224 protein-coding genes (2 of these 224 cut by a window edge) are annotated in these 223964 nt (G+C 61.9%); 119 read left to right on the forward strand and 105 right to left on the reverse strand.

Annotation, left to right across the window (positions count from 1 at the left end):
• The 8 genes from J7557_RS00245 to J7557_RS00280 all read left to right on the forward strand — a co-directional run.
• Positions 1 to 364, forward strand: partial view of an ABC transporter permease gene (locus tag J7557_RS00245; protein WP_291416185.1) — the end only. The gene continues 629 nt to the left of window position 1, outside the view; 364 of the gene's 993 nt are visible here — the last part of the coding sequence; its start codon lies off the left edge, out of view; it ends in the stop codon at positions 362 to 364.
• A 1-nt stretch (position 365) separates the two neighbouring features.
• Positions 366 to 1502, forward strand: coding sequence for an ABC transporter permease (locus tag J7557_RS00250; protein ID WP_291416187.1), 1137 nt, complete (start codon positions 366 to 368; stop codon positions 1500 to 1502).
• Positions 1503 to 1676: 174 nt separating this feature from the next.
• The gene (locus J7557_RS00255) at positions 1677 to 2693 is read left to right on the forward strand and encodes an ABC transporter ATP-binding protein (RefSeq protein WP_291416189.1); all 1017 of its coding nucleotides are present in this window, start codon (positions 1677 to 1679) and stop codon (positions 2691 to 2693) included.
• Positions 2690 to 3721, forward strand: a complete 1032-nt coding sequence (locus J7557_RS00260; RefSeq protein WP_291416191.1) for an ABC transporter ATP-binding protein — start codon at positions 2690 to 2692, stop codon at positions 3719 to 3721. The genes J7557_RS00255 and J7557_RS00260 overlap by 4 nt, the downstream gene beginning before the upstream one ends.
• A gap of 1 nt (position 3722) precedes the next feature.
• Positions 3723 to 5594, forward strand: coding sequence for a DUF2264 domain-containing protein (locus tag J7557_RS00265; RefSeq protein WP_291416193.1), 1872 nt, complete (start codon positions 3723 to 3725; stop codon positions 5592 to 5594).
• Positions 5591 to 6601, forward strand: a complete 1011-nt coding sequence (locus J7557_RS00270; protein ID WP_291418236.1) for a hydroxyacid dehydrogenase — start codon at positions 5591 to 5593, stop codon at positions 6599 to 6601. The genes J7557_RS00265 and J7557_RS00270 overlap by 4 nt, the downstream gene beginning before the upstream one ends.
• A complete protein-coding gene (locus J7557_RS00275; protein ID WP_291418238.1) occupies positions 6601 to 8343 on the forward strand; it encodes a DapH/DapD/GlmU-related protein in 1743 nt (580 codons plus the stop codon). The genes J7557_RS00270 and J7557_RS00275 overlap by 1 nt, the downstream gene beginning before the upstream one ends.
• Before the next feature lie 147 nt (positions 8344 to 8490).
• The gene (locus tag J7557_RS00280; protein WP_291416194.1) at positions 8491 to 9135 is read left to right on the forward strand and encodes a ThuA domain-containing protein; all 645 of its coding nucleotides are present in this window, start codon (positions 8491 to 8493) and stop codon (positions 9133 to 9135) included.
• A 123-nt stretch (positions 9136 to 9258) separates the two neighbouring features.
• Here J7557_RS00280 and J7557_RS00285 read toward each other — a convergent pair whose 3' ends face one another.
• Positions 9259 to 9966 carry a class I SAM-dependent methyltransferase gene (locus J7557_RS00285; RefSeq protein WP_291416196.1) on the reverse strand — a complete coding sequence of 236 codons (708 nt, stop codon included), beginning with the start codon at positions 9964 to 9966 and terminating at the stop codon, positions 9259 to 9261.
• A 138-nt stretch (positions 9967 to 10104) separates the two neighbouring features.
• Between J7557_RS00285 and J7557_RS00290 the strand changes: the two genes are divergently transcribed.
• Positions 10105 to 10593, forward strand: coding sequence for a ferritin-like domain-containing protein (locus J7557_RS00290; protein WP_291416198.1), 489 nt, complete (start codon positions 10105 to 10107; stop codon positions 10591 to 10593).
• Positions 10594 to 10647: 54 nt separating this feature from the next.
• Positions 10648 to 10869, forward strand: coding sequence for a DUF2934 domain-containing protein (locus tag J7557_RS00295; protein ID WP_291416200.1), 222 nt, complete (start codon positions 10648 to 10650; stop codon positions 10867 to 10869).
• Between the two features lie 123 nt (positions 10870 to 10992).
• On the opposite strand, the gene efp is transcribed toward J7557_RS00295, so the two are convergent.
• Complete coding sequence (gene efp / locus J7557_RS00300) at positions 10993 to 11562, reverse strand: elongation factor P (protein ID WP_291416202.1); 570 nt, start codon at positions 11560 to 11562, stop codon at positions 10993 to 10995.
• A gap of 126 nt (positions 11563 to 11688) precedes the next feature.
• On the opposite strand from efp, the gene epmA reads away from it, so the two are divergent.
• Positions 11689 to 12747: an EF-P lysine aminoacylase EpmA gene (epmA, locus tag J7557_RS00305; RefSeq protein WP_291416204.1), complete on the forward strand. Its 1059-nt coding sequence runs from the start codon at positions 11689 to 11691 to the stop codon at positions 12745 to 12747.
• A 20-nt stretch (positions 12748 to 12767) separates the two neighbouring features.
• A complete protein-coding gene (locus J7557_RS00310; RefSeq protein WP_291418240.1) occupies positions 12768 to 13811 on the forward strand; it encodes a lysine-2,3-aminomutase-like protein in 1044 nt (347 codons plus the stop codon).
• Positions 13812 to 13847: 36 nt separating this feature from the next.
• Here the strand turns inward: J7557_RS00310 and fabV are convergent, their stop codons facing one another.
• The gene (gene fabV / locus J7557_RS00315; protein ID WP_291416206.1) at positions 13848 to 15017 is read right to left on the reverse strand and encodes an enoyl-ACP reductase FabV; all 1170 of its coding nucleotides are present in this window, start codon (positions 15015 to 15017) and stop codon (positions 13848 to 13850) included.
• Between the two features lie 228 nt (positions 15018 to 15245).
• On the opposite strand from fabV, the gene J7557_RS00320 reads away from it, so the two are divergent.
• Positions 15246 to 16361 (forward strand): hypothetical protein, encoded by a 1116-nt coding sequence (locus J7557_RS00320; protein ID WP_291416208.1) that lies wholly within the window; start codon positions 15246 to 15248, stop codon positions 16359 to 16361.
• A 27-nt stretch (positions 16362 to 16388) separates the two neighbouring features.
• On the opposite strand, the gene J7557_RS00325 is transcribed toward J7557_RS00320, so the two are convergent.
• From J7557_RS00325 to J7557_RS00335, 3 genes are all read right to left on the reverse strand, one after another.
• Positions 16389 to 17033, reverse strand: coding sequence for a glutathione S-transferase family protein (locus J7557_RS00325; RefSeq protein WP_291416210.1), 645 nt, complete (start codon positions 17031 to 17033; stop codon positions 16389 to 16391).
• 2 nt (positions 17034 to 17035) lie between these two features.
• The gene (locus J7557_RS00330) at positions 17036 to 18742 is read right to left on the reverse strand and encodes a Rieske 2Fe-2S domain-containing protein (RefSeq protein ID WP_291416212.1); all 1707 of its coding nucleotides are present in this window, start codon (positions 18740 to 18742) and stop codon (positions 17036 to 17038) included.
• 91 nt (positions 18743 to 18833) lie between these two features.
• On the reverse strand, positions 18834 to 19730 hold the full coding sequence (locus J7557_RS00335) for an aromatic ring-hydroxylating dioxygenase subunit alpha (protein ID WP_291416214.1): 897 nt from the start codon (positions 19728 to 19730) through the stop codon (positions 18834 to 18836).
• 222 nt (positions 19731 to 19952) lie between these two features.
• Between J7557_RS00335 and J7557_RS00340 the strand changes: the two genes are divergently transcribed.
• On the forward strand, positions 19953 to 20987 hold the full coding sequence (locus J7557_RS00340; RefSeq protein WP_291416216.1) for an Ldh family oxidoreductase: 1035 nt from the start codon (positions 19953 to 19955) through the stop codon (positions 20985 to 20987).
• 215 nt (positions 20988 to 21202) lie between these two features.
• Here the strand turns inward: J7557_RS00340 and J7557_RS00345 are convergent, their stop codons facing one another.
• Both J7557_RS00345 and J7557_RS00350 read right to left on the reverse strand, forming a co-directional pair.
• Positions 21203 to 21865, reverse strand: a complete 663-nt coding sequence (locus J7557_RS00345; RefSeq protein ID WP_291416218.1) for a hypothetical protein — start codon at positions 21863 to 21865, stop codon at positions 21203 to 21205.
• 47 nt (positions 21866 to 21912) lie between these two features.
• Positions 21913 to 22689, reverse strand: coding sequence for an SDR family NAD(P)-dependent oxidoreductase (locus J7557_RS00350; RefSeq protein WP_291416220.1), 777 nt, complete (start codon positions 22687 to 22689; stop codon positions 21913 to 21915).
• Between the two features lie 175 nt (positions 22690 to 22864).
• Here J7557_RS00350 and J7557_RS00355 point away from each other — a divergent pair, with 175 nt between their 5' ends.
• From J7557_RS00355 to J7557_RS00380, 6 genes are all read left to right on the forward strand, one after another.
• Entirely contained in the window at positions 22865 to 24070 is a 1206-nt protein-coding gene (locus J7557_RS00355; protein ID WP_291416223.1) for an efflux RND transporter periplasmic adaptor subunit, read from the forward strand.
• 152 nt (positions 24071 to 24222) lie between these two features.
• Complete coding sequence (locus J7557_RS00360; protein ID WP_291416225.1) at positions 24223 to 26181, forward strand: MacB family efflux pump subunit; 1959 nt, start codon at positions 24223 to 24225, stop codon at positions 26179 to 26181.
• A gap of 363 nt (positions 26182 to 26544) precedes the next feature.
• The gene (locus J7557_RS00365; protein WP_291416226.1) at positions 26545 to 28413 is read left to right on the forward strand and encodes an autotransporter assembly complex family protein; all 1869 of its coding nucleotides are present in this window, start codon (positions 26545 to 26547) and stop codon (positions 28411 to 28413) included.
• Positions 28413 to 32744 (forward strand): translocation/assembly module TamB domain-containing protein, encoded by a 4332-nt coding sequence (locus tag J7557_RS00370; RefSeq protein ID WP_291416229.1) that lies wholly within the window; start codon positions 28413 to 28415, stop codon positions 32742 to 32744. Before J7557_RS00365 ends, J7557_RS00370 begins: the two co-directional genes overlap by 1 nt.
• Positions 32744 to 33346 carry a cyclopropane-fatty-acyl-phospholipid synthase family protein gene (locus J7557_RS00375; protein WP_291416231.1) on the forward strand — a complete coding sequence of 201 codons (603 nt, stop codon included), beginning with the start codon at positions 32744 to 32746 and terminating at the stop codon, positions 33344 to 33346. The genes J7557_RS00370 and J7557_RS00375 overlap by 1 nt, the downstream gene beginning before the upstream one ends.
• Before the next feature lie 134 nt (positions 33347 to 33480).
• Positions 33481 to 33648: a hypothetical protein gene (locus J7557_RS00380; protein WP_291416233.1), complete on the forward strand. Its 168-nt coding sequence runs from the start codon at positions 33481 to 33483 to the stop codon at positions 33646 to 33648.
• Between the two features lie 106 nt (positions 33649 to 33754).
• On the opposite strand, the gene J7557_RS00385 is transcribed toward J7557_RS00380, so the two are convergent.
• The 5 genes from J7557_RS00385 to J7557_RS00405 all read right to left on the reverse strand — a co-directional run bounded on the left by J7557_RS00385 (position 33755) and on the right by J7557_RS00405 (position 40887).
• Positions 33755 to 35113 (reverse strand): metallophosphoesterase, encoded by a 1359-nt coding sequence (locus tag J7557_RS00385; protein WP_291416235.1) that lies wholly within the window; start codon positions 35111 to 35113, stop codon positions 33755 to 33757.
• A 78-nt stretch (positions 35114 to 35191) separates the two neighbouring features.
• Complete coding sequence (locus tag J7557_RS00390; RefSeq protein WP_291416236.1) at positions 35192 to 37045, reverse strand: extracellular solute-binding protein; 1854 nt, start codon at positions 37043 to 37045, stop codon at positions 35192 to 35194.
• A 31-nt stretch (positions 37046 to 37076) separates the two neighbouring features.
• A complete protein-coding gene (locus J7557_RS00395; protein ID WP_291416238.1) occupies positions 37077 to 38699 on the reverse strand; it encodes an ABC transporter ATP-binding protein in 1623 nt (540 codons plus the stop codon).
• Positions 38696 to 39790 (reverse strand): ABC transporter permease, encoded by a 1095-nt coding sequence (locus J7557_RS00400; RefSeq protein WP_291416240.1) that lies wholly within the window; start codon positions 39788 to 39790, stop codon positions 38696 to 38698. Before J7557_RS00400 ends, J7557_RS00395 begins: the two co-directional genes overlap by 4 nt.
• On the reverse strand, positions 39787 to 40887 hold the full coding sequence (locus J7557_RS00405) for a microcin C ABC transporter permease YejB (protein WP_291416242.1): 1101 nt from the start codon (positions 40885 to 40887) through the stop codon (positions 39787 to 39789). Before J7557_RS00405 ends, J7557_RS00400 begins: the two co-directional genes overlap by 4 nt.
• Before the next feature lie 190 nt (positions 40888 to 41077).
• Between J7557_RS00405 and J7557_RS00410 the strand changes: the two genes are divergently transcribed.
• From J7557_RS00410 to J7557_RS00505, 20 genes are all read left to right on the forward strand, one after another.
• A complete protein-coding gene (locus J7557_RS00410) occupies positions 41078 to 41311 on the forward strand; it encodes a hypothetical protein (RefSeq protein ID WP_291416243.1) in 234 nt (77 codons plus the stop codon).
• Positions 41312 to 41431: 120 nt separating this feature from the next.
• Complete coding sequence (locus J7557_RS00415) at positions 41432 to 42034, forward strand: AprI/Inh family metalloprotease inhibitor (RefSeq protein WP_291416245.1); 603 nt, start codon at positions 41432 to 41434, stop codon at positions 42032 to 42034.
• A 161-nt stretch (positions 42035 to 42195) separates the two neighbouring features.
• Positions 42196 to 43326: a cell division protein ZapE gene (gene zapE, locus J7557_RS00420; RefSeq protein ID WP_291416247.1), complete on the forward strand. Its 1131-nt coding sequence runs from the start codon at positions 42196 to 42198 to the stop codon at positions 43324 to 43326.
• A gap of 140 nt (positions 43327 to 43466) precedes the next feature.
• A complete protein-coding gene (mdh, locus tag J7557_RS00425; protein WP_291416249.1) occupies positions 43467 to 44429 on the forward strand; it encodes a malate dehydrogenase in 963 nt (320 codons plus the stop codon).
• Between the two features lie 92 nt (positions 44430 to 44521).
• Positions 44522 to 45721: an ADP-forming succinate--CoA ligase subunit beta gene (sucC, locus tag J7557_RS00430; RefSeq protein WP_291416251.1), complete on the forward strand. Its 1200-nt coding sequence runs from the start codon at positions 44522 to 44524 to the stop codon at positions 45719 to 45721.
• 24 nt (positions 45722 to 45745) lie between these two features.
• A complete protein-coding gene (sucD, locus tag J7557_RS00435; RefSeq protein ID WP_291416253.1) occupies positions 45746 to 46654 on the forward strand; it encodes a succinate--CoA ligase subunit alpha in 909 nt (302 codons plus the stop codon).
• A 405-nt stretch (positions 46655 to 47059) separates the two neighbouring features.
• A complete protein-coding gene (locus J7557_RS00440) occupies positions 47060 to 50065 on the forward strand; it encodes a 2-oxoglutarate dehydrogenase E1 component (protein ID WP_291416255.1) in 3006 nt (1001 codons plus the stop codon).
• A 24-nt stretch (positions 50066 to 50089) separates the two neighbouring features.
• Positions 50090 to 51364, forward strand: coding sequence for a 2-oxoglutarate dehydrogenase complex dihydrolipoyllysine-residue succinyltransferase (odhB, locus tag J7557_RS00445; protein ID WP_291416256.1), 1275 nt, complete (start codon positions 50090 to 50092; stop codon positions 51362 to 51364).
• A 168-nt stretch (positions 51365 to 51532) separates the two neighbouring features.
• Positions 51533 to 51985, forward strand: a complete 453-nt coding sequence (locus J7557_RS00450) for a hypothetical protein (protein WP_291416258.1) — start codon at positions 51533 to 51535, stop codon at positions 51983 to 51985.
• Positions 51986 to 52039: 54 nt separating this feature from the next.
• The gene (locus J7557_RS00455) at positions 52040 to 52528 is read left to right on the forward strand and encodes a hypothetical protein (RefSeq protein WP_291416260.1); all 489 of its coding nucleotides are present in this window, start codon (positions 52040 to 52042) and stop codon (positions 52526 to 52528) included.
• A gap of 51 nt (positions 52529 to 52579) precedes the next feature.
• Positions 52580 to 52969: an MAPEG family protein gene (locus J7557_RS00460; RefSeq protein WP_291416263.1), complete on the forward strand. Its 390-nt coding sequence runs from the start codon at positions 52580 to 52582 to the stop codon at positions 52967 to 52969.
• 83 nt (positions 52970 to 53052) lie between these two features.
• Complete coding sequence (locus tag J7557_RS00465; protein ID WP_291416265.1) at positions 53053 to 53685, forward strand: LysE family translocator; 633 nt, start codon at positions 53053 to 53055, stop codon at positions 53683 to 53685.
• A gap of 22 nt (positions 53686 to 53707) precedes the next feature.
• The gene (lpdA, locus tag J7557_RS00470) at positions 53708 to 55117 is read left to right on the forward strand and encodes a dihydrolipoyl dehydrogenase (protein ID WP_291416267.1); all 1410 of its coding nucleotides are present in this window, start codon (positions 53708 to 53710) and stop codon (positions 55115 to 55117) included.
• 317 nt (positions 55118 to 55434) lie between these two features.
• Positions 55435 to 56415, forward strand: a complete 981-nt coding sequence (locus J7557_RS00475) for a TRAP transporter substrate-binding protein (protein WP_291416269.1) — start codon at positions 55435 to 55437, stop codon at positions 56413 to 56415.
• A gap of 53 nt (positions 56416 to 56468) precedes the next feature.
• Complete coding sequence (locus J7557_RS00480; RefSeq protein ID WP_291416270.1) at positions 56469 to 56996, forward strand: TRAP transporter small permease; 528 nt, start codon at positions 56469 to 56471, stop codon at positions 56994 to 56996.
• A 7-nt stretch (positions 56997 to 57003) separates the two neighbouring features.
• A complete protein-coding gene (locus J7557_RS00485) occupies positions 57004 to 58284 on the forward strand; it encodes a TRAP transporter large permease (protein WP_291416272.1) in 1281 nt (426 codons plus the stop codon).
• Positions 58285 to 58290: 6 nt separating this feature from the next.
• Positions 58291 to 59031 carry a FadR/GntR family transcriptional regulator gene (locus J7557_RS00490; protein WP_291416274.1) on the forward strand — a complete coding sequence of 247 codons (741 nt, stop codon included), beginning with the start codon at positions 58291 to 58293 and terminating at the stop codon, positions 59029 to 59031.
• A gap of 33 nt (positions 59032 to 59064) precedes the next feature.
• Positions 59065 to 59889, forward strand: coding sequence for a 5-dehydro-4-deoxy-D-glucuronate isomerase (gene kduI / locus J7557_RS00495; protein ID WP_291416276.1), 825 nt, complete (start codon positions 59065 to 59067; stop codon positions 59887 to 59889).
• Positions 59889 to 60650: a 2-dehydro-3-deoxy-D-gluconate 5-dehydrogenase KduD gene (gene kduD, locus J7557_RS00500; protein WP_291416278.1), complete on the forward strand. Its 762-nt coding sequence runs from the start codon at positions 59889 to 59891 to the stop codon at positions 60648 to 60650. The genes kduI and kduD overlap by 1 nt, the downstream gene beginning before the upstream one ends.
• A 4-nt stretch (positions 60651 to 60654) precedes the next feature.
• Entirely contained in the window at positions 60655 to 60990 is a 336-nt protein-coding gene (locus J7557_RS00505; RefSeq protein ID WP_291416280.1) for a cupin domain-containing protein, read from the forward strand.
• Positions 60991 to 61088: 98 nt separating this feature from the next.
• Here J7557_RS00505 and J7557_RS00510 read toward each other — a convergent pair whose 3' ends face one another.
• On the reverse strand, positions 61089 to 61709 hold the full coding sequence (locus J7557_RS00510; protein ID WP_291416282.1) for a hypothetical protein: 621 nt from the start codon (positions 61707 to 61709) through the stop codon (positions 61089 to 61091).
• A 91-nt stretch (positions 61710 to 61800) separates the two neighbouring features.
• Here J7557_RS00510 and J7557_RS00515 point away from each other — a divergent pair, with 91 nt between their 5' ends.
• From J7557_RS00515 to J7557_RS00530, 4 genes are all read left to right on the forward strand, one after another.
• Positions 61801 to 62418: a trimeric intracellular cation channel family protein gene (locus J7557_RS00515; RefSeq protein WP_291416284.1), complete on the forward strand. Its 618-nt coding sequence runs from the start codon at positions 61801 to 61803 to the stop codon at positions 62416 to 62418.
• The gene (locus J7557_RS00520; RefSeq protein ID WP_291416286.1) at positions 62415 to 62762 is read left to right on the forward strand and encodes a DUF4326 domain-containing protein; all 348 of its coding nucleotides are present in this window, start codon (positions 62415 to 62417) and stop codon (positions 62760 to 62762) included. The genes J7557_RS00515 and J7557_RS00520 overlap by 4 nt, the downstream gene beginning before the upstream one ends.
• A gap of 58 nt (positions 62763 to 62820) precedes the next feature.
• Positions 62821 to 64032 (forward strand): mannonate dehydratase, encoded by a 1212-nt coding sequence (uxuA, locus tag J7557_RS00525; protein ID WP_291416288.1) that lies wholly within the window; start codon positions 62821 to 62823, stop codon positions 64030 to 64032.
• A 69-nt stretch (positions 64033 to 64101) separates the two neighbouring features.
• Positions 64102 to 64560: a response regulator gene (locus J7557_RS00530; protein ID WP_291416289.1), complete on the forward strand. Its 459-nt coding sequence runs from the start codon at positions 64102 to 64104 to the stop codon at positions 64558 to 64560.
• Here J7557_RS00530 and J7557_RS00535 read toward each other — a convergent pair.
• The 6 genes from J7557_RS00535 to J7557_RS00560 all read right to left on the reverse strand — a co-directional run bounded on the left by J7557_RS00535 (position 64542) and on the right by J7557_RS00560 (position 69215).
• A complete protein-coding gene (locus J7557_RS00535) occupies positions 64542 to 65684 on the reverse strand; it encodes a succinylglutamate desuccinylase/aspartoacylase family protein (protein WP_291416291.1) in 1143 nt (380 codons plus the stop codon). The two genes, J7557_RS00530 and J7557_RS00535, sit on opposite strands and share 19 nt — an antisense overlap.
• Positions 65685 to 65695: 11 nt before the next feature.
• Entirely contained in the window at positions 65696 to 65983 is a 288-nt protein-coding gene (locus tag J7557_RS00540) for an MTH1187 family thiamine-binding protein (protein ID WP_291416293.1), read from the reverse strand.
• Positions 65984 to 65995: 12 nt separating this feature from the next.
• On the reverse strand, positions 65996 to 66730 hold the full coding sequence (locus J7557_RS00545; protein WP_291416295.1) for an ABC transporter permease: 735 nt from the start codon (positions 66728 to 66730) through the stop codon (positions 65996 to 65998).
• Positions 66730 to 67542: an ABC transporter permease subunit gene (locus tag J7557_RS00550; protein WP_291416297.1), complete on the reverse strand. Its 813-nt coding sequence runs from the start codon at positions 67540 to 67542 to the stop codon at positions 66730 to 66732. Before J7557_RS00550 ends, J7557_RS00545 begins: the two co-directional genes overlap by 1 nt.
• 60 nt (positions 67543 to 67602) lie before the next feature.
• Positions 67603 to 68355 carry a transporter substrate-binding domain-containing protein gene (locus tag J7557_RS00555; protein ID WP_291416299.1) on the reverse strand — a complete coding sequence of 251 codons (753 nt, stop codon included), beginning with the start codon at positions 68353 to 68355 and terminating at the stop codon, positions 67603 to 67605.
• Positions 68356 to 68417: 62 nt separating this feature from the next.
• Positions 68418 to 69215, reverse strand: a complete 798-nt coding sequence (locus J7557_RS00560; RefSeq protein ID WP_291416301.1) for an amino acid ABC transporter ATP-binding protein — start codon at positions 69213 to 69215, stop codon at positions 68418 to 68420.
• Between the two features lie 194 nt (positions 69216 to 69409).
• On the opposite strand from J7557_RS00560, the gene J7557_RS00565 reads away from it, so the two are divergent.
• Positions 69410 to 70204, forward strand: coding sequence for a YdcF family protein (locus J7557_RS00565; RefSeq protein ID WP_291416303.1), 795 nt, complete (start codon positions 69410 to 69412; stop codon positions 70202 to 70204).
• 48 nt (positions 70205 to 70252) lie between these two features.
• Here the strand turns inward: J7557_RS00565 and J7557_RS00570 are convergent, their stop codons facing one another.
• Both J7557_RS00570 and J7557_RS00575 read right to left on the reverse strand, forming a co-directional pair.
• Positions 70253 to 70417: a DUF1328 domain-containing protein gene (locus J7557_RS00570; RefSeq protein ID WP_035084044.1), complete on the reverse strand. Its 165-nt coding sequence runs from the start codon at positions 70415 to 70417 to the stop codon at positions 70253 to 70255.
• A gap of 114 nt (positions 70418 to 70531) precedes the next feature.
• A complete protein-coding gene (locus J7557_RS00575; RefSeq protein ID WP_291416307.1) occupies positions 70532 to 71326 on the reverse strand; it encodes a response regulator in 795 nt (264 codons plus the stop codon).
• A 180-nt stretch (positions 71327 to 71506) separates the two neighbouring features.
• Between J7557_RS00575 and J7557_RS00580 the strand changes: the two genes are divergently transcribed.
• Entirely contained in the window at positions 71507 to 71683 is a 177-nt protein-coding gene (locus J7557_RS00580; RefSeq protein ID WP_244446322.1) for a NepR family anti-sigma factor, read from the forward strand.
• Positions 71684 to 71687: 4 nt separating this feature from the next.
• A complete protein-coding gene (locus J7557_RS00585; protein ID WP_035084038.1) occupies positions 71688 to 72242 on the forward strand; it encodes an RNA polymerase sigma factor in 555 nt (184 codons plus the stop codon).
• Here J7557_RS00585 and J7557_RS00590 read toward each other — a convergent pair.
• The gene (locus tag J7557_RS00590; RefSeq protein WP_291416312.1) at positions 72230 to 72598 is read right to left on the reverse strand and encodes a hypothetical protein; all 369 of its coding nucleotides are present in this window, start codon (positions 72596 to 72598) and stop codon (positions 72230 to 72232) included. The two genes, J7557_RS00585 and J7557_RS00590, sit on opposite strands and share 13 nt — an antisense overlap.
• 138 nt (positions 72599 to 72736) lie before the next feature.
• Here J7557_RS00590 and J7557_RS00595 point away from each other — a divergent pair, with 138 nt between their 5' ends.
• The 3 genes from J7557_RS00595 to J7557_RS00605 all read left to right on the forward strand — a co-directional run bounded on the left by J7557_RS00595 (position 72737) and on the right by J7557_RS00605 (position 75923).
• Positions 72737 to 73492: a Crp/Fnr family transcriptional regulator gene (locus tag J7557_RS00595; protein WP_051960719.1), complete on the forward strand. Its 756-nt coding sequence runs from the start codon at positions 72737 to 72739 to the stop codon at positions 73490 to 73492.
• Positions 73493 to 73671: 179 nt separating this feature from the next.
• On the forward strand, positions 73672 to 75012 hold the full coding sequence (locus J7557_RS00600; RefSeq protein WP_291416316.1) for a CHASE3 domain-containing protein: 1341 nt from the start codon (positions 73672 to 73674) through the stop codon (positions 75010 to 75012).
• A 5-nt stretch (positions 75013 to 75017) separates the two neighbouring features.
• The gene (locus J7557_RS00605) at positions 75018 to 75923 is read left to right on the forward strand and encodes a diacylglycerol kinase family protein (protein ID WP_291416318.1); all 906 of its coding nucleotides are present in this window, start codon (positions 75018 to 75020) and stop codon (positions 75921 to 75923) included.
• Positions 75924 to 75943: 20 nt separating this feature from the next.
• Here J7557_RS00605 and J7557_RS00610 read toward each other — a convergent pair whose 3' ends face one another.
• The 8 genes from J7557_RS00610 to J7557_RS00645 form a co-directional block, all read right to left on the reverse strand.
• The gene (locus J7557_RS00610; protein WP_291416319.1) at positions 75944 to 76381 is read right to left on the reverse strand and encodes a hypothetical protein; all 438 of its coding nucleotides are present in this window, start codon (positions 76379 to 76381) and stop codon (positions 75944 to 75946) included.
• Positions 76381 to 76749, reverse strand: a complete 369-nt coding sequence (locus J7557_RS00615) for a DNA gyrase subunit B (RefSeq protein ID WP_291416321.1) — start codon at positions 76747 to 76749, stop codon at positions 76381 to 76383. Before J7557_RS00615 ends, J7557_RS00610 begins: the two co-directional genes overlap by 1 nt.
• Positions 76750 to 76934: 185 nt before the next feature.
• Positions 76935 to 77093 (reverse strand): DUF3309 family protein, encoded by a 159-nt coding sequence (locus tag J7557_RS00620; protein ID WP_084587687.1) that lies wholly within the window; start codon positions 77091 to 77093, stop codon positions 76935 to 76937.
• A gap of 78 nt (positions 77094 to 77171) precedes the next feature.
• The gene (locus J7557_RS00625; RefSeq protein ID WP_291416324.1) at positions 77172 to 77339 is read right to left on the reverse strand and encodes a hypothetical protein; all 168 of its coding nucleotides are present in this window, start codon (positions 77337 to 77339) and stop codon (positions 77172 to 77174) included.
• Between the two features lie 114 nt (positions 77340 to 77453).
• A complete protein-coding gene (locus J7557_RS00630) occupies positions 77454 to 78332 on the reverse strand; it encodes a transglutaminase family protein (protein WP_291416326.1) in 879 nt (292 codons plus the stop codon).
• Positions 78333 to 78335: 3 nt separating this feature from the next.
• The gene (locus tag J7557_RS00635) at positions 78336 to 80747 is read right to left on the reverse strand and encodes a circularly permuted type 2 ATP-grasp protein (RefSeq protein ID WP_291416328.1); all 2412 of its coding nucleotides are present in this window, start codon (positions 80745 to 80747) and stop codon (positions 78336 to 78338) included.
• Between the two features lie 5 nt (positions 80748 to 80752).
• Entirely contained in the window at positions 80753 to 84088 is a 3336-nt protein-coding gene (locus J7557_RS00640; RefSeq protein ID WP_291416329.1) for a DUF2126 domain-containing protein, read from the reverse strand.
• 104 nt (positions 84089 to 84192) lie between these two features.
• Positions 84193 to 84960, reverse strand: coding sequence for a FadR/GntR family transcriptional regulator (locus tag J7557_RS00645; protein WP_291416331.1), 768 nt, complete (start codon positions 84958 to 84960; stop codon positions 84193 to 84195).
• Between the two features lie 500 nt (positions 84961 to 85460).
• Between J7557_RS00645 and chvE the strand changes: the two genes are divergently transcribed.
• The 5 genes from chvE to J7557_RS00670 all read left to right on the forward strand — a co-directional run bounded on the left by chvE (position 85461) and on the right by J7557_RS00670 (position 91535).
• Complete coding sequence (gene chvE, locus J7557_RS00650) at positions 85461 to 86489, forward strand: multiple monosaccharide ABC transporter substrate-binding protein (RefSeq protein ID WP_367272877.1); 1029 nt, start codon at positions 85461 to 85463, stop codon at positions 86487 to 86489.
• A gap of 165 nt (positions 86490 to 86654) precedes the next feature.
• Positions 86655 to 88187 (forward strand): multiple monosaccharide ABC transporter ATP-binding protein, encoded by a 1533-nt coding sequence (gene mmsA, locus J7557_RS00655; RefSeq protein ID WP_291416335.1) that lies wholly within the window; start codon positions 86655 to 86657, stop codon positions 88185 to 88187.
• 83 nt (positions 88188 to 88270) lie between these two features.
• Positions 88271 to 89461 carry a multiple monosaccharide ABC transporter permease gene (gene mmsB / locus J7557_RS00660; protein WP_291418243.1) on the forward strand — a complete coding sequence of 397 codons (1191 nt, stop codon included), beginning with the start codon at positions 88271 to 88273 and terminating at the stop codon, positions 89459 to 89461.
• 158 nt (positions 89462 to 89619) lie between these two features.
• Positions 89620 to 89859: a hypothetical protein gene (locus J7557_RS00665; protein ID WP_291416337.1), complete on the forward strand. Its 240-nt coding sequence runs from the start codon at positions 89620 to 89622 to the stop codon at positions 89857 to 89859.
• Positions 89860 to 89921: 62 nt separating this feature from the next.
• Positions 89922 to 91535, forward strand: a complete 1614-nt coding sequence (locus tag J7557_RS00670; protein ID WP_291416340.1) for a winged helix-turn-helix domain-containing protein — start codon at positions 89922 to 89924, stop codon at positions 91533 to 91535.
• Between the two features lie 5 nt (positions 91536 to 91540).
• Here the strand turns inward: J7557_RS00670 and J7557_RS00675 are convergent, their stop codons facing one another.
• The 8 genes from J7557_RS00675 to J7557_RS00710 form a co-directional block, all read right to left on the reverse strand.
• Positions 91541 to 94654 carry an efflux RND transporter permease subunit gene (locus tag J7557_RS00675; protein ID WP_291416342.1) on the reverse strand — a complete coding sequence of 1038 codons (3114 nt, stop codon included), beginning with the start codon at positions 94652 to 94654 and terminating at the stop codon, positions 91541 to 91543.
• A 12-nt stretch (positions 94655 to 94666) separates the two neighbouring features.
• Complete coding sequence (locus J7557_RS00680) at positions 94667 to 95935, reverse strand: efflux RND transporter periplasmic adaptor subunit (protein ID WP_291416345.1); 1269 nt, start codon at positions 95933 to 95935, stop codon at positions 94667 to 94669.
• Positions 95936 to 96118: 183 nt separating this feature from the next.
• Complete coding sequence (locus J7557_RS00685; protein ID WP_291416347.1) at positions 96119 to 96565, reverse strand: hypothetical protein; 447 nt, start codon at positions 96563 to 96565, stop codon at positions 96119 to 96121.
• Positions 96566 to 96600: 35 nt separating this feature from the next.
• Positions 96601 to 97434: a 3-mercaptopyruvate sulfurtransferase gene (sseA, locus tag J7557_RS00690; protein ID WP_291416349.1), complete on the reverse strand. Its 834-nt coding sequence runs from the start codon at positions 97432 to 97434 to the stop codon at positions 96601 to 96603.
• A 144-nt stretch (positions 97435 to 97578) separates the two neighbouring features.
• Positions 97579 to 98562 carry an ABC transporter ATP-binding protein gene (locus J7557_RS00695; RefSeq protein ID WP_291416351.1) on the reverse strand — a complete coding sequence of 328 codons (984 nt, stop codon included), beginning with the start codon at positions 98560 to 98562 and terminating at the stop codon, positions 97579 to 97581.
• A gap of 2 nt (positions 98563 to 98564) precedes the next feature.
• The gene (locus J7557_RS00700) at positions 98565 to 99356 is read right to left on the reverse strand and encodes an ABC transporter permease (RefSeq protein WP_291416353.1); all 792 of its coding nucleotides are present in this window, start codon (positions 99354 to 99356) and stop codon (positions 98565 to 98567) included.
• On the reverse strand, positions 99353 to 100234 hold the full coding sequence (locus tag J7557_RS00705) for an ABC transporter permease subunit (RefSeq protein WP_291416355.1): 882 nt from the start codon (positions 100232 to 100234) through the stop codon (positions 99353 to 99355). Before J7557_RS00705 ends, J7557_RS00700 begins: the two co-directional genes overlap by 4 nt.
• Before the next feature lie 181 nt (positions 100235 to 100415).
• Positions 100416 to 101525 (reverse strand): ABC transporter substrate-binding protein, encoded by a 1110-nt coding sequence (locus J7557_RS00710; protein ID WP_291416357.1) that lies wholly within the window; start codon positions 101523 to 101525, stop codon positions 100416 to 100418.
• Positions 101526 to 101845: 320 nt separating this feature from the next.
• Between J7557_RS00710 and J7557_RS00715 the strand changes: the two genes are divergently transcribed.
• From J7557_RS00715 to J7557_RS00725, 3 genes are read left to right on the forward strand one after another with little or no spacing between them, the layout of a single operon-like run.
• Positions 101846 to 102775, forward strand: a complete 930-nt coding sequence (locus J7557_RS00715; RefSeq protein WP_291416359.1) for an aminotransferase class IV — start codon at positions 101846 to 101848, stop codon at positions 102773 to 102775.
• Positions 102772 to 103503: a hypothetical protein gene (locus J7557_RS00720; RefSeq protein WP_291416361.1), complete on the forward strand. Its 732-nt coding sequence runs from the start codon at positions 102772 to 102774 to the stop codon at positions 103501 to 103503. The genes J7557_RS00715 and J7557_RS00720 overlap by 4 nt, the downstream gene beginning before the upstream one ends.
• Complete coding sequence (locus J7557_RS00725; protein WP_291416363.1) at positions 103504 to 104409, forward strand: phosphotransferase family protein; 906 nt, start codon at positions 103504 to 103506, stop codon at positions 104407 to 104409.
• 7 nt (positions 104410 to 104416) lie between these two features.
• On the opposite strand, the gene J7557_RS00730 is transcribed toward J7557_RS00725, so the two are convergent.
• Positions 104417 to 105436, reverse strand: a complete 1020-nt coding sequence (locus J7557_RS00730) for a substrate-binding domain-containing protein (protein WP_291416365.1) — start codon at positions 105434 to 105436, stop codon at positions 104417 to 104419.
• A gap of 488 nt (positions 105437 to 105924) precedes the next feature.
• Here J7557_RS00730 and J7557_RS00735 point away from each other — a divergent pair, with 488 nt between their 5' ends.
• The 7 genes from J7557_RS00735 (at position 105925) to J7557_RS00765 (ending at position 112750) form a co-directional block, all read left to right on the forward strand.
• On the forward strand, positions 105925 to 107193 hold the full coding sequence (locus J7557_RS00735) for an ABC transporter substrate-binding protein (RefSeq protein ID WP_291416367.1): 1269 nt from the start codon (positions 105925 to 105927) through the stop codon (positions 107191 to 107193).
• Between the two features lie 93 nt (positions 107194 to 107286).
• Entirely contained in the window at positions 107287 to 108267 is a 981-nt protein-coding gene (locus J7557_RS00740) for a carbohydrate ABC transporter permease (RefSeq protein WP_291416369.1), read from the forward strand.
• Positions 108267 to 109112 (forward strand): carbohydrate ABC transporter permease, encoded by an 846-nt coding sequence (locus J7557_RS00745; RefSeq protein ID WP_051961321.1) that lies wholly within the window; start codon positions 108267 to 108269, stop codon positions 109110 to 109112. Before J7557_RS00740 ends, J7557_RS00745 begins: the two co-directional genes overlap by 1 nt.
• Positions 109113 to 109125: 13 nt before the next feature.
• Positions 109126 to 110130, forward strand: a complete 1005-nt coding sequence (locus J7557_RS00750) for an ABC transporter ATP-binding protein (protein WP_291416374.1) — start codon at positions 109126 to 109128, stop codon at positions 110128 to 110130.
• Positions 110131 to 110308: 178 nt separating this feature from the next.
• Complete coding sequence (locus J7557_RS00755; RefSeq protein WP_035087563.1) at positions 110309 to 111097, forward strand: ThuA domain-containing protein; 789 nt, start codon at positions 110309 to 110311, stop codon at positions 111095 to 111097.
• Positions 111098 to 111281: 184 nt separating this feature from the next.
• On the forward strand, positions 111282 to 112325 hold the full coding sequence (locus tag J7557_RS00760; protein WP_291416377.1) for a Gfo/Idh/MocA family oxidoreductase: 1044 nt from the start codon (positions 111282 to 111284) through the stop codon (positions 112323 to 112325).
• A gap of 173 nt (positions 112326 to 112498) precedes the next feature.
• Positions 112499 to 112750 carry a GlsB/YeaQ/YmgE family stress response membrane protein gene (locus J7557_RS00765; RefSeq protein ID WP_291416379.1) on the forward strand — a complete coding sequence of 84 codons (252 nt, stop codon included), beginning with the start codon at positions 112499 to 112501 and terminating at the stop codon, positions 112748 to 112750.
• 191 nt (positions 112751 to 112941) lie between these two features.
• Here J7557_RS00765 and J7557_RS00770 read toward each other — a convergent pair whose 3' ends face one another.
• Positions 112942 to 113214, reverse strand: a complete 273-nt coding sequence (locus J7557_RS00770) for a DUF2277 domain-containing protein (RefSeq protein ID WP_291416381.1) — start codon at positions 113212 to 113214, stop codon at positions 112942 to 112944.
• Between the two features lie 94 nt (positions 113215 to 113308).
• On the reverse strand, positions 113309 to 114910 hold the full coding sequence (locus J7557_RS00775) for a bifunctional UDP-sugar hydrolase/5'-nucleotidase (protein WP_291416383.1): 1602 nt from the start codon (positions 114908 to 114910) through the stop codon (positions 113309 to 113311).
• Positions 114911 to 115161: 251 nt separating this feature from the next.
• Here J7557_RS00775 and J7557_RS00780 point away from each other — a divergent pair, with 251 nt between their 5' ends.
• Complete coding sequence (locus tag J7557_RS00780) at positions 115162 to 115812, forward strand: ThuA domain-containing protein (RefSeq protein ID WP_291416385.1); 651 nt, start codon at positions 115162 to 115164, stop codon at positions 115810 to 115812.
• A 7-nt stretch (positions 115813 to 115819) separates the two neighbouring features.
• On the opposite strand, the gene J7557_RS00785 is transcribed toward J7557_RS00780, so the two are convergent.
• Positions 115820 to 116458, reverse strand: coding sequence for a DUF1109 domain-containing protein (locus tag J7557_RS00785; protein WP_291416387.1), 639 nt, complete (start codon positions 116456 to 116458; stop codon positions 115820 to 115822).
• On the reverse strand, positions 116455 to 117006 hold the full coding sequence (locus tag J7557_RS00790; RefSeq protein ID WP_291416388.1) for a sigma-70 family RNA polymerase sigma factor: 552 nt from the start codon (positions 117004 to 117006) through the stop codon (positions 116455 to 116457). Before J7557_RS00790 ends, J7557_RS00785 begins: the two co-directional genes overlap by 4 nt.
• A 159-nt stretch (positions 117007 to 117165) precedes the next feature.
• On the opposite strand from J7557_RS00790, the gene J7557_RS00795 reads away from it, so the two are divergent.
• From J7557_RS00795 to J7557_RS00810, 4 genes are all read left to right on the forward strand, one after another.
• Positions 117166 to 117474, forward strand: coding sequence for a hypothetical protein (locus J7557_RS00795; RefSeq protein WP_291416390.1), 309 nt, complete (start codon positions 117166 to 117168; stop codon positions 117472 to 117474).
• Positions 117475 to 117552: 78 nt separating this feature from the next.
• Positions 117553 to 118401, forward strand: coding sequence for a cytochrome b/b6 domain-containing protein (locus J7557_RS00800; protein ID WP_291416392.1), 849 nt, complete (start codon positions 117553 to 117555; stop codon positions 118399 to 118401).
• A complete protein-coding gene (locus J7557_RS00805; protein WP_291416394.1) occupies positions 118398 to 119189 on the forward strand; it encodes a molybdopterin-dependent oxidoreductase in 792 nt (263 codons plus the stop codon). The genes J7557_RS00800 and J7557_RS00805 overlap by 4 nt, the downstream gene beginning before the upstream one ends.
• A gap of 256 nt (positions 119190 to 119445) precedes the next feature.
• Entirely contained in the window at positions 119446 to 120921 is a 1476-nt protein-coding gene (locus J7557_RS00810; protein WP_291418245.1) for a DEAD/DEAH box helicase, read from the forward strand.
• A 78-nt stretch (positions 120922 to 120999) separates the two neighbouring features.
• Here the strand turns inward: J7557_RS00810 and J7557_RS00815 are convergent, their stop codons facing one another.
• Both J7557_RS00815 and otsB read right to left on the reverse strand, forming a co-directional pair.
• Positions 121000 to 122415, reverse strand: a complete 1416-nt coding sequence (locus J7557_RS00815; RefSeq protein WP_291416396.1) for a trehalose-6-phosphate synthase — start codon at positions 122413 to 122415, stop codon at positions 121000 to 121002.
• Between the two features lie 89 nt (positions 122416 to 122504).
• On the reverse strand, positions 122505 to 123290 hold the full coding sequence (gene otsB / locus J7557_RS00820; protein WP_291416398.1) for a trehalose-phosphatase: 786 nt from the start codon (positions 123288 to 123290) through the stop codon (positions 122505 to 122507).
• 223 nt (positions 123291 to 123513) lie between these two features.
• On the opposite strand from otsB, the gene J7557_RS00825 reads away from it, so the two are divergent.
• Complete coding sequence (locus J7557_RS00825; protein ID WP_291416400.1) at positions 123514 to 123660, forward strand: hypothetical protein; 147 nt, start codon at positions 123514 to 123516, stop codon at positions 123658 to 123660.
• A gap of 123 nt (positions 123661 to 123783) precedes the next feature.
• Here J7557_RS00825 and J7557_RS00830 read toward each other — a convergent pair whose 3' ends face one another.
• The 5 genes from J7557_RS00830 to J7557_RS00850 form a co-directional block, all read right to left on the reverse strand.
• Positions 123784 to 124347 (reverse strand): nucleoside deaminase, encoded by a 564-nt coding sequence (locus J7557_RS00830; RefSeq protein WP_291418247.1) that lies wholly within the window; start codon positions 124345 to 124347, stop codon positions 123784 to 123786.
• 65 nt (positions 124348 to 124412) lie between these two features.
• Positions 124413 to 125165, reverse strand: a complete 753-nt coding sequence (locus tag J7557_RS00835) for an META domain-containing protein (RefSeq protein ID WP_291416402.1) — start codon at positions 125163 to 125165, stop codon at positions 124413 to 124415.
• A 72-nt stretch (positions 125166 to 125237) separates the two neighbouring features.
• On the reverse strand, positions 125238 to 125747 hold the full coding sequence (locus tag J7557_RS00840) for an ureidoglycolate lyase (protein WP_291416403.1): 510 nt from the start codon (positions 125745 to 125747) through the stop codon (positions 125238 to 125240).
• A gap of 2 nt (positions 125748 to 125749) precedes the next feature.
• Positions 125750 to 126568: a bifunctional allantoicase/(S)-ureidoglycine aminohydrolase gene (locus J7557_RS00845; protein WP_291416405.1), complete on the reverse strand. Its 819-nt coding sequence runs from the start codon at positions 126566 to 126568 to the stop codon at positions 125750 to 125752.
• 77 nt (positions 126569 to 126645) lie between these two features.
• Positions 126646 to 126975, reverse strand: a complete 330-nt coding sequence (locus J7557_RS00850) for a helix-turn-helix transcriptional regulator (protein ID WP_291416407.1) — start codon at positions 126973 to 126975, stop codon at positions 126646 to 126648.
• 50 nt (positions 126976 to 127025) lie between these two features.
• Between J7557_RS00850 and J7557_RS00855 the strand changes: the two genes are divergently transcribed.
• The 3 genes from J7557_RS00855 to J7557_RS00865 are packed head-to-tail and all read left to right on the forward strand — an operon-like array spanning position 127026 to position 128302.
• Entirely contained in the window at positions 127026 to 127484 is a 459-nt protein-coding gene (locus J7557_RS00855) for an SRPBCC family protein (RefSeq protein WP_291416408.1), read from the forward strand.
• Positions 127481 to 127843, forward strand: a complete 363-nt coding sequence (locus J7557_RS00860; RefSeq protein WP_291416410.1) for a hypothetical protein — start codon at positions 127481 to 127483, stop codon at positions 127841 to 127843. Before J7557_RS00855 ends, J7557_RS00860 begins: the two co-directional genes overlap by 4 nt.
• A 9-nt stretch (positions 127844 to 127852) precedes the next feature.
• Positions 127853 to 128302: an SRPBCC domain-containing protein gene (locus J7557_RS00865; protein WP_291416412.1), complete on the forward strand. Its 450-nt coding sequence runs from the start codon at positions 127853 to 127855 to the stop codon at positions 128300 to 128302.
• A 6-nt stretch (positions 128303 to 128308) separates the two neighbouring features.
• Here J7557_RS00865 and puuE read toward each other — a convergent pair whose 3' ends face one another.
• Positions 128309 to 129727, reverse strand: coding sequence for an allantoinase PuuE (puuE, locus tag J7557_RS00870; RefSeq protein ID WP_291416414.1), 1419 nt, complete (start codon positions 129725 to 129727; stop codon positions 128309 to 128311).
• A gap of 58 nt (positions 129728 to 129785) precedes the next feature.
• Positions 129786 to 130769: a LysR family transcriptional regulator gene (locus J7557_RS00875; protein WP_291416416.1), complete on the reverse strand. Its 984-nt coding sequence runs from the start codon at positions 130767 to 130769 to the stop codon at positions 129786 to 129788.
• Between the two features lie 155 nt (positions 130770 to 130924).
• Between J7557_RS00875 and uraH the strand changes: the two genes are divergently transcribed.
• From uraH to J7557_RS00930, 11 genes are all read left to right on the forward strand, one after another.
• Positions 130925 to 131278, forward strand: coding sequence for a hydroxyisourate hydrolase (uraH, locus tag J7557_RS00880; protein WP_035080590.1), 354 nt, complete (start codon positions 130925 to 130927; stop codon positions 131276 to 131278).
• A 3-nt stretch (positions 131279 to 131281) separates the two neighbouring features.
• Positions 131282 to 132748: a xanthine dehydrogenase small subunit gene (gene xdhA / locus J7557_RS00885; RefSeq protein ID WP_291416421.1), complete on the forward strand. Its 1467-nt coding sequence runs from the start codon at positions 131282 to 131284 to the stop codon at positions 132746 to 132748.
• Positions 132748 to 135078 carry a xanthine dehydrogenase molybdopterin binding subunit gene (xdhB, locus tag J7557_RS00890; RefSeq protein ID WP_291416424.1) on the forward strand — a complete coding sequence of 777 codons (2331 nt, stop codon included), beginning with the start codon at positions 132748 to 132750 and terminating at the stop codon, positions 135076 to 135078. The genes xdhA and xdhB overlap by 1 nt, the downstream gene beginning before the upstream one ends.
• Positions 135079 to 135274: 196 nt before the next feature.
• Positions 135275 to 136135 carry a xanthine dehydrogenase accessory protein XdhC gene (xdhC, locus tag J7557_RS00895; protein WP_291416426.1) on the forward strand — a complete coding sequence of 287 codons (861 nt, stop codon included), beginning with the start codon at positions 135275 to 135277 and terminating at the stop codon, positions 136133 to 136135.
• A gap of 1 nt (position 136136) precedes the next feature.
• Positions 136137 to 137654, forward strand: a complete 1518-nt coding sequence (locus J7557_RS00900) for an ABC transporter ATP-binding protein (RefSeq protein WP_291418249.1) — start codon at positions 136137 to 136139, stop codon at positions 137652 to 137654.
• Positions 137651 to 138736: an ABC transporter permease gene (locus J7557_RS00905; protein WP_291416428.1), complete on the forward strand. Its 1086-nt coding sequence runs from the start codon at positions 137651 to 137653 to the stop codon at positions 138734 to 138736. The genes J7557_RS00900 and J7557_RS00905 overlap by 4 nt, the downstream gene beginning before the upstream one ends.
• Positions 138736 to 139656 (forward strand): ABC transporter permease, encoded by a 921-nt coding sequence (locus J7557_RS00910; protein WP_291416430.1) that lies wholly within the window; start codon positions 138736 to 138738, stop codon positions 139654 to 139656. Before J7557_RS00905 ends, J7557_RS00910 begins: the two co-directional genes overlap by 1 nt.
• A 55-nt stretch (positions 139657 to 139711) precedes the next feature.
• Positions 139712 to 140797 carry a BMP family ABC transporter substrate-binding protein gene (locus J7557_RS00915; RefSeq protein ID WP_291416432.1) on the forward strand — a complete coding sequence of 362 codons (1086 nt, stop codon included), beginning with the start codon at positions 139712 to 139714 and terminating at the stop codon, positions 140795 to 140797.
• 71 nt (positions 140798 to 140868) lie between these two features.
• Positions 140869 to 142095: a urate hydroxylase PuuD gene (locus tag J7557_RS00920; protein ID WP_291416434.1), complete on the forward strand. Its 1227-nt coding sequence runs from the start codon at positions 140869 to 140871 to the stop codon at positions 142093 to 142095.
• Positions 142092 to 143393, forward strand: a complete 1302-nt coding sequence (gene guaD, locus J7557_RS00925) for a guanine deaminase (protein ID WP_291416436.1) — start codon at positions 142092 to 142094, stop codon at positions 143391 to 143393. The genes J7557_RS00920 and guaD overlap by 4 nt, the downstream gene beginning before the upstream one ends.
• A 57-nt stretch (positions 143394 to 143450) precedes the next feature.
• A complete protein-coding gene (locus J7557_RS00930) occupies positions 143451 to 145613 on the forward strand; it encodes a malate synthase G (RefSeq protein WP_291416438.1) in 2163 nt (720 codons plus the stop codon).
• 105 nt (positions 145614 to 145718) lie between these two features.
• Here J7557_RS00930 and J7557_RS00935 read toward each other — a convergent pair whose 3' ends face one another.
• The 3 genes from J7557_RS00935 to ade are packed head-to-tail and all read right to left on the reverse strand — an operon-like array spanning position 145719 to position 149878.
• A complete protein-coding gene (locus J7557_RS00935; RefSeq protein ID WP_291416441.1) occupies positions 145719 to 146480 on the reverse strand; it encodes a DUF2470 domain-containing protein in 762 nt (253 codons plus the stop codon).
• Positions 146481 to 146539: 59 nt separating this feature from the next.
• Positions 146540 to 148165, reverse strand: coding sequence for a CocE/NonD family hydrolase (locus J7557_RS00940; RefSeq protein WP_291416444.1), 1626 nt, complete (start codon positions 148163 to 148165; stop codon positions 146540 to 146542).
• A 3-nt stretch (positions 148166 to 148168) separates the two neighbouring features.
• The gene (ade, locus tag J7557_RS00945) at positions 148169 to 149878 is read right to left on the reverse strand and encodes an adenine deaminase (protein ID WP_291416446.1); all 1710 of its coding nucleotides are present in this window, start codon (positions 149876 to 149878) and stop codon (positions 148169 to 148171) included.
• Between the two features lie 123 nt (positions 149879 to 150001).
• On the opposite strand from ade, the gene J7557_RS00950 reads away from it, so the two are divergent.
• A complete protein-coding gene (locus J7557_RS00950; protein ID WP_291416448.1) occupies positions 150002 to 150163 on the forward strand; it encodes a hypothetical protein in 162 nt (53 codons plus the stop codon).
• On the opposite strand, the gene J7557_RS00955 is transcribed toward J7557_RS00950, so the two are convergent.
• On the reverse strand, positions 150160 to 151629 hold the full coding sequence (locus tag J7557_RS00955) for a diguanylate cyclase (protein ID WP_291416450.1): 1470 nt from the start codon (positions 151627 to 151629) through the stop codon (positions 150160 to 150162). The genes J7557_RS00950 and J7557_RS00955 overlap by 4 nt on opposite strands.
• A gap of 168 nt (positions 151630 to 151797) precedes the next feature.
• Between J7557_RS00955 and J7557_RS00960 the strand changes: the two genes are divergently transcribed.
• The gene (locus tag J7557_RS00960; RefSeq protein WP_291416452.1) at positions 151798 to 152844 is read left to right on the forward strand and encodes an NAD(P)-dependent alcohol dehydrogenase; all 1047 of its coding nucleotides are present in this window, start codon (positions 151798 to 151800) and stop codon (positions 152842 to 152844) included.
• 64 nt (positions 152845 to 152908) lie between these two features.
• Positions 152909 to 153415, forward strand: a complete 507-nt coding sequence (locus J7557_RS00965) for an MgtC/SapB family protein (protein ID WP_291416454.1) — start codon at positions 152909 to 152911, stop codon at positions 153413 to 153415.
• Positions 153416 to 153724: 309 nt separating this feature from the next.
• Here J7557_RS00965 and J7557_RS00970 read toward each other — a convergent pair whose 3' ends face one another.
• A complete protein-coding gene (locus J7557_RS00970; RefSeq protein WP_035080565.1) occupies positions 153725 to 154171 on the reverse strand; it encodes a hypothetical protein in 447 nt (148 codons plus the stop codon).
• A gap of 268 nt (positions 154172 to 154439) precedes the next feature.
• Between J7557_RS00970 and J7557_RS00975 the strand changes: the two genes are divergently transcribed.
• The gene (locus tag J7557_RS00975; RefSeq protein ID WP_291416456.1) at positions 154440 to 156200 is read left to right on the forward strand and encodes a tetratricopeptide repeat protein; all 1761 of its coding nucleotides are present in this window, start codon (positions 154440 to 154442) and stop codon (positions 156198 to 156200) included.
• Between the two features lie 3 nt (positions 156201 to 156203).
• Here J7557_RS00975 and J7557_RS00980 read toward each other — a convergent pair whose 3' ends face one another.
• The 5 genes from J7557_RS00980 to J7557_RS01000 form a co-directional block, all read right to left on the reverse strand.
• On the reverse strand, positions 156204 to 156536 hold the full coding sequence (locus J7557_RS00980; RefSeq protein WP_035080562.1) for an SMR family transporter: 333 nt from the start codon (positions 156534 to 156536) through the stop codon (positions 156204 to 156206).
• Positions 156533 to 157834, reverse strand: coding sequence for a UDP-N-acetylmuramoyl-L-alanine--D-glutamate ligase (murD, locus tag J7557_RS00985; RefSeq protein ID WP_291416460.1), 1302 nt, complete (start codon positions 157832 to 157834; stop codon positions 156533 to 156535). Before murD ends, J7557_RS00980 begins: the two co-directional genes overlap by 4 nt.
• Positions 157824 to 159155 (reverse strand): hypothetical protein, encoded by a 1332-nt coding sequence (locus tag J7557_RS00990; protein WP_291416462.1) that lies wholly within the window; start codon positions 159153 to 159155, stop codon positions 157824 to 157826. Before J7557_RS00990 ends, murD begins: the two co-directional genes overlap by 11 nt.
• Before the next feature lie 80 nt (positions 159156 to 159235).
• Positions 159236 to 160126, reverse strand: a complete 891-nt coding sequence (locus tag J7557_RS00995; protein WP_291416464.1) for a metallophosphoesterase — start codon at positions 160124 to 160126, stop codon at positions 159236 to 159238.
• The gene (locus J7557_RS01000) at positions 160123 to 160341 is read right to left on the reverse strand and encodes a hypothetical protein (protein WP_291416466.1); all 219 of its coding nucleotides are present in this window, start codon (positions 160339 to 160341) and stop codon (positions 160123 to 160125) included. The genes J7557_RS00995 and J7557_RS01000 overlap by 4 nt, the downstream gene beginning before the upstream one ends.
• Here J7557_RS01000 and J7557_RS01005 point away from each other — a divergent pair.
• The gene (locus J7557_RS01005) at positions 160340 to 160813 is read left to right on the forward strand and encodes an NUDIX domain-containing protein (protein ID WP_035080555.1); all 474 of its coding nucleotides are present in this window, start codon (positions 160340 to 160342) and stop codon (positions 160811 to 160813) included. The genes J7557_RS01000 and J7557_RS01005 overlap by 2 nt on opposite strands.
• Before the next feature lie 3 nt (positions 160814 to 160816).
• Here the strand turns inward: J7557_RS01005 and J7557_RS01010 are convergent, their stop codons facing one another.
• Positions 160817 to 161776 (reverse strand): glutathione S-transferase family protein, encoded by a 960-nt coding sequence (locus J7557_RS01010; RefSeq protein WP_291416469.1) that lies wholly within the window; start codon positions 161774 to 161776, stop codon positions 160817 to 160819.
• Between the two features lie 354 nt (positions 161777 to 162130).
• On the opposite strand from J7557_RS01010, the gene J7557_RS01015 reads away from it, so the two are divergent.
• The 3 genes from J7557_RS01015 to J7557_RS01025 all read left to right on the forward strand — a co-directional run bounded on the left by J7557_RS01015 (position 162131) and on the right by J7557_RS01025 (position 164553).
• Positions 162131 to 162679 carry a GNAT family N-acetyltransferase gene (locus J7557_RS01015; RefSeq protein ID WP_051960417.1) on the forward strand — a complete coding sequence of 183 codons (549 nt, stop codon included), beginning with the start codon at positions 162131 to 162133 and terminating at the stop codon, positions 162677 to 162679.
• A 78-nt stretch (positions 162680 to 162757) separates the two neighbouring features.
• Positions 162758 to 163378 carry a CoA pyrophosphatase gene (locus tag J7557_RS01020; RefSeq protein ID WP_291416472.1) on the forward strand — a complete coding sequence of 207 codons (621 nt, stop codon included), beginning with the start codon at positions 162758 to 162760 and terminating at the stop codon, positions 163376 to 163378.
• Positions 163375 to 164553, forward strand: a complete 1179-nt coding sequence (locus tag J7557_RS01025; RefSeq protein WP_291416474.1) for a CCA tRNA nucleotidyltransferase — start codon at positions 163375 to 163377, stop codon at positions 164551 to 164553. Before J7557_RS01020 ends, J7557_RS01025 begins: the two co-directional genes overlap by 4 nt.
• Before the next feature lie 12 nt (positions 164554 to 164565).
• On the opposite strand, the gene J7557_RS01030 is transcribed toward J7557_RS01025, so the two are convergent.
• The 4 genes from J7557_RS01030 to J7557_RS01045 all read right to left on the reverse strand — a co-directional run bounded on the left by J7557_RS01030 (position 164566) and on the right by J7557_RS01045 (position 167335).
• Positions 164566 to 164763 (reverse strand): DUF1059 domain-containing protein, encoded by a 198-nt coding sequence (locus J7557_RS01030; protein WP_291416476.1) that lies wholly within the window; start codon positions 164761 to 164763, stop codon positions 164566 to 164568.
• A gap of 64 nt (positions 164764 to 164827) precedes the next feature.
• Positions 164828 to 165961 carry an AAA family ATPase gene (locus tag J7557_RS01035; RefSeq protein ID WP_291416478.1) on the reverse strand — a complete coding sequence of 378 codons (1134 nt, stop codon included), beginning with the start codon at positions 165959 to 165961 and terminating at the stop codon, positions 164828 to 164830.
• 13 nt (positions 165962 to 165974) lie between these two features.
• Positions 165975 to 166847: an oxygen-dependent coproporphyrinogen oxidase gene (hemF, locus tag J7557_RS01040; RefSeq protein WP_291416480.1), complete on the reverse strand. Its 873-nt coding sequence runs from the start codon at positions 166845 to 166847 to the stop codon at positions 165975 to 165977.
• Between the two features lie 17 nt (positions 166848 to 166864).
• Positions 166865 to 167335, reverse strand: coding sequence for a tRNA (cytidine(34)-2'-O)-methyltransferase (locus J7557_RS01045; protein WP_291416482.1), 471 nt, complete (start codon positions 167333 to 167335; stop codon positions 166865 to 166867).
• A gap of 226 nt (positions 167336 to 167561) precedes the next feature.
• Between J7557_RS01045 and petA the strand changes: the two genes are divergently transcribed.
• The 5 genes from petA to J7557_RS01070 all read left to right on the forward strand — a co-directional run bounded on the left by petA (position 167562) and on the right by J7557_RS01070 (position 171154).
• Positions 167562 to 168089 carry a ubiquinol-cytochrome c reductase iron-sulfur subunit gene (gene petA / locus J7557_RS01050; RefSeq protein ID WP_291416484.1) on the forward strand — a complete coding sequence of 176 codons (528 nt, stop codon included), beginning with the start codon at positions 167562 to 167564 and terminating at the stop codon, positions 168087 to 168089.
• A 15-nt stretch (positions 168090 to 168104) separates the two neighbouring features.
• Entirely contained in the window at positions 168105 to 169355 is a 1251-nt protein-coding gene (locus tag J7557_RS01055; RefSeq protein ID WP_291416486.1) for a cytochrome b N-terminal domain-containing protein, read from the forward strand.
• 20 nt (positions 169356 to 169375) lie between these two features.
• Positions 169376 to 170242: a cytochrome c1 gene (locus J7557_RS01060; protein WP_291416488.1), complete on the forward strand. Its 867-nt coding sequence runs from the start codon at positions 169376 to 169378 to the stop codon at positions 170240 to 170242.
• A 159-nt stretch (positions 170243 to 170401) separates the two neighbouring features.
• Positions 170402 to 170596: a hypothetical protein gene (locus J7557_RS01065; protein WP_291416490.1), complete on the forward strand. Its 195-nt coding sequence runs from the start codon at positions 170402 to 170404 to the stop codon at positions 170594 to 170596.
• A gap of 24 nt (positions 170597 to 170620) precedes the next feature.
• Positions 170621 to 171154: an adenine phosphoribosyltransferase gene (locus tag J7557_RS01070; protein ID WP_291416492.1), complete on the forward strand. Its 534-nt coding sequence runs from the start codon at positions 170621 to 170623 to the stop codon at positions 171152 to 171154.
• Between the two features lie 65 nt (positions 171155 to 171219).
• Here J7557_RS01070 and J7557_RS01075 read toward each other — a convergent pair whose 3' ends face one another.
• The 10 genes from J7557_RS01075 to J7557_RS01120 all read right to left on the reverse strand — a co-directional run bounded on the left by J7557_RS01075 (position 171220) and on the right by J7557_RS01120 (position 179284).
• Positions 171220 to 171618: a hypothetical protein gene (locus J7557_RS01075; protein WP_291416494.1), complete on the reverse strand. Its 399-nt coding sequence runs from the start codon at positions 171616 to 171618 to the stop codon at positions 171220 to 171222.
• 71 nt (positions 171619 to 171689) lie between these two features.
• Positions 171690 to 172088, reverse strand: coding sequence for a VOC family protein (locus J7557_RS01080; protein ID WP_291416495.1), 399 nt, complete (start codon positions 172086 to 172088; stop codon positions 171690 to 171692).
• A gap of 161 nt (positions 172089 to 172249) precedes the next feature.
• Positions 172250 to 172423, reverse strand: a complete 174-nt coding sequence (locus J7557_RS01085; RefSeq protein WP_291416497.1) for a hypothetical protein — start codon at positions 172421 to 172423, stop codon at positions 172250 to 172252.
• Positions 172424 to 172762: 339 nt separating this feature from the next.
• Complete coding sequence (locus J7557_RS01090; RefSeq protein ID WP_291416499.1) at positions 172763 to 173782, reverse strand: TerC family protein; 1020 nt, start codon at positions 173780 to 173782, stop codon at positions 172763 to 172765.
• 156 nt (positions 173783 to 173938) lie between these two features.
• Complete coding sequence (locus tag J7557_RS01095) at positions 173939 to 174229, reverse strand: hypothetical protein (RefSeq protein WP_291416502.1); 291 nt, start codon at positions 174227 to 174229, stop codon at positions 173939 to 173941.
• A gap of 85 nt (positions 174230 to 174314) precedes the next feature.
• Positions 174315 to 174872 (reverse strand): MaoC/PaaZ C-terminal domain-containing protein, encoded by a 558-nt coding sequence (locus J7557_RS01100; protein ID WP_291416503.1) that lies wholly within the window; start codon positions 174870 to 174872, stop codon positions 174315 to 174317.
• Positions 174869 to 175342 (reverse strand): MaoC family dehydratase, encoded by a 474-nt coding sequence (locus tag J7557_RS01105; RefSeq protein ID WP_291416505.1) that lies wholly within the window; start codon positions 175340 to 175342, stop codon positions 174869 to 174871. The genes J7557_RS01100 and J7557_RS01105 overlap by 4 nt, the downstream gene beginning before the upstream one ends.
• Positions 175343 to 175411: 69 nt before the next feature.
• The gene (locus tag J7557_RS01110) at positions 175412 to 177706 is read right to left on the reverse strand and encodes an EAL domain-containing protein (RefSeq protein ID WP_291416506.1); all 2295 of its coding nucleotides are present in this window, start codon (positions 177704 to 177706) and stop codon (positions 175412 to 175414) included.
• Between the two features lie 60 nt (positions 177707 to 177766).
• Complete coding sequence (locus J7557_RS01115; RefSeq protein ID WP_291416508.1) at positions 177767 to 178240, reverse strand: molybdopterin-dependent oxidoreductase; 474 nt, start codon at positions 178238 to 178240, stop codon at positions 177767 to 177769.
• A 162-nt stretch (positions 178241 to 178402) separates the two neighbouring features.
• Entirely contained in the window at positions 178403 to 179284 is an 882-nt protein-coding gene (locus J7557_RS01120; RefSeq protein WP_291416510.1) for a helix-turn-helix domain-containing protein, read from the reverse strand.
• A gap of 90 nt (positions 179285 to 179374) precedes the next feature.
• Here J7557_RS01120 and J7557_RS01125 point away from each other — a divergent pair, with 90 nt between their 5' ends.
• The 7 genes from J7557_RS01125 to J7557_RS01155 all read left to right on the forward strand — a co-directional run bounded on the left by J7557_RS01125 (position 179375) and on the right by J7557_RS01155 (position 185564).
• A complete protein-coding gene (locus J7557_RS01125; protein WP_291416512.1) occupies positions 179375 to 180829 on the forward strand; it encodes an alpha-glucosidase/alpha-galactosidase in 1455 nt (484 codons plus the stop codon).
• Positions 180830 to 180978: 149 nt separating this feature from the next.
• Entirely contained in the window at positions 180979 to 181251 is a 273-nt protein-coding gene (locus tag J7557_RS01130; RefSeq protein ID WP_291416513.1) for a CopG family ribbon-helix-helix protein, read from the forward strand.
• A gap of 50 nt (positions 181252 to 181301) precedes the next feature.
• Positions 181302 to 181532, forward strand: coding sequence for a type II toxin-antitoxin system RelE/ParE family toxin (locus tag J7557_RS01135; RefSeq protein ID WP_291418251.1), 231 nt, complete (start codon positions 181302 to 181304; stop codon positions 181530 to 181532).
• A gap of 109 nt (positions 181533 to 181641) precedes the next feature.
• Entirely contained in the window at positions 181642 to 183183 is a 1542-nt protein-coding gene (locus J7557_RS01140) for a tryptophan halogenase family protein (RefSeq protein ID WP_291416515.1), read from the forward strand.
• Positions 183180 to 183758 (forward strand): LysE family transporter, encoded by a 579-nt coding sequence (locus tag J7557_RS01145; RefSeq protein WP_291416516.1) that lies wholly within the window; start codon positions 183180 to 183182, stop codon positions 183756 to 183758. Before J7557_RS01140 ends, J7557_RS01145 begins: the two co-directional genes overlap by 4 nt.
• 271 nt (positions 183759 to 184029) lie before the next feature.
• The gene (ychF, locus tag J7557_RS01150) at positions 184030 to 185127 is read left to right on the forward strand and encodes a redox-regulated ATPase YchF (RefSeq protein WP_291416519.1); all 1098 of its coding nucleotides are present in this window, start codon (positions 184030 to 184032) and stop codon (positions 185125 to 185127) included.
• Positions 185128 to 185207: 80 nt separating this feature from the next.
• Complete coding sequence (locus J7557_RS01155) at positions 185208 to 185564, forward strand: GNAT family N-acetyltransferase (RefSeq protein WP_291416522.1); 357 nt, start codon at positions 185208 to 185210, stop codon at positions 185562 to 185564.
• On the opposite strand, the gene J7557_RS01160 is transcribed toward J7557_RS01155, so the two are convergent.
• Positions 185561 to 186379: a phytanoyl-CoA dioxygenase family protein gene (locus J7557_RS01160; RefSeq protein ID WP_291416524.1), complete on the reverse strand. Its 819-nt coding sequence runs from the start codon at positions 186377 to 186379 to the stop codon at positions 185561 to 185563. The genes J7557_RS01155 and J7557_RS01160 overlap by 4 nt on opposite strands.
• Before the next feature lie 85 nt (positions 186380 to 186464).
• On the opposite strand from J7557_RS01160, the gene J7557_RS01165 reads away from it, so the two are divergent.
• On the forward strand, positions 186465 to 187286 hold the full coding sequence (locus J7557_RS01165) for a helix-turn-helix domain-containing protein (RefSeq protein ID WP_291416526.1): 822 nt from the start codon (positions 186465 to 186467) through the stop codon (positions 187284 to 187286).
• A 175-nt stretch (positions 187287 to 187461) separates the two neighbouring features.
• Here J7557_RS01165 and J7557_RS01170 read toward each other — a convergent pair whose 3' ends face one another.
• Positions 187462 to 188382 carry a helix-turn-helix domain-containing protein gene (locus J7557_RS01170; RefSeq protein ID WP_291416528.1) on the reverse strand — a complete coding sequence of 307 codons (921 nt, stop codon included), beginning with the start codon at positions 188380 to 188382 and terminating at the stop codon, positions 187462 to 187464.
• A gap of 217 nt (positions 188383 to 188599) precedes the next feature.
• On the opposite strand from J7557_RS01170, the gene J7557_RS01175 reads away from it, so the two are divergent.
• The 5 genes from J7557_RS01175 to J7557_RS01195 all read left to right on the forward strand — a co-directional run bounded on the left by J7557_RS01175 (position 188600) and on the right by J7557_RS01195 (position 196057).
• Complete coding sequence (locus J7557_RS01175) at positions 188600 to 190627, forward strand: ABC transporter substrate-binding protein (RefSeq protein WP_291418253.1); 2028 nt, start codon at positions 188600 to 188602, stop codon at positions 190625 to 190627.
• 172 nt (positions 190628 to 190799) lie between these two features.
• Positions 190800 to 191810 (forward strand): ABC transporter permease, encoded by a 1011-nt coding sequence (locus J7557_RS01180; RefSeq protein ID WP_291416529.1) that lies wholly within the window; start codon positions 190800 to 190802, stop codon positions 191808 to 191810.
• The gene (locus J7557_RS01185) at positions 191807 to 192994 is read left to right on the forward strand and encodes an ABC transporter permease (RefSeq protein ID WP_291416531.1); all 1188 of its coding nucleotides are present in this window, start codon (positions 191807 to 191809) and stop codon (positions 192992 to 192994) included. The genes J7557_RS01180 and J7557_RS01185 overlap by 4 nt, the downstream gene beginning before the upstream one ends.
• 10 nt (positions 192995 to 193004) lie before the next feature.
• Positions 193005 to 194669, forward strand: a complete 1665-nt coding sequence (locus tag J7557_RS01190) for an ABC transporter ATP-binding protein (protein WP_291416533.1) — start codon at positions 193005 to 193007, stop codon at positions 194667 to 194669.
• 20 nt (positions 194670 to 194689) lie between these two features.
• Positions 194690 to 196057 (forward strand): alpha-glucosidase/alpha-galactosidase, encoded by a 1368-nt coding sequence (locus J7557_RS01195; protein WP_291416535.1) that lies wholly within the window; start codon positions 194690 to 194692, stop codon positions 196055 to 196057.
• Positions 196058 to 196458: 401 nt separating this feature from the next.
• Here the strand turns inward: J7557_RS01195 and pth are convergent, their stop codons facing one another.
• The 12 genes from pth to J7557_RS01250 form a co-directional block, all read right to left on the reverse strand.
• Complete coding sequence (gene pth, locus J7557_RS01200) at positions 196459 to 197157, reverse strand: aminoacyl-tRNA hydrolase (RefSeq protein ID WP_291416537.1); 699 nt, start codon at positions 197155 to 197157, stop codon at positions 196459 to 196461.
• A gap of 187 nt (positions 197158 to 197344) precedes the next feature.
• Positions 197345 to 197965, reverse strand: coding sequence for a 50S ribosomal protein L25/general stress protein Ctc (locus J7557_RS01205; protein ID WP_291416538.1), 621 nt, complete (start codon positions 197963 to 197965; stop codon positions 197345 to 197347).
• Between the two features lie 258 nt (positions 197966 to 198223).
• The gene (locus J7557_RS01210) at positions 198224 to 199459 is read right to left on the reverse strand and encodes a DUF6596 domain-containing protein (protein WP_291416540.1); all 1236 of its coding nucleotides are present in this window, start codon (positions 199457 to 199459) and stop codon (positions 198224 to 198226) included.
• A complete protein-coding gene (locus J7557_RS01215) occupies positions 199456 to 199809 on the reverse strand; it encodes a YciI family protein (RefSeq protein WP_291416542.1) in 354 nt (117 codons plus the stop codon). Before J7557_RS01215 ends, J7557_RS01210 begins: the two co-directional genes overlap by 4 nt.
• 3 nt (positions 199810 to 199812) lie before the next feature.
• Positions 199813 to 200220, reverse strand: coding sequence for a YciI family protein (locus J7557_RS01220; protein WP_291416544.1), 408 nt, complete (start codon positions 200218 to 200220; stop codon positions 199813 to 199815).
• A 155-nt stretch (positions 200221 to 200375) separates the two neighbouring features.
• Entirely contained in the window at positions 200376 to 201308 is a 933-nt protein-coding gene (locus J7557_RS01225) for a ribose-phosphate pyrophosphokinase (RefSeq protein ID WP_291416546.1), read from the reverse strand.
• Positions 201309 to 201427: 119 nt separating this feature from the next.
• Positions 201428 to 202189 carry a peptidoglycan editing factor PgeF gene (gene pgeF, locus J7557_RS01230; protein ID WP_291416547.1) on the reverse strand — a complete coding sequence of 254 codons (762 nt, stop codon included), beginning with the start codon at positions 202187 to 202189 and terminating at the stop codon, positions 201428 to 201430.
• Positions 202186 to 203265: an SAM-dependent methyltransferase gene (locus tag J7557_RS01235; RefSeq protein WP_291416549.1), complete on the reverse strand. Its 1080-nt coding sequence runs from the start codon at positions 203263 to 203265 to the stop codon at positions 202186 to 202188. Before J7557_RS01235 ends, pgeF begins: the two co-directional genes overlap by 4 nt.
• Before the next feature lie 12 nt (positions 203266 to 203277).
• The gene (lgt, locus tag J7557_RS01240) at positions 203278 to 204102 is read right to left on the reverse strand and encodes a prolipoprotein diacylglyceryl transferase (protein ID WP_291416551.1); all 825 of its coding nucleotides are present in this window, start codon (positions 204100 to 204102) and stop codon (positions 203278 to 203280) included.
• A 173-nt stretch (positions 204103 to 204275) separates the two neighbouring features.
• Entirely contained in the window at positions 204276 to 205337 is a 1062-nt protein-coding gene (locus tag J7557_RS01245; protein WP_367272878.1) for an MFS transporter, read from the reverse strand.
• Complete coding sequence (locus J7557_RS21440) at positions 205334 to 205510, reverse strand: hypothetical protein (RefSeq protein ID WP_367272869.1); 177 nt, start codon at positions 205508 to 205510, stop codon at positions 205334 to 205336. The genes J7557_RS01245 and J7557_RS21440 overlap by 4 nt, the downstream gene beginning before the upstream one ends.
• 108 nt (positions 205511 to 205618) lie before the next feature.
• Positions 205619 to 206287 carry a hypothetical protein gene (locus J7557_RS01250; RefSeq protein ID WP_291416552.1) on the reverse strand — a complete coding sequence of 223 codons (669 nt, stop codon included), beginning with the start codon at positions 206285 to 206287 and terminating at the stop codon, positions 205619 to 205621.
• Between the two features lie 326 nt (positions 206288 to 206613).
• Between J7557_RS01250 and J7557_RS01255 the strand changes: the two genes are divergently transcribed.
• Both J7557_RS01255 and J7557_RS01260 read left to right on the forward strand, forming a co-directional pair.
• Positions 206614 to 207477 (forward strand): ABC transporter permease, encoded by an 864-nt coding sequence (locus J7557_RS01255; RefSeq protein ID WP_291416554.1) that lies wholly within the window; start codon positions 206614 to 206616, stop codon positions 207475 to 207477.
• Between the two features lie 26 nt (positions 207478 to 207503).
• A complete protein-coding gene (locus J7557_RS01260) occupies positions 207504 to 208514 on the forward strand; it encodes an ABC transporter substrate-binding protein (RefSeq protein WP_291416556.1) in 1011 nt (336 codons plus the stop codon).
• A 135-nt stretch (positions 208515 to 208649) separates the two neighbouring features.
• On the opposite strand, the gene J7557_RS01265 is transcribed toward J7557_RS01260, so the two are convergent.
• A complete protein-coding gene (locus tag J7557_RS01265; RefSeq protein WP_291416558.1) occupies positions 208650 to 209345 on the reverse strand; it encodes an outer membrane beta-barrel protein in 696 nt (231 codons plus the stop codon).
• Positions 209346 to 209660: 315 nt separating this feature from the next.
• On the opposite strand from J7557_RS01265, the gene J7557_RS01270 reads away from it, so the two are divergent.
• The 5 genes from J7557_RS01270 (at position 209661) to J7557_RS01290 (ending at position 213026) form a co-directional block, all read left to right on the forward strand.
• Positions 209661 to 209912 carry an accessory factor UbiK family protein gene (locus J7557_RS01270; protein WP_035080483.1) on the forward strand — a complete coding sequence of 84 codons (252 nt, stop codon included), beginning with the start codon at positions 209661 to 209663 and terminating at the stop codon, positions 209910 to 209912.
• Positions 209913 to 209916: 4 nt separating this feature from the next.
• Positions 209917 to 210642, forward strand: coding sequence for a metallophosphoesterase family protein (locus J7557_RS01275; RefSeq protein WP_291416560.1), 726 nt, complete (start codon positions 209917 to 209919; stop codon positions 210640 to 210642).
• A gap of 273 nt (positions 210643 to 210915) precedes the next feature.
• Positions 210916 to 211416: a YbjN domain-containing protein gene (locus tag J7557_RS01280; protein ID WP_035080481.1), complete on the forward strand. Its 501-nt coding sequence runs from the start codon at positions 210916 to 210918 to the stop codon at positions 211414 to 211416.
• Entirely contained in the window at positions 211416 to 212237 is an 822-nt protein-coding gene (proC, locus tag J7557_RS01285) for a pyrroline-5-carboxylate reductase (RefSeq protein ID WP_291416564.1), read from the forward strand. Before J7557_RS01280 ends, proC begins: the two co-directional genes overlap by 1 nt.
• Before the next feature lie 180 nt (positions 212238 to 212417).
• On the forward strand, positions 212418 to 213026 hold the full coding sequence (locus J7557_RS01290) for a hypothetical protein (RefSeq protein WP_291416566.1): 609 nt from the start codon (positions 212418 to 212420) through the stop codon (positions 213024 to 213026).
• On the opposite strand, the gene J7557_RS01295 is transcribed toward J7557_RS01290, so the two are convergent.
• Positions 213023 to 213541 (reverse strand): MarR family transcriptional regulator, encoded by a 519-nt coding sequence (locus J7557_RS01295; RefSeq protein WP_291416568.1) that lies wholly within the window; start codon positions 213539 to 213541, stop codon positions 213023 to 213025. The genes J7557_RS01290 and J7557_RS01295 overlap by 4 nt on opposite strands.
• A gap of 135 nt (positions 213542 to 213676) precedes the next feature.
• On the opposite strand from J7557_RS01295, the gene J7557_RS01300 reads away from it, so the two are divergent.
• Complete coding sequence (locus J7557_RS01300) at positions 213677 to 214567, forward strand: branched-chain amino acid aminotransferase (protein WP_291416570.1); 891 nt, start codon at positions 213677 to 213679, stop codon at positions 214565 to 214567.
• Between the two features lie 203 nt (positions 214568 to 214770).
• Here J7557_RS01300 and J7557_RS01305 read toward each other — a convergent pair whose 3' ends face one another.
• From J7557_RS01305 to J7557_RS01355, 11 genes are all read right to left on the reverse strand, one after another.
• Positions 214771 to 215217: a molybdenum cofactor biosynthesis protein MoaE gene (locus tag J7557_RS01305; RefSeq protein ID WP_291416572.1), complete on the reverse strand. Its 447-nt coding sequence runs from the start codon at positions 215215 to 215217 to the stop codon at positions 214771 to 214773.
• A gap of 120 nt (positions 215218 to 215337) precedes the next feature.
• A complete protein-coding gene (locus tag J7557_RS01310; RefSeq protein ID WP_291416574.1) occupies positions 215338 to 215589 on the reverse strand; it encodes a MoaD/ThiS family protein in 252 nt (83 codons plus the stop codon).
• Complete coding sequence (gene pgsA / locus J7557_RS01315) at positions 215586 to 216155, reverse strand: CDP-diacylglycerol--glycerol-3-phosphate 3-phosphatidyltransferase (protein WP_291416576.1); 570 nt, start codon at positions 216153 to 216155, stop codon at positions 215586 to 215588. Before pgsA ends, J7557_RS01310 begins: the two co-directional genes overlap by 4 nt.
• Positions 216156 to 216292: 137 nt before the next feature.
• The gene (locus J7557_RS01320) at positions 216293 to 217366 is read right to left on the reverse strand and encodes a 3-deoxy-7-phosphoheptulonate synthase (protein ID WP_291416578.1); all 1074 of its coding nucleotides are present in this window, start codon (positions 217364 to 217366) and stop codon (positions 216293 to 216295) included.
• 228 nt (positions 217367 to 217594) lie between these two features.
• Positions 217595 to 218395 (reverse strand): ABC-2 family transporter protein, encoded by an 801-nt coding sequence (locus J7557_RS01325; RefSeq protein ID WP_291416580.1) that lies wholly within the window; start codon positions 218393 to 218395, stop codon positions 217595 to 217597.
• Between the two features lies 1 nt (position 218396).
• Positions 218397 to 219200, reverse strand: coding sequence for an ABC-2 family transporter protein (locus J7557_RS01330; RefSeq protein ID WP_291416583.1), 804 nt, complete (start codon positions 219198 to 219200; stop codon positions 218397 to 218399).
• Positions 219197 to 220195: an ATP-binding cassette domain-containing protein gene (locus tag J7557_RS01335; protein ID WP_291416584.1), complete on the reverse strand. Its 999-nt coding sequence runs from the start codon at positions 220193 to 220195 to the stop codon at positions 219197 to 219199. The genes J7557_RS01330 and J7557_RS01335 overlap by 4 nt, the downstream gene beginning before the upstream one ends.
• A gap of 95 nt (positions 220196 to 220290) precedes the next feature.
• Positions 220291 to 220794 (reverse strand): pyridoxamine 5'-phosphate oxidase family protein, encoded by a 504-nt coding sequence (locus tag J7557_RS01340; RefSeq protein ID WP_291416586.1) that lies wholly within the window; start codon positions 220792 to 220794, stop codon positions 220291 to 220293.
• 88 nt (positions 220795 to 220882) lie between these two features.
• Positions 220883 to 221236: a YciI family protein gene (locus J7557_RS01345; RefSeq protein ID WP_291416588.1), complete on the reverse strand. Its 354-nt coding sequence runs from the start codon at positions 221234 to 221236 to the stop codon at positions 220883 to 220885.
• Positions 221237 to 221508: 272 nt separating this feature from the next.
• The gene (uvrC, locus tag J7557_RS01350) at positions 221509 to 223389 is read right to left on the reverse strand and encodes an excinuclease ABC subunit UvrC (RefSeq protein WP_291416590.1); all 1881 of its coding nucleotides are present in this window, start codon (positions 223387 to 223389) and stop codon (positions 221509 to 221511) included.
• On the reverse strand, positions 223386 to 223964 hold the 3' portion of the coding sequence (locus J7557_RS01355; RefSeq protein WP_291416592.1) for an SDR family oxidoreductase. 207 nt of this gene lie beyond the right edge of the window; the window shows 579 of its 786 coding nt (coding positions 208-786); its start codon lies off the right edge, out of view; the stop codon is at positions 223386 to 223388. The genes uvrC and J7557_RS01355 overlap by 4 nt, the downstream gene beginning before the upstream one ends.

Genomic DNA, 223964 nt, shown 5'->3' on the forward strand with positions numbered 1-223964 from the left:
GATCCGTATCCTCCGCGCCAATCTGCTCGATGAGCTCAAGAAGCCTTATGTGACGACGGCCCGTGCAAAGGGCCTGCCGGAATGGAAGGTCGTCCTCAAATATCCCGTGCGCGTGGCGCTCAATCCGCTGGTGTCGACCATCGGCTGGCTGCTGCCGGCGCTGGTGTCGAGTTCGGTGATCGTCTCGGTGGTGCTCAACCTGCCGACTGCCGGGCCGCTGCTGCTGCGTTCGTTGACCTCGCAGGACATGTATCTGGCAGGCGCGATCATCATGCTACTCGGCGTGCTCACCGTCATCGGCACCCTGATCTCGGACCTCTTGTTGGCCTGGATCGACCCCCGAATTCGCTATGGGAGTAAGTGACATGGCCGTCGATACGATTGCCCCGGCCGAACTCGTCGCGCCGAAGAAGCTCAAGCGGGAATCGCAACTGGCCCTGATGTGGCGGCGCTTCAAGCGCCACCAGCTGGCCGTGGTCAGCCTGTGGATCGTTGTGTTTTTCTATCTGGTGGCGGCCTTTGCCGAGTTCCTCGCGCCGACCGATCCTTCGGCCTATAGCGCGCGCTATACCTATGCGCCGCCGCAGGGATTGCAGTTCATCGTTTCGACCGAGGATGGTGGCTGGGCGTTTCAGCCGCATGTGAACGGCTACAAGACCGAAGTTGATCCCAAGGCCATGCGCCGCAGTTTCGTGATTGATCCGGAAGAGATCATTCCGGTGCAGTTCTTCGCGCCCTCAAAACCCTATTATCTCGCCGGGTTCATTCCGATGTCGATAAAGTTCATGGGCGTCGAGAATCCGCGCGATCCCTTCTATGTGCTGGGCGCCGACCGGCTCGGCCGCGACATGCTGAGCCGTCTCATCCACGGCACGCGCATTTCGCTCTCCATCGGTCTTGCCGGTGTGACGCTGAGCCTCTTCTTCGGCATCGTGATCGGTGGGTTTGCCGGCTATTATGGCGGCTGGTTCGATAGCACGGTTATGCGCGTCGTCGAATTCATTCGCTCCATGCCGACCATTCCGCTCTGGCTCGGGCTCGCCGCGGCGCTGCCGAAAGATTGGTCTGCGCTGCAAACCTACTTTGCCATCACGATTATCTTGTCCCTTATCGGCTGGACCGAGCTGGCGCGTGTGGTGCGTGGGCGGTTCCTGTCATTGAGGACCGAGGATTTTGTGACCGCGGCGCAGCTCGATGGGGCCAGCGACTGGCGCATCGTTACGCGGCATATGGTGCCGAGCTTCACCAGCCACATCATTGCGGCGGCGACACTGGCAATTCCGGGCATGATCCTGGCGGAGACGGCGCTGAGCTTCCTCGGCCTCGGGCTGCAGCCGCCGATCGTGAGCTGGGGCACGCTGCTGCAGGAAGCGCAGAATATCCGCACGCTGGCGACGGCGCCGTGGCTGCTCGCGCCAGGTGTCTGCGTGGTGATGGTTATTCTCTCGCTCAACTTCTTCGGGGACGGCCTTCGTGACGCCGCTGATCCTCATGGGCGTTGAGATGATTGTACCTGCCTCGACATCCCCCTCACCCGTCTCGGGCTTTGCCCGATCCACCCTCTCCCCGATGGGGAGAGGAATGGTGCCCCCTTCTTATTCTTCTCCCCATCGGGGAGAAGGTGGCGCGCAGCGCCGGATGAGGGGGATTCTGTTAATTCATCCGGAGCGCGCAGCATGACCAAGCCCCTCCTTTCCATCAATGACATGTCCATCGTCTTCACCTCGCCGGACGAGCCCGATATCGAGGCGGTGCGGCAGGTGGACCTGACGCTGACGCCGGGCAAGACGCTGGCTCTGGTGGGTGAAAGCGGCTGCGGGAAGTCGGTGACGGCGCGGGCCGTGCTGCGGCTCCTCGACAAGAATGCCGATATTCGCACCGGCGAGATTGTCTATGACGGGCGCGACGGGCAGGTCGATATCGCCAGACTGAAACCCGACAGCACGGCGATGCGCTCCATTCGCGGCGCGCAGATTTCGATGATCTTTCAGGAGCCGATGAGTTCGCTGTCGCCGGTGCACACCATCGGCAACCAGATCGACGAGATCACCATGCTGCATGAGCGGTTGACGCCCAAGCAGGCGCGGGAGCGGACCATTGCACTACTCGACCAGGTGGGCGTGCCGGGGGCACGGGATCGGGCCAATGCCTATCCGTTCGAGCTTTCGGGCGGCCTCAGGCAGCGTGCCATGATCGCCATGGCGCTGGCTTGTACGCCCAAACTGCTAATTGCCGACGAGCCGACGACGGCGCTCGACGTGACGACGCAGGCGCAGATTCTGGACCTGTTGCGGCAGCTCCAGGACGATTTCGGCATGGCCATGCTGTTCATCACCCATGACCTCGGGGTCGTGGCCGAAATCGCCGACGATATTGCGGTGATGTATCTCGGCGACGTGGTGGAGCAGGGGGATGTGTTTGAAGTCTTCAAGGCCCCAAAGCATCCCTATACGCAGGCGCTGATGAATTCGGTGCCGCAATTGCAGCGCAAGGCTGATCGCGTGCGGCTGCGGCCGATCAAGGGCACGGTGCCTTCGCCAAAGGATCGGCCGGTTGGCTGCTCGTTCACCAGCCGCTGCCCACATGCCTTTGGGCCCTGTGCCGGGACGCGGCCAGAGCGGACGCAGGTCAGCGAAGGCCATATGGCGCGTTGCCATCTCCTCACGCATACGAAAGAGGAGGCGCTCGCATGACGACGCTGCTTTCCGTCGAAAATCTCTCAAAAGTCTATACGCTTGGTGGCGGGCTCTTCAAAAAGAGCCGGGACCTGGTGGCGCTCAACGATATCAGCCTGACGGTGGAGGCGGGGGAGACCCTGGCCATCGTGGGCGAGAGCGGCTGCGGCAAGACCACGCTCGGGCGCTGCATCATCAAGGCGCAGCCTGTGACCGAGGGCAAGGTCTTCTATCACCAGGAGGGCGGGCAGAAGGTCGAACTGACTGCGCTCGACAAGCGGGCGATAAAGCCATGGCGGCGGGATATCCGCATGATCTTTCAGGATCCCATGAGCTCGCTTAATCCCAATATGCGGGTGTTCGATATCGTCGCCGAGCCGCTCAGGGTGCATCGCATCTGCAAGGGGCGGGAGCTGGAGGAGCGGGTGGTATCCACGCTCGCCAAGGTGGGTATTCCTGCCGACGCGATCGGGCGCTATCCGCATGCCTTTTCGGGCGGGCAGCGGCAACGCATCGGCATTGCCCGGGCGCTGGTGCTCGATCCGAAACTGGTGATTGCCGACGAGGCGGTGTCGGCGCTCGACGTGTCGATCCAGGCGCAGGTGCTGAACCTGCTCGACGATCTCAAGGAAGAGTTCGGGCTGACCTATATCTTCATCAGCCACGATCTTGGCGTGGTGAACTACATCGCCGACCGGGTGGTGGTGATGTATCTCGGCCATGTGGTCGAGACGTCACCGACCGAGTTGCTGTTCGAACGTCCGCGGCATCCCTATACGGAAATGTTGCTTGAGGCGCTGCCCATTGCGGACCCGAGCCGGCGCAAGGGGCGGAACAAGGAACTGAAGGGCGAAATCCCGTATCTGGGCAACCGGCCGCAGGGCTGCCCGTTCCACACGCGCTGCAAGTATGCCGAGGACAAGTGCCGGGCTGAAAAGCCGGTGCTGCGCCCGATCAACGGCACGGCCCAAATGGCCGCCTGTCACTTTGCCGAAAAACTCAATCTCCAGGGCGCCTACGAGGCGCCGCAAAAGGTCTTTGCTTGAAATGACTTATGATCCGGCCACAGCCAATCCACTTTTTGGCAATCCTCTCAAGACCCGCGACGATGTCGAAAAGGGGCTTCGTGATCTCTTTGCGCCCCTGCTCCCTTACTTCTCCGAAGGGGGGGCACGCGTGCGGCTCGATGGGGCCGGCGCGCATTTCGACCGGGCGGCGGCGGACCTTGAAGGTTTCGCCCGGCCGCTCTGGGGCCTGACACCGCTGGCCGCGGGCGGTGGCGACTTCGACCATTGGGAGCTTTATCGCCAGGGCCTCGCCAATGGTACCGATCCCGAGCACCCCGAATATTGGGGCACGCTCAAGGGACAGGACCAGCGGCAGGTGGAACTGGCGGCCATCGGGTTCACCTTAAAAATGCTGCCCCATCTCGTGTGGGACCCGCTGCCGCAAAAGGCCAAGGATAATCTTGCGGCCTATCTCAAAAATGCGCGCCAGTTCAACTATGCGGACAATAACTGGAAGTTCTTCCGCATTCTGGTCGATCTCGGGCTCGAACAGTGCGGGGTCGAATTCGACCGCTCCTATACCGATGCCTACCTCAAGGAGCTTGAGGGCTTCTATCTCGGGGATGGGTGGTATCGTGACGGCGATGTCCGGCGCCTCGACCATTACATTCCCTTCGCCATGCATTTTTATGGGCTGATCTACGCCAAGCTCGCCAATGGGGACGAGAAGCGGGTGGCCGATTACAAGGAGCGGGCACGGCTCTTCGCCGGGGATATTCAGCACTGGTTCGACGAGGATGGCGGTACGCTGGCCTTCGGGCGCAGCCTGACCTATCGCTTTGCCTGCGCCGGGTTCTGGGGCGCGCTGGCCTTCGCCGATGTCGAGGCACTGCCCTGGGGCGTGGTCAAGGGGCACTTCCTGCGGCACTTGCGCTGGTGGAGCAAGTTGCCGATTGCCGATCGCGATGGTGTGCTTTCCATCGGCTATGGCTATCCCAATCTCTTCATGTCGGAGAGCTACAACTCCGCCGGTTCGCCTTACTGGGCGCTGAAAGCCTTCCTGCCGCTGGCCTTGCCGGCCGACCATCCCTTCTGGACGGCGGAAGAGGTCGAGGCCGATTTCCACGCCAAGCCTGTGCCGCTCAAACATCCGGGCATGGTGATGCAGCACACCAAGGGCAATGTGGTGGCTTTGTCGAGCGGGCAGCAGGTTCGGTTCGGCCGCAAGACCTGGCATATGCGCCAGGGCGCCGAGAAATATAGCAAGTTCGTCTATTCCTCGCGCTATGGCTTCTCGGTGGAGGCGGATGACCGCGACTACGACAGCGGCGCGTTCGACGGCATGCTGGCCTTTACCGATGACGGACTGCACTACCGCGTGCGCGAGGGCAACGAGGTCGCCCAGATCGCCGAGAATGTGCTCTTTGCGCGCTGGAAACCATGGGCCGACGTTGATGTCGAGACCTGGCTCGTTCCGGCCCATCACTGGCATGTGCGCGTCCATCGCATCACGACGCCGCGCGCCCTGCACGCGACCGAGGGCGGCTTTGCCATTGCGCGGGCCGATCTCAATGCCGATACCTATATCGACGAACCCGGACGCGGCGTGGCCAAGAGCACGACCGATGTCAGCGCTATTCTCGATCTCGGCGGCAAGCGGCAGGGTAGGGCATTCCGGGCACTGCCCAATACGAACCTGATCGCCTCGAAATCCATCGTGCCGCAATTACTCGGAGATATCCCCGCCGGGACCACGGTACTGGTGACGGCAGCCATGGCATTGCCGGCGGGCTCGGAGGCGGAGGCCGCGCTGGCGGCTCCCCCGCACGCGCCTGACCTTGCGGCGCTGGAAGCGCTCTTTGCCCGCGAAGGTGTCGATGTGTCAGCCATATTGGTGCCGGAGCGGAACTGATGCGTCCCAAACTTCTCTTTGCCATGGCGGCGGACAAGACGCGGCACGTCTTCGATACCGCAACAATCGACCGCCTCGAACAGAGCTGCGACCTCTTGCAGCGCGAGCCGGTCGAGAATTTTGACGATCCGGCAGCGCGGCGCCTGTTGGGCGATACCGAAATCCTCGTCACCGGCTGGGGCTGCCCGATGATCACGCCGGAAGTTTTGCGCGCTGCGCCGAACTTGAAGCTCATCGCCCATGCGGCGGGCACGGTGAAATTCACTGTTGATCCGGCCGCCTATGTGGCCGGTATCCGTGTGACGCATTCGGCCGAGGCCAATGCCGTACCGGTGTCGGAATTCACGCTGGCTTCCATCCTCTTTTCGGCCAAGCACATCTTTACCCTGCGCGACCTTTATCGTGCCGATCCCAGCCGTCGTTCGAGCTATGCGCTGGGGGATAGCGAAATCGGCAACTTTCGGCGGACGGTTGGCATTGTCGGGGCTTCGCGCATCGGGCGGCGGGTGATCGAACTGCTGCGCAATTTCGATTTTTCCGTGCTGCTCTATGATCCCTTCGTGCAGCCGGGCGACCCGGACCTGGCCGGGGTTGAGCTGGTGGAGCTCGATGCGCTGATGGCGCGGTCGGACGTGGTTTCCATCCATGCGCCGTCCCTACCCTCGACACGGGGGATGATCGGGGCGCGGCAATTGAAGCTGATGAAGGATGGCGCGACCTTCATCAATACGGCGCGCGGGGCGCTGATCGACGAGGCGGCACTGGTTGCCGAATTGCAGACCGGGCGGATTTTTGGTGTCATTGACGTGACCGATCCGGAAATTCCGCCAGTGGATTCGCCGCTCTTTACGTTGCCCAATGTGTTTCTGACGCCGCATGTGGCGGGCGCAATCGGCACCGAGCGGCTGCGGCTGGGGTTGATGGCGGCGGAGGAAATCGAGCGCTTCATCGAGGGCAAGCCCATGCTCTATGAAGTGCAGCCGGAATTGTTGGAGAGGCTGGCGTGATGGACGAAAGCTCCCCCTCATCCGGCGCTGCGCACCACCTTCTCCCCGATGGGGAGAAGAATGAGCCGGCGACAGCCTCTATTCCTCTCCCCATCGGGGAGAGGGTGGATCGCCCGCAGGGCGAGACGGGTGAGGGGGCCTGGTGGAACGCCCGGCTGCAGTTCCTCACCTGGGATCGGAAGCCCGAAGATATCGACAGTTCCGAACACCGCGCGCGGCAGGCGGAGCTGGCGCTGCGGGCGGGGGCGAGCTTTGCACCAAGCGCCTATGTGGCGGCGGATGCGGCTATTTTTACGACGCATCTGGTTTTGGGCGAGCAGAGCTGGATTGGTGGGCATGCGCTGGTGCGCGGCGATGTCGAATTCGGGGCACACTGCACAGTCAATCCCTATGCGATGATTTCGGGGAAAGTGCGTTGCGGAGACGGGGTACGGATTGCGAGCCATGCTTCGCTCGTCGGGTTCAATCACGGCTATGACGATCCCGATGTGCCGATTTATCTCCAGAAGCATGAGAGCCTGGGCATCACCATAGAGGACGATGTGTGGATCGGGGCCAATGCGGTTATCGTCGATGGGGTCACGATTGGGCGCGGGGCGGTGATTGCCGCGGGGGCCGTGGTCAGCAAGGATGTGCCTGATATGGCTATTGTCGGCGGCGTGCCGGCAAAAGTGCTGCGTTTCCGTGGGCGGGGCCGCAAGGACGAGGCGCGAAAACAGCTTGAGGCGCTGGGGGATCGGGTCGCGAAACAATGGCGCGACGTGCTGGCCGAGAATTTTGACGGCGCGGACTATGTGTCGCGCGAGAACGATAATCAGGCGCGGAAAAGCAATCGGCATCTCTGCGACGCCATCGAGATTGCGACCTCGTTCGGCCAATTGCCGCCGGGGCTTGATGTGCCGGCGACGTTGGCGCGGTTGCAGGCGGTGCAGGATAGGGTAACCGGGTTGTTCCCCGATCCATTCCAACCACCCAAGCCGGGCACGGCCCAGCGCGATGATGGGCTGGCACTCTATAATGTGCTCTCCACCGGTTACGCGATCGAGGTTTTGGGCGGGCAGCCGCTGCATCGGGTCGAGGCGGTGGAAATTCCGGCGACCGAATTGCGGCTCTGGCTCGAAAGCCTGCCCTGGCGCGAGCGGGCCTGGGGCGCGGGAGCGGCGGTGGATGCCATCGGCACGGCGCTCTATTTCAATGCGCGGTATTTTGCGACCGGCACGTCGCGCGAGACGCTGTTTGGCTGGCTGGCAATGAAGCAGGATCGCGGCACGGGGCTTTGGGGTTCGCAGACGGCGGCCGAAGGGCTGTTGCAGCCGGTCAATGGATTTTACCGGCTGACGCGCGGCACCTATGCCCAGTTCGGCATTGCCGTGCCGCAGCCTGAAGCGGCGATCGACTCCGTGCTGCTTAACTATCGCAACTATGGTGGGTTTTCGGAGCGGACTTATACGGCCTGTAACCTGCTCGACACCATTCATCCGCTGCTGCTGTGTCTGCAGCAGACAGATCATCGGCGGGCGGAGGCGGAACAGATTGCCCGGGCGATTATCGCGCGGGCGGGGGAGCGCTGGATTGAGGGCAGGGGATTTGCCTTTGCCGATGGGCAGGTGCCGGGCTTGCAGGGCACGGAAATGTGGCTCTCGGTGGTGCATCTTTCGGCCAAGCTCCTTGGCATTGAAGATGCCTTTGGTTTTGTGCCCAAGGGTGTGCATCGCACAGAGGCGGTGGGGTTAGGATTATGACTCTTATTCTTCTCCCCATTGGGGAGAAGGTGGCGCGTAGCGCCGGATGAGGGGGCTTCAGTGTGAGCGGCGATATCCCCCTCACCGACTCGGCCTGCGGCCGAGCCACCTCTCCCCGAGGGGGCGAGGAACAGAAGGGACCGAGATATGACTAAAAAAGCACTCGTCGTCTGGGGCGGCATGGAATTGCATACGCCGGAGCGTGGCGCCAATGTCGTCCGGCAATTGCTCGAGGAAGAGGGCTTTGCCGTTACCGTGACGCCGGATTATGAGGCGCTCGGCGCGGAGGATGTCGGCAGCAATGACCTCGTCGTGCCGGTGATTACCGATGGCACGCTGGCGCCGGAGAAGATGAACAATCTCATCGCCGCCATTCGGTCGGGGACGGGGTTGGCGGGCTATCACATGGGGCTGGCGACGACGTTCCGCGCCAGTGTGCCCTTCCGCTATGCCGCCAGCGTCTATTGGGTGCAGCATCCGGGCAATATCATCACCTACACGGTGGACGTGACGCGGTCGGATCATCCGATCATGGTGGGGATTGAGAGTTTTGAGCACACCTCGGAGCAGTATTATCTCAACTATGATCCGGCGGTTGAGGTGTTGGCGACGACCGTGTTTTCGGGGGAGTTTCATCCCTGGCGCAAGGATGTGGTGATGCCGGTGGTGTTTACGACCATGCATGACCAGGGGCGGGTGTTTTACTCCTCGCTCGGGCACACGGCGGACGAACTGGAAATTCCGCAGGTGCGGACGATTTTGAAGCGTGGGTTACTTTGGGCGGCGCGGTAGGAGCCGCTCCTTCCCGTACTCTGCCGTCCTTCGTCACCACCGGGCTTGTCCCGGTGGTCCATGCGGAGGCGAGATGGATTGCCGGGACAAGCCCGGCAATGACGAAGGTGGGAGAGGCCCTAGCTACTGCTGTTGCTGTGCTTGACGCCGCAGCACTTCGGACTCTGGCAGGGCATTCGCGTATTTGAGTTCGCGATTGGCCCGGGCCCAGAAGGCTGGGTGCACACGATCGAGCAGAGCCGGATCGCTAGGGCTTAATCCAAGCGAATCCGCCGTCGCGTCATCCAGGAACAAAATCGCGTTTTGGCGATACCAGGCGAGGACAGCTTCATCGGTCCAGATCTTGTCGCGCAGCACGTCATAGGGTTTTCGGCCATGGGCGGCGAAGTGCGCGGCCCAATAGCTTTGCCATTGCTCGTTGAGATGGCCGACGCCGCCCTGGCCGGGGATGGCGGCGGAGAAGAGCACTGCCGGGGCCATGCCCACGAGGTCGGCGACGAAACTTTCGGCACGCTCGGGGGTGAGGTGTTCGGCGACTTCGAGCGAGAGGACGAGGTCGACCTCAGGGCCGGCAAAACGCTGCTCGAGATCGCGGCTTTCGAAGACGATGTTGGGAGCATCGAGCATGTCGGGCTTTACCCAGTCGCCCTCGATGCCGAACTGATAGCTGGCGCCCGAGGCGACGAGAAAAGTGCCGGTGCCGCAGCCGATATCGGCGACGCGATTGCGCAGGAGCTTTTCGGGCAGGGCGGCAAAGATGCGGCTGGCGGCATGGGCGGTGTGGGCCCGGCGATTGGCGTAGAAATCGGCCGGATAAAGCGAAGTCGGCATGGGGCGGATTCTCCTCGGCGCAAGTCTATGCGAGGCCGGCCCCGGGAGCCAGATCGTGATCGATTGAAGCCGGAACTTTGGCGGGCAGGTGCCGTTGAAGGGGCAGCGTCACCCCAAGCGAAATTCTGGAGACGATAAATGGCTGAAAAGCAACTTGATGATCTTTTCCTCGATACCCTCAAAGATATCTACTATGCCGAGCGCCAGATTTTGAAGGCGCTTCCCAAGATGGCCAAGGCTGCCACGTCGCCTGACCTGAAAGCCGGTTTCGAGCAGCACCATGCGGAAACCGAAGGCCACGTCGAACGGCTCGAACGCGTCTTCGAACTGATCGGCAAGACGCCGCGCGGCAAGACCTGTGATGCCATCCTCGGCATTCTGGACGAGGGCAAGTCGATCATGGACGAGTTCAAGGGCAGCCAGGCGCTCGATGCCGGGCTCGCAGCGGCGGCGCAGGCGGTGGAGCACTATGAAATCGCCCGCTATGGCACCCTGCGCGCCTGGGCCAAGCAGCTTGGCCATACGGAAGCCGCCGATCTCTTCGGACAGACCCTGGCCGAAGAAGAAGCGACGGACAAGAAGCTGACGCAATTGGCGACGACCGTGGTGAACCAGAAGGCCGCTTGAGGCCGATCGGGTGGACGGGCAAGCGTCCACCCATCTTCTTACTCCGGTACACTCATGCACAAGAATTCGGCGCTGGCGGAGCGCGTGCGCGACACGGCCTATTTTCTCTGGGAACAGGATGGACGGCCCGAGGGCAGGGCGATGGAATATTGGCTGCGCGCCAAGCAGATGCACCAGCGCCAGCTCGCCTATGACCGCTGGCTGGCCGATGGCACGCCGCCCGATCGCTCGGAGCTTCATTGGTACGAGGCCGAGAGGGAGATTGAAGAGAAATGAAAAACGGGGCCGGATGGGCCCGTTTTTCCATCCCCGGTGTCATTCCCGCGAAAGCGGGAACCCCTGTTTTGAAACGGAGGTCCCCGCTTTCGCGGGGATGACACCGTGAGTTGAACTGAATTCTCAGTCCTTCGCACGCTCAACGTAGGAATTGTCTTCCGTCAGGATGACGATACGGGTGCCGGCGTCGATGTGGGGGGGCACCATGACGCGGAGGCCATTGTTGAGGACTGCGGGCTTGTAAGAGGAAGAAGCCGTCTGGCCCTTCACGACCGGTTCGGTCTCGACGATTTCGAAGGTCATGCGCTGCGGCAGTTCCATCGAGAGGGCGATGCCTTCATGGGTCATCAGGTGAACCTTCATGCCGTCCGAGAGATAGGCCTTCTGGTCGCCGATGACGTCGTCGGAAACGACGAGCTGCTCGTAGGTTTCCGGCTCCATGAAGTGGTTACCTTCACCGTCCGAATAGAGATAGTCGTAGACGCGGTCATCGACGTCGGCCTTTTCGACCATTTCAACGGTGCGCCAGCGGCCGAGCACTTTTACGCCATCGGAAATGCGGCGCATGGTGACGTTCGTCACCGAGTTGCCCTTGCCGGGGTGGACGTTTTCAGCCGTGAGAACGACGTGCAGGTTGCCGTCCTGCTCGACCACATGGCCTTTGCGCAGGGACGAGGCGATGACCTTGACCATTTTTCTTCCTTGTTCGATCGTTTGGCGCGTAATAGAGGCAAGCCGTCTCAGCGCACGAAAGCTATTGTCGAGCGCCCGATACCCTATTCCGCGCCATTTCGCCAGTCCGCACGGCAAGAAACCCGCATGACTTCGCTCAACCCCGCCGATCCCTCGCCCTGGTGGGCACCCGAACGCCATGCCGACCGGCGGCCGATCCTGCTGGCGCGCAGCCGCTTCGATGCTGCAGTGCGCCTGTGGCTGGCGGAGCGCGATTTTCTGGTGGTCGATCCGCCGGGGCTGCAGCGCTCGCCGGGGAACGAGACGCATCTCCATGCCTTTGGCACCACGATGATCGGAAACGATGGGGAAGGGCAGGCGATGTATCTGCATACCTCGCCCGAATTCACCATGAAGAAGCTGCTTGCAGCGGGGGAAAAGCGGATCGCGAGTCTCCAGCATGTCTGGCGCAACCGCGAGCGTTCGGCACTGCATCATCCGGAATTCACCATGCTCGAATGGTATCGGGTGGGCGAGGCTTATGATGCCATCATTGCCGATACGCTTGATATCATTGCGTTGGCCGCCGAGGTGACGAGGATTTCGCAGTTCGAGTTCCGCGGGCGGGTTTGCGATCCGCGCGTGGGGGCAGAGCGGGTGAGCGTTGCTGATGCGTTTCTTGCGCATGCAGGAATCGATCTGCTCGCGACCATGGACGAGGACGGCGTGCCTGACAGCGATGCACTAGCGGCGCAGATGCTGGCGGTAGGGCTCGAGGTGCCGGAGGATCGGAGCTGGAGCTATCTTTTCAGCCGGATTCTGGTTGAGAAGGTCGAGCCGCAATTGGGCAATGGGCGGGTTACGGTTCTCGATCGCTATCCTGCGTGTGAGGCCGCCTTGGCGCGGCGGGTGCCGGGGGATCAGCGCGTGTCCGAGCGGTTCGAGGTTTATGCTTGCGGGGTCGAGCTTGCCAATGGCTTTGGCGAATTGACCGATGCGGCGGAGCAGAGGGTGCGGTTCGAGGCCGAGATGGCGGAGAAGGCGCGCATTTATGGTGAGCGCTATCCAATCGACGAGGATTTTCTGAAGGCGCTGGAATTGATGCCGGAGGCGAGCGGGGTGGCGCTGGGGTTTGACCGGCTGCTTATGCTCGCGACGGGTGCGCCGCGGATCGAGGCGGTGCTTTGGGCGCCGGTGGCCGAATGAGCGCGATTGCCAAAATGCCGATGAAGGCGCGAGCGGCTTCGCTGAAGACCGTCGCCGATCTCGAAGTGGCAAGGCTGGTCCCAGACAATTCAGGGCTTGAGGCGGTGGCAGATAAGTATGCCATTGGCATTACGCCGGCTGTGCTGGAACTGATCGATCGCAATGATCCCGTCGATCCGATGGCGCTGCAGTTCGTGCCGTCTACGGAGGAGCTGCTGACGACGCCGGAGGAGCGCGAGGACCCGATCGGCGATCTCTCTCATTCCCCGGTGGAAGGGATCGTGCATCGCTATCCCGACCGTGTGCTCCTCAAGGCCGTGCATGTCTGTCCGGTCTATTGCCGCTTCTGTTTCCGCCGCGAAATGGTGGGGCCACAGGGGCTGGGGACGCTGACTTCGGCCGAGCTCGATGCGGCGATGGACTATATCGCCAGCCATAGGGAAATCTGGGAAGTGATCCTTACCGGCGGCGATCCGCTGGTGCTGTCGCCGCGGCGGCTGGCTGGGTTGATGGAGCGGCTGAGAGGGATCGAGCACGTCAAAATCGTGCGGTTTCATACGCGCGTGCCGGTGGTCGAGCCGGAGCGGATCGATGCGGAGATGGTTGCGGCGCTGACATCGAGCGGCAAGACGACTTATCTGGCGGTTCATGCCAATCATCCGCGCGAGTTTTCGCCTGCGGCCAAGGCGGCGTTCAAGACGCTGGTTGATGGCGGCGTGGTTCTCGTCAGCCAGTCCGTGCTGCTGCGCGGCGTCAATGACGATGTCGAGACATTGGCAGAGTTGATGCGTGGGTTCGTCGAGAACCGGATAAAGCCCTACTATCTGCACCATCCCGACCTGGCGCCGGGTACGAGCCATTTCCGCATGAGCATTGAAGAGGGCCAGAAGCTGGTCGCGGCGTTGCGCGGGAGGATTTCGGGGCTGTGTCAGCCGACTTATGTGCTCGATATTCCCGGCGGCTATGGCAAGGCCGATATCGGAGCGGCGACGGTGTCGGCCGGCGACGGTTGTTTCAAGGTGCGCGACTGGCAGGGCGAAGAGCACGCCTATCCGCCGGTCTGAAAAGAAAAGGGGCGCCAGCGGCGCCCCCTCAAATCCTTATTCGACCACGCGGGGATCGACGTCCTTGCTGTAGTCGACGCCGCCGACGGCGAAGCCGAAGAGGCGCATGAATTCTTCGCGGTACTTTGGCAGGTCGGCCAGCGCGGGTAGCGTCTCGGTGGTGAGATTGGCCCAGCGCTTTTCGAGTTCCTTCTGCATCGGGGCAGAGAGTTCCCAATCGTCGACGCGGATGCGGCTCTCGTCGTCGAGGGCCACGTCGCCCTGCAGCTTTTCGCGGAAGAGGCGATCGATCTGGTGGATCGGGCCTTCGCCGAGGCCCATTTCGTCCTCGACCTTGATCAGCAGCGTGCCATAGAGCGGCACGACGGGGATGGCCGAGCTTGCCTGGGTGACGACGGCTTTCAATGCCACGACATTGGCGGATTTTTCGCCATGCGTTGCGCGGATCGCCTTCGCGGCGCGGTCGAGGTCGCCCTTGGCCTTGCCCAAAGTGCCCTTGTGGTAGATCGGCCAGGTCAGTTCGGAGCCGAGATAGGTGTAGTTGAGGCTGAGGAAGCCGTCAGCCAGAACGCCGGCATCGGACAGGGCCTTGATCCAGAGTTCCCAATCTTCGCCGCCCATGACCTTGATGGTCGCCTGGGCTTCTTCCTCGGTCGCCGGGTCGACGGTGATTTCGGAAACTTCGCCGGTGGCGGTGTTGAGCGTCTTGGAAGTCACCTGCTGGCCATAGGGTTTTATAGCCGAGCGATAGGTGACGCCGTCCTTGGGGTCGGTGCGGACCGGGGAGGCGAGGGAATAGACGATGAGATCGACCTGGCCGAGATTGGCCTTGATCGCCTCGATGGTCTCGGCCTTGATCGCGTCGGAGAAGGCGTCGCCTTCGATGGTGACGGCCTTGCGGCCGGCAGCGCGGGCGCGGTTTTCGAAGGCGCGGTTATTGTACCAGCCGGCGGAGGCGGGACGGTTCTCGGCCGGCTCGCGCTCGAAGGACACGCCGACAGTATCGGCATCGCTGCCGAAGGTGGTGACGATGCGCGAGGCGAGGCCATAGCCCGTCGAGCAGCCGAGCACGAGCACGCGCTTGCGATCCGAAGGAATGGCACCCTTGATGACGACGTGGTCGATCTGGTGCTGCACATTGGCGGCGCAGCCCGTGGGGTGGGCGGTGACGCAGATGAAGCCGCGGATTTTGGGCTCGATAATCATGGGATTTTCTCCTCGATCTTAAGAAGCCAATAGCGGGATTGGCGGCCGAGTTCCAGTCAGTGCGTCAGGTTTTGCCCGTTCGACAGGGGGATACCTGAAACTGTGCTGGTGCTTGAGCAGCAAGCTTTTCCACAATTGCGGTGTGTTCAAGGCTGGTTCGTGACCGGGCTCTGCTGTCCTATTCGAGCCGAGTCGGGCCCCAAAGCTGACAACTCGAAGAGGCAATTCATGTCCCAGGTCACCCTTCCGCTGCCCAATCGCTCGCTTGCTATCGGCAAGCGGCCGTTTTCCATGCCGGCGGCGTTCCTCTTTACGGTCGTCATGTTGACGGGTCTGGCGCTCGGCCTTGTCTGGTGGCAGGGGCCGGGCCTGTGGCGCGATTGGCAGATCAATCAGGACCCACGCACGGTGGAGGATTGGGATCTGCGCGACGGCGAATGCAGTTCGCGCCGCGGGCTCACCGATTGCGAGGCTGATATTACCTATCGCGTCGATGGGCAGAGTTTTGAGAAGCATATCTCGCTGGCCTTCCTCGATTTTTCGAGCGGCGACTACATGGTCGACGTGGTGATTTCGCGCGACGATCCGGAACTGGCGACGCTGAGCCTCGGGCTCGACATGCTGTGGAACCGACTGGCGGTTTTTGCTGTGTTCATGCTGCTCTTTGGCGGTGGTGCCATTGCGACCATCATTACGGCGCTGAAGGCAGCCGGTGCCAATCGTGCGGCGGCGACGCCGGGGCGGTTGACGGTTGTGCCGGTTGACGTGGTCGAGGTGAAGAATGGGGTGGTTTCCTATGTCGACCATCTCAAGGGGCGCTCGAAGCGTACGACGCGGACGCATTTCGCCAAGGGGCAGGAGCCGCTGATCGGGCTCGACGAGACGGGCAAGCCGGTTGGCGTGGCGGTCAAGCTTGAGCATGTGGCCATTCCGGTGCTGCTTGATCGCAATCTTGAGCGCGTGGAACTGACCGATATCGAACGTGAGCAGGCGCTGGCGGCCTTCCATGCCGAGCAGGAACAGCGTGGCGCTCGGCTGGCGGCCAACCCGCCGCCGAAGGCGAAGCGCGGGCCTAATATCGTGCGTGGACTGCTGGCGGGTGGCACCGTGCTGGTGCTGGCCGTCGTCGCCTTCTTCGGCTTCTGGCTTTACTATGTCACTGTGGCGCCGGACGCCTTTGATGCGGTTGGCATCGAGATCAATAATATCATGCCTGAGCCGCTCAATACCTGGGGCTGCGAGCAGCTTTATGCGCGGTTTGGCGACGGCAATGCGCCCTATGGCTGTACGGCCGATGACTATGTGAGCTGGAAGGTCGCCAAGACCGCGAGCAAGGTGAAATGACAAAGGGCGCCGCGAGGCGCCCTTCTTTTATTCCTTGGCACGACCAGCCGGGAAAATGCCGGACATGACCGTAAAACCTGGGACGCGGCGGACGCGGTCCGTCCAGCGGCGAAGGGCGGGATAATCCTGACGGGAAATGCCGCCTTCTTCGCTCAGCATCACATAGGGGAAGCAGGCGATGTCGGCGGTGGTCGGATGGCTCGGAGAGCAGAGCCAGTCGCGGCCAGATTTTTCGCCGAACCAGAGGTGCTCATCCATCAGGCGGAAAATGCGATGGGCGCCCTTTTGGGATTTCTCGATGTCGAAATTGTAGCCATAGCCGAGCGCGAGACGGGCGGCAGATGAGGTCGAGGTGATGTCGTCGGCAACCGAATGCCAGCGCAGCACTTCGGCAGTGACGGCTGGATCATCGGGGAACCATTTTCCGGACGTGTCGTACTTTTTCGCCAGATAGGCGAGGATGGCGCCGGAATCCGAGAGGGTGAGCTCATCGTCCTTGAGCACTGGCAACTGGCCGAAGGGGTTCATGCGCAGAAACCAGTCCGCCTTGTGCTGGCGGCCGGGGAAGAAGTCCACCGGCACGATCTCGAAGGGCAGGTTGAGGATATTCATGAGCAGCCGCAGCTTGTAGCAGTTGCCCGAGAGCTCGAAGTCGTAAAGCGTTATGGTCATTATCAGATATCCAGCACGAGGCGGCCAGATTTGGCGCGGCTGACACAGGTCATCATGCAGGTGTTGGAGGCCTTCTCGGTCTTGTTGAGATAGACGTCCTGGTGGTCGACCTCGCCCTCCATGACCGTGGTGAGGCAGGTGCCGCAGGCGCCTTGCTCGCAGGAGGAGGGGACAGTCAGGCCGGCTTCGCGCATGGTTTCGATGATGGTCTTGCCGGCGGGGACGTGGAGAGTCATGGCCGAGCGAGCGAGTTCGACGTCGAAGGCCGACGAACTATCGATCACCTTGTCGTTCTGGAAATATTCGAAGTGGATCGCATCGTCGGGCCAGCCGAGCGAGGCCGCGGTTTCCTGCACCATTTCGAGCATGGCGCCGGGGCCGCAGATATAGACGTGATTGGCGAATTGGTATTGGCCGAGCACTTCGGCGATCTTGGCCTTGATGGCGTCGCGGGCGAGGCCGATGTGGCGGTCGAGCTTGCCATGGAGCGCGGCGAGTTCGCTCTGGAAGGCAAGGCCGTCACCGGTGCGGGCAAAATAGTGCAGCTCGTAGTTGAGGCTCGACTTGTCGAGGAAGCGGGCCATAGACAGGAGCGGCGTGATGCCGATGCCGCCGGCGATGAGCACGGTGCGGGTGGCGTCGCGGCGCAGTGGGAAATTGTTGCGTGGCTCGGAAATGGCGAGGACGTCGCCCTCGCGGACGGTTTCGACGAGAACTTTTGAGCCACCTTTGCTGGCGCTCTCCTGTTTGACACCGATAACGTAGCTCGAGAGATCGCCGGGGCCGTTGGTGATCGAGTATTGTCTGATCAGGCCATTGGGAAGGTGCACGTCGATATGGGCGCCGGGCTGGAAGGTCGGCAGGTGTTTTCCGTCACGGTCGGCCAGCTCGAAGCCGATGACGCCATCGGCTGATTTCCACTTGCGCTTGACCACGACGGGCATTGTGTTGCCGCGCGGAATGGCGATGTCGGGCATGGAGGCGAGATCGGCCGAGACCTTTTCGAAGACCGGCTGCAGTGGTTCGGGCGCCGGCTTTTTCGCTGCGGCGCGTTCGAGGCGGTCACGCAGCTTGGTCAGGGTTTCGTTGTAGTGGCGGAGGGTCGCCACTTCGTCGGCGGGCTTTTCGATCAGGCCACGGATGACGGCGCGGCCGGCATCGACGGGCTGGACGAAATAGATCGTTGTGCCAAGGCGCAGCGCCATGCCGGGGAGGAGGTCGGCCGGCTGGTCATCGGGGGCGAGGCCGGCAAGGCCGGCGAGTACGTCTTCGGGCGCGGCATTGACCGGCATGGGACGCAGCGGGAACCAGTCGGAGTTTTCGGCGCCAGCGAAGGGCGCAAATTTCTGGTCGTCATTGGCGGCGGACCAGATAAGGCCGAAGGCCTCTTTGACCGGATATTTGCGGTTTTCGATGCGGCGAGCCGGGGCATCGGCGGGGTGGGCCGGGATATAGGTGCAGCCGGCCGATTGATTGGCATAGCGCCAGCCATGGTACTGGCACTTTAGCTCCTGGCCTTCATTGATGCCGATGGAGAGGCGCACGCCGCGATGCAGGCACCGGTTTTCCCAGACGTTTACATTGCCATCATCGGCGCGCCAGACGGCGAGCTCACGGCCGAGCAACTGGCCCTGATAGACGTGGCGGAACGGCAGGTCCTCGCTCGAAGCGATGGGATACCAGGTGGGGTCTGAGAGGGACAGGGGCATGTCGATCAGATCCAAAGTACAGGGATCGCGCCACGATCGAATATTTGGTCACAAACCGCCCTGGCGTACGGGGCGGGTTCGTTTTTGGGCCTTAGGAGGCCTGCGGGATCACGCCGTAGGTGATGCCCTTCTGGCTCAGCCAGCGGCGGTAGGCGATGGCCGACTTGTCGGCGCGGATCGGGGTTTCCGAGCGCGGGTCGAGCGGCAGTTTCTTGGGGTACTGGTTTTCGAGGATCGGCTTGTCCTGGCCGAAGATCGTCTGCTGGAAGCGGCGCAGGTCGGTCACGGTCGAATAGGAGTCGATCATCGACTGCAAGAGGTGCGCGCGGCAGGTTTCTTCGGTCATGGGCTGAAGGAAAATGCCGATGACGTCGCGGCGGTTTTCATCCTCGGGGCACGACTTGTAGAGGACCGAGCAGAAAGGGTGCGGCACGCGGTAGACATATTCGACTTCCATCGCGCCCGTCGCCGACTTGGCGGCCATGGGCTGGATGAACTTGCACTTGGTGGCCAGGACTTCGTCGCGTTCTTCGGAAACCTCGACGTCGTATTCCTTGACCTCGGTATGCGGCTCGGAGCCCAGAATGTCGGTGTGGACATAGGGGAAGTGGCCCATGTCGAGGAAGTTTTCGACCGCGCGAGGGGCGGAGACGTGGATGCCGATGGAGCCGCAGCTCATATTGGTGCGGTCGGCCTCGGCATATTCCGGGATCGGAAAGAGTTCGGCGGACGGGGTGCCGAGACAGGTCCAGGTGTAGCCATAGGCGGTGCGGACGGGGAGGCGGTCGAGCACGGTTTCGGCGTCGATCTCGTCGCCGGTTTCCTCGTCGCTCGCGAGCCATACGACCGGCTCGCCATCGAGGCCGCGCGTCAGGGCGATGCGGCGGTCGAGCAGGAGCGTCGTTTCGACGAGGCCGATGGCGAGTTCATCGGTCGCGGCGACGACGTGCCAAAGGTCGTTGGTAATCTGATCGGGGGCTTTGGGCATGGGGCTGGTCTCAACTTTGGGTCGAGAATAGCGACCCGGGATGCGAGTGCCAACAAAAAGTGCGCGTGGGTGCTGTGCGGTTAAAGCATGGGCACTTGTCCACATGCCTGTCCCTCCCACGGTGTCATTCCCGCGAAAGCGGGAATCCCTGTTGAAAGGAAACGGAGGTTCCCGCTTTCGCGGGAATGACACCGTGGCTAAAACGGGGTGAGGGAGAAACCAATGACTGACGAACTATCGCCGCGCTTTGCCGAGGATCTGGTGCGGAGCCGCGTCGAGGCGCGATTGGCCGAGGCCGGCGCGAGCGAGGGTTCGCGGGCGGCGGCGATCAAGGCGATGATCCATGCGTCGCTGGTGGGTGTTGATAGCCACGGCGTGCGGTTGACTGGCCACTATTGCAAGATGCTGGGTGGCGGGCGGCTGAACAAGAACCCGCAGTTGAAGGTGGAAAGCCGCGGCGCGGGGAGCGCCATGGTTCATGGCGATGATGGGGTTGGGCATTATGCGGCTTACAAAGCCGTCGAGGTCGGGATCGAGCTGGCGCGGCAGGCTGGTGTCGGCGCGGTGGGCATAAAGCATTCCTCGCATCTGGGTGCGGCAGGCGCTTATGCGCTGGCGGGGGCGGAGCAGGGTTTTGTCACCTTTGCGACCACCAATACCGACTCCATGGTGGCGCTCTATGATGGGGCGCAGAAGTTCCACGGCACCAATCCTCTGGCCTTTGCCGCGCCGGTGCCGAATGCGCGGCCGTGGTTGCTCGATATGGCGACCTCGTCCATTCCGCTCAACCGCGTGCTGCTGCATCGCTCGCTCGACAAGGTGCTTCCAGAGGGCGTTGCCGCGACGCCGGATGGCCAGCCGACGACCGATCCGCATGAAGCCGACATGCTGCTGCCGCTCGGCGGGGTGGACTATGGCTATAAGGGCGCGGCGCTGGCCGGGGTGGCTACGCTGTTCTCGGCGCTTCTTACAGGCACGACGCTCGATCCCGATTTCATCCCCATGTATGGCGGCGACGATATTTCTACGCCACGGAATATGGGGCATTTCGTACTGGTGATCGATCCCGACAAGTTTGCCGGGCGCGCAGTTTTTGCGGCGGCGATTGGGAGCTATCTCGAAAGTCTGCGGGGGTCGCGGGTGCGGACCGGCGGGCGCGTGATGGCGCCGGGGGATCGGGAATGGGAAGAGATGGATCGGCGGAAGGCTGAGGGGATTCCGGTTGATCCGGATACGGTGAGGTTTTTGGGGCTGTAGAGCTGAACTCGGAGCCCACCCTCGCCCCTTGCGGGAGAGGGACAGGATTTTTGCGTTCAGCAAAAATCCAGGGTGAGGGGTTTCTCTCCTCTGCAGAGGAGCAAGTTGTGAAATCGCATACCCCTCATCCCAACCGAAATTCGCATACGCGAATTCGGTGACCCTTCGGGCACCTTCTCCCGCAAGGGGAGAAGGGAGGCCGGTGATTGTGACGGCTACTCAGGCTTCGGCTCCTCATAGTCCACGTCCCCAGCCTTCAGCGCCCCATCCTCCACCGTGAAGTGGATCACCGCCGAGCCACCGGTCGGGCAGCAATTGGCGTCGGTTTCCTGCCACAGACTGGTGCGGGCGACGTATTCGCCCCAATAGTCCTCGCCGAAATCGTAGGTGACGCCCTTCCAGATTTCGAGGCCCTTGGGCAGCTTTGCTTCGACGCCTTCCCACCAGCTGTCCATGTCCACCCGCCGCCATTCCTTGTCGTTGGCCGAGAATTCGAACAGCACGTCGGCATTGAACGAGCCAGTGCCTGCCGTCACGCCGGGCAGGTGGAAGAGGATCGGCTCCGCTTCGGAGAGGCGCGGCAGTTGATACCAGACGCCGTTGAAATCGCTGGCGAGCAGTTCCCAGGCGCCGTCGGTTTCGGCAAAAACCACCACGCCGCCAGCCATGCCTTCATATTCGTCGACGCCGGACTGGATCTGATAGGCGAGGCGGCTCGTGTCGCGCGGGGCGACATAGCCGGCGGCAGCCACGGTGCAGTTCTTGAGGGTGGTTTCGAGGCAGGTATCGCCGAGCGATTTTAGCGACACGGGCGCGGCGAGGGCGGCGCCGGGCAGGAGAGCGGCTACGAGGGCTGGAACAAGCAGACGGGGCAGCATGGGGTCCTCCACAACTGGCCCCATACTGCCCATTTCAAAAGAGGCTGTCAGCCCTCGCGAAAAATGTCGAAGGGACCAATGGCCTGGGTGGTCGCCATCAGTTCGATCTTGTTGATGTTGACGTGGGCCGGCAGCGTCGTGGACCAGAAAATGCTCTCGGCGATGTCTTCGGCATTCATGGCCTTGGTCCGGGAATAGGGCGCTGATGCCTTGCCTTCGTCGCCCTTGAAACGGACGAGCGAGAATTCGGTTTCGGTCAGGCCGGGCTCGATATTGGTGACGCGGACATTCTTGCCCTGCAGGTCCGAGCGCAGGTTGAGCGCGAACTGCTTTACGAAAGCCTTGGTCGCGCCATAGACCGAGCCACCGGGATAGGCATATTCGCCGGCCACCGAGCCGAGGGTGACCACATGGCCGCCGCCGCGGGCGATGAGGCCGGGCAGCAGCAGGCGCACGGTGTAGACCAGACCCGAAATATTGGTTGAGATCATTGTCTCCCAATCATCGAGCACGGCTTCGGCGGCCGGCTGCAGGCCGAGCGCGAGACCGGCATTGGCGAGGACGATGTTGATCGCGTCGAAGGGTGCGGGGATTTCGGCAATGGCCTTTTCCATCGCGGCGCGGTCCTGCACGTCGAGCTCGATGATGTAGCAATTGTCGGCGCCAAGTTCGGCTTGCAGCTTTTCCAAACGGTCCTTGCGGCGGCCCGTCGCGATCACCTTGCCACCGGCGGCGACATAGCGGCGGGCTGCCGCTTCGCCAAAGCCCGAGGTGGCGCCGGTGATGAAGACGACAAAGCGGCTGGGGTCGAGCAGCTGGTACATTTCAGGTCCTGAAGGAAGGTCAGATAGGGAGGCCGGCAAGGTGGACCGGCAGGCCAGCGGCGTCAACCTTTCCAAAGTTTAAGGCTGCATTGCCAAGAGCTAACGTGAAGTCTACTGCCAGAGTCTATATTTCTAAGAAGTAGAATCCTGACCGAGGTGTAAGTCGTTGAAGCGCGTGGCCAAAACAATTGCGGTATTGCTGGTGCTTGCTGCCGGTGGTGGTGTGGCCTGGTGGTACTTCATGGGCCAGCCGGAAGCGAAGACCGTCCCGGAAACGACCGCCGTCACCAGGACCGATATCGAGACATCGGTGCTGGCGACGGGCGTGCTGCAGGCGAGTTCGCTGGTCAGCGTCGGCGCGGAAGTGTCCGGCCGTATCGAGGCCATTCATGTCAAGCTCGGGCAGGATGTGAAGAGGGGCGACCTCATCGCCGAGATCGATAGTCTCGATCAGGAAAACGCGGTGAAGTCGGCTCAGGCGGCGCTGGCCGGCATTGAGGCGCAGAAGCGCAACCAGGAAGCGGTGTTGGTCAAGGCCGAGGCGTCTCTGGCGCGTAGCACCCAGTTGAGCGCCGGGAGCCTGGTGTCGCAGACCGATCTCGAGACGGCGCAGGCGGCGGTGGAGCAGTCCAAGGCGCAGATCGACCAGCTCAGCGCGCAGATCGATCAGGCCAATCTCACGGTGGATTCGGCCAAGCTGAACCTTGCCCGCACCAAGATCGTCGCGCCGAGCGATGGCACTGTGGTGGCGCTGGTGGTCGAGGAAGGACAGACGCTCAATGCCAATTCTTCGACGCCGACGATCGCCAAGATCGCCAATCTCGACACCATGGTGATCAAGGCGGAGATTTCCGAGGCTGACGTGGTCAAGGTCGTGCCGGGGCAAAGGGTCTATTTCACTATTCTCGGCGAACCCGACAATCGCATCGAGGCGACGCTGCGCGAGGTGGAGCCGGCGCCGACATCGATCAGCAGCGACACGACATCGGACAGTTCGAGCAGCGCCATCTATTACAATGGCCTTTTCGACGTGCCCAATGCGGACCACCGTCTGCGCATTTCGATGACGGCCGAGGTGACCATCGTGCTCGATGAGGCCAAGGGCGCGCTGACGCTGCCGTCGAGCCTGGTCACCCGCAAGGGACCGGACGGGGCTGTCATGGTCATGGTCTATGATCCCAAGACCGAGGAAACGCGCCCGCAACGCATCGAGGTTGGGCTTAACAACAATATCACGGCGCAGGTGGTTTCGGGTCTCGAAGAGGGCGAGCAGGTCGTCAGCGGCGGTCTGGTTACCGTGTCCCGGCCGGCGAGCGGGCAGGGCGCGGGCCGCATGGGTGGTCCTGGCGGTGCCGGTGGTCCCATGATCATGATGCGGTGAGTGGCATGATCTCCACATCGAAGGTTCGTGCTGACCGCACCCCCCTCCCATCCTCCCCCACAAGGGGGGAGGTGCCGCATCCAGTGGGTGGCACCATCCAGTCAAAATCGCCGTCCCTTCACCTCCCCCTAGATGGGGGAGGCCGGGAGGGGGTGTCGGCAAGCTCAAAACCCATCATCTCCATCCGCAACCTCGTCCGGCGCTTCGCAGCGGGCGGCGAGAGTGTGGCGGTATTGAAGGGTGTCGATCTCGATATCCATCGCGGCGAGATGGTGGCCATTATCGGTCAGTCCGGCTCGGGCAAGTCGACGCTGATGAATATTTTGGGCTGTCTCGATCGGGCCAGCGAAGGGACCTACCTTTTCGATGGTCGCGACGTCAGCAAGTTCGACGCAGACGAACTGGCTGCGCTCAGGCGCGAGCATTTTGGTTTCATCTTCCAGCGCTATCAGCTGCTGCCCGATCTCAATGCCGTCGAGAATGTGGAAGTGCCGGCGGTTTATGCTGGCGCCGATGCGACGGCGCGGCGCAAGCGGTCGACGGAGCTGCTGACGCGGCTTGGTCTCGGCGAGCGGCTGCATCATCGGCCCAATGCGCTGTCGGGCGGGCAGCAGCAGCGCGTCAGCGTGGCGCGGGCGTTGATGAATGGTGGCGAGGTGATCCTCGCCGACGAGCCAACCGGCGCGCTCGACTCGCATTCGGGCAAGGAATTGATGGCTCTCCTCAAGGAGCTGCATGCCGATGGGCACACGATCATCATCGTCACCCATGATGCCAAGATCGCAGAGCAGTGCCAGCGGGTGATCGAGATCGCCGATGGCAACATCATCGATGATCGTTATATCGGCGAGCGCGACACGGCGGCCAATCGCGTTGAAAAAGTGCTGCGCAAGCCGGGCTGGCGCATGGGGATCGACAGCATGGGTGAGGCGCTCGTCATGGCGCTGCGGGCCATGGGGGCACACAAGCTGCGCACCTTCCTCACCATGCTCGGCATCATTATCGGCATTGCCTCGGTGGTGGCCGTGGTGGCGCTGGGGCAGGGTAGCCAACAGAGCGTGCTCGAGAACATTTCGTCCATCGGCACCAATACGATCAACGTCTATCCCGGCTCGGGTTTTGGCGACATGCGTTCGGGCAGGGTGCGGACGCTCAAACCCACGGATGCCGATGCGCTGGCGGGCCAGCCCTATGCCGACAGCGTTTCGCCGCAGGTGTCGAGCCAGGCGACGGTGCGCTATCGCAATACGGCGTCGAGCGCCTCCATCACTGGCGTGGGCGAGGACTATTTCCAGGTCAATGGCCGCAGTTTTTCGTCGGGCTCGGGCTTTACCGAAACCAGCGTCGCGACGCGGGCGCAGGAAGCGGTGCTCGACCAGAATGCGGTCACGGCCATTTTTACCAATGGCGAAAATCCGATCGGGCAGGTGATCATGCTGGGCAAGGTGCCGGTGCGGGTGATCGGGGTCGTTGCCAACCAGTCCGGTTTCGGGCCGGGCGGCAATTCGGCCAATGTCTACATGCCCTATACGGCGGTGATGGACCGTATTCTCGGGCAGTCCTACCTGAGTTCGGTCGCGGTGCGCATTTCCGACGACTACGATATGGCTACGGCCGAGGCCGAGATTACCGAACTCTTGACGCGGCTCCATGGCGGGACGCAGGACTTTTTCCTCCAAAATACCGATACGATCCGCACGACCATCCAGTCCACCTCCCAGACCATGACGCTTCTTATCTCTACCATTGCGGTGATCTCGCTGGTGGTGGGCGGCATTGGGGTGATGAACATCATGCTGGTTTCGGTCAGCGAGCGGACCAAGGAGATCGGCATCCGCATGGCGGTCGGCGCGCGGCGGGGCGATATCTTGCGGCAGTTTCTTATCGAGGCGGTGCTGGTCTGCTTTGTCGGCGGCGCGGCCGGTGTGGGCCTGAGCTTCGCGCTGGGACAGGGGTTGACCGTGCTCGTCTCGGGGGCACGGCTGGTCTATTCGCCGGAATCGATCGTGCTGGCGATTGTCTCGGCGAGTCTGATCGGGATTGTGTTTGGGTTCATGCCGGCGCGGTCGGCTTCAAGGCTTGATCCGGTAGAGGCGCTGGCGCGGGAGTAGGTGCCGCCCTTCTCCACGGCGTCATTCCCGCGAAAGCGGGAATCCCTGTTTGTGTGCGAAACAAAGATCCCCGCTTTCGCGGGGATGACACCGAGTTTGTGGTGGGACGCGGGCATCCAAAAACCGTTGCCTATCGGCCACGGATTCTTTTTCAAAACCATCACGTTCCGGCCCAAAGCTTGCCCTTTGCGGCAGGGTCGCCCTAAACTCGCCATGAAGAGGACGCCCTTTGGGCAGGCGGGGGAGGGTTAACCCAATCTTTCCGAGCGCCAAGCTATTCTCAGCTTTGATCTATTGGTTGAAGCGTAACGGTCGGGAACTGGTTCACTGCAAAGCGCGCGTTGGGTATCGAGTATTGGCGCCTTGTGCATCGCCGCGGCCTCCTTGGCTGTGGCGGCTCCTGCGCATGGTTTTGAGCTGTTCGGCTTCAAGTTTTTCGAGGACGAGACTCAGGATGCGGTGATCATTGATCCGCAGAACTATGTCGTCACGTTCTCTTCGACGCAGACTGGCGCCGTCGAAAATGCGGCGCGCAATGCTTCCTCGCTCGTGGCCGATCAGGGTGAGCCGGCTTCCGGCGTTGCAGGGCTTCTGGCCAAGGCGCGCGGCGACTACAGGCGCATCATCGCGGCTCTCTACAATGAGGGCCATTACGGCGCCGCCATCAGCATCCTCATCGGTGGCGTCGAAGCTTCCAAGCTGGCGCCCGATGCGCGGCTGCCCAATCCGGTCGATGTGAGTGTTTCGGTCGATCCCGGCCCGCTCTTTACCTTCAATAGCGTCAACATCGCCAACCAGGCGCCCGCGACCAGCGATCCCGATGACCAGGTCGATCTGCCGGTGCTGCGCGGTTTTGGTGCCGGGCAGGTGGCGCGCTCTTCGGTGATCCTTGCGGCCGAGCAGCTTGCGGTTCAGGCCTGGCAGCAGCAGGGCTATGCCAAGGCCGAGATCACTGGCCGCGATGTCGTCGCCAACCATGCGAACAACACCGTAGATGTGACCATCAACGTCAATCCGGGGCGCCTCGCGGCGTTTGGCGATATCACGGTGACCGGCACCCAAAACATGAACCCGGAATTCGTGCGCCAGCAGACCGGGCTTGCCGTGGGTCAGGAATATGATCCCGACGACCTGACGCGTGCACAAAAACGTCTCGACCGTCTCGAAGTGTTCCGGGCGGCGCGTTTCCAGGCGGCGCAGGATATTTCGCCCGATGGCCTGCTGCCCTATGAGCTGCTGGTCGAGGAATTGCCCGGCCGCCGCTTTGGTGCGGGCGCTACATATTCCACCATTGACGGTCTCGGCGTCGAAGGTTTCCATCTCTGGCGCAATCTCTTCGGGCAGGCCGAACGGCTGCGGCTCGATGCGCGCGTCGCCAGCATTGCCTGGCCCATCGATACCGCCCAGTTCGACTATATGTTCGGCGGCACCTTCACCAAGCCAGGCTTTCTTACTCCCGATACCGATCTCGTCGCCGCCATCGCAGCCGAGCGCACGATCTATCCGACCTATACGGAAACATCGGCACAGGCGCGTCTGGGTCTCACGCACTATTTCTCGGATGAACTGACGGCCGAGGGCGGCGTGGTTTATGAGCGCGCACGCTTCGACGACGTCTTCGGTACCCGCGATTTCTCGACCCTCGGCATCTATGCCGGCGCGACCTTTGACGGACGCGACAGCACGGTCGATCCGACCGAGGGTTGGTATCTCGCGGGCAATGCGGAGCCCTACTACGACTTTTCCTTCGAAAAGATGGGGCTGCGGCTCACCGCTGAAGCCCGCACCTATTTTGGCTTCTCCGAGGACGACCAGTTCGTGCTGGCCGGCCGCGTTAAGGCCGGTGCACTGCTCGGCCCAGCACTCAATGAAATCGCGCCGGACAAGCTGTTCTTTGCCGGTGGCGGCGGCTCGGTGCGCGGCTATGCGGTCAAGTCCATCGGCGTCGACGATGGCAAGGGCGGCGTGACCGGCGGACGTTATCTGCTCGAAGCCTCGCTTGAAGCGCGGGCCAAGGTGACCGAAAGCATTGGCGTCGTCGGCTTTGTCGATGGTGGCTATGTCGCGGCGGATACCTTCCCGAGCCTTGATGAACTCCGCCTCGGCGTTGGCGCCGGCGTGCGCTACTATACCGGGCTCGGCCCGCTGCGCCTCGACGTAGCCATTCCGCTCAACAAGCGGGCGGGCGATCCGGACTATGCTATCTATGTCGGCATCGGGCAGGCTTTCTGATGATGCCGCTTGTGAAGAAAAAATACCGCCGCGTTGCCCTGGCTTCGCTCGTTCTCGTGCCGCTGATCGGGGTGCCCGTGGCGCTCGTCGCGCAGGACAATTCCGATGACGCGCAGAAGGACTGGCTGACCGGTTTCGTCGAAGGCCAGCTTTCGACGCCCGAGCGGCAGATTCGCCTGTCTAATATCGATGGCGCGCTCGGCTCGGATGTGTCGATCCGCGAGATCACCATTGCCGACCAAGAGGGAGTGTGGCTGCGGGTCAATAATGCGAGCCTCAACTGGAGCCAGGCCGCGCTCTTTACCGGCCGGTTGCAGGTCAATTCGCTCAAGGCCGAGTCGATCGACTATATCCGCAATGCCGTTCCGGCCGAGGGCGTCGATCTGCCGCCGCCGGAAGCAGGCAGTTTTTCGGTGCCGGAATTTCCGGTGGCCATCAATATCGGCGAACTCTCGGTGCCCCGCGTCACCTTCGGAGACGGCGTCTTTGGCCTCGGTTCGGAGATTTCGCTCGCCGGCAATCTGGCGCTTGAAGGCGGCAATCTGAACACCGCGCTCGATATCGCGCGCCTCGACGGGCCCGGCGGTACGCTCAATCTCGACGTGTCCTATGTGCGCGAAACCAATGAGATCGACCTGAAATTCGATCTCAACGAGCCGGAAAACGGCGTACTCGCCAATCTCCTCAATATCGAGGGGCGCCCGGCCATGCAGCTCACCCTTGCGGGGCAGGGGCCGGTGGCGGATCTGCGCGCCGACCTGAGCCTGCTCGCCAATGGCCAGACCGCGCTTGCCGGCGTTTCGACCATCAATCAGACGGCGGAAGGCTTTGCCGTGGACGCCGATCTCGGTGGTCCGCTTTCCATGCTCATGGCCGAACAATATCGGCCCTTCTTCGGCAACGATACGCGGCTGTCGCTCAATGCCCTGGTGCGCAGCGCCGGTGGCATCGAACTCAACGATCTGTCGCTGACCGGCGGGCAACTGGCGCTGCAGGCCAATGCCAGCACGACGGCCGACAATTTCCTCTCGCGCCTCGACCTCAAGGCTTCCATTGCCGACCCGGCTGGCGGCCTCGTCCTCTTGCCCGCTTCCGGGGCGCCGCAGGTGCAGGCTGCGCAACTCACGGTCGATTTCGGCCGCGACGGTTCGGAGGACTGGAGCGCCGATCTGGGCATCGACAAGCTGATCACCGGCGATTTCTCGGCCGAGCGCGTCGGCCTTGCCATCAATGGGGTTGCGAGCAATCTCTCCGATCCCCTGACGCGCATGATCACCTTCAATGGCGACGGTACGCTTTCCGGCATTGCCGGCGAGGAAGCGGTGGAAGCCGCGCTTGGCGACAGTGTCGGCCTCGGTATTGCCGGGCTCTGGAATGCCGGCCAGCCGATTGAACTGGCACAGTTGCGCATTGTGGGCGAAGCGCTGACGGCGGGGCTTTCGGGTGTCATCGATGGCGGCGCTTTCCGCGGCCGCATCGGTGTCGAGACCGGCAGCATCGCTCCCTTTTCCGGCCTTGCGGAGCGCGAACTGACCGGCGGCCTCTCGCTCGACGCCGAAGGCTCCGTTGCCTTTGTCGGCGGCGCGTTTGACCTGACCTTTGCAGGCTCGGGCCGCAATCTCACCATCGGCGATGAAACCGCCGACAAGCTGCTGGCCGGCGATGTGGCACTGTCCGGGCGCCTTGCCCGCACCGAAGCCGGCATCGTCGCGGACGATTTTTCTCTTACCAATCCGCAGGTGCAGTTCACCGCCGACGGTGTCTATGGCACCAGTCAAGCCGATTTCGCCATCGGGCTCGATCTCTCCGATCTCGGCCTCCTCACCGATCAGGCCTCCGGCGCGCTCGTCGTGCGCGGCACGGCGAAATCGGCATCGGCCGATGCGCCGGTCGCTCTCGTGCTCGATGCGACGGTCGCCAATGGCAATCTCGTCGGCCGTAACCTCCGCGATGCGCAGGTCGGCCTCGATCTCTCGCTGCTGCAGGGGAACCTGACCGGCCGCATCAGCGGCGAAGCCATGCTCGATGGCCACCGGGCGACGCTCACCTCGCAGGTCGTCTCCGACACGGCGCAGCAGGCACTCAACAATCTCGATTTCGAAATTGCCGGCACACGTGTCTTTGGCTCAGTCAGCCGCGCGGTCGATACGCAATTGCTGAATGGCCGACTTGATGTCACCGCGTCCGACATATCGCTTGCGGCCGCACTGCTGCTCACCGAAGCCTCGGGCAGCATCAATGCGGCGCTGGCCCTGTCGCCGGTCGATGGCGTACAGCAGGCTGGGCTGACCGCGAACGCGACCAATTTGAAAGTCAACGACATTGCCGTTGGCCGCGCCGAGATCAGCGCTACGGCGGTCGATCTCTTCGGCGTTCCCGCGCTCAATGGCACGGTCACGGCCGGTAGTGTCGTTGCCGCCGGCACCACGGTCAACACGCTCAATGCGCGCGCCAGCCAGAGCGGGGATACGACGAGCTTTGAGGCTCGGGCGGCCCTCGCGACCGGCACCAGCGTCGATATCTCCGGGGGCCTTGCCCCGGTCGAGGGTGGCTATCGCCTGGCGCTCGATCGTGCCGATCTCACCCAGGGCAGCATTGCCGCGCGTCTTGCCAATCCCACCACCTTGCTGGTGCAGGGCAATAGCGTCGCTCTTGATGCGCTGCGCTTCGATGTGGGCTCGGGCAGCCTCACCGCTTCGGGCACGGCGGGCGAAACGCTGGCGCTCAATGTCAGCATTGCCTCCCTGCCACTCTCCATCGCCAATACCGTGGTGCCTAGCCTCGGTCTTGCCGGTACGCTCGATGGCACGGCGGTCGTCTCGGGTTCGGCCTCCAATCCGCAGGTGCGGTTCGATGCGCGCGGCAGCGGCATCGATGCCGCCGCCATCCGGTCCTTCGGCATTGCTCCCATTGGCCTCACTGTCGCCGGTTCCTATGCCGGCAATAGCGTCGCCATAGAGCGGCTTTCGGCCAATGGCGCGGCTGGCCTCAATGTCACAGGTTCGGGCCGTGTGCCGCTGTCGGGCGGCGGGCTTGCCGTGACGCTCACGGGCTCGGCGCCGCTGGCGCTCGCCAATCGCTTCCTCGTCGATCGCGGCGGCCAGTTTTCGGGCATGGCCAATTTCAACGCCGATGTGTCGGGCAGCATCGCCGCCCCGCAATTCGGTGGCTCCGTGTCGATCAATGGCGCAGGCTATGTCGATCCCGAACTCAATCTGCGCCTCACCGACATTACCGGCCGCGCCACGCTTGCCGGCACCTCGGCGCGCATCGAAAGCCTCACGGCCAATCTGGCGACCGGCGGCAATGTCTCGGCCTCGGGCACGGTCGGGCTTTCCGGCCAATTCCCGGCGGACCTCCGCGTCTCGCTCAATTCGGCCCGCTATTCGGATGGCGAAATCTTCCTCGCCACGGTTTCTGGCGGCCTGACGTTGACCGGCAATCTCGCGGTTACACCCCTGCTGGCCGGTACGCTCAATATCGAGAATGCCAATATCACCGTGCCGGAAGGCTTTGGTGGCGGTACGCCGCTGATCGATGTCACCCATGTGGCGACACCTCCCGCGGTGAAGCAGACCCTGCAGCGTGCCCGCATCGATGCGGCCGGTGCGCCGGTACCGCAGACCCGCTCGTCCGGCCTCCTGCTCGATGTGACCGTCAACGCGCCCAACCAGATCTTCATTCGCGGCCGTGGGCTCGATGCCGAAGTCGGCGGTTCGGTGCGCCTTGCCGGGCCTCTCAGCAATATCCAGCCGGTCGGCGCCTTCTCGCTCAATCGCGGCCGCCTCTCCGTCCTCGGCCAGCGTCTCGATTTCGAAACGGGCACCGTGACCATGCTGGGCGATCTCGACCCCCAGCTCTATTTCGTGGCGCGGACCGAGGGCGATGGCATCACGGTGTTCGTCACCATTGCAGGCCGTGCCTCGGCACCGGAAGTAACATTCACCTCCAATCCGAGCCTGCCGCAGGACGAAGTGCTGAGCCGCCTGATTTTCAAGCGCTCCATGGGCGAATTGACGCCGTTGCAATTGGCGCAGCTTGCCGGCGCAGCCGCCGAACTCGTTGGCGGCGGTGGCGGCGGTCTCGTCGACGGGCTGCGTGGCGCGGCCGGTCTTGCCGACCTCGATGTCGTCACCGACGCGCAGGGCAATGTGGGCGTGCAGGCCGGCACTTACCTGCAAGACAATATCTATCTTGGGGTCACCGCCGGAGCGAATGGCCAGTCCAAGGTGACGATCAACCTCGACGTCACCAATGACCTTGTGGTGCGCGGCACGGCCGGTCAGAATGGTGACTCAAGCGTGGGTGTGTTCTACGAACAGGACTATTGATGAGCTTCTGGGACGATCGCTATAGCCGTGACGAGTATGTTTTCGGCGAGGCGCCCAATGCTTTTCTCGCCGCGCAAGGCCATCTGCTGCCGAAGTCGGGCAAGGCCCTCGCAATTGCCGATGGCGAGGGCCGTAATGGCGTCTGGCTCGCGGAGCAGGGCCTCGATGTCGTCTCGATAGACGCTTCACCGGTCGGCCTCGACAAAGCGAAGAAGTTGGCAGCCAAGCGCCGCGTGCCGCTCCAGACGCACTTGCTCGATATTGCCGATTATGATTGGCCGAAGGACCGCTTCGATGTGGTGGCGGGGATTTTCTTCCAGTTCGCTGGGCCCGAACTGCGCGACGAAATCTTTGCCGGCATGATCGAAACGCTTAAGCCCGGTGGGCTGCTGATCCTGCAGGGATACGGACCACGGCAGCTTGAGTACAAAACCGGCGGGCCGGGGATTTTGGAAAACCTCTACACCGAGGCGCTGCTGGCCGAGAAGTTTGCGGCGCTAGAGATTTTGCATCTCAGCGACGAGGACAGGGAGTTGGCCGAGGGGCTGACGCATGTCGGCAGGTCACATGTGGTGGATCTGGTGGGGCGGAAGGCGGGGTAAGCTCGGCCGGGTTGAGCGAGCGGCCCTGCTGGCGTTTCCGGCTTATCGCTTTTGCATCAAATTTGATACAATCCCGCTATTGTTAAGTAGCGCACCGGGCGCAGGCTACTCCTCGCAAATAAAGGGGTGCCCAAATGAGTGAAGATTGCAGCCACGGCCACAATAGTGCTTCCGAAGAATCCTACTTCTACAAAGAAACGCTGCGCCTGATCGAGAATTTGCGTGTGCGTCTCGCATCGCCGATTTTTCCGATCAGCGATCAGCAGCGTGCCGCACCAAGAATTCCGCCAATCGCCGCTTGAGCGAACGCAAGGTTTTTCAGTGACTTCATCGCAGCCATTCTAGCACCCCGGGTCCAAAGCCCGGGGTGTTTCTCATGATATCGGCGAGAATAGCGTCGACAGAAGTCTACTTCAGCGCCGCAACAACCAGCGCCTTCAAGCCCACGTCCGGACCGGGCGTGAACACCAGATCTTCCCGCCCAAAGTACGACTTCTGGTTGGTCGCCGACCAGTCATTGGTCACGAGACGATAGGCGTCCTTTGTCGGCAGGCCCGTCGGGGCAGCGTAGAGGAAGTCGCCGGTGCGCTGTTCGAGCGTCTGGGCTTCGTTCTGATTCACCACGGCGAGGATTTCGGCGAGCGTCTTGGCATCGACATCGGCGACCATCAGCTTGCCATCGAAGCGCACGACGGAGTCGAAAGCATACTTGCTGATATCGCCCTGCGGCAGACCGTTGCCGAGCGTCGTGTGGCCGATAAAGCCGATATCGCCTTCGCCCGCTGCAGCCATGCTTTCGGCAACGAAGCGGCCGGTCTGGGCCAGCGTCATTGCAGCAGGGCTGGCGCCGATGGCAGCCAGTTCTTCGGCGGTGAGGTGCTCGGCGAGAGTTTCGCTGATCAGCGCAGCAAGGGCTTCGTTCGCGGCAACATCGTCGTGGACGCGAGACTGCTCGACGGACAGGGACTTGTCGGCGGCGACTGACACCACCGTATAGGTGCTGCTCCACGAGGCGGTATGGACGTAGCGCGTCTTGCCTTCGTCATGGGTAAAGGTCAGGTGATCGTGGCCGCCGACGATCAGCGTGCCATCGGTCAGCAGCGGCAGGATGGCGCGATCGGCGACGACACCGGCATGGCTGAGGACGATGGGCAGGACATCGCCATCGAGCAGGCCAGCAAGGTTCTCCGTGGCCCAGGCGGCGGGCTCGGGAATGGTCAGGGCCTCGCGGCTATCCTTGGGATAGGTATTGAGCTTGTCGGTGGCGATGCCGACGACGCGGACGGGAAGAACGCCCAGCGTCAGGTCGGTGCTGGTGCTGGCATAGAGTTCGCCCGTGCGCGTGTCGGTGATGTTGCTGACGACGGTGATGCCGATTTCCTCTGCCTGCGCGATGACATTGGCAAGGTCGGTATCAAGGTCGGGCTCGTGATTGCCGATATTGAGGACGGTCGGGGCGAGGGCAGCGACGGCTTCGAGGAAAGCCCAGTCGATGATGCCGGCCGAACGCACGGCAACGACATTGCCGAGTTCAAAGACGTCGCCATTGATTAGGATGATGTGGGGGACCGGGTTGCTGGCGACTTCGCTTTCGAGCGTTGCCAACAATTCCGCGGTGCGCTCATAGGCCGAGTGCAGGTCGGACAGGACGATGATGCGGCCAGCGGCCTCCCGCGCCACGGCCGGAATGGCCGTGGCGATGAAGGGCAGGGCTGCGGCGGAGCCGAGGAGTTGCAAAGCCAAGCGGCGGGTGATGGTGTTCGTCATGCCCAAAGTCCTTGTAGAAATATCGCCCATACGGCGGGCGGATCACTGCACAGGCGCGACGACACTGTCGTGACAGGATTACTGGCCCGTGCCTCCAGTCTTTGCCGCCTTTTCTGCGTCCCACCACCAGATGGTCGGGAAGCCATTGGAGAATTCGGGCAGCGTTTCCGGGCGGCTGAAGCGGTCCCAGCGGGCGGTGCGCGAATAGCGCAGCGAATAGCCCGGCACGACGAAATCGTGGGCCAGCAGCACGCGGTCGAGCGCTTCGGTGACGGCCAGCTGCGTTTCGCGATCCTGCGTCGCAACGAGCTGGTCGATCAACGCATCGATACCGGGATCGGCAATGCCGGCATAGTTGCGCGAGCCCTCTTCATTGGCGCTGGACGAACCAAAGAAATAGCGCTGCTCATTGCCCGGCGAATAGGACTGGGCCCAGCTTGCATAGATCATGTCATAATCGAAGCTGCGCAACCGGTTGATATATTGCGGTGTGTCGACCATGCGGACATTCACCGCGATGCCGATCTGCCCGAGATTGCGCTGCAAATTGGCGGCGATGGCCTCCAGCGTCGGCTGGTGCATCAGGATTTCGAAGGAAAGCTGCTGGCCATTGGCATCGACGAGCTGCGTGCCGTTGAGCGTATAGCCGGCCTCGGTGAGCAGGCCGAGCGCCTTGCGCAGGTTTTCGCGCAGCTTGGTCGGATCGCCATTGACCGGGTTGACGTATTCCTCGGTGAAGACCGTCGCGGGCACCTGGTCTTTGATGCCTTCGAGAATTTCCAGCACCTTCCCCTGCGGCAGGCCCTTGGCGGCGAAGGGCAGGCCGAAGAAGTAGGAGTTCACCCGGGCATACTGGTTGTAGAAGATGGTATTGTTCAGCTCTTCGAAATCGAAGGCATAGTTCAGCGCCTCGCGTACCCGCTGGTCCTGAAATTTCTCGCGGCGCAGATTGGGGATGAAACCCACCATTTCGCCGCGGCCATTATAGTCCTGCGGGAATTCCTCCTTGATCACGCGCCCATCGGCGACGGCGGGGAAGTCAAAGCCCGTGGCCCAGCGGCGGGCGGTGTATTCGCTCCAGAAATCGAACTGGTCGCCCTTGAAGGCTTCGAACCAGACGGATTCATCGAGGAAATATTCGTAGCGGATCTCGTCGAAATTGTTCGAGCCGATCTCGGTCGGGTGGTCCTTGGCCCAGTAGTCGTCGACACGCTCATACGTCACTGAGCGGCCGGCTTCGAAGCTTGCGAGCTTGTATGGGCCCGAGCCCAGCGGCGGCTCCAGCGTCGACTCGCCGAGATTGCGCGGCTTGCCATTGGCGCCCGTGCCTTCCCACCAGTGCTGCGGCATGACCATGAGCTGGCCGAGGATATGGGGCAGCTCGCGGTTGCCGGTCATGTCGAAGGAGAAAGTCACTTCGCCCGGCGCCGTCACTTCGGCCGTGGTGATATTGGCATAGTACTGGGCGTAGACCGGGCTCAGTTCCTTTGATTTCTCGAAGGACCAGACAACGTCCTCGGCGGTCACCGGCTCGCCATCGTGCCAGCGCGCCTTGGGATCCATGCGGAACGTCACCGAGCCATAGTCGTCAGCCACCTTCATGGCCTCGGCCAGCAAGCCGTAGGAGGTGTTCACCTCATCGAGTGACGCGGTGAGGAGTGTTTCGTAGATCAGCCCGATACCGCTCGCGACTTCGCCCTTGGGCAGGATCGGATTAAACGTATCGAACCCGCCACGTGAGCCCAGCCGCACCGTGCCCCCCTTGGGCGCGTCGGGATTGACGTAGTCGAAATGAGTGAAGCCCTCGGGGTATTTCGGCGCCTCGGTGAGACTATCGGCATGCACCCAGACGCCGGTCGGGGTCTGGGCGACCGTTGGCGCAGCAAGGCCGAGCGCGAGAAGGCCGGAGGCGAGGAGGGTCGAGAGCTTCATAGTCTGGCTCCGCTTTTGTCTAGCGCTGAAGTTAGTCGGTTTCTTCCGCCGGGAACAACCCGTCGGTTGTGGTTTCGATATCGAAGGCTGCGGCCATCAGCTGGCGCGTATAGGGATCGCGGGGGCGAGCGAAAATGCCAGCGGCCGGGCCGGATTCGACCACCTTGCCATTGCGCATGACGACGACCGAATGGGCCAGCGCTTTTACGACACGTAGGTCGTGGCTGATGAAAAGGTAAGTCAGGTGGCGGCGGCGCTGTACATCGCGCAGGAGATCGATGACCTGGGCCTGGATGGAAATATCGAGCGCCGAGGTTGGCTCGTCCAACACGAGGAAATCGGGCTCCAGCACAAGGGCGCGGGCAATGGCGATGCGCTGGCGTTGGCCACCGGAGAATTCATGCGGATAGCGATTGGCTGATTTGGGGTCGAGCCCGACTTCTCCGAGCACGGCGACGACACGGGCCTCGCGCTCGGCCACGGTCAGGCGCGGCATGTGAACCTTCAAACCCTCTTCGACGATCTCGCCCACCGACATGCGCGGGCTGAGCGATCCGAAGGGGTCCTGGAAGACGATCTGCATATGCTTTCGCATCGGCCGCAGGGCGCGGCCCGAGCGCCCAGCGATATCCTGGCCCAGAACGACAATCTTGCCGTCCGACGGAATGAGGCGGAGGAGGGCATAGCCAAGCGAGGATTTTCCCGAGCCGCTCTCGCCGACAACGCCCAGCGTCTCGCCCTTGTGGATGGCGATGTCGATGCCGTCGACGGCGCGGATATGTCCGACCGTCCGGCGCAACAGGCCGCGCTTGATCGGGAACCAGACCTTTAGGTCCTTGGTCTCGACCAGAATGGGTGAGGCGGATTTGGGCAGCACCGGCGCGCCGCGCGGGGCGGCCGCCAACAATTTCTTGGTGTAGGCGTGCTTTGGCGCGGCGAAGATCTCTGCTGTCGGCCCACTCTCGACGATCTCGCCCTGGGTCATGACACATACCCGATCCGCGATCTTGCGCACGATGGTCAGGTCATGGGTGATGAACAGCATGGCCATGCCGTGCTGGCGCTGCAGCTTTTTCAGCAAAGCCAGGATTTGCGCCTGCACGGTCACGTCGAGCGCCGTGGTCGGTTCGTCGGCTATAAGAAGCTTTGGATTGTTCGCCAGCGCCATGGCGATCATGACGCGCTGGCGCTGGCCGCCCGAAAGCTGGTGCGGATAGTCGTCGATGCGGCTCCCTGGATCAGGAATGCCGACTTCGGCAAGCAGCTCCAGCGTGCGCTTGCGCGCTGCCGTCTGGCGCAGGCCCTGATGCGTCGCGAGGATTTCACCGATCTGTTTGCCCACGGTATGCACTGGGTTCAGCGAACTCATCGGCTCCTGAAAGATCATGCCGACATCGTTGCCGCGCACTGCGCGCAATTCATTGGCTGAGGCAGCAACGAGGTTTTGGCCGCTCAGCGAGACCGTCCCTTCGAGCGAGGCCGAGGGCGGTAGTAGTTTCAGGATCGACAGCGCCGTCACCGACTTGCCCGAACCACTTTCGCCCACCAGCGCCAGTGTCTCGCCGGGCGCGATGTCGAAGCTAACCTTCTTCGCCGCCTCGAAGGCGCCGAACCTTATCGTCAGGTCGCGGACGGAAAGAAGGGGACCGGTCATTTGAACGTCTTCCGCGGATCGAAGGCGTCGCGGACGGCTTCGCCGATGAAAACCAGCAGGGTCATCATGATGGCTATAGTGAAAAAGCCGGTGAGGCCCAACCAGGGGGCCTGCAGGTTGCGCTTGCCTTGTGCCAGCAGTTCACCCAGCGAGGGCGAACCCAGCGGCAGACCGAAGCCGAGGAAGTCGAGCGAGGTCAGCGTCGTCACTGAGCCCGATAGGATGAAGGGCATGAAGGTCAGCGTCGCCACCATGGCATTGGGCAGCAGGTGCCGCCACATGATCACGCCATTGGAAACGCCGAGCGCGCGGGCCGCGTTGACGTATTCAAAATTGCGGGCGCGCAGGAATTCGGCGCGGACGATGCCGACGAGCGAAACCCAGGAGAACAGCAGCAATATTCCGAGCAGCACCCAGAAACTTGGCGCAATGACGCTCGAAATGATCAGCAGCAGATAGAGCGCCGGCACAGAGGTCCAGATTTCAATGAGGCGCTGGGCGATGAGGTCGATCCAGCCGCCAAAATAGCCCTGAACGGCACCAGCGAAGACGCCGATGATCGACGAAACGACGGTCAGGATCAGGCCGAAGAGGATGGAGATACGGAAGCCGTAGATGAGGCGGGCCAGCACGTCGCGGCCCCGGTCGTCGGTGCCGAGCCAGTGGTAATTGCCGAGATTGCAATTGGGATCGGCCACCCCCAGCGGATAGCGCGAGCAGAACTGGTCCCAGCTCTGCATCCAGCTTGGCGGATTGGTGCCGGAGGAGGGGAGGTAGCCATCCACCGTGTCGTGACTGAAGCGCACGGGTGGCCAGATGGCCCAGCCATTGGCGGCGATTTCCTCGGCGATGAAAGGCTGGCGATAGTCGGTGGTGGCGAGGAAACCGCCGAATTTGGCCTCGGGATAGGTGACCACGGCCGGCACCAGCAGTTCGCCCTTATAGGACACTAGGATGGGCCGGTCATTGGTGACGAGTTCGGCACCCAGCGTCACCACGAAGAGCACGAGGAAAATCCAGAGCGACCACCAGCCCCGCTTGTTGGCGCGGAAATTGGCCCAGCGGCGCTGGTTGAGCGGCGACATGCTCATGTGTCGCGGCTTTCGAAATCGAGCCGCGGATCGACCCACATATAGGCGAGGTCGGAAATAAGCCCGATGACGAGGCCGAGCAGCGAGAAAATGTAGAGCGTCGCAAAGACCACCGGATAGTCGCGGGTGGAAATGGCTTCAAAACCGAGGAGGCCGAGGCCGTCGAGCGAGAAAATGGTCTCGATCAGCAGCGAGCCGCCGAAGAAGGCGCCGATGAACGCGCCGGGAAAGCTCGCAATGATCAGCATCATGGCATTGCGGAAGACGTGGCCATAGAGCACGCGGTTTTCCGTCAGGCCTTTTGCGCGCGCCGTCACCACATATTGCTTGGAGATTTCATCGAGGAAGGAATTCTTGGTCAGCAGCGTAGCAGTGGCAAAGGCCCCAAGCCCCATGGCGGTGATGGGCAGGACCAGGTGCCAGAAATAGTCGAGCACCTGCCGCCAGAGCGGGAAACTGGCAAAGCCGGGCGAGGTAAGGCCGCGTAGCGGAAAGACTGACCAGAAACTGCCGCCGGCAAAGAGCACGACCAGCGCAATGGCGACGAGAAAGCCGGGGACGGCATAGCCGATGATGACGACGGTGGAGGTCCAGACGTCAAAGCGCGAGCCATCGCGGCGGGCCTTGGCTATCCCCAGGGGTATCGAGACGCCATAGGCGATCAGCGTCATCCAAAGCCCAAGCGAGATCGAGACCGGCATTTTCTCCTTCACCAGGTCGATCACCGAAATGTCGCGATAATAACTCTCGCCGAAATCGAAGCGCAGATAGTTCCAGAGCATATTGCCGAAGCGTTCGAGCGGCGGCTTGTCGAAGCCGAACTGTTTTTCGATGCGCGCGACGAGTTCGGGCGGCAGGCCTTGGCGGCCGCGATATTCGCCGCCCTTCTGGCCGGCGCCCTGCGGCGGCTGAGACAGTGTTTCGTCGCCCCCACCGGTGACGCGTTCGCTGAGGTCGACATTCTGGCCTGACATATTGGCCAGTGCCTGCTCGACGGGGCCGCCTGGGGCGAACTGGGTTATGAGAAAGGAAACGGCCATGATGCCGAAGATCGTCGGAATCATCAGCAGTAGACGGCGGATGATATAGGCGCCCATCTCGTTCCCTGTTCGGGCCCTCTCTGGTCGCGAGGCAAATCACCTTGCGCCTGCGGGGCTTTAACCGCAATGCATCATTTGCGCGCCGCTTTGGCAATGTCCCAAGCGCGCTGAGTCGTTCGATTGAGCATGGATTGGCATTGCCGCCGAGCGGTCAGCCGGTCACAATTGAGCGAGAAGAGGAGCGGATATGGATTTTGTCACCATTGGCCAGGTGCGCGACGAAGGCGTGGCGCGGATCATTCTCGTGGCCCTGCGCGCGCATGGCTTTCATCCGCTGGAGCCGCGCGATGGCGGCCTGCCGGGCGTGCCAAACCTCTTTGGCCGCGAGGGTGTGGGCATCGATGTGCCGGAAGATGAAGCCACCGATGCAACGCTTCTGTTCCAAGAGTTGTTGAAAGACATGACTGGGCCCAACACCTAAAACTGCCATAAAGGAATGCAAGATTTTCTGTGCGGGTCGGGCGTTGAACCCTGAGGCAGCTTCGGTTAATAAGCCGCCTAATGAGTTAATTTCCTTTAAGCCTTCGGGCAGGAGTGACCAATGAAGGTTTGGATGCGCGGAGCCGGCTCCGTGATTGGATTGGGCCTCGTCGCGCTGGCGCTGGCCGGTTGTTCGTCGACCGCTCGGTCCAACACGGCCGATCTCAACGTCGTGCGCGCACCGCAGCAATTGCAGCCGGTGCAGTCGTCCTCAGTGCAACAGGGCACGCTGCCCGCAATCGGTGCAACCGGTACGCCGGCCCCGGGTCTCTCGGGCACGCCGGTTCTCGGCGGCGCTCCGGCCATGACCACGGCCACGGCGACCACCCCCGGCCAGCTCGGCACCAATAGCTCGATCGTCAATGTCGGCGCTCCGGCGACCGGTTTCTCGACGGGTCCGGAAGGCGTGTGGACGGTCTCGGCCGGCACGGGCACCTGCCAGCTCAACCTGCCGATGACCGCAAAGACCGGCACGAACTACTACCGTGCCTCGTCCCCGGGTTGCGCAGTGCCGCAGATCGCTTCGGTCACCGGTTGGCAGCAAGTCGGCAGCCAGCTGCAGCTCTATGATGATAACGGCAACATCGCTGCCTTCCTCGCTCCCTCGGGCGGCCGCTATATCGGCACCGTGAGCGGTGGCCAGGCGATCTCGATGTCGCGTTGATTTTTTTGGGCCGGTCCTTAGCGACCGGCCTTTTCTTGACCTCCTGAGGTCCAGCCTCCCCACCATGTCACCCCCGCGAAAGCGGGGGCCTCTGTTTCAAACGGAGGTTCCCGCTTTCGCGGGAATGACACCGTGATTGTCTTGGTACCGGAACTCTGTCCATGACCTCTTCCCTCCAGGGTCCCGTCCACAAAGCCTATCTCGATCTTGTCGCGCGTGGTGCGCTGACGAGCGATCCGGCGCAGCTCGATGCTACGGCGCATTTCGATCGCGTCCTTCATGACGTCATGGCCGCCAAGTCCAAAAGCTTTTTGGGTCTGCGCACCAAGCCCAAAGCGGTGCGCGGGCTCTATCTCGTGGGCGAAGTCGGCCGTGGCAAGACCATGCTCATGGACCTGTTCTTCGCCGCCCTGCCGACGCGCCACAAGCGCCGCGTGCATTTCCACGAATTCATGGACGAAGTGCATGCCGGCATTTCGGCCTTCCGCAAGGCGGCCCGGGGCAAGAACGAGGATGCCGACCCGGTCGAGGCGGTCACCAAGCCGATCCTGAAGTCCGGCCTGCGCGTCCTTTGTCTGGATGAGTTTCACGTCCACGACATTACCAATGCCATGCTGCTCGATCGGCTGTTCGAAAAGCTCTTTGCCGGCGGCGTCACACTAATCGCTACCTCCAATGTGGTGCCGGACCAACTCTACAAGGATGGCCTCAACCGTCAGCTTTTCCTGCCGTTTATCGCGCGGCTCAAGGAAGAGACTGAGGTCGTCGAACTGCTTTCCGAGCAGGATTATCGCCGCCTGAAATTTGCTGGCCAGCAGGTCTATGCCTTCGGCAGCGACACGCGCGCCACCATGGACAAGCTCTGGCTCCGCATCACCGGCGGCGAGCCCGGCCGTCCGGGCGTCGTGGAAAGCATCGGCCGACAGATTCCGGTGCCGCTGCAATCCATGGGCGCGGCCCGCTTCAACTTTTCCGATCTCTGCGAAAAGCCGCTCGGCACGCGCGACTTCGTCCGCATCGCCCACCACTTCGATTCGCTTGTTATCGACGGCATCCCGCAGATGGACCGCACTAGGTCCGACGCTGCCAAACGCTTCATCCTCCTGATCGATAGCCTCTACGACCGGGGCGTAAAACTCGCTGCCAGTTTCGAAGTGCCGCTCGAACAACTTGGCCGCGACGACAAGACGGCCTTCGAATTCCAGCGCACCATTTCGCGCCTCAATGAGATGCAGTCCGAAGAGTACCTGGCAAAGGGCCTCCGCGATGCCGCGCCGGCGGAGGGGGTCTGAAGCTCCACATGCCCATTTGGCATACCCCCATCGCCCATCGGCAAGGCGATTTGCGCCTTTACGACGAAGGGTTCACTTGCCCCTCCTGCCCGGTAGGGTTAAGACGTGCGCCAAATCAACGCAGTCCGGGATGAAGACTTATGGCGCGTAAGAAGATCGCACTCATTGGCTCGGGTCAGATTGGCGGTACTCTCGCCCTTCTCGCAGCCCAGAAGGAGCTTGGCGACGTCGTGTTGTTCGACGTGGTTGACGGTGTTCCGCAGGGCAAGGCCCTCGACATCTCCCAGTCCGCTCCCAGCCAGAGCTTCGACGCGGTCATCAAGGGCACGTCCGAATACAAGGACATCGAAGGCGCCGACGTCGTGATCGTCACCGCCGGCGTCCCCCGCAAGCCCGGCATGAGCCGCGATGACCTCCTCGAAATCAACCTCAAGGTGATGGAACAGGTCGGCGCCGGCATTACCAAGTACGCTCCGAACGCCTTCGTCATCTGCATCACCAACCCGCTCGACGCGATGGTCTGGGCCCTGCAGAAGTTTTCGGGCCTGCCGACCAACAAGGTCATCGGCATGGCCGGCGTTCTCGATAGCTCGCGCTTCGTGCACTTCATCGCCGACGAACTCGGCGTGTCGGTCGAAGACGTCAATGCCTTCGTGCTCGGCGGCCACGGCGACACCATGGTGCCGCTCGCCCGCTACTCGACCGTTGCCGGCATTCCGCTGACCGACATCGTCAAGATGGGCTGGATCACCAAGGAACGTCTCGACGAAATCATCCAGCGCACCCGTGATGGCGGCGCCGAGATCGTTTCGCTGCTCAAGACCGGTTCGGCCTTCTATGCTCCGGCTGCTTCCGCCATTGCCATGGCCGAAAGCTACCTCAAGGACAAGAAGCGCATCCTGCCGTCCGCTGCGTTCCTTTCCGGCCAATATGGCGTCAAGGACACCTATGTCGGCGTGCCCGTGCTGATCGGCGCCGGTGGCGCGGAAAAGGTCATCGAGATCTCGCTCAACTCGGCCGAGCAAAAGGCCTTCGACAAGTCCGTAGAGGCCGTTGAGGGCCTGATCGCGGCGTGTAAGAAAATCGCGCCGAAGCTGGCGTAAGAATAAGAAAAGCCGCTGGTAGCCCCAGCGGCTTCTCCCTTTCCGGTCTCCAGAATCGGCCGGATCATCTCTGCCCACCCAAGGGGAATTCAATGAACATCCATGAACATCAGGCCAAGGCGCTGCTGAAGGAATATGGCGCGCCCGTTGCTGCCGGCGTCGCCATTTTCTCGGCTGACGAGGCTGAAGCTGCAGCCAAGTCGCTGCCCGGCCCGCTCTATGTGGTCAAGAGCCAGATCCATGCCGGCGGTCGCGGCAAGGGCAAGTTCAAGGACCTTGGTCCCGATGCCAAAGGCGGCGTGCGTCTCGCCAAGTCCGTCGAGGACGTGGTCAAGAACGCCAGGGAAATGCTGGGCAACACGCTCGTGACCAAGCAGACCGGCGACGCCGGCAAGCAGGTCAATCGCCTCTATATCGAAGACGGCGCCGATATCGCCCGCGAACTCTACTGCTCGCTGCTGGTCGATCGCGCGACGTCCAAGGTGTCCTTCGTCGTTTCGACCGAAGGCGGCATGGACATCGAAGCCGTTGCTCACGACACGCCTGAAAAGATCATCACCGTCGGTATCGATCCGGTCGCTGGCGTCACCGCTGCCGATATCGCCAAGATCAACTCGGCGCTGAAGCTCGACGGCACGGCCGCCGTGGATGGCGAACACCTGTTCCCGATCCTCTACAAGGCCTTCACCGAGAAGGACATGAGCCTCCTCGAAGTGAATCCGCTGATCGTCATGGAAAACGGTCGCCTGCGCGTTCTCGACGCCAAAGTCTCGTTCGACAACAACGCCTCCTTCCGTCACGAAGAGCTCAAGCCCCTTCGCGATCTCTCGGAAGAAGATGCCAAGGAAATCGAAGCCAGTAAGTATGACCTCGCCTACGTTGCCCTCGACGGCAATATCGGCTGCATGGTCAACGGCGCAGGCCTTGCCATGTCCACCATGGACATCATCAAGCTCTATGGCGCCGAGCCGGCCAACTTCCTCGACGTTGGCGGTGGCGCGAGCAAGGAGAAGGTGACCGCGGCCTTTAAGATCATCACTGCCGATCCGGCCGTGAAGGGCATCCTGGTCAACATCTTTGGCGGCATCATGCGCTGCGATGTCATCGCCGAAGGCGTGATCGCTGCAGTCAAGGAAGTCGGTTTGAAGGTTCCGCTGGTGGTTCGCCTCGAAGGCACCAACGTCAAGGAAGGCAAGGCCATCCTCGACAATTCGGGCCTCGACGTGATTTCCGCCGATGACCTCGACGACGCCGCCCAGAAGATCGTCGCCGCTGTCGGCAAAGCCGCCTAAGCGCACTGCAGAAGAGAAAAACCAATGTCTATTCTCGTCAACAAAGACACCAAGGTTCTCGTGCAGGGCCTCACCGGCAAGACCGGTACCTTCCACACCGAACAGGCTCTGGCTTACTACGGCACCAAGATGGTTGGTGGCGTGAACCCCAAGAAGGCCGGTGAAACCTGGACTTCCGGTCTCGACGGCTCGGCCTCGCTGCCGGTGTTCGCTTCGGTTGCCGAAGGCCGCGAAAAGACCGGCGCCAATGCCTCGGTCATCTATGTTCCGCCTCCGGGCGCCGCTGCCGCCATCGAAGAAGCAATCGACGCTGAGATTCCACTCATCGTCTGCATCACCGAAGGCGTGCCGGTCATGGACATGGTTCGCGTCAAGGCAAAGCTCGAAAAGAGCAAGTCGCGCCTCATCGGGCCGAACTGCCCCGGCGTCCTGACCCCGGAAGAATGCAAGATCGGCATCATGCCGGGCTCGATCTTCTCCAAGGGCTCGGTGGGTATTGTTTCGCGCTCGGGCACGCTTACCTATGAAGCAGTGTTCCAGACCACCAATGAAGGCCTCGGCCAGACCACGGCTGTCGGCATCGGCGGCGACCCGGTCAAGGGCACCGAATTCATTGATATGCTCGAAATGTTCCTCGCTGACGAAGCCACCAAGTCGATCATCATGATCGGCGAAATCGGCGGCTCGGCTGAAGAAGAAGCAGCGCAGTTCCTGATCGACGAAGCCAAGCGCGGCCGCAAGAAGCCGATGGCTGGTTTTATCGCCGGCCGTACTGCTCCCGCCGGCCGCACCATGGGCCATGCTGGCGCCGTAATTTCGGGCGGTAAGGGTGGCGCTGAAGAAAAGATCGCGGCCATGGAAGCTGCCGGCATCAAGGTGTCGAGCTCCCCGGCCCGTATCGGCAAGACGCTGGCTGAAGTCCTGCGCGGCTAAGGCCACAACCGCGGTGTCATTCCCGCGAAAGCGGGAACCCCTATTTGGTAACGGAGGTCCCCGCTTTCGCGGGGATGACACGGTGGGTTGGTTAGGGCTTGGCGCTATGTTGTTTATGTCGTCACCACCGGGCGGGCCCGGCAATGACGACGAGAATAATATGCTGCGGTCGCTTCATTCGACCAATGTCGGTCGCGCTTCAGTCACGGTTCGGTGTTAAGCCTGCCGGTAGACGAGAAAAATTGTAGTGTGAGCCGCGGCGCCTCCCACGGGCGCCGCAAGTCTTAACAAGATACAAAGGAAAAGCGGTCAATATTCCCCCACTTTGGGCGGCCGCATTTAGAGCCGGCTCTCCGCCGGTTTGTTGAGAAGGATGGCAGGACGCAAGGTCCTGCACAAAAAGCGATGACACGACAGGAAAAGAACGACACGTTCTTGCTGACCTCGTTCCTCTATGGGGGGAACGCCGACTACATCGAACAACTCTATTCCCGTTACAAGACGGACCCCAACAGCGTCGATTCGACGTGGTCCAGCTTCTTCTCCCGGCTTGATGACAGCGATGGCATCGCCGAGAAGAACGCTGCTGGCCCAAGCTGGGGCCGCAAGGACTGGCCACAGTCCGCGAGCGGCGATCTCGTTTCCGCGCTAGACGGAAACTGGGGCGAGGTAGCGATCAAGGCGGAAAAGGCTACGACCAAGAAGGCCGCTGCCGAAGGCAAGCCCGCGCCGACCGCCAGCGATGTGCTGCAGGCAACGCGCGACTCGATCCGTGCCATCATGATGATCCGTGCCTATCGCATGCGCGGGCATCTCCATGCCGATCTCGACCCGCTGAAGATGAAGGCCGAAGAGCCGGCGCCGGAACTCGATCCGCGCAGCTACGGTTTCACCGACGCCGATTTCAGCCGCAAGATCTTCATCGACAACTATCTCGGGCTCGAATACGCCACGATCCCGGAAATGCTGGCGATCCTTGAGCGCACCTATTGCGGTACGGTCGGCATCGAGTTCATGCACATCTCCGATCCTGAAGCCAAGCAGTGGATTCAGGAACGCATCGAAGGTCCGGACAAGGAAATCACCTTCACTGCCGAAGGCAAGAAGGCGATCCTCAACAAGCTGGTCGAGGCCGAAGGTTTCGAAAAGTTCCTGGACGTCAAGTACACCGGCACCAAGCGCTTCGGCCTCGATGGCAGTGAAGCCGCAATTCCCGCGCTCGAACAGATCATCAAGCGCGGCGGCGCCCTCGGCATCAAGGACGTCGTGCTCGGCATGGCCCACCGCGGCCGCCTAAACGTTCTGACCCAGGTGCTGCAGAAGCCGCACCGCGCGCTGTTCCACGAATTCAAGGGCGGCGCCTTCTACCCCGACGACGTCGAGGGTTCGGGCGACGTGAAGTACCACCTCGGTGCCTCTTCCGACCGCGAATTCGACGGCAACAAGGTCCACCTGTCGCTGACCGCCAACCCCAGCCACCTCGAGATCGTCGATCCCGTCGTGCTCGGCAAGTCGCGCGCCAAGCAGGACCAGCACATCTCTCCCGATGGCAAGCTCGTCAACATCGCCACCGACGGCAAGCCGGATCGCTCCATGGTTCTGCCGCTGCTGATCCATGGCGATGCGGCCTTCGCCGGCCAGGGCGTCATTGCGGAGTGTCTCGGTCTCTCGGGCCTCAAGGGCCATCGCACCGGCGGTTCGATCCATCTGGTCATCAACAACCAGATCGGCTTCACCACCTCGCCGATGTATTCGCGCTCTTCGCCCTATCCGACCGACGTCGCCAAGATGATCGAGGCCCCGGTTCTGCACGTCAACGGTGACGATCCGGAAGCCGTGGTCTTTGCGGCCAAGGTCGCGGTCGAATACCGCCAGAAGTTTGCCAAGCCTGTCGTCATCGACATGTTCTGCTACCGCCGCTTCGGCCACAACGAAGGCGACGAACCGAGCTTCACCCAGCCGCTCATGTACTCCAAGATCCGGAGCCACAAGACCACGCTGGAGCTCTATTCGGAAAAGCTCGTCAGCGAAGGCGTGCTCTCCGCCGATGACGTCGAACAGCTCAAGGCCGCCTGGCGCGCCAAGCTCGAGACCGAATTCGAAGCCGGCCAGGATTACCGTCCGAACAAGGCCGACTGGCTCGATGGCGCCTGGAAGAATTTCAAGCCCGCCCACGACGATGGCGCTCGCCGCGGTGAAACCGGCGTTGCCCTCGACAAGCTGATCCAGATCGGCACCAAGCTGACGCAGGTTCCGGCCGACCTCAACGTGCACCGCACGGTCAAACGCTTCCTCGACAATCGCCTCGGCGCAATTGAATCGGGCGAGGGCATCGACTGGGCAACCGCCGAAGCGCTCGCGTTTGGTACGCTCGTCACCGAAGGCCATCCGGTGCGTCTCTCGGGGCAAGATTGCGAACGCGGCACCTTCAGCCAGCGTCACTCGGTGCTGAACGACCAGCAGGTCGAGAACAAGAGCTATACCCCGCTCAACAATCTCGATCCGGAAAACCAGGCTCGCTACGAAGTCATCAACTCGATGCTTTCGGAAGAAGCGGTGCTCGGCTTCGAATATGGCTACTCGCTGTCCGAGCCGCGCGCTCTGACCCTCTGGGAAGCCCAGTTCGGCGACTTCGTGAACGGTGCGCAGGTCGTCATCGACCAGTTCATCTCCTCGGGTGAGCGCAAGTGGTTCCGCATGTCGGGCCTCGTGATGCTTCTGCCGCATGGCTATGAAGGGCAGGGCCCGGAGCACTCCTCCGCGCGTCCCGAACGCTTCCTGCAGCTTTGCGCCGAAGACAACATGCAGGTCGCCAACTGCACGACCCCGGCCAACTACTTCCACATCCTGCGTCGCCAGCTCAAGCGTGACTTCCGCAAGCCGCTGATCCTGATGACCCCCAAGAGCCTGCTGCGCCACAAGCGTGCCGTCTCGGGTCTCGTGGAACTTGGTCCGGACAGCGTCTTCCACCGTCTCCTTTGGGACGATGCCGAGGCACCGGGCCTGCCCAAGACCACGATCAAGCTCGCTTCGGACGATAAGATCCGTCGCGTCGTGCTCTGCACCGGCAAGGTCTATTACGATCTGCTCGAAGACCGCGAGAAGAAGGGCGTCGACGACGTCTATCTGCTGCGTGTCGAACAGCTCTATCCGTTCCCGGCCAAGGCGCTTCTCGACGAACTCAGCCGCTTCCCAAATGCGGAAGTGGTCTGGTGCCAGGAAGAGCCGAAGAACATGGGTGCATGGGCCTTCATCCAGCCCTATGTTGAATGGGTTTTTGACCAGATGGGCCGCGAATATCAGCGCGTCCGTTATGTCGGCCGTCCGGCCGCTGCCTCGCCGGCGACTGGCCTGATGCGTACGCATCTGGCTCAGCTCCAGGCATTCCTCGATGAAGCCTTCGCCAAGTAAGCGCCAAGATAAAAGGATCAAACAATGTCGACAGAAATCCGTGTGCCGACGCTGGGCGAAAGCGTTACCGAAGCAACCATCGGCCAGTGGTTCAAGAAGGTTGGCGACACCGTCAACGCCGATGAGCCCCTGGTTGAGCTTGAAACCGACAAGGTGACTATCGAGGTTCCGGCCCCCGCCGCAGGCGTCCTTGAAGCCATTGCTGCCAATCCCGGTGACACCGTTGATGTGAACGCGCTGCTCGGCGTCATCGCTGCCGGCGCTGGCGCCGCTGCCTCGGCTCCTGCTGCGGCCCCCGCCGCAGCGCCGACCCCGGCCAAGGCTGAAGTGCCTGCCGCCAACGCTGCCGGTCCCGAGCCGATCCAGGCCACCGACCGCGCTCCGGCTCCCTCGGCCCAGAAGCTGATTTCCGAGAACGGTCTTGAAGCCGGCAATATCGCCGGTTCGGGCAAGTCCGGTCAGGTTCTCAAGGAAGACGTGCTCTCGGCTCTGGCTCGTCCGGCCGCTCCGGCTCCCACCGCTGCTCCGGCTCCGGCCGCAGCGCCCGCTCCTGCTGCGAAGCCTGCCGCTCCGCGTGCCCCGACCGCTGCAGGCGATGCCGAGCGCGAAGAACGCGTCAAGATGACCCGTCTGCGCCAGACCATCGCTCGTCGCCTCAAGGACGCGCAGAACACCGCTGCCATGCTCACCACTTTCAACGAAGTGGACATGAAGCCGGTCATGGACCTGCGCAATTCCTACAAGGAACTGTTCGAGAAGAAGCATGGCGTGAAGCTGGGCTTCATGGGCTTCTTTGCCAAGGCCGTCGTCCACGCCCTCAAGGAAATTCCGGCCGTCAACGCCGAGATCGATGGCGATGACCTGATCTACAAGCAGTATGCCCACCTTGGCGTCGCCGTTGGTACAGACAAGGGCCTCGTCGTCCCGGTCGTGCGCAATGCCGACCAGATGAGCATTGCCGAGATCGAAAAGGAAATCGGCAACCTCGGCAAGAAGGCTCGCGACGGTCAGCTGTCGATGGCCGACATGCAGGGCGGCACCTTCACCATCTCCAACGGTGGTGTCTATGGTTCGCTGATGTCGACCCCGATCCTCAACGCACCGCAGTCGGGTATCCTCGGCATGCACAAGATCCAGGAACGCCCGGTCGTCGTCGGCGGCCAGATCGTCATCCGCCCGATGATGTATCTCGCGCTCTCCTACGATCACCGCATCGTCGATGGTAAGGAAGCGGTCACCTTCCTCGTCCGCGTCAAGGAAAGCCTTGAGGCTCCCGAGCGGCTGGTCCTCGACCTGTAAGACGTCTCCCTTCACGAATTTCATGAAAAGGCCCGCTTCGGCGGGCCTTTTTACGTGAGCTAACCAAAGCGTGTTGTGGGTGGTGCTCGACGTTAGCAGTCTGTTAGCGCATACACCCCTTAAGCATAGAGCTGTCGTATCATTGTCATATCCACCGGAGATGTGGTTTTGCGTTCCTGTCTGGCCCTGGTCGTTTCCCTGCTGAGCCTGGTTGTCCCCGCTCATGCCCAGGAAAATTCCGCCGCCAATAGCCAGCTCATCGGCGAGCTCATGGCCTTTCACGGCTCGCAGGCCATCGTGCAGGTGATGACCACGCATTGCTACGAAACCACCGGCCTAGACGGTGCCTACAAAACCGCCGCAGACAATTGGTATCTCAGGAATATCGGCTTTCTCGATCTCGCCGATCGCGTCATCGTCAGCCTTGGCGGCGCAGCCGAAGGCCAGCAGCGGGCGGCCGAAACCTATGGCGGTTCGCAGATCATGAGCGCCTACAATCAGGCTGCTGACAAGAACAGCTTCTGCCGGGCTTTCCTCGAACAGGTCGACTCCGGCGCGCTCGATATCAACAATCAGCTCCCCGCGCCGCTGAAGCGCGCCCAGGAAATCGCTTCCTCCTGATCTTGCCTTGGCCAATGGCTCGCCTAAACTCCTCTGAGGGCAGGGGGATTGGGCATGCGCTGGCTTGCGGTATTCGTCACTTTATTGGGTTCTACGTCGGCCATGGCGGCGCCAGATTGCACGTTTGAGCAAGCGATCTACACGCAGCCTGACGGACGGCAGTTGCAGTTCCAGCCGGTTCCGCGCGACGCGCCCGCGAACCAGACCGCGTCCTTCATTCTCACCCTCAGGGCCGGCCAGGAGCTGACTGGCGCGATCATGTGGCCCAACGGCTATTCCACGCCACTCTGGAGCGCCGAGGGGCCATGTGCCCCGGACGACAAGGAAATTTGTCAGTTCGGCCAAGAGGAAAACAACACGACCTATGTTCTTGGCGACGCTGGTATCGAGCGCTTGCCGCAGGAGATGGGCGGAACGCCGGCTCGACAGGTGCTGCTTCCCCGGTTGAGTTCAAGTCTCTGGTATTCCTTTTATCGCGACTCCGAATTCGACCTCGACGAGGATTCTGGCGACGTCTTCACCTTTTCGGGCTGCGCAAACTGATCTGACCGCCCCGGCGTTTCGTTTTCAGAACTGTCTATCGAGGATTTGCACATGAGCACCGAACTGACGCTTCTGATCTGGAGCGCCGTGCTGGCGCTGGGATATGTCGTTGTGCAATCAACGGCTTACCGGCTCGACTACGGTATCGTCTTTGCCGGCACGCAGCGCGACAACGAGCGCCCGCCCAACAAATGGGCTGCCCGGGGCAACAAGGCGCTGCGCAATTTTCTTGAGACCTATGCCATTTTCATTGCACTCGCGGTCGCGACAGAAATTGCCGGTCGATCTGATGGCCTGACCCAGTGGGGTGCGCAGATCTGGTTCTGGGCCCGCTGGGCATACCTCCCCGCCTATTTCATCGACATCCCGTTCCTCCGCTCCGGCATCTGGACCGTCTCGATGATCGGTCTCGTCATGCTTTTCGTCGGCGTCGCCTTTTAGGATAGGGGGCCTTGCCGGGCGCCGCATTGCCGCCCGGCAGCCAGTGGTGTAACGCTTGCCGCGCTTAACCTTGCGGTGCAATCATGGATTTTCCCTGGCTCGAATTTGCAGGCCTCATGCTGGCCTTCGGCATCAATGCGGTCATTCCCGGCGCCGATTTCGCCATGGTGCTGCGACAGTCGGTGGTGCACAACCGCCGCGCCGCGCTCTTCACCTCTGCAGGCATAGCGACATCGATCCTCGTTCACGGCACCTATACGCTGCTTGGCGTCGGTGTGATCGTCGGGCAGTCACTGCTTTTGTTCAACATCTTGAAGTGGTTGGGCGCGGCCTATCTGGTCTGGCTGGCCATCGCTGCGCTCCGCAGCCCGCCGCCGCAGCCGCCGACCGAGATGGACGCTGCCGGTGCGCGTCGCGGCGATATGGCCGCGTTTGCGCTGGGGTTCCTGACCAATCTGCTCAATCCAAAAGCGGTGCTCTTCTTCCTCGCGCTCTTTACGTCGCTGGTCTCCATTCACACGCCGGGCGAAATAAAAGTTATCTACGTGGGCAGCATGAGCCTTATGCTTTTTACCTGGTTCGCATTGGTGTCGGTTTTCTTTACGACCCCTTCGGTGCGACAGGGCTTTTTCCGAGTCGGCCGGTGGTTTAATCGGGTGACCGGCATTACATTCCTGGCGTTGGCCGTTCGCGTCGCGCTGGCACAGCAGCGCTAAACTTTTCTGAGGCTTTGAAATCATGGCAGACCAATTCGACCTAGTAGTTATCGGCTCCGGCCCCGGCGGCTATGTGGGCGCCATTCGCGCCGCGCAGCTCGGGCTCAAGGTTGCCGTGGTCGAGAAGTGGCCGACGCTGGGCGGCACCTGCCTCAATATCGGCTGCATTCCCTCCAAGGCGCTGCTGCACGCGTCCGAGCTGTTCGAAGAAGCCGGCCACAGCTTTAAGACGCTCGGCATCGACATCTCGACGCCGGTTCTGAACCTGCCGCAGATGATGAACCACAAGGCTGACGTGGTCGCTTCTAACGTGGGTGGTGTCGACTACCTGTTCAAGAAGAACAAGATCACCGTTTTCCGCGGCATCGGTTCCATCCCGGCTGCCGGCAAGGTGCTGGTGACGCCGCAGTCTGGTCCGCAGACCGAAGTTCTGACCAAGAACATCGTCATCGCGACCGGTTCGGTTTCGACCAACCTGCCGGGCATCGAGATCGACGAAAAGACCGTTGTCACCTCGACGGGCGCACTGACGCTCGACAAGGTGCCGGCGCGTCTCCTCGTCATCGGTGCTGGCGTGATCGGGCTCGAGTTGGGTTCGGTCTGGGCTCGCCTTGGCTCGCAAGTCACCGTCGTCGAATATCTCGACCGTATCCTGCCCGGCATGGACAGCGAAGTTGCCCGCCAGTTCCAGCGCATGCTGCAGAAGCAGGGCATGGAATTCAAGCTGTCGAGCAAGGTGGCTGGCGTCGACAAGCAGGAAGACGGCTCCCTCAAGGTGCGCGTCGAGCCTGCCAAGGGCGGCGAAGTCGAACTGATCGACGCCGACGTGGCGCTGGTCGCCATCGGCCGTAAGCCGTTTACCGAGGGCCTTGGTCTGGAAATCGCCGGTGTCGCTCTCGACGAGCGCGGTCGCGTGAGCGTCGATGGCCACTACAAGACCTCGGTCGACGGCATTTACGCCATCGGCGACGTGATTGCCGGTCCGATGCTGGCGCACAAGGCCGAAGACGAAGGCATTGCCGTTGCCGAAATCCTGGCTGGTCAAGCCGGCCATGTGAACTACGCCGCTATCCCGTCGGTCGTTTACACCAATCCGGAAGTCGCTTCGGTCGGCAAGACCGAGGACGAACTGAAGGCTGCTGGCGTGAACTACAAGATCGGCAAGTTCCCCTTTACCGCCAATGGCCGTGCCAAGGCGATGCTGGCGACGCAGGGCTTTGTGAAGATCCTCGCGGATGTCGAAACCGACCGCGTGCTCGGCGCGCATATCGTTGGCAAGAATGCCGGCGAGATGATCCACGAGCTGGTGACGCTGATGGAATTCTCCGGCGCTGCCGAAGATCTTGCACGCACTACGCATGCTCACCCGACCCTGTCGGAAGCCGTGCGCGAAGCCGCACTCGCGCTGGGCGATGGGGCGATCCACATCTAAGGTCGAGGCCTCACCTCCGGGTCATTCCCGCGAAAGCGGGAATCCTTGGCAGGTGAGGGAGATCCCCGCTTTCGCGGGAATGACGCTGCGACAGTTGAACTTAATAAGGCGCCGCCAATCGCGGCGCCTTCTTCGTCTCTCAAAAGTCATCATACAACATACGGAGAATTGTATGTTGACTTGTCATTTGTACTTCCATACCAGTTCTAACCGTGGCGCTGGCTCATGCAAGAGGTGGCGTCGAGGGGCCGGCTTGATCGGCCAGGCATGCGCGGTTCGTGGAGGAGCCGCTCGTGTTGGATCTTGGGAGGACACCAATGTTTCATCTGCCAAAGATGGCGGCTCTGGCCGTCGTCGCGACTTCGCTTATGGTTTCGGCCGCCAGCGCCCAGACGGTGCTGCGCTCTTCCGATACGCACCCCGATGGCTATCCGACCGTTGAAGCGGTCAAGAAGTTTGGCGAACTGTTAAGCGCCAAGACCGATGGCCGCTATTCGGTTGAGGTTTTCCACTCGGCCCAGCTCGGCCAGGAAGCCGACACGATCGAACAGACCCAGTTCGGCGTGATCGACATGAACCGCATCTCGATCGGCGCCTTCGGTACGCAGGTGCCGGAAGCCACCGTAACCCAGCTGCCCTATATTTTCCGGTCTGCCGACCACTTCCACAATGTGCTCGATGGCCCGATCGGTGAGGAAATCCTCAAGGCTTTCGACGCCGTCGATGTCGTGGCTCTCGCCTTCTACGATGGCGGCGCTCGTTCGTTCTACAATAGCGAAAAGCCGATCACTTCGCCCGAGGACATGGCAGGGCTGAAGTTCCGCGTCATGCAGTCGGACATTTTCGTCGACATGGTTGGTGCCCTTGGCGCCAACGCGACGCCGATGCCTTATGGCGAAGTCTACTCGGCCATTCAGACCGGTGTCATCGAAGGCGCTGAGAACAACTATCCGAGCTATGACACAGCCGGCCATGCCGAAGTCGCCAAGTACTACTCGCTCGACGAGCACCTGATGGTGCCGGAAGTTCTGGTGATCTCCAAGGTCGTCTGGGACGGTCTGACGCCTGAAGATCAGGCGCTGTTCCGCGAGGCTGCCAAGGAATCCGTTGCTGCGCAGCGCGAATTCTGGGCTGCCAAGGAAGTCGAATCCAAGGCTGCCGTGGAAGCTCTCGGCGCCACGATCAACGAAGTCGACAAGGCGCCGTTCATCGAAGCGATGAAGCCCGTCTACGAAAAGTATGTCACCGATCCCAAGCTGCAGGATCTCGTGGCCCGCATCCAGGCCACTGAAGGCTGACTTGAGCCGGGCCGGTCTTCGGACCGGCCCGCGCCGCTTGGGAGTTCATGCTCATGAGAGATCGGCTGTTAAAGGTCAGCAGCGCCTTGCGGATGCTATCCGATGCCTCGCTCTGGATCGCCGGCATTGGTCTTGTCGCCATGACGGCGATCGTCGCCTACCAAGTCTATATGCGTTTTGTCGTCAACGCCTCGCCGCCCTGGACCGAGTCCGGCTCGATCATGATCATGAGCTGGTTCATTTTCCTCGGCGCCGCCGTTGGCGTGCGGGAAAATTTCCATATGGGCTTTGACGTCCTGCTCTACTTCTTGCCGCCTGCCGGCAAACCCTGGCTGCGTGCCGTCAGCGATTTGGCCATTCTCGCTTTTGCCGCTGGCATGGTGTTATACGGCGGCGAACTGGCCCTGCGCGGCTGGAGCGTGCGCATACCGGTTCTCGGCCTGCCGCAGACCTTTACCTATCTTCCCATCGTGATTTCGGGCGTCCTGATGTGCCTGTTTTCGCTCGAGCGCATCCTGTTGCGTGCCGCTGGCGAGAATGTGGACGAGGTCGAAGCCGATGCCACGATGACGGCGGACTGAGGACATCATGGAATACTGGATTCTTTTCGGCGTTTTCACGCTGCTCATGCTGGTCGGCACGCCCATCGCCTTTTGCCTCGGCATCGCCAGCTTTGCCACGGTTCTCTATATCGGCCGCCCGGCCATCGTGGTGTTCCAGCAGCTTAATTCAGGCGTTTCGGCATTTACGTTGATGGCCATTCCCTTCTTCATCTTTGCCGGGGACCTGATGATGCGCGGGGGCATCGCCGCCCGCATCATCCAGTTCGCCGGTTCGCTCATTGGCCATGTGCGCGGCGGGTTGGGCCAGGTCAATGTGGCCGCCTCGACCCTTTTTGGCGGTATCTCCGGCTCGGCCGTGGCAGAGGCTGCGGCGGTTGGCGGGATCATGATCCCGCAGATGAAAGCGCGCGGATATGGCGCCGACTATGCAGTCAACGTCACCTCCATGGCGGCGCTGATCGCGCTGCTGCTGCCACCCAGCCACAATATGATCATTTATTCGCTCTCGGGCGGCGGGCGCATCTCGATTGCCGACCTTTTTACGGCGGGCATCATTCCGGGCCTGCTGCTGGCGGCAGCGCTGATGATCACAGCCTATTTCGTCGCCGTGAAACGCGGCTATCCCACCGAGCCGTTTCCTGGTTTCGGCAAGGCGTTTCAGTACTTCCTGATCTCCATACCCGGCCTCATGCTGATCGGCATCATTTTCGGCGGCGTGCGGTCCGGTATTTTCACGGCGACTGAAAGCTCATGCATCGCGGTGCTTTATGCCTTCCTCGTGACGCTTGTCGTCTACCGTTCGATGGGTTGGTGCGAGTTCGTGCATTGTGTGACGGGGGCGGTTCGAACCACTTCGATGGTGCTGTTCATCATCGGTGCCGCTGCGTCCTTCGGATGGCTGATGGCCTATCTCAAGGTGGCGCCGATCCTGACGGAGGCGATCTCGCAGTTGACCACCGACCCATTGATGGTCTTGCTGCTGATCAATGTCATGCTGCTGCTCTTGGGCACATTCATGGATATGGGGCCGCTGATCGTCATTACCACGCCGATCTTCCTGCCCATGGTTTCGGCCTTTGGCGTCGATCCCGTGCATTTTGGCGTGATCATGATCCTCAACCTCGGTATCGGCCTCAATACGCCGCCGCTGGGTCCGGTGCAGTTCGTTGCGGCGGCGGTGGCCAAGATATCGGTCTGGGACGCCATGAAGAGTGTGTGGCCGTTCTACGGGGCCGGTCTCGTCGTACTAGGGCTCGTCACCTATATTCCCGCGCTCTCACTCTGGCTGCCGAGCCTCTTCCGGTAACGCATCATGTCACTCGTCGATATCCCCATCCCGGCCCGGAAACCGAAACTCGCTGAAATGGTTGTCGATGCGCTGCGCAAGCGCATCGGGGCTGGCGAGTTCGGGCCGGGCGAAAAACTCCCCACGGAAAGCCAGCTTACCGTGCATTTCGGAGTGAGCCGGACCGTTGTGCGCGAGGCCATTGCGGCCCTGGCCGCCGATGGCACGGTGCAGCCGCGGCAGGGGGCGGGGGTGTTCGTGATGGCGAATGCCGCCAGCGCTTTCACCGCGATCGGCGGGGAGACTTCCAACAAGATTTCGGTGGCGCTCAACGTGCTCGAAGTGCGCATGGGCATCGAGATCGAATCCGCTGGTTTGGCGGCGATGCGGCGCAGCACCAGTCAGGATGCGGCCATCCATGAGGCCTGGAACGAATTTGGGCGCTTGCTGAAGCAGGGCAATCCGACGGGCAAGACGGACTTTGCCTTCCACCGGGCGGTCGCCGCGGCAACCAACAATCCCTTCTATATCGAAGTGCTGGATGCGCTGGGGAGCCGGACCATTCCCTGCGATGTCGCTTCGCCCTGGGGCACGGAGAGCGTGCTGACCTATGACTATCAGGCAGGCCTCCACGAAGAGCACAAGCGTATCATGCTGGCCATCTCTAGCCAGAATGCCGATGGCGCGCGGGAGGCGATGCGCGAGCATCTCTCGCGTAGCCAGGATCGATACCGCGCCCGTCTCGCCGAGCAGAGCGGCGAACACTGAATTGCCAACTCCAATATATTTGCCGGAGAAACCATGAGCACCGAATTCGATATCCGTTTTGCCATCGATCCCGCCGGGGCTGCCGGCATGGGCACGGCGGAGCTGCGCGAGAATTTTCTGATCGATGATCTCTTTGCCGATGGCGCGGTGCGCTGGACCTATACGCATTATGACCGGATGGCGGTTGGCGGCGCGGTGCCGGGCGGTGGTGAACTGGTGCTCGAGGCGATCAAGCCGACGGGCACGGCTAATTTTCTTGATCGTCGCGAACTGATTGCCGTCAATATCGGTGAGGCCGGCACGATTTCGGTTGATGGGACCCCGCATGCTGTCGGGCCGCGCGACATGCTCTATGTTGGGATGGGGTCAAAGGACGTGCGGTTTTCGGGCGCTGGCGCGAAATTCTATCTGCTGAGCGCTCCGGCCCATGCATCGCATCCGACGACGCTGCTGCAGCAATCGGGCGCGAAGCGGCTCGATATGGGCAGCGCCGAAACGGCAAACGAACGGTCGATCTTCCAGTACACGAACAGCCTCAAGAGCTGTCAGCTTGTGGTCGGCCTGACCCAGTTCGCTCCCGGTTCCGTGTGGAACACGATGCCGGCGCACGTGCATGACCGGCGCATGGAGGCCTATCTCTATTTCGACCTCAAGCCCGACGCGTTCGTCGTGCACCTTATGGGCGAGCCGGATGAGACGAGGCATATGATCGTCCGCAACGAGCAGGCCATTCTGTCGCCGCCGTGGTCGATCCACGCGGGCGCTGGTACGGGGTCATATACATTCATCTGGGCGATGGCCGGGGACAATATCGACTATACGGACGCCGAGAAGGTGGCGATGGAGGATCTGCGCTGATGGATCTCGGCGCATTCAGTCTTTCGGGCAAGACCGTGATGGTCACCGGCGCCAATACGGGCATCGGGCAGGGCATTGCTCTGTCCATTGGCCGGGCCGGTGGGCGGGTGATTGGGGTTGGTCGCTCGTCGATGGAAGAAACCGCTTCGCTGATGGCGGGGCAGGGTGCCGACTTTGCCGAGGTGCGGGCCGATCTTGGCTCGACCAAGGAGGCTCAGGCCATGTTCGACGCTGCATGGCAGCAGCATGGTCCTATAGATGGCCTCGTCAACAATGCCGGGATCATCAAGCGCGTCGATGCGGTGGATTTCACCGAGGCCGATTGGGATCAGGTGATGGACATCAATCTCAAGACGATGTTCTTCCTGGCGCAATCGCTGGGCCGCAAGGCCATTGCAGCCAACCGGCCGGCGCGGATCGTCAACATCGCTTCGATGCTGAGCTTTCAGGGCGGCATTCGCGTCGCAAGCTACACGGCGTCGAAGAGCGGCGTGCTCGGTATCACGCGGCTCCTCGCCAATGAGTGGGCGGCCAAGGGTATCAATGTGAACGTCATTGCGCCCGGGTACATCGAAACCAACAATACCGAGGCGCTGCGCAACGATCCTGATCGATCGGCGTCCATTCTCGGGCGCATTCCGGCAGGGCGCTGGGGCGTGCCGTCCGACATTGGCGATGCGGCTGTGTTTCTGCTCGCTCCCGCATCCAACTACATGCATGGCGCCGTCATCCCCGTTGATGGCGGCTGGCTCGCAAGGTGATTTCATGACTGAACAGAAGTTTTTCGCTCAAGCCGACGAAACCGAATGGACCGAACTGGCACCGGGCAATACGCGCCGCGTGCTGATCTACACCCCGGAGGTGATGCAGGTCGAATTCGGTTTCGAGAAGGGTGCCGTCGGTGCGCTCCATAGCCATCCGCATATCCAGGTGAGCTATGTCGCCGAGGGCAGCTTTGAGGTGACAATCGACGGCAAGACGCAGGTCGTGGGGCAGGGCGGCAGCTTTATCGTGCCGTCGGGTCTGGTCCACGGCGTCGTGGCGTTGGAAAAGGGCCGGTTGGTCGACGTGTTCACGCCGCACCGGGCGGATTTTTTGTAAGGGCTGTCCTTTCCTCGGTGTCATCTCCGCGAAAGCGGGGATCTTCGTTTTGAAACGGGGATTCCCGCTTTCGCGGGAATGACACGGTGGCTGGGGGTTCAGCTCAACTCCCGTAGCATCGCCTCGTAGGCCTCATCGTGCCGGCCGGCCCAATTGGGTTTGCCTGGCTCGGTGAGGCGACCGCGGCGGGGAGGTATAAAACTGTAGATGCCGCGCTCCGGCTCTTCCCGCCATTGCAGGTTGAAGGCGGCATACTTGGGGAAGAATTCCATATCGGAATAGGGCAGGTGATCGTGTACCCACCAGGCCATGGCTTCCCAGTCGCCGGTTCGCTCATAGTAGGGGATGAAGCGATTGACGATCACGCAGGCGGTAGCGCCCATGCGGCCCTTGGCATCGCGGCGATCCCAGATGTGGCCGGCAAAATTGCTGTCATTGCTGCCGCAATTGAGCTTGTTGATATTGCCGAAGTGATTGACCTCGGGCGAGCGGTAGGACGAGCGGACCGAGAGGCGGCCGAACTTTTCCTGCAGCGGTTCGAGCAGCTCTTCGCAGAGGCGTTTCCCCGCCGCTATTGCGAGATCGGGATCTTCGGGAATGTTCTGAAAACCGTTGATGACGGCGATCTCGGAATACAAAAAGTCGCGCATGAAGAAATTTTCGGAAAGGCGGACGCGGCCGAAGGTTTCGAGGGCACGGACGGTTTTCGGCTGGCGCATGGGACAAATCCTTCTCGGGTCTGGACGGCCAGTGGTGCTTCTGTAACGTGGCGACGACAACCCGGTTTCGACCTGCCGCCAGGATTCTTGCATGCTCACCATGATGTTTTACGTCGCGATCACAGCCGACGCGATGTCGGCGGCCCTCGCAGCCGGGCGACGCAACATGGACTGGTTCGGCGTCTGCCTCATCGCCTGCATCACGGCATTGGGTGGGGGCACGGCGCGCGATGTGTTTCTCGACCACTATCCGCTTTATTGGGTGCACAACCCCTATATTCTGGTGCTCTGCTGCTGCGCGGCGCTGCTCACCATAGCCACGGCGCGGGTGGTCCATCGGCTGCGCTGGCCATTCCTGCTGCTCGATGCGCTGGGCCTCGTGGTCTTCACGATCATCGGCTGCAATATTGCCATGGAAACGATGGAGCACCCGATCATCGTCATCGTGGCGGGCATGGTGACAGGGATCGTCGGCGGCATCATGCGCGACGTCTTGTGCCAGGACGTGCCGCTCGTCTTTCATGGCGAGCTCTATGCGACCGTCTCGATCGTGACAGGCATTGTGTATTTTCTCGGCAATAAGGCCGGCCTGCCTTCAGACTTGGTGGTGCTGATGGCCTTGGGTGTCGGCCTGCCGCTGCGCGTGCTGTCCATCATGTTCAAGTGGGAAATGCCGAAATTCGTCTTCGACCGGGAGATGCGGAAATGAGGCCGGTTCGGATCGTTCTGTCGCGGCGGGCGGGTTTCGATCTGCAAGCCATTTCCAAGGCAATCAATGGGCTGCCCGCCCACTCGGTGGCGCGGCCGGGACCTTGGGGAAATCCCTTCACCATCGATGCCGTGGCGGAAGAAACCGGCCTCGATCGGGCGGCGGCGCAAGTCGAGGCGGTAGCGCGGCATGGCCGGTGGATGCGGGGCGAGATCGAGGCGGATCGGCCGCGGCCATCGCGCGAAAAGATCCGTGCTGAACTTGCGGGCAAGAACCTTGCCTGCTGGTGCCGCGAGGGGACGCCTTGCCATGTGGAAACCCTCATAAAGCTGGCAAACGACTAGGGTTTTGGTGCGCGAAATGTGCTAGTGCTGATCTACCATACAAGAATGGAGTTTAGACTTGCGACAGACCTGGCGGTGGTTCGGCCCCAAGGACCTTTGCAGCATTGATGACATTACGCAGGTCGGTGCCGCCGGCGTCGTGAGTGCACTGCATCATGTGCCCAACGGCGTTGTCTGGACGCCGGAGGAGATCGCCAAGCGCTACAAAGAAATCGCCACGCGCAAGGACGGCACGCCGTCGGGTCTCACCTGGGACGTGGTGGAAAGCCTGCCGGTGAGCGAGGACATCAAGAAGCAGAAGGGCAATTGGCGCGAGCACATTGCCAATTACAAGATTTCCATGCGCAACCTCGCCGATAGCGGCATGGAAGTGATCTGCTACAATTTCATGCCGGTGCTCGATTGGACGCGCACCGATCTGCGCTGGACCGTGCCAAATGGCGGTTCGTGCATGCGCTTCGATATCAATGATTTCGCGGCTTTTGACATCTACATCCTGAAGCGCCCTGGCGCGGCGGCGGACTATACCAATGCCATTGCCGACGAGGCCGGGCGGCGGGTTGCGGCGATGAGCGAGGACGAGAAGAAGACGCTCGGCCGCAATGTGACGATGGGTCTGCCGGGCTCGACGGAATCCATGTCGCTCGAGGACGTGCAGGCGCATCTCGACGAATATGGCGCTATCAGCCGCGACCAGTTGCGGAAGCACTTTGTGCACTTCCTCGAAGAGGTGGTGCCGGAGGCAGAGAAGCTGGGCCTGCGGCTCTGCTGCCACCCCGATGATCCGCCGTTTGCACTGCTCGGGCTGCCGCGCATCATGTCGACGGAAGAGGACTACAAGTACATTCTCGATGCCGTCGAGAGCCCCAGCAATGGCATGACGCTCTGCTCGGGTTCGCTCGGCGCGCGGCCGGACAATGACCTGCCGGGGATGATGGAGCGCTTCGGGCCCAAGGTGCATTTCCTGCACCTGCGCAATGTGAAGCGCGACAATGACGATATCGTCGGCTCGTTCTTCGAGGCGGAGCATCTGGGTGGGGATACCGACATGGTGGCCCTGATTGCGGCGATCGTTCGCGAGGAGCGCCGGCGCAAGGCCGAGGGTCGCAAGGACGCAATCATCCCGATGCGTCCTGACCATGGGCAGGACATTCTCGACGATCTCGGGCGCCGGGCGCAGCCGGGCTATCCCACGATCGGCCGGATGAAGGGTCTTGCCGAATTGCGGGGGGTAATGACCGCTCTCGAGCATGGATCGGTTGGATTGTAGCAATCGGGTTCACGGCTCGTGAACGGGCCTCCGCCCACACTCGCCCGACGATTCGAGAAGGTGTGTGGGATGGGTGTTCGAGCAGCGATGCAGCGGGCGGTGACGTCGTTGCGGTCCGACCGGACCGGCAAGAGCTTGCCGACCGAAGCAAGCGATCCCATGCGTATTCTGGTCGTCAATGACGACCAGAACGTCCTTGATGTGGCTGAAAGGCTGCTGATCGGGGATGGCCATGTGCCTATCCTGACCGGCGCGCCGCAGGCTGCGCTGCAAATTGCGCGGTCCATGCGGCCGGGCGCGATTTTTCTCGACGTCCTGATGCCGGGTTTTGACGGCTGGGATCTGCTGGCAGCGCTCAAGGCGGACCCGGAGACCAGCGACATTCCGGTGCTGATGATCTGCATGCTGGGCGAGCGCCGCAAGGCGCTCGTGGCCGGAGCGGCAGGCGTTATTGCCAAGCCGCTCGATGCCGCAGGGGTGCGGGCCGCGATGGCCCGCCTTGCTGCCCGTCAGTCTTCGAGCAGGTAGCCCCCGGCGCGGCTGGGCAGAATGTCCTTGCCCACGATCTTGACGACGGCGGAACCGGCGACAGCGAACTTTGCCGAGGCGCGGGAGAGGATGAAGCCGCTGGTGCCGGCGTGGATTGGCGTGCGGGCGACAAAGGCTTCGGGACCATCCATGGCGATGAGGTCGGCGACGACGTCGCCGGCTTTCACTTCCTGACCCAGCTCGACGCGATAGGCGAGAAGGCCGGGTTTTGAGGTGCGCAGCACTTCGGTTGCTTCGAACGGTGTCGGACCAGGGGCCGACGTGACGGGCGCGGAAGGCGGCAGGTTGATCAGTCCGCGGCCGGCAAAGAAGTCGAAAAGACCCTGCGCGTCGAGCTTGCCCAGCGCATCGTGGGTGTCGGCCTGGCCACGATATTCGAGCGTGGCGGCTTCGCAGGCCATGGGAATGGCGGCGCCGGGATTGGCGCGCTGGGCCTTGCGGAAGAGATTGGGTAGGACCTCATCGAAAGAGCCGCCGCCGCTGTCTTCGGCGGTGAGGGTGGCGGCGACGCCCATGCGGTCGGCAAGGTCCTGCAGGCCCGGCATCAGGTCGGGTGAGGTGAAGATGTGCATGAGGCTTTCGTCGTCGCAATGGAGGTCGAGGACGATGTCGGCATCATGCGCGGATTTGAGGATGTGCAAGCGCAGCTTCTGTCCGGCGGTGACCGGGCTTTGGGCGTCGATCCAAGCGCCGACGGCGGCACGGATGGTTGCGACATTGGCCTTGGCGTCGGCACCGAGCTTGCCTTTTACGCTTTCGGCGATGGCCGGGTAGAGGTCGGGCCAGCGGCGGTTGAAATTGACGCCGGTTTCGAGGTCGTAGCGACCGATATGGCGGCGCAGCACGCGGGTGGCGAGACCCAGCGGATTGACCGAGGGGAAGAGCACGAAGCGGGCGCGCAGTTTTCCGGCGGCATCGGCGTCGCGCAGCGTGGGCAGGAGGTGGTGGATGGCCATGGTGCCGGGCTGTTCGTCGGCATGGAGAGCGGCCTGCAGGTGGACCTTGGTTTCCGCAGTATCTGGACCGATGGTGTACCAATAGAGCCGCGTGGTCTGGCCGGGGGCGTCGCCGGGAAGGTCGAGGTGGTGCTGGGCAAAGGTCATATGCGGATAACTCAGGCGAGACGGGCGAGCTTGTCGGCCATGGTCTGCGGTTTGTCGGTACGGGTCGAGAAATGCATAGTGCAGAAAATGCGCTCAACGCCAAGTTCGTGGAGGCGCTGGCAGCAGGCTTCGACTGCAGCGCTGACCTCGCTCATTTCGCCTTCGATATTGGTACCATTAGCGTGCATTTCATGGGTGAGGCCGGTGCCCGCCAGAATGTCGCGGACTTCCCTGATATAGGCGGAGACCGATGGCCCCATGCCCATGGGGACGATGCAGAGGTCGGCAATGATCTTCATGATCGCTCCTTGTCAGCGCATCCATTTGGGCCGGAAGCGCATGCGCGGTGGCGCCGGCATGTGGCGCATCAGGCGCTGATAGACGAGGCCGAAGAGGAAGAAAACCACCAGCGACACGGCGAGGAAATAGAGCGCTGCCACAGAGAAGTGCAGGAAGGCGTTGTAGTCGCGTTCGAACAGGGTTTTTGCCGTGATCATCAGGTCGGCCTGGGCTCCGACGACGGGCAGGGCGAAATAGACGATGGCCGTTGCGTGGAAGAGGAAGACCACTTCATTGGTATAGGCGGGCCAGGCGAGGCGGATGAGATTGGGCCAGACCACGCGGCGGAACTGCTGGCTGCGGGACATGCCATAAGCGCGGGCGGCTTCGACCTCGCCACGCGGCACGGCGCGCAGGGCGCCGTAGAAGATTTCGCCGGTATAGGCGGCAGTGTTCAGAACCAGCACCAGCGGCCCCATGAAGAGCGGGTGGAGCACGAAGCCGGAAATCCCGAGTGGCTTCCACACCGCGATATTGAGCGACAGCGCCAGGGAATAGAACATGAAGAACTGGATGAAGAGCGGCGAGCCGCGGAAGGCGTAGATGTATCCGCGGGTGAGGCGGTTGATGATCGGGTTGGGCGAGGCCTTGCCGAGGGCGAGGAAGACGGCCAGCACGAAGCCGATGGGGATCGAGGCCGCGGCAAAGTAGATGTTGAAGAGGACCGCCTGGGACATCAGGGCGAGATCGTTGAGGAAGGCCTGCATCAGACGCGCGCCTCGCTCAGAATGCCCTTGCCGGCCCGGCGCATGATTGCCTCGAAGGCGCGCTCGGAGAGCCAGGTGACGAGGATGTAGAAGACGAAGAGCACAAGGTAGTAGCGCCAGCGCCAATCCTCATGGACGAGGCCGACAGCGGGCAGGAAGTTGGGAGCGCCGAGGCGGTCGGCCCAGAGGACGATATCGGCGATCTGCAGCAGCGAGAGCAGGGAGGTTGCCTTGACGATCAGCATCCAGACATTGGAGAGGCCGGGCAGGGCATAGACCCACATCTGGCGGATCTGGATGCGCCAGAGCACCTGGCCGGGCGACATGCCGAAGGCGCGCGCGGCTTCAAGCTGACCATTGGGCACGGAGCGCAGGGCGCCGTGAATGACATTGGTGGCGAAGGCGCCATAGACGAGGCCGAGCGAAACGCTGGCAAGGATCAGATATTCGGTGGTGCCGAGGAACCAGTTGGCTTCCTTGCAGGGGGGCCAGGCTGCCGTCTGGGCAGCGATGGCTTCCGGCGAGCAAATCTGGCTGGCGACCAGCCACTCGACGCCCTGCTCGAAGGCGAGCGGAAAGAAGAGGAAGAAAAGCACGTCGGGCACGCCGCGGACGATGGACGAATAGAACGTGCCGATGAGGCGCAGCGGGAGAAAACGCGAATTCTTGAGGGTCGCGCCGAGGAGGCCGAAGACGACGGCCAGCGCACCGCCCATCAGGGCGGCGAAAATGGTGAACTGGAAGCTGGCATACCAGGTCAGATGCTTGCCGTTGGTCAGATAGCTGAACCAATAGGCGATGTCGTCGGTCATGTGGCTTGCACCAGTTCGGGAGGCGGGCGAGGGGCAGTTGGCTCCTCGCCCGGAAAAGCCTTATTCGGCGAAGTAGGGGCCGCGGCCTTCGAACCACTTGGCGATCAGCTCGTCGACGGTGCCGTCTGCCTTGAGGGCGGTCAGGGTTTCGTCGAGCTTGGCCTTGAGTTCGGTATCTTCCTTGCGCAGACCACCGCCGACGCCGTTGCCGATCAGGATGTCTTCGCCGACGAAGGCGATGGTGCCACCGGAGGCGGCAACGACGGGTTCGAGATAGGCGCCGTCAGCGAGGATGGTGTCGAGATTGCCGGCGGCGAGGTCAGCCATGGCCTGGTCGGCGGTGGCGAAGGTCACGACGGTATTGCCCGAAGCGTAGTTCTCTTCGGCATAGGCAGCCTGGATGGTGCCGCCCTGGACGCCAACGCGCTTGCCGGAGAGAGCGGCAAAGTCGATCTCGGTGCCGGCCATGGCAACGAACTTGGAGGGATCGGGCGGAAAATAGTTCTGGGTGAAGTCGATGGTTTCGAGGCGTTCGTCGGTGATCGACATGCCGGCCATGATCAGGTCGTAGTTGCCGGCGAGCAGGTTCGGGATGATGGAATCCCAATCGTTGATCAGCCATTCGCAGGTGAGGCCGGCCTTTTCGCAGATGGCATTGCCGAGGTCGATTTCGAAGCCGGCAGGCTTGCCGCTGTCATCGAGGAAGTTCCACGGCGCATAGGCGCCTTCGGTAGCGATGCGGATGGATTCCTGTGCCATGGCCGAACCGCCGAGGGCGAGTGCGGCGACCGCTGCCAGCATAATCTTCTTCATGTTGTCTCCGTTGCGTTTGACGTCGCATGTCTGCCCGGTTTGGCCGGGTCTGGATGGAGCCGCTAGCTGTGGCTGGCGGCGTTGAGGAACTGTTTGAGGCGGGCCGATTTGGTGGCGCCGAACACTTCGTCCGGCGTGCCTTCTTCCTCGATCTGGCCATGGTGGAGGAAAATCACCTTGTCCGAGACCGAGCGGGCGAATTCCATGTCATGGGTCACCAGCACCATGGAGCGGCCTTCGTCTGCCAGAACCTTGATGACGCGCAGGACTTCCACTTCAAGCTCGGGATCGAGAGCCGAGGTCGGCTCGTCGAAGAGCATGACGCGCGGATTGATGCAAAGGGCGCGGGCAATGGCGGCGCGCTGCTGCTGGCCACCGGAAAGCTGGGAGGGATAGGCGTCGGTCTTGGAGCCGATGCCGACCTTGTCGAGCATGGCGCGGGCTTCGGCCTCAACCTCGGCACGCTGGCGCCCCTGCACGACAAGCGGGGCTTCCATGACGTTTTCGAGAATCGTCATATGCGCCCAGAGATTGAACGACTGGAACACCATGCCGAGTTCGGAGCGGATGCGGCGGATCTGGGCTTCGTCGGCAATGTGCCGGTTCTGGCCGGTGCCGCGCAGCTTGATCGGTTCGCCGTCGATCAGCACGTCGCCGCCATCAGGCACTTCGAGCATGTTGATGCAGCGCAAAAGTGTCGATTTGCCGGAGCCGGACGAGCCGATGAGCGAAATAACTTCGCCTTCACGGGCCGAAAAGGAAATGCCTCTGAGGACCTCCAACGCGCCGAAGGACTTGTGCAAGTCCCGTAACTCTACAACCGGCGATGTCCCCGCCCGTGCGGGCCTAGCTTCGTGCATGCTCACCATGTCGCCCGGGATCGGGCGTTCCTGAACGGCAATTGCCTTTTTTTGAGGCTGGCAATTTTGACCGCCTCCAACAAAAGCAAATGGTGGGCATAAGGCAAGGGGAAAAAGCGATAGTGCCCAGCGCACTTGGCCTTGCGAGCGAATGCGGGCACAAGGCGGGGGTCGAAGCTAACGGGAAAACGCGCATGTTCTTTCTCGCGTCCAAAGTCTTCTGGTTGCTGGCCCAGCCCCTCAGTGTGGTCTTCCTGCTGATGCTGATCGCCATAGCGACACTTTTTTGGGGACGGCGGCGGCTGGCGGCGGCGGCACTTGTCCTTGGCCTGCTGATCCACGGAATAGTGAGCTTCTCCAATCTGGGCTATCTGATCATGCAGCCCCTGGAGGACCGCTTTGCCGTCCCGGCGCCGCCGCCCGAGAATGTCGATGCCATCATCATGCTGGGTGGCGCGACGCTGGAACGGCCGAGTTCCGCCCGGCAGATCACGGAACTCAACGATGCAGGCGATCGGCTGACGACGACGCTTTGGCTTGCCAAGAAGTATCCGGCTGCGAAGATCTTCATCAGTGGTGGCAGTGGAGCCCTGACGGATGAAGGAGAGGCGGAGGCAACGACGGCGGAACGTTTCTTTCTCGCCTTCGGAATTTCTCGGGATCGGCTGGTGCTTGAGGGAGCGTCGCGCAATACCGACGAGAATGTTGCCAATACCAAGGCGTTGCTGGGGGCGAACGCGGATGGAACGATCCTTCTCGTCACATCGGCATTTCACATGCCGCGGTCGGTCGGGATTTTCGAGAAAACAGGGCTGTCGGTCATCCCCTGGCCAACCGACTACCGTACGCCCGGCCAGCAGAGCTTCGGTTTTGACATCGCCAACCCCGTGCAGAACGTGAATGTCACCACGGCAGGGATCAAGGAGTGGGTTGGACTGCTGATCTACAACTGGACCGGCAAGACGAGCGACCTCTTCCCCGGACCATGAAAAAAGGCGGCCAGCTGGCCGCCTTTTTTCGTTCGTGCCTCTAAATCCTTAGGTCCGGCGGAAGAGGCCAATGACCAGCGACACCACGAGGAATGCCAGGAACAGGAAGAACAGAATCTGCGCGATGCCGGCAGAAGCGCCGGCAATACCGCCGAAGCCGAGCACGCCGGCGATCAGGGCGATGACGAGAAAGACGAGGGCATAATAGAGCATGGGTGCCTCCATGAGTTGTCTTGTCGAATAAACGTTGAACGACTTGGCAAGTTCCTGAAGGCAACAAAAAAGCCGGCAGAGCCGGCTTTTGAGTTTGCATGGGAGGATGGAGGATTACGCCGCAGCGCGGGAGCCATCTTCGAAGAACAGCGCCTGGCTGATCAGCGCCTTCACCATATCGGGATTGAAAGGCTTCGTCACGAGGAAGGTGGGTTCGGGACGTTCGCCCGTCAGGAGGCGTTCGGGGAACGCGGTGATGAAGATCACCGGCACCGAATGGGTGTTGAGGATATCATTGACCGCATCGATGCCCGAGCTGCCATCGGCGAGCTGGATGTCGGCCAGGATCATGCGCGGGTTGGTCTGGTTGAACAGCTTGATCGCCTCGGCATGGGTGCGGGCGATGCTGACTACCTTGTGGCCGAGGCTTTCCACCATCTGCTCGATATCCATGGCGATCAGCGGTTCGTCTTCGATGATCATGATTTCGGTCGCCACCTGACGCGAAATCTCATTCGAAGCCTCCTCAAGGAAGCTTGCGAACTCTGTGTCGCTGACATCAAGCACTTCGGCTGCCTGTGCATGGGTAAAGCCCTCGACAGCGACAAGCAGGAAGGCCTGGCGGGGGCGGGGCGACAGGTTGGCCAGGTTTCGCGCCGCGCGCTGCTCCCAGGCGAAGCTGGACGTAGGAGCCGGAATGTCGACGGAAGACGAGGTAAACAGCGCCGAGAAGAGCTTGTACAATGCAATCCGATCGCTAGACGCCTCCGGGAAGAGGGAAATGTCTGAGATCAGTGCTTCCAGCGTGGCTGCGACATAGGCGTCGCCAGACGTCTGCGACCCTGTAACCGCCCGGGAAAAACGCCGGAGGTAAGGCAGGTGCGGCGCGATCCGCGTGGACAATGACATATAGGAACTCCAGTGACGCTTAAGATCGTGACTTCACGAGTTGAGTAAATCGCCGCGCAAAAGAAAAGTTCCGTGGCCTTGGAACTATTTTTGACGAACGGAATTTCTGATCGGTAGCGGCAAGCCCCGGGAAGCTAGAGTTAGGGTATGACGAAAGATAATTTTGCGAGCCAACAGCGCATGCGGCTTCAGCCGGATGACGGACTGGGTCCAACTTCGGATATTGGTTCGCGGTTGCGGGCTCTGTATGGAGCCGTGCAAGAGGAGGGGGTTCCAGACCAACTCCTCGACCTATTGGAGAAGCTCGATAATGCCGAGCGGGCCCAGACCAAGCAGACATCGCAGGGCGGAGACTGATCGCATGGCGACCGAGACCCCCTCGTTCAAGCGAGAAATGCTGTCCACACTTCCGAGCCTGCGCGCTTTTGCCGTCTCCTTGACGGGTAAGCACGACAAGGCCGATGACCTCGTGCAGGACACTGTGATGAAGGCCTGGGCAAAGCAGTCCAGCTTTGAAATGGGCACCAATATCAAGGCCTGGCTCTTCACTATCCTCCGCAACGAATTCTACAGCCAGATGCGAAAGCGCGGCCGGGAAGTGCAGGATAGCGACGGTGCTTTCACCGAACGCCTTTCCGTGCATCCATCCCAATATGGCGCGATGGATCTGGAGGATTTCAAGAAAGCCCTGGCGGAGCTGCCGGACGACCAGCGCGAAGCCATCATTCTCATCGGTGCCTCGGGCTTTTCCTATGAAGAAGCCGCCGAGATTTGCGATTGCGCCGTGGGAACGATGAAGAGCCGCGTCAGCCGCGCACGATCGCGCCTGCAGGACATGCTCAAGGTGAGCGGAGAATCCGACTATGGTCCGGATGCTCTGTCGACGCAGGTTACGACGACCAATCACTCCTTCTGAGTCTCAAAAAGCTGGGCGATCACGGCGAGTGTGCGCTCGGAAGGCGCGGGTTTGAGCAGGATCGGGGTTCCCGTAAAGTTCAGGTGCTGCTGAAGATCGACATCTGCAGTCAGTCCGATCACGGGAACGCCCTTGCGCTGCAATTCGCCGACAAGCGCGATGTGCTCTGGCAGTTCCCGTTCGACTTCGACGATGGCGAGGGCACAGTTGGCCCAATCCTCGGCAAGCTCCCGGGCGTGACCCGGGTTCTGGGCGATGACGACCTTTCCGGGATCCAGTGGGTCCAGGGTATTTTGCAGATCAAGGGCAATGAGGTATTGAGCCTCGACGATCAGCACCGTGCGGCCAGAAAGCATAACACCTATCCGTGGTAAGGTAGCCTGCTTGTGGGCGCTGCCAAGGTTGGGTGTCATTTAAAAAAGACATGTCGTGGAACGGGTTTGGTGATCGGGCGTTGAGCAGCCACCAAGCCATGAACCGACTGGGACTTCCCATTGAGCCTCGTTCTTCCCAGCACCGGCCGTCGCGTGCCGTGCGAGCAATGTCCGTTGCGCGGCATGTCCGGTTTTCGGGATTTCACCGACCAGGAATTGCGCTTCGTTTCGTCCTTCAAACGCGGCGAGCTGGTGGCGGAAGCGGGCTCGACCATCCTCTCGGAAGGGGCGCACAGCCCCCACCTTTATACGGTGCTCTCGGGCTGGGCCTTTCGGTTCAAGACGCTGCCGGATGGGCGGCGGCAGATATTGAACTATCTGCTGCCGGGCGATCTATTGGGGCTGCAGGGCTCGATCATGGGGGAGATGGAGCATTCCGTAGAGGCGCTGACCACAGTGGTGCTCTGCGTCTTCCAGCGTGACAAGCTCGACAGTCTTTTCGAGGGCTATCCCGGCCTCGGCTTCGATGTGACGTGGCTTGCAGCTCGAGAAGAGCGGATGCTGGACGAACACCTCTTGAGCGTCGGGCGCCGGACGGCGGTGGAGCGCGCCGCCTATCTCCTCGCCTTTCTCCATAGCCGGGCCGAGGCGCTGGGGAAGATTTCCTACAAATCCCTCCACATCCCCGTCACGCAGCAGCACGTGGCCGACACGCTGGGCCTGTCGATCGTGCATACCAACAAGACACTCCGCAAACTGGCGGAGAGGGGCCTCATCCAGTGGCTCGACCGGAGCTGCGAGATCGTCGATGCAGAAGGGCTGCGCGCTCTTGCCGACTGGGAGAAACCGAAGGAGCGAAAACGCCCGCTGATATAGGGCCCAAGCCTCATTGCTGCCATTGCAGCATGGCAAGCGGTGGACATACCATAGGGGGCTGTCGGGCTTTTGGCGCGGGTCGGAAAGAGACGGTGTGGATGAGTGTCGTGGCACAACGAGCGGCGGGCGCACAGACGCCAGTTTTAGGACGGCGAACGGCAAGGCGCATTGCCATATGGGTGTCGCTCGTTCTGGTTTGTCTCGCGGCGGTCGTTTCGCTGCTGCTCATGCAGGGCATGGATCGTCAGCTTCGGGATATCACCGATACCTATGCGGTTCGCGACACAGCGCGGGAACTGGTCAATGTTATGAGCCAGGCTGAAGCCAGCCAACGCGGCTATGTGCTGACCCGCGATACGCAATTTCTTGAGCCCTATCATGCCGCGGCCGCCCAGGTTGATAGCTATGTGCAGACCTTGCTGGAAATGACGGCGGATGATGCGGCCCAGGCGGAGCGGGTGCGCTCCATCACGGGAGACATCGCCGGCAAGATGGCCGAAATGGCGCGCACCGTCGAACTGGTTGCCACAGCGCGGCAGGACGAAGCACAGAGCCTGATCGAGACTGGCATGGGCGCGCGCCTGATGAGCGAAGTGCGTGCCACGCTTGAAGATTTCATTGCCGAAGAGAACCAGAAGCTCGCCTTGCGCAACGAGGGGATCGACCGATCCCGTGTCTGGCTCGTCGGCACGATCATAGCGGCGCTCGCAGCGGCCGTCTGTCTTGCCTATGCCCTGATGGCTCGGACGCAGAAACAGGTCAGCGCTATGGCCCAGCGTCATCGCGGCCTTATCAATCAGAATGAAGCGCTGGAGGCCGAGATCGCCGAGCGCACCCGTGCGATCGAGGAGGCGCGGGCGCATGCCGAGCGCGAACGGCAGCGTGTCGAAGCCCTGCTGCAGGACACCAGCCACCGGATCGGCAATTCGCTGGCGACGGTTTCTTCGCTACTGGCGCTGCAGCTCATGCGCACCCGTTCCGCCGAGGTGCGCACGGCGCTCGAAGCGGCTCGGCTGCGTGTCCATGCCATTGCCTCCGCCCATCGCCGCCTGCGCCTGGGGGACGATATGGAATCGGCCAGTGCCGATGAATTTCTGAGTGCGGTGTTGGAAGACATTGCGACGACCCAGACCGATTCCGGGCGCATTGCCATCGAAGGCAAGATCGAGAGCATCGAGGTCAGCGCGCGTGATGCGACGACGCTCGGCATTCTGGTCGGCGAGTTTGTGACCAATGCTCTCAAGCATGGTTTTCCTGATGGCCGCCGGGGCCGCGTCGAAGTGGCGCTGTTTCGCGACGAAGCGGGCGTGCCGACGCTGAAGGTCTCGGATAATGGTGTCGGCCTGCCGGAGGGACAAGATGAAGGCGGGCTCGGGTCGGTGATCATCCGTCAGCTCTCGGGCCAGTTCGGCGGTGAACCTGTCTATTCGAGCGTTCCGGGTGAAGGCGTCAGCATCTCCGTTTCCTTGCCCGCGCTCGACCGAACGCCGGCTCCACCCAGCCAGTCGGCCATGGAGTGAATCATATGCGCGTTGCCGCAATTCTCAATCGCGACAGCGGCACCTTGCGCACCATGGATCTCGACGCATTCTGCGCCGAGGCCATGGCCGTGTTTGCCGAGGCCGGGCACGAGTTGCAGTGCCATGTGGTCAGCGGCAGCGACGTGCTCGCCACGATCGAGCGGTTTTCGGTCGATCCCGATGTCGACGCCATGATCGCTGCGGGTGGGGATGGCACCATTTCCTCGGCGGCCGCGATCGCGCACCGCACAGGCAAGGTGCTCGGCGTCCTGCCGGCCGGTACGATGAACCTATTTGCGCGCGCGCTCGGTGTGCCACCCGACATTCGCAGGGCGCTGCATGCGGTGGCTAAGGGGACGGTGGGGCAGGTTGATCTGGCGGCGGCCAATAACCAACCCTTCGTGCATCAGTTCGGCGTGGGCATTCACGCGCGTCTCGTGCGAATCCGCAATGGCATGGTCTATCGCAGCCGCGTCGGAAAGATGCTGGCGAGCCTGCGCGCCATTGCGGCGGCGGCGATCAATCCTCCTCGTTTCGAAGTCGAATTCGAGGATGGTTCGGGCCGCCAGAAGCGAATGTTGTCCGGCATCGCCGTTTCCAACAATCCGCTCGATGATGGTCCGGTGCCTGTGGCGCAGCGCCTCGATACCGGGCGGCTGGGGGTCTATTTTGCGGGTACGGTGACGACGGGCGAACTCATCAGTCTGGTCGTCGACGTGCTGGTCGGTCGCTGGCGGGCCAACCCGCAGGTTACTGAACTCGAAAGCGAAAGCCTTGTTCTTCACTTCCCAAAGCGCAAGCGGGAGGTGCATGCGGTGATCGATGGCGAATTGATCGAGCTTGAGCGCGATGTCGAACTCACCATTCTGCCGCTGGCGCTGTCGGTTATTTTCCCAGCGAAAGACGTCTAGAAACTCGTGGCGGCAAGCCGTCACGAGTCGGGCGCATCCTTCTCGCGCAGCAAGGCCAGGACCGTAAGGGCGGCCGCCGGAATGCCCAGGCGAACCAGCATGGGCGAACGGGTGAGAAGGGGGAGCGCGGTGAGCGCGGCGGTCGTCAGGAAGGCGCCTGCATCGCTGGCGCGACGACGTTCGGCAAGGCGCTTGCGGCGCCGGCTTTCGCTGATGGCCAAGCCGATATAGACGATGAGCGCCAAAGCGAGGAAAGAGCCGGCAAGGATCAATGCGGCCGTGAGGGGCCCCATGGCGTTAATAAGCGCGATATAACCGGCAGTGATGAGGAAGCCAAAGCCGATCACTGCGCAGACGAGAATCAACGCATAGACGATCGCCAGACCCTTAACGCGTTGGCTGAGCCCCTCGACCTCCAGGCCGAGGAGCCCCGCAAGAGGCATCAACAGACCAAGCATCAGCGCGTCAGCAGGGCCAGAACGAAGCCAATGCCGAGAGCGGTCGCGACCGCCGTCAGAGGCTTTTCGCGGATCGTGTCCTTGAGCTGCTGCTCGTATTCTCCAGCCTGATCCTGCGCCTCCTCGACCATGTGCTGGCCACGACGCTTGAGGTGGCGGAACTCGGCTTCCGCAATGTCGCGCACTTCGCCCGCTTTTTCGCCTGTCAGCTTGCGCAGGGTTTCGGTGATGGACTTGAGGTCGGACTGGAGTTGGGCGACCTGTGCCTCAAGCTCCTGCTCGCGCGTTTTGGTGGCGGGGCGGCGGGAACTTGCACTGCTGCCACTCTTGCGGGTCGTGGTGGGAGCCATATCAGTCGTCGAAGCCATGGGTACACTCCTGTTTTGTGAACGGAAAACGCCTGACACGGCAGGCGGTTCCGCTGGAATTGCCGATGAAAGAGAAAGCCCCGATGCACTTGTGCACCGGGGCGAGGGGGCGAACCGAAAGGGGGGCGTCTGTCGGTTCGCAGGGGCACGAAACGCCTAGAGCGCGTGCCTTTATTGCGGTGATGCTAGACCCGTCCCATCAGGACCAGGATGAGCACCACGATGAGGACAACACCCAGAATGCCGGACGGGAAATAGCCGAAGCCGCGGGAATAACCCCAGCTCGGCAAGGCGCCGATCAGCAGAAGGATCAGGATGATGATGAGGATGGTACCGAGTGTCATGAAACTATCTCGACTTTTTTATCTGGCCCTATCTTCAAGCTTGGGGCGGGCCGATTGTTGTTGTCTTTGTGGGGCAGGCTAGAGCAGGGCAACAAGCAGCGCGGTAGCTGCCGCCAGGATCAGCGCCGCGGGAAATAGGGCCCGGGCGACGTCGCCAAAATGGGGGGAACTGTCGTAGACCTCGTTTGACCACACTGCGGTCGAGCGGCCTGCATGTTCGAGGGCTCTGATTTCAGCCTGCGTCATCTGTGCCTCCAACACTCCGCAAGTAGCGGAGTTCTCAGTCAAATTGCCCGTCGCGGGCGGCATGACAGACAAACGGCGAGGTGCAGATTTGGTTCCAGCGGTGCGAACGCGGGGCTATTCGACCTTGATGACGTCGACGGACTGGCGCGTTTCGTGCGAGCCGTGGGTGCGCAGCACGCCGACGATGGGCGAGATATCGGCATAGTCACGGCCGTGGCCGATGGAGATATGGTCGCCACCGGCGATCATGGCGTTGGTGGGGTCGAATTCGACCCAGCCGGTGTGGGCGCCACACCAGACGCGCACCCAGGCATGCATGGCATCGGCGCCTTCGAGGCGTGCCTGCCCTGCTGGCGGAATGGTGCGGAGAAATCCGGAGACATAGCCGGCCGGAATGCCCATGCCGCGCAGCCCCGAGATCATGACGTGGGCAAAGTCCTGGCATACGCCCTTCTTGAGATTGAAGGCTTCCGCCGGCTTGGTTTCGACGTCGGTGGCCTTCGGGTCGTATTCGAAGTCCTTATGAATGGCGAGGCAGAGCGCCATGGCCTTGGCGAGAACGGTTTCAGCCTCCGCAGTCTCGTTCTCGGCATATTCGGTGATATCGGGCACGATCTGCACGCGAGGCGAGGCGGCAAGGAAGTGCTGGGGACTATCAGCCTCGACCGACCAATAGCGAGCCACCTCGAGCCCGAGCTGGTCGAGCGAAGCCGAAAGGTCGGCAGGCTGCCCGAGATCGTCCACCTGAACCCGCGCGGCCAGCCGGACTTCGAGCTTTTCATGCGGCTCGACGAAGGTGACGTCGCTGACCGTATTGCCGAAGAAATCGACGAAACTGGTCAGGCGATGCGGCTTTGGCGAGAAGGACAGGGACGAGGCGACAACCCGCTGCACGCCCGGCACGGTGGTGGGGGCGACGCGAATATGATGACGCCCGCCGTGGACGGGCGCGTCGTAGTCGTAGGTCAGGGTCAGGCGAACATCGTAGAGCATGGTTCAGGTAAAATAGTGCGCGGCGATGAGGCTGGCTAGGAGGCCGATTTCGCTGGAGATTTCGTCCAGCTTGTCCGGCGTCATGGTTTCGGGCTCGGCCGTGATGAGGCGCGTCTGCAATTGCAGGGCGGCCTTGGCGACGCTCGAAAGCTGGCCATCGCGAATGCCGCCGGGCAGGGTTTCGAGCTGGGTGCGCAGTTCGGTAAGCTGGAAGAGGACCGAGCGCGGATTGAGCGGATCGAGGACCAAGAGGTCGATGGCGCTTTGCGTGCCAGCGGTCACCGAATAGCGGCGGCGGTGCGACATGACGCTGTCGCCGATCTCCAGCAGCATTTCGAGCGAACCGTCGGGTGCATCTTCGCCGGTCAGCCAGCCAGTGATGCGCGCGATCTGGATAGCGCGTTCCAGACGGCGGCCGATTTCGAGGAAGCGCCAGCCGGCAAAGCGGTACATGTTTTCGTGCACGAGGCCGGAAAAGCCCGCCAGCTTGCGCAGCAAGACGGTCATGGCGCGAGTGGCGTCGTCGCCGGTGCGGATGCGGGTGGCGAAGCGCTGCGCGGTCTTTTGCAGATCGTTGAGCGCCAACCAGCCATCGGGCGAGAAGCGGTCGCGGATCTGGCCGGCGCTGTGCACGGCGCTATCGATCGACATAAGAAGACCCTGCGGCATGGCCTCGGTGGCATCGACGTCGATGCTTTCGAGGAATTCGGCGCAGTGGGTGAGGATCGGCAGGTCGGGCTTTGATAGTTCGGCGAGGCGCGCGTTATAGGCGCGCAGGATGCGGACCGTCGCTTCGCAGCGCTCGGCATAGCGACCGAGCCAGATGAGATTGTCGGCGGCGCGGCTGGGCAGGCTGCCGGGCGAATTGCGCACGAGCCGGTCGCCTTCCTGCGGCAGCAGCGAAACCTGTTCGACCGGGGTGGAGGACACCACCCAGACGTCGGCTGCCTGGCCGCCGCGCTGCATGGCGAGGGCGGTGGTATCAGGCGTCGAGCCGACGCGGGCGAAACCGCCGGGCATGATGCTCCAGCCGTTCTCGGTGCGTGCCGCAAAGACGCGCAAGGTGATGGGGCGCGGTTCGAGTTTGCCTTCGGAATAGACCGGGGCGGTCGAGAGGCGCACGGGCTCCTGGCCGACGTAGTCGCGGCCGTGGGTGGCAATACGATCCCTAAGCTGGGACTTTTGGGCCGGGGTCATGCTGGCGCCGAGTGCGGTTCCGCGCAGATCGTCGAAGGGCAGGGTGGTGGCGAAGGCCGGCCCGATCATCAGGTCATCGAAATTGTCTAGGACATATTCGCGTTCGGCTGCCTGGCCGCACCACCAGGTGGCAATTTCAGGCAGTTCGAGGCCGGTGCTGAGCAGGTGCTTGCACAGCCGCGGCATGAAAGCGGCGAGGGCGCGGGTTTCGAGAATGCCGGTGCCAAGGGCGTTGATCATGGAAATGGAACCCGAACGCACGGCCTCGACCATGCCGGGGGTGCCGATGCGGCTGTCGTAGCGCAGTTCCAGAGGGTCGACGAAGCTGGCATCCATGCGGCGCCAGAGGACGCTGACGGGCTTTAGCCCAGCCACGGTGCGCACCATGACCTGGCCGTCCTCGACGACGAGGTCTTCACCCTCAAGCAGCATGAGCCCGAGATAGCGGGCGATATAGGCGTGTTCGAAATAGGTTTCGTTGAGCTGGCCGGGCGTGAGAATGCCGACGCGGCCGCCGTCGCGCTTGGCCTGGACGAAGAGGTGATCGCGGAAATCGCGGAAGAAACCAGCGAGACGCTGGATGTTCATCTCGCCATAGACATCGGACAGGGCGCGCGTGGTGGCGACGCGGTTTTCAAGCGCGAAGCCGGCGCCCGAGGGGGCCTGCATACGGTCGCCCAGCACCCACCAGGCGCCATCGGGGCCACGGCCGAGTTCGAAGGCGCAGAAATGCAGGAAATGGCTGCTGGCGGGTTTGACGCCGACGAGGGGGCGGAGGAACTCGTTGTTTTGCGCCACCAGTTCGGGCGGCAGCAGGCCTTCCTGGACCAGTCGATTGTCGCCGTAGATGTCGGCAACGATGTTTTCCATCAGCTCGGCGCGCTGCACGAGGCCCCTGGAAATGGTCAGCCATTCGGCTTCGTCGATCAGCAGCGGGATATGGGCCAGTGGCCAGGCGCGTTCCTTGCCCTCGGCACCGTCATATTTGCGATAGAAGACGCCGGCGTCGCGCAGATATTGGTCAGCGCGCTCGAAACGGGCTGCGAGTTCGGTCGAGCCCAGCGCATCGAAAGCCGACATGAGGCGATCCCAGCCCGGGCGCAGGGCGCCGTTGGGGTCGATCATCTCATCGGGGACGCCGGGCAACAGGTGATAGTCCGAGATGATGCTCGGACCTTCTGGAGGGGCGCTGCGGGATTCGGAGTTCCGCTTGATCATGGTGTTCAGGTGAACCGGGGCGGTCGCCGGAGGTCAAGCGTCAGCGGGAATTCGTCCGCTGGCCGCTCCGGGCGGTAGGGATAGGTGCCGGGCGTATAGTTGTGCGGCACGAAACGCGCAAGGCGGCGGGCTTCGGCCTCATTACCATTGACGGGGAAAGTCTCGTAATTGCGGCCGCCCGGATGGGCGACGTGATAGGTGCAGCCGCCGATCGGGCGGCCGGTCCACTTGTCGTAGATGTCGAAGACCAGCGGGGCGTGCACGGACATGACCGGGTGCATGCCGGAGGCGGGTTGCCAGGCCTTGAAGCGGACCCCGGCGATAGATGTTCCTGCAGTACCGGTAGGCGCGAGCGGCGTCGGGCGCTGGTTGCAGGTGACGGTGTAGCGGTCCGGATTTGGCGCCGTCAGCTTGACCTGCAGGCGCTCGACGGAGCTGTCGACAAAGCGCACTGTGCCGCCAATGGCGCCTTCTTCACCCATGACGTGCCAGGGCTCAAGGGCCTGGCGCAGTTCGAGTTTTACGCCTTCCACCTCAACCTCGCCGCAGAAGGGGAAACGGAATTCGAGTTGGGCTGCGAACCAGGCGGGATCGAAGGAAAAGCCAGCGCGGTCGAGATCGGCGAGCACACCCAAAAAGTCCTGCCAGACGAAGTGGGGCAGCATGAAGCGATCATGCAGAGTCGTGCCCCAGCGCACGAGGTCGCCCTGTGCCGGCTCGCGCCAGTAGCGGGCGATGAGGGCGCGGACCAGCAATTGCTGGGCGAGACTCATGCGGGCATTGGGCGGCATTTCGAAGCCGCGGAATTCGACAAGGCCAAGGCGGCCCGTGGGGCCATCGGGCGAATAGAGCTTGTCGATGCAGATTTCCGAGCGGTGGGTGTTGCCGGTGACGTCGGTCAGAAGATTGCGGAAGAGGCGGTCGACGAGCCAGGGCAGCGGCGGCAGACCTTGGCCGGGCGCGTAGACCTGTGCCATGGCGATTTCGAGTTCGTAGAGGCTGTCGTGGCGGGCTTCATCGAAGCGCGGTGCCTGGCTTGTGGGGCCGATGAAGAGGCCAGAGAACAGGTAGCTCATCGAAGGATGGTGCTGCCAGTGGAGGATCAGCGACTTCAGGAGGTCAGGTCGGCGGAGGAAGGGGCTATCATTGGGCGTGGCGCCACCGACGACCACGTGATTGCCGCCGCCGGTGCCGGTGTGCTTGCCGTCGAGCATGAATTTGTCAGCGCCGAGGCGGCTTTGTCGGGCTTCTTCGTAGATCGCCGCTGTCGTCGCGACGCAATCGTCCCAGGTCGAGGCCGGGTGGATATTGACTTCGATCACGCCGGGATCGGGGGCGACGCGGATGACGTTGAGGCGAGAATCGTGTGGGGGTGCGTAGCCTTCGAGATGGACGGGCTGGCCGATTTCCTTCGCAGCGACTTCGGTTGCGGCCACCAGTTCGAGATAGTCTTCGAGGCGCTCGACCGGGGGTAGGAAAACGCAGAGGCGGTGGTCACGAATCTCGGCAGTGACGGCGGTGCGGACTTCGCCTTCGATCTCGCTGATGACCTGTTCGGTGCGGTCTTGCTGTTCGCTTGCAGCAGTGAACGACGAGGCGGTTTGCTGGCGAGCGTCGGCTTTCTCGCGAAAAAGCAGCTCTTCCGGATCGGGCAGCGGTGCGCGGGGCGCGCCGGGGTCGAGCGGGACGACGTGGGGATAGGAGGTTGCCCTGAGGTGCTTTAGCGAGGCCAAGGGCAGGCGGTAGCCGGCTGGGCTGTCGCCTGGGGCGAGGAAGAGTTTGCCGCGCCTGGTCTTCCACTTTTCGGTCAGCCAGGGGCTGGAGGCGGCGGCGTTCCAGCGCTGGACCGGGAGGACGTAGCCGGTGGGATTGGTCAGGCCGCGTTCGAAGACGCGGGCGATGCGCGAGCGGGCTTCGGGGTCGGCGAGTTCGGAGTTCGCGGGGTCGACATTGGCAGGGAGCTTGGCTTCCTTGAGGAGCCACTCGCCGGGGTCTTCATAGGCTTCGTCGATGGTGTCGCCGGTGAGGCCGAGATTGCGGGCGAAGGATTCGAGGAACTTGCGCGCGTCGTCGTGCGTGGCGGTGGTCTTAACCCCTTCGCGGGCAATGAGTTTTTCGTCGCGCCAGACCGGCTTGCCGTCGAGGCGCCAGTAGAGGGAGAAGGTCCAGCGGGGCAGGGTTTCGCCGGGGTACCATTTGCCTTGGCCGTAATGCAGCATGCCCTGGGGGGCGAAGCGGCCGCGGAGGCGGCGGATCAGGTCGTCGGCTAGGCGGCGCTTGGTGGGGCCGACGGCGCCGGCATTCCATTCGTCCGCTTCGAAATCGTCGATGGAGACGAAAGTGGGCTCGCCGCCCATGGTCAGGCGGACGTCTTCAGCCTTCAGAATAGAATCGACTTCGTGGCCTAAACTATTGAGGCGGTTCCAGCTTTCGTCCGAGAAGGGCTTGGTGATGCGCGGGTGTTCGGCAACGCGCGTGACCTTCATGTCGAAGTTGAAGTCGACTTCGGCATAGGAGGCGAGGCCGGAAATCGGGGCGGCGTTGCGGTAATGCGGGGTGGCGGCGAGGGGGACGTGGCTCTCGCCGGTGAGGAGACCAGAGGTGGGGTCCAGGCCGACCCAGCCGGCGCCGGGGAGGTAGACTTCGCACCAGGCGTGGAGGTCGGTGAAATCGTGGTCGGTGCCGGCGGGGCCGTCGAGCGAGACGAGGTCGGGCTTGAGCTGGATCAGGTAGCCGGAGACGAAGCGCACCGCAAAGCCCAGGTTTCTCAATATGTTAACGAGAAGCCAACTGGAGTCGCGGCACGAACCTTGACCATTGGTCAGGGTTTCCTCGGGTGTCCAGACGCCGGGCTCCATGCGGACGATGTAGTTGATTTTCTGCTGGAGGGTCGCATTCAGCTCGGTGACGAAGGTCACGGTGTTGCGCGGCCGTCTGTCGATAGTATCGAGGAAGGCTTGCAGGGCGGGAGTAAGTTTTTCCGGGACGCGGTAGATCGAGAGGTCGTCGCGGATGTCTTCGGGATATTCGAAGGGCCAGGTCTCGGCCGATTCCTCGACGAAAAAGTCGAAGGGGTTGTAGACCGTCATGTCGGCGATGAGGTCGACTTCGATCTTGAGTTCGGTAACGGGCTCCGGAAAAACGAAGCGGGTCAAGAAGTTACCGTATGGGTCCTGCTGCGTATTGACGAAGTGCAGGTCGGGCGCGACGCGGAGCGAGTGGCTCAGGACCTTGGTTTTGGAATGGGGCGCCGGCTGCAATCGGATGATCTGCGGACCGAGGACAACGGGGCGATCATACTTGTAATGGGTGCGGTGATAGATTGCGGCTTTGATCGACATTCGAACGCGTCGCTCGCTCCATGGCCACAGATATTCAGCTTCCCAATGGGGAGCTTAGCGGTGATTCAGGGGCTTGGATAGGCGGTGAGTTCGTTAGCAGACTGTTAGCTTCGAACGGGCGACTGGGCCATTTTTGTTACGGCCATGCGAATGTCGCGTTCGGTATCGCGCAGGTGCATGCGCATGGCCTCGGCGGCGGCCCTGCCATTGCCCTCGCGGATGCAATCGAGAATGCGCTGGTGGGCGGCGATGGTGTCCTGTGGGGTGTGACCGCGATCGGCGTGACCGCGCTGGCTGATGAAGAAGCCCTCGCGCAGGGGCACGGCCATGGCTTCGAACAGATATCCGAGAACACGGTTACCACTCGCCAAAGCGACGGCTTCGTGAAAGCCGAAATCGAAAGAGTGGAAGCTGGCTTCGGCGGCCTCGTCTGCGAAGTCGGGAGAATCGCCAACGGCGTCGCGCATGCCTTGGAGGGCGTTTTCGATGGCGACGATGCCGGCGCGGTTGGCCCTTTTGGCCGCCAGCGTGGCCGATTGCACTTCCAATGACAAACGTACCTCAACGAGGTCGAAAAGCCCTTTGGGATCGGTCCTTACGATGGATGTGAGGAAGTCGGTGAAGGCGGAGCCATCGGGTTCGCGCACCATGGCGCGGCGACCCCGGGCAAGCTCCAAAAGGCCCCGGCCAGCAAGGAGTTTTACGGCCTCGCGAATCGTCAGACGGCTGACCGAATAACGCTCTGCGAGATCCGCCTCGCTGGGAAGGCTTTGGCCCGGCGCCAACTCCCCAAGGATCAGTTGCGCCAGATCGTCTGCCACCGCGCTTGCAGCACTGCCGTGATCGGAGCGCGCGTCTCCACTCAAACTCACCACAACTCCTCCCGAGGTATCAGATACCTTTGACTCTCGCCGACCGTTTTCCGGTTCATATTGGCGAGGCGATTTCCTCGTATTCCTCAAGGTTAGCGACTGTCATGCCGGACAGCAACCGCCTGAAAGTGGGCCTTCTACGCGCAAGTTTATATCTTCGACAATCGAAAAAATAACCTTCCACCACTTTGCCCTGCTTTACACGCATATCTGATTATCCTAGTTTGCGGGCCGTGGATCCCGAGAGGGCCAAGGCGGCATCCAAGCCGTCACGCAGGAGGACATCATGCAGTTCCATCCAAAGCTGCCGGCGTCAGGCCGGCGGGCAGAGTAGAGCGCCCTTTTCGGGTAGGCTCGCCTCGCCCGGACTGGATGCAGGAACCAATTGGCCTGATCGGCGGAAACCACGACGAACACATCAATCACCTCGAAAAATCTAAGGGAGTCGAGACGTGAAGGTTCTGAAATCAATTGCGACGCTGTTTGCTGCCGGTGCCCTGATGGCCACCGCCGCGACCGTTGCCTACGCCCAGGACAAGGGTGCGATCGGCATTGCCATGCCGACCCAGTCGTCGCTTCGCTGGATCTCCGACGGTAACGAACTGAAGACCGCCCTCGAAGGCAAGGGTTACACCGTCGACCTGCAGTATGCAGAAGACGACATCCCGAACCAGCTCGCCCAGATCGAAAACATGGTCACCAAGGGCGTGAAGGCCCTCGTGGTCGCTTCGATCGACGGCACCACGCTGTCGGCCGTGCTGCAGCAGGCTGCCGATGCCGGCATCAAGGTCGTCGCCTATGACCGCCTGATCCGTGAATCGGGCAATGTCGACTACTACACCACCTTCGACAACTTCCAGGTGGGCGTGCTTCAGGCAAACTCGCTGGTTGCCGGCCTCAAGGAACGCTTCCCCGACACCAAGCCGTGGAACGTTGAACTCTTCGGCGGTTCGCCGGACGACAACAACGCATTCTTCTTCTATGACGGCGCCATGAGCGTCCTTCAGCCGCTGATCGACGCTGGCGACATCGTCGTCAAGTCCGGCCAGCAGGGCATGGAAACCGTCGGTACCCTCCGTTGGGACGGCGCTGTTGCCCAGGCCCGCATGGACAACATCCTGTCGGCCAACTACTCGGACGGCTCGCGCGTCGATGGCGTGCTGGCTCCCTATGACGGCCTGTCGCGCGGCATCATCTCGTCGCTCCGCGGCGTGGGCTACGGTTCGGCTGACCTCGCATGGCCGATCATCACCGGTCAGGACGCTGAAGCTCCGTCGGTGAAGGCAATCATTGCCGGCGAACAGTACTCGACCGTCTACAAGGACACCCGCGAACTGGCCAAGGTCACTGCCGACCTCGTCGACACCGTCGTCTCCGGCGGTACGCCGGAAGGCCTCGACACCACCACCTATGACAATGGCGTCAAGGTTGTGCCGTCGGTTCTCCTGACCCCGTACTCGGTCGACCTGACCAACTACCAGGCCCTGGTTGTCGACTCGGGCTACATCAAGCCGGAAGAACTCCAGTAAGCGCTTGTCGCAGAACAAGTTTGGGGCTCCGCGGAAACGCGGGGCCCCTTCGAGATTTTAGATGGTCCCTCGGGACGGTCTGATCAAATGTCGGGCTCGCAGGGGCCGTAATGCTACCGCGTCCCGCCAGACGGGATGGGGTTTGTTGAGATAGCAGGGCCCAGTATGTCCAAGACTATTCTTGAGATGCGGAACATCACCAAGACGTTCCCCGGCGTTAAAGCGCTGTCGGACGTCAATCTCGATGTGCGGGAAGGTGAAATCCACGCCATCTGCGGCGAGAACGGGGCGGGTAAATCCACCCTGATGAAGGTGCTGAGCGGCGTCTATCCCCATGGCTCCTATGAGGGCCAGATCGTCTACAAGGGCGAGGAACAGCATTTCCGCTCCATTCGCGACAGCGAACACAAGGGCATCGTGATCATCCACCAGGAACTTGCCCTGGTGCCGCTGCTCTCGATCGCCGAAAACATTTTCCTCGGCAACGAGCAGGCCAAGAACGGCGTGATCGACTGGGACGAGACGCGCGACGGCGCGCGCAAACTCCTTTCGATGGTGGGGCTCACCGAAGATCCGGATACGCTGGTTACCAATATTGGCCTAGGCAAACAGCAGCTCGTCGAAATCGCCAAGGCGCTTTCCAAGCAGGTGCAGTTGCTCATTCTCGACGAGCCGACCGCCTCGCTCTCGGAAAAGGATAGCCAGGCGTTGCTGGACCTGCTGCTCGAATTCAAGAAGCAGGGCATTACCTCGATCATCATCAGCCACAAGCTGAATGAGATTTCGCGCATTGCCGACCGCGTGACCGTGATCCGCGACGGCCGCACTATCGAGACGATGGACACCAACGATATCACCGAAGACCGTATCATCACCTCGATGGTGGGGCGCTCGCTGGAAGACCGCTATCCCGGTCGCGAGCCGAAAATCGGGGATGTGGTGCTCGAAGTGAAGAACTGGTCGGTCTATCACCCGCAGCACCGCGACCGGCAGGTGATCAAGAATATCGACATCTCGCTGCGCAAGGGCGAAGTCGTTGGTATTGCCGGGCTAATGGGCTCGGGCCGCACTGAATTTGCCATGAGCCTTTTCGGCAAGTCCTATGGCCAGAAGATTTCGGGCGATGTGTTCAAGAACGGGCAGCGCATCGACACGTCGAGCGTGGACAAGGCCATTGCCAATGGCATTGCCTATGCCACCGAGGACCGCAAGCATTACGGCCTCAACCTCATCGACCACATCAAGCACAATATCACGATCGCCAACCTGACCGGCATCGCGCGCTGGGGGGTGATCGACGACCTCGCCGAACTCGACGTGGCCAACGATTATCGCAAGAAGACCAATATCCGGTCTTCCAGCGTCTATCAGGTGGTGGGCAATCTTTCTGGTGGTAACCAGCAGAAGGTCGTTCTTTCCAAGTGGCTCTATGCCAATCCGGAAGTGCTGATCCTCGACGAGCCGACCCGCGGTATCGACGTGGGCGCGAAATATGAAATCTACACGATCATCAATCAGCTTGCCGCCCAGGGTAAGGCGATCCTGGTGATCTCTTCGGAAATGCCCGAACTGCTCGGCATTACTGATCGTCTCTACGTTATGAATGAAGGCCGCATCGTGGGCGAAATGCCCACCAGCGAGGCGAGCCAGGAAAAGATCATGCGCTCCATCGTGCGCGCTGAAGGAAAGGCATCATGACCGTTCACACTGCACCGACCGGCGCCCCGGCCGATCAGGCCAAATCTGCCGAGCTGAGCTTCATCGGGGCCCTGCGCGCCAATATGCGCGACTATGGCCTCTTGCTCGCGCTCATTCTCATCATGTTGTTTTTCCAGTATTTCACCGCTGGCGTGCTGTTCAAGCCGGTGAACCTGACCAACATCATCCTCCAGAACAGCTACATCATCGTGATGGCGCTGGGCATGCTGCTGGTGATCGTGGCCGGCCATATCGACCTGTCGGTGGGCTCGGTCTCGGGCTTTGTGGGGGCCCTTGCCGCTATGCTGATGGTGGGCTGGAAATTCCCGCCGGAGCTGGCTTTCCTTGCCAATCCGATCGTTGCTGGTGCCATCTGTCTCGTGGTTGGCGCGGCAATCGGGGCGGCACAGGGCTACATCATTGCCTATCACCGCGTGCCCGCCTTCATCGTGACGCTGGCCGGCATGTTGATCTTCAAGGGGCTGTCGCTCGCCATCCTGGCCGGCAAGTCGGTCGGGCCGTTCCCGGCTGAGTTCCAGCTGCTTTCGGCAGGTTTCATACCCGACGTGATCGGGCCGACGACGCTGCCCTGGCTGGCTGAAAACGGCCAGAACGTCGTGCTGCACACCACCACAATGGTGATCGCTATCCTCGCTGTTGTCGGTTCGGTGTTCTTCTCGATCCGTACGCGTGCGCGTCGCCGCGCTCGTGGCTATGACGTCGAGCCGTTCAGCCTCTTCGTCGTCAAGAACCTCGTGATCGCGGTGCTGGTGCTGTTCTTTGCCTATATGCTCGCTTCCTATCGCGGCCTGCCGAACGTGCTGGTGGTGATGGGCGTACTGATCGCCGGCTTCGTGTTCCTCACCAAGCGCATGACCTTTGGCCGCCGCATCTATGCTCTCGGCGGCAACCTCAAGGCGGCGGCCCTCTCGGGCGTGAAGACCGAACGCACGACCTTCTACATCTTCGCCATCATGGGGGCGCTCGCAGCGCTTGCCGGCATGATCTATGCCGCGCGCCTCAACTCTGCGACGCCGAAGGCAGGGCAGGGTCTCGAGCTCGACGTGATCGCGGCCGTGTTCATCGGCGGCGCTTCGGCGCTGGGCGGTGTCGGCCAGGTGGCGGGTGCGGTGATCGGCGCCTTTATCATGGGTGTGATGAACAACGGCATGTCGATCATGGGCGTCAACATCGATTGGCAGCAGATGATCAAGGGCGTGGTGCTGCTGGCAGCCGTGTTCTTCGACCTCTACAACAAGAACCGCTCGGCGTAAGGTTTTGCGCTTGAGGAATGGGGCCGCCGGAGAAATCCGGCGGCCTTTTTTTGTTGCGCGATCAGGGTAATTTCACGGCAATTTCCGTGTTGCATCCGGACCACCCGGCGGCAAATGGCCATGCTCGGCCCCATCGAAATCGATGATCGGAGCGTGCCATGACTGTGCTCGGTGTTTTTCTGAAGACGGACGGCGGCTGGGGTTGGCTCAGGCGGTTGGCGGGGGCGGCATTTTCATGGTGCCTCGTCTCGGAGATCGATGAGATGTCGGCGGAGCAACTGGCCGATATTGGCATGGGCCATGTGGACATGCGGGCGCGGTGGGTGGATGGCACGGAAACCAGGCTCGTCTCCGAACGCGTCCATAGACAAGCACCCACGGATCGCGCCCCAGGCTGAGGCGCTGGAATGCCGGGCGATTTTTGCGCATGATGGGCGAGGCAGCGCCGGGGCAGTCCAAGATGTCACTTTTCAGTTTCGCCGGACACACGCTCGACCTCATCCAGGGACGGCTGCGCAATGGGGCCGAGGAGGTGATGCTGCGGCCGAAATCGTTGGCGCTGCTGACCTACCTGTTGCGCAATCCCGGCAGGGTGATCGGCAAGGAAGAGCTTATCCTTGCGGTGTGGCCTGACGTGGTCGTTTCCGACGATTCACTCAGCCAGTGCGTGAAAGACATTCGCATTGCGCTCGGCCCCCAGGGGGAGGGGCTGATCCGCACCGTGCCGCGGCGGGGTTTTATCCTTGATGAGCAAAGGGTTGAGCAGGCCAGCGGCCCGACGAGGGTGGGGCCGCCGGAGGTTCGGACGCCATCCGTTGCGGTTCTTGCCTTTGATACCACGCCGGATCAGGAGTGGTTCTCGGATGGTATCGCCGAGGACATCACCACGGCGCTGGCAAAGAGCAGGCAGCTTCGGATCGTCTCCAAGAACTATAGTTTTTCGTTCAGGAACAGTGCGCGGCGCGGCGATGAGATTGCCCGGGAACTAGAGGTGACGCATCTGCTCGAAGGAAGCGTCCGGCTCGCGGGCGACCGGACGAGGGTATCGATCCGCCTGCTCGTCGGGGCGACGGGTGAACTGCTATGGGCGGAACGCTTCGACCGTCGCGTGGCCGATATTTTCGCCATTCAGGACGAAATCACCGATGCGGTGGTGGGCCATCTCGAACTGGAATTGCTTCCGGAAGAACGGCGGGCCATTCGCCAGACGCGCACCAATAGCCTTGAGGCCTATAATTATGAACTGAGGGCCCGGCAACTGGCGCTGGTGCTGACGAAATCCTACCTGGTGCCGGCCCGGCGCATGTATGGGAAGGCGGCCGAACTCGATCCGGGTTATGCGCGGGCCTATGCCGGGATGGCAACCTGCGATTGCTATCTGCGCGACTGGCACGGGGAGGCAATTTCGGCCGAGGCCATGCTGCAGACAGCAGAAAAGGCGATCGAACTCGATCCTGGCCTTGCCGAGGCACATGCGGCGCGCGGGTTCGCCTTGTTCTGCAACGAACGGCACGCCGAGGCTGCGCAGGCTCACCAGATGGCTCTTTCGATCGATCCGCACTCATATGAGGCGAACTATTTTTATGCCATGTCCATGGCGCGGATGAGCGAGGATCGGGAGCGAACGGCCGAACTGTTCAAGCTGACGAGCCGGCTGCGCAGCGATGACTATGCCTCGCCAATGATGGTGTCGAGCTTTCTGCCGCGGGGAAGCGCGGAAAAGTCCGAATGGGCAATGCTGGCGGTCGAGCGGGCCACGCGCGCGTCCGAGCTGCATCCGGAAAATGCGGCGCCCTTGCATAGGGGCGCCGTGGCCCTGGCGCATCTGGGCGAAACCGAGAAGGCCTATGCCTGGCTGGGGCGCGCGCTGGTGATCGATCCGGATGACTTTATCGGCCATATCAATGCGGCCTGTGTCTATGCATTGCTGGGCGATCCCGAACGGGCGATGGACCACATCGAGACCGCGGTGCGCGATGTGCCGCAGAATACGCTCGATATCATGCGCAATGATCCCGATTTCGAGGCACTGCGCCCCCTTCCAAGGTTCCAGCGCCTCGTGCGCAGACGGTAGGAAGTCTACTCCGCCGGTTCGGTCCTGGCCGATATTTCGTCGAATTCCCGCTCGAGCCGCGCTTCTTCTTCCGATTTGGGTTTGGAGAAGCGGGCGAGGAGGAGATAGGCGACGGGGGTCAGATAGAGCGTGGCGATGGCGGCGAAGCCGAGGCCGCCGACCATGACCCAGCCGAGAGCGGCGCGGGCTTCGGCACCAGCGCCGGAGGCGAGGACTAAGGGGACGCCGCCGAGGATCGTCGCGATCATGGTCATGACGACGGGTCTGAGGCGGATGTTGGAGGCTTCCTCAATGGCTTGGGCGACGGAGAGGCCGCGGTCGCGCAGCTGATTGGCGAACTCGACGATGAGAATGCCGTTTTTGGCCATGATGCCGACGACGAGAACGAGGCCGATCTGGGAGAAAATATTGAGGCTGCCGCCAGTGAGGAGGATGGCCCAGAGGCCGGCCGCGACGCCGAAGGGCACGGTGGCCATGACGATGATGGCGCTCCAGAAACTTTCGAACTGGGCGGCGAGGACGAGGAGGATGATCACCAGCGCGAAGCCGAAGGTGAGAAAGAGGGCGTTGTTGGCTTCGCCGATGGTTTTGGCTTCGGCGAGGGGTAGGATGGACGTGCCCTGGGGCAGTAGCGGGGCGGCGATCTTTTGCAGTTCATTGAAGGCGTCGCCGAGGGCGAGGCCATCTTCGAGGCTGGCGGTGACCGTGACGGCGCGGCGCTGCTGTTCGCGGCGGAGCGAAGGGGGAACCGGAGCTTCCTCGATCGTGGCGATGGTGGACATCGGCACATAGCGGCCGTCGCCGGTGCGCACGAAGAGGGTTTCGAGATCGCGCGGGTCGTTGACGGGATTGCTCGTCGAGAGCATGCGGATCGAATAGCTCTCGTCGTTGATAAAGATGGTGCCGACATCGGAGCCGTCGATCATGGCTTGCATGGTGGGGGCGAGGCCGTTGATGTCGATGCCGAGGGAGGCGGCACGGGCGCGGTCGACGGTGAGGGTCAGTTGCGGCTGGCTGGTGTCGAAATTGACCGAGACGCGACCGAAGCGGCCATCGGCTTCGAGGGCTTTGGAGATGGTGTCGGCGGTCTCGGCGAGGATGGTGTAGTCGGAGCCGGCGACGGCGAATTGCAGGCCGGAGCCGCCGCCGCGAATGCCGAGGCTATTGCCCTGGCTGACATTGGCGCGGACGCCGGGGACCTGAGCCATGAGCCCGTTGATCTCGGAGGCGATCTGCTGCTGGCTGCGGGAGCGTTCGCCCCAGGGGGCGAGGGTGAGGGTGATGGAGCCGCCATTGCCCCAGCCGGAGAGCACGAAGACAGAGCGGACTTCGCCGCTGTCGACATAGGGCTTGAGCATGGATTCGACCTGGCCGAGACGGGTGCGGACGAAATCGAGGCTGGCCGTATTGGGGGCATTGATGCGCAGGTTGATGGCCGAGCGATCTTCGGAAGGTGTGATCTCCTGACGGAGGCCGCCATAGACGTAGTAGGCGGAGCCGGCAAAGAGCAGGGCGAGGAGGATGACGACCACGGGATTGCGCAGGGCTACGCGCAGGGTCACGCGGTAGAGGCCGGCAAAGAAGCGGCCGATGGCGCCGAAGGGGCCGCCGGTATGTTCCTTGTGGTCGTTTTTGAGGAGGCGCGAGGCGACCATGGGGCCCATGGAGAGCGCGACGACGGCCGAGAGCAACACGGCGATGGCAAGGGTGAAGCCGAACTCGCGGAAGAGACGACCGGTCTGGCCTTCGAGGAAGCTCAAAGGGACGAAGACGGCGACGAGGGTCAGCGTGGTCGCGATGACGGCGAAGAAGACTTCCTGGGTGCCGAGAACGGCGGCGGCGCGAGGGCCGGCGCCCATGTGCTTGCGGCGCATGATGTTTTCGAGGACCACGATGGCGTCGTCGACGACGAGGCCGGTGGCGAGGACGAGCGCGAGGAGAGTGATGATATTGAGCGAGAAGCCGGCGAGATACATGCCGGCAACGGCGCCGAGGAGGGCGATGGGCATGGAAATGGCAGGCACGATGATGGCGCGCCAATCGAGCAGGAAGAGGTAGATGATGCCGATGACGACGACGAGGGCGACGATCAGCGCGATTTCGACTTCGTGCAGGGCGCCTTCGATGAAGACGGCTTCGTCGCTCGAAATCTTGACGGTCACGCCTTCGGGTAGGGTGTCGTTGAGGCTGTCTACGGCCGCGTGGACGGCGTGGGAGATCGAGACGGAATTGGACTGGGCCTGGCGGACGATGCCAAGGCCGATGGCGGGGCGGCCATCGGCGCGGATGGAGGAGGTGCTGGCGGCGGCATCGAAGACGACGCTGGCGACATCGCCGAGGCGCGTGCGGCCATTGATGATGATCTCTTCGAAATCGCTGGGCTCGGTGATTTCGGAGATGGCGCGAACGGAGATGTTCTGGTTGGGGCCATTGATGGAGCCGGCGGGGGAGTCGAAGGCGATAGTGGACAGGGCGTTGCGGATATCGGCGACGGTGAGGCCGTGGCTGGCGAGTTTTACCGGGTCGATATCGACTTCGAAGGAGGACGTGCGGGTGCCATAGACTTGGACTTCAGCGACGCCTTCGACAGCGGCGAGGCGCTCGGTGACGATGCCATCGACCAGTTCGCTGAGGTCGGCAATGCTGAGGCGATCCGAGGTGACGGATAGCTGCATGATGGGCTGCGCGTCGCTGTCGGCCTTAAAGATGGTGGGGGCTTCGACGCTGTCGGGTAGTTGGCGGGTGACGCGGCTCAATGCATCACGCACGTCGGAAGTGGCGATATCGAGATTGGTGCTTTCGGAGAATTCCAGCGTGACGCGGCTCTGGCCAACGGAGGAACTGGAGGAAATGGCGGTGACGCCCTGAACGCGGGCGACGGCGCCTTCGACGATGGCCGTTACCTCGCGGTCAACGGTTTCGGCGGCGGCGCCGGTGAAGCTGGTCGAGACCGAAAGGACCGGGCTTTCGACGCGGGGGAGTTCGCGAACCTCGATGCCGAGAAGTGCGGCGAGGCCGGCCACCAGGATGAGGGCATTGATGACCACGGCCATGACCGGGCGGCGGACGAAGAGCGTTGCCAGTGCGCCGCCCCGTTCGTTCTTGCTGGCAATGGACATGGCAGCGCCTCCCTAGTTGGTCGCGACTGACGGTTGCGGTGGGGTGGTTCCGGTGCCGTCGGGGCCTTCGAGCAGGGTGACGGTGGCGCCTTCGCTGAGCTGCAAGATGCCTTCGGTGATGATGGCGTCGCCGGGCTTGAGATCGGCGCGGACGAGCACGCCGTCGCTATTGCGCTGGATGATCTCGGCCATGACGCGGGTGGCCTTGCCGTCGAGATATTTCCAGACATAGGAGCCCTGGGCGGACCAGAGGATGGCGAGCGGATTGACCGCCGGATAGGTTTCGCCGGGGAAGGCGAGCGAGACGGTGAAGCTCATGCCGGCGCGGAGAATGCCTTCGGGATTGGGGATTTCGGCCTGGACCTGCAGGGTGCGGCTGGCCGGGTCGATGCGGGTATCGATGGCGGAAATGTCGCCGCCAAAGGCCTGGCCGGGGAGGGCGATGGCGTTGACCGTGACGGCCATGCCGGGCTCGATCTGGGCGGCGTAGCGTTCGGGCACCCAGAAATCGATGAGGATGGAGGAGGTGTCATCGATGGAGGTGACGGTGGTCTGGGCGGGCACGTAATTGCCGGGGGTGACGCGGATGAGGCCGACCTTGCCGCCGATGGGGCTATCTATGGTGCGGCGGGTGAGGGCCATTTCGGCGTTGCGCAGGGCCAGTTCGGCATTGGCGGCGCTGAGCTGGGCGGCAGTGAGGGCGGTGCCGGCGACGACGTTGTTATTGGCGAGACCCTCGGTGCGGGTGAGGGTGGCGCGGGCGTCTTCGAGGGCGAGCTGGGCGCGATCGTATTCGATCTGCTCGGCGGCTGAATCAAAACGCGCGATAGTGGCACCGGCCTCGACGATCTGACCGGGGCGGACCAGCACTTCGGTCAGCTCGCCGCCGGAGGTGGCGGCGACGGTGACGGAGCGCACGGGCGTGCCTTCGCCGATGGCAGAGAGGGTGGCGTTTATGTGGGCGACGGTGACGCCAGTTGTGATGACATTGGTGGTGCGAGCGCCGAAGCCGCCGGGGCGGCCTCCACCGGGACCGCCGCCCGGTCCGCCACCACTACCTGGTCCGCCAGAGGCGTGAGGGCCGCCTGGGCCCTGACCGCCGGGGCGCTGGCCCGGCCCGCCTGCCTGGGGAGCAGGGGCGGAAGACGCTTCAGCCTGGGGGCCGAAGGGCAGGACGATGCCGGCATTAGTCAAAACCTGGGGCGCGCCGGGCGCAAAATAGAGCCAGGCAAAGGCGGCCGCGGCGATAACCGCGATGGAGGCAAGAAACTGCCGGATCAAAAGAAAACCTCAAATGCGGGGGCGCGCAAAATCGGAATGAGCGTAACAGCTTGCGCCGTTTGGCTACATTAAAATCTGGTAAGATTGCGGGAATGTGAGGGGGTACGGTCCCCGCGTCGTTCAATGACAATTCGGGGCGGTATCGAAAATCCCGCTTTTGCGGGGATGACTTCGTGGTCCTGGCTAGGCCAGAAGGTACTGGCTGAGCGCTTCTCGCGTTGCGGCGATGAAATCGGCCTGGGCGACGGGATCGAACGGGGGCGAGTTTTTCCAGTCGTACACCATGCAGGCAGGCATACGTCGCTTCTCGATTGGCTCGGATTCGTATCGCGGCATGATGTGGGTGTGGAGCGCGGGTTCGCTGTTGCCCCAGATTTCGTAATTGATCCGGTCGGCGTTGGTAGAGGCCAAGAGAGCGTCACCGATCCGGGCTGTGTCGAGGAGATATGCTGCGCGGGCAGCTTCATTGAGCTCGTTGATGCTTGATACGACTGGGTCTGCAAGATGCAGGCAATAGCCAGGCAAGGGCTGAACGTCGCCGATCACCAGCCAGCCTGAATGAAGACGGGCAATGACATAGGGGTTCGTGCCAAGGCGAGCGCATTCCACCCGTTCAGAAATCAGGTTCACGGATTTTCTCTTGTTCTAGGGGTGCTCAGCGGGCTTCAGCTTTCGACTTCTGCATCCGGCCTTGCGCCCCATTCGGACCAGGAGCCGTCATAAACGGCGACGGTCTTGGCGCCGACCTGGTCGAGCGCGAGGGCGAGGGTGGAGGCGGTGACGCCGGAGCCGCAGGAGGTGATGATGGGCTTTGAAAGATCCACACCGCGCTCGTCGAAGATGGCCTTGAGGGCCTCGGGGGATTTGAGGACGCCATTTTCGGAGAGGAGGCTCACCGGGATATTGCGGCTGTTTGGGATGTGACCGGCGCGGAGGCCCGGACGGGGCTCGGGGACTTCGGCGTGGAAGCGCTGGGCCGGGCGGGCGTCGAGGATTTGCGCGGTTTTGTCCTGGCTGCGGGCGCGGACGAAGTCGAAATCGGCGACGCGGGTGGGGTGGAATTTGACGTCAAAGTGGGCGGCGCGCTTGGCGACGAGGCCAGCTTCGAGCGGGCGGCGCTCGGCGCGCCACTTTGGGCCGCCGCCGGAGAGGATGTGTACCTTTGCGGCGCCGAAGGTTTTGAAAGTCCACCAGACGCGGGGGGCGCTGAAGAGGCCGAGTTCGTCATAGATGATGATGGTCATGTCGCTGCCGATGCCGAGGGCGCCGACCATGTGAGCGAAATCGGCCGGGGAGGGCAGCATGTGGGGCAGGTCGGTGGTGGTGTCGGCGATGCCGTCGATGTCGAAGAAGACGGCGCCGGGGATGTGACCGGCGAGATATTCGGCCTGGGCGTTGCGGGGCGCGTTGGGGAGGTGCCAGCTCGCGTCGACCACGACGAGATTGGGGTCGCTCAGGTGGGCGGCGAGCCATTCGGTGGTGACGAAGGTGGTGTCCATGGCGCGATTCCCCTTTGTGTTGGCGGGAGAATGGGCCGGGGCGGGGTGGGTGGTCAAAGGGTATTTGGGGCAAATGTGCTTGCCGTTACCCCCACCCCCATTCCCTCCCCACAAGGGGAGGGAGGTGCATCGAGGATGCCGGGATTACGCCCCCAGCGTCAGCACGTCTTTGGCGGCGAGGTGCAGCGTGACGGTGTCGCCGCGCTGGGGCGGGGTGGTGGCGTGGCTGTTAAAAGTGTCGATGTTGATGGGGGTGCCGGAGACGTCGACGCGGAGGCGGACGACGGAGCCGAGGAAGCCGACGTCGGAGATGGTGCCGGTGAGGGTCGTGTCGGTTTCGGGGCGTGGGGCGAGGGAGATCAGCTCGGGGCGGATGGCGCGGTTGGGGCCGAAACTGGCTTCGGGCAGCGTGTTGAGCTGGCCGACGAAGGTTGCGACGAAGCGGGTCGAGGGGCGGTTATAGATCTCGTGGGGGGAGCCCATCTGGTCGAGATTGCCCGCGTTCATGACCACGATGCGATCGGAAATGGACATGGCCTCTTCCTGATCGTGGGTGACGAAGACGGTGGTGATGCCCAGGTCCTGCTGGATGGCGCGGATTTCTTCGCGGAGGGAGACGCGGATCTTGGCGTCGAGCGCGGAGAGCGGCTCGTCGAGGAGCAGGAGGCGCGGTTTTGGCGCGATGGCGCGGGCGAGGGCGACGCGCTGCTGCTGGCCGCCGGACATTTCATAGGGGAAACGCTTTTCAAAGCCGGGGAGGCCGATAAGTCTAAGCATTTCCTCGACGCGGGCGCGGCGCTGGTCGGCAGGCATGCCGGCGATTTTGAGGCCAAAGGCGATGTTGTCGCCGACGGTGAGATTGGGGAAGAGGGCGTAGGCCTGGAAGACCATGCCGAGCTTGCGCTGGTTGGGTTTCAGGTGCGTGATCTCGTCGCCATCGACGCGGATGGCGCCCGAGGTGGGGCGTTCGAAACCGGCGATCATTCTGAGGATCGTGGTCTTGCCGCAGCCGGAGGGGCCGAGGAGCGAGATGAACTCGCCCTTTTCGAAGGCGAAATTGACGCCCTTCACGACCGTATTGGTGCCGAAGGATTTGACGAGGTTCTGGACTTCGAGGAAGGCGGCCATGGTCAGTCGGTCCTGGCGGAAGTGCGGGGGGCGAAGCGGCCGAGCACGTTGATCATGCCCATGGCGCCCCAGGTGATGATGAAGGAGATGATGGCGAGTGCTGCAGGCTCATAGGCGCGGTTGGTGCCGATGCCGACGAGATAGGGGCCGAAGGCCGGCCGGTTGAGCAGGCTCGCAATGGTGAACTCGCCGATGACGATGGCGAAGGTGAGGAAGGCGCCGGAGAGGATGGCGACGAGGATATTGGGCAGGATGATCTGGCCGATGATCTGGAGCTGGTTGGCGCCGGCGATCTGGGCGGCTTCGGTCAGGGTGCCGATGTCGATGGTGCGCATGCCGTTGTCGACGGCCCGGTACATGTAGGGCAGGGCCAGGGTGACATAGGCGCATGTGAGGAGGATGTCGGTGCCGAGGACGGAGCCGGTAAAGGGGATGAAGGAGGACGAGCCGTAGAGGCGGATATAGCCGTAGACGAGCACCAGCGCGGGGATGACTAGCGGCAGGAGGGTGACGAATTCCATGAAGGGGCGCAGCCAGGGCATGCGCAGGCGGACGAAATAGACGGCCGGGACGACGACGAGGATGCCGACCACGATGGTGAAGAGGCCGACGATCACCGAATAGGCGAAGCTCGAGGCAAAGTAGGGGTCGGCGAAGACCGAGGCATAGGCGTCGAAGGAGTATTCGCCGCGGCGCATGCGCAGGGAGAACTCGAAGGTCGCGGCCAGCGGAATGATGAAATAGGCGGCGCCGAGGACGAAGATGAGCCAGGCCCAGAACTTTTGCGACTTCATTTCATCCACCTTTCGGCGCGGGCGGCGACAACGAGATAGATGACATTGGCGAGCGAGGTGATGACGATCATGCCCAGGGCGAGAGCGGCGCCGAGGCCTGGGTTTTGCAGGGCGTCGCCGCGGATCTGGTTGTAGAGCAGCACGGTGACGATGTTGAGGTTCGAGCCAGTCAGCGCCCAGGCGGTTGCGATGGCGCCAAAGGCGTTGGCGAAGAGCAGCGACAGGGTGCCGAGGACGGACGGCCAGAGGATGGGGAAGCCGATATAGCGCCAGAACTGCCAGGTATTGGCGCCGAGGGTCTGGGCGGCTTCGTTCCACTCCTTCTTGAGGCCGTCGATCGCCGGGGCGATGGTCAGGACCATCAGCGGGATCTGGAAGTAGAGATAGGTGAGCGTCAGGCCCCAGAAGGAGAAGAGGTTGAAGCCGCCCTGGCGATAGATGTCGAAATCGAACAGCGTGCGGATGATGATGGTGACGAGGCCGAGGCGTCCGAGCGTGGCGATAAAGGCGAAGGCCAGGGGGACGCCGGCGAAATTGGAAGCCACGCCGGAAAAGGTCATGACGGCGGAGCGCAGGCCCTGGGGGAGCTTGCCGCGGATGATGGCGAGGGTGATGGCGAGACCGATCAGCGCGCCGAGAATGGCGGAGGCGCCAGAAATCCGGATCGAAATCCAGTAGGCAGCCAGGATCTGGTCGGTGAAAAGGCCGGCGATGTTTTCGAAGGTGAAATTGCCGGCGCGGTCGGTGAAGGCGCCGCCTATCAGCGAGAACGTGGGCAGGAAGAGGAACATCACCGCGAAGATGACGAAGGGGAGAACCGCGAGGGAATCCCAGGGGATGCGGCGGGGTGGTTTTGGTGGTGCGGCGATGTCGGTCATTGTGACACTTCTGATCGTGTGGAGGCGCCGGACGGGCCGCATGCTGGATGCAGCACCTCCCCCTTGATGGGGGAGGCAGGGTGGGGGTGGAGCCACGAGCACGGAGCACGTGGCCAGAACCCCCACCCTTGATCCCTCCCCACAAGGGGGAGGGTGTCGACTGGGAATTCAGTCGATCAGCTTACTGAACCGAAGCGCCGACGGTGGAGTCCCAGCCGCCGGTGATGGTGGCCTTGTTGGCGTTCTGCTCTTCGATCGAGGGGAACACGGCCTTTGCGTAGTTCTCGGCGGCCGGGAGCTTAGCCATCAGGTCGGCCGGGAGCTTGCCGGCTTCGGCGAGGGCGTTGAAGCGGATCGGGTGGCAGTAGCCAGCGAGCCAGCCGAGCTGACCTTCGTCGGAATAGAGGTATTCCATCCAGAGTTTTGCAGCATTCGGGTGGGGTGCAAAGGCCGAGATGGCCTGGACGTAGACGCCAGCCACAACGCCGTCGGACGGGACGACGACTTCGATCGGCGGGTTGCCGTTGAGGTTGTCGCGCGCGGCGAGCAGGTTGTAGTCCCAGTTGATGGCGATCGGGGTCGTGCCCTGGGCAATAGCGGCAGCTTCAGCGTCGACGGGGACGAAGTTGCCCTTGTCGTTGAGGGCCTTGAAGTATTCGAGGCCCGCCTGAGCAGCGGCGTCCTGGGCAGCACCGGTCGAGAGACCAGCGGCAAAGACCGACATGATGGCGTTGTTGGCGGTACGCGGATCGCCGGCCAGAGCGACGGAATTGGCAAATTCGTCCTTCTGGAGATCGGCCCACGAGGTCGGGTTGTCGCCGGTGATGATGTCCTTGTTGATGCCGAGGGCGAGCACGCCGTAGTAGTCGCCGTACCAGAAGCCATCAGCGTCCTTGGCATCGTCCGGGATTTCTTCCCAGGTCGAGACCTTATAGGCCTGCAGCAGGCCTTCGTCCTTGGCCTGCGGGCCAAAGGCGAGACCGATATCGAGAACGTCCGGAGCCTGCGGGCCGGTATTGCCCTTGTTGGCGCGGACGGCTTCGAGCTCGTCGGCCGAACCGGCGTCCGGGTTCAGTTCATTGACGGTGATGCCCGGATAGGCAGCCTTGAAACCTTCGATCACGCCGCCATAGTTGCACCAGGAATGGGGCAGGGCGATCACGGTAAGCTGGCCTTCGGCCTTGGCGGCTTCGTAAAGCGCTGTGAGATCAGTTTGGGCGAAAGTCGGAGCCGCGAAGCTGAGCACGGTGAGAAGCGAAACCGAGGTGGTCAGCGCAGACTTGAACGTCATTCTTTGTCTCCCTGAATGAGCAGTCGCGGGCTTTCCCGAGGGGGATAGCCGCTGCGAACGGGCGAGGGAGTAGAGGGGCGACATGACAGTGCAATGACAGTTGAATGACGGCTCGGAGTCGCCCGCGAGTGGGCGTTACTTGCCGCAACCTCAGTATATTGCGCCTATTTGCCCATCTGCTCGCGTCCTCCCAGCCGCGGAGGGAGATTGCCCAATTGTGACAGTTTCGTCCAGATGGTCAAAAATTTCTGTGGGCCTCGACTTTGCGGCGGTGAGAGGAGATGGTTTCGCCGCGTCTAATCAAGAGAAAGCCTACCCTTATGGCCTATGGCGTCCATGCCTATGCGGACGATCCGCGCAACGCTTCCATTCTTATTGCCGTCAATGACCAGTTGATGCCGCGCGACAAGGCGGTGGTGTCGGTCTTCGACTCGGGCTTTGTGCTGGGCGATGGCGTCTGGGAGGGGTTGCGGCTGCATGAGGGTGGCATTCCGTTTCTCTGGGCGCATCTGGAGCGGCTTTATGAGGGGGCGAAGACGCTCGATTTTTCCGTTGGGTTGACGCCCGACGAACTGGTGAAGCGGATTTTCGATTGTCTTGCGGCAAACGGCATGACGGATGGCGTGCATATCCGATTGATGGTTACGCGGGGGATCAAGGCGACGCCGTATCAAGACCCGCGGGTGACGATTGGCGATGCGACCATCGTCATCATTCCCGAATATAAGGCGCCGTCGCCGAAGCCGGACGGGATTTCGCTGTTTACCTCGACGATCCGCCGTACGGCGCCGGATATGCAGGATCAGAAACTCAATTCGCACTCGAAACTCAATTGTATTCAGGCGTGTATCCAGGCGGCCAAGGCTGGGGCGGACGAGGCACTGATGCTGGACCCGCAAGGGTTTGTGGCGACGTGCAATTCGACGCATTTCTTTATCGTGCGGCGGGGTGAGGTTTGGACCTCGACGGGGGACTACTGTCTTGGCGGGATTACGCGCGGGAATATCATTCGGGTGGCTGAGGCCGCGGGGATCACCGTGCGGCAGAAGAATTTCTCGCTGACGGATGTCTATGGGGCCGATGAGGCTTTTGTGACCGGGACATTTGCGGGGCTGACCTCGGTGCGCGAGGTTGATGGGCGCCGGATGGGGCATCCGCTGAAGGGGCCGGGTCCGATCCCCGGGGAGATGACGGCGCGGTTGGCCGGGCTTTATCGCGAGCTGATCGAGGCGGAGACTTTTAGGCCATGAGCGAAGTCAGAAGAATTGCCATGTGGTCGGGGCCGCGGAATCTGTCCACGGCGATGATGCGCAGTTTTTCCTCGCGAGCGGATTGTTTCGTCAGCGATGAGCCGTTTTACGCGGCCTATTTGAAGGCGACCGGGCTGGTTCATCCCATGCAGGACGAGGTACTTGCAGCGCAGCCGCAGGATGCCGATGAGGTGGTGCGGCAGATCATGGGGCCGGTGCCGGGCGGAAAATCGGTCTGGTATCAGAAGCATATGAGCCACCACATGGTTGAGGGCTTTCCGCTCGACTGGATGGATGGGGTCACCAATGTGTTCCTGCTGCGCTCGCCGGAGCGGGTGCTGGCGTCCTATGCGCAGAAGCGGGAGAGCGTGACGCTGGCCGATATCGGGTTCGAGGGGCAGGCCATGTTGTTCGACCGGGTTGCGGAGCGGACGGGGACGGCGCCGGTGGTCGTGGACAGCGACGATATCAGGCGCGATCCGGAGGGGACACTGTCGGCGCTTTGTGCGGCGGTGGGGCTGAGCTGGAACCCGGCCATGCTTGGCTGGGCCAAGGGGGCGCATGAGCAGGACGGTGTTTGGGGGCCGCACTGGTACAATGCCGTCTACGACAGCACCGGGTTTTCTCCGCCGGACGAGATTGGGGCACTGCCGGATCGGCTGGCTCAGATCGCGGATGAGGCGCGGCCGTTTTATGAGCGGATGAGAGAGTTTCGGTTGACCAGCTAAATGATTGATGCCGAACAACTTGCTTCTGTTTTGGCCGATCTGCGCCTCGCCCGATTTGTTGGGATTGAGGAGCTTCGTGGCGGCTCGACAGCAGTGTTCCGCGTCGATCTTGCCGACGACACGGCCCTGATCCTCAAGACCTATGATCGAGCAGAAATGGTGCCGCATCGAGAGGCCTATGCGTCGGGCCTGCTGGCTGCCGTGAATGTACCGCATCCGCGCTACTTGTTGATCGATGAAAGTCTTACGAGGCTGCCTTATAGGTTCGCGCTGACGACATATGTGACCGGCGTGGTTGGGAGCGCGTTTCTGGCCGAGCGCGAATTGTTCACCGGTATTGGCCGTCTTGCGCGCCAGCTCCATTCGGTTGCCCTGCCAGGGTTTGGGGCACTCCCGGAACCGGAATATGAGACCAATGCTGCCTACATAAGTGGGCTGGCGAACCACGCCTTTGGCAGGTTCCTCGAATATGGCGCCGATCCGGTACTAGCGAGGTCTCTACGAGCCATTTTTGAGCGTGACTTTGCTTCTGTGGTGCTGGAGGCGGACAGGCCGGTCTTTGCGCACGACGACCTGCATCCGGGAAATGTGCTAGTTTCCGGCGTCGGGGCGGGAGTGTCGATTGTCGGACTGGTCGATTTCGGCAATGCACGGGCGAGCACAGCCCTCATGGATCTCGCCAAAACCATCTTCATCTGCGAGCACGAAATGCCGGGAATCGGCGCGGCGGTACTCGCTGGTTATGGGCCTATCGATCATCCGGACCCGGAGAAGGCGCTGGCCTTTTACACGCTATTGCATCGTGTCATCATGTGGTGGTGGCTGCGCCATATCGGCGTGTTGGCAACTGCCGATGCGGAGGTCGATGTGATGAGCGCGCTGCGGGTGACGGCGGCGGACGGATGAGCCAGCGCTAAAACAGCGGCGCGGGACCGGAACTTTCCCGAAGCACCAGTTCCACCGGCCAGAGTTCGTGGATGTCGGCGACCGGTTTGCCGCCCAGCATTTGCAATAGGAGTTCGGCCATGCGTTCGCCGGCCTGGCGGATGGAGGAGCGGGTCGTCGACATGGTGGGGTACATGTTGTCGGCGTTGAGATAGGGGAAGACGTCGTCGTGAGCGATCATGGAGACGTCGGTGCCCAATTGCATGCCGGCCTGGCGGATGGCGCGGAAGACGCCCAAGGCCGTCATCATGGAGCCAGCGAGAAAGGCCGTGGGGCGGGGGCGGAGTTCGAGCATGGACTGGGCCAGGCGGAAGGCGACTTCGTCGGTGAAGGCCGAATTGCCCATCAGTGCGGGATCGAAGGGCACGCCACGGGCGGAGAGGGCGGCCATATAGCCCAGCTCGCGGTGCTCGGCGAAGGTGCGGCCCTTGATGCCGTTCAAGAGCGCGATGCGGCGGTGGCCGAGATCGAGCAGGTGGCTGGTGGCGCGTTCGAGCGCGCCGGTATTGTCGATGTCGAGCCAGGCAACGGGCCGGGTGACATTGGTGCGGCCATGCAGGACGAACGGAATTTTCAGGTCCAGCAGGAGTTCGGCCCGTTCGTCCTTGAGGGTCGGCGAATGCAGAATCATGGCGTCGACGCGCTGGCTGGCGGCGAGACGGCGATAGGCGGCAAGCTCTTCCTGGTGCGAGGCGACGGTGGTGACGACGATGTCGATATCCTGCGTCGCCATGCGGCCGCCAAGGCCGGAGAGGAATTCAGACATGTGAGGGCCGAGTTCATCGGCGCCGCGCAGCACGAGGCCAATGGCGCCGGCGCGGCCGGTGGCGAGCCTGAGGGCGCTGGCATTGGGGCGATAGCCAAGCTGCGCCGCCGCCTCGGAAACGCGCACGCGCGTCGCTTCCTTGACTTCGGGATAGCCATTGAGTGCGCGGCTCACCGTCGTTTGCGACAGGCCGAGATGCTCGGCAAGGTCTTTCAATCTCATAGCGGCTTATGGCCCAGATGGTTTCGGCACCCCGGTTTTCCCGGGGCTTGGCCTTGTGGCCGCTCGGTACGCCTCGCCATTAGGGCAGGCAGGGCTCTTTGACCAGAGCCTTTGCCCAACTCCTCCAAACAGCATTCAAAGCGATTTCAATTTTGGATGCAAGAGGGCTCCAAAGTTTGAAAATGGCTGAGGTGCGTACCTCAGTTGCATTTTAACGATTTGGCGGAAAAACGAAGTTTGGAAATTTCTAACTTATTGAAAATATACGTAATTTTATAGTTGCTCGCAAAAATGGTGAAAATTAGCCGTGCCCACCGCTTGACAGTTTTCTGCCGCTCTGGTTCCTTTTCATCCAAAGCGCTTTGAAAACCTGCTGGCGTGAACGGCGGGGTGGGTGCTTTAGGGGAGGGAATTGCGAGCTCACGCATGTTGCGTCGGGCCGCGCCGTTTTGCCTCCCTGCGCAAAGTTTCTTTCGGGAGGATTTCCAATGACACTGAACAAGATGCTCGTGGCGATGCTGGCGAGCGTGACGCTGGTGGCCGGTGCGGCTCAGGCTGCCGAGCTCTCCATCGTTTCGGGCGATACGGGCAATGGCCTTGAATTCCTGCGCGGCCAGCTCGACAAGTTCGAAGCCGACACGGGCCACAAGGTGACCATCGTGCCGATGCCGTCTTCGACCACCGACCAGTTCGGCCAGTACAAGCTCTGGCTGGCTGCCGGCAATACCGACATCGACGTCTACCAGACCGACGTGATCTGGGCGCCGCAGCTCGCTGACCAATTCCTCGACCTCACCGAAGCTGCCAAGGATGTCGTGGGCCAGCACTTCCCCTCGATCATCGAATCCCAGACCGTGAACGGTAAGCTCGTCGCCCTGCCGGCCTTCACCGACGCTCCGGCGCTCTACTACCGCAAGGATCTGCTGGAAAAGTACGGCAAGGAAGTCCCCAAGACCTGGGCTGAGCTGACCGCGACCGCTCAGGAAATCATGGATGGCGAGCGCGCCGACGGTAATGCCGAAATGTGGGGCTTCGTGTTCCAGGGCAATGCCTATGAAGGCCTGACCTGTAACGCCCTTGAATGGGTCAAGTCCTACGGCGGTGGCCAGATCATCGAGGCTGACGGTTCGATCTCGATCAACAACGAGAACGCAGCCAAGGCCATCGACATGGCGGCAAGCTGGGTCGGTACCATCTCTCCGGAAGGCAACCTGGCCTATATGGAAGAAGAAAGCCGTGGCGTCTGGCAGCTCGGCAATGCCGTGTTCCACCGCAACTGGCCCTATGCCTACTCGCTCGGCAATGGCGCCGACTCGCCGATCGCCGGCAAGTTCGACGTTGCTCCGCTCCCGGCCGGCGAAGGCCCGGATGCTCGCTCGGCCGCCACGCTCGGTGGTTGGAACGTTGCCGTGTCCAAGTACTCGCCCGATCCGGATGCCGCCATCGAACTGGCGCTCTACCTGAGCTCGGCCGAAGTGCAGAAGGAACGCGCCCTGATGCAGTCCAACCTGCCCACGATCGAAGCGCTCTATGACGACGCCGACATCGCTGCCGGCCAGCCGATCATCCCGGCCTGGAAGGAAATCTTCCAGAACGCCGTGCCGCGTCCGTCCGCACCCACCCAAGCTAAGTACAACGAGGTCTCCTCGCTGTTCTGGAGCGCCGTGCATGACACGCTGTCGGGCAATGGCACTGCCGCCGAGAACCTCGAAGTTCTCGAGGCCGACCTGACCGACCTCAAGGGCGACGCCTGGTAAGTCCTCCCAGGGCCCAATGACAAGGCGGACGGCCGGGTTTTTCCCGCCGCCCGCCTTGCGCAATAAATACCGCAGGCGTTGGGAGGAGCAACGATGACTACCGAAACACTGGCATCGCCGGCAGGACTGGCCAAGCCCAAAGTCAAATCGGAACTGATGCAGCAGCGCATCCGCGCAGCGCGATTGTTCCTCATCCCAATGCTGATCGCTCTGGCGGTGGTGGCCGGCTGGCCGCTGCTGCGATCGATCTATTTTTCCTTCACTGACGCTTCGCTGAGCAATCTCGATGAAGCGCAGTGGATCGGCCTCGGCAACTATATCCGCTGGACCACACTCGAAAGCGGCGCGGTGCGCTATCGCGGGCTGCTGGTTGATCCCGCCTGGTGGAATGCGGTGTGGAACACCGTGCGCTTCGCCTTCGTCTCGGTGCTTTTTGAAGCCGTGCTCGGGATGATGGTGGCACTGGTTTTGAACGCAGAGTTCAAGGGCCGCGGTATCGTCCGCGCTGCTATCCTGATCCCGTGGGCCATTCCGACCATCGTTTCCGCCCGTATGTGGGGCTGGATGCTCAATGACCAGTTCGGCATTCTCAATGACCTTGGGATGCGCTTGGGTCTTTTGAGCCAGAAGGTTGCATGGACTGCGACGGCCGATACGGCCATGACCGCGGTGCTGATCGTCGATATCTGGAAGACGACGCCGTTTATGGCGCTGCTCATCCTTGCCGGCCTGCAGATGATCCCCAAGGACATCTACGAGGCCGCCGAAATCGACGGCGTGCATCCGGTCAAGCAGTTCTTCCGCATTACCCTGCCGCTGGTGCGTCCGGCGCTGATGGTGGCGATCATCTTCCGCCTGCTCGACGCGCTGCGCATTTTCGACCTCATCTATGTGCTGACGCCCAATAGCTCGGCGACGAAGACGATGAGCGTGCTGGCGCGCGAAAATCTCTTCGACTTCGACAAGTTCGCCTATGGCTCGGCCATGTCGACCTTGCTGTTCCTGATCATTGCTGTCCTGACCATCCTCTATATCTGGCTGGGCCAAGTGAAGTTTGACGGGGGAGACCGATAATGGGTGCGACTTTCGATCTCTGGAAGCTGACCAAGTGGGCGCTGTTCTACCTGCTGGTCGCCTTCATCGTCGTGGTGAGCGTGTTCCCGTTCTACTACGCGATCCTGACCAGCTTTAAGTCGGGCACGGCGCTGTTCCAGGTCAATTACTGGCCGACCTCGTTCAGTCTCGACAACTATTTCAACGTGCTCAATTCGGGCAGCTTCCCGCGCAATCTGCTCAACTCGATCTTCGTCGCTTCGGTGACGGTGATCCTGGCGCTTTTCCTCGCCATCACCGCCTCGTTTGCTCTGGCCCGCGTGCGGTTCCGGGGCAGGGGGCTGCTGCTGCTGACCATCCTCGGGATTTCCATGTTCCCGCAGATGGCAGTGCTCGCCGGCCTCTTCGAGGTGATCCGTGCGCTCGGCATCTACAACACGCCCTGGGCGCTGATCTTCTCCTATACGATCTTTACGCTGCCGTTCACCGTGTGGGTTCTGACGACCTTCATGCGTGACCTGCCGGTCGAGATCGAAGAAGCAGCGATCGTCGATGGGGCTTCGCCCTGGGTGATCATCACCCGCGTGTTCATGCCGCTGATGTGGCCGGCGCTGGTGACGACGGGCATTCTCGCCTTTATCGGGGCGTGGAACGAATTTCTCTTCGCGCTCACCTTCACCTCCAGCAACGAGACGCGCACCGTGCCGGTGGCTATCGCGCTGCTCTCGGGCAGCACGCAATATGAAATCCCGTGGGGCAACATCATGGCTGCCTCCGTCATCGTCACCGTGCCTCTGGTGATCCTCGTTCTCGTCTTCCAGCGCAAGATTGTCAGCGGGCTGACCGCCGGCGGCGTCAAGGGCTAAGGAGTTTTAGAAAATGGCTGCGATCGAACTTCGCAATATCCGCAAGTCCTTTGGCATGGTCGACGTGATCAAGGGTGTCGACCTCGAAGTCCGCAAGGGCGAGTTCATGGTGTTTGTCGGCCCATCGGGCTGCGGCAAATCCACCCTCTTGCGCCTGATCTCGGGCCTCGAGGACATCACCTCGGGCGAGATGCTTTTCGACGGCAAGCTGGTCAATGCACTGGCGCCTTCGAAGCGCGGCATTGCCATGGTGTTCCAGTCCTATGCGCTCTATCCGCATATGACGGTTTACGAAAACATGGCTTTCGGCCTGACGCTCGAAAAGGGCAAGGGCAAGGAAGAAATCCAGCGGCGCGTCGAAAAGGCCGCCGACATGCTGCAGATCCGGCAGTATCTCGACCGGTTGCCGAAGCAGCTTTCGGGTGGCCAGCGCCAGCGCGTTGCCATTGGCCGCGCCATCACGCGCGATCCGAAGGTGTTCCTTTTTGACGAGCCGCTGTCGAACCTCGACGCGGCGCTGCGCGTGGCGACCCGTATCGAGATCGCCAAGCTGCATGAGGAAATGAACCAGGTCACGATGATCTATGTGACGCATGACCAGGTGGAGGCGATGACGCTGGCCGACCGCATCTGCGTGCTGCGCGATGGTTATGTGGAACAGGTCGGCACGCCGATGGAGCTTTATGAGCGCCCGGACAGCATTTTCGTTGCCGGTTTTATCGGTTCGCCCAAGATGAACTTCATTGCCGGCGACAAGGCTGACAAGTTCGGCTGCACGACGCTGGGTATCCGCGGCGAGCACATGGACATCAAGGCAGACGGCATCTGGGAAGGCACCGTCATCCACACCGAGAACCTCGGCGCGGACTCCTATGTCTATCTCGACATGGGTCAGGAAGAGCCGGTGGTGGTTCGTCTCGATGGTGCGTCGACCTACCAGAGCGGTGCGGTCCTGAAGGTTTCGCCGCAGGAAGAACGCATTCATCGCTTCGATACTGCGGGCAAGCCGATCCGCTGAGATCACAAATGCAGTGACTGCCCCAAGGCTGTCACAAAGCCAATCGCTGCGTCATTCCCGCGAAAGCGGGAATCTCCCTTGACCAAAAAAGGAGATTCCCGCTTTCGCGGGAATGACGCAGAGAAATGAGAAAGGGCCGGTGCCTCTCCACCTGTCCCGCCAAACTAGGAGACTACCAATGCCGATCCGTACGCTTGTCTGGGGCGAGAACGTCCACGAGCAGAAGAATAAGGTTGTGGCCGAGAACTATCCCAACGGCATGCACAACCAGATCGCCTCGCTGATCGCGCAGGACAGCAATATTTCCACCAAGACCACGACGCTTCAGGAACCGGAGCACGGGCTGACCGATGCCGTGCTGGCCGAGACCGACGTGCTGGTCTGGTGGGGCCATGCGGCGCATGACAAGGTCGACGACGTGGTCGTCAAGCGCGTGATGGAGCATGTGTGGCAGGGCATGGGCCTGATCGTGCTGCATTCGGGCCACCACTCGAAGGTCTTCAAGGGTCTGATGGGTTCGCCGGCGAACCTTCATTGGCGCGAAGCGGGCGAGCGCGAACGCCTCTGGGTCGTCAATCCGGGTCACCCGATCGCCAAGGGCCTGCCGGCCTATTTCGAACTCGAATATGAAGAAATGTATGGCGAGCCCTTCTCCGTGCCGGAGCCGCTCGAAACCGTGTTCGTTTCCTGGTTCCAGGGTGGCGAGGTGTTCCGTTCGGGCCTGACCTATCGTCGTGGCGCGGGCAATATCTTCTACTTCCGTCCCGGCCACGAAACCTACCCGACCTATCACGACGCCAATGTTGGCCAGGTGCTGCGCAATGCGGTCAACTGGGCCTATAACGGCGACCGCCATGCGCACCTCATGAAGGCGCCGAATACGCCGGTCGGCGAAGCGATCGAAAAGATCGAAGAGCGCGGTGCCAAGCTTTCCGCTTCGGACCACGCCGGCGAAGTGAAGAAGTAAGACGCCTTGTCCCTTCCATCGGCATTGCCCGGCTTGTCCGGGCAATCCAGGGGGCCGCGAGCGCGGTAATGGATCGCCCGGACAAGCCGGGCGATGACGATGGGCAGGTATCGAGGGCCAGTTCGCGGTCCCGGTGAGTTGAAAACTGTTTAGCGGCCGCCGCGGCGGCCAAGGAATCAAAAGAATGCGTATCCTCATTCTGGGTACCGGCGGCATGGCCAATCAGCATGCCAAGCATTTTGCGGCGATTGACGGCGTGACGCTGGCGGGCGGCGTGGACGTCGATCCGGCGCGAGTGGAGGCGTTCAACAAGACGCATGGGATCGAGAGGGGCTTTGGCTCGCTCGATGCGGCGCTGGCCTGGGGCGAGTTCGATGCGGTGGCCAATGTCACCCCCGACAGCATCCACCACCCGACGACCATGGCGGCGCTCAATGCCGGCAAGCACGTCTTCTGCGAAAAGCCCCTTGCCACTGACCATGCCAAGGCCATGGAAATGACCGAGACGGCCGAGCGGCTGGGCCTCGTCAACATGGTCAACCTGACCTATCGCAATGTGGCGCAGCTGCAGAAGGCACGCGAAATCGTGCAGTCGGGCCAGGTCGGCACGGTGAAGCACTTTGAGGCGAGCTATCTGCAGAGCTGGCTGGTGTCGAAGGCCTGGGGCGATTGGCGCACGGAAAGCCAGTGGCTGTGGCGCCTGTCGAAGAAGCACGGCTCCAACGGCGTGCTCGGCGATATCGGCGTGCACATTCTCGACTTTGCCGCCTATGGCGCCGGCAGCGATTTCTCGGATGTTTTCTGCCGTCTCCACACCTTCGACAAGGCCGAGGGCAACAAGATCGGTGAATACGATCTGGACGCCAATGACAGCTTTGCCATGACGGCGCAGCTTGAGAATGGCGCGCTGGGTGTTGTTCATGCGACCCGCTGGGCCACCGGCCACTTCAATGAGCTGCGCCTGCGTGTGTATGGCGAAAAGGGCTCGGTGGAAGTGCAGCATCGCCATGACTGGTCGAAGCTTTTTACGTGCCTTGGTGATGATATCGAGACCGGGACCTGGACCGAGGTTGAGGTCGATGCGGTGCCGACCAACTATCAGCGTTTTGCCGAGGCGGTGCGCATGGGCAAGAACCTCGAGCCGAGCTTCCGCCATGCGACCAATATCCAGAAGGTGCTGGATCTTGCGACTGTGACGGATCGGGATCGGTCTGAGCACCGGGTCTGAACCCAGCGCGACTGGCAATTTGCCTGTTGAGAACACCGTCCGGATATTCGGGCGGTGTTTTTGTTTGGGTAGCTGGAACTGGGCTACCAAAGATTTTCGCGTTTTGGCGTTGTCACGCTTGTATGTCAGGCAAGCGGTTCCAATTTATGCGCTGTTATCGTGGGAGCGCTTTTATGGGAATTCTCTGGGCCATCATCATTGGTTTTCTGGCCGGCCTGATCGCCAAGTGGATCACCCCAGGCGACAACAAACCGCAGGGGTTCATCCTCACGACGGTGCTGGGCATTGTTGGTTCGGTGGTGGCGACCTTGCTCGGCCAGCAGATTGGCTGGTATGGGCCGGGCGATGGGGCGAATTTCATCGGCGCGATTGTGGGCGCGGTGGTGATCTTGCTGGCCTGGGGGCAGTTGGCGCGGCGGGTCTAGATCGTTTCTCTTTTGTTTTGAAACGCCAGTTCAAGAGGCCTCTGGTGAGGTGCTTTGCAGAGCAAAGCCTCGAACCACGAGGTCGAGAGAGTGGAGGTCTGGGTGCCACGCCCAGAGCGCTACGCCGCGCTCCGCGCCTCAGGATGAGGTCTACTTTTGTTTGAATTCTTTAGTGAAACGATCTAGTGCGCTCAGGTCGTGCCGTATCGCTCGCGGGCTCGTTCGCGGGCCTTGGCCGCGACGACTTCGCGATCCCTCGGTGGTGCCTTGGTGTCGAGGGCGTTTAGCAGCTTGCGGACTGATTTCTCGATTTCTTCCACGGCGTCATAAAATGCCGGCTCGTTGGCTTGCGAGGGGCGGTTAAAGCCGGAGATCTTGCGGACGAATTGCAGGGCAGCTTCGTGCATCTCATTCTTGCTGGCGGGCGGCTCGAAATTGAAAAGCGGCTTGATGTTCCTGCACATGGCATCGTCCTTTGGCGCTAAATCAGCGGTATAGAAGGAATAACGCAAAAGGGCGCCCGATGGGGCGCCCTTCGTGTTTGGCGAGGCAAAAACCTTACTTCACGGTGATGCGGCCATCGAGGTAGGGCGTGTATTCGCCGCCGAGCTTGGCGATGTATTCAGCAACAACCTGTTCGAGCGGCGGGCCGAAGTCATAGGGATTTTCACCCGAGGCGAAGGTTTCGTAACCGTCGCCGCCGCCGCGCACATAGTTGTTGGTGACGACGATATAGTCGGCTTCCTCGTCGATCGGCACCCAGGTGTCGCCTTCGCCCTTGACCAGCACGTCGCTGATGCGGCTGCCGGCGGGATTGGCGAGGGTGTAGGTATACTTGAGGCCGGCGACCTGAGCGAAGCGGCCGGCGCCGTTCTCAATGTCGCTGACGCCGTTTTCGAGGGCTTCGATGACGTCGGCACCGCTCACCTGAACGGTGGCGAGGGTGTTCGAGAAGGGCAGGACGGTCAGCACGTCGCCGACGGTGACTTCACCGGCGTCGATGGAGGCACGGATGCCGCCGCCGTTCTGGAAGGCGATGGTTGCACCCTGATCGGCAACGCGATCGAGGATGGCGTCAGCCAGGAGGTTGCCCATGGAGCATTCTTCGACGCGGCAGACCTCGCGGGCGCCTTCGAGCTTGTCGGTGGTGGTGCCGATGACCTGGCTGGTCATTTCTTCGATCGGGCCAAGCAGGGTTTCGAGCTGGGCCTTGAAGTCTTCATTGGCAGTAACCGAGGCATCGATCAGGTAGGGTTCGCCTTCGGCCTTGGTGACGGTGCCATTGTCATCCCAGGTGATGGCGATGTCGCCGAGATACTTGCCGTACTGATTGGCCTGGACCACCGGGACTTCGACGCCGACCGGGTTGGTGACCATGGTCGGGTAGGGGCCGGCAGCGCCTTCAGCGGTGTTGGACAGCAGAGTGTGGCTGTGACCGCCGACGATGACGTCGACCAGCGGCAGGGAGGCCGCCACGTTGAGGTCTTCGGTGTAGCCGATGTGGCTGAGAAGGATGATCTTGTTGACGCCGGCCGCATCGAGCGCTTCGGAGGCGCCGCGGACATACTGGATGACATCGTGGAATTCGACATCTCCGGGCGAGGCGATTTCGGGGGTGTCTTCGGTGGTGGCGCCGATAATGCCGATCTTTTCGCCACCGACTTCGATGACGATGGAGCCGCGGACCTTGCCGCGCAGGCCTTCATCCTTGGTGACGTCGAAATTGCCGCCGATGATGGGGAATTCGGCTGCTTCGATGAACTTCAGATATTCTTCCGGGCCATCGTCGAATTCGTGGTTGCCGGTGGCGACGACGTCAAAGCCCATCTGGTTGAAGAAGTCGGAAACGACCTTGGACTTGTAGGTGGTGTAGTAGAGCGAGCCCTGGAAATTGTCGCCGGCCGAAAGCAGCAGGGAATTGCCGGCTTCATATTTGGCGCGGGTGTCGTCGATGATGGTTTTGAGGCGCGCAATGCCACCAAAACATTCGCCGGCGGCGTCGGTTTCGGCGTCGCAATTGGAGTCAGATCCGGTGATCGGATCGAAGCGCGAATGGAAGTCGTTGATGTGCAGGATGTTGAGTGTGAATTCGGCATGGGCGGCGGTCGAAAAACCGGCGCAGAGGGTGAGCGCTGTGGCGCCCAGCAAAAGCTTCTTCATCCCTGTGGTTCCTTCGTGATTGCAGCAAGGCCCTGCTTCGACATCCGGCGCTCCCGACAATTTTTTCGCGTCGCCAATGAAGCATTAAGGAGAGTTAACCAGCTAATTGTGACAGTGGAAAGTGTTTCATTTCCTAGATTTATCCGGTGGTTGGTCGAGCGCGGGCGGGCGGCGCAATCGATACCATTTGGGGTTTCAATAGCGGATGAGTCAGGTATTCTCCGCCCCGTTTGATTTGAGGGGGTGCCCTGATGCGCAGTGCTTTGATCGTCTATGGCGGCTGGGAAGGCCATGATCCCGAGGAATGCGCGACGATCTATCGTCGCTGGCTGCACGAGGACGGCTATTCGGTGCGTACCGCGACCGAGACCAGCGCCTTTGCCGATCCCTCCATTCGCGACTTGTCGCTGATCATTCCGATCTTCACGATGAGCAAGATTGCCAAGGAAGAAGTGGAGAACCTCACCAAGGCGGTCGAAGGCGGCGTCGGTCTGGCCGGGCACCATGGCGGCATGAGCGACGCTTTCCGCGAGGCGGTAGACTATCAGTTCATGGTTGGCGGCCAATGGGTGGCGCATCCGGGCAATATCATCGACTACACGGTCGATGTGACCAAGCCCGAGGACCCGATCATGGCGGGGATTTCCGGTTCGTTCCCCTACAAGTCCGAGCAGTATTACATGCATGTCGACCCCTCCAACGAGGTGCTGGCGACGACGACTTTTACGGGTGAGCATGCCTATTGGATCGACGGCGTGGTAATGCCGGTGGTCTGGAAACGCAAGCATGGCAAGGGCAAGGTGTTCCATATGACGCTGGGGCATCAGGCCAAGGAATTCGAGAATTCCAACATGGCGACGATCATGCGCCGCGGCATGAACTGGGCGGCGAAGGACGAATAGCCCCCCGCTACCAGCGCAGAACGAACTTTCCGATGACGGCGCCGAGGAGGGCCGTCATCGCGATACCCAGAGAATACCAGACGGCCATGAACATCATGCCGGTTTCGCCGCAATAAAAGGCATAGGCCCAGGCGCCGAAGCCGCCCGCGACGAGGCCGGCGGCGAAGCCGGCGAGGGTGGGCGAGCGCGGCGCGGTGGTGCGTAGCGCCGAGAGCAGAGCAATCAGTACAGGCGTGCCGGCGAGCGTGATCAGCCATGGGCAGACCATGGCGGTCTGGCCCATGAGCATGGGCATGGACCAATCGGCGCGCATCCACATCATGGTGCCGCTGCCGAGGGCGAAGAGGGCGAGGAGGCCGGCGCCGGCGAGGGGCCAGATGATGCGGCCATCGGGGCGGGCGAGGACCGGCGCGGCGGCGAGGCCCAGGAGGCCGAAGGCCAGCGTATAGCCAAACTTTGTCCAGAACATCATGGCGCTATCGGCGCCGCCGAAGGGGCGGCCCATCACGAGGTCGAGGACGAGATAGACGCCGACTATGGTGACCAGGACGCCGATGATGAGGGCGAGGATCAGCCGGCGTTCGATGGCGCGAGGCGGAGTGGGTTTTAGATCGGCGGCGAGGCGATTGATGAGGTCGTCGGTCATTTCTCGCCTCCGGCAAACTTGCCCATCAGGGCTTTCAGACCGCGATGGATGGAGACCTTTGCCGCGGTTTCGGTGATGCCGTGGCGGGCGGCGGCTTCGGCGACCGTGGCGCCTTCGAGGCGGGTCTGGCGGATGAGGTCGGAGGTGCGGGGCGGAACCTGGCTCAGGACGGTTTCGATGTCGTGGCGGTCGGCGGCGCTGGCGCTGTCATCGGTGGCGAAGATCGGCGCATCGTCTTCGAGGGGGACGGTGGGACGGATGGCGTAGCGGCGGACGTGGTCCACGAATTTGTGGTGGGCGACGGCGTGCAGCCAGGCGGTGAAGGGCCGGGTGCGATCATAGGTTTCGCGCCGCGTGTGCACGGCCAGCAGGGTTTCCTGCACGAGGTCCTCCGCGTGCGAAGCATGGGCGGGACTGAGGCGGCGGGCAAACCAAGGACGCAGATAGCGTGTGAGGTCGGCCAGAAGCATTCGATAGGCGGAAGCGTCGCCATCGAGCGAAGCGAGCATTAGCCCGCGCAGTCGCATCTCGGTTTCGTCCGCCTTCATTGGCTCTCCATTCGCGGCAAAGCGGAGCGAGGTTACACGGCAGACAGAAAAAAGCGAGGAGGGAACACGGCTGCGTGATCACGGTAACTGTTTGCGCTTCTTGGGCGAATGGCGGGGACGAACCGTGGCAGGGGCTGCGGTCGTCAAAGGGAGATGATTATGTCTGTCAAAACCACCAGCCTTTCTGCTGCGCTTGTGCTGGCCCTGTTCATGGGCGGCAGCGTGTTGGCTCAGGACGCCATGGCGCCGGCGACCGACGGAATGGCCATGGATGCGATGGCGCCGATGATGAGCGATGACGACCTTGCCAAGTGTGTCGAGCAAGCCAAGGCAATTAGTTTTCCCGATGTCGCCATGGTCGCCGAACAGGCCTGCCACAACATCCACAATGGCCATGACGCAATGGGTAGCGATGCCATGGGTGGCGCTGCCATGATGGGCGGGGACGCCATGGCACCGAAGCAATAAAATCGACGTGATGGCGACCATCTGTCAGATGCAATACCGTTGCTACTGGCAGATGGTACTATCTGCCCGGGGGAAACCATGACCGAAGCTGAAGATCTTTCAACCAAGCGGGGGCCGCTGGTCTATCGTCAATCTGTGTGGACGCGCGTTACGCACTGGGTCTGGGCAATCTGCCTGTTTTTCCTAATGCTCTCGGGGCTGCAAATATTTAATGCTTTTCCTTCGCTCCATATTGGGCAGCAGGCAGGCTTCGAGTTTGACAATGCAGTGCTCAAGATCGGGGCGGTGAACACGCCCCAAGGCCCCCGCGGGCAAACGACCATCCTTGGTCAGACGTTCGATACGACCGGCGTTCTGGGGATGAGCGGTACGGCAGAAGCGCCGCAATATGTCGGCTTTCCAGGGGCCGTGACCATCCCGTCCTTCCGGGATCTGGCGACAGGGCGCGTGGTGCACTTCTTCTTCGGCTGGGTGTTTGTCGCCGCGCTGTTTGTGTGGTTTCTGGCGAGTTTCATCAACGGACATTTGCGGCGCGATATTTTGCCGAAGGGCTCGGACATTTCGGGCCTGCCGAAAGATGCGCTCGATCACGCGCGGCTGAAGCTACACCACGGGCGCTCCTATACACCGCTGCAAAAGCTGAGCTATTTCGCGGTTTTCTTCGTACTCTTCCCGCTGATCATTCTAACCGGACTGACCATGAGCCCCGGTATGGATGCGGCCTGGCCTTGGCTGCTGGAGTTGTTTGGCGGGCGGCAAACGGCACGGACAATCCATTTTGGGGTCATGGTGCTGCTGGTGCTGTTTTTCATCGTGCATATCATCATGGTGCTGCTGGCCGGGCCGCTCAATGAATTGAGATCAATGGTAACGGGCTGGTATCGCACTAGCCCCGACACACCGACCGAGGCGGGAGACAAGCCGTGAGCAATATCATTCTCAATCGGCGAAAGCTTCTCGTCGGGTCGGCGGCACTTGGATCGAGCCTGGCGCTGGCGGGTTGCGATCAGTTCGACTTTTTGGGACAGCGGGGCCATCCGGTGAGGCAGGCGCTAGAGCAGGCCAATGTTCTTACCTATCGGGCGCAGCGGGCGCTGATCGGCGATCAGACGTTGGCGCGGGAATATTCGGCGAGCGAAATCCGGCAGGGCATGAAGCCTAATGGTTCGACCGAGCCGATGACGCCGGAGTACTTGTTCCTAAAGGGGCAGAATTTTACGAACTACAAGCTGACCATCAAGGGCATGGTTGAGCGGGAAGTGTCGTTCTCGCTCGACGAGTTGCGGAATATGCCGGCGCGCAGCCAGATCACGCGGCACGATTGCGTCGAAGGATGGAGCTGCATCGCCAAGTGGACGGGAACGGCGTTGGGGCCGGTGCTGGATATGGCGGGAGTGAAGCCGGAGGCGCGGTATTGCGTCTATCACTGCTTCGACAATATCCAGAAGACGCTGTCAGGCGATATTTTCTATTATGAGAGTTCGGACCTGGTGGACGCCTATCATCCGCAGACGATCCTCTCCTATGGGCTCAACGACCAGGTTTTGCCGGTGAGCAATGGTGCGCCGGTGCGGCTGCGGATCGAGCGGGCGCTGGGGTACAAGCAGCCCAAGTATCTGCACACCATCGAGCTGGTGGATGATCTCACCCCGTTCGGGCGGGGGAAGGGCGGATATTGGCCGGATAATGGGTACGACTGGTACGGGGGCATATGAGGGCGGCACAGCACCCATGCGCCTGCCACACTTGCCTTTCCGGGCGTTTTCCCCCATATGGGAAGCAGCGTTGCGGCATAGAGTGCCGCTAACGGGCTTCTCTTCTTACTCAAGCGGTGAGCGGCGAAGTCATCCCGGATAGCGAAAATGCTCCGGGTTTGAGCCAGCACCCGCGCGATAATCTCCTATCGCCCGATTGCAATTTTTGTTCATGGCGCCTGCCTCTTGCAGAGCGCCCGCGCAGCATTTGCGCATGATGAAAGATCAAGATTTGACCGATTTTTCCAGTCTCGGATTGCCCCAGAACATCATCGACAGCCTCAAGGCTGCGGGCTTCGAGACCCCAACCAAGATCCAGAGCCAGGCCATTCCGAAACTGCTCGAAGGCCGGGACATGCTGGGCATTGCCCAGACCGGTTCGGGCAAGACGGCTGCCTTTGGCCTGCCGATCCTCGCCGGTATCGGCGAACTGACCGGCCGTCCGCGGCCGATGACGACGCGTGCGCTGATCCTGGCGCCGACGCGCGAACTCGCCGTGCAGATCGAAGAGAATATCCGCAAGTTTGCGGGCTCCAAGATGAAGCTCGACACAGTGCTCGTGCTGGGCGGCGTGTCGCGCTACCATCAGGTGCAGAAGATCGCGAAGGGCGTGGACGTCGTCGTTGCGACGCCGGGCCGTCTGAAAGATCTGCTCGACGACAACAAGATTCGTCTCAACGAGACGCGTTGGCTGGTGCTCGACGAGGCCGACCGCATGCTCGACATGGGCTTCATTGCCCCGGTAAAGGCGATTGCCAAGGCCATTGGTCTGCGCCGCCAGACCATGCTGTTCTCGGCCACGATGGCTGCGGAAGTCGAAGATCTCGCCAAGGGCCTCCTCAAGGAGCCGATCAAGGTCGAGGCAGCGCCGCAGGGTTCGACCGTGGTCAAGATCGACCAGCGGGTCATTCTTTCCGGTTCGAAGGCCAAGCGCGGCGTGCTCAATGGCCTGCTCGATGACGAGAAGGAAGGAATGGAGCGCGTTATCGTTTTTGCCCGCACCAAGCATGGTGCCGACCGCGTGGCGAAGAACCTTGCCATCGACGGGCATGAGGCTGCGGCTATCCACGGCAACAAGAGCCAGAATGCACGCCAGGCTGCGCTCAAGGGCTTTGCCAGCGGCAGCGTCCGCATTCTCGTGGCGACCGATATTGCGGCGCGCGGCATCGACGTGCCGGGCATCACGCATGTCGTGAACTATGACCTGCCGGACGATCCGGAAAACTATGTGCACCGCATTGGCCGTACTGGCCGTAACGGCGCGACCGGCATTGCCATCACGCTTTGCGATGGCACCGAACGGTCGAAGTTGCGCGATGTCGAAAAGCTGATCCGCCGCACGCTGCCGCTTTCGGGCGACCTCAACATGGTTGAGGAAGCTACAGCTTCGGCGCCGCGGGCTCCGCGCAACAATGCCGGTGCTCCGGGCGGGCAGCGCACGGCGCGTAATCCCAAGCCGAGCCAGCGCAAGTTCAATACGCCGCGTCCGGGTGGCGAGCGTGGCAAGAATGGCGCCCCTCGCGATGCCAATGGTGTGCGGGAAGCGAATGCTGGTCCTGCCCGTGATGCCCGCAATCCGCTGGCTCCGGCGCGCTCGGTGAAGCCCCCGCGCGCCGATGGTCTCAAGGCCAAGCCGCGTTGGACAACGGCGGCGAAGAAGTCCGCGGCGCGCAATCGGCGTGGCGAAGGCTAATCAGAACAAAGGGCGGCCGAGAGGCCGCCCTTTTTGTATCTCCACTCGCTCGCCTGGGAGTGCGGCGACGAAACGGTTTCAGGCCACCGAGGCCATATAGATCACGTCGCGGGCGCCGGAGCCGGCTTCGCCAATGCCGGGGGAGAGGCGCTCAAGGAAGCTGAGCGCCCAGTCGTCGACATTATGGGCGCGGGCGACGGCGTCGAGGGCTTGCCATCTTGTCTTGCGTTCTTCGAGCGGCATATCGAGCGCCATGCGCAGGGCTTCGGCGGTTTCATCGGTGTCGAAGGGATTGACGAGGAGGGCTTCGGGAAAAATCTCGGCGGCTCCGGCGAAGCGGGAGAGCACGAGGACGCCGGGATTTTCCGGATCCTGGGCGCCGATATATTCGTGGGCGACGAGGTTCATGCCATCGCGCAAGGGTGTCACGAGGGCGACCCGGGCGAGTCGGTAGAGGCCGGCTAGGCTCGGTTGGCCATAAGCGCGTTTCACATAGGTGAGCGGCGCCCAATCTGGCTCGGCGAAGCGGCCCATGACGTGGCCGCACATGGCGTCGAGCGTGTCGCTGGTCTCCTGATATTCCTTGATCGTGTCGCGGGAGGGCGGCGCGACCTGCAGCAGATGCACGTTGCGGCGGAAGCGCTGGTTATTGGCGAGGAGCTTTTCATAGGCTTCGACGCGCTGAGGCAGGCCTTTTGAATAGTCGAGGCGGTCGACACCGAGGATCAGGGCCTGTTCGCCTAAGGCGCGCCGCATGCGGTGAATCATCTTCTTGGCAGCGGGGCTATTGGACAGTCGCGCAAAGGCTTCGGGATCGGAGCCGATAGGGAAGGCGGCGACTTCGGTTTTGGAGAAATCCACCGCTTCTGTAGCACGGGTGCCAAAGGTCGAGGGCGCCTGATGTTCGGCGAAATCGGTGAAGGCGGCGACGTCGCGATTGGCCTGGAAGCCGATGAGATCGTAGCGGGAGAGATCGCGCATCAATTCGCCATGGTGGGGAATGGCATAGAGCGCGTCTGCGGTGGGGAAGGGGATGTGGAGATAGAACCCGATGCGGTTTTTAGCGCCAAGGCTGCGTAGTTCGCTGGCGAGTGGGATCAGATGATAGTCGTGCACCCAGATCACGTCATCCGGCTTGAGGAGCGGCATCAGCGCCTTGGCAAACTGGGCGTTGACACGACGATAGCCCTCGTACCAGTGGCTTTCAATCGTCGCGAGGTCGAGCCGCAGGTGAAAGCTGGGCCAAAGGATAGAGTTGGAAAAGCCCGAATAGTAAGCGCGGTGATCGTCGGGCGAGAGGTCGATCTGGGCGATGTTGAGGCCGTCGATATCTTCGAAGCGCGGCTTGGCGTCGGGGTTTTCGGTGAGCTTGCCGGACCAACCGAACCAGAAGCCTTCCCGCTCGCTCAATACTTTCTTGAGGGCCACGGCGAGACCGCCGGCGGCGGGACCCTTGCCGGGTGTGCGATTGGAAACGATGACGATGCGGCTCATGGCAGACGGGCCCCCTGTATAAAGATCAAAGTAAGACCGGGCGCGAAGCGCCCGGGCCGAGGTCGTACGGACTTGCGATCAGGCGCGTCTCAGTGCGCCGTCGTCTCGGTGAGCACCGGCTCGGCACGATGTACGAGGTCGCCGAGGCCGCCGATCAGGGCGCGTACGGAAGTGACATCGGCGATGCGCAAACGGGCGGCGGTTTCACCGGGGCCGATCTTGATGCCGACACCGCCCAGTTCCTGTGCAGCACGGAAGGCGTCTTCATCGGTGACGTCGTCGCCGATGAAAATGGGCGTTCGGCCAATGAAGGGCTCTTCCTGCATGAAGGCGCGGAGGGCTGCACCCTTGTCAAAGCCGATGGGGCGGGCCTCGTAGACCATCTTGCCTTCGACCAGCGAATATTGGGGGTGGTCGGCCAGCACCTCTTCGAGAGCGCGGAGGCAGGCGTCGGCTAGTTCGGGCGCCTGGCGATAATGGAGGGCGACCGTGCCTGGCTTGGGTTCGATCAGGAGTTCGGGATGGGCGACGGCCAGTGGCTCGATGGCGCGGGCGATTTCTTCCGCTCCGGCAATGAGTTCTTCGTCGACTTCCTCCATCGAGCCATCGGCGCGACGGCGCTGCGAGCCATGGGCACCGGCGATCGGGAGATGCAGGGGCGCGAGGAAGCGATCGATGTCGGCGATTTCTCGGCCGGTGAGCACGGCAAAAGCGTTATCGAATTCGCGGGTGATGCGGTTGATCTGCTCGGCCAGATCATTGGGCACGTGAACTGAATCCGGCGTCTCGGCGATCTCCACGAGCGTGCCGTCGAAGTCGGTGAACAGGGCGAGCGCGGGCACGTCGGTACCGGTTTCGAGAAGCGGCTGGTTCATCGGGATTCCTCACCTGGCACTTTGGGGGTCATGCAGGGGAACGCCAGGGAGCGAAAAAGGTTCGCGCCACATGCCTGCCATGCACGCGGCGGGCTTATGAACGAAACATTAATCACGCATTCGTGATCCATTCAGCGATGGAGCGATATGGCTGGTTCCAACGTTGCTGCAATACGTCCTGCCGGATCGGCCAGGGCGAAAAGTTGAGGGAAAACAACATCAAATGCGTCCAGTGCTGTCCAAACCCGCACAGTCTCAAATGCTCCTGTCGGCCCTGTTCGTCGCGGCCTTAAGCTTCATCACGCTCGCCGCATCCTTTGCTGAAATGCCGACAGAAGATGCTTCGGCCCAGGCCGGCCTTCATGAATAAGGCAGGACTTTCGGATCGTGACCGGCTCTCGCTGAGCCTGTGGCGCGTGGTCCTGCCCATGCCGAAAACCGCGCAAGTCGTGGCCGGCGCCGCGCGACGCCCGCTGAAATCGCTGCGCAAGGTTCAGGCGAGTGGAATGCCCTTGTTGCCCTTGTCGCGCTGATAGATGGCGGAGAGGTCGGCATAGGCGGCGCTGATATCGTCGAGGCGCGCGAGGAGGTTTTCGCGGTGTCCGCGATCGAGGCCCGCGACCATTTCCTGCAGGCCACGGCTTTTAAAGAAAGCGTTGGTGCGGTTGTAGAGCGGGCGGTCAGCAGGGACCTCGCTGCGATCTGGATCGGGCACGGCATAGACAGATTGCAGGATCTGGATGTCGTAGGGGATGCCAAAGCTGTCGCGGCTATCTTCGTAGGTGAAGAGATAATAGAAATTGTCGAAGCCTGACCAAGTGATGCCGGAGAGGCAGAGCGAGCAGGGTTCGTGCGAGGTGAGGAAAACGCAGTCTTTCGTGGGCGGGCGCTGATCCTCGGGCAGTTCGAAGAAGCGCTTGATGGCGTGCATTTCACCGTGCCAGAGCGGGTTTTCCGTCTCGTTATTGGTTTCGGCTACCACTACCGACAGGTCCGATTTTCGCAGGATCGCCGCGCCGAAGAGCTTGTTGCCTTCAGCGACACCGCGCGCGGTCATGGGTATCACGTCTTGCTCAATGACATCGAGCAGGCGCGAGATGAAGTCCGCACTGTCCAAGTTGATTACTCCTTGGTTCGCACGAGGCCGATCAGCGGAACGGCTGCCGCATCGAGAAGGCGCAGGCTGTCCGCGGACGTTTCGTAGCCATTCACGGCAACAAGCGCGGAGAAGAAGGCGCTCTCCTGATTCATGATGTCAGGCTGGCAGGCCATGCGGGTTGAGGCGGGGGGCGCAAATTGCAGCCTGGTTTCGTCCATGGTCGCCTGGGTGAAATAGCTGTTGCAGCCTGCATGGCCATCGACGCGGAGGTCGGCAGCGATGGCGAGGGTCAGCGGTTGGGCGCCGATGATGGGGCTGCCGCCGATGCTGGTCACAGTCCAGGTCGTGTTGATGAGATTCTTGTCCAGTTCGGGCTCGGGAGGCGTCGGGGCGATCGGGGCCCTGGTGACGAGGATGGAAACCGGAGCAGGCGCGCTCAGGTCAACGGGGACGGCAATGTCGTTGCGCCACATTGCAGCACCGCCGACGCGGATTTCGGCTATGAGACCGAAGGCGCCGCTCGATTTTGCGACATCGCTGCGAACGGCGAGGGAGAATTGCAGCGGCACCTGGCCACCGGCCGGGACGGCGGCGCCGGCACCGACTATGGGCTGGCCATTGGGCAGGGCGACGAGGCCGACATGCAAGGTGGCGCCGGGGGGTAGGGCCATGCGTTCGCGATAGAAAACGTCGCCGGTCAGCGTCAGGTCCTCTGCGCTGGCGGCGCCGACGAGCAGCATGAGCGAGAGCACGAGTGTCAGGAGCCGATTGAGCATGGCAGTCCTCCCAATTTCCTGGCGAGCCTAAACCAGCATGGGTCCACTGGCGAGGCAAAGCCGCGGAAGCGGTTAAGCACCTCGTTCGCGATGGGTCACGAGGAAGGGCGGATCGAGGGGGAATTCCTCGAGGTTATTGCCATCGCCGCCACGGTCGACGACCAGGAAATCGGTCTCCTTGTCGAGCGTGGTGAGGACGCCGTGCCAGGTGTTCATGGCGATATTGACGCCCTGGCCGGGGCCCGGGAGGAAGGCACGGATATTGATGGGTGTACCGCTCTGGTCTTCTGCAACGATGACGAGCCAGTGGGCGTCGCCGATGGGGTAGAAGGCCTGGCTGCCGAGTGGATGGCGTTCGACGAGGGTCAGGCTGAGCGGCAGGGCGTAGGGTTGGCCGCGGAAGATGGAAATGAGCGGGCGGGGGTGGACACCGCCAAGCTCGACCTTGGCCAGATCATGGAAGCGCTCGGTCTTGCCGGCATTGATCGGATAGTGATGCGCGCCCGGCGTCTGGATCACCTGGCCGAACGGGGCGAAGGCGTCGGGGGTCAGCGGCTCGATGTAGATGGTGCGATCGCTCATGGTCAGAAGGGGAGCTTCGCGTGGCGGTTGACGTCTTTGTAGAGCAGGTAGCGGAACCGCTCGGGGCCGGCATAGCAGGCCTGGGGGCAGAAGGCGCGTAGCCACATGAAATCGCCCGGCTCGACCTCGACCCAATCGCGGTTGAGGCGATAGACCGCCTTGCCTTCGAGCACGTAGAGGCCGTGTTCCATGACGTGGGTTTCCTCGAAGGGGATGACCGCGCCAGGTTCGAGGGTGACGATATTGACATGCATATCGTGGCGGAGGTCGGTGGGCTCGACGAAGCGCGTGGTGCCCCAGGTGTTTTTGGTGTCGGGCATCCAGCGGATGGGTTCGTCCTGCTCGTTAGTGACGAAGGCGGGCGGGATGTCGACGCCTTCCACCACTTCATAGCGCTTGCGCACCCAATGGAAGCGGGCAGGGGAAGTGGTGCGGTTGACGAGACTCCACTGCGTGTCGGGGGGCAGGAAGGCATAGCCGCCCTCCTTCAGGATATGCGGCTCGCCGGCAATGGTGAGATTGATCTGGCCGGTGACGACGAAGAGGACGCCTTCGGCTTCGGGGTTCTGCTCCGGACGCTCGCTGCCGCCGCCGGGAAAGACTTCCACGATGTATTGCGAGAAGGTTTCGGCAAAGCCCGAGAGTGGGCGGGCGATAATCCAGGCGCGGCTATCGCGCCAATGGGGCAGGTAGGAGGTGACGATGTCGCGCATGACGCCGTTAGGGATGAGCGCATAGGCCTCGTTAAAGGTGGCGCGGCCGGTGTGGAGGGCCATCTGCGACGGCAGGCCGGCGATAGGAGAAGCGTAAGTGGAGGCCATGAGCTCTCGTTCAGTCTGGACGATTCCGCTTGAGACTAGAGCCATGTGGGCCGGCAGGCCAAGGCCTCAGGGCCGATTTATTCGCTCAGTTCCATTTCCTGCTTCAGGCGGCTGAGCATGTTCACCGCATAGGCGGCGTAGGGGCCGATCCAGCGCTCGTGGATGGCGTGGACCGGCAGGGCGTCGAGATGGTTCCAACGCTCGCGGCCGCGACGCTCGGCGACGACGAGGCCGGCTTCTTCCAATACACCGAGGTGCTGCATGACCGTGCAGCGGTCGAGTTCGGGGAAGGTGGTGCAGAGCGCGCCGGTCGTGGCGGGGCCGGCCTTGAGCGCATCGAGCATGCGCCGCCGGATGCGGTGGCTGAGGGCCTTGAAAATGAGGTCGTCTGCGTCGTCGGTTGACATGTTATATTTTTATAACATATCGTTGGGACCGTCAAGCAGAGGAGAGCAGCATGGCCTATGAATTCACGGTGGGTGGCCGTATCGCGAAGCCAGTGCACGAGGTGTTCGAGGCGGTGGTGGATCCCAAGCAGCTATCGCACTATTTCACGACGGGCGGGGCCAAAGGGCGGCTCGAAAAGGGGGCGACGGTGACATGGGATTTCCATGATTTTCCCGGCGCTTTTCCCGTGCATGTCGTCGATCTGGTGAAGGACAAGCAGATCGTGCTGCGCTGGGATGCGCCTCCGGACGGCGATCCGGCCGGGAACTACGAAACCACCGTGACGATGACTTTTGAGGGGCTGGAGGATGGCCGCACGCTGGTGCGTATCCACGAGGCCGGCTGGCGCGAGAACGAGGCCGGGCAGAAGGCATCCTACGGCAATTGCGAGGGATGGACAGGCATGCTCGCGGCGATGCGCGTGTGGCTTGAACACGGCATCCACTTTCGCGAAGGATTTTACAAATGACGGGTGCGGCTGTTGGCGGCGTCAATATCGCGATGAAAGTGCCGGCGCATCAATATGAGGCGGTAGTGGCGTTCTATCGCGATGTTCTAAAACTGCCAGAGCTGGAGGGGGGCAGCGACGTGTCGTTTGCCTATGGGCCGAACCGGCTCTGGATCGACAATGTGCCCCAGATGTCGCAGGCCGAGCTTTGGCTCGAACTCGTCACTCCAAGCTTTGACGACGCGGCTGCAAGCCTGGAAGCGGCTGGTGTGACACGCAATGACGGGATCGAACCGTTGCCTAATAGCGAGACTTTTCGGGGTGGTTGGTTCTTCAACCCCGCGGGCATAGTGCACCTGCTCAAACAAACCAGGACATGAAGGGACGGTATGGTGGAGACGGTCACTGCGGTTGCGCAGCATGAGTTCGTTAGTCTCAGCGCCCGGGAGGTCTTTGACGCCTGGACCGATCCGGCGCTGCTGCACGTCTGGATGGAACGCCATTTGAAGGCGCGCGATGCCTTGGCCAGCGTTACGCGGCTGGACGTCGTCGCAAAAGTTGGCGGCCGCTTTCACTTTGCCGATACACGTCCGGAATCCGACGCCTGGGGCTACTATCGCGTGTTGGAGCGGCCGCACCGCATTGTCTTCACCTGGTTCGTTTCGGCAGAAGAGGAAGACGAGAATTCCTCTGTCGTCACGCTGGACATCACGCCTAAAGCCCAAGGCTCTGTTGCTACCATTCGCCACGAGATGGATGGGCAATGGGCCGACTACATCGATCCAACAGCGAAGGCCTGGGGATCGATGTTGGCGGCCATCGACGATGCTTTGAGCTAACGTTCGTCAGGGCAGCAGCGCCTTGAGCCTTAGCAGGGCGATGCGCTCGACCTGGGCGCAGGCGGTGGTGAACTCCTCATCGGCACTGTTGGCGATGCGCTTCTCGAAGGCTTCGAGGATGCTGGCCTTGGTGTTGTCGCGGACGGCGATGATGAAGGGAAAGCCGAATTTTTGCACATAGGCGGTGTTGAGCGCGGTGAATTTTTCGCGCTCGGCATCGGTCAGGGCGTCGAGGCCGGCCGAGGCCTGTTCAGCGGTTGACTCTGCTGTGAGGCGTTTGGCGGTAGCGAGTTTGCCGGCAAGATCGGGATGAGCGCGGAGGACGGCTATGCGTTCTTCCGGCGTTGCAGCGCGGAATTGGGTGCGCAGGGCAAAGTGGAGGCCGACGGCAGTGTCATTGGCAGGGGCGAGTTCGCCATCCCAGGCGCGTTCGGCGATCCAGGCGGAATGCTCGAAAATGGAGCCATAGCGGGCGACGAAGTCGGCGCGGTCGAGTTGGCTCGGGATGACTTCAGGAGCGATATAGGGGTGTTCGTTGGCCCAGTGCTGGGCGATGTCGAGACGAGTCGGTACCCAGACTTTGTCGAATGTCCTGATGTAATCCACGAACTTCTTGAGGCCCTGGAAGCGGCCCGGCTGGCCGACGAGGCGGCAATGGAGGCCCAGCGACATCATCTTGGGGCTGCCGGCCTGGCCTTCGGCATAGAGGCAGTCAAAAGTGTCCTTGAGGAACTGGAAATATTCCTCGCCATTGTCGAAGCCCGGGCCGGTGACGAAACGCATATCGTTGGTCGACAAGCTATAGGGGATGATCAGCTGCGGCTTGCCGTTGATCACTTTCCAATAGGGGAGGTCGTCGTCGTAGGTGTCTGAAATATAAGCGAAACCGCCTTGCTCGGCGACGAGGTCGACGGTGTTGAGCGAGGAGCGGCCTGTGTACCAGCCAAGGGGGCGGAAGCCGGTTGCCAGGGTGTGGAGGCGGATCGCTTCGGCGATCTGAGCACTCTCCTCTTCGGGTGGCATGTCCTTGTGCTGAACCCACTTGTAGCCGTGGGAGGCGATTTCCCAGCCGGCTTCCTGCATGGCGGCAAGCTGTTCGGGTGCACGCATCAGGGCGGTGGCGACGCCGTAAATGGTGACCGGTAGATTGGCCTCGGTGAAGAGGCGGTGGAGGCGCCAGAAGCCGGCGCGGGCGCCGTATTCGTACATGCTTTCGACATTGGCGTGACGCTGGCCGGGCCAGGGGGCGGCGCCGAGGACGTCGACGAGGAAGGCTTCAGAGGCGGCGTCGCCGTGGAGAATGTTGTTCTCGCCGCCCTCTTCGTAATTGAGCACGAATTGCACCGCCACATGGGCACCGCCGGGCCAGTTCGCATTGGGAATATTGCGGCCATAGCCTTGCATGTCACGGGGATAGCGGTTCATCGATGTCTCATTCGTCGTAGGAGTCTGCGTCAACGTAAGCGCAAGTCCGGTGATTGCGCTAGATGGCGCCAGGCAATTGCAGCTCGTCGAAATAGCCCTTGGCGTGATCGAAGAAGATGGCGGGCGCAAGATGGAGCGAGCTTCCTGAGCGGACGAGGATGCCGAAGCGATTGGTGGGCAGGCCGGTGTCGCTGAGGGGCTTGAAGACGAGGCGTCCATCGGCGATTTCGTTCTGGGCGCCTATGGGGGTCATGATCGAGAGGTAGTGGCCGCCAAGGGCCAGTTCGACCAGCATGCGGATGGAATTGACCTCGACCATGGGTGGAAGCATGGAGCCGGAACGGCGAAGGAAAGGTTCTATCACTTCGCGGATGGAGATTTCCGGCCGGGCCACCGCGAGGGCGTGGTCGAGACACTGTTCCATGGTGAGGTTTTGGGCTGAGGCCAGCGGATGATCGGGCACCATGACGGCGCCGATATGCACGTCGCGGCGGAAGGCGATGTCGACCTGACGTGAAGGCTTGGCGATGAAGCCGAAGCCGATGTCTACGCGTTCCTCGACGAGGCGTTCGACGACTTCGCTGGAGGAGACGATGGAGAGATCGATGGTGAGGCGCGGATAGCGCTTGCCGAATTCGGTGATGAGGCGGGGCAAGAAGGACAGGCCGACACTTTCCACCGTGCCGATGCGGACGACGCCGGCGCGGACGCCGCGCAAAAGTTCGATTTCGGAGACGGCGGCTTCCATGGGCGCGGTGAGGCGGCGGGAATGGCGGAAGAGGATTTCGCCGGCAGGGGAGAGGCGCATGCGGCGTTTGTCGCGGAGGAAGAGGGTGATGCCGAGGGCGTCTTCCAACTGGGCGACTTGTCTTGTGACCGCCGATGAGGCGACGTTGAGGCGGCGGGCGGCTTCGCGGATGGAGAGGTGGGTGGCGACGGCGTTGAAATAGAGCAGCGAGGGCTGATGGAAGACGCGTGCCAGAAGGCTGGCGGAAAGGGCGTGTTCGCGGGGGCGGTCGGCGGTCGGGCTCTTGTCGGACATGATGGGACTTGCTGTTGCCGTTTCGGCAGCATAGTGCTTCCAATTTGAGAGTATCAAGAGCAGATTCAGGGTTCTATGGTGCTCTTCGGGGAAACGAATTGCGCATGTTGTACCGAAACGGCCCCACGTTCGGACGGCGTGCATAGGAGCAGCATATGGCCGGCGGACGCCTTACCACTCACGTTTTGGACACGATGGCGGGCAAGCCGGCGCGCGGCATGCGCCTCGAACTGCATTTCGTGCATGGGGATCACACGCATCATTTGGGCGATAGCTATACCAATGCCGATGGGCGGGTGGATCAGCCGCTCCTGGCGGACGATCAGTTCCAGCAGGGCGAGTTCGAAATCCGCTTCCATGTTGGCCAGTATTTCGAGCGCATCGGGGTCGAGCTGGAGACGCCGTTCCTCGATGTCGTGCCGATCCGTTTTACGATTTCCGAGGACAAGCACTATCACGTGCCGCTGCTCGTCAGCCCGTTCGCCTACTCCACCTATCGGGGGAGCTGAGCCATGGTTGAGGTTACTGATGCCATTCGGTTCCTCCTCAATGGCGAAGAAATCACCCTCACCGATGTTGCGCCCGATCTGACGCTGCTCGATTGGCTGCGGCTGGAACGCCGGCTGCGCGGGTCGAAGGAAGGCTGCGCCGAGGGCGATTGCGGGGCCTGCACGGTGCTGGTGGGGCGGCTCTTTGGCGACGAGGTCATTTATGACTCGGTGACGGCGTGCATCCGCTTCGTCGGGAGCCTTCATGGCACGCATGTCGTGACCATTGAGCATCTGCGCGGTGAGAATGGCGCGCTGCACCCAGTGCAGCAGGCCATGGTGGATCACCATGGCTCGCAGTGCGGGTTCTGTACGCCGGGTTTTGTGATGAGCCTTTGTGGGCTGTGGATGCGCAACCCCAGTCCGACGCGGCCGGCTATCGAGAAAGCGTTGCAAGGCAATCTTTGCCGTTGCACGGGATATGCGCCGATCATTCGCGCGGGCGAGGCGATGGGCACGTATGGGCAGCCGCGGGGCGATGTGCTTTGGGCGGAACGCATTGCCGTGAAGGACACGATCAAGGCGCTTAATGACGGGCGGCGTGTGGTGATTGGGGAGGGTGATAAGCAGATCATCATTCCGGCTGATCTCGATGATTTTGCGGCCGTCTATGAAGCCCGTCCCAATGCGCGGATCGTCGCAGGTTCGACCGATGTCGGGCTGTGGGTGACGAAATTCATGCGCAATATCGGGCCGGTGATCTTTATTGGTCACTTGCAGGAACTGAAGCGTATCGCCGAGAATGACAGCGAAGTGCGGTTTTATGCCGGGGTGTCTTATTCTGAGGCGCTGCCGGTCATTCAGGCGAATTTCCCGCAATTGGGCGAGCTCTGGAACCGCATCGCGGGTGAGCAGATCCGCAATATGGGGACGATTGGCGGCAATATCGCCAATGGGTCGCCGATTGGCGATACGCCGCCGCCGTTCATTGCGCTGGGGGCCAAGCTGCATTTGCGGCGGGGCGAGCATCGGCGCGAGATCAAGCTGGAAGATTACTTCGTTGCCTATGGCAAGCAGGATCGGCAGCCGGGCGAGTTCGTCGAGAGCGTGACGCTGCCGCTGCTGCCGGCGGGCGAGAAGTTTGCGACCTACAAGATTTCCAAACGGCGCGAGGAAGACATTTCGGCGCTGTGCGGGGCCTTCCGGGTGTTCGTCAACGATGCTGGAACTGTTGGCATGGCGCGGATTGCCTTTGGCGGCATGGCAGCGACGCCGAAGCGAGCCAAGGCTGTGGAAGCCGCGCTGGTTGGCAAGCCCTGGACGATGGAAACGGTTGAGGCGGCGTTGGCCGCTTTCGCGGGGGATTATCAGCCGATCAGCGATATGCGTGCTTCGGCGGAGTACCGGTTCCTTACTGCGCAGAACCTGCTCAAGCGGTTTTTCCTCGAAACTTCGGGGCAGGGCGAGCGGCTGAAAAGAGAGGTGGCGTGATGAACAAGCATCAGGCTCCCATCAATCTCGCAGTGCTGCATACCAATACGCGGCACGATAGCGGCCCTAAGCACGTCACCGGCACGGCCGAATATATCGACGATATGGTCGAGCCGATCGGTACCATGCACGCCTATCTGGGGCTCTCGACCAAGCCGCATGCCGAGATTGTCGGCATGGATTTTTCGGAGGTGCTGAAGGCGCCTGGGGTCATTGGGGTGTTGACCAATGACGATGTGCCGGGGGAGCTGGATATCAGCTCGGCGCATGTGCATGACGAGCCGTTGTTTGCGCAGGGTGTGACGCATTTCTGGGGGCAGCCGCTTTTCGCGGTGGTTGCCGAGACGCGCGATCAGGCGCGGCGGGCGGCGCATCTGGCGAAGGTTGAGTACAAGGACCTTTCCTATTTCACCGATGTGCGTTCGGCCCAGGCGGCTGGCGGCAAGCTGGTGACGCCGCCGCTGAAGCTCGAACGCGGTGATGTGAAGGCTGGTTTGGCCGGGGCGCCGCGGCGGGCCAAGGGTGCCATTACCATTGGCGGGCAGGATCATTTTTATCTCGAAGGGCAGATTGCGTTGGCGATCCCCGGCGAGGACGAGGACGTTGTCGTCAATTCCTCGACCCAGCACCCGACTGAAGTGCAGTTGATTGTCGCGCATGCGCTGGGCATTCGGCAGAATGCGGTGACGGTCAATGTGCGCCGCATGGGCGGCGGCTTTGGCGGCAAGGAAACACAGGGCAATCTCTTTGCCGTGGTGGCGGCGCTGGCGGCCAAGAAATGGAACCGGGCCTGCAAGATCAGGCCGGACCGCGACGACGACATGAGTGCGACCGGTAAGCGGCACGATTTCGTGGTCGATTATGATGTCGGCTATGACGAGACCGGCAAAATCCACGCGGTGGATGCGGTCTATGCGGCGCGTGGGGGCTTTTCGGCTGATCTTTCGGGGCCGGTGACGGATCGCGCACTGTTCCACTGCGACAATGCCTATTGGTATCCCAATGTGCGGGCGCGGTCGGAGCCGCTCTATACCAATACGGTGTCCAATACCGCCTTCCGAGGCTTTGGCGGGCCGCAGGGCATGGTGGGGGCGGAGCGCTGGATCGAGGATATTGCCTATGCGCTGGGCAAGGATCCGCTCGATGTCAGAAAAGCCAATTTCTATGGCACCGATACAGACAATGTGACGCCGTATCATCAGGTGGTGGAGGACAATATCATCCATCGCGTGGTGGATGAGCTGGAGGCGTCGTCGGATTATCAGGCGCGGCGCAAGGCGATTGTTGAATTCAACAAGAGCAGCAGGATTCTGAAGAAGGGCATTTCGCTCACGCCGGTGAAGTTCGGCATCTCGTTCACGGCGACATGGTACAATCAGGCCGGGGCGCTGGTGCATGTCTATAAGGATGGGTCGATCCATCTGAGCCACGGCGGCACCGAGATGGGGCAGGGGCTCTATATCAAGGTGGCGCAGGTTGTGGCCGATGCGTTCGGGGTGAACCTCGACACGGTCAAGATCATGGCGACATCGACTGGCAAGGTGCCGAATACGTCGGCGACGGCGGCTTCGTCGGGTTCCGATCTCAACGGCATGGCGGCGTATGACGCTTGCCGCCAGATCAAGGAGCGGCTGGTCGCTCATGCGGCCAAGCTGCATCAGGTCGAAGAGAGCGACTGCGAGTGGGTGCAGGGCGGTATTCAGGCGGGGCCGAAGTTTGTGCCTTTCGCTGAACTGGCGGCTTCGGCTTATATGAACCGCGTGCAGCTTTCGGCTGCGGGCTTTTACAAGACGCCGAAGATTCACTGGAACCGCGCTACCGGGCAGGGGCATCCGTTCTACTATTTTGCCTATGGCGCTTCGGTGAGCGAGGTGAGTATCGATACGTTGACGGGCGAGTACACGGTCGATCGCGTAGATATTCTGCATGATGTGGGCAAGTCGCTGAATCCCGCTATCGACCTTGGCCAGGTCGAAGGCGCCTTTGTGCAGGGCATGGGCTGGCTGACGACGGAAGAGCTGGTTTGGGACGCCAAGGGGCAGCTGCGGACGCATGCGCCGTCAACTTACAAGATACCGCTCGCGAGCGACGTGCCGCCGATTTTCAACGTGAAGCTGGCTGAGTGGTCGGTGAACAAGGAGCCGACGATTGGGCGGTCCAAGGCCGTGGGCGAGCCGCCGTTCATGTTGGCGATGAGCGTGCCCGAGGCGCTGGGCATGGCGGTGGCGAGTGTGGCGGATTACGCGATTGCGCCGCAGCTCGATATGCCGGTGACGCCGGAGCGGGTGCTGATGGGTGTCGAGCGGCTGAAGAAGGAGGCGCGGGGGTGAAAACGGTGCTTTTGGCCCCACCCCCTCCCGGCCTCCCCCATCAAGGGGGAGGTGTTGCATCGAGTTTTTGGAATGCCTCGCGCTCGAATTTGAAATTGTCTCGGCGTCATTCCTGCGAAAGCGGGAATCCCCCTTGGCCTTGTGAGATTCCCGCTTTCGCAGGAATGACGCGGTGGTTGGGAAGGATGTTGGCGAAATGACCACCTCCGCTGCGCTCGAAATCTTCCTTGCCGCCAATTCCGATGTCATTGCCTGCGAACTGACATCGGTCCGTGGCTCCTCGCCGCGTGAGGAGGGGACGTTCATGCTGGTGGCGCTGGGGGCGATTTTCGGGACCATTGGGGGTGGAGCGCTCGAATATATGGTCATCGACCATGCGCGGCGGCTGATTGCCGAGGGGCGGGCGGAAGAGGCCATGGATGTGCCGCTGGGGCCCGAGATAGGCCAGTGTTGCGGCGGGCGGGTGAAGGTCGAGCTGCGCTATGCAGATGCCATCATTCGCCGGGACTATGCGGCGCGGCTTGAGACGGAGATTGCTTCGACGCCGCAGGTTTATGTCTTTGGCGCGGGGCATGTGGGGCGGGTGCTGGCGCAGATGCTGGCACTGCTGCCGGTGCGGATGGAAGTCATCGACACGCGGCAGGACGAGCTAGATCAATTGCCGCCGGGCATTGCGCATCGACGTGTGGCGATGCCGGAAGCGGTGGTGCGGTCGGCGCCTCAAGGCAGCGCGTTCCTGATCATGACGCATGATCACGCGCTCGATTTCCTGATTGCGGCGGAGGCGCTGAACCGGCTCGACAGTCCCTATGTCGGTATGGTTGGCTCAAAGACGAAGCGCGCGAAATTTGCCAGCTGGTTCGTGGAGCAGGGGGGCGACAGGGCGCTTTTGCAGCGGTTGGTGTTACCTATTGGCGCGCAAGGGCTTGGGGATAAACGACCATCGGTTATTGCAGTACTAGCGGCGGCTGAAGTTATGGTCCAGATTGGGGGACGGGAAGCATCGAACGGGCAGAAGCTCACCCCCGGAAAACAGGGGGTGGCGAGTGGATTCTGATATGCCCAATCGGCTCGAACTGACCGGCATTACTAAGCAATTCCCCGGCGTTCTGGCCAATGACCATGTGTCATTTGCGGTAAAGCCCGGCGAAATCCACGCGCTTCTCGGCGAAAACGGCGCCGGCAAATCCACACTCGTCAAGATGATCTACGGCATCATGCAGCCCGATGCCGGCGAAATCCGCTGGAATGGCGAGCCGGTTGTGGTGGCTAATCCAAAGGCCGCGCGAAAACTCGGCATCGGCATGGTGTTCCAGCATTTCTCGCTGTTTGAAGCGCTGACCGTGCTTGAGAATATCGCGCTGGGCATGGATGCAAAAATCCCGTCGCGTGAACTTGAGAGCCGCATTCGCGAAGTCATGGAGACTTATGGCCTGGCGCTCGATCCGCATCGGACCGTGGCGACGCTATCGGTCGGTGAGCGGCAGCGTATCGAAATCGTGCGCGCTTTGCTGCTCAATCCGCAATTGCTCATCATGGATGAGCCGACTTCGGTGCTGACGCCGCAGGAGGTGGAGCAGCTTTTTACGGTGCTACGCAAGTTGGCGGCCGAGGGGTGTTCGATCCTCTACATTTCGCACAAGCTGCATGAAATCAAAGCCTTGTGCGATACGGCGACCATTTTGCGTGGTGGCAAGCTGGTGGATACCTGCGATCCCAAAGAGGAGACCAGCCGCTCCATGGCCGAGAAGATGATCGGCACGGGGCTGAAGGATATTGTCAAGGCCGAGGGAAGGGCGTTCGGGCAGCCCAAGCTGGTCGTCAATCGGCTGAGCACGGGCAAGACGGGACATTTCGATGTGCCGGTAGACAATGTCAGCTTTACTGTGCGGGCAGGGGAAATCCTGGGTGTGGCCGGGGTGGCGGGCAATGGGCAGAATGCGCTGCTGGACGCTCTTTCGGGCGAGCTGATTGGGGATGACCGCGAGGCCATCACCATCGATGGGCATGGCATCGGCTTGATGAATACGACCGAGCGGCGCCGGCAGGGGCTTTGCGCCGTGCCGGAAGAGCGCAATGGCCATGCCGCGGTGGGGGATTTTACGCTCTCCGACAATTCGGTGCTGACCGCGCGCGATCGGCTCGGCATGGTGATGATGGGCCTGATCAATTCGGGCGCGGCAAAAACCTATACGGGCAAGGTAATCGCGGATTTCGCCGTCAAGGCATTAGGGCCGGCTTCGACGGCGGGTTCTCTGTCCGGCGGTAACCTGCAGAAATACATCATGGGCCGGGAAATCCTGCAGAAGCCGAGCGTGCTGGTGGTAAGCCAGCCGACCTGGGGTGTCGATGCCGGTGCGGCGGCGGCCATTCACCAGGCGCTGGTGGATCTGGCGGCTGCGGGTTCGGCTATTGTCGTCATCAGCCAGGACCTCGACGAGCTGCGGGCGCTTTGCGATACGCTGGCCGTCATCAATATGGGACGCCTTAGCGCGGCCCGGCCGGTGAAGGATTTTAGCGTGGAAGAAATTGGGCTGCTGATGGGCGGCGTACACGGTTCGATGGAGACCGCATGATGCGCTACCGGCTCGAAAAGCGTCCTGAACCCTCCAAGCTCATGCTCTATGGCACCCCGGTCGCGGCGGTTGTGCTGACCATGATCCTGGGCTGCCTGCTGTTTTCGGCCATTGGCTACAATGGCCTGCGCGCGGTGCAGGAAATCTTCCTGACGCCGCTGACCAATCCCTATAAGTGGCAGGACCTTGGCATCAAGGCTGCACCGCTGATCATCATCGGCACGGGTCTCTCGGTCGCCTATCGCGCCAATGTCTGGAATATCGGTGCCGAGGGCCAGTACATTATCGGCGCTCTGGCAGCGACCGGTGTGGCGCTGATGACCTGGGGTATGAGCGGCTGGTGGATCCTGCCGTTGATGGCGATTGCCGGCATGGCGGCGGGCATGGCCTATGCGTCCGTTCCGGCCTTTCTGAAGACTCGGCTCAACGTCAATGAAATCCTCACGAGCCTGATGCTGACCTACGCGTCGGTGCAGTTGATCTACTATCTGATCCGCGGCCCGTGGAAGGACCCGATGGGTATCGGCTTCCCGCAATCGCGCCTGTTCTCCGAGGCGGCGCGTCTGCCGAACATCATTCCCGGCACCATCGTGCATCTGGGGGTGCCGATTGCGGTGATCGTGGCTTTGATCGCCTGGTTCGTGATGAGCAAGACGGTTTTCGGCTATCGCATGCGCGTGGTCGGTGCGGCGCCGCACGCGGCGCGCTATGGCGGGTTTTCCGAGACCAAGACGATCTGGCTCGCCATGCTGGTCAGCGGCGGGCTTGCGGGACTTGCCGGCATGCTGGAAGTGGCGGGGCCGTTCCAGCGCATGGTGCCAGGCTTTCCCACCAATTATGGGTTTACCGCGATCATCGTCGCTTTCCTCGGACGGCTTAATCCGCTCGGCGTAATTGTTGCCGGCGTCGTGCTTGCCATCACATTTGTGGGCGGGCAGGTGGCGCAGACCACGATTGGTTTGCCCGATGAGGCGACGGGCATTTTCCAGGCGATGATGCTGTTCCTGCTGCTCGCCGGGGATATTCTGGTGCGCTATCGCATTCGCCGTGTCAGCCCCGAAGCCAGTGTGGGAGCGGCGTGATGGATCTGACGATCGCAATTCTTGTTACCGTCGTCGGCGCTTCGACTCCCATTCTCATCGCGGCGCTGGGCGAACTGGTCGTCGAGCGCTCGGGTGTGCTCAATCTCGGCGTCGAAGGCATGATGCTGCTCGGGGCCATTGCCGGCTTCGTGGTGCAGTTTCACACGGGCAATCACTATCTGGCGCTGATCTGCGGCGCGGCGGCCGGTATGGCGGCCTCGCTGATCTTCGGGTTTCTTACCCTGTCCTTGTCCGCCAATCAGACGGCGACGGGCCTGGCGCTCACCATCTTCGGTACGGGGTTTTCGGCGCTGGCGGGGGCCTCCTATTCGGCGCGGCCAGTGACGCTAATGTCGCCGATTTTTCCGGAGTTGGCGGCGCATCCGGTATTGCGGGTGATCTTTGGCTATTCGTTCCCGGCCTATTTCGCCATTTTTATGGTTTTTGCTATCTGGTTCTTTCTCAAGAGGACGCGTGCAGGCCTGATCCTGCGGGCGGTGGGCGAGAACGACCTCTCGGCGCATTCGATTGGTTATTCGGTGATCAAGGTGCGCTACTTTGCCGTGATGTTCGGTGGCGCCATGGCCGGCATTGCGGGGGCCTGCTTCCCGCTGACGCTGACGCCGCAATGGGCCGAGGGGATGACGGCGGGTCGCGGCTGGATCGCCGTGGCTCTCGTGGTCTTCGCGTCATGGCGGCCATTCCGCCTGCTCGGCGGCGCCTATCTCTTTGGTCTCGTCATGACCATGGAGCTTTATGCCAAGGCCGGCGGCGGCCCGCTGTCGGCCATTCCGTCCGAACTCTGGGCGGCTCTGCCCTATATCGCAACGATCGCCGTGCTGGTGCTGATTTCGCTCCGGCGCGATGCGTCTACCAATGCTCCGGCCTGCCTCGGCAAGCCGTTCATGCCCAGCAATTGAGGCGGCGCGCAATGACCGCCTCATGCAATCGGAACGTCAGTCAGGAGAAACAAAAATGACTCTGTCACGTCGTGGATTTATCAAGGTCGGTGGCGCCGCCATGACCTTGCCGCTGCTCGGCGGCGCCGCTTTCGGCCAGGCCGAGAAGCTCAAGATCGGCTTCATCTATGTCGGCTCGATCAACGACAACGGCTATAACTACGCGCACAATCAGGGCCGCCTCTACGTCGAGGAAAACCTTGGCGATGCGGTTGAGACCATGTTCGTCGAGAACGTGCCGGAAGGCCCGGACTGCGAACGCGTCGTGCGTGAACTGGCCCAGCAGGGCTGCAAGCTGATCTTCGCAACGAGCTTCGGTTTCGGTGACTCGGTGATCAAGGTTGCGCCGGAATTCCCGGACGTCGCCTTCGAGCACGCCACCGGCTACATGAAGGCCGACAATGTGGGCCTCTACAATGCCCGCTTCTATGAAGGCCGCGCCGTTTGTGGCGTGATCGCCGGTCATATGTCCAAGACCGCCAAGGCCGGCTACATCGGCTCCTTCCCGATCCCGGAAGTGGTGATGGGCATCAATTCCTTCGTGCTCGCCGCGCGTCAGGTGAACCCCGAATTCACCATCACCCCGGTCTATATCTCGACCTGGAACGATCCGGCCAAGGAAGCCGACGCTGCCCGCGCCATGATCGACCAGGGCATCGACATCATTGCCCAGCACACCGACGGTCCGGCTGCCCTGCAAGTTGCCGCCGAGCGCGGCATTGTTGGTGGTTTTGGCCAGGGCGCCGACATGTCGGCCTTTGCTCCGGAAACCCAACTCACCGCCATCATCGACCACTGGGGCCCGCACTACCTGGCTTCGGCCAAGGCCGTGCTCGAAGGCACCTGGGCGCCCGGCGATACCTGGGAAGGCCTCAAGGAAGATGTGGTCCAGATGGGCCCGTACCACTCGAAGGTTCCGGCAGATGTCGTTAAGGCGGCTGAAGCCATGCGTACTGGCCAGATCGATGGTTCGGTTCACATCTTCACCGGCCCGATCAAGGATCACACCGGCACCGAGCGCGTTGCCGCTGGCGTGACCATGACCGATGCCGAACTCCTCAGCATGGATTGGTATGTCGAAGGCGTCATTCCGCCCGCTTGATTGCGGTTGGGATACTGACATTTGGGGGCGGGCTCACGCCCGCCCCTTTTCACGACTGAGAGGACGGGGCGATGGGCGATCTGGCAATTTTCTATGAGTGGCTGATGTTCGCCGTGCGCTGGCTGCACGTGATTACCGCCATCGCCTGGATCGGGTCGTCGTTCTATTTCATCGCGCTCGATCTTGGGCTGCGCAAGACGCCGAGCCTGCCGCCGCTGGCCCATGGCGAAGAGTGGCAGGTGCATGGTGGCGGGTTCTATCACATCAACAAATATCTGGTGGCACCGGAATTTCTTCCCGAGCACCTGACCTGGTTCAAGTGGGAAAGCTACTGGACCTGGATGAGCGGCGCGATGCTGCTGGCGCTGATCTATTATGTTGGCGCGGACATCTATCTTGTTGACCGCAACGTACTCGATATTCCGAGTTGGGGCGCTATCCTGCTCTCGATCGGGTCGATTGTCCTAGGCTGGGTGCTCTATGATGCGCTCTGCAAGTCGCCGATCGGGCAATCGACGACGGGGCTGATGCTGGTACTGTTCGCCATTCTGGTGGCGGCGAGCTGGGGCTATACGCAGCTCTTCACCGGCCGTGCGGCTATGCTGCATATGGGCGCGTTTACCGCGACCATCATGGCGGCCAATGTGGCCATGATCATCATTCCCAACCAGAAGATCGTGGTCGGCGACCTCAAGGCGGGCAAGGTGCCCGATGCCAAATATGGCAAGATCGCCAAGCAGCGCTCACTGCATAACAACTACCTGACGCTGCCCGTCATCTTCTTCATGCTCTCGTCCCACTATCCGCTGGCCTTTGCCACGCAGTGGAACTGGATCATTGCCTCGCTGATCTTCCTCGTTGGCGTGGTCATCCGGCATTATTTCAACACGCGCCATGCGCGGAAGGGTAATCCGCACTGGACCTGGGGTGTGGCGGTAATCCTCTTCATCGTCATTACGTGGCTGTCGACGGCGCCGAAGCTACCGGGCTTTGACACCGAGACGCTGGCCAGCGCAACCGGCGAGCGATTTATGGCGACGGAGCATTTTGCTTCGGCCAGCCTGACTGTGCAGACACGTTGCGCCATGTGCCATACTGCGGAGCCGGCCTGGCCTGGTGTGTTCGAGGCGCCAAAAAATGTCATTCTCGACAATGACGTGGCGATCGCTAACCGCGCCAAGGATATCGCCATGCAGGCGGGCTATGCCCATGCCATGCCGCCCGGCAATGTGACCGAAATGACTGCCGAGGAGCGGGCGCTGCTGGTCGAATGGTTCCGTGAGGGTTCGCGCTCATGAGCCGGACCATTCTGCGCGGGCGTGTGCTGAGTTTTGAGCGCGCGCCGGAAGGCATCGATGATGTAGGGAGCTATCTCTATCTTGAAGACGGTGCGGTCAGCATCGAAGATGGGGTCATCACGGCTGTCGGCGATTACACCGCGGCGGTGAAGGCAGACGCTGTCGTTATCGACCATCGACCGAACCTGATCATGGCCGGTTTCATCGACATGCACCTGCACTATGTGCAGAGCCAGATGATGGCCTCCTATGCCGGGTCGCTGCTTGAATGGCTCAATACCTACACATTCGTTGAAGAGCAGAAGTTTGCCCAGCAAGGGCATGCCGATGCCGTGGCCGTCGATTTCTATGATGCGCTGATCCGGCATGGGACGACGACGGCCGTCGCCTATTGTTCGAGCCATCCGCGCTCTGTGGACGCCTTCTTTGCCGAGGCGCAGCGGCGCAATATGCTGATGGTCGGCGGCAAGGTGATGATGGATCGTCACGCGCCGGAAGACCTGCTGGATACGGCGCAATCGAGCTATGACGATACCAAGGCGCTGATTGCGCGCTGGCACAAAAGGGGCAGGGGCCTCTATGCCATCTCGCCGCGCTTTGCCATCACCTCGACGCCTGAACAGATGGAGATGGCGCAGGCGCTGGTGGCGGAGCATGGCGATTGCCATGTGCAGACGCATCTGAGCGAAAACGACGCCGAGATCACCTATTCCATGGAGCTCTATCCCGATGCCCCGGACTATACGGGCATCTATGAGAACTATGGGCTGCTCACCGAGCGGACACTGCTGGGCCATTCGATCCACCTCAACCATCGCGAGACGGCGGCGATTGCCAATGTGGGGGCGGTGGCGGTGTTTTGTCCGACGTCCAATCTCTTCCTCGGTTCGGGGCTATTCGATAGGGACCGGATGGTGAAGCACGGGGTGCGGATTGGGCTCGCGACCGATATTGGCGCGGGCACCAGTTTTTCCATGCTCAAGACGATGGACGAGGCCTACAAGGTGCTGCAATTGCGTGGCCAGCGCTTCAATCCGCTGGCTTCGTTCCATCTCGCGACACGGGGCAATGCCGAGGCGCTGGGGCTCGCCGATACGATTGGCAGCGTGGCGCCGGGGCGGGCTGCGGACCTTGTTGTGCTCGATGCGCGGGCGACGCCGACTATGCGGATGCGCATGGCGACGGTCGAGACGCTGGTCGAGGAACTGTTCCTTTTGCAGACCCTGGGTGACGACCGCGCCATCTCCGAGGTCTATGTTGCTGGCGCAAGGGCGAAGTCAACTTTAGGCGGGTTGTGAGGCAGGCCGCGATGGCCTAAAGCTGTCGCCAAACTGTTATCGTTAGGACCCCCTGGCATGAGCACTTATCTGACGAAATCCGGCCTTTCCCTGCACCCTCTGCTGGTGGATTTCGTAGAAAAAGAAGCGCTCAAGGGGCTCTCCATTTCCGCAGATCAGTTCTGGGGCGGCTTTGCGAACCTGCTGCGCGAACATGTCCCGACGAATGCGCGGCTGCTGGCCAAGCGTGACGATCTGCAGAGCCAGATCGACGAATGGCACCACAAGTATGGGCCGGTGACCAATAATCCACAGGGCTATGAATTCTTTCTGAGGGAGATCGGCTATCTCGTTGCCGAGCCGGGTGATTTCACGATTGAGACGGAAAATCTCGATCCCGAAATTTCCAGCATTTGCGGCCCGCAGCTGGTCGTGCCGGTCTCTAACGCCCGCTATGCGTTGAACGCCGCCAATGCCCGCTGGGGCAGTCTCTATGATGCGCTCTATGGCACCGACGCGACTTCGCGCGATGGCGATCTGGCGCCAGGCAAGGGGTTTAATACGGCCCGCGCTGCCGCTGTGGTGGCGCGCGCGGCAAAATTCCTTGATGAGAGTTTTCCGCTGGCAACTGGCAGCCATTCCGACGTCACTGCCTATCATGTAGTCAAGGACGGCGAGACGCGTTTCTTTGAGGTCGAGACTGCGGCGGGCCGTACCGGTCTCCGCGACCCCTCGGCTTTTGTCGGCTATGCCGGCAGCCAGGAGAGCGCTGAACTCGTTCTGCGCCACAATGGCCTGCATGTCATTCTTGTTATCGACTTCAAGAGCACGATCGGGGCGACGCACAAGGCTGGCCTCTCCGATGTCATCGTCGAGTCGGCGCTGACGACCATTCAGGACTGCGAAGACTCGGTCGCGGCCGTGGATGCGGAGGACAAGGTCGGCGTTTACCGCAACTGGCTGGGCCTCAATAATGGCACGCTGGAAGACACATTTGAGAAGGGTGGGCAGACAGTTACGCGTCGCCTCAAGGCGGATCGCACCTATAAGGATGTGAACGGCCAGCCTTTGGTGCTGAAGGGGCGCTCGCTGCTGCTGGTGCGCAATGTCGGGCATCTGATGACGACCGACGCGGTGCTGCTCGATGGCAAGCCGGTGGGCGAGGGCCTGATGGACGCCGCCGTGACGGCGCTTTGCGCGCTGCATGACAAGGGCAATAATTCGCGGACCGGCTCGATCTATGTCGTGAAGCCCAAGATGCATGGGCCGGAAGAAGTGGCGTATGCCTGCGCCATTTTCGCTTCGGTGGAAGCGTTCCTGGGGCTCAAGCCGAACACGATCAAGATCGGCATCATGGACGAGGAGCGTCGTACCTCGGCCAATTTGAAGGCCGCGATCTATGAAGCGCGGGCCCGCGTGTTCTTCATCAATACCGGTTTCCTCGACCGCACCGGCGATGAAATCCATACGTCGATGGAAGCGGGCGCCGTGCTGCGCAAGGATGAGATCAAGTCCGAGCGCTGGATTTCGTCCTATGAAGATCGCAACGTGCTGATCGGGCTTGCCTGCGGGTTCTCGGGCAAGGCGCAGATCGGCAAGGGCATGTGGGCGCGGCCGGACGATATGGCAGCGATGCTCGATGCCAAGATCGGTCATCCCAATGCCGGTGCCAACACCGCCTGGGTGCCGTCGCCGACGGCCGCGACGCTGCATGCGTTGCACTATCATCAGGTCAATGTGTTCGAGGCGCAGTCGCGTCGCCACAACCAGGCGGTGCCGGGGCTATCCGAGCTTTTCTCGATGCCGGTGCAGGTGCCTTATTCGCTGAGCCGCGAAGAAATCACGCGCGAGCTTGAGAACAATGCGCAGGGCATTCTGGGCTATGTGGTGCGCTGGGTGCAGCAGGGGGTGGGCTGTTCCAAGGTGCCCGACATCAACAATGTCGGCCTGATGGAAGACCGCGCGACCTGCCGTATTTCCTCGCAGGCGGTGGCCAATTGGCTGCGGCATGGCCTCGTGAGCCGCGATGAGGTGACATCGACCTTCGAGCGCATGGCCGTCATTGTCGACCAGCAGAACGAGGGTGATCCGATCTATCGGCCGATGTCCGAAAATTATCAGTCTGTGGCGTTCCAGGCGGCGCTGGATCTGGCGCTGAAGGGCGCGGATCAGCCGAGCGGCTATACCGAGCCGATCCTTCACGCCGCGCGCCGCAAGGTGAAGGCGCGCGACGCGAAGTAACGTCCCCATTCGTCGCCACCACCGGGCTTGTCCCGGTGGTCCATGCCCTTGGCGAGATGGATTGCCGGACGGGCCCGGCAATGACGACGGAGGGGAGAGACCTGATCAGACTTCCATGAAGGCCACGCGGGCGGCGCGGGCCATCTGGACGAGTACCATGTGCATGTCCTGTGGGACGGTGATCGGCTTTTCGAAGAAGATGCGGCGCACATCATCGCCATGGGCGATGTCGATGCCTTCGGCGTCGATGCCGGTGAGCACCCACTTGCCCGATGGCGCCTTGGCATAGTGGCGGGCGTAGAGGTCGACGGCCTCGAAATGGTCTTCGTTCATGTGCTCAACCGCATTGCCTTCGGCGGCGGCGAGGGCGGGGTCGCCATTGGAGAGCAGGTCTTCCGCGGTTAGGGCAAAGGCTTTGCCGAAGCCGCCATTGAGGCTGGCCGAGCGCGGTTCGAGGCGCACGAAACGGAAGTCGCCCAGTTCGGCATAGAGCTTGGCTTTGGGTTGGTGGGCGAGATAGCGGGCGGCGATGCGCTGGCTGTCAGCGGTATCGCGTTCGAGGATTTTTGCCTCGGCGGCGATGGAAATGCGCGGATGGGCCAGGGGGTCGCCCTTGCCGGTTTCGCCCAGCAGCAGCGAGCAGCGACCGTCGGCCTTGAGGGCCGGGAAGTGGGCGGCGAGGCCAGAGATCAGCAAGACCGGAGCGCCGTCGAAATCGGTGGAGACGCCGACGCGGGTGACCTGAGGAGCGCCAGTCTGCGGGTCGAGCGTTGCCAGCGCCCCGTAGCGGGCGGAGCGGAGCAGGGTTTTGGCCAGGCGCCGGGCTTCGTCGCTGGTGGGCTGCAGTACGGACTTTTCTTCCGCCATGGTCGGGGCTCCCTCAAATGCTGCAGCGGCACTAAGGGATTAAATGCTGATCGTCAATGTCAGATTAGTTCGTGGGTGGGCAGGGTGATGCCGGTGCCCTCGTGGAAAATCTCGATGTCGTTGGCGAGGAGGGTTTTGGCCGTGCTGATCGGCTCGCCGGTGCCGGGATTGCGGGCATAGCGGGGGTGGGCGCCGGAGGCGATCAGGAGGCGCAGGCGGTGGCCGGCAAGGAAGCTGTGGGCGGTGGCGTGGAGGGGGAAAGTGAGCGTCCAGCTGCCGTCGGCCTCGGTTCTGGTTTCCGGTGTTACGCGGAGGAGCCCATCGCAGATGTTGGTCGAGACGCCGTTGGGATCGACATCGGAGAGACGCACGAAAAAGTCGGTGTGAGGCAGGCCGGCGCGGGCGCGGAGCCGGACCTGGCACTGACCGATGATGGTCAGCGGTTTTAGGAGTACGGGGCCGGTATAGGTGAGGACGTCCGAGCGGTTTTCGAGCGGGCCGTTTTCCTGGGCGCCGGCACCGGTGAAGGCGAAGATGGCGCCGCCGAGATTGGGCGTGGGGTCGTTGGGATCGTAGCGATAGCGATCGGTGCCGGTGCTACCGTTGCCTTCAACCAATTGGTGGTTGGGGCCGATGTTGAGATTGATCGGTGCAGGCGGGCCGGGCGGGTAGCGGTCGAATTCGTGCCATTCGTTGGCGCCGGAGATGTGGATGCGGACCGGGTTTTTGCGGAGGCCGCTGGTGTCGTCCAGCAGTTTGGCGCGCATCCAGTGCAGCGTCTCGCGCAGATTGTCGCGTTGCAATTCCTCGGCGATGTGAAACCACGTGCCGATGGTGAGGTAGGGCTGGTGACCGAGCTCGACAAGGCGCTGGTAGTCGGCGAGGAGCGGGTCGAGCATGAAGTCGTACCAGCCGGATATGAAGTGCACCGGCGGGGTCGCTTTCGACAGGCGATGGCTGTGGTCAATCTCTTTCCAGAACTCGTCATTGCCGATGGCGTGCTCGAACCAGTGGCGCCAGAAGCCGATCTTGTGGCCGACAGCGATCTTGTCGGCTTCGATGAGCGGAAGCGCTGATGCAGCTCGGTCGGTGCGGCGTTCGATGTCGCCGGAGAACATCCGGGCAGCCGTCGATAGCGGGCGGCTGCGCAGGCCTTCGATGACCTGGACCCAGCTTAGCCAGAGATTGAGGTGGAAGGCGCCGGAGGGGAAGACGACGGGGCGGAAGTTGGAGGTCGTTACCTTGGTGGCCATGGCGGCGATTGGCGGCAGGGCGTCCGAAATGGCCCATTGGGCATAGCCGAGATAGCTGGGGCCGGTAAGGCCGATGCGGCCGTCGAACCAGGGTTGGTCCTTGATCCATCTGAGCGTGGCGAGGCCATCGGCGCGCTCATTGGCAAAGGGGTCGAATTCGCCGCCGGAGCGCTCGGTGCCGCGGCAGGCCTGGATGACCACGTGAAAGCCGCGCTCGGCATAGGCCTCGCAAATGGCGCTGAAACCGCGCCGGCCGTAGGGCAGGCGCATCAGGATGGTGGGATGCGGACCATCTGCTCGGGGGGCGTAGTGGTCGGTCTTGAGGATGACACCATCGTCCATGGCGAGGGATAGTCCGCGCGTCTTCTGCACGCCGTTTAGCCGAGGCGGCAGGTCTTCGACCCAGGCGAGATAGAGCGAAGACAGGCTCATGGGTCAGCTCACGAAATCGAACTTGTCGACGTCGAAGAGGCCACGGTCGGTCATCTTGAGATGGGGGATGACAGGCAAGGCGAGGAATGCCACCTGCAGGAAGGGTTCGGGCAGGACGCAATCGAGTGCCTTGGCTGCGTCGCGCAGGTGGTGGAGGTCGTGGGCGACGTCTTCGAAGCTTTTGAGACTCATGAGGCCGGCGATGGGCAGGGCCAGTTCGGCGGTCACCTTGCCGCCGTCGGCCGTGACAAAACCGCCGCCGAGCTCGATCAGGCGGTTGACGGCGACGGCCATGTCTTCATCGGTAGCGCCGACGACGGTGATGTTGTGGCTGTCGTGGCCGACTGACGAGGCGATGGCCCCGCGCTTGAGACCAAAGCCCGTCACAAAAGAACGGCCGATATTGCCGTTCTTGCCGTGGCGCTCGATGACGGCGACTTTGATGACGTCGGCAGTGAGGTCGGGCTGGAGACCCTTTTCGGTCGAGGCGAGGGTGGCTTCCTCGCGGAAGGTGAGGATCAGGCCGGGCTTTACGCCGATGACCGGAACGCGGTTCTGGCCGGGTTTGGGTTCGGTGATGAAGGCTTCGGCGGTGACGGGCTTTGCTTTGACCGAGGTCAGGCCGACGGGAGCAACGGTGCCGCGGGTTTCGAATAGTTCGGGCGTAACGATGCGACCGGCGGCGATTACATCGGAGACGCGGCAGTCTTCGAGGCTGTCGACGATGGCGATATCGGCGCGCCAGCCGGGGCCGAGGAGGCCGCGATCTTTCAGGCCAAAAATGCGTGCGGCCGAGTGGCTGGCGGCGCGATAGACGTGGTGCAGCGGGCGGCCCATGGCGATGAGGCGGCGGATGGAGCTGTCGAGATGGCCTTCCTCGGCGATGTCGAGGGGATTGCGATCATCGGTGCAGAGGGCGACGAAGGCCGAGGTGTTTTCGTCGAGGATTTCAGCAAGGGCCTGCAAGTCCTTGGAGACGGAGCCTTCGCGGATGAGGATGGCCATGCCCTTGGCAAGCTTTTCGCGGGCTTCGGCAGCGCTGGTGGCTTCGTGGTCGGTGCGGATGCCGGCGGCGAGATAGCCATTGAGGCTCTGGCCGAGGAGGAGCGGGGCGTGACCGTCGATATGGCCGTCCTGAAAGGCGACGAGTTTTGCCAGAATGCCGGGATCGGCATTGAGCACGCCCGGAAAGTTCATCATTTCCGCAAGGCCCAACACTTTTGGATGGCTGCGGAAGGGGAGCAGATCGTCGATTTCGAGTTGGGCGCCGGCGGTTTCGAAGGGCGTTGCCGGAACGCAGGAGGAGAGATTGACGCGCACGTCCATAATGGTGCGCTCGGCACTGTCGAGGAAATAGCGGATGCCTTCGGCGCCCAACACATTGGCGATCTCGTGGGGATCGCAGAGCACGGTGGTGACGCCGTGAGGTAGCACGCAGCGGTCGAACTCGAGGGGTGTGACCAGCGAGGATTCGATGTGGAGATGGGTATCGATGAATCCGGGGACGGCGAAGCGGCCGGTTCCGTCGATTTCCTGATTGCCTTCATAGCGGGCGTGGGTGCCGACAATGCGGTCGGCAACCACGGCGATGTCGGTAGTGGTGACCGTGCCGGTGATGACGTCGAGCATGCCCACATTGCGGATGACGAGATCGGCTGGTTCCTTGCCCTGTCCGGCCATGATCATGCGGGTGAGGAGGGCAGGGGTGGTCATAGCTACGGACTCTGGGCTGAACATGCCGAAAGGTCGGTCGCCCCGTCCGCCGCGTCAAGCCCTTGCTACGGAACCCTGCCGACCCGCAAGCGTTGAAATCTTGGGAATTTTCGGGAGAGCGCTATGGAAACCTACGATCCGCACAAGAATACAACCGAGGTGCGTCAGGCCAATTCGCGCAAAATGAATTCGCGCGTGCTTGCCATGTCGCTAATCGGCATCGTGATTGCCTTCGTGGTCATTTACATCATCTACAGCATGGCCATGCCGGCGCCGTCCAACTAGGCGCTGGCGCGCCGGGCGGCGAAGGCATCGCGCAGTTGCGTGTCGACCCGGCTTGGTTCGTGGGCGGCGCTATAGAGACAATAGCGGTTTCGACCGCCATTCTTGGCGTGGTAGAGCGCGTCGTCTGCAAATCGTATCAAGTCTGCCTCGCTGCGGGCCATATCTGGGGCCGTGGCAATACCGATACTGACTCCAATCGTGGCAATGCCGGCAGTAATGCTGACAGGCTGTGTCAGCGCGTCGATGATCGCCTGGGCTAGGGCCAGGGGGTCCCCGGATCCTCCAATATTCGGCTGGATGATGGTAAATTCGTCGCCACCGAAGCGAATGAGAGTATCTTCCGGCCGCAGCAGGGATTTGATGCGCGCGCTGACCTCGACAAGCATTTCGTCGCCCGCCTGGTGGCCGAGTGTGTCGTTCACCTGCTTGAATTTATCGAGATCGAGTTCCAGCACGGCAAAGCGAGGACCGCCTTCGGATGTGTGCTGCAAAAGTTCGCCGATGCGTGCTCCGAACAGGGCGCGATTGCCGAGTCCGGTGAGCGGATCGTGCTGGGCGCGATGGTGGGCTTCTTCCCGCTCGGCCTGAAGCTGGAAGAGGGCGCTACGAAGGCTGCGGAGCAGCAGGCCGACAATGATGATGCCGATGACCAGCGCGGCCGGCAGCGCCGGCATGGCTGCGCCGACGAGGCGGGCGCCGGGGTGCTCCGGCTGCCAGGCGAGCCAGGCGAGGGTCTGGCCTTGGGCATTGAGGATTGGCAGAGTCGCGTCGGTTTGCGGTTTGGCATCGAGGAAAATGGGCTGGTCGATGCGGTATTGATCACCGAAATAGGTAGCGAGTTCGTCTCCGAGGAGCCCTACCGAGATGTAAAAACCTTCCTTGCCGACAGTGGGGGCGTTCTCGCCGCTATAGGAAAGTATCGGCGTCACGGCGACGAGGGCGGGCTGACCCTCGAACAGCGTGAAATCGATGGCTTGCGGGAGCGTGTCCGATACGCCGGCATTGTAGGCGGAGATGGCGGCCTGTGTGTCGAGTCTGCGCAAATGCGCGAAGAAGGGTGCGAGCTTTTCGATGGAGTCGGCGGAGGATTTGGCGGGGACCTGGCCGCCGTCGCGGACGGCCACAATGGGTTTGAGGGCGCTGTCGAGGACGAAGCTGCGATTGTGGCCGTAGAAATTGAAGGCGTAGATGCCGAGATTATCGACGAGCCACTGCACGTCCTCGGTGTCGATGGCAGTGACTGCTTCGTCCCACACCGCCAGCTCTTCCTGGGCGATGTACATCTGCGATTTCTGTTCCTGCAGCGCCCGTTCGAGCAGCAGTTTCTCGCGGGCGAGCGCATCGGCGTCGATGCGTTGGGCCGACCAGGCGAGAAAGCCGGCCAGCGCCAGAATCGTAATGCCGGTCACCACCACGATGGGCAGGAGGAACCGGGTCGTGAAATGCGTTGTGTCCCGCAACTGCATTGTCGCCCCCAGAAAGTGCGGGAACTTTTGGTCGCCGGGCGTTAGCGGACGATGAATCGGCGCCTCGGCTCCAAAATCTGAGTTAACGCGCTGTTTCGTCAGCGCGAAACGCTGGTTGTTGCCCAGGTGATGGGCTAATGCTCAGCTCGGTCGATTCAGGAGGATGTCATGGCCAAGGTGCGCGCGCTGGTGCTGGAAAAGCAGCATGAACTGGGTCTGCGGGAGATCGACCTGCCGCTTGAGGTCGGGCCGGGCATGGTGCGGATCGCCATTCACACGGTCGGCGTCTGTGGTTCGGACGTGCACTACTATACCCATGGCCGCATCGGGCCATTTGTGGTTGATGCGCCGATGGTGCTGGGCCACGAAGCGGCAGGCACCGTGGTCGAGGTGGGTGAGGGCGTGAGCCATCTCAAGGTGGGTGATCGGGTCTGCATGGAGCCGGGCATTCCGGACCCCAATTCGCGCGCCAGCCGTCTCGGCATGTATAATGTCGATCCGGCCGTGCGCTTCTGGGCGACGCCGCCCATCCATGGCGTGCTGACCGCGGAGGTCGTACATCCGGCCAATTACACATTCAAGCTGCCCGACCATGTGAGTTTTGCCGAAGGGGCCATGGTGGAGCCCTTTGCCGTGGGCATGCAGGCGGCCAGCAAGGCGTGTATCACGCCCGGTGATACCGCCGTCGTGCTCGGCGCGGGTCCTATCGGTACCATGGTGGCGCTTGCGGCGCTTGCCGGAGGCTGTGCGCGCGTGATCGTTGCGGATCTTGCCCAGCCCAAGCTTGATATCGCCGCGCAATATCAGGGTATCATTCCGGTCAATATCCGAGAGACCAAACTCGTCGAGAAGGTCGGCGAACTGACCGAAGGCTGGGGTGCGGATGTGGTGTTTGAATGCTCGGGCTCGCCGCGCGCCTGGGAGACGATCATGGAGCTGCCGCGGCCTGGTGGTTGCATCGTCGTCGTTGGCCTGCCGGTCGAGCCGACCAAGGTCGACATTGCCGCGGCTTCCACCAAGGAACTGCGGATCGAGAACGTGTTCCGCTATGCCCATCAATACGATCGCGCCATTGCGCTGATCGCCTCGGGCAAGGTGGATCTGAAGCCGCTGATCTCCGAAACTTTCGCCTTCGAGGATTCGAAGGCTGCGTTCGACCGTGCCGTCGAGGCGCGTCCGGACGACGTCAAGCTGCAAATCCGCGTCGCTATCTGAGGCGGGAACCAAGTCCATGTCCCGGCGATTGTGACGACAGCGTCATTTTCGGATTTTTCGGGACATGGATACCGGCAATAGTTTTGGGCTGACCCAGACCTATCTTCCTGAACATATCATCGCCATCAGGCTCGCCATTGCAGCGCTCTGCGGCGCCATTATCGGCTTTGAGCGCGAGGTGCGAACGGCCGAAGCAGGGCTGCGTACGCATATTCTGATTGCGGTAGCCGCGGCGCTTTTCACCATTCTCACTTTCGAGATTTTTCATACCATAGGCGGCGGCTCGGAATCGCGGGCCGACCCCATTCGTGCGGTCGAAGCGGTCACAGCCGGTATCGCCTTTCTCGGGGCGGGCGCCATCTTTCGCTCAGGCGGTGGCGTCCAGGGGCTGACCACAGGCGCGGGAATGTGGCTGGCGGGGGCAGTAGGCCTCGCCTGTGCGCTGGGTTTTTACACGATCGCGGCGGGGACGACGGTGCTGGCGGTCATTGTGCTGGCGGCCCTGCGTGCACTCTCGCATCGCATCATCGGACACAAGGCGGCCGAAGACGAGGCGTCGGGGCAACCATGAAGGATAGGTGAGACTCCGCTGAGACTGGGCCGCGGGGAGAAGCATAATAGGTAGCCGAGCGGCGCTGAGGGACAGTAGCGCTGCCGGGCGAGATGCTTCTCCCCCCGTACGGTCGCGATCGGGAGGTACCGCAACCGTGCCCCCACGCTAGTTCACTTGGAGCTGAACCAGCGGTGTCAGACGTCGATGGTGCAGATCGACATCTGTATTACGAAGACGGAGAGCAACGCTTGGGAATGCAGGACACGATCGAAACCGTGGCTCGCAGCGATGCTCTCCGTCCAGGCACGCAACCTGTGGACGCAGGAGTCACATGCCAACAGCATCCAAGCGCTCGGTACGCGCCCAGAAATTCGCAATACCAGCCAGTTCGTGCCGATAAGCATCGGCTTCCGACTGCCGGAAGAAGACGGCGGTAGCGCCGGCTTCGAGGTAAACCATGCGCCCCGCTCGATTGGTCGGGGGCACCATCACCAGCAGCGCGACACCCTTTTGGTGCAGCCAAGCCTGATGGCGGCGGATAAATTCGAGGTTGGCCTGGCTGTGGCCCTTGAGGTCCACCACCAGCAGTTCCGGCCAGTGCGACTGCGGATCGCTCAATACCTGCGCAAGATCCTCGACCGCCTCTTCGTCGTCGCTGTAGTGGCGAACCGACGGGCCGTCATTGGCGGCCAGCACGCGCATGAACAGGCGGGCCGAATGGCCGTCGTCGTCGATCAGCCCAATAAAGGGCGCCTGTGCAAACGGACTGGTCACACGCTTACCTCTGCCCGAAACACACCGGGCAAATCACTCTTGTGGAAAAACATGCGGCCGCCGCGCCGCATGCTGGTTCAGAAACACTTGGTGGTCTCACGCATCCGGCAGGGCCTATCCACCGGGAACCGCGTCTGTTCAGAGAACTGACGCCGGTCATATGGGGGAGGTCGGGCAGGGCGGGTAGGCAAACTCGCGTAAAATTCAGGTAAGTCGCTCTTGCTTTTTACATGTAAGCGATGACTATTAACCTCCATACGGGGGTAAAATGGCTCAGGCCAATGACGACAAGGATGCAGTGCTGGCGGCGCTGGATCGTCTGACGGCGTGGTCGGAAATGGCCAGGTCGCCCCAACTCACGCGTTTTCTCGACTACATCGTCCGCAAGCGACTCGACGGCGATACGCAATCGATCAAGGCCTATTCCATCGCCGTCGATGTGTTCGGCCGGCCAACGGACTTCGATCCGCAGAGCGATCCGATCGTCCGTGTGCAGGCACGGCGTTTGCGGGCCTTGCTGGATCAATATTATCGCGGGCCCGGCGCGCAGGAGCGGTTGCAGATCGTCTTGCCGATCGGACGCTATGTGCCTGATTTCCTGGAGACGGACGGCACTCTGCCGCCACCTTCCAGCCAGACTGCTCAGCGGTTCGTCGATGCCGATATCGATGCCGTTCCGGACGCAACGGCGCCGCGCGGCCATGTCACCGTGTCCTGGCTGGTGCTGCTGGTCATTGCCATTGGCGCTGCGGCCCTCGCCTATTCGCTTTCCACCTGGGGACCAAGGCAGGAGCAGCGGGCGACGCAGAACGGCATCATGCAACAGCCGAGCCTGCGGGTGATGGAGTTTCAGAACCTCACCGACGACCCTTCGATCACCGCTGCCGTTTCGGGTCTGGCCATCGAATTGGTCGACCGGCTGCAGCCGCTGAATTTTCTCAGCGTCGACTATGGCGGTCGCGGGGAGGTAAATTCGGGGCCCGTTCAGGCGGACGGATATCTGCTCACCGGCATCGTTCGGCGTGACCCGGGAGCGCCGGCCAATTTACAGTACAGCGTCGTCCTTACCGACCTTTCGAGCAATAGCGTGGTCTGGAATCGGTCATTGATTCTGACGGAACAGCAATTATCCGATCCCGGACGAATCGATCGGCTCTCCATCGACATCCTGGCGGTGCTGGGCAATCCGCGGGGGCCGCTGCATACGCGGGCACGCCAATATCTCAGCCAGAACCCGCTCGTGGGTGGCGAAAATCTCTATCTCTGCCGGCTGCTCTTTACGATGTATCGCGAGAGTTCGACGCTCGGCGCGGCCGAACGCGCCAGGTCCTGCTATGCGGCGCTGCCGGAAAGCGATCAGAAAACGGGTATCGCGCTTGCCGCGGTTGCCAGTCTGACTGCCGAGGGGACGGATAGCGGCAGGCCGTCGCCCACGGCGCAACTCGACCGATACCGAGTCGCCAACGAAATGCTTAGTGAGGCCGTGCGCATCCTGCCGACAAGCAGCTTTGTCTGGGAACAGCGCGCGCGCCTCCATGAAGTGCTTGGGGAACATGGCCTAGCTGAGGCTGCCTATGGTACGGCGCTGCAATCCAATCCGTCCAATATGGATGCGCTTGCTGCGCATGCCCGGCATATGGCGTTCATGGGCCAGCTCGACCAGGCTGTTCCCTTGGCGCAAAGGGCACTTGATGCCTATACGATCATTCCGGACTGGTATTATGGCGTGCCCACACTCCTCGCCATTCGGGAGCGTGATTTCGGCAAGGCGGCGCGCTATGCCGATATTTATGCGCGGGCCGACCGAGAAATGGGACCGGTCCTCGCCATTCTCGCTGCCGAGGGGGCGGGCGACGATGCGCAGGTGGCGCGACAATTGCCGCGCGTTCTCGATGTGCCCACTTTCCGTAGTGTCGGGATTGTGACGCAGCTCCGGCGGCGTATCACCGATACCGCCCTGCTCGATCGCATCCGCGTGGCGCTGACGGATGCCGGCGTGCCGCCGCTGTCGCTGGTGACGGCCTATTAGCGCTTAGTGAGCGCTCGATTGGCTGAAGAGATTGATCACCAACACGCCTGCCAGAATGAGGCCGATGCCGATCAGCGCCGGCAGGTCGAGCGTCTGGCCATAGGCGAAAAAGGCGATGATCGAGACGAGGATGATGCCAACGCCGGACCAGATGGCATAGCCGATGCCGACGGGAATAGTCTGCAGGGCCAGCGAGAAGAAGTAGAAGGTCACGCAGTATCCCACCACCACGACGATGGAGGGCACAAGCTGGGTGAAGCCGGCCGAGGCGCGCAGGAACGAGGTGGCGATCACCTCGCCGACGATGGCAATGGCGAGATAGGCGGCGCCGTTCATGATTGTGCGTCCGAAAAATGAGTGCGGCAGAGTTCGATGAAGCGCTGGCCGCGTTCTTCAAAATTCTTGAACTGGTTATACGACGGAGCACCCGGCGACAGGATGACAGTGTCGAATTTTTCACGCTTGTTTTTCAGCGTGACCACGGCTGTTTCGAGGTCAGGCACTTCCGTCACATCGATATCCGGAGCCGCCTTGCGGGTTGCCGCTGCCAGTCGCTCGCCGGTCACAGGCAGGGTGACCATCGCAGTGACGCCGCGTTGGGCGAGAAGCGTTGAGAGTTCGGCGTAGTCCTGCTCGCGCTCATGGCCGCCGGCGATCAGGGCGATACGGCGGCCGGGATAGGCGGCGAGGGCTGCTTTGGTGGCTTCGGGTGTTGTCGAGATGGAATCGTTGACAACGGTCACGTTGCCAACGCGATGCTCCTCAAGCCTGTGGGGCAGGGGGCGGAAGGCGGCGATGCCGGCGAGAACGCCGTCCATGGTCGCGCCGACGGCGAGGGAGATTTCGGCGGCAAGAATGGCGTTGTCGAGATTGTGCGCCCCCTTGAGCCGCGAGCGGGACACGGCGCCTTCGAGGGCAATGGCCTGTTCGTCTGACAGCGGCTGTACCAGGCGGCGGTGGTCACGAACTGCTTTCGCAACGCGCGCATTGCTGGCGGCGGCGTGGCCGAGTGCGACGGCGAAGCTGCCATCGCGGTCGACCAGATGCAGCTTGTCGTCGTAGTAGCGCTCGACCGAGCCGTGCCAATCGACATGCTCGGGATAGAGATTGGTGATCGCGGCGACATCGGGGATGAAGCTCATATCGGCCGTCTGGTAGCTCGAAAGCTCGAAGACGACGATTGCGTGCTTGTCGGCGATTTCGAGGGGGGCAAGGCCGACGTTACCAGCGAGGCCTGCATCGAGGCCGGACCGCGCCAGCATCAGGTGGACCAGCGTCGCGGTGGTCGATTTGCCTTTGGTGCCGGAAATGGCAATGACTGTACGATCCTGCCGATAGGTCGCGCCCCAGAGATTGAGGTTCGAGGTCACGGCTATGCCGGCCTCGGCGGCGGTGGCGAAGATCGGCTTGTAGCGTGAGACGCCGGGGCTTTTCACGATGGTGCCGAAGCGGCGCCCGGCGATAGCCGCGGGAAGATCGGATGCCGCGATGGTTTCTGTCTCCGGTATGTCCGCTGTGCCCGAGTCCACCGTCACAAAAACCTGCAGATCGGGCTGGATGCGCTTCAGGAATTGCCGAGTGGATTTGGCTTCGCGCCCGGCGCCGTAGAGCAGGACCGGTTCGTCAAACCGCATAAGCGGCCACCTTGGCGGCTAGCGCCGGGGGGATGTGATGGTCGTGGCTATCGGTCAGGCATTCGGCCATGGCGAGTTGCAGCCGCTCCTCGCCATATTGTGCGAAAAGGTCGGCCTTCACCGACTTCACGATTGCGTCCTGATGCCAATCTGCATGGCGGGTCAGGGTATAGAAGCAAGCGGCGGCTTCGAGAATTTCGCCGACGCATTCCCAGGGCTTCTGTCCGGCCAGGCCCGACAGTTCGCGGAAAGAGCGTTCATTGTCAGGCACATCGAGGAGGTTCTTGCCGAAGATTTTCAGCAATCGATCCTTGGCCATGAAGGGGGCGAAGATCAGGAAGACAAAGTGACATTTCGGACATTCGCCGCACCAGAGCGGGCCGTCATTGCCGGTGAGGCGGAAATTGCGATTGCAGCTCGAAAATACCGCGTCGAAGCGCTCGCCCTGGGTGAAGAGCGAGGCGATACGGGCTTCCGAGTACGGGCGGAGTAGCGAGAAGTATTTGAGGGCACCGCCAGTGGCATTGCCCAGGATGTCGGCGATCAAGAGTTCGAAGCCAAGCGATTTCGAATATTGGTGATTGGTCTCGCGGCCGTCGAATTCGATATTGCCTTCGCTCGCCGAGCGCTCGTTGCTGAGCACGATCTGGTCGTAGCCATAGAGCAGGGCGCAGAGCGAGGCGATCATGGAATTGATCGCCGTCGATGGGACGTGGCCGTTGTAGTAGCCGGGCTCCTTGCCAAGGCGGATCATTTCGGCATCAAGCTTGCGCATGACATAGACCGGCCGGCGGCCGATGGCTTCCACCGAGGTGATGATTGGGCCTTTGGGATTGACGGCAAAGGGGGTGAAGTCGACGCCGATATGGCTCAGCAGTTCGACGCTGACGAGGGAATCCTTGCCGCCGCCGATGGGGAGCAGCGTGCGTTCCTGCAATTGCGGCGCTGGTTTGCGCGAGACAGGATCTTCGCCCGTGCTTAGCTTCAGGCGGCCGAAGCGCGCGAGATTGTTGCGGGCGTAGAATTCGCCGAGGCCATTTTCATATACGTCGATGACGAAGGCGCGTTCGGCTTCGGTCAGCTTGATGTCGGGGGCCGTGATGTCGAAGGGCGCGCGCAACTTGAAGTAGCTGACGCCGAGGACGAAGGCGGTCAGGTCGAGCAGCTTGGCAAAGGCAGGGCTCTGCGTCAATTCTGTCTTGGCGCCCTTGGGCAGGTCCAGAATTTCGGTGAATCCCAGATCGCCCAGACGATAGGCGAAGCGAGCCTCGCCAGTGGTCGGGTCAAAACTCGGCGGCAGGATGGAAAAGGATTCGGTCACGGGCAACTCACGCGGCTTTGCATCATCATATAGGTGATTTGCGGCGATGGCGGGAGTGGGGCGAAAAGTGCTGCTGATGTTTAGTAGATGCGCATCTGCATGCGCATGACGATGTCGCTGCCGATGCGTTGAAAGCCATATTCGCGCATGGTGCACGACCAGCCGTTGCCGTTCTTCTCGATGCGGAAGAGGTTATAGCGGGCCGGATCGTCCAGTGTGCCGCCCTGCGCGGCGCTGGCTGCGGCGACGCCGATGACGGGCACTTCGTGATCCAGCCCGGGAATGTGGTGGATCGAGGAGCGGTGCGTATGGCCGTGGAGGATCATTTCGGCGCCGCGATTGGCGATGACCTGGCGGAAGATGCGGTGACCTTTTAGGCCGAAGGAAGGGTGCTGTAACTCGGCATTGGGCGGATGATGAATCAGCACCACGCGGAAGTAGCCTGCATCGCCGAGGAGTTTCAACATGCGATCGAGCCGTGCGGCCTGTTTTTCCTCAAAACGCCCGATGGCGAAGAAGGGGGCGGTGGGCACAGCGCTTGAGCAGGAAATGATGGCGACGTCGCCGACGCGGCGGACGAAGGGGAAGGTGGCGCCTTCAAGGGTTTCGCCCTTGAGATAGTCGCCCCACATGTCGCAGGCCATTTCGAGCGCGCCCGGGACATAGGCGTCGTGATTGCCGGGGCACACAGCGGTACGTTCGCTATCGCCGAGATCCTGCAGCCATTTTCCGGCACGGCGGATTTCGGAGGGCAAGGCAAGATTGGTGAGATCGCCGGTGACGGCGGTGAAATCGGCCTTCTGCTCTTGCATATGCGCGACGAGGCGCGTCAGCGTTTCGGAGTTGAGTTCGCCGTGGCGCTTCAGTTTCCAGTTGAGGTAGCCGGTCACGCGCTTGCCGACGAGATCACTGAGAGCCACCTCCGGCATGGGCGAGAGGTGAATATCCGATATGTGCGCAAGCGTTGTCATCGGGAGGGGTTTTGCCAGAAGCTTCCGCGCAGGGAAACGGTCAATCGACCGCGGTCGTCGGATTTTCCGGGCAAAATCTGGTGACCGGACAGGAACGGGTTGGCTTCAAACGCGTGAAAAGGGGCTTGGCCGCATTGGGAAAGCGCGAAATGCGCTATCGACTTTTGCGCAGGAAACGCTACCCCTGCGGCAAGTTCGACGGAGAAGCCAGTCATGATGAACCGATTCCAGCGCGTGCGCGCCAAGGTGTTTCTCACCATTATCGGGATCATACGCCACATGACGATCGGCACGCGCGTCATGCTGGTCGATGGGAACAAGGTTTATCTCATCCGCCACACCCTTATTCCGGGCTGGCAATTCCCTGGTGGCGGGATCGAGCCGGGCGAGACGGCAGAGGCTTCCGGTGCACGGGAGACGCTGGAGGAAACTGGGCACCGCGTGACGGGACCCATGGAGCTTTTTGGCGTCTACCACAATTCCAGTTCGGTCACGAACCGCGACCATGTGCTCTTTTATGTGGCGCGGTCGCACGAGTTCGTCTTCGTGCGAAAGAAGGATCACGAGATCGCCGAGGGCGGCTGGTTCGAGATCACCAAGCTGCCCGAAGGCGTGACCCCCGCGACGTCCCAGCGCATCGACGAAGTGTTCGACGGTGCGCCCAAGCGGGACGTCTGGGGGTACTGAGCGTCAGTCGAGGAACGACAGTTGCGGGCCAATCGGCACGATGCGGTGCGGATTGATGGTGATGTGGCTCCAATAGTAGTGCGTCTGGATGTGGCCGATATCGACCGTTTCCTTGACACCGGGGACTTCGTAGAGCGCCTTCAGGTAGTGCGACAGGTTCGGATAGTCGGCGATCTGCCAGCGGTTGCACTTGAAGTGGCCGAAATAGACGGCGTCGAAGCGCACCAGTGTGGTGAAGAGGCGCCAGTCGGCCTCGGTAATGGTGTCGCCGGTCAGATAGGCGTTTTCGCTGAGTAGCTCTTCGGCCCAGTCGAGCGCATCGAAGAGCTTGTTGGCAGCTTCTTCATAGGCGGCCTGGGTTGTAGCGAAGCCGGCCTTGTAGACGCCGTTGTTGATGTCGTCATAGACGCGGGCGTTGATCGCATCGATCGGTTCCCGCAGCGCTTCGGGATAGTAGTCGTCCGTGTTGCCAGTCAGCTCGTTAAAGGCCGTGTTGAACATGCGGATGATTTCCGCACTTTCATTGGACACGATGGTGTTGGTCTTCTTGTCCCAGAGCACGGGAACGGTAACGCGGCCGGTATAGTCGGGCTTGGCAGCTGTATAGACCTGGTGAAGAAAATCCTTGCCGAGCAGGGTGTCGCCTGTCGAGCCTTCGTCGGTCTTGAAACTCCAGCCGGTTTCGTCGGGCATTTTGGGCGAGACGATGGAGACTGAGATCAGGCTTTCCAGTTCCTTGAGCTTGCGGAAGATCAGGGTGCGGTGCGCCCAGGGACAGGCCAGCGAGACATAGAGATGGTAACGGCCGGCTTCAGCGGCATAGCCGCCTTCGCCCGTAGGGCCGGGGCTGCCGTCAGCGGTGATCCAGTTGCGGAAGCCGGACTGCGAGCGGACGAATTTTCCGCCGGTCTTGCTGGTGTCGTACCACTTGTCCGACCATTTGCCGTCGATCAATTGTCCCATCTTTGGTCCTCTTTCGTCATCTTGCTGTCGGCATTGCCTGCTCTGTTGGGGCATCCGGTTTCTGTTGTCGACAAACTTAGTTGTCGCAATGGGAAGCGATAAGGCACTTCGGGCGCAACAATGCGTTGTGCAATTTGGATACACCGATCCATTCACTGGAGGAATTTCAGCCATGACGCCGATATTCCCATTTACGGGAACCCATGCTGGTGCTAATGCGGATTCAGACGTGGAGGCGTCCAGGATGGTGAAGGTTTTGCAGATGTTCCGACGACCCTAGTTGGTCGTTCTTCGCGCGGTGCCCTTGGGGTGGCCGCATGCTCATTTGCACATAATCTTTCCCTGGATAGACCCATGACCACGCTCGTTGCGGCTGAGGCCGTCGCTACCCCTCTTTCTGGCCAGCCTGTCGTTCGGCCTGCTACCCCTGCCGATGATGCATTTGTCGAAGACCTGCAGGCGATTGCCTTTGGTCCCGGCCGGTTTGCACGTACGGCGTTCCGGGTGCGCGAGCGGTTCCCGATCGATCCCAGCCTAAGCCTGATTTCGGAAGTCGATGGCACTCCGTCGGGTTCGGTGTGGATGACCCCGATCAGCGTCGGCGGCATGAAGGGTTATCTCCTCGGGCCGCTGGCGACGCATCCGAATTTCCGCAAGCGTGGCGCTGGTAAGCTGCTCGCGCGGGAAGTCAGTAAGCGGGCTCTGGCGCGGGGCGAAGGTCATTTCGTGCTGCTCGTTGGCGATCAGGACTATTATTGCCCACTTGGCTGGGTGCCGACCACGCCGGGCAATATACAGTTCCCTGGCCCGGTGGATACGAGCCGCGTGCTGCTGCTGGCCGATGATCCGGAACTGGCCAAGACGCTGACCGGTTCGATTGCCGCTTTTGAGGCCGGCGTCTAAAGGCGATCAAAACGGGTGCATCGGGGCAGGGGCTCGCATAAACTCCTGCCCGAGATGCTGAATCATCCGGACGCTCCCTTGCCCTTCGATACGCCTATCGCCGAGCTGCTTTCTGGCCGCTTGCTGGTTTCTCCGCCGGCCTTGCCGGTCGGCGATGAACTCATACCCGACTGGGCGCCGCTCGAGCCGTTTTCACGGCCGCCGACGCCCGCTGCGGTGCTGATCGGCCTTGTACGCCGGCCTGAGGGTCATACTATTCTCTACACCGAGCGCTCGCCTGACCTACGCTCGCATTCCGGCCAAGTGGCTTTTCCTGGTGGCAAGATTGACGCCGCAGATGCGCATGCGGGCGCTGCAGCTTTGCGCGAAGCCAATGAGGAAGTCGGGCTTGAGCCGGCCGAAGCCAGTATTCTGGGCTATATGGAGCCGTATTTTACCGGCAGCAATTACCTGATCACCCCTGTTATCGCCGAGGTGCTGCCGAGCGGACCTTTTGTGCCCAATCCCGGCGAAGTGCATTCGGTTTTCGAAGTTCCGCTCAAGCGCATCCTTGATTCTGCCAGCTATGGGCGTTTTCGCATCAAGCGCGCCGGCAAGGAGCACTCGACCTGGCAGATCGACCATGATGGCCACACGATCTGGGGCATCACTGCCAATCTCACCCGAAAATTCCGTGACCTTATTTTGGGTGAAGCATGATCCCAGACCACCTGCCGCAAACCGAATGGCTGGCGCGCCCTGAAGTGCAGGCGATTTTCGCAGCGCTTGATGGGCGAGAGGGGAAGACGCGGGCCGTTGGCGGGATCGTGCGGGATACGCTGATGGGCCGGTTGAGCCCCGAGGCCGATATCGATATGGCGACCGAGCTTTTGCCAGTCGTGGTAATGCAGCGCGCCAAGGCGGCTGATATTTCGGCTTACCCGACCGGTATCGACCATGGGACGGTGACGCTGAAGCTCAACGAGACGACGGTCGAGGTCACGACGCTGCGGCGCGACGTCGAGACCGACGGGCGGCATGCGCAGGTGCAGTTCGGGACCGATTGGACCGAGGATGCAAAGCGACGAGACTTTACGCTCAACGCGATCTATTGCGGTTTTGACGGGAAGCTTTTCGATCCATTGAAGGGGGCCGGCGACGCCCTCGCTGCCCGGGTGCGATTCATTGGCAATGCTGCCGAGCGGATCGCGGAAGATGGCCTGCGGGTCTACCGGTTCTTCCGGTTTTCGGCGAGCCATGGCGGCGAGAAGCTTGATGCGGAAGGTCTTTCTGCCTGTCAGTTGGCGGTAGGCAAGCTCGATCATCTCTCAGCCGAGCGGGTCGGCTCGGAGATGCTGCGGATGCTGGCTCTGCCAAAGATCGCGCTGACCATTGCCGTCATGAACGAGATCGGGCTGCTATCACTGTCGCGTAGCGAACTGTCGGCAGTGCTGCGCTATGAAGTCCTGGGTGGGCACAATCCGGCGGCGCGCCTGGCCCTGCTTGCAGGGAGCGATATCGATGCCCAGCAGGAGCGCTGGCGCCTCTCCAATGCGCAGGTCGAAGCGGCGCGGCGCGTTTTTTCTGCAGCGCTGCTTATGTCGGAAGATGAGATTGCGTTGGGGGTCTATCGCTATCGCGATGAGGCTATCGAGGGATTGGCCGTTGCTGCCGCCCAGCACAATTGGCCGCGTGACCGACTGATGGAAGCAGCACGCGAAATCGCTCGATTGCCGAATCCGGACTTTCCAGTGTCGGGCAGTGATATTGTGGCAAATGGAATTGAACCCGGGCCAGAAGTAGGAGCAACTCTGGCCCGGCTCGAGGCGCTTTGGGTGCAAAGCGCCTTTTCGCTGACGCGGGATGAGCTTCTGGAAAGCTTAGATATCCGCTAGCTCAGGCGGGCGTCAGTGCTTGGTCGTGCCTTTGGCGTCTACGTCGACGATGCGTTCCTTGATCCGCTCGACCATGTCGGGGCGGACTTCGGTTTCACCGTGGAAATTCTTGAGGTTCTCCACGGCGCGACGCACCACTTCCGCCTCGCTTTCGGCCTCGGCCTTCCAGGTCGAGCCGGGGATGAGCGTACCGGAATCAAAGCGTTTCATTGCGTTTCCTCCTACATCTCGTTGGGGTAGAGGAGGGAACGGGGCGCCTAGACCAAGGGTTCCATCACTCGTCGGCAAAAATGCCGAGCTCCGAAAGCCCTTCGATTGAGGTGCCGCCATCCCGACGGATCGCTGTTCGCGGCATGATGCCGGTCTGGTCCGCGATGGCGTCCGCGAGAATCTGCGAATGGGTAACAACCCAGACCTGCGTGCGCTCTGCAGCTTTGGCGATCGCGCGCGCCAAGGCGGGCAGAAGATCAGGGTGGAGGCTCGCTTCGGGTTCGTTGAGGGCTATGAGCGGCGGCAGACGGTAAGAGAGCAGGGCGCCCAGCAGGGCCAGAAACTGCAAAGTGCCGTCGCTGAGCTCGGCCGCGCCGAAGGGACGATTAGGCAGGTCGGGGAAGATCAGCGCGAATTCGGCAGTCCGGCCCGGGGGCGGCACGACGAGTCTGGCGCCCGGAAAGGCCGCGTCGATGGCGGTATCAAGTTCCAGCGTGTCGCCGCGGATGTGCGTCAGTGTTGCAAAGACCGCCGCTAGATTGCCGCCGTCGGCATCGAGCAAGGGCGCGGTGACCGCAAGGGCGGGGCGGCGCAGGGGCGCGTGCTGATCAGTGCGAAAGCCGTGGTAGAAGCGCCAATTGGTGAGGAGATGCCTCACCGCGTCGAGTTCCGGCACTGTACCGCGCACGGCGGAGAGGGCGGTTTCGCTGGCAAGGAGGGGTTCGTCGAACTGGCGGCGTGCGCCATTGTCGTCGCGATACCAGCCAGCGGGGCCTTTGCGTTCCAGAAGCGTTACGGAGCGCCGACCCGGCAGCTCCAAGCTTTCGAACTTGATCTGCGGTTCCTCTGCAAACACGGCTTGATATTTCGAGTCGCCGAAGCCGATTTCGACGCGGTAGCGGGGCAGGAAAGCCGCGTCGCTGTCAGGGCCGTCCATGTCGAGCCCAACTTCGAGACAGAGCCGGGGTGCCTCTGTCACCTTGCGCTGGCCGGCCCAGAGCACGGAGGCCAGGCCGCCTTCGCGGGCGATGGACATGGCGAGGTCGCCAGTTGCCGCCGCCCGTACCAGTTCCAGCCCACGATAGATATTGGTCTTGCCAACACCGTTGGCGCCGACCAGCACGGTCAGTCTTCGCACCGGCAGACGCAGATTGCGCACCGAGCGATAGAATTCGACGTGCAGGTCGGTCAGGCTCATTGCTTACCTTGGTTCAGGGCCACTTCACCGCGGGTGGCATGGAGGAGAGGATCGAATTCACGTTGCCGCCGGTCTTAAGGCCAAAGGTCGTACCGCGATCGTAGAGTAGGTTGAATTCAACATAGCGGCCGCGGCGCACGAGCTGCTCGTCCCGCTCGGCTTCGGTCCACGGAGTTTCGAAATGGCGACGGACCAACTTGGGATAAATGGTGTTGAACGCTTCACCAACGGCCTTGGTGAAGGCGAAGTCGGCGTCCCAGTCGCCGGAATTGAAGTGGTCGTAGAAAATGCCGCCAATGCCGCGCGGTTCGTTGCGGTGGGGCAGGAAGAAGTACTCGTCGCACCAGGCTTTGAAGCGGTCGTAATCGACGCCGGGGCGACCTTCGCAGGCCTCGCGCATGGCGGCATGGAATTCGAGCGTGTCGGGGTCGTCCTGGATGCGCTTGCTGTCTAGGACGGGGGTCAGGTCGGCGCCGCCGCCCCACCACTGTTTTCCCGTGACGATCATGCGCGTGTTCATGTGCACGGCCGGAACGTGGGGGTTCCAGGGGTGGATGATGAGCGAAATGCCCGAGCTCCAGAAGGCGGTGCCGGCTTCGGTGCCGGGCATCTGCTTGGCGAAATCTTCCGAGAAATGGCCGTGGACGGAGGAGATATGGACGCCGGCCTTTTCGAAGACGCGGCCGTGTAGCATGGACATCTCGCCCCCGCCGCCAGCGGCGCGATCCCAGGGGGTGCGCTCGAACTTGCCGGCGGGCATGTCGGCATTGGGGCCGGTAACTTCGGCTTCGATGGCTTCGAGGCCGGCGCAGATGCGGTCGCGCAGGGCGCGGAACCAGGCGGCGGCAGTGGTCTTCTTGGTGTCGATATCGGCAGGGAGGGTCATAGCGGGGGAATGGACCTTCAGGAAAGCTCTGTAAAGCGGCCAATCTGTCTCATGGCCTCGCCAACTATCATGCTGCCGGCGAGCGCAACATTGATCGAGCGCAAACCGGGGCGCATAGGGATGCGAATGCGCAGGTCGCAGCGTTCGGCGACGGAATCAGGCACGCCGGCGCTTTCGCGGCCGAGCATGAGGATATCGCCGGGGACGAAACGCGCTTCGTAGGCCGACTGGCTGGATTTGGTGGTCAGAAGGATCAGGCGTCTGCCCTGTTGGGCCCGCCATTCCTCGAAAGCCTCAAAACTGTCGTGCTGCTGAATGACGGCGTGTTCGACGTAATCGAGCCCGCTGCGTGCCAGGTTTTGCGGCGTGATGGGAAAGCCCGAGGGATGGATGATGTGGACATTCAGCCCAAGGCAGGCGCCGAGGCGCACGAGGGTGCCGGTATTGTTGGCAATATCAGGCTGATAGAGGGCGAGATCGAGCGACAAGAGCGTTGCCTCCGGGCCACGCCCGGTCCGTCGGAGAGGTTCGGCGCTAGGATATAGTTGCGCGCAAGCCAACTGTCACCCGTCGCGCACTGGACAAGCCCATCCGAGAGTGCAAAAAGAACCCCAACTGACGGACCGCTTGAGGGCGGCTGGCTTGTCGATTCTGCTTATGGTGTCGAGGGCTGGAGCCGGTTCCGTCATTTGTGCATCGTACGGGGAAACGGACTTGTCCACGCAAGCAGAACACTCATCCACCAACCGGCGGGATTTTCTCTTCGTCGCCACTGGCGCTGTCGGCGCTGTTGGTGCCGCCGCAGTGGTATGGCCGCTGATCAACCAGCTCAATCCGGACGCGTCCACGCTGGCGCTTGCCAGCATCCAATATGATGTGACCCCGATTGCCGAAGGGCAGTCGGTGACCATCATGTGGCGCGGCTTGCCGGTCTTTGTGCGTCACCGTACGCCCAAGGAGATCGAAGAGGCCCAAGCAGTCCCGCTTTCTGATCTCAAGGACCCGGAAACCGACGAGGCACGCACCAAGCCTGGCCACGAACAGTGGCTGATCATGATCGCCAACTGCACCCATCTCGGGTGTATCCCTGTTGGCGAATCCGGCGATTTCGATGGCTGGTTCTGCCCATGCCATGGTTCGCACTATGACTCGGCTGGTCGTATCCGCCGCGGCCCCGCACCGAAGAATCTGGTCGTGCCGCCGTATGAATTCCTCAGCGATACGCTGGTCCAGATCGGTTAATGGGGGCTTTTTCCGATGTCAGAACATTCGACTTACGTACCGGGAAATGCCGTTGAGAAGTGGCTGGACGACCGCCTGCCGGTGGTGCGCTTCGCCAAAGAACACCTCATGGACTTCCCCACGCCGAAGAACCTCAACTACTGGTGGACGTTCGGCGCCATTCTCGTGATGTGCCTTGGTGTGCAGATCGTCACCGGCATCATCCTTGCGATGCACTACACGCCCAACGTGGCGATGGCGTTCGACTCGGTCGAGCACATCCGCCGCGACGTCAATGGCGGCCGTATCATCCAGGCAACCCACGCGGTGGGCGCCTCGATGTTCTTCATCGCGCTTTACATCCACATGTTCCGTGGCCTGTTCTACGGTTCCTACAAGGCGCCGCGCGAAATCCTCTGGATCCTCGGCGTCGTGATTTTCCTTCTCACCACTGCCACTGCGTTCATGGGCTACATCCTGCCCTGGGGCCAGATGAGCTTCTGGGGTGCGACGGTTATCTCGAACATTTTCACGGCCATTCCGCTGGTCGGCGAGAACATCAAGCAGCTCGTGCTCGGTGGCTTTGCTGTCGGCAATCCGACGCTGAACCGCTTCTTCTCGCTGCACTACCTGCTGCCGTTCATCATTGCTGCCGTCGTGGCGCTCCACATCTGGGCGCTGCACGTGCCGGGCAACAACAACCCGGTCGGCGTCGATGTGAAGGACAGCCGCGATACCGTGCCCTTCCATCCGTACTACACGATGAAGGATCTCTACGGCATGGTGCTGTTCATGATCCCGTTTGCCTGGTTCGTGTTCTTCGCCCCCGATATCCTCGGTCACGCGGACAACTACATCATGGCGAATGCCCAGGTGACGCCGGCTCACATCGTGCCGGAATGGTACCTGCTGCCGTTCTACACGATCCTGCGCGCCATCGACTTCAACATCCTCTTCATCGACTCCAAGCTCGGTGGCGTGATTGCCATGGGCGGCGCCATGGCCTGCCTGCTGGTTGTGCCGTGGCTGGATACGTCCAAGGTTCGCTCGGGCACCTTCCGCCCGATGTTCAAGTGGTTCTACGGTCTCTTCGTGCTGAACTTCATTGGTCTCGCCTATCTCGGCGCCCAGGAAGCGGCAGAGCCCTACACCACGCTGGCCAAGGTCTGCACCGCCTACTACTTCCTCTACTTCCTCGTCATCCTGCCGGTCCTGTCGCGCATCGAAACGCCGAAGCCGCTGCCAACCAGCATCTCCGAGAGCGTTCTCGGCAAGGCGCACGCGTGATCGGGGCGATGAAAATGAACATGAACAAGCTCATCATCGCCGCAGCGGCTCTCGTTGTCGGCCTTTCCATGGCTCCGGTCGCTCAGGCGGCCGAGGCTGGTGTTCAGCCGGAGCGCCAGGCATGGTCTTTCGGTGGCATTTTCGGCACCTATGACACCAACCAGCTCCAGCGCGGCTTCCAGGTTTTCCGCGAAGTCTGCTCGAGCTGCCACAGCGCTCACCTCATCTCCTTCCGTAACCTGATGGAAGAAGGTGGCCCGGAGTTCTCCGAGGCGCAGGTTCGTGCCCTCGCGGCTGAATATGAAGTTGCCGACATCACCGCTGATGGCGGCCGTCGTCCTGCCGTGCCAGCCGACCGTTGGCCATCGCCCTTCGCCAACGATCAGGAAGCTCGTGACGCCAATGGCGGCGCGCTGCCGCCTGACTTCTCGGTGCTGGCCAAGGCCCGCGGCGTCAAGGACCCGTTCCCGACCTGGATCTTCAACTACTTCACCGGCTACCAGGAAGGCGGCGTGGACTATATCCACGCCCTGCTGAACGGCTACCACGAAGAGGTGCCCGAGAGCGCGCCGCATGGGACGGATGGCGAGCCCTTCCAGTTGCCGGAAGGCAAGCACTACAACGACTACTTCCCCGGCCACGCCATTGGCATGGCTCCGCCGCTGGCGGATGGCGTTGTGAGCTATGCCGAGAGTGAAGACGGCCAGTCCGTGCCGCAGACGCTGGAACAGTACTCGACCGACGTCGCTGCCTTCATGATGTGGATGGCCGAGCCTCACCTCGTCTCGCGCAAGCAGACCGGTTTTGCCGTGCTGATCTTCCTCGTGTTGTTTGCCGGCCTGATGTACGGCACCAAGCGCAAGATCTGGGCTGGTATCGAGCACTAAGCATCAGCGGCGGGCGTCACGCTCGCGGCATATGCACCAAATTCAAAAAGGGGCCCGAAAGGGCCCCTTACTTTTTGCCTCACATTGGCGCAAGGCCCTTGCCATTCCAGCCCTCAAACGCAATATGGGGCAGTACTGGTTTTGTGGGAGGAGGTTGCCTTGTCCGCCATTCGCCTGGCTGTCACCGTCGTGTCCGCCGCCATGACCATGAGCCGTCATCCCGCCGTCCGCGCCGGCATTCAGGCCGTGGCCAGCAATCCCAAGGCCCGCGAAGCTGCTGCCAATGCTACGCGCAACGTCGCCTATAATGCCGGCGTGATTGCCCGCCACATTGTCGGTCGTCGCACTCCCTGATTCCCAAGTCTTACAAGGCCCTCCATGTCGCTCGACCTGAAGTCGCTCGTCCGCACGATTCCGGATTATCCCAAGCCGGGTATTCTGTTCCGTGACATCACCACGCTGATCGAGCATCCGGAAGGATTCAAGGAAAGCGTCGAGCGGATGGCCGAGGCGCATCGAGGGCTGGGCTTCACCCATGTCGCTGGTATCGAAGCGCGCGGCTTCATATTCGGTGCGGGCGTAGCCATTGCGCTGGGTGTTGGCTTCGTGCCCGTGCGCAAGCGCGGCAAGCTGCCGGGCACGACGATCGGCCAGAATTACGCGCTCGAATATGGTGTCGATACGATCGAAATCCATGCCGATGTGCTGAGCAATGTGCACAAGGTGCTTGTGGTCGACGATCTCATCGCGACGGGCGGCACCGCTATCGCTGCGGTTGGGCTCATTCGCCGTACCGGCGCCATCTGCGACCATGCCGCCTTTGCCATCGACCTGCCGGACCTTGGCGGGGCCGACAAGCTGCGCGCGGAAAAGGTCAATGTGAGCGCGCTGATGGCCTTTGAGGGGCACTAAGCTCGACGGCCCCCTGACATTCACATCCAAAAGGTCCCCGCGAAAGCGGGGATTTTTGTTTGGACCTACCAGTTGTTGCGGCCGTCCATCTTTTCGATCTTCACATGCGACCAGTCGAGCGAATCGACGGCGTTGAGGTTGACCGCGAAGGTGCGCTTGGTGGGCATGGCGCCGGGTTCGCCCTTTGGCGTCCCGTCGGCATTATAGACCGATGCCCAATCTGGCGAGCTGCCCCAGGTGTGAATGCCGCAGTTCGAGCAGAAGTGGTGCTCGTTCATGCCGCCGCTGGCCGAATAGATCTTGTCGTTCTCGAGCGAATTGAACTCGAGCTCACCCTCTTCGAAATAGGTCCAGACTGCGCCAGTCCGCTGGCAAAAGGTGCAGTTGCAGGTTTTGATCTCGGTGGGCAGATAGGGCAGGGTGATGCGCGTGGCGCCGCAATGACATGTTGCGATCAGCGACATGGGTTTCTCCTCGAATTGGATGGTCCCGATGTAACGCGGCGCGCTGACAGGTCCTGTCAGCACATTGCCGATCAGGCGGCCGCCATTGTCGTGATGCGAGGATCGACGAGGCAGAACTGATTGCCCTCCGGGTCGCGCATGACCGTATAGGTGGGCAGGACGCGATCAACCGTGGCGCCGGCCTGCTTCAGCCTTTCGACGTCAGTACTGCGGTCGGTGGTCTCGATATCGAGATGCACGCGATTGTTGTCATAGACGCGGCCGTCGACGTTCTGGAAACAGATCGAGGGGCCTGGACCATCGACCATCACGGTCGTGTCCGTTTCCGGCGTTAGTCCCAGGGCAGCAAGGCGAGCAATCTCATCTGCATCATAGGGCCTGACATCATAGCCATCGAGAAGTTCGGCCCAGAAACGAGCGAGAACGGCTGGCTTGTCGCAGTCGAAGACGATCTCGTGGATCACACCCATTTGCGCTTCTCCTTTGTCATTATGACAATTTTGCTATTGGGCAAATGCGGCAAGTTTAGAGCACTGCTTTATTTGCAGTGCTTTCCATTGCAGGCACGCGGACGAAGCTCTTGCTGGCGCTTGAAAAAGTGCGACCGCTGTTTCCACCGGCCGCACCACTTTTAGTGGTTCCGCTCGCTGCCCAGCAGCTTTTCAAGCGGCGGCAGGCCCGATGTTTTAGCCGGCAGCTTGGGTTTTACATGCAGCTTTTGCGGCTGGGGCTGCTGCTGTCCGTGCCGCGGCACATTGTTCGAGTGGTTGATCGGTTGAGGACGCTGGAATTGGTTTTTCGGCATGAGTCTATCCTTCTGGCCCTAGGGCAGTCCCCGACGGCCAAGCAAGTGAAACAGGGCACGCCGCAAGGCGTGCGGATGCAGTGAGGCTGAGACGCCGATGGGGCGGGCAGAGGTGGACTAAGGAGAGGTTTGGGCCGTCCGTGGATCGACCGCTGCCACACGCGCCATCATGACTGGCCGGTCCCCGGTGCGGGGGTGCCAAGACAAGTCAGAAGCGTCAGGGGTGCGGTTTCAGATCATTTCTGGACAAGGCCTCCAAAGCGCGTTGCGCCGAAGTAGAATAAGAAAAGAGGCGGCCCGGGTCAACCGGGTCGCCTCTTTTGGTCAGATCAGACCGGATCAGGGTTCGAGTTGGCCCTGCTTGGGGTCTTCCTGAGCGCTGATATTGGGCTCGTTGCGGGTCTTCCACAGCGAGAAAATGACGCCGCCGGCCAGGATCGAAATCGTCACCAGCAGCGAGAGCAGGGTGTCAATGTGGATGTGGAACGGCACCAGCGAGATCTTGATACCAACCAGTACGAGGATGATCGCCAGCGAGGTCTGCAGGTAACGGAAGCGGTTCATCGCCGCCGCCAGGGCGAAGTAGAGCGAACGCAGGCCCAGGATGGCGAAGATGTTCGACGTATAGACGATGAACGTGTCCTGGGTGACCGCGAAGACGGCCGGCACGGAGTCCACGGCAAAGATCAGATCGACGATTTCGACCATGATCAGGGCCACGGCGAGCGGGGTCAACCAGGTAACGAGCTTGCCGGTGGTCGGGTGGGCCTGCTTGACGGTGAACGAGCGGCCATGCAGTTCCTTGGTGACGCGGAAGTGCTTGGAGATGAACTGGAAGACCTTGTTGTCTTCGAGGTGCGGTTCCTCATCCTGATGCTTGAACATGCGGATGCCGGTGAAGACCAGGAAGGCACCGAAGCCGAGCAGGATCCAGCTGAACTGGTTGACCAGCGCTGCGCCGACACCGATCAGCACGGCGCGGAACAGAATCACGCCGAGGATGCCCCAGAAGAGCACGCGGTGCTGGTAGAGGCGGGGAATGCCAAGGAAGCCGAAGATCGTGGCGATGACGAACATGTTGTCCATCGCCAAGCTCTGCTCGAGCAGGTAGCCGGTATAGAATTCGAGGCCGGCAGTGGCGCCACGCTGCCACCAGACCCAGCCGCCGAAGGCGAGGGCAATGGCTACATAGAAGCCATAGAGCAGCAGGCTCTCTTTGGCTTCGATCTCGTGCTCATCTTTGTGCAGAATGCCAAGGTCGAACACGAGCAAAGCGATCACGATCGTGATGAACGCGATCCAGAAATAGACGGGGGTGCCGAGAAAATCGCCCGATAGGGCGGCAAGAAGCGTTTCCATACGCCGGACCTTCTCCATGTAACGAGGTGGAGCAATTCCGACATCGCCATGGAGAGTCCATGACCAGAGGGGCCCGGCATTGCCCCTCTAAAATGCCCAAACGGTAGAAAAGTTCAAGCCCCTACCTTTGGCGGAGCTATGACGCTGGGGATTTCCTCAGCGCGGCGTGCAGAGCATCACGATGGTATCGGCGGTTTCAAGCTGCACGGCGACGCCGTTGACCGGGTCTTCAACCATGCGGGCGGCCTGAATGCCGAGATTGGCCTTGAGGTTGCCGTCGTTGAAACCAACGCCGTCCTGATAGGGCGTCAGCGTGCCTGTGCCCGAATTGGGGTCGCCCGCCGTGCGCGAGGCCCAGCCATAGACACTGCCGTAAATCGTCAGAATGCCGACGCGATTGGTGGACGCGTCCCGGCAGGACCAATTGCCTTGATAAATCTGAGCCATGGAGGGCACGGACAAGGCGGGAAACAGCAATAGGGCAAGGGCGAATCGGCGCATGCATGGAGAGTGCCGGTGCGCCCTCTGCCTTTCAAGTGTTCCGGCGCAGAAGCGGACCGATCACCGGCACTCTGGTGAGCGCCAGCAACACTTTCAATTTGAGCGGCATGGAATAGTCGCGCAGCTTAGAAAAGCCCACGATTTCGGCGCGATAGACGAGTTCGCCGCGCTGGTTGGTTGCCGTCAGGCGGTTGAACAGCAGGCCCCAGCCGGGCAGCGAATTGGACGGCCGCTTGCCGGTCACGATGAGTTCATAAGTGACGGTGTCGCCCGGGCGCACCGGCGCCTTGAACTCCATGGAATTGACGCCGGGAGAGGGGCCGGAAATGCCGGGCTCGTCGCCCTGTGCCTTGAGCCGATCCGCTTCGGCATCGAGCGCATTCACCATTTTGCGATGGCCGACGCTGACCGTATGCCAGCCACTCGCTACCAGCCCGCCGAAATGGCTGTGCTTGGCCAGTTCAGGGTCGACGTGGAAATATTGCGGATCATAGAGCTGTCCGAAGCGGATGATCTCGTCCTGGGAAAAGGTGTAGTCGCCGAGAGGAAAGGCCTCGTCGATGACGATGTCTTCAAACCAGCGGGTCATGCGGCGGCCTCGCGGCATTCGACGAGATTGGAGAGCTGCATGGTCATGACCGGCTTATCCGCCTGATTGCGAATGTCGAAATCGAGCGTGACGATGCCCCATTGCGGATGGCTGCCGGAGCGGCGGAGGCCCGCTATGGTCACGGTGCCGCCGATCGTGTCCCCGGCCATGACGGGGTTTTTCCATTTGAGGTCCTGAAAGCCGAGACCGCCGGCAGACGCGATCTTGCTCAGGAAGCTATCGACAAGCATACGCAGGCTCAGCGCGCCCGTCTGCCAGCCGCTCGAAGCGAGCCCGCCGAGGAGGCTTTTCCTCGCCGCCTCTTCATCGATGTGAAAGGGCAGGGGATCGAACTCGTGCGCGAAAGTGAAGATCATCTCCTTCGACACGGTGGTCTGGCCGAGATTGATGACTTCGCCGACAACGAGATCTTCGAAATGTCTGCGATTTTGGGTGACAGGATTGGTCATTGTCTTTCCCTATACGTCAACCATGTTTTCGCACGGCGACGGTTTGAGGGCAAGGCCAGCGAGAGGCAGCTAGACGTCGGCGCTGACGCGGTACTCGCGCAGCAGGAGGGCGCGGAACTCGGCTTCGGGCATGGGTGCGCCGAAGAAATAGCCCTGGGCCTCGGTGCAGCCGGCCCGGGTAATGATGTCGAGCTGAGCCTGGGTCTCGACGCCCTCCGCTGTGGTTGTCATCCGCAGATTGTGCCCCAGGGTCGCGATCGACTGCACGATGGAAAGGCTGTCCGGCCGATCCGCCAGATCGCGCACAAAGCTCTGATCGATCTTGAGTTTGTCGAAGGGGAACCGCTGGAGGTAGCTCAAGGAAGAATAGCCGGTGCCAAAGTCGTCCAGTGCGACGGTGAGACCAAGGGCGCGCAACTGGTGCAGCGCCTCGAGGTTGACGGCGTTGTTCTGCAGCAGCACCGACTCTGTGATTTCGAGTTCAAGCCGGCGAGCATCGAGTTCGCTTGTCGCGAGCACCGCCTTGACGATGTCGACAAGGCCAGCGCCGCGGAACTGCACCGGGGAGAGGTTGACCGAAACGCGCACATGATCCGGCCAGTTGAGCGCGTCGCGGCATGCCTGCTGCAGGGCCCATTCGCCCAGCGCTTCGATCGCCCCGGTCTCCTCGGCAAGAGGGATGAACTGGGCCGGCGATATCATGCCGTGTTCGGGATGGTGCCAGCGCATCAGGGCTTCGCCGGAAGCGACGCGACCGGTATCGAGGCGGACCAGCGGCTGATAATAGAGCTCAAACTGGCCGAGCTTGATACCACCGCGGAGGTCCATTTCGAGGTGACGCCGGTTCTGAAGTGACCTTTCCATTTGCGGGGAGAAGAAGCGATAGGTGCCGGCGCCTTCTGCCTTGGCGCTGTAGAGCGCAAGGTCGGCATTCTTCATCAACTGATCGGCGTCATCGCCATCGACCGGGGCAATGGCAATGCCGACGCTGGTGCTGACGACGATCTCATTACTTTCAATGTGATAGGGCTCGGCAACGCTGGCGATGATGCGTTCGGCCAGTGCCTGCGAACTGTTCGAAGACGTATCGAGGCAATAGTGGAGCACGGCGAATTCGTCGCCGCCAAGGCGCGCCACCATATCGCGCGGTGATGCCGTTGCGCGGAGGCGCTCGGCGACCTGCCGCAGCAGGGCGTCGCCGACCGGGTGGCCGAGCGTATCATTGACCTCCTTGAAGCGGTCGAGGTCGAGGTAGAGGATGGCGAAGGGTTGCGCACGCGCGGAAAGCCCGCGCACGGCCTGGCCGATACTCTCCCAGAACCGCAGGCGGTTGGCCATGCCGGTGAGGTTGTCATGGTGCGCCATGTGCACGATGCGGTTTTGTGCTTGATAGCGTTCGGTTACGTCTTCGAACGTACAGACCCAGCCGCCTTCGGCCGTCGGTTCGCGCGAGATTTCCAGCACCGTGCCATTGGGCAAGTGCCGGGTGTGATTGTTGAGCAAGGCAAAGTCTGCATTGTCCGCGGACTGGTCGTCCTCATGGTCGAGGAGCAGGTCGGCATCGATCAGATCGGCGATTGGAGTGCCCGGGGTGGCGCGCGTGGCATCGAGATCGAAGATGGTGAGAAAGCGCGGATTGCAGACGATGACGCGGTTGTTTGCATCAAGCAGGCAGAGGCCCAGCGACATGGCATCGAGCGCCGCGTCAAAGCGGGCATTCTGCACGGCGAGGGTCCGTTCCTTCTGCTGCAGCACCTCCTGCGCGCGGCCGAGAAGGCCATTGTGGAGGAGCAGCAGCGCGATGAGGAGTACACCGCAGACGATCATGCCGACGGCGACATAGGTAAAGGCCCATTGCAGGGTAAAAAGGCCCTGGCGATCGGCTTCGATGCGCGCCACGTTCCAGACATTGGCGTCGGTTGAGAGACGGGCCAATTTGGGGTAGATCGGCTCCAATATCTCCAGGATTTGCGATGGCGTGCCCGGCCTATTCAGTTCGGCGAGCAGGGGGCGCGACGCTTCCAGCGCCTTTTCGAGATCGTTGAGGATTTGGCCGACGCGCGGATCTGCGCCCGCGAAATTGGCGACATCCTTGGTTCGCAGGGTTTTCAGGCGATTGACGACGATATCGAAGCGCAGCTTCACTTCGTCGGCCGAAATGGCGGGATCGCCGGCCGCGAAGGCGCTGACGCGCTGTTCGAGCCGAGCGAATTCGCTGGGGGCCTGGGCCACCATCCAGGTGACATTGCCCAGGCCCACGCCTTCGAGAGCGGCCTGGCGCTGGAAAACCAGCGCAGAAATATAGATAGCCGAGGCTATGAAGCCCAGGATGACAACGGTCAGCGCTATGCGAAGGAACCGCATGGTGGCGGCTTCATCCTATCTTTCTCGCCGGCCTGCCCTCTCCCACGGGCAGACGAGCCACTATTGGACCGTTATTTCCTTAACCTGCCAGACGGCGCGTCCGTAATAGGGCTGGCCCTGCAGAACCGGATTGGAATCAAAGGGATAGATGACGAAGAAGGGCCCCTGATCGTCGACCGGCATGTATTCGCCATTGCGCTTGACCGCGAGGATGGTGCCGAACTCGTCGAAATCGGCGGTGGGCACATCGACGCTATAGTCATTGAGCGCGATGATCGTGGCGGTTTCACCTGATGCATTGGCTTTTTCCAGCAGCGCCTTGAGCGGCACGCCTTCGAAGTCGATGACGCCTTCGTTCCATGGCGTGGTGGTCTTGATCGAGACAAGGCCCATGGCTTCGAGTTCGTTACGATCCAGAGTGACGGTCCCCGAGGCACTGCTGACCGTCACGACCGGAACATCCTGGGCGAATGCGGGCATGGCGAAAGCGAGGGCGGCGAGAACTAGGGCGGGTAAGAATCGCAGAGAAATCATTGGCGTGCTCCTTTGCACATTCCTTCAGCCTGCGCCTTGAACTCTTAAGAGCGGTTAAGTTGCAAGTGATCGTGGTGGCAGGCTTAACGAGACGTCACCTGCACGTATCGATTTGTCCGGAATGAGGCAGCGACACGGCGCTTGACGGACGTTTTGGGAGCTCTAGAGGCTTGCTCGGCGCCCGGCCGCGCGGAACTCCAGCGGCGCCATTTTCCGATGACGGCGCAAGACCTTGGCCATGTAGTTTCCATCAGAGAATCCGCTGGCTTCGGCGATGGCGGCGACGGGCATTTCCGTGGCGAGGAGGAGACGTTCGACACGCTCCAGGCGTTTTTCGAGAACGTAGTCGGAGGGCGCTTTCCCCAGGGCCGCGCCGAAGCTGCGGACGAAATGGGCCCGACTCATTTCAGCGATTCCCGCGAGTCGTTCGACAGGCAAGGGCGCCGAGATATTGGCCTCGATATACGAAACGGCCCGGGCGATGCCGGCGGGCAGGGCTCGTTCCGGTGCCGGACGGCTGCCGAAGGCGGTGTCGTGGAGGCTGGTCATGGCGGCGTAGGCGGCGGCGGAGGCCAGACCCGGCGAGGGTTCGGGCATTTGCAGGAGGTCAAGGCAGGCGGCGGCGAGACGGTCGATCTGGGCGGCAGTCGGTTCGAGGACCGGGCCGGCACTGTCGAGGATTTCGCGGGCGAGGCGGAGGGCTTCGCGGCCGTTGAGGAGCAGCCAGAAATATTCCCATTCGCCGCCGCGTTCGAGCCAGTAGCGATGGGCGTGCGGCATGGTGACAAGCATTGTTTTTCCGGGGGTTAGCCGGTGAATCGTGCCTGCATAGTCAAGCCGGCCTTCGCCCAGGGTAGTGTGCTGGATGACGAGGAAGGGCGCGGTGCCGCGCTGCAGGCCGTCCCATGAATAGACCTCGTTGCGACGCTGTTCGTAGCCGGCGCTGACGCCCATGCAATGGAGCGGTGCAGCGCCGCGGGGCAGGTTCAAAGAGCGGATGTCGTGGCCGTGGTCAAGAAGTTGAGCGAGCACAAAATTACCCATGAAGGCACAAGCTTTCTCTACACCACTTAGACCCCAGGAGCTACCTATTGCTAACAGACTGCTAGCGTTGAGCGCTGCAAGGGAGGGAATATGTCATTCAAGGTTACGGTGATCGGCGCAGGCTCGGTCGGCTTCACCAAAACGCTCATTTCGGACCTGCTGAAGGTGCCGGAATTTGCCGATGTCGAGTTCGCGCTCACGGACATCAATCCGCACAATCTCGACATGGTGCGCCAGATCATCGAGACCATCGTGTCGGTGAACAAGCTGCCGGCCAAGGTGACCGCGACGACCAATCGTCGCGAAGCGCTGACCGGTGCGCGCTACATCATGAGCTGCGTGCGGGTTGGTGGGCTTGAAGCCTTCGCGACTGATATTTCCATTCCGCTGAAGTACGGCGTCGACCAGTGCGTGGGCGACACCATCTGCGCCGGCGGCATCCTCTATGGGCAGCGCAACATTCCGGTGATCCTCGACTTCTGCAAGGATATCCGAGAAGTGGCGGAACCGGGCGCGCTGTTCCTCAACTATGCCAACCCGATGGCGATGAACACTTGGGCGGCTGACCTCTACGGTGGGGTCAATGTCGTTGGTCTCTGCCACGGCGTGCAGCATGGCGCGCATCAGATTGCCGAGGTGCTCGGCGTGAAGGACAGCGAGCTCGATTATGTTTGCTCGGGCATCAATCACCAGACCTGGTATATCGATATCCGCGCCAAGGGGCGGAAGATCGAAAAGGAAGAGCTCATTGAGGGCTTTGAGCGGCACCCGATCTATTCCAAGACGGAAAAGGTCCGCATCGATGTGCTGAAGCGCTTTGGCGTTTATTCGACGGAGTCGAATGGGCATCTGTCGGAATACCTGCCCTGGTATCGGAAGCGTCCGGACGAGATCAATCGCTGGATCGATATGAGCGATTGGATCCATGGCGAGACCGGCGGGTATCTGCGCTATTCGACTGAGCGCCGGAACTGGTTCGAAACCGATTTTCCGATGTTCAAGGAGCAGGCGAACAAGCCGCTTTCCGAACACAAGCGGACCAGCGAACACGCCAGCTATATCATTGAGGCTTTTGAAACCGGCCGCCCCTATCGCGGGCATTTTAACCGCCGGAACAATGGCATCATCACCAATCTGCCGGATGACGCGATCATCGAAAGCCCGGGTTATGTCGACCGCTTCGGCATCAATATGATCGAAGGCATCACTCTGCCAACAGCCTGCGCGGCGACGTGCTCGGTATCGGTCTCGGTGCAGCGGCTTTCGGTTGAGGCAGCGATGACTGGCAATCTCGATACGCTGAAGCTGGCTGTGCTGCATGACCCGCTGGTCGGCGCCATCTGCACGCCGGACGAAGTCTGGGCCATGGTCGACGAAATGGTCGTCGCTCAGGCGCAGTGGTTGCCGCAATATGCCGACGCGGTGCCGGCCGCCAAGGAACGCACTGCCAAGTCGACGGTCAAAACCCGCGATTGGGACGGCGCTGCGCGCAAGAAGGTGCGCTCGGTCGAAGAGCTGCGCGAGATGAGTGGCGCGCACCGCTAGATCTTTTCAAGTCTGACGCGACCTCCCAAGCGTCATCTATGGCCCCGGCGAAAGCTGGGGCCGTTTTCTTTGGACGGTGTTTACATCGCTGACGTGGACAGGAGGGGCGAGGAGGCGTAGGGTATCAAGAGGTAATACCGGAGGTCGATATGGCCGTTTCCGTCAAGCTAGACGATGATCTGCGCGAACGCATCCAGTCATTGGCTGAAAGCAAGCAGCGCTCGGCGCACTGGATCATGCGCGAAGCTATCCGCACGTACGTGGAAAAGGAAGAAGGTCAGCATAACCTCGACCAAGCTTCCGAAGAGGCGATGGAGCATTACCGTAAGACGGGCCTGCACGTCACTCATGCCGAAGTCACCAAGTGGCTGGAAAGCTGGGGTACTGACGAGGAACTGGACCCGCCTCAGTGCCACACCTGATCTACTCAGACAGGGCGCTGAACGATCTTCGCCGATTGCGCGTATTCTTGATGGGCAAGAATGCGCCGGCAGCGCCGAGAGCGAGTAAGGTGATATTGTTCCACCTCGATGTGCTGGAGGTGGCGCCAGATATTGGACGCCTTGTTGGAGAGGGACCCAGTCGTGAACTCGTGATCCCCTTTGCCAACGCTGGCTATGTAGCTCGCTACGAACATGATGCCGTCGAGGACGTGGTTGTGGTGCAAACTATCAGACACCAGTTGGAAGAATCCGCCAGATAGTGCTCCGCCTGCGCGGCCGTCGATTTTTCCAGCACTTGGTCCGGATTTCAAAGATCAACTTGCCGCCGCCTCCTCTGGCAAATAGCCTTGCCTCGGGGAGGACTAACGCATGCGCAAGCCTGCACATTTTGTCATTGTGGGTGGGGGAACGGCCGGCTGGATTGCGGCTTTCATCATTCAGGATGAGGCGCGGCGGCGCGGGTTTGATTTCAGGATTTCGGTGGTCGAAAGTTCGCGTATCCCGACGGTTGGTGTGGGGGAAGCGACGACGGCCGCGTTCCGGGTGCTGCTCAAGCATTTTGGGATCGACGAGTTCGAGTTTTTCCGCAAGACCGATGCCAGCTTCAAGCTCGGCATTCGGCATGAGGACTGGCGGAGGAAAGGCTATACCTACTATGGGCCGATCGATGATCCGCATCAGGTGATCCAGGCGCCGCCGGGGGCGCCGTCGGATTATCTCAATGTCTACGCGGTGGCGGCGGGCAGGGCTGTGCAGGAGATGCACTTGTTCCAGCCGCTCTTGGAGCAGAAAAAGGCGCCTTATGCGCTGAAGCCCGATGGGTCGCTGATCCCGCTGGGGCCGTTTCACCACGCTTATCATTTCGATCAGGCGCTGGTGGGGCAGTTCTTTGCCAGCAAGTCGAAAGGTGTCGACAAGGTCGATGCGCTGGTGGCGGGCGTTGAGCGGAATGGCGAGACGGGGGATATTTCGGCGCTGGTGCTCGACGATAATTCTCGGCTCGAGGGCGATTTCTTCATCGATGCGACTGGGTTTCGCAAGCAGATCATCGTCAAGGCGCTGGAGACGCCGTGGAAATCTTATGCACATGAACTGCCGGTCAATCGGGCGCTGCCGTTCTGGATCGATCTGAAAGAGGGCGAGGAGCTGGCGACCTATACGCGAGCCTGGGCGCAGAGTTCGGGCTGGATGTGGCAGATTCCGACGCGGCAGCGCTATGGCTGCGGATATGTCTATTCCGATGAGTTTTTGACACCTGAGCAGGCCAAGGAAGAAGTCGAGCGGGTGCTGGGCCACGAAATCGAGGTGCGCAGCGATATTCGGTTTCAGATCGGGCGGTTGGAACAGGCGTGGATTGGCAATTGCGTGGCGGTGGGGCTGAGTTCGAGTTTTCTCGAGCCGCTGGAATCGACATCGATCCATGGGACCATCGTGCAGATGATGCTGTTTGCGCAGCGCTATATGGATGAGCCGGGCAAGATCGGCCAGAAGGCGCGGGACGATTATAATGCGCGGGTGGGGCGGCAGGTCGATGATTTCCGGACCTTTGTGAATACGCACTATATGACCGAGCGGGACGACACGCCGTTTTGGCGCGAGGTGCGGGCCAATCGTATTCATCCCAAGACCAAGGAGAGGCTGGCGCGGTGGCAGAAGGAGATGCCGCGCAATGAGCATTTTCCGAATTATCTCGGCGGGCTGCCGCATATCGAGACGCAGTTGCACTATCCGGTGCTCAACGGGTTGGGGCTGCTGGACCAGAACCTGGCGCGCAAGGAAATGGAGGCCGATCCAAAACTGCGGCGCTTTGCGCAGCAGGCGTTCGATGGGCTGGTGAAGGAATATCGCGCGGCGGCCCAGCAGGCGCTGGGGCACCGGGAGTTTCTTGAAATCGTGCAGGGTATGAGTTGAGCGACTGGACGGCTTTTATTCTTGCCGTGCTTGGCCTGTTGGCTACGCCGGGGCCGACGAACACACTTATGGCGGCGAGCGGAGCGCAGCGGGGGGTGCGGAAGTCGCTGCACCTGCTGGCGGGTGAGCTGGGTGGCTATGCCATTGCGATCACGGTGTGGATCGAGATCGCTGGGGCGGTGGCGGCGAAGGAGCCGATGGTGGGGACGGTGGCGAAGCTGGTCGCCGTGGCGTTTCTCTATTGGTCGGCGATAAAACTTTGGCGCAATGCGGGGCGAGCGGATTTGGGGCAGCGGGGGATTACGCTGGGCCGGGTTTTCGTGACGACGCTGCTCAATCCCAAGGCGCTGGTTTTTGCTTTTGCGATCTTTCCGGTGATCGGGTTTGTCGAGCGGTTGGCTTATGATGCGGTGTTTGGGCTGCTGGCGGTGATGACGGCTGTGGGGTGGATGGTGCTGGGTGCGGTGGCGCAACGGGGTTCGGCGGGCTTGCTGACGTCGGCGCGGGTGGAGCAGATTACGGCAGTGGCGCTGGTGGTGTTTGCGACGGTTTTGATGGTGCAGACGCTGGCGTGAGTAGGGTGCTCCTAACGAGCATCCCCCTCATCCGGCGCTTCGCGCCACCTTCTCCCCGAGGGGGAGAAGAATGGGCCGGTGTGCTCCTCTAATTCCTCTACCCATCGGGGAGAGGGTGGATCGCCCGGAGGGCGAGACGGGTGAGGGGTTGCTTCAAGTTTGCCAATGGATGGCGGCGTGCGCTGACCGCAGAGCGGCGTAGCTGCGCGATTAGGTTGACATCCACCTCAAACCGACCCAATTGGAACCCAACAATTTCCCGGAGTTTCCCATGGGCTTTAAAATGGGCATCGTCGGCCTGCCGAATGTCGGCAAGTCGACGCTTTTCAATGCGCTCACCCGCACCGCTGCGGCGGCTGCCGCTAATTTCCCGTTCTGCACTATCGAACCCAATGTGGGCGATGTGCCGGTGCCCGATGTGCGGCTGCAGAAGCTGGCAGCTATCGGCAAGTCTATTGCCATTCAGCCGGCGCGCATGAGCTTTGTGGATATTGCCGGTCTCGTGAAGGGCGCGTCGAAGGGCGAAGGGCTGGGCAACCAGTTTCTGGCGAACATTCGCGAATGCGACGCCATTGCCTATGTGCTGCGCTGCTTTGAGGACGGCAATATCATCCACGTCGCCAACAAGGTCGATCCGCTGGCTGACGCGGAAGTGGTTGAGACCGAGTTGATGCTGGCCGATCTCGAAAGCCTTGAGAAGCGCCGTGCGGGGGTCGAAAAGAAGGCCAAGGGCAATGACAAGGAAGCCAAGCTGACGCTTGAGCTGATCGATCGTTCGCTGGTCTTGTTGCGCGATGGCAAGTCGGCGCGCTTTGTCGAGCGGTCCAACGAGGAAGAAAAGGCGTTCCAGGAGCTGCAGCTTCTGACGTCGAAGCCCGTGCTTTATGTCTGCAATGTCGATGAAGGCTCTGCCGAAAAGGGCAATGCCATGAGCGACAAGGTGGCCGAATACGCCAAGGCGAATGACGCAGGCGTGGTCATCATCTCGGCCGAGATCGAGAGCCAGTTGGCGCAATTGCCCGATGCCGAGCAGAACGAATATCTGGAATCGCTGGGGCTGCATGAGCCGGGGCTGAACCGTCTTATTCGCGAAGCCTATGATCTCCTTGGCCTCCAGACCTATTTTACGGTTGGGCCGAAGGAAACGCGCGCCTGGACGATCCACAAGGGCGACAAGGCTCCGCAGGCGGCGGGCGTCATCCATACCGATTTCGAGCGCGGGTTCATCCGTGCGCAGACGATTGGCTATGATGATTTTGTCACCCTCGGCGGCGAAGTTGCGGCCAAGGAAGCGGGCAAGGCTCGTGATGAAGGCAAGGAATATGTCGTTAGGGATGGCGACGTGATGCTCTTTAAATTCAACACCTGATGTTGACGCTGGCCGCATTAGATCCGGGTGCGGCCGGCTTTTCCGCTTTGCTCGCCGAGAGCCAAAGCGAAGGGCATCGCATGGTTTTGCGGCTTGCCGAGAATTGGGCCAATGGGTCCAACCGTTTTATCCGCCCCGGTGAAATCATGCTCGGCGCCTGGTCAGGCGATGTGCTTGTTGGCGCCTGCGGGCGGAATGTTGATCCCTATGATCCTCACCCCCGAGCGGGCAGGGTGCGGCATCTTTATGTGGCGCAGAGGGCGCGGCGGGATGGGGTCGGGCGGGCGCTGATTTTGGCGATCGGCGAGGGTGCGTCCGAGCACTTTGACTATCTCAACACCAATGCGCCCGAGACGGCTTTTGCCTTCTACGAGCGCGTGGGGTTTGTGCGCCTTGAGCGCGGTGGGCACGCGACCCACCGGCTGATGCTGGTTTAGTGAGGACCCATTGCCGGCTGGTTGGTGCCGCAGGGGCCTCCGTCCATGTTGATGGCGATTTCCTGTTTGTCGCCTTTAAAGCTCAGGGCTTCGTACCAGTGGCTGATCTCTTTAGTGCTGGCCGGGATGTAGTGGAAAATCAGGGAACGGCGGAAGCGGTCCTGGCTGGTGTTCGGCGTTGAGCCGTGGATGACGCTGCCGTTGAAGAAGAGCACGTCGCCCGCCTTTAGCTGCATCATTTGCGGTTCGAGGCCCGGGGGCGGTTCGACGTGTTCGGTGGTGAAGAACAGGGCGGGGTCGGCCTGTTCGGGGCAGGCGATGTCGAGCATCGCGGTCTGGGGGACGCACATCATGCCGCCATTGCCCGCGTCGGCGTCGTCGACCGCGATCCAGGCGGCCATGCAGGTGCCGGGTTTGACACGCAGATAGAAGTTATCCTGGTGCAGGTCCTGGCCGCGGGCGCCGGGCGGTTTGAAATAGAACATGGACTGGCAGGCGAAGGGCTCTTCGCCGAAGAGGTCGGCGAGGATCGGTTTGAGGCGCGGGTCGAGCATGTAGCGCATGGCGAGCTGGCCGACTGATTTGTCGGGGTGTTTGTGCGGGTGCATCATGCGGGGGTAGCGGCTGAGCGGGTCGTTGGGCGTGTTGCCGCGCGGGGTGTCGGACAGGCCGGGGACGGGGCCGTTGGCGGCCTGGTCCATGAAGGTCTGGCGGATTTCGGCGATTTCTTCGGGTGCGATCAGGCCGCGGATGGCGAGGAAGCCGTCGCGCTCGAACTGGGCCGCCTGGGCTTGGTTAAGAAAAGTATAGGTCATTTCGTCCTCCCCTTTGGCTTAAAGCTATGAGGAGGCGCGACAGTTGGCCATGGAACATGCTGCCAATAACATATAATATCCTGCTATGAACGAGATTGCGGAAGCCCCATATCAGGCGGTGCAGCGGCTGCTGACTGGGCATTTTCATGAGACATCAGGCTATCGTGCCGTGCGGCGGCGTGGGGTGGACGATTGGCTGTTGGTGCATACGACCGGAGGGCGCGGGCGGTTCGGGCATGCCGGCGGGGAGTTAATCGTCGAGCCCGGCGATTGGGTGCTGCTGCGGCCGGGCGCGCCGCATGATTATGGGGTGGAGACGTCGCTGGAGCGCTGGGAGCTGGTCTGGGCGCATTTTCAGCCGCGGGCGGATTGGCTGGGTTGGCTCGCCTGGCCAAGTGTTGCCGAGGGGCTGATGCATCTGCGGATCGAGGGGGAGGCAGCGGAGAAGCTCGGGCGGCAATTTCTCGGGGTGCATGAATTGCTCAATAGCGGGGAGCGGCGGCGGGAGGCGCTGGCGTTCAACGCGCTAGAGGCGCTGTTATTGGATTGCGACGCGCTTCAGGCGCGGGACGAGCAGGCGCTCGATGGCCGGATCAGACGGGCGCTGGACTATATCGAGGGGAGGCTCGCGGAAAAGCTCCTGATCGAGGATATTGCCTTGGCCGTGGGGTTATCGGCATCGCGGCTGGCGCATTTGTTTCGCGAAGAGACCGGCGAGACGGTGCAGGGGCATATCGAGGCGCGGCGGATGCAGGTGGCGGCGGATCTGTTGCGGCGCACCAGCTTTCCGGTCAAGCAGGTGGCGGCCTCGGCGGGGTTTGAAAGCCAGTTTTATTTCTCGCAGCGGTTCAAGCGCTGGATGGGTGTTTCGCCGCTGCAGTTTCGGCAGCAAACGCCGGAAAGTTGATTGTCCGCCGGATGTTGTCGCGGTTTTGAGCGGGATCATCTCAGGATGGGCCCCGGCCTTCGCCGGGGTCACAATCGAGGGTGGGGTGAGCAGACACCCGCCACTCGACCATAGGTCTCGTGGCCTAGCCGCCTCAAATCGCTCCACCGAAGCGATTTTCCCTGCGGGACGGCGTCTAGCCCTCAATCGTGTCCTTGCGCATCTGGCTGGGCGTCATGCCGTAGGCCTTGCGGAAGTGTTCGTAGAACTGGGTCTGGCTGACGAAGCCGGATTGGAAGGCGACGTTGGCGATGGAGAGGCTGCCGTCGAAGAGGAGACTGCGGGCGCGGATGAGGCGCATGCGGGTCACAAACTTCTGGACCGAGATATGCATCACCTTGGTGAAGAGGTTGGTCGCGTAATTGGGGTGGAGGCCGACCACCTTGGCGATGTCTTCGGCGCTGAGGGGATCGGTGATGTTTTCGACGATGTGGCGCACCATACGCACGACGTAGCGGACGGGGGTGGCGGTGCGGGTGCGGCTGCCGGACTTTTCGAGCCAGGCGGGGAGGAGGGTATCCCAGCCGGTGATGGCCGCTCTTCGGAACATGGTGGCGATTTCGGCGCGCACGAGGTCGGTGCGCAGCGAATTGCCGCTGCGATAGTCGCCGTGCCAGCGTTCGAGGGTTTCGAGGCCGATGCAGTCGGCGGTGAGCTGGATGACGCCGCCACCCATCAGGGTTTCGGTGAGGCGCCCGAGCTGCGGCATTTCGAGGAAGGCGTCCATCGGCAGGTAGATATTGAGCTGCTTGCCTTCGCCGATCTCGCGCAGGTCGACGGTCTGGTGCGGAATACCGGCCCAGAAGGCGACGAGGCGATTGGCTTCGACGGTGACCGGGCCGCCGTCGAAGACGTAGTCCATGTGGCCATTGGTGAGCCAATTGAACTCGATATGGCCATGGCTATGGGGGGCAGGCATGATCTGTGGCGGGAAGGCGCGGATGCCGAAGCGGCCAAAGGCTTTTCCCGAGGCATAGAAACTGCGGTCGGGGCGCGGCGTCGGGCGAGGGGCCTTTTCGCGCAGGCGTGGGGCAGGGCTGGTTTCGGCAACAGTCATACTTATCAGCGCAGTTCTTAGAAACCCGGAATTAGTCTCTATCATTCCGGATTGTTTCGCCCGGCGCAAGTCGTAGGCTCTCAATCATGCACGGGGCCCCGGAGTCAGTGGGAGTGACTGGCTCGACGCACCAAACGCTGCCTCGTTGCAAAGGGAGGTTCTATTGAGAAAGCCTATCTATGCCCTTGGCGGGGCAGGACTTTTGCTGTCCGTATCAATGCTCGCCATTCCGGCCCAGGAACTGACCGGCGACCTGCCGGATCCGCCTGACTTTGCCGCCCAGAGCGAACCGAACTTCGTTTCGGTTGGCGATATCCTCGAATTCAAGGCGCTGCCGGAATATCATGAACCCGATTGGGTGACCTCGAAATATGTCGAGGCCGGCACGCTGCCGCCCGTGGCCGAGCGCCTGCCCAAGGAGCCGCTGGTCTTCAAGATCGGCGACATGCCCGATGGCGTCGGCGTCTATGGCGACGTCATGCGCCATGTGATCGGCGGCCGTCCGGAAGGCTGGAACTATGTCGGCGGCCAGAGCCAGGGCTGGGGCGGTATCGATATCGGCCTTTCCGAATGTCTGACGCGCACGGGTCCGCTGTTCGAGGTCAAGGCCGACGAACTCGAGCCGCTGCCGAACCTGGCCAAGAGCTGGGAATGGTCGGAAGACGGCCATGAGCTGACCATGCACCTGATCGAGGGTGCAAAGTGGTCCGATGGCGACCCGTTCGATTCTGAAGACGTGATGTTCTATTGGAACGACAACGTCATGGATCCCAATGTAAGCCCGCTCAACGGCGCGACGCCGGAAAGCTTTGGTGTCGGTACGACGCTGGAAGCCATTGATGCTTATACGATCAAGTGGACTTTCAAGGACGCCTTCCCGACGCAGTATCTCTATACCATGGCCTATGGCACGTTCTGTCCGGGTCCGAGCCATATTCTGAAGCCAGAACACCCGAAGTACAATTCGGCCAACACCTACGATCAGTACAAGAACGCCTTCCCGCCCGAATATATGAATATTCCGGTGATGGGCGCCTGGGTGCCGGTGGAATATCGGCCGGATGACATCGTGGTCATGCGCCGCAACCCCTACTACTGGAAGGTTGACGAAAACGGCAACCAGCTCCCTTATCTGAACGAGCTGCACTACCGCCTTTCGACCTGGGCTGACCGCGACGTTCAGGCTGTTGCCGGTTCGGGCGACTTCTCGAACCTCGAGCAGGCCGAAAGCTATGTCGAAGCCCTGCGTCGCTCGGCTGAAGAAAGTGCTCCGGCCCGTCTGCAGTTCGGCGCCCGCACCATCGGCTATGCGCTGCAGTTCAACTTCTCGGCCAATGGCTGGGGTGAACCAGACGAACGCGCCCAGGCCATCCGCGAACTCAACCGCAATCCGGACTTCCGCAAGGCCATTTCGGCCGCTGTAGACCGGCAGCGTCTGGGTGAATCCCTGGTGCGTGGTCCGTTCACCGCCATCTACCCGGGCGGTCTCTATGCCGGCACGGCCTATTACGACAAGGCTTCCACCGTCTACTATCCGTTCAACGCCGATGGCGCGGGCGCTCTGCTCGATGGTCTTGGGCTCGTTGACACCGATGGCAATGGCATCCGCAACTTCCCCGCAGGCACCGCTGGCGGCGCCGATGTGGAAATCACGCTGCTCGCCAATTCGGACTACGGCACGGATACGAACCTGGCCGAAGGCATCATTGCCATGATGGAACCGCTTGGCCTGCGCGTCATCGCCAACTTCCAGCAGGGTACGGCGCGTGATGACATGGCCCAGGCTGGTCAGTTCGACTGGCAGGTGGTGCGTCAGGGTGCGGAAATGGTGTCGGTGGTGCAGAACACCGCGGCGCTGGCTCCGACCGGGCCGACCATCCACAGCTTCCACCGCGGTGGCACGGATGGCACGCTCGATCTCCTGCCCTTCGAACAGGAACTGGTCGACATCGTCACCAAGTTTGTTTCGACCAGCGACAATGCCGAACGTTCGGAACTGATGAAGCAGTACCAGCAGATTTTCACCGAGAATGTCTACTCGGTGGGTCTGACCCAGTATCCGGGGGCGCTGATCATCAACAAGCGCTTCGCCAATATCCCGGCCGGTGCCCCGATCTTCATGTTCAACTGGGCTGAAGACAACATCATCCGCGAACGCGTCTTCGTTCCGGAAGATAAGCAGGGCGATTTCGAACTGCATCCGGAAACGCTGCCTGGCGCTCCGGGCAGTGCCGGTCCGGCCTGATCCGACACAGCGAGGGGCGGTCTCGCCGCCCCTCATCCCAGCCCCCTCTGCGGAAGGGTAGGGATCCGTTTAGTGACCTTGGCAGGATCGCGCAATGTCGACGATCCGCCCCCTCGCCCTCCGGGGAGAGGGTTGGGGGAAGGGGTTGTGCCCCTAGCCAGTGAGGCCGTTCATGCTTCGATTTCTTATGATGCGCGTGCTTGGCGCGATCCCATTGCTGTTTCTGCTCAGCATTGTGACCTTCGCCATCATCCAAGCGCCACCCGGCGACTATGCCGACTATATCCGCTCAATGCTGATCAACCAGGGCGGCGTACGGCCGGACCTCGCCGAAATCCAGGCCGAGGCCTATCGCCAGGCCAACGGGCTCAATGACCCGCTGATCATGCAGTATTTCCGCTGGATCACCGGCATCGTGACCCGCTTCGATTTCGGGCACTCGCTCTACTACAACAAGCCGGTCGGCAATGTGATCGCCGAGCGCCTGCCTGCCACCATTGCGCTGGCGCTGGTGTGCCATATCCTTGCCTCGATCCTGGGCATCGGACTCGGCATCATTGCGGCGACCCGCCAGTATAGCTGGACGGATACGCTGCTCGGTATCATCTCCTTCCTCGGCATGACGATCCCGCGGTTCCTGCTGGCGATCATCATTCTCTACGTTCTGGTGTTCAAGATGAACGTCCAGGAAGTGGGCATGTTCTTCTCGGCCCGCTGGGGCGGGCAGCCCTGGAGTTGGGGCAAGTTCGTCGATCTCGTCTACCACGTCTGGCCGGTGATCTTCATCGCGACCTTTGGCGGGCTCGCCTACAATATGCGCGTGATGCGGGCCAATCTGCTCGACGTGCTCAACAGCCAATATGTCGAGACCGCGCGGGCCAAGGGTCTGCCGGAAGGCGCCGTGATCATGAAGCATGCCGTGCCCAATGCGCTGCATCCGCTGATCGCCTATCAGGGCGTGGTGCTGCCCTATATGCTCACGGGTGAAATCGAGGTCGCGGTCGTCTTCGGCCTTGCCACGGTCGGACCGGCCATCGTCGGCTCCATGGCCGTGGGCGACGTCTTCGTCACCGCCTCGTTCATGCTGGTGCTCGCCACCACGCTCATCATCGGCAACATCATTTCCGACCTATTGCTCGTCGCGCTCGATCCGCGCATTCGTCTTGGAGGATCGGCAGAATGACCAAAGTGGATACGCATTCCTCCATTCCCCTGCCCACCGATGCTGCCGGTGGCCCCGCGCCGACGCCGGCCGAAGAAGCCGATGTCGCGCCGGTCGTAACCCGCTATGGTTCGGGCAACGAGACCTATGCGAGCCTGGTGTGGCGGCGGTTCCGGCGTTCGACCATGGGTATGATTGGCTTGGTTCTTGTGGGGCTGCTGCTGGTTGTCTCCATCTTCGCCGATTTCTTTGCGGTGATGGACCCGAAGGCGACGAACCTGCCTTTTGCGCCGCCCGACGTGATCGCCTTTCAGGACTCGGCTGGCAATTTCAGCCTGATCCCGCATGTTTTCCCCATTGGGGATACAGGTGAATTCGATCCGGTGACGTTTCAGCCGCTGACGGGGCCCGTGCTCGACAATCCGACGCCGACCGGGTTTTTCGTGCAGGGTTATTCCTATTACTTCCTGTGGCTCATCCCGTCCAATATCCACTTCTTCGGCTCGACCGATGGACGGCCAATCCAGCTTCTGGGAACGGACAAGTTCGGACGAGATATTCTCTCGCGCGGTATCGTGGGGTCGCGAATTTCGCTGACCATTGCTCTCGTGGTGGTGGCGTTGACGACGATTGTCGGCACGTTGGTCGGGATCACCTCGGGCTATATCGGCGGGCGACTCGATGCCTGGGTGCAGCGGTTTGTCGAGTTTGTCTTGGCCTTTCCGCAATTGCCGCTTTACCTGGCTTTGACCTCGCTCATACCGGTCACCGCGCCATCCAATGTGTTTCTGACCTTCGTGATTTTCGTCATGGCGGTGTTGGGCTGGGCGCAGTTGAGCCGCGAAGTGCGGTCGAAGACGCTGTCGCTGGCGCGGATCGATTATGTGCGGGCGGCGATTGCCGTGGGCTCGTCGGATGGGCGCATCATTACGCGGCATATCCTGCCCAATGTGTTGAGCCACATTATCGTGTCGATCACGCTGGCTATTCCGAGTGTTGTGCTGCTCGAGAGCTTCCTTGGTTTCCTCGGCTTTGCCGTGAAGCCGCCGCTGATTTCCTGGGGCCTGATGCTGCAGGATACGGGGACGTTCTCGGTAATCGGGTCCTATCCGTGGATTCTTTCGCCGGTGATCTTCGTGCTCATCACCGTCTTTGCCTTCAACGCGCTGGGTGACGGGTTGCGCGATGCGATCGACCCCTATTGAGGACGCGAAAATGACAACCAGCAATTTTGCGCCTGCCGAACGGCATGATCTGGGATCGCATGGTCGCGAGCTGATCCTCGATGCCCGCAATGTCGCTGTCGACTTCAAGGTCGAGGGCGGGGTGGTGCAGGCGGTTAAGGACGTGTCGTTTCAGCTGCACAAGGGCGAGACGATTGCCCTTGTGGGGGAGAGCGGCTCGGGCAAGTCGGTGACGGCGCGTACGCTGATGAAGCTTCTTACAAAGCGCGCCACCATCGGGAAGAACACGCGCATCACGCTTTCGGGCAAGGATGTCGTGGCGATGAATGATCGCGACATGCGAAAACTGCGCGGCAATGACATTGCCATGATCTTTCAGGAGCCGATGAGCTCGCTGAACCCGGTCTATACCGTTGGCCAGCAGATCTGCGAGATCATCCACCTGCACAATCGCGTCTCGAAGCAAGAGGCCATGAACCGGGCCGAAAAGCTGCTTGAGGAAGTACAGATCCCTGAACCGCGCGCTCGCCTCAACAACTATCCGCACCAGCTTTCGGGCGGGCAGCGGCAGCGTGTGATGATCGCCATGGCGCTGGCCAACCGGCCGGACGTTCTTATAGCCGACGAGCCCACGACGGCGCTCGACGTGACGGTGCAGGCGCAGATCCTCAATCTCATCAAGGATCTCAAGGACAAGTATGGCATGGCGGTGATCCTGATCACCCATGACCTGACCGTGGTCCGGCAGTTCTCCGACTATGTCTATGTGATGCAGAACGGGGCTGTGCAGGAGCACAACGAGACCGAGGCGCTGTTTGCCAATCCGCAGCATGCCTATACGCGGCACCTGTTGGCATCCGAACCCAAGGGCACGGCACTGCCGCTCGAAGAGGGTGCGCATGACACGGTGCTTGAGGGCAAGGAGGTGAAGGTCACCTATACGCTCAAGCGCGGTGGGCTGTTCAATCCAGACTTCTTTGAACTCAAGGCCGTAGACAATCTCGACATCAAGCTCATGCGGCACGAGACGCTCGGCATTGTCGGCGAGAGTGGGTCGGGCAAGACCACGTTCGGGCAGGCGCTGATCCGGCTCATCGGCAATCAGGGCGGGCAGATCTTTTTCGACGGCGAGCCGATCCATAACAAGGATCGCAAGGCAATGCGGCCGCTCCGAAGCCGCATGCAGATCGTGTTCCAGGACCCGTTTGCGAGCCTAAATCCGCGTATGTCGATTGGACAGATCATCGAGGAAGGGTTGATCGTCAATGGGCTCGGGGCCAATCGCAATGAGCGATTGGAGCGGGTGCGGCAGGCTTTGCGCGATGCGGGCATGCCGGACACCATTCTCAACCGTTTCCCGCATGAATTCTCGGGCGGGCAGCGCCAGCGTATCGCCATTGCTCGGGCCATTGCGCTCGAGCCTGAATTCATCCTGCTCGACGAGCCGACCTCGGCGCTCGATCTTTCGGTGCAGGCTCAAATCATCGATCTGCTGCGCAAGCTGCAGAACGAAAAGGGCCTCTCCTATCTCTTCATTTCGCATGACCTGAAGGTGGTGCGGGCCCTTTGCCATCGGGTGATGGTGATGCAGCACGGCAAGATCGTGGAGCAGGGACCCGTCAACGAAGTTCTCACCAATCCCCAAACCGAATATACGGCTCGGCTTGTCCGCGCCGCATTCGAAATCGCTGCCTGACGACTGGAGTTTTTTACAACATGGCGAACCCAAAGATCACTTTCATCGGGGCTGGCTCCTCGGTGTTCATGAAGAACATTGTCGGCGATATCTTGCAGCGACCGGCGCTGGCTGGTGCGCAGATCCGCCTGATGGACATCAATCCGACGCGGCTTGAAGAAAGCGCCATCATTGCCAAGAAGCTGGTGGCGACGCTGGGCGTGCCGGCGACTGTTGAGACCTTCTCGAACCAGCGCCAGGCGCTGGACGGTACCAATTTCGTCGTCGTCTGCTTCCAGATCGGCGGCTATGAGCCGTCCACCGTCGTCGATTTCGACGTGCCCAAGAAGTACAACCTGCGCCAGACGATTGCCGATACGCTGGGCGTTGGCGGCATCATGCGCGGGTTGCGGACCGTGCCGCATCTCTGGAGCATCTGCGAGGACATGCTGCAGGTCGCGCCCGACGCGATCATGCTTCAATACGTCAACCCGATGGCCATCAACACCTGGGCGATCTCGGAAAAATATCCGACGATCAAGCAGGTTGGTCTCTGCCACTCGGTGCAGGGCACGGCGATGGAACTGGCGCATGACCTCGACATTCCCTACGAGGAAATCCGCTACCGCTCGGCCGGCATCAACCACATGGCCTTCTATCTCAAGTTCGAGCACCGCCAGGCCGACGGTACCTACAAGGACCTTTACCCCGAACTCCACCGCGCCTATCGCGAGGGCCGTGCGCCGAAACCCGGCTGGAACCCGCGCTGCCCGAACAAGGTGCGCTACGAGATGATGACGCGCCTCGGTTATTTCGTGACCGAAAGTTCCGAGCACTTTGCCGAGTACACGCCCTATTTCATCAAGGAAGGGCGCGAGGACATCATCGAGAAGTTCGGCATTCCGCTGGATGAATATCCGAAGCGCTGCGTCGAGCAGATCGCCAAGTGGAAGCAGACGTCTGAGGACTATCGCAAGGCCGACCGGATCGAGGTCAAGCAGTCCAAGGAATATGCTTCGTCCATCGTCAACTCCGTCTGGACCGGCGAGCCTTCGGTGATCTACGGGAACCTGCGCAACAATGGCGTCATCACCTCGCTGCCGTATAATGCGGCGGTGGAAGTGCCTTGCCTCGTGGACGATAACGGGCTGCAGCCGACCTATATCGGCGAACTGCCGCCGCAGCTTACGGCGCTGATCCGCACCAATATCAATGTGCAGGAACTGACCGTTCGCGCGCTGATCGAGGAAAATCGAGAGCATATCTATCATGCTGCGATGATGGACCCGCATACGGCTGCGGAACTGGATCTGGATCAGATCTGGAACCTGGTGGATGATCTGCTCGAGGCGCACGGCGCGATGTTGCCGGAATGGGCACGCGGGCCGCGCAAGCAGCGCGTGGCGTAGGGGTAGGGTTTCCCGACAGGGCCTCGGTGCGGAGCACCGGGGCCTTTTTGTTTTTTGGAGGGGAGCCGAAGGATGTGAGCCACGGTTCTCCCTTCTCCCCTTGTGGGAGAAGGTGCCCGGAGGGCGGATGAGGGGTACGGTGTTCCGTCACGAACTCCTCTGCGGAGGAGAGATACCCCTCACCCTGATTTTCTGCTGAACGCAGAAAATCTGTCCCTCTCCCACAAGGGGCGAGGGGAGGGCGGCAGTTGTGCTTGCCGTCACCCCCTCCCAGCCTCCCCCATCAAGGGGGAGGTGTTGCATCGAGTTTGGAACTGGATGCGAGCCAAACCACCGGCCTGGCACCTCCCCCTTGATGGGGGAGGTTGGGAGGGGGTGTGTGAGCCACGATGTAGGGTAGCCTACTCGCCCTTGCCAAACAGCTTGTTGAGCATGTCGGCCATGGGCCCGGACTTCGGCACTTCGGCCTGGGGCTTGCTCGTGCGAGCCTGGCGAATGTGGCTTTGGGCTTTGGGGGCCGGCTTGGGCTCTTCGGTCCCCTTGGCCGCCAGGGCCAGCTTGTTCATGAAGCCCGCGTCGTCACCGGCCAGCAGCATGCCGGTGTGGCGGCCGATGTCGTCGAGGAGGGGATCGAGCCAGGTCTTGTCGGCCTTGGCGAAGTCGCCCAGCACGTGGTGGGTGACGAATTCCTTGCCGGGATGGCCGATGCCGAGGCGGACGCGTTTGTAGTCGAGGCCGATTTGCGGGTCGATGGAGCGGAGGCCATTGTGGCCGCCATTGCCGCCGCCGACTTTGACGCGCACCTTGCCGGGGGCGAGGTCGAGTTCGTCGTAGAAGACGATGATGTCGGCCGGCGGGATTTTGTAGAAGCTGGCGACCTTCTGCACGCTATCGCCGGACTTGTTCATGAAGGTTTGCGGCTTCAGGAGCAGTACGCGCTCGCTGCCGATAGTGCCTTCAGCAAGGAGGCCAGAATTCTTGGACTTCCAGCCGGAAATGCCATTGGCGCGTGCGATGGCGTCGACGGCCATGAAGCCGATATTGTGGCGATTGCCTTCATATTGGCCGCCGGGATTGCCCAGGCCGACAAGCAGTTTCATGGCGCGCTCTAATTTCTACTATTCCGCCGGGTCATCCCCGCGGAAGCGGGGATCTCCATTCCAAAACAGGGATTCCCGCTTTCGCGGGAATGACACCGTGGATGGAGATAAACCACGTATGCAAAAAGCTCTGAAAAAGAAAGGGGCGACCCGAAGGCCGCCCCTAGAGGTTTCAAGCTTAGGCCGATTACTCGGCTGATGCTTCGCCTTCTTCGGCAGCGTCGCCGCCGCTGGACTTCAGAGCCGACGGAGCAACGATCGTGGCGATCGTCACGTCTTCTTCGTGGCTGTGGTCAGCGGAGCCCTTGGGGAGCTTGATGTTCGAGATGTGGACGGTGTCACCGATATCGAGGCCGGTCAGGTCGACGGTCACGAATTCGGGGATGCTGTCTGCAGAAACGGTCAGATCGAGCGTGTGGTGCACGATGTTGAGCGTGCCGCCACGCTTCAGGCCGGGGCTTGCTTCTTCGTTTTCGAAGTGAACCGGAACCTGAACGTTGATCTTGGCGCCCTTGGCGACGCGCAGGAAGTCGATGTGGATCGGCTGATCCATGACGACGTCGAGCTGGTAATCGCGCGGGATGACCTTGTGGATCGTGCCATCGACGTCGAGGTCGAGGATGTGCGACTTGAAGCCACCAGCGTAGATGAACTTCAGTGCGTCCTTATAGGCCACGGAAACGGTGACGGGGGGCTTCTTGTCACCATAGATAACTGCGGGAACGAGTCCCTGACGACGAGCTTCGCGAGCGGCCCCCTTGCCCACTCCGTTGCGCGCCTGTGCCTTGAGCACTTTATTTTCAGCCATGGAAAGCATCCATTGGGTTGGTGTATGCGTCATCACAACAGCATACGCGCCCGTCCTCCAGGGGTGACGAGCGCTTCATGCGCCGGGCTATAGAGGAAAGGGGGAGTTGGGGCAAGGGATTCTGCGGGTTGGGGCTATACTTCTCTCTCCTCCGCACGATGTCATTCCCGCGAAAGCGGGAACCCCTGTTCAGGCAACGGAGGTTCCCGCTTTCGCGGGAATGACACGGTGGGAAAAGACGAGTGTGGTGAGGATTGGCTAGCCTGCCAACAGATCTGCCCTTCTCGCCTCCAGCCAATTGCGAATGGCCGGATCGGTCGACAGACCCATGGCCAGCGTCAGTGCTTCATGCGCAGCTTCCCGGTTACCGATTTCAGCGAGCAGACGGCCTCGGACGGCCCAGTAGGGTTGGTAGTCGGCCATGCGCTTGTCGTCGGCAAGCGGCGCGATGCTGGCGAGGGCGGCGGTGGGGCCTTCGGTTTCGGCTAGAGCCGCTGCGCGGTTGAGGAGGACGACGGGCGAGCCTGTCATGGCGTGGAGGATGTCGTAGAGTTTTACCACGATCGGCCAGTTGTCGGCGCCGGTGAGGCGGCGGACCACGTGGGCGGATTGAATGGCGGCTTCGAGCTGGCAGCGGCCGGTGGGACCCGCGCTGCTGGCGGCGCGGAGGATAGTTTCGGCGGCTTCGATGGCTTCCATGTCCCAAAGGGCCGTGTCCTGCTCGTCGAGGGGCACATAGGCGCCGGTGGGGCTGCGGCGCGCGGCGCGGCGGGCGTGGGAATAGAGCATGAGGGCCAGCATGCCCTTGGCTTCGGGCGACGAAGGCAGGAGCGCGACGACGAGGCGACCTAGCCAGATGGCTTCTTCGGCCAACTGGCCGCCGGCTTCGCCGACGAGGTCGTTCCAGCCTTTTGCGTAAGCGGCGTAGATGGCTTCGAGGACGGCGTCGAGGCGGCTGGGTAGGTCTTCCGTGTCGGGGATTTCGAAGGCGATGCCGAGTTCGGCGATGCGCGATTTGGCGCGAACGAGGCGCTGGCCCATGGTGGCAGCGGGGATCAGGAAGGCAGCGCCGATATCGGCGGCGGTGAGGCCGAGAATGGTCTGGAGGATGAGCGGGCTGCGGAGGGATGGATCGATGTCGGGGTGGGCGCAGGCGAACATCAGGGCAAGGCGGCGATCGGGGATGGCTTCTGGAGTCATGGCGAGGTCATCCAGTTCTTCGCGCATCAGGGTGAGATGCATTTCGCCTGCTCTGCTGGTGCCGACGCGGCGATAGGCATCGGTCTGGCGGCGGCGAGCGACGGTGAGCAGCCAGGCGTCGGGGTTGGCCGGAACACCCTGTTCCGGCCATGAGGCAAGGGCGCTGGCAAAGGCTTCTGCCAGCGCGTCTTCGGCGCCCGCGACATCGCGGGTGCGGGCGGCGAGGAAGGCGAGGAGGCGCCCGTAGCTTTCACGGGCGGCTCGTTCGGCGGCTCGCTGAGCGGTGTCGCTCACCAGTTCTTGTCCAGCTGGACGATGGGGCGGATTTCGATGGTGCCGTATTTGCTGGCCGGGCAAAGCTCGGCCCATTTGACGGCTTCATCGAAATCCTTGGCTTCGATGAAGAAATAGCCGCCGAGCTGTTCCTTAGCGTCGGAATAGGGGCCATCGACGACGCGGGTCTCGCCATCGCGGGTGCGGACGGTCTTGCCCTGGGTGGGGGACTGCATGCGTTCGCCAGGGGCAGCGCCTTCGGCCTTGGCGAGGGCTTCGTTGAAGGCGCCCCAGGCGGCATAGAGCGCCTGCTGGCCGGCGGGGTCGCCCATATTGGTTTCGTCGTGGTGGATGAGCATCATGTAGCGCATGGGTTACGCCTCCTTGGCGGAACTGGTGTGGACGATAGGACGAATTTCGATGGGTCCCCATTGGGCGGCGGGACAACGGGCGGCCCATTTGACGGCCGCATCCATGTCTTCGCATTCGATGACGAAAAGGCCGCCGAATTGCTCGCGCGCTTCGGCATAGGGGCCTTCTTCCACTTTCAGCGTGCCGCCCTGATTGACGAAGGCGCCATCCACATTGTGGATCTCGCCGCCTGACATGCGCAGGGTGCGAGCGTCGCTGGTACGACCGAGGGCCGAGGTGGAGACGAAGGCGCCGGCTTTTTCGAGGGCCTGCTGATAGGCGAACATGCCCTCCATGGCCTTGGCCATCTGGTCGGGCGGGATGGCAGCGCCGGCATTCTCGTCGGCGTAGAGCATCAGGAGATAACGCATCGCACTCGTCCTTTCACGGTTGGCCGCTGGTTTTGTAGTGCGGCACAACAATGTCGGGGAGGGGAAGCGGTTTTCGACACGGATGCGAAAAAAGATGAAGCGCCTAAGACGTTGATTCCGGCCAGGCGCTTCATGTCATTGATAACGCAGCGACTTCAGTCGAATAGGCTGGAGACGCTCTGTTCGCTGGCGGTGCGGGCGATGGCTTCGCCGATCAGGGGGGCGATGGTGATGCGGCGGATGTTGGCGGCGGCCTTGGTGGCGGCGGTCTCTTCGATGGAGTCCGTGACGACCAGTTCCTTGAGCTTGCTGCCGGCGATGCGCTCGGAGGCGCCTTCGGAGAGGACGCCGTGGGTGATGTAGGCGGACACCTCGTTGGCGCCGGCCTTGAGAAGGGCGTCGGCGGCGTTCACCAGCGTGCCGCCGGAATCGACGATGTCGTCGATGAGGATGCAGGATTTGCCGGAGACGTCGCCGATAATGTTCATGACCTCGGACACGCCGGCCTTGGGGCGGCGCTTGTCGACGATAGCGAGATCGGTGCCGAGGCGTTGGGCCACGGCGCGGGCGCGGGCCACGCCGCCGACGTCGGGCGACACGATCATGGTGTTGTCGAGCTTGTAATTGTCGAGGATGTCGCGGGTGATGATCGGCGCGGCATAGAGATTGTCGGTCGGGATGTCGAAGAAGCCCTGGATCTGGGCGGCGTGCAGATCGAGCGTGATAACCCGATTGACGCCGGCTTCGGTGATCAGGTTCGACACCAGCTTGGCCGAAATCGGGGTGCGGCCGGCGGCGCGGCGATCCTGGCGGGCATAGCCGAAATAGGGGAGGACCGCGGTGATGCGGCGTGCCGAGGAGCGACGCAGGGCGTCGGTCAGGATCAGCAGTTCCATCAGGTTGTCATTGGCCGGGTAGCTGGTCGACTGCAGCACGAAGACGTCTTCGCCACGAACGTTTTCGTGGATCTCGACATAGACTTCCTTGTCCGCGAAGCGCTTGACCGTACAGTCGGTCAGGGGGAGCTCAAGATAGCTGGCGACGGCTTGGGCGAGGGCACGATTTGAGTTGCCAGTCACCAGTTTCATGAGGGCGATCCTGTCTCAACCAGTCCCCGGGGAGGAGGGACCTTCCAGTTTCGCGGGCAGCTTTATCGAGTCATTTTTATGACTGCAACGCCCCATTGGTCTCATGCGTAAATTTAAGACTAAGCGAGGCCGATGACGGCGATCTGCCGGCCGGTCTTGGTTTGCTGATGTGTGGCATAGCGGTGGGAGAAAAAGCGGGCGGGATCGGCATAGGTGCAGAGGGCGGTGTCGGTGATCTCGGCAAGGCCGAGGGCGCGGGCCTGGATGGCGAGATAACCGGGAAGATCGAAGCGGGGCTTGCCGCCGGGCGGGGTCATGAAGGCGGGTTCGGTGTTCGTATTTTGAATCAAGGCGTCGGCCTTAAACTGCTCACCAACCTCGTAATTCTGCTGGCTGATGGTGGGACCGATGGCGAGCTGGATGCGGCGGCGCTGGGCGCCTGATGCTTCCATGGCGACGACGGTGTTTTCCAGAATGCCATCTACCGCGCCGCGCCAGCCGGCGTGGGCGGCGCCGATGATGCCGGAATGGCGATCTAGGAAGAGGAGGGGGGAACAGTCGGCGGTGAGGACGCCGATGAGAACGTCGGCGCGGCGGGTCACGATCGCGTCGGCCTCGACAGTGCGATCGGGGATGGCGCCGGCTTCGACGGTGACGACGCGGTTGGAGTGGACCTGTTTCAGGGTCACAAGCGTTGCGCCGCCAAGGGATTTGGCGATGAGTGCGCGGTTTTCTTCGACGGCGTCGGGGTTGTCGCCGACCGCGTGGGAAACGTTCAGGCCGGCGAAATCGCCCGTGGAAACGCCGCCGTGGCGGCCGAAGAAGCCGTGGCGGACGACGTCGCTATCGGCCAGCGACTGGGCGGAAGCGAAGTCGATCATGCGGTGAACCCCGGGGGCGTGAGGCCTGGGGAATGGGCGCAGAAGACCTTGAAGAGGTCGCCCATCTGGTCTTTGCCGACGAGGCGCTCGTGGGCGATGCGAATGTCGCTGGCGGAGCCGGGATTGGCACCGGCCAGGGCCTTGGCGCGTTCAGCGATGCCGAGGCGGGTGAGGAATTCGCCTTGGGTGGCAAGGGGTTGGACGGCGAGGCCAACTTCTTGAGTCACTGCGGAGAGGACGCCGAAATCGACATGGGCGGAGAGGTCGGTTTCACCGGGTTCTTCGAGCACGTCGGCATAGGCGTGGTTCCTGACGCCTTGCAGGGTGTCGCCGGTCTGAGTGCGGGCATAGCCGTAGTCGATGGCGAGGATGCTACCGCCTTGTTTGGCCACCATTTTTGCGAGGCGCGACATGACTTCGCCGCCGGCAAAGCAGACTTCGAACATACTGTCGGGCTCGGCATCGGCGACGGCAGAGGGCATGGTTTCGTTGGTGATCGGCGTGGGGGAGAGCCCGAAGGCGCGCTTGCCGTTGATGAGGCCGACCTGGCGCTCGTGCCAGCCGTCTTCCTTCTTGATGAACTGGCGGATGGGCAGGGCGTCGAAAAACTCGTTGGCGACGACGAGGGTCGGGCCGTCGTCGAATTGCTCAAAGTTTTCAAGCCATTGCGGCTCGTAGCTTTCGAGGCGATTCCGCTGTTCGACCGTGAGTGCAGGGTTGGTTTCGAAGAGTTTTAGCTTGAGGCCATCGCGGAAACCGGGGGCGCGGCAGGCGACGCGGAGGATATCGGCCATGAGCGTGCCGCGCCCGGGCCCGAGTTCGACGAGGTTGAAGCTTTTCGGTTCGTCCATCTGTTGCCAGACGTTGACCAGGTGAAAGCCGATAAGCTCCCCGAACATCTGGGAAATTTCCGGCGCGGTGATGAAGTCACCCCTAGCGCCGAGGGGGTCGGAGCCCTTGTAATAACCCTTGGTCGGGTGGGTCAGGCAAAGGCCCATATAGGTGGCGACGGAGATGGGGCCGCCGGCGGTGATCTGGAGGTCGATCTGCTGTGCCAGTGTTAGCGTACTGTTCACGTTGAGCACCTCTCAAGGACGCAGTTGGTTAACGGGGCGCGTCGTCGCGTAGATGACGAGGACCAGACCGCCGAAAAGGATGGGAAGGCTGAGGATCTGACCCATGGTGAGCCAGCCGCCATAGAGGTAGCCGAGCTGCGCATCGGGCAGGCGCACGAATTCGACGAGGATGCGGGAGAGGGCGTAGCCGATGGCGAAGATGCCAGCGACGAGGCCAGGTTTACGCAGCGCGTAGAAGACGTGGGTGGCAAGGCGGATGATTAGGAAGAGGAGAAGACCTTCGAGCGCGGCTTCATAAAGCTGGCTCGGATGGCGGGCGACCTGCAGGGGATCGGTCGGGAAGACCACGCCCCAGGGCAGGGTGGTGGGGGCGCCATAGAGTTCGGCATTGATGAAATTGGCGATGCGGCCGAGGAAAATGCCGATGGTGGCGACGGCGCCGAGGAGGTCGAGCGAGGAGAGCCAGTTGCCGCCCTTGGAACGGGTGAAGAGAATGGCTGCGAGCATCAGGCCGACCATGCCGCCGTGATAGGACATGCCGCCATCGAGGGTGTTGATGATCTCGAGCGGGTTCTGCAGGTAGTAGGGCAGGTTGTAGAAGAGCACGTAGCCGGTGCGCCCGCCGATGACGATGGCGAGCATGGCCCAGAAGGCGAAATCCCAGATATCCTTGGCGGGGAAGGGCGGAGCGCCCTTGTGCCAGAGGCGCTCGTTGCGCAGCAGCAGGTAGCCGTAACCGGCTCCGAGCAGCACGCCCATGAGATAGGCGAGCGCATACCAGCGGATGGCGATGGGGCCGATGGCGAAGGCGATTGGGTCGATATTGGGGAAGGGCAAGGTGTGTCCTTTTGCCGGCTCGGCCAGTTCAGCGCGCTTTTAGACTCTGCGCGGTCACTGCCGCGAGTTTCAAAGAGGCTCTCGGGTTTTGCCAGCCGTAGCCTCATGGCGGGGTGGGTCGCAAGGGGAGAGTTCTACAATTGGATGTGTGGGCGGACCTTGCGGGCGCCCGCTCAGGTGACGGGTTGAGCGATGGGGCGCTGGCCTATCGCACGGAAACGGCGGATTGCCGCGGGCGAGAGGGTGGCCAGGGCATAAAGGACTGCGGTGATGCCGAGGGCGGTGAGAATGCCAGCGGCGTTGGTGAGGAGGCCCGCATAGATGCCGCCAAAGGGGATGAGCACCCAGGTGAGCGAACCCACCAACGCGATCACGCGGCCTACGGCGGCCTTTGGGATGCGCTCGAAGAGCATGGCGCCGATGATGGGGTTCAAGAAACCGGCGGCGAAACCGCAGAGGAGGAGAATCGAGACGATCAGCCACAGGGGCGGCGTGAGGGCCAGCGTCGCCATGGGCACGGGGCCGGCGAAGGTGAAGCCGATCATATACATGAGGAGTCGCGGCAGGCGTTCGGCGAAAACGGCGCCGGATGCCGCGCCGGCAATGGCCGCGCCTGAGAAGACGGCAAGGAGAATGCCGACCCAGCTGGCATCGAGGCCGGAGGAGCGGACCCAGACGGGCAGGAGGACGGTGGCATAGGCCTGGTCGAAGAGGCCGACGAAGGCGAGCATCACCACAAGGGTGACGAGGATTGGATCGCGGGTGAAGGCGGCCCAGCCTTCGGACATCTGCGCGAAGTAGTTTTGCGGTGCGAGGTCGGTCTTTGGAAGCGCTGCGGCGGTGGCGCGCATGCCGATGGTCAGGGCGAGGGCCGAGACGATGAAGGCGACGGCGTTGGCGAGGAGGGCGGGACCGGGGCCGAGGAGGGCGATGAGCATGCCGGCGCCGGCAGCGCCGAGGGTGCCGGCGAGGCGATCGCTGGTGCCGAGAATGCCGGTGACGCGTTCGAGTGAAAGACTGCCGGCTTCGGCAACTACGGGAACCAGTGCCTGCTTGGCGGCGTCGGACGGCGCGCGCAGGACGCCCAGCAGGGCCACTGCGGGCAGGAGCAGCCAGAAGGACAGGATGCCGGACCAATAGAGCAGGGGGATGATGCTGACGGCGGCGGCGGAGAGCCAATCGCAAGAGATGGCAACGCGCCGGGCGCCGAGGCGGTCAATGAAAGGGCCGCTCAGCGCCTTGGCGAGACATAGGGCAGCATTTCGGCCAGGCCCGCGAGGCCGGTCAGTACGGGGCTGTTGGTGGTTGAAAGCACCAGCCAAGGGATGGCGATGGCGGAGAGGCGCGTGCCGCCGATGGATCCGACCGTGGCAATGGCCAGCGCTACCAAGGGCGTCTGCTGCTTCATGCGTCCACTTCCAGCGGCGGGAATTCTGGACGGGAGAGTGCGCTGGGCGGAATGCCTTGTCGAGGGCGTGACAGGGGCATTCCGTCCAACGGTGGTGGCAGGTCTGGATCAGTTCAGCGACTGGAAGGTCCCGTCCATGCCGAACCAGCAGTTGAAGAATGTGGTGTCGCCGTCGCTGTCGAAATTGCCCTGGGTGACGTAGCGGTCGCCCGATTGGAATGCCATGTTGACGGTGATGTCCTGGGGACGGACGCCGTATTCGGCGGAGGCTTCGCCGGCGCAGAAGCTTGGCATCTGGCTGGTGTCGAGCTGGGATGGGGCAGCGCTTGATGTGTCGGGGGCCTGGGGACGGGGCGCGGTGGGCGCGGATTTCGCCGCGTTTTCCACATAGAGGGTCAGGTCATAATTCGCCGTTTCGCCGCGACGGGCGGCATTGCGCATCAGATAGACTTCGACGATGTAATTGCCGCTCGATGGCACAGCGAAAGAGGTGCCGTTGCCGGATATCGAGCCGTTATAGAGGGCTTCGCTGGCGCCAGGAGCGGTGATGTTGAAGTAGCTGCTGGCATTGTCGGTATCGAGCTGGACATCCATGGTCTGCCCGGCTGAGACGCCGATGCTGTAGCGCACGCTCTGGTCGCCAGTGATCTTGCCCCCGATGGTCGTGCCGGAAGTGCCGCGCTGGAAGTGGACCGTTTCGGTGCGCGCATTTTGTGCGACAGCGGGAGTCAGAACCGAGCCGGCCAGCAACAGCGCCAGCATAAGCGGCTTCGTCATCGTTCGCATTGGTAGCTCCTCGGACGTATTGGGTATCAGGTGTGGAAGCGTAGCGATGAATTTGGCCCGGGCGCAATCGTCGATCCCGGCTGCTCCGATTGAAAGCCTCATTTGTGGCGAAGGATTGAAAATCGGCAGGGCGCGGGGCCGGAACGGAGATTCCCGCTTTCGCGAGAATGATGCCGAGGTGAAAATGGAATGCGAGATGGGCAGCCAGGTGCATTTGACAGGCCCGCTCGGCGCTTCTATCACCCGGGGCAGATGTTTTCGTTGCCTGGGAGGGGCGACGGACAGTGTCCGCGCCGCGCGGCAAGAAATGGCTCGCTTTGTCAAACCAAGACACTCGCTCCCAGACCGACCGTGACAATTCGCGGGAAAATGGCGGGCTGCGTGGCAGCGTGCGGGAGCTGGTGGATGCCTGGCGGGAAACAGGGGACTGGCTGAAGGGCGTTCGGCCTGAGACCTGGATCGTCCTGGGCCTGGTCGTGGCGCTGCTGGTGTTTTGGGAATGGGTGGCGGGGCAATATCCCGAGGCCATCATTCCTTCCATCGGCGAGACAGCCGAGGCCCTGTTCAAGATGATGCAGGACCCGAAGCGCGATTATTTCAATGCCGTCGGCAGCACGGTGCAGATTTACTTTTCCGGGCTCGGACTGGCAGTGGTGCTGGGCTGGGGCGTGGCTGGGTTGATGGGGCGGGTGCCGCTGCTTGGGCGGGTGATGAAGGTCGTCCTCGATTTCTTCGCCAATATTCCGATCATCGCCTTCATGCCGCTGTTCGTGGCGCTGCTGGGGCTCGGGCCCTCTGCCAAGATCGTCGTGGTGCTGCTCGCGGCCTTTATCGTGATCACCACGACGGCGCAGGCGGCGTTCGACGGTGTCGGCAAGAGCGATGAGGAAGCCGCGATGGGGCTCGGCGCGTCGCGGTTGCAGGCGCAGGTGCGGGTGGTCTGGCCGCAGGTTTTGCCTCAGATGATCGCGGGGTTGCGGCTTGGAGCGGCCCAGGCGCTGACGGCTTGTATCATTGCGGAAATCTATACGGCGATGACGGGGCTCGGCGGGCTGCTGGTCGGCTATGGGGCTTCGTTCAACATGCCCCGCTATTTCGTGACCGTGCTGACAGCGCTGGCGATTGGCGGCATTACGTCGACTACTTTGAGACGCCTTGAGCGCCGGTTCGCCATTCCCTGAATGCTTTTTTCGATTGGAGTTTTGCGTTGAAAATTTCCCAGGTCGCTATCGCCCTGCTGCTGGCAGGTTTTGCTGTCGGGCCGGCGGCGGCTGCGCCGTTCCGGATCATCGTGACCTCGACCGAAGTGCCCCTGGTGCCCAATTCGGTGCTGCATCTGGCGCTGAGCGAGGGCTATTTCGAGCGCGCGGGAGTCGATGTCGAGCTGGTGCCGGCGGCGCAGACGCCGATGGCGATCACGGCGGTGCTGACCGGTGGCGGGGAAATGGCCAATATTTCGGTCGAAGCGCTGCTGGGGCTTTATGCGCGGGGCGACAAGAGCCTCGTGGCGGTGGGGTCGACCGACAAGGCCATTCCCTATATTATTGCGGCGCGGGAGGGCGTTACCTTCGATAGCCTGAGTGAGGGCACTTTTGGGGTCGGGCGGGAGAATAGCCTCGACTATACGCTGTCGCGGCTGGTGTTGCAGAGCCGGGGGACCAAGATCGAACAGGTGACCTATGTGCCGCTTGGTGATCCGGCGGTGCGGGCGCAGGCGCTGCAGCAGGGGCGGGTGGATGCCACGACGATGTCGATCGGGGTGTTCCTGGCCATGCCGGAACGGACGGGGCTCGATATTCTCGTCGATGCTGCGGAGTTTTATCGTTCGGCGCCGGTGCTCACCAAGGTCAATGTCGTTTCGACGAAGGTGCTGGAGGAGCGTGCTGGCGATGTCGATGCGGTGCTTGAAGCGCTGACGCTGGCGGCGCGCGATTTCGCGGCCGATCCGCAGCTCTGGGTCGACGCCATGACGCGGGCGCGACCGGATGTCGAACCGGCGACGCTGGCGGAATTGTCCGAGCTTTACGCCGGGAGCTGGACCGTGAATGGCGGGCTGCAGGTGAGTGATGTCAAATACACCCAGACCTGGTTCGAGGAGAGCGGGTCACTAGGGGCGGACGTGAAGATACCGGCGGGATTCTGGACGCGGTTCGAGCCGATGGATCGGGTGCTGGAGAAGATCGGAGTGTCCGAGGCCGGGGACGCGGTGACGCGCTAAGCATCTTGCCTCTCGAGTGTATCGCGAAAGCAGGGGCAGCTTTCGGATACGGGCCGGCGTTTTTCGCCTGATGCGTGTTTTCACGCTTCCATTCTGAAACCTGTGCCATCCCGGCGGAAGTCGGGGTGACTGCTTCTAGAAGTGATAGTTCACGCCCAGCCTGACGATATGGGTCGAGGTGCTGAGGTTTGAGGCCTGGATGCTCGACAGCGTGCCCACGGGGGCCTGCAGGCCACTGAGGCTGACATAGCTGTACTCGGCTTTCACCGAGAAGGCGTCGGTGAGGAAGGCTTCGATGCCCGCGCCGGCCGTCCAGCCGCCCATGGTGCCCGTAAAAGTATTGGTCTGGGCTGGCGCGGCGGGGGTGACGTTGGCGGTGGTATTGCCGACGGCGAAACCGGCGGTGCCGAAGAACAGAACGCGGTCCACGGCGAAACCGACCCGGCCCTTGAACGTGCCCAGCCAGTCGAGCTTGCCCTCGCAATTGTAGATCGGGTTTGCTGCGCAGGCGGTTGTGCCCGTCGCGCCGGTCCAGGCGATGTCGCCTTCAAGGCCGAGCACGATGCGGTCGAACTGCGCGTTAAAACCCAGGGTGCCGCCGATTAGGCCGCCGGAAACCGGAACAGTGGTCGTGACGCCCGTTAGCGCGCCAACGGACTTGGCCTCGCCTCCGATATAACCGGCATTGAGACCGGCATAGATACCCGACCAATCGAAACCGGCATCGGGGATGACCAGTGGCGGGGGGGTTACGAGAACCAGGTCGGCACCTTGGGCCGCGGTCAGGGATACAAAAGAAGCAGCGAATGCTGCCGCTATTCTACTTTTCATTTTTTCTCCTTGAATTTCCTCACAAAAATAAATCCTACAGAATGACAGTATTCTAAGTATTTTCCCGTGGCAACGAGGCGCGGTTGTACTGGATTTATGGGAATTTCGGTGGTGCTCATCAGGCGTTTCCGGTGCTTTGGTGGCGTACGCCGCCCGGCGGAGTTGATGTGAAGCTTCCGCAATGTGTCAGACTGATCAATGGTGCGGCCGCGCGGCCGGGAAGAAGGAGCGTCGCCGCGGCCTCTCACCGCACTGGTCAAGCGGGCAGGGCTGGCTTACATAGAGGCCACACGCAACCCGAGAGTTGGAAAAGCCATGACCCAGAGCAGCAACCGGATTTTTGATGGCCTTGGCCGGATCATGAACGAGGCTGCGGGCGTGGCCGATGGCGTGCGCCGGGAAGTCGAAACCGTCGCCAAGTCGCAGGCCCAGCGCATCGTGGCCGATATGGAACTGGTGAAGCGCGAGGATTTTGACGCACTGCGCGAGCTGGTGCAGGTGCAGGGCGAGGAAATCGACGCGCTGCGCAAAGAGCTGGCTGCGCTCAAGGCCGAAAAGACCGCCTAGGACTTTGCGCCTCGCGGTTATTTCAGACGTGCATGGCAATGCGCCGGCGCTGGACGCCGTGCTCGAGCATATTGCCGGCGAGCACGTCGATGCCATTGTGCTGCTGGGTGACCATGTCAGCGGGCCGATCGACCCAAAAGGCGCGGCCGAGCGGCTGATGGGGCTCGATGCCGTAGCCATTCGCGGCAATCATGATCGCTGGGTACTGGACAGTTCGCGGAGGGCCGATCCGTGGTCGTCTGATGTGTTTGCGCGCGAGCAGTTGAGTTCCGACCAGTTGGCGTGGCTGGCTTCATTGCCTGGGAACGCGACGGTGGGCGACGACGTGTTCTTGTGTCACGGCACGCCCGATGACGACGAGACGCCCTGGCTCGACAATTTCTATGATGGACGCACGACGACGCTGCCGTCCGAGGAAGAGGTGGCGGGGCACGCTCGGGGTATCGAGGGTGCGGTCATTCTTTGCGGGCACACGCATATCGCACGGACCCTGCGGCTGAGTGATGGGCGGTTGATCGCCAATCCCGGTTCGGTGGGGATGCAATTGGTGCGCGGTTCGCCCGATGCGCATTATGCAATCGTGGAGAAGGGGCGGCGCGGCTGGCAGACGGCGCTGATTGCCGTGCCCTATGACACTGAGACGGCGGCCAAGCTGGCGGAGGGTAATGGCTTTCCGGGCTGGGGCGAGTCCATCCGGCATGGTTGGGCGGGGCCGGAGAGCTTGGGCTAGGCTTCATGGCTTGCCCCTCACCCTCATTCCCTCCCCACAAGAGGGAGGGAGGCAAAGGCCTCTGCCGGCGCGGCAAGAGTTAACAAGTCGTTACTGTCATCCACAAGAGAATAGCCGCTCTTGAACTAGCCGACTGCCTGAATCAGTAACGCAGTGTACCCTTTCCATTGTGGACGATTCGAACGCCGGAGGAGGCGCGAGAGCGGGTCCGCATTCGTGATGCGCCCCTCTTGGTGCATTCGACGTAGCGCCAAGCCAGCATGGAAACGGCCAATGTCCTTGATTGCCCACGAGCCCGATCGCGTGTCCCACCCGGTGGACCTCGTCGAGCATATCGCATCGATCAATGACTGGAACTTTGAGCGCCAGGACGCGGACGAAATCTCGATTTCGGTGCGCGGCGGCTGGAGCGACTATCATGTGTCGTTCAACTGGATGGAGGATCTCGAAAGCCTCCATGTCGCGTGCGCATTCGACCTGAAAGTGCCCGATGGGCGGCGCGGGGAAGTGCGGCAGTTGATCAGCATGATCAACGAGCAGCTCTGGATCGGGCATTTCGATATCTGGAACAAGGAAGGGGTCGTGCTCTTCCGCAATTCGCACCTGCTTACCGGCGGCGCCGATGTATCGCCGCAGCAATGCGAAGCGCTCTTGCGTTCTGCCAGCGATAGTTGTGATCTCTATTATCAGGCTTTCCAGTTCGTCGTCTGGGCAGGCAAATCGGCGGCGGATGCGCTGAGCCATGTGATGTTCGAAACCGTGGGAGAGGCGTGATGGCGAATTTGCGCTCGATCGGGCCGGTCATGCTGGTGGGTGCCGGCAAGATGGGCATGGCGTTGGCGACCGGTTGGCTGGAAGCGGGATTGCCGCCGACCAATCTGGTGCTAGTGGAACCGCGGCCAAGCGAAGAAACCAAGGCTTTTGCCGCCGAATATGATCTGAAGATTTATGACCATGCGGTCGGGCTTTTGCCCAATGTGCTGGTGCTGGCGGTCAAGCCGCAGGTCATCGACGAGGTGATGGCGAGCCTCGTGCCGGTGATCGGGCCGCAGACGCTGGTGGTGTCCATCGCGGCGGGGATTTCACTGGCGCGGCTGGCCAAGGGCACGGGGACGGATCGGGTGGTGCGCAGCATGCCCAATACGCCGGCCCAGATCGGCAAGGGTGTTACCGGTGTCGTCGCGGGTGATGGGGTCGATCAGGATGGTCGCTCGGCGGCTGAAGCGCTGTTGTCGGCGGCTGGGCTGGTGGTCTGGTTTGACGACGAAAGCGATCTCGATGCGGTGACGGCGGTTTCGGGTTCAGGCCCTGCCTATGTTTTCAATCTGGTCGAGGCGTTGGCCGCGGCTGGTGTGGCGCAGGGGCTCGATGAGCATGTGGCCATGGTGCTGGCGCGGCAGACTGTCATTGGTTCGGCGGCGTTGCTGGAGGCCGATGCGGCACCGGCAAGCGTCTTGCGGCAGAACGTGACCTCACCCAATGGCACGACGGCGGCGGCGCTCAATGTGCTGATGGGTGACGACGGGCTGACGCCGCTGATGGATCGCGCTGTGGATGCGGCGCGGAAGCGCAGTGAGGAATTGGGTCGGGGCTAAGGACGCATTAGCGTTTTCACGCGTTGTTTGGAACATCGCCGCACCCGGCTTGGTCAAGCGCCCTTCCTGAAATCTCAAGATAGGCCCCGGCTTGGGCGAGAGTGATTATTTACCCCAATCACCGTGCTGCCCTCCGACCCGAGGGCAGCACGGCGTTTTAAGAGGCGTCACAGCAACAAGATGTATTCGAGTGAACACTCCTCGGCTTTCGCCGGGGTGACGGCCGGTGGGGGTGTGAATCGCGCGCTAGGCTTTGCTTCAACTTTTTTAGCGCGAGCTGGTGAGAAGCGCGCGGAGCGAGCGTATCTGTTCGAGCGGGGGCGCTTCCGTTTCGGCCAATCTATCCAGTTGGATGTTTGCCGCGAGCAGGTCTGCCGTTTGGCCGGAGAGCTGAAAGCGCAGGATGTGGGCTTCGGCCAAAGCGAGGCCCACGGTGGGCTCGGTCGGGTCGGATTGGCTGGCCGTCGTCAGCGCCGTGATGGCGCGATTGACGAGGCGGTCGACGCGGTGCGGATCGTCGCTGTGGCGGGCTTCGGTGATGAGCAGGAGGCCGAGGCCAAGGCCGGCGGCCTGCAGGGTCGGGCGGTCATCACCGACCAGTGGATCGCGCAGAATGGTTTCGTAGCACCAGATGGCTTCGACCAGTTCGCCCTGTTGTTCCAGGCGCTGCGCTTCGGACAGATACTGAACCAGACTAAGAATCTGCCGCTCCCGAAACCTGCCGAACTGATTCCAGAGTGCCGGACAAGTTATTGGCGCACAAGCCTATTTCTGGCGAGGCAGGGCTAGAGATTGATGGTGAGGTTGAGCCGGTCGAGAACCGAATGATCGGATGGTTCGACCATCCGGACCAGGAATTCGCGCACCATGCGGGCGCCTTCGGGGGGCAGGGAAGCGATGGCTTCGTCGATACGGCTGGCCTGGGTCGCCGAAAGCGTGGCGAAAAGGGAACGGCCCTTGTCGGTGGCAAAGAGCAGGCGCTGGCGGCGGTCGGAATGGCCGGTCTTCTGTTCGATATAGCCATTGTCGATCAACTGGCGGAGCACGCGGGCCAGGCTCTGCTTGGTGATTTTCAAGATATCGAGAAGGTCGGCGACCGGCATGCCGGGGCGCAGGTTGACGAAATAAAGCACGCGATGGTGGGCCCGGCCAAAACCCTGACGTTCGAGCAGGGCATCGGCATCGCCGGTGAAGTCGCGATAGGCAAAGAAGAAAAGGCCCATAATGTCGAGCGGCAGGCCTGACGCCGTGGGGTGACCAGAATTTATGTCAGCCTTGTTGACATTTTTTGGGCTCTCTGGCATTGTCACTCCATCGCAAAGGCGTTCCGTCTTATCCCAAAGACATTCAGGTTTGCCAAGGGCATGGCCCTTGGGGCATGATCAACGGAACACCCGTTTCGCGAGCAAACGGCAAAAACGAAGACTTTGGAGAGGATCATGGCAGGCGTGCCCATGGACCAGCGCGATGGCTGGATTTGGTTCGACGGCGAACTCAAACCGTGGAAGGACGCGAAGATTCACGTACTGACGCACGGGCTTCACTATGCCAGCTCGGTATTTGAAGGCGAACGCGCCTATGGTGGCGAAATCTTCAAGTCGCGCGAGCATACCGAACGCCTGATCCGTTCGGCCGCGACGCTCGATATGCCTTTCCCCTATTCGGTCGACGAGATCGAGGCCGCCAAGCGCCTCGTGCTCGACAAGAACGGGCTCGTGGATGCCTATGTGCGTCCCGTCGCCTGGCGCGGTTCGGAAGAGCTGTCTGTGCCGGCGCGCAACAACAAGGTGCATGTGGCGATCGCTGCCTGGGTCTGGCCGAGCTATTTCTCGGTCGAGGAAAAGCTCAAGGGGATTCGCCTCGAGTGGAGCAAGTGGAAGCGTCCGTCACCGGAAACCATTCCGTCTTCGGCCAAGGCGGCGGGTCTTTATATGATCTGCACGCTCTCCAAGGACCATGCCATGGCCAACGGCTTTGCCGATGCGCTGATGCTGGACTATCGCGGCTATGTGGCTGAAGCCACGGGCGCCAACGTGTTCTTCATCAAGGGTAAGGACATCACGACGCCGACCCCGGATTGCTTCCTCAACGGCATCACTCGGCAGACGCTGATTGCGCTGGCCAAGGAGAACGGCTTTACGGTGACCGAACGGCATATCATGCCGGAAGAACTGAGCCAGTTCGACGAGTGCTTCCTGACCGGCACGGCCGCGGAAGTGACGCCGGTTTCGCTGATCGGGGACTACAAGTTTACCCCGGGCGAAGGTTGCCGGACGCTGATCGATGCCTATTCGGCCGCAGTGCAGCCGAAGCGGGCGGCGGCGGAGTAAGGTTTTCGCTGATTTGAGTTTGAGAGGGCCGGGCAGGGATGTCCGGCCTTTTTGTATTTTGGGGGCTACTTAGGCATCCCCCTCATCCGGCGCTGCGCGCCACCTTCTCCCCGATGGGGAGAAGAATGGGCCGGCGCTAGTCTCTTATTCCTCTCCCCATCGGGGAGAGGGTGGATCGGCCGTAGGCCGAGACGGGTGAGGGGCTACTGGCCCCAGCGATCGCGGGCGGTGTCGTCTGCTGCCTTAGCCTCAACCCATTCAGTACCCGCCGCCGTCTCTTCCTGCTTCCAGAAGGGGGCGTCGGTTTTGAGGTAGTCCATCAGGTATTGGGCGCCATCGAAGGCGGCTTGGCGGTGGGAGGCGAGGGTCATCACCTGCATGATGGGTTCGCCGGGGACGAGGCGGCCGTAGCGGTGGAGAATTGCGGCGTCGATCAGGTTGAAGCGGGCGATGGCAGCGGCTCGGATGGTGGCGATCTCGTTTTGGGCGAGCTCGGGGTAGCATTCGAGGATGAGGGCGGTGATGGGGCGGTCGAGCGTGGAGCGGACCATGCCGGTGAAGGTCACGGCGGCGCCGGCTTCGGGGTGGTTGGCCTGGAACGCGGTGAGGAGGGCGCCGGGGTCGAATGGGGCGTTTGAGATGATGATCATTTCGGTCCGCTCCTTCGGCCCATGCTGGCTTTCAAACTATCACCGTGTCATCCCCGCGAAAGCGGGGGTCTCGGGATGAAACAGGGATTCCCGCTTTCGCGGGAATGACACCGTGGTTGGTCAGCCACCTGTCATCGGGGGCAGGATGGCTACGGTGTCGGCATCGGCGATGGGGGTTTCCCAGGGGACGATGCGGGCGTTTTTCGAGAGCTTGAATTGTTTTGGGTTGGCCATGGCGAGGTCGAGGGCTTCGTCATTGGCGCGGAGCCAAGTGATGAGGTCGGCCAGGGTTTTGACTTCGGCGGGCGGGGAGACGTCGTCGCCGGCGCGGTTGAGGCGCTCACGCAGCCAGGCGAAGTAGAGAATTTTCATTTCGCAGTCGTGCCGGAAAGGTGCGGCCAGGAGGCGCGGAGGTAGTTCCAGCCGGTCCAGAGCGTGATGGCGCCGGCGGCCCAGAGGATCAGGTCGGAGATGAGGCGCAGGCCGGGGATGAGCGGTTCGACCAGGACCACGGCGAGGGCGACGAGCTGGATGGTGGTCTTCCACTTGGCGAGCTTGCTGACGGGCAGGACGACAGAGGTATTGCCGAGGAATTCGCGCAGGCCGGAAATGAAGAATTCGCGGAAGAGAATGGCGCTGACGGGAATCATGTCCCAGCCGGAAAAGCTGCCGTCCCAAGCGAGAGCGGCGATGAGGATGCCAACGAGGAGCTTGTCGGCGATGGGGTCCAGCATGCGGCCGAGGTCGGAATATTGATTCCAGGCGCGGGCGAGGAAGCCGTCGACCCAATCGCTGGCGGCGGCCACGACATAGAGGACCAGGGCGATGATGCGTAGGGTCAGGTCGCCGTCCATCACCAGATAGACGATCGGGATGATCGCCGCGATGCGGGCGATGGTGATGATGTTCGGGACGAGCGTGAGCGGGTTTCTGGCCATGGGGGGACAGAACAGGAATGGGGGCGGGGGGTCAAGGCAAATGGGTTTGATGGGGAGAGGAAGGCCCCCCACCTAGCCTCCCCCTGGTAGGGGGAGGGATCTGCCGGTGGTTGGGGGGGGGGACAGTTGCGGTTGAGTTAGGCAACGGCCTGATTGTTGGTTGCGCGGCGCTTTTCGACGGCTTCGGCGAGGGCATTGAGCGTGGTGACCGTTGTGTCCCAATCGATGCAGCCGTCGGTGATGGACTGGCCGTAGGTCAGTTCCTGGCCGGGGACGAGGTCCTGGCGGCCGGCCACGAGGTTGGATTCGATCATGACGCCGATGATGCGCTTGTCGCCGGCGGCGAGCTGGGTGCCGATATCGGCGAGAACCAGTGGCTGGTTTTGCGGGTTTTTCGAGGAATTGGCGTGGCTGGCGTCGACCATGATAGCGGGGTTGAGGCCGGCCTTGGTTGCGGCTTGGGCTGCGGCTTCGACGCTCGCTGCGTCGTAGTTCGTGGTTTTGCCGCCGCGGAGGATGATGTGGCAGTCCTCGTTACCGGTGGTGGCGGCGATGGCCGAGCGGCCATCCTTGGTGACGGCGAGGAAATGATGCGGGTGTGAGGCGGAGAGGACGGCGTCGAGGGCGATCTTGACGTTGCCATCAGTGCCGTTCTTGAAGCCGACGGGGCAGGAAAGGCCGGAGGCCAGTTCGCGGTGGATCTGCGACTCGGTGGTGCGGGCGCCGATGGCGGCCCAGGACACGAGGTCGGCAATGTATTGCGGCGTCGTCATGTCGAGGAATTCGCAGGCGGCGGGGAGGCCGAGATTGGCAACGTCGAGCAGCAGGGTGCGGGCGGTGTGCAACCCTTGGGTGATGTTGAAGCTGCCGTCGAGATCGGGGTCGTTGATGAGACCCTTCCAGCCCACGGTGGTGCGGGGCTTCTCGAAGTAGACGCGCATGATGATTTCTAGGCGATCGCCAAGGGTTTCGCGCAGGGCGACGAGGCGGTTGGCATAGACCATGGCCGCCTTGGGATCGTGGATGGAGCAGGGGCCGACGATGACGGCGAGGCGATCATCTTTGCCTGCCAGAATATTATGGAAATCGTGGCGGGCGGCGATGACGGTGCGGGTCGCGGCGTCAGTGCGCGGATGCTGGCGCATGACCTCGATGGGCGTGGTCAGCGGTTTTATTTCGGTGATGCGGAGGTCGTCGGTCGATTTGAGCATTTTGGTGGTCCTCGGAGTTCTTAGTCGAGGGGCCAACAAAAAAGCCGCCTCGGGATTCGGGCGGCTGGCTTGCGATTTGGGTCTGGTCTTGTCGGGATCAGGACACGCGCGCGATAGCCTCCGCCGGGAGCGGATAGCTAAAATACCAAAAAAAGGTCGCTGCGTTGATCATGGCGAGGAAGCTAGCCGAGGAGTCGGAGCTTGTCGAGTCCAGACTTTAGGAGGGGGTCAACCACCCGCACCCTGATAGTTTCGGAGGCACCAGCGCCAGTGGGCCATGGCGATGAGGGTCACCAGAGGTCCGGAGAGCAGGGCTGCGGCGGAGGCCCAATCTCCCAATAATGGCACGGGTTTGCCAAGCGTTGCGGCGACGGGGACATAGGCCATGAAGGCCAGCGGCGCGAAGGTGAGCATGAGGATCTGCAGGGGCAGAGGGAAGATGTTGAGCGGGTAGCGGGCCAGTTCCCAGAAGCCGAAGAAGATCTGGTAGAGGTGATTGGATTTGACCCAGACGAGCGCAGTGGCGCCGATCATGGTCATGGTGGCAGCGACGATCATGGCGGCGCTGACGAGGTAGCCGAGGAAGAGCAAGCCGGACTGGATGGTCCAGGTGACGTCCACCTGGGTGAGTGACCAGCCCATGAGGCCGAGGGCCAGGACGATGTGGCCGGCATAGCCGATATTGAGGCCGGAAAAGACGACATAGGTCCAGGTGCTGATGGGTTTTACCAGGATCGCGTCCATCGTGCCCATGCGCACCTTTTCCTCCATTTCGCGGAATTGCACGAAGCTCAGCGAGGCGCCGAGGGAATAGGCGAGGAGGTGGAAGGAGAGCAGCAGGGCGATTTCCGGCCAGACCCAGCCGCCCAGCGAGCCGAAGCGGGCGAGGATAAGGGAAATGGCCGTGTACATCGAGCCGTAGGCAGCGAACTGGGATAGCCAGCCCAAGACCATGGCACCGGGATATTCGGTCTTGCTCCTGATGAAGGTGTGGACGAGGGCGGGGATGACGACGTGGAGACGAGCCATGTCAGCCTCCCTGCACGATGAGGCGGTGGCGGGCCTTGGCCCAGAGCCAGAGCAGGACAGCCAGCAGGACAGCGAACCAGACGATGCCGATGATGAAGGCGGTCAGCGCCTGGGAAGGATCGAGCTGTCCGATATAGATGGCCGCGGGATAATAGGAGACCCAGGCGAAGGGCAGGTTGCCGGCGATGGTGGCGAGCCAGTCGGGGAAGAACCAGAGCGGGACGATGCCCCCGGCAAACAGGATCATGATGCTGTTGAAGAACCAATCGAGGGAATCGGCGGTCATCAGCCAGAAGGCGGCGAGGCCGAGGATCGTTGTCAGCAGGAACAGCATGCCGAAGGAGAGGGCCCAGAAGGCGAGGAAGGCGAGGCCGTGAAAGAGGCTCGCCGGGGGCACGAGGCCGACGGTGAAGCCTATGATGATGGCGACCGGCACCGTGACCGTAAGCAAGTCGAACAGGAAGTTGCCGGTGTGACTGGCCAGCATATAGGCCGGATAGAGCAGGGGCTTGAGCAGGTACACGGCGATGTCGCCTGACTTTACTGCAGTGCCGACATCGCGCAGGAGGCGCGAATAGTCCCAATAGAGAACCGGGCCGGCGAGCAGGGCATAGGTGATCATTTGCGGCAGGGTGACGCCATCGACGCTATCCGAGGCCACGGTGCTGAAGACCGATGTCCAGATGGCGATGCGGGCGAACATGAAAACCAGTTCGCCGAAGACGCCCGACCAGACCTGATTGCGATAGGCGAGGCGCGACTGGAAGGCGGTGGCGGTGAAGGCAGGATAGGCGGCGAGCTTCATGGCACGGCTCCCGCCTGGACCTTGTTTTGATAGAAGGTGCGGATCACTTCCTCGATGTCGGGCTCTTCGAGTTTTACGTCTTTCAGGTCGTGGCCTGAGCCGAGTTCGGTGAGGACATCGAGGATGGATGTCTGTTCGCTGTCGAGCAGGAAGTGCTTTGCGGCGCCTTCGTCGGCGACGAGTTGGGCGGTCTTGAGCGCGATCGGGCCGGGATCGCTGCCGAATTCGAGTTTCAGTCGACGGCGGGAGCCGAGGGCGGTGCGCAGGTGTTTCAGTTCGCCGTCGAAGAGCAGCTTGCCGTCGTCGACCATGATGAGGCGGGGGCAGATTTCCTCGATGTCGACGAGGTCGTGGGTGGTGAGGATGATGGTGGTGCCGCGGTCGCGATTGACCTCGGCGAGGAATTTTCTGACCACGTCCTTGGCGACGACATCGAGGCCGATGGTGGGTTCGTCGAGGAACAGAATTTTGGGATCGTGCAGCAGCGCCATGGCGATTTCGGCGCGCATGCGCTGGCCAAGGCTCAATTGGCGCACGGGGCGGTCGATATAGCTCGACATGTCGAGCATGGTGGTGAGGCGGGCGAGGTTTTCGGTAAAGCGCGGCGCCGGGATGTCGTAGATATGGCGGTTGAGGTCAAAACTGTCGCGCACCGGCAGGTCCCACCAGAGCTGGCTGCGCTGGCCGAAGACGACGCCGATTTCGGCGGCATTGGTGATACGATTGTTGTGGGGTTCGCGGCCGAGCACCTCCACTGTGCCGGAAGACGGCACCAGAATGCCGGTCATCATCTTGATCATGGTCGACTTGCCGGCACCATTGGGGCCGAGATAGCCGACGGCCTCGCCGGACTCGATCTTGAATGAGATGCCATCGACGGCGCGGACTTCGGTAAATTCGCGCGAGAAGAGGCTGCGGATGGCGCCGCCGAAACCGGCGTGGCGCTTGGGCTGGCGGAAGATTTTTTCGACGCCGGATGCCGCGATGATAGCCATGTTTCCCCTCCCAGAGGCAGGGAAGCTAAACGATTCTTGGGGCGAGGGAAGGGGATAGAAAGAAATGGCCCGCGGGGTGCCGCGGGCCGGGGGCGCTACATGCGCACTTTGGCGGTGTCACCCATTTCCGGCTTGGCGCCGGTGGCGGCAGCAACGAGCATTTTGGCAGTGGCGACCACCATATTGGGGCTATCCCAGACTTCACCATCTTCCGGGGTGACGCGGAGGAGGCGGATCTGCGGATCGTTGGCGTCGTCCCACCAGGCCTTGTCGAATTTCTCCCAGAGTTCCTCGATCTTGGCGCGGTCATTGAGGACTTCGGCTTCACCGGCGATGACAGCGTATTTGTGGCCGCCATTGTCGGCCCAGGCCAGGGAGACGTGGGGAAAGTGCTCGATCTCTTGGAGTTTGTGGCCTTCAAGATCGGTGAGGAAATAAATGGCGTTTTCCTCGCGGCGGACGCGGGCGGACATGGGGCGGCTGCGCTGCTGCTTGCCGTCCCAGGTGGTCAGCATGCAGATGTCGATCTTCTCGGCCAGCTCCCAGATGCGGTCGATCGCTTCGCCGGGCGGGAGGATGTGATTGTTTTCTTCGGTCATGGTTCGGCTCCTTATTGGGTGGGAGACGAACGGGTGGGGGCCGGGGAGGTTGCGGCGATGTGACAGTGGGGCGATCACATCGGAGGGTTCAGCCGGCCATATTGAATTGTTGCAGGTGGAGGATGGTGACTTCGCCGTCCCATTCCGGCCAGTGCTTGCGGTGGAGGTCGACGAAGCGTTCGGTCCAGCGGACGATTTCGGCTTCGGTTTCGAGCTCATAGACGGCGTAGCCGCCGACCATTTCCTTGGCTTCGGCGAAGGGGCCGTCGGTGATCATCTGGCCCTTTTGCGTGGTGACGGTGCCGGCTAGGGCCATGCCGCCGGTTTCGGTCATTTTTGCACCGGCTTCCATGCCGAGCTGCATGATGGCCTGCATGAGTTCGACTGGCGGATGAATGGCGGTTTCGGGATTGAGGGTTTTCACCATGGTGAGGAATTTCATCGGACGCTCCGGGTTGGGGTTTGCTTACACGACGAATGAGGTGGGGGGATTTCGACGAGGTCCACCCGCTTTCTTCCTTCTCCCTTGTGGGAGAAGGTGCCCGAAGGGTCACCGAATTTGCGGCGCGAATTCGGTTGGGATGAGGGGTATTCTTGCGGTGTCGTCACTCGCTCCTCTGCGGAGGAGAGGATACCCCTCACCCTGGAAATTTGCTGAACGCAAATTTCCTGTCCCTCTCCCACAAGGGGCGAGGGAAGGGGCGGTGAGTGTGGCTAAGTGCGGTTAAAATGGTCGTAGACCAATTGGGCCATGGCTTTGGAGATGCTCGGGACGGACTCGAGGTCCATAAGGCTTGCTCTCGCTACGGCCTTTGCTGAGCCGAAGTGGTTTAGCAGGGCGCGTTTTCTTGTGGGGCCGATGCCTTCGATTTCGTCGAGGGGGTTTTTTACCACGTCCTTCTTGCGTTTGGCGCGGTGGGTGCCGATGGCGAAGCGGTGGGCTTCGTCGCGGAGGCGCTGGACGTAGTAAAGGACCGGGTCGCGGTGGGGGAGCATGAAGGCGTCGCGGCCCTCTATGTGGAATTTTTCGCGGCCGGCGTCGCGGTCTTCGCCCTTGGCGATGCCGATGAAGGTGACTTCCTTGGGGAGGTTCAGTTCGGCGATGACTTCTTTTACGGCATTGAGCTGGCCGGCGCCGCCGTCGATGAAGACCACGTCGGGCCAATCGGGCATGCCGGTCTGTTCGTCTTCGGCATCGGTCTCGCTTTCGGTGGCGAGGCGGGTGAAGCGGCGCGTCAGGACTTCGCGCATCATGCCGAAATCGTCGCCGGCGGAGATGTCGGATTTGATGTTGAAGGTGCGGTAGTGCTTTTTGGAAAAGCCTTCTTCGCCTGCCACGATCATGGCGCCAACCATATTGGTGCCCGAGATGTGGGAGTTGTCATAGACTTCGATGCGACGCGGGGTTTCTTCGAGCCCAAAAATTTCGCCGACGCCTTCGAGGAGGGCGCGATGGGAGGCGCCTTCGGCGAGCTGGCGGCCGAGGGCTTCGCGGGCGTTTTGGAGGGCGTGGTTGACGAGGTCGCGCTTTTCGCCGCGCTGGGGTGTTTCAACGCGAACCTTGTAGCCGGCGCGGGTGCGGAGCGCTTCTTCGAGCACTTCGGGCTCGGACATTTCGTGGCTGAGGAGCACCAGGCGCGGCGGGGTGCGGTCTTCGTAGAACTGGCCGATGAAGGCTTCGAGCACTTCGGCGTCGGAGAGGCTGTCGTCGGCCTTGGGCCGGAAGGCGTGGTTGCCCCAGTTCTGGAAGGCGCGGAAGAAGAAGACCTGCACGCAGAACTGGCCGCCTTCGTGATGGATGGCGAAGACGTCGGCTTCCTCGACGGATTTTGCGGTGGCGTCGCCCTGCGACTGGATCAGGGCGAGGGCCGAGAGACGATCGCGCAGCAGGGCAGCGCGCTCGAAATCGAGGTTTTCGGCGGCGTCGGCCATGTCCTTTTGCAGGTGGTCACGCACCGTTTGGGATTTGCCGGTGAGGAAGAGGCGGGCGTCTTCGACGAGCTCGCCATAGGCTTCCAAGCTGGTTTCGCGGGTGCAGGGGCCGGCGCAGCGTTTTATTTGATATTGCAGGCAAGGCCTTGTTCTGGCGGCGTAAAAGCTGTCGGAGCAGTTGCGCAGCAGGAACGCCTTTTGGAGGCTCGCGATGGTGCGGCTGACGGCGACGGCAGAGGCGAAGGGCCCAAAATAATGGCCGGGGCGGCGGCGGCTGCCGCGGTGTTTGGTCAGTTCCGGTGCTTCGTGATCGGTGGCGATCAGGATGTAGGGAAAGCTCTTGTCGTCGCGGAGCAGGACGTTGAAGCGCGGCTTCAGGCGCTTGATGAGATTGGCTTCGAGGAGCAGCGCCTCGGCTTCGGTCTCGGTGCGGACGAACTCCATGGAGACCGTGGCCATGATCATGCGCTGGATGCGCACGGAGAGGCCTTCGGGGCGGGTGTAATTGGTGACACGCGATTTTAGGCTGCGCGCCTTGCCGACATAGATGACCTCGCCGTTTTCATCGAGCATACGATAGACGCCCGGTGCCGAGGGCAGGGTGCGGACGAAGTTCTTGATGACTTCGGGGCCGGAGGGCGGGGGAGTGGGCGTGTCGGTCATTTTCGGGGCGTCGGGCCGCGGCGGCTGGGATAGTCGAGGTGTTTGCCGCCATCGAGGGCGAGCATCTGGCCGGTAAAGGACGGCATGGAGAGAATGGCAAGGACGGCCTGGCCGATGGCGTCGGGATCGGCGTGGCGCTTCAGCGGGAGGGTTTTCACGCTTTGCTCAAAATCTTCCTCGCTCTGGCCATTGTGCGGCAGGACGGGGCCGGGGCCGATGGCGTTGACGCGAATGGCGGGCGCGAGGGATTGGGCCATGGTCTGGGTGGCGGTCCAGAGCACGGATTTTGACAAGGTGTAGCTGAAATAGGCCGGGCTGGGCTTGAGGACCCGTTCGTCGATCATGTTGATGATGTTTCCCTCGATGCCGGCGGGGAGCTGGGCGGCAAAATCACGCGAGAGAAATATGGGAGCTTCGGCGTGGATCGAAAAGTGCTCGTCCCACAGCTCTTCGTTCACATCGCTGATACTGTCGGGGTGAAAGACCGAGGCATTGTTGACGAGCACGGTTAGTGGGCCGAAGGGTTTTTGCGCCTTGGCGATGAGGCTGGCCCGATCGGCGCGGCTGCCGAGATC

It is taken from the genome of Devosia sp. (genome assembly GCF_017744655.1).
GTDB lineage: Bacteria > Pseudomonadota > Alphaproteobacteria > Rhizobiales > Devosiaceae > Devosia.

Bases quoted from the DNA above. Each gene is read 5' to 3' on its own strand.
- otsB (WP_291416398.1), bottom strand. From the start codon at position 123,290: ATGAACCAGCCGCTTCTCGAAACCGGTACCGACGTGCCCGCGCTCGCC.
- J7557_RS00695 (WP_291416351.1), bottom strand. From the start codon at position 98,562: ATGGCCGCCTTCCTCGAAGTCCAGAACCTCGTCAAATCCTTCGGCACC.
- J7557_RS00390 (WP_291416236.1), bottom strand. From the start codon at position 37,045: ATGAAGCTCTCGACCCTCCTCGCCTCCGGCCTTCTCGCGCTCGGCCTT.
- J7557_RS00955 (WP_291416450.1), bottom strand. From the start codon at position 151,629: ATGCAGTTGCGGGACACAACGCATTTCACGACCCGGTTCCTCCTGCCC.
- J7557_RS00385 (WP_291416235.1), bottom strand. From the start codon at position 35,113: ATGACGAACACCATCACCCGCCGCTTGGCTTTGCAACTCCTCGGCTCC.
- fabV (WP_291416206.1), bottom strand. From the start codon at position 15,017: ATGATTATCGAGCCCAAAATCCGCGGCTTCATCTGCGTCACCGCCCAC.
- J7557_RS01160 (WP_291416524.1), bottom strand. From the start codon at position 186,379: ATGACCTATACTTTTCTTAACCAAGCCCAGGCGGCCCAGTTCGAGCGC.
- J7557_RS00520 (WP_291416286.1), top strand. From the start codon at position 62,415: ATGAGGCCGGTTCGGATCGTTCTGTCGCGGCGGGCGGGTTTCGATCTG.
- ade (WP_291416446.1), bottom strand. From the start codon at position 149,878: ATGACCACCCCTGCCCTCCTCACCCGCATGATCATGGCCGGACAGGGC.
- J7557_RS01000 (WP_291416466.1), bottom strand. From the start codon at position 160,341: ATGACTGGCTTCTCCGTCGAACTTGCCGCAGGGGTAGCGTTTCCTGCG.
- J7557_RS00675 (WP_291416342.1), bottom strand. From the start codon at position 94,654: ATGTCCATTGCCAGCAAGAACGAACGGGGCGGCGCACTGGCAACGCTC.
- J7557_RS00590 (WP_291416312.1), bottom strand. From the start codon at position 72,598: ATGCTTTCTGGCCGCACGGTGCTGATCGTCGAGGCTCAATACCTCATT.
- pth (WP_291416537.1), bottom strand. From the start codon at position 197,157: ATGAAACTGCTTGTCGGCCTGGGCAATCCCGGCGGCCAATATGAAGGC.
- J7557_RS00700 (WP_291416353.1), bottom strand. From the start codon at position 99,356: ATGAAGTCGCAAAAGTTCTGGGCCTGGCTCATCTTCGTCCTCGGCGCC.
- J7557_RS00635 (WP_291416328.1), bottom strand. From the start codon at position 80,747: ATGATCAAGCGGAACTCCGAATCCCGCAGCGCCCCTCCAGAAGGTCCG.
- J7557_RS01075 (WP_291416494.1), bottom strand. From the start codon at position 171,618: ATGTCGCTGATCGCAACATGTCATTGCGGCGCCACGCGCATCACCCTG.
- lpdA (WP_291416267.1), top strand. From the start codon at position 53,708: ATGGCAGACCAATTCGACCTAGTAGTTATCGGCTCCGGCCCCGGCGGC.
- J7557_RS01215 (WP_291416542.1), bottom strand. From the start codon at position 199,809: ATGCGCTACATGATGCTCATCCACCACGACGAAACCAATATGGGCGAC.
- J7557_RS00770 (WP_291416381.1), bottom strand. From the start codon at position 113,214: ATGTGCAGGAACATCAAGCCGCTTTTCAATTTCGAGCCGCCCGCCAGC.
- J7557_RS00830 (WP_291418247.1), bottom strand. From the start codon at position 124,347: ATGACCGCGCGCGGTGTCGCTGAAGGCAACAAGCTCTTCGGCGCGGCG.
- J7557_RS00565 (WP_291416303.1), top strand. From the start codon at position 69,410: ATGTTCTTTCTCGCGTCCAAAGTCTTCTGGTTGCTGGCCCAGCCCCTC.
- pgeF (WP_291416547.1), bottom strand. From the start codon at position 202,189: ATGATCGACTTCGCTTCCGCCCAGTCGCTGGCCGATAGCGACGTCGTC.
- J7557_RS01270 (WP_035080483.1), top strand. From the start codon at position 209,661: ATGACCCAGAGCAGCAACCGGATTTTTGATGGCCTTGGCCGGATCATG.
- J7557_RS00710 (WP_291416357.1), bottom strand. From the start codon at position 101,525: ATGACGTTCAAGTCTGCGCTGACCACCTCGGTTTCGCTTCTCACCGTG.
- J7557_RS01205 (WP_291416538.1), bottom strand. From the start codon at position 197,965: ATGGCTGAAAATAAAGTGCTCAAGGCACAGGCGCGCAACGGAGTGGGC.
- J7557_RS00345 (WP_291416218.1), bottom strand. From the start codon at position 21,865: ATGCTGCCCCGTCTGCTTGTTCCAGCCCTCGTAGCCGCTCTCCTGCCC.
- J7557_RS00350 (WP_291416220.1), bottom strand. From the start codon at position 22,689: ATGTACCAGCTGCTCGACCCCAGCCGCTTTGTCGTCTTCATCACCGGC.
- J7557_RS00290 (WP_291416198.1), top strand. From the start codon at position 10,105: ATGGCTGAAAAGCAACTTGATGATCTTTTCCTCGATACCCTCAAAGAT.
- J7557_RS00475 (WP_291416269.1), top strand. From the start codon at position 55,435: ATGTTTCATCTGCCAAAGATGGCGGCTCTGGCCGTCGTCGCGACTTCG.
- J7557_RS01110 (WP_291416506.1), bottom strand. From the start codon at position 177,706: ATGCGGTTCCTTCGCATAGCGCTGACCGTTGTCATCCTGGGCTTCATA.
- J7557_RS00980 (WP_035080562.1), bottom strand. From the start codon at position 156,536: ATGAACGGCGCCGCCTATCTCGCCATTGCCATCGTCGGCGAGGTGATC.
- sucC (WP_291416251.1), top strand. From the start codon at position 44,522: ATGAACATCCATGAACATCAGGCCAAGGCGCTGCTGAAGGAATATGGC.
- J7557_RS00275 (WP_291418238.1), top strand. From the start codon at position 6,601: ATGGACGAAAGCTCCCCCTCATCCGGCGCTGCGCACCACCTTCTCCCC.
- J7557_RS00795 (WP_291416390.1), top strand. From the start codon at position 117,166: ATGTCTGTCAAAACCACCAGCCTTTCTGCTGCGCTTGTGCTGGCCCTG.
- J7557_RS00340 (WP_291416216.1), top strand. From the start codon at position 19,953: ATGACTGACGAACTATCGCCGCGCTTTGCCGAGGATCTGGTGCGGAGC.
- J7557_RS01335 (WP_291416584.1), bottom strand. From the start codon at position 220,195: ATGGCTATCATCGCGGCATCCGGCGTCGAAAAAATCTTCCGCCAGCCC.
- J7557_RS01115 (WP_291416508.1), bottom strand. From the start codon at position 178,240: ATGATTTCTCTGCGATTCTTACCCGCCCTAGTTCTCGCCGCCCTCGCT.
- J7557_RS01190 (WP_291416533.1), top strand. From the start codon at position 193,005: ATGACAACCAGCAATTTTGCGCCTGCCGAACGGCATGATCTGGGATCG.
- J7557_RS01345 (WP_291416588.1), bottom strand. From the start codon at position 221,236: ATGAAATTCCTCACCATGGTGAAAACCCTCAATCCCGAAACCGCCATT.
- J7557_RS00310 (WP_291418240.1), top strand. From the start codon at position 12,768: ATGAAGGCGCGAGCGGCTTCGCTGAAGACCGTCGCCGATCTCGAAGTG.
- J7557_RS01310 (WP_291416574.1), bottom strand. From the start codon at position 215,589: ATGAAAATTCTCTACTTCGCCTGGCTGCGTGAGCGCCTCAACCGCGCC.
- J7557_RS00285 (WP_291416196.1), bottom strand. From the start codon at position 9,966: ATGCCGACTTCGCTTTATCCGGCCGATTTCTACGCCAATCGCCGGGCC.
- J7557_RS01125 (WP_291416512.1), top strand. From the start codon at position 179,375: ATGTCATTCAAGGTTACGGTGATCGGCGCAGGCTCGGTCGGCTTCACC.
- xdhC (WP_291416426.1), top strand. From the start codon at position 135,275: ATGACCACCTCCGCTGCGCTCGAAATCTTCCTTGCCGCCAATTCCGAT.
- J7557_RS00835 (WP_291416402.1), bottom strand. From the start codon at position 125,165: ATGCTCAATCGGCTCCTGACACTCGTGCTCTCGCTCATGCTGCTCGTC.
- J7557_RS00905 (WP_291416428.1), top strand. From the start codon at position 137,651: ATGATGCGCTACCGGCTCGAAAAGCGTCCTGAACCCTCCAAGCTCATG.
- efp (WP_291416202.1), bottom strand. From the start codon at position 11,562: ATGGTCAAGGTCATCGCCTCGTCCCTGCGCAAAGGCCATGTGGTCGAG.
- J7557_RS00825 (WP_291416400.1), top strand. From the start codon at position 123,514: ATGCGTCCAGTGCTGTCCAAACCCGCACAGTCTCAAATGCTCCTGTCG.
- J7557_RS01340 (WP_291416586.1), bottom strand. From the start codon at position 220,794: ATGACCGAAGAAAACAATCACATCCTCCCGCCCGGCGAAGCGATCGAC.
- J7557_RS01005 (WP_035080555.1), top strand. From the start codon at position 160,340: ATGATGAACCGATTCCAGCGCGTGCGCGCCAAGGTGTTTCTCACCATT.
- J7557_RS01265 (WP_291416558.1), bottom strand. From the start codon at position 209,345: ATGAAAAGTAGAATAGCGGCAGCATTCGCTGCTTCTTTTGTATCCCTG.
- J7557_RS01100 (WP_291416503.1), bottom strand. From the start codon at position 174,872: ATGACCCGCTGGTTTGAAGACATCGTCATCGACGAGGCCTTTCCTCTC.
- J7557_RS00460 (WP_291416263.1), top strand. From the start codon at position 52,580: ATGAGCACCGAACTGACGCTTCTGATCTGGAGCGCCGTGCTGGCGCTG.
- J7557_RS00950 (WP_291416448.1), top strand. From the start codon at position 150,002: ATGGAAACCTACGATCCGCACAAGAATACAACCGAGGTGCGTCAGGCC.
- J7557_RS01140 (WP_291416515.1), top strand. From the start codon at position 181,642: ATGCGCAAGCCTGCACATTTTGTCATTGTGGGTGGGGGAACGGCCGGC.
- J7557_RS01325 (WP_291416580.1), bottom strand. From the start codon at position 218,395: ATGGCTCGTCTCCACGTCGTCATCCCCGCCCTCGTCCACACCTTCATC.
- J7557_RS01280 (WP_035080481.1), top strand. From the start codon at position 210,916: ATGTCCTTGATTGCCCACGAGCCCGATCGCGTGTCCCACCCGGTGGAC.
- J7557_RS00295 (WP_291416200.1), top strand. From the start codon at position 10,648: ATGCACAAGAATTCGGCGCTGGCGGAGCGCGTGCGCGACACGGCCTAT.
- J7557_RS00995 (WP_291416464.1), bottom strand. From the start codon at position 160,126: ATGACAACGCTTGCGCACATATCGGATATTCACCTCTCGCCCATGCCG.
- J7557_RS00395 (WP_291416238.1), bottom strand. From the start codon at position 38,699: ATGACCGGTCCCCTTCTTTCCGTCCGCGACCTGACGATAAGGTTCGGC.
- J7557_RS00800 (WP_291416392.1), top strand. From the start codon at position 117,553: ATGACCGAAGCTGAAGATCTTTCAACCAAGCGGGGGCCGCTGGTCTAT.
- J7557_RS00810 (WP_291418245.1), top strand. From the start codon at position 119,446: ATGAAAGATCAAGATTTGACCGATTTTTCCAGTCTCGGATTGCCCCAG.
- J7557_RS00570 (WP_035084044.1), bottom strand. From the start codon at position 70,417: ATGCTCTATTATGCCCTCGTCTTTCTCGTCATCGCCCTGATCGCCGGC.
- J7557_RS01025 (WP_291416474.1), top strand. From the start codon at position 163,375: ATGATCCCAGACCACCTGCCGCAAACCGAATGGCTGGCGCGCCCTGAA.
- J7557_RS00740 (WP_291416369.1), top strand. From the start codon at position 107,287: ATGACTACCGAAACACTGGCATCGCCGGCAGGACTGGCCAAGCCCAAA.
- J7557_RS00760 (WP_291416377.1), top strand. From the start codon at position 111,282: ATGCGTATCCTCATTCTGGGTACCGGCGGCATGGCCAATCAGCATGCC.
- J7557_RS01095 (WP_291416502.1), bottom strand. From the start codon at position 174,229: ATGGCTCAGATTTATCAAGGCAATTGGTCCTGCCGGGACGCGTCCACC.
- J7557_RS01030 (WP_291416476.1), bottom strand. From the start codon at position 164,763: ATGAAACGCTTTGATTCCGGTACGCTCATCCCCGGCTCGACCTGGAAG.
- J7557_RS00875 (WP_291416416.1), bottom strand. From the start codon at position 130,769: ATGTCCGACAAGAGCCCGACCGCCGACCGCCCCCGCGAACACGCCCTT.
- J7557_RS00515 (WP_291416284.1), top strand. From the start codon at position 61,801: ATGCTCACCATGATGTTTTACGTCGCGATCACAGCCGACGCGATGTCG.
- J7557_RS00320 (WP_291416208.1), top strand. From the start codon at position 15,246: ATGTCCCAGGTCACCCTTCCGCTGCCCAATCGCTCGCTTGCTATCGGC.
- J7557_RS01085 (WP_291416497.1), bottom strand. From the start codon at position 172,423: ATGCCGAAAAACCAATTCCAGCGTCCTCAACCGATCAACCACTCGAAC.
- uraH (WP_035080590.1), top strand. From the start codon at position 130,925: ATGGCCGGCGGACGCCTTACCACTCACGTTTTGGACACGATGGCGGGC.
- J7557_RS00405 (WP_291416242.1), bottom strand. From the start codon at position 40,887: ATGGGCGCCTATATCATCCGCCGTCTACTGCTGATGATTCCGACGATC.
- guaD (WP_291416436.1), top strand. From the start codon at position 142,092: ATGAGCCGGACCATTCTGCGCGGGCGTGTGCTGAGTTTTGAGCGCGCG.
- J7557_RS00605 (WP_291416318.1), top strand. From the start codon at position 75,018: ATGCGCGTTGCCGCAATTCTCAATCGCGACAGCGGCACCTTGCGCACC.
- hemF (WP_291416480.1), bottom strand. From the start codon at position 166,847: ATGACCCTCCCTGCCGATATCGACACCAAGAAGACCACTGCCGCCGCC.
- J7557_RS01010 (WP_291416469.1), bottom strand. From the start codon at position 161,776: ATGGGACAATTGATCGACGGCAAATGGTCGGACAAGTGGTACGACACC.
- J7557_RS00860 (WP_291416410.1), top strand. From the start codon at position 127,481: ATGACGGGTGCGGCTGTTGGCGGCGTCAATATCGCGATGAAAGTGCCG.
- mdh (WP_291416249.1), top strand. From the start codon at position 43,467: ATGGCGCGTAAGAAGATCGCACTCATTGGCTCGGGTCAGATTGGCGGT.
- J7557_RS00765 (WP_291416379.1), top strand. From the start codon at position 112,499: ATGGGAATTCTCTGGGCCATCATCATTGGTTTTCTGGCCGGCCTGATC.
- J7557_RS00585 (WP_035084038.1), top strand. From the start codon at position 71,688: ATGGCGACCGAGACCCCCTCGTTCAAGCGAGAAATGCTGTCCACACTT.
- J7557_RS01090 (WP_291416499.1), bottom strand. From the start codon at position 173,782: ATGGAAACGCTTCTTGCCGCCCTATCGGGCGATTTTCTCGGCACCCCC.
- mmsB (WP_291418243.1), top strand. From the start codon at position 88,271: ATGCGCGACTATGGCCTCTTGCTCGCGCTCATTCTCATCATGTTGTTT.
- murD (WP_291416460.1), bottom strand. From the start codon at position 157,834: ATGCGGTTTGACGAACCGGTCCTGCTCTACGGCGCCGGGCGCGAAGCC.
- J7557_RS00505 (WP_291416280.1), top strand. From the start codon at position 60,655: ATGACTGAACAGAAGTTTTTCGCTCAAGCCGACGAAACCGAATGGACC.
- J7557_RS01155 (WP_291416522.1), top strand. From the start codon at position 185,208: ATGGTTTTGCGGCTTGCCGAGAATTGGGCCAATGGGTCCAACCGTTTT.
- J7557_RS00865 (WP_291416412.1), top strand. From the start codon at position 127,853: ATGGTGGAGACGGTCACTGCGGTTGCGCAGCATGAGTTCGTTAGTCTC.
- J7557_RS00845 (WP_291416405.1), bottom strand. From the start codon at position 126,568: ATGGCCTCCACTTACGCTTCTCCTATCGCCGGCCTGCCGTCGCAGATG.
- J7557_RS01185 (WP_291416531.1), top strand. From the start codon at position 191,807: ATGACCAAAGTGGATACGCATTCCTCCATTCCCCTGCCCACCGATGCT.
- J7557_RS01290 (WP_291416566.1), top strand. From the start codon at position 212,418: ATGTATTCGAGTGAACACTCCTCGGCTTTCGCCGGGGTGACGGCCGGT.
- J7557_RS01170 (WP_291416528.1), bottom strand. From the start codon at position 188,382: ATGACTGTTGCCGAAACCAGCCCTGCCCCACGCCTGCGCGAAAAGGCC.
- ychF (WP_291416519.1), top strand. From the start codon at position 184,030: ATGGGCTTTAAAATGGGCATCGTCGGCCTGCCGAATGTCGGCAAGTCG.
- J7557_RS00840 (WP_291416403.1), bottom strand. From the start codon at position 125,747: ATGAGCGATCGCACCATCTACATCGAGCCGCTGACCCCCGACGCCTTC.
- J7557_RS01080 (WP_291416495.1), bottom strand. From the start codon at position 172,088: ATGGGTGTGATCCACGAGATCGTCTTCGACTGCGACAAGCCAGCCGTT.
- J7557_RS00720 (WP_291416361.1), top strand. From the start codon at position 102,772: ATGAGCGAAGTCAGAAGAATTGCCATGTGGTCGGGGCCGCGGAATCTG.
- J7557_RS00535 (WP_291416291.1), bottom strand. From the start codon at position 65,684: ATGACCTTTGCCCAGCACCACCTCGACCTTCCCGGCGACGCCCCCGGC.
- J7557_RS00850 (WP_291416407.1), bottom strand. From the start codon at position 126,975: ATGTCAACCGACGACGCAGACGACCTCATTTTCAAGGCCCTCAGCCAC.
- J7557_RS00255 (WP_291416189.1), top strand. From the start codon at position 1,677: ATGACCAAGCCCCTCCTTTCCATCAATGACATGTCCATCGTCTTCACC.
- J7557_RS21440 (WP_367272869.1), bottom strand. From the start codon at position 205,510: ATGAAGCAGCAGACGCCCTTGGTAGCGCTGGCCATTGCCACGGTCGGA.
- J7557_RS01015 (WP_051960417.1), top strand. From the start codon at position 162,131: ATGACCACGCTCGTTGCGGCTGAGGCCGTCGCTACCCCTCTTTCTGGC.
- J7557_RS01180 (WP_291416529.1), top strand. From the start codon at position 190,800: ATGCTTCGATTTCTTATGATGCGCGTGCTTGGCGCGATCCCATTGCTG.
- J7557_RS00250 (WP_291416187.1), top strand. From the start codon at position 366: ATGGCCGTCGATACGATTGCCCCGGCCGAACTCGTCGCGCCGAAGAAG.
- J7557_RS00610 (WP_291416319.1), bottom strand. From the start codon at position 76,381: ATGCTTGGTCTGTTGATGCCTCTTGCGGGGCTCCTCGGCCTGGAGGTC.
- J7557_RS00755 (WP_035087563.1), top strand. From the start codon at position 110,309: ATGCCGATCCGTACGCTTGTCTGGGGCGAGAACGTCCACGAGCAGAAG.
- J7557_RS01135 (WP_291418251.1), top strand. From the start codon at position 181,302: ATGGGCAAGAATGCGCCGGCAGCGCCGAGAGCGAGTAAGGTGATATTG.
- J7557_RS00965 (WP_291416454.1), top strand. From the start codon at position 152,909: ATGGATACCGGCAATAGTTTTGGGCTGACCCAGACCTATCTTCCTGAA.
- J7557_RS01055 (WP_291416486.1), top strand. From the start codon at position 168,105: ATGTCAGAACATTCGACTTACGTACCGGGAAATGCCGTTGAGAAGTGG.
- J7557_RS01165 (WP_291416526.1), top strand. From the start codon at position 186,465: ATGAACGAGATTGCGGAAGCCCCATATCAGGCGGTGCAGCGGCTGCTG.
- J7557_RS00705 (WP_291416355.1), bottom strand. From the start codon at position 100,234: ATGACCGACATCGCCGCACCACCAAAACCACCCCGCCGCATCCCCTGG.
- J7557_RS00920 (WP_291416434.1), top strand. From the start codon at position 140,869: ATGGGCGATCTGGCAATTTTCTATGAGTGGCTGATGTTCGCCGTGCGC.
- J7557_RS00665 (WP_291416337.1), top strand. From the start codon at position 89,620: ATGACTGTGCTCGGTGTTTTTCTGAAGACGGACGGCGGCTGGGGTTGG.
- chvE (WP_367272877.1), top strand. From the start codon at position 85,461: ATGGCCACCGCCGCGACCGTTGCCTACGCCCAGGACAAGGGTGCGATC.
- J7557_RS00485 (WP_291416272.1), top strand. From the start codon at position 57,004: ATGGAATACTGGATTCTTTTCGGCGTTTTCACGCTGCTCATGCTGGTC.
- J7557_RS00550 (WP_291416297.1), bottom strand. From the start codon at position 67,542: ATGACCGACGACATCGCCTATTGGTTCAGCTATCTGACCAACGGCAAG.
- J7557_RS00490 (WP_291416274.1), top strand. From the start codon at position 58,291: ATGTCACTCGTCGATATCCCCATCCCGGCCCGGAAACCGAAACTCGCT.
- J7557_RS01070 (WP_291416492.1), top strand. From the start codon at position 170,621: ATGTCGCTCGACCTGAAGTCGCTCGTCCGCACGATTCCGGATTATCCC.
- J7557_RS00400 (WP_291416240.1), bottom strand. From the start codon at position 39,790: ATGAGCATGTCGCCGCTCAACCAGCGCCGCTGGGCCAATTTCCGCGCC.
- J7557_RS01250 (WP_291416552.1), bottom strand. From the start codon at position 206,287: ATGACGAAGCCGCTTATGCTGGCGCTGTTGCTGGCCGGCTCGGTTCTG.
- J7557_RS01330 (WP_291416583.1), bottom strand. From the start codon at position 219,200: ATGAAGCTCGCCGCCTATCCTGCCTTCACCGCCACCGCCTTCCAGTCG.
- J7557_RS01195 (WP_291416535.1), top strand. From the start codon at position 194,690: ATGGCGAACCCAAAGATCACTTTCATCGGGGCTGGCTCCTCGGTGTTC.
- J7557_RS00915 (WP_291416432.1), top strand. From the start codon at position 139,712: ATGACTCTGTCACGTCGTGGATTTATCAAGGTCGGTGGCGCCGCCATG.
- J7557_RS00480 (WP_291416270.1), top strand. From the start codon at position 56,469: ATGAGAGATCGGCTGTTAAAGGTCAGCAGCGCCTTGCGGATGCTATCC.
- xdhA (WP_291416421.1), top strand. From the start codon at position 131,282: ATGGTTGAGGTTACTGATGCCATTCGGTTCCTCCTCAATGGCGAAGAA.
- J7557_RS00975 (WP_291416456.1), top strand. From the start codon at position 154,440: ATGGCTCAGGCCAATGACGACAAGGATGCAGTGCTGGCGGCGCTGGAT.
- J7557_RS01300 (WP_291416570.1), top strand. From the start codon at position 213,677: ATGGCAGGCGTGCCCATGGACCAGCGCGATGGCTGGATTTGGTTCGAC.
- J7557_RS00540 (WP_291416293.1), bottom strand. From the start codon at position 65,983: ATGAAGATCATTGCCGACCTCTGCATCGTCCCCATGGGCATGGGGCCA.
- J7557_RS00335 (WP_291416214.1), bottom strand. From the start codon at position 19,730: ATGCCCAAAGCCCCCGATCAGATTACCAACGACCTTTGGCACGTCGTC.
- J7557_RS00555 (WP_291416299.1), bottom strand. From the start codon at position 68,355: ATGAAGAAGATTATGCTGGCAGCGGTCGCCGCACTCGCCCTCGGCGGT.
- J7557_RS00575 (WP_291416307.1), bottom strand. From the start codon at position 71,326: ATGTCATTGTCCACGCGGATCGCGCCGCACCTGCCTTACCTCCGGCGT.
- J7557_RS00375 (WP_291416231.1), top strand. From the start codon at position 32,744: ATGAGCTTCTGGGACGATCGCTATAGCCGTGACGAGTATGTTTTCGGC.
- J7557_RS00370 (WP_291416229.1), top strand. From the start codon at position 28,413: ATGATGCCGCTTGTGAAGAAAAAATACCGCCGCGTTGCCCTGGCTTCG.
- J7557_RS00465 (WP_291416265.1), top strand. From the start codon at position 53,053: ATGGATTTTCCCTGGCTCGAATTTGCAGGCCTCATGCTGGCCTTCGGC.
- J7557_RS01060 (WP_291416488.1), top strand. From the start codon at position 169,376: ATGAACAAGCTCATCATCGCCGCAGCGGCTCTCGTTGTCGGCCTTTCC.
- zapE (WP_291416247.1), top strand. From the start codon at position 42,196: ATGACCTCTTCCCTCCAGGGTCCCGTCCACAAAGCCTATCTCGATCTT.
- J7557_RS00785 (WP_291416387.1), bottom strand. From the start codon at position 116,458: ATGACCGACGACCTCATCAATCGCCTCGCCGCCGATCTAAAACCCACT.
- J7557_RS00440 (WP_291416255.1), top strand. From the start codon at position 47,060: ATGACACGACAGGAAAAGAACGACACGTTCTTGCTGACCTCGTTCCTC.
- xdhB (WP_291416424.1), top strand. From the start codon at position 132,748: ATGAACAAGCATCAGGCTCCCATCAATCTCGCAGTGCTGCATACCAAT.
- pgsA (WP_291416576.1), bottom strand. From the start codon at position 216,155: ATGGCCAGAAACCCGCTCACGCTCGTCCCGAACATCATCACCATCGCC.
- J7557_RS00530 (WP_291416289.1), top strand. From the start codon at position 64,102: ATGGGTGTTCGAGCAGCGATGCAGCGGGCGGTGACGTCGTTGCGGTCC.
- J7557_RS00280 (WP_291416194.1), top strand. From the start codon at position 8,491: ATGACTAAAAAAGCACTCGTCGTCTGGGGCGGCATGGAATTGCATACG.
- J7557_RS00930 (WP_291416438.1), top strand. From the start codon at position 143,451: ATGAGCACTTATCTGACGAAATCCGGCCTTTCCCTGCACCCTCTGCTG.
- J7557_RS00940 (WP_291416444.1), bottom strand. From the start codon at position 148,165: ATGAGCCTGTCTTCGCTCTATCTCGCCTGGGTCGAAGACCTGCCGCCT.
- J7557_RS00735 (WP_291416367.1), top strand. From the start codon at position 105,925: ATGACACTGAACAAGATGCTCGTGGCGATGCTGGCGAGCGTGACGCTG.
- J7557_RS00790 (WP_291416388.1), bottom strand. From the start codon at position 117,006: ATGAAGGCGGACGAAACCGAGATGCGACTGCGCGGGCTAATGCTCGCT.
- J7557_RS00745 (WP_051961321.1), top strand. From the start codon at position 108,267: ATGGGTGCGACTTTCGATCTCTGGAAGCTGACCAAGTGGGCGCTGTTC.
- J7557_RS00415 (WP_291416245.1), top strand. From the start codon at position 41,432: ATGAAGGTTTGGATGCGCGGAGCCGGCTCCGTGATTGGATTGGGCCTC.
- J7557_RS00775 (WP_291416383.1), bottom strand. From the start codon at position 114,910: ATGAAGAAGCTTTTGCTGGGCGCCACAGCGCTCACCCTCTGCGCCGGT.
- sucD (WP_291416253.1), top strand. From the start codon at position 45,746: ATGTCTATTCTCGTCAACAAAGACACCAAGGTTCTCGTGCAGGGCCTC.
- J7557_RS00725 (WP_291416363.1), top strand. From the start codon at position 103,504: ATGATTGATGCCGAACAACTTGCTTCTGTTTTGGCCGATCTGCGCCTC.
- J7557_RS01175 (WP_291418253.1), top strand. From the start codon at position 188,600: ATGCTCGCCATTCCGGCCCAGGAACTGACCGGCGACCTGCCGGATCCG.
- J7557_RS01130 (WP_291416513.1), top strand. From the start codon at position 180,979: ATGGCCGTTTCCGTCAAGCTAGACGATGATCTGCGCGAACGCATCCAG.
- J7557_RS00260 (WP_291416191.1), top strand. From the start codon at position 2,690: ATGACGACGCTGCTTTCCGTCGAAAATCTCTCAAAAGTCTATACGCTT.
- J7557_RS01225 (WP_291416546.1), bottom strand. From the start codon at position 201,308: ATGAAACTGGTGACTGGCAACTCAAATCGTGCCCTCGCCCAAGCCGTC.
- kduI (WP_291416276.1), top strand. From the start codon at position 59,065: ATGAGCACCGAATTCGATATCCGTTTTGCCATCGATCCCGCCGGGGCT.
- J7557_RS00750 (WP_291416374.1), top strand. From the start codon at position 109,126: ATGGCTGCGATCGAACTTCGCAATATCCGCAAGTCCTTTGGCATGGTC.
- J7557_RS00780 (WP_291416385.1), top strand. From the start codon at position 115,162: ATGCGCAGTGCTTTGATCGTCTATGGCGGCTGGGAAGGCCATGATCCC.
- J7557_RS00960 (WP_291416452.1), top strand. From the start codon at position 151,798: ATGGCCAAGGTGCGCGCGCTGGTGCTGGAAAAGCAGCATGAACTGGGT.
- J7557_RS00325 (WP_291416210.1), bottom strand. From the start codon at position 17,033: ATGACCATAACGCTTTACGACTTCGAGCTCTCGGGCAACTGCTACAAG.
- J7557_RS00560 (WP_291416301.1), bottom strand. From the start codon at position 69,215: ATGCACGAAGCTAGGCCCGCACGGGCGGGGACATCGCCGGTTGTAGAG.
- epmA (WP_291416204.1), top strand. From the start codon at position 11,689: ATGACTTCGCTCAACCCCGCCGATCCCTCGCCCTGGTGGGCACCCGAA.
- J7557_RS00380 (WP_291416233.1), top strand. From the start codon at position 33,481: ATGAGTGAAGATTGCAGCCACGGCCACAATAGTGCTTCCGAAGAATCC.
- proC (WP_291416564.1), top strand. From the start codon at position 211,416: ATGGCGAATTTGCGCTCGATCGGGCCGGTCATGCTGGTGGGTGCCGGC.
- J7557_RS00900 (WP_291418249.1), top strand. From the start codon at position 136,137: ATGCCCAATCGGCTCGAACTGACCGGCATTACTAAGCAATTCCCCGGC.
- J7557_RS00265 (WP_291416193.1), top strand. From the start codon at position 3,723: ATGACTTATGATCCGGCCACAGCCAATCCACTTTTTGGCAATCCTCTC.
- J7557_RS00815 (WP_291416396.1), bottom strand. From the start codon at position 122,415: ATGAGCCGCATCGTCATCGTTTCCAATCGCACACCCGGCAAGGGTCCC.
- J7557_RS00625 (WP_291416324.1), bottom strand. From the start codon at position 77,339: ATGACGCAGGCTGAAATCAGAGCCCTCGAACATGCAGGCCGCTCGACC.
- J7557_RS00630 (WP_291416326.1), bottom strand. From the start codon at position 78,332: ATGCTCTACGATGTTCGCCTGACCCTGACCTACGACTACGACGCGCCC.
- J7557_RS00855 (WP_291416408.1), top strand. From the start codon at position 127,026: ATGGCCTATGAATTCACGGTGGGTGGCCGTATCGCGAAGCCAGTGCAC.
- kduD (WP_291416278.1), top strand. From the start codon at position 59,889: ATGGATCTCGGCGCATTCAGTCTTTCGGGCAAGACCGTGATGGTCACC.
- uvrC (WP_291416590.1), bottom strand. From the start codon at position 223,389: ATGACCGACACGCCCACTCCCCCGCCCTCCGGCCCCGAAGTCATCAAG.
- J7557_RS01035 (WP_291416478.1), bottom strand. From the start codon at position 165,961: ATGAGCCTGACCGACCTGCACGTCGAATTCTATCGCTCGGTGCGCAAT.
- J7557_RS01220 (WP_291416544.1), bottom strand. From the start codon at position 200,220: ATGCGTTATCTCCTGATGCTCTACGCCGACGAGAATGCCGGCGCTGCC.
- sseA (WP_291416349.1), bottom strand. From the start codon at position 97,434: ATGGACACCACCTTCGTCACCACCGAATGGCTCGCCGCCCACCTGAGC.
- J7557_RS00510 (WP_291416282.1), bottom strand. From the start codon at position 61,709: ATGCGCCAGCCGAAAACCGTCCGTGCCCTCGAAACCTTCGGCCGCGTC.
- J7557_RS00330 (WP_291416212.1), bottom strand. From the start codon at position 18,742: ATGCCCCTGTCCCTCTCAGACCCCACCTGGTATCCCATCGCTTCGAGC.
- J7557_RS01120 (WP_291416510.1), bottom strand. From the start codon at position 179,284: ATGGGTAATTTTGTGCTCGCTCAACTTCTTGACCACGGCCACGACATC.
- puuE (WP_291416414.1), bottom strand. From the start codon at position 129,727: ATGAACCGCTATCCCCGTGACATGCAAGGCTATGGCCGCAATATTCCC.
- J7557_RS00615 (WP_291416321.1), bottom strand. From the start codon at position 76,749: ATGGCTTCGACGACTGATATGGCTCCCACCACGACCCGCAAGAGTGGC.
- J7557_RS00935 (WP_291416441.1), bottom strand. From the start codon at position 146,480: ATGGCGGAAGAAAAGTCCGTACTGCAGCCCACCAGCGACGAAGCCCGG.
- mmsA (WP_291416335.1), top strand. From the start codon at position 86,655: ATGTCCAAGACTATTCTTGAGATGCGGAACATCACCAAGACGTTCCCC.
- J7557_RS00640 (WP_291416329.1), bottom strand. From the start codon at position 84,088: ATGTCGATCAAAGCCGCAATCTATCACCGCACCCATTACAAGTATGAT.
- J7557_RS00910 (WP_291416430.1), top strand. From the start codon at position 138,736: ATGGATCTGACGATCGCAATTCTTGTTACCGTCGTCGGCGCTTCGACT.
- J7557_RS00715 (WP_291416359.1), top strand. From the start codon at position 101,846: ATGGCCTATGGCGTCCATGCCTATGCGGACGATCCGCGCAACGCTTCC.
- J7557_RS01105 (WP_291416505.1), bottom strand. From the start codon at position 175,342: ATGACCAATCCTGTCACCCAAAATCGCAGACATTTCGAAGATCTCGTT.
- J7557_RS00620 (WP_084587687.1), bottom strand. From the start codon at position 77,093: ATGACACTCGGTACCATCCTCATCATCATCCTGATCCTTCTGCTGATC.
- J7557_RS00730 (WP_291416365.1), bottom strand. From the start codon at position 105,436: ATGAGATTGAAAGACCTTGCCGAGCATCTCGGCCTGTCGCAAACGACG.
- J7557_RS01305 (WP_291416572.1), bottom strand. From the start codon at position 215,217: ATGATCATCATCTCAAACGCCCCATTCGACCCCGGCGCCCTCCTCACC.
- J7557_RS01295 (WP_291416568.1), bottom strand. From the start codon at position 213,541: ATGCCAGAGAGCCCAAAAAATGTCAACAAGGCTGACATAAATTCTGGT.
- J7557_RS00545 (WP_291416295.1), bottom strand. From the start codon at position 66,730: ATGCAGGCCTTCCTCAACGATCTCGCCCTGATGTCCCAGGCGGTCCTC.
- odhB (WP_291416256.1), top strand. From the start codon at position 50,090: ATGTCGACAGAAATCCGTGTGCCGACGCTGGGCGAAAGCGTTACCGAA.
- J7557_RS01320 (WP_291416578.1), bottom strand. From the start codon at position 217,366: ATGCTCAAATCGACCGACGACCTCCGCATCACCGAAATAAAACCGCTG.
- J7557_RS00670 (WP_291416340.1), top strand. From the start codon at position 89,922: ATGTCACTTTTCAGTTTCGCCGGACACACGCTCGACCTCATCCAGGGA.
- J7557_RS00455 (WP_291416260.1), top strand. From the start codon at position 52,040: ATGCGCTGGCTTGCGGTATTCGTCACTTTATTGGGTTCTACGTCGGCC.
- J7557_RS00580 (WP_244446322.1), top strand. From the start codon at position 71,507: ATGCGGCTTCAGCCGGATGACGGACTGGGTCCAACTTCGGATATTGGT.
- J7557_RS00410 (WP_291416243.1), top strand. From the start codon at position 41,078: ATGGATTTTGTCACCATTGGCCAGGTGCGCGACGAAGGCGTGGCGCGG.